A 230686-nucleotide genomic window follows, 5' to 3' on the forward strand; every position below is an offset into this window, starting at 1 on the left:
CCGACATTGGCCCAGACCAGCACGCCGCCTGCAGCCGCCGCCGCGAACCCCATGTCGACGACGATCTTGGGGATCCACTTCACGAAGAAGTAGAAGCTCATCATGTGGCCGAAGTAGATCAGCGTCAGCAACAGCGTGATCGAGCGTATTCCAGGCGCGAACAGTTGGGCGACGCCGGTGCCGGCGACCTGCACATCGCGCGGCGGCAATGCAGAAAGCGGCGCGCGGCCCTGGCGGACCATCGTGCGATTGATCTTCTCCAGCGCCCTTGCCGGTCGCTTATGGACAAGGAACGCGATCGTTTCCGGCACCAGCCACAGCACCAGCGGGATGAAACACAGTGTCGCCAGTGCGCCGAACTCGAAAACCGACTGCCAGCGGCCGGTCGCAGCGAGCAGGGCGGAGGCGATGCTCCCGCCAACGATCGCGCCGATCGGATAGCCCCCCGCCATGATCGCAACCGCAAGGTTGCGACGGCGCGCGTTCGAACATTCCGCCACGATCGCTCCGGTCGCGGCCAGCATTCCGCCTATGCCGAGCCCGGTGAACAGGCGGAAAGCCGAAAGCATCGTCACGTTGCCTGCAAGCGAGGCCAGCGCCATGCCAGTGCCCATGATGGCGAGGCAGCCCAGAATGGTCGGACGCCGGCCGAACCGGTCTGCCAGATTGCCGAGCAGGAATGCGCCGATCCCCATGCCGATCAATTCCATCGACAGGACGAACCCGAGCGCGGCGAGCGTAATCCCCCACTCGTGAGCGATGCCGGGCGAAGCGAAACTGATCGAGAGCACGTCGAAACCGTCAAGTGCATTGAGCGCGGTGGCGGTCGCCACTGCGAGGACCTGCCGGTAATGCATGGGCTCACGCGCAATGATCGCGCGGGGATCTTCCATCGTATTCTCCCATTACCGGCGCAGGCCATTCTGCGTGGCCAGCCCGCCGGACTTGTTCTGCCTGGTTGAAAGGTCGGTCAGTTTCCGACCGGGGCGGCGACCGAGTAGGTCACCTGCTGATTTCGGGTTTTCTGGAAGTCTTCCACCGTCTGCCCGCGCATGCCGGCATAGATGTCCAGATTGGAAGCGCCCGAGATCGCCGCCAGCTTCTCCAGAAGGAAGAAGACGACGCCGTAGTGGATCAGGCCCCGCCAATCGCGGCGGCGGATCAGGTCACGCTCCTCATCGGTGATATCCGCAAGGGCCAGTACGCTTTCCTCGTCCGCCTGGAATGCGGCGCGCGTCTCGGCGTCGATGAGGCCATGCAGGAACTTGTTAACCCGCCAACCGCCAGCGCTCCGTTCGAGCGTATAGGGATAGGTTCCCTCCAGCTGGTTCGCGCCCGCAAGCTCGGCATCCATCGCTTGGCGATGTTGCTCTGCTTGGGCCTCGCTCATCGGCGCCGCTTCGTTCTCGTAGATCGCGGTTGCAATCGCGCACATCGAGGGGAGATAGTAGCTCTGATGAACCTTGCGCACACTCGCCGAAAGCGCGCCGCGCATGATGAGCCACATGATGACCTCGGACCCTTCCATGCCGCCGAGCCTGGCGTAGTCGGCATGGGTGAGGCGCGTCAGTGCAATCGGGTCTTTTTCCAACAATTCGAGGAATTCCTCATCCCACGGCGTGTTGTTGAACCCGCAGCGTTCGCCATGGACCTGATGCGAAAGACCGCCGGTAGCGACGAGGGCGACCTTTATATCCTCCGGATAGCTCTCGATCGCCCGGCGCAGCGCCTGCCCCAGTTTCCAGCAGCGCAGGGCCGTCGGGATGGGGAACTGGAGCACACCGACCTGCAGCGGCACGATCTTCGCCCGCCATCCCGCCGCATCGTGCGGCAGGAGCACCGAAAGCGGGGAGAAGATGCCATGATCCAGTCCCTTGTCACGGAACGTGCTCATATCGAACTCGTCGGTCATCAGCGATTGCACGATGTGGCGAGAGAGGCCCGCATGTCCGGCGATGGGCGGCATCGGCCGCGGCCCGCCGCCCTCGTCCGCAACAGCGTAACTGTCATCCACGCCGAGGCAGAACGCCGAATAGTGATCGAAGAAAAACGACGTGATGTGATCGTTGTAGATCATCAGCAGGACGTCGGGCTTGCGGTCTTCGATCCATCGGCCGATCGGCGCATAGGATTCGAAGATCGGCTTCCAGGCCGGATCCTCCTGCTTGTTCGCGTCGAGCGCGAAACCGATGGTGGGGGTGTGCGAGGTGGCGATCGCACCGATGATGGTTGCCATGGGAGCTCCGGAATCTCAGAAAAAGTGCATCCGCGTCGCGATCGGGATCAGCGCGCTTCGGCCATCGCCAGACGGTACATGATCCGCCGCGCCATCAGGCCGGGCTTGTCCGGCGCGAAGCTCAGGTCGAACTGCTCCTCGCCGTCGGTACGGACCACCTCGTTGATCCACTGCAGTGCCTCGACATCTTCGGAATAGGCCTGCGTGTGCGCTTCGAGCATGAAGCCATCGATATCCGCATCGCCCGGCAGATAGTCGCGCGAGTTGAACCACCAGTAGTGCATCGAATCGTTCGTCTCGGGCGTGAAGACGTGGGTGATGTTGTAGCGATAGAGCGCCGGCTTGCCCTCATCCGGCTCATGGACGCGGACGCGCGCATAAGCGGTGTGCAAGGCAGGCGAAACGAAGCGCGCCTCGGAGGTGCGGTCAACGCGCTTGTCCATGATCTGTGCAGGCTTGCCGTAGACACCCGGCGGCGAGGAATTGAGCAGTTCGCGCCGGATCACCACCTGGTTGTCCTCGGTAGAAGCGCTCAGCTTCGAGCGCGCATATTCAGGCGTGCCTACCGTGTCGGGATGAAGGAAGGGAAAGTGCGTCTGGTCGATCAGGTTCTCATGCATCGAGACGTAATCGGCATTGATATGGAAATCGCCGGAAACGGTGCCCCATTCGGGATCGCTCAGCCACCAGGTGTCCGGAATCAGCGCCTCGTCGGCAAGATCGGGCGCACCCATCCAGATCCAGGTCAGCGGACCGCGGTCGGCAATCGGAAATGTCCGCACCGCAGCGGTGGCCGGCACGTTGGCGAGCGCGGGCAGCTTGGCGCAGACACCATCGGTCCCGAACTCCATGCCGTGATAGCCGCAGACCAGTTTGTCACCCACCAGCTTGCCTTTCGCAAGCGGGAAGGATCGATGCGGACACCGGTTGCGGAGAGCGACTGGCGCGCCGTCCAGAGTGCGATAAAGCACGACGTCCACGCCCAGCAGCTTGCGCGCAAGCGGGGTGCGTCCGATCTCGGTCGAGCGCGCACAGGCATACCAGCAATTGCGGATGAGCGGGGTTGTATTGTTGGCGAAGGAGCCGGAATCCTGCGGCTCCATGGCCGCAAAAATCTCGTTGTCGGTGCGTTGCCGGGCGGGTGCCTCGGGGTTGGTCGTAGTCATGGATACGTCCTGTTGTCCAAGGATCAGAGATCGAGTTCGAGCACGCGGCCGCGGATGCGCGAGCAGCAGATGGTCATCTGCCCGCCCGCGACGTGCTCCTCGTCGCTGAAGAAATGGTCGCGGTGATCGAGCGCGCCGTCGCAACCGGTCACATCGGCGATGCACAGCCCGCATTCTCCGCGCCGGCAGTCCGCGTAAGTCTCGACACCCGCGGCCTCCAGTGCATCGAGGATGGTGATCCCGGCACCAACCGGCACCCTTGCCCCATTCTTCAATCGGACCTCGAAGCTCTGATCATCGGGCCTGTGCGCCGCGTTGAACACTTCGTATCGAATGCGCGCCGGATCCCAGCAAAGCTCCTCTGCGGCCGACACGAGCGCCTGGATCATTCCCGAAGGACCGCAGACATAGACCTGGGTGCCTTCGGGCTGCGCGGCGAGAAGCGCCTTGAGATCGGGCATCCCGCCTCGCTTGGTTTCGATCACCGCGAGGCGACCGCCGCACAGCGATTCCAGTTCGCCGACATAGGCCATGGCACCGCGTTCCTGGCCGATGTAAACCGCCGAAAACGTCTCCTGCCGGGAGCCGAGGGAACGTGCCATTGCGAAGATCGGGGTGATCCCGATGCCGCCGGCAATAAGCAGGTGGTTCGGCAGGTTGCGGATCAAGCGAAAGGCATTCAGCGCGCGCGATACGCGCAGCCGCGTTCCGACTTCGAAATTGCCATGGATGAACGCCGATCCGCGCGAGCGGTCCTCGCGCTGGACGGCGATCCGCCAGAACGGTTCGGATGCTGCACCTGCGTCGAGTGCGCCGACCACCGAATAGTGCCTAAGGAACCGGCCCTCGCTGCCGCCAAAGCGCAGTTCCACATGGCTGCCGGCTTCGGCGGGCGGTAACGGGCGGCCATCGGCGGCCCCGATGAGAAACTCCGAGATACGGTCTGTAAGATTTCGCCGCCCCACTATGACGGCGTCCAGGTACTTGTCCTGCATGGCCTCTCCACTGCGCAGCGCCAGATCATTCGGGCTGGCGAACCTGCGCTTTGCTTCGGCACGGACCTACGGAACCGGTCGCAGCCTCGCTTATGCAATTTGCAGAAGCGTCCTTGCGAAATAGGTATAATACTGGCAAGTGGGCGCTATGGCCCATGAAACCGAGCCGCTCATCTCGATCAAGCAATTGCGCGCGATCGTGGCCGTCTCGGAACATGCCAGCCTTGTCCGCGCAAGCGAACAACTGGCGATCAGCCAAAGCAGCCTATCACGCCAGATTGCGGACGCCGAGAAAGCGCTGGGCCGCAAGCTGTTCCAGCGCGGCTGGAACGGCATGGAGCCGACATCATTCGGGGCCATCATGATTGTCCATGCACGCCGCATGATGACCAGGATCGTACAGGCTAGCCGCGATCTGAATGCGCTTGGCGCCCATGCCGGCGATCTCAGCTACCATCTCAACTGGTTCGTTCTCGATGTCGTCAACGCTGTCCGCCGCACGGGAAGCGCCTCGATGGCCGCCGATTACCTTTCCGTCTCTCAACCAACGATCAGCCGAACGCTGGCTCAAGCCGCCGCTGCAATCGGGCAAGCCCCCTTCATCCGCATCGCCTCGGGCATGGCCCCAACGCCCTGCGTTCCGATACTGGAAACCCTTCGCGGCGAACTGCGCGAGGAAGCCGGTCAGATCATGACGGACCTGGGTGCTCTGGCCGATCAGGTGACGGGACGCGTCGCGATCGGCCTCCTTCCATTTTCAGAGCAGGATGTCGTGGTGGAGGCGTTCTCGGTCCTTATCCGCGAGCATCCCCATTTACGGCTGCAGGCAGTGACCGGAAGCTACACGGCCCTCACCGATGCCCTGCGCCGCGGCGAAATCGATCTCATGCTGGGGCCACTGCGCGGAACGGCAGCGCCCGGCGCATTGCGTGAAACCCCGCTTCTCGACGAACACCTGACGATTATCGCCCGCCCCGGGCATCGGCTGACAGAAGGCCATGCCGAACTTGAAACCCTGATCGGCGAAACCTGGGTCGTCGGTCCGCACGGCACGCCGACCCGGCAGTTCTTCGAGGCGTTCCTGCTCGAGCGCGGCATGACACCGCCAGCCCAGATTTGCGAAATGGTGACTTTCCCGCTCGCCGAAAAACTTGTCCTGGAAAGCGATGCGGTCGGACTTCTGACATACTCTTCCCGGCAGAAGCTATCGCTACACGAGCGGCTCGGAACCGTATCGTCCGATTTCCCCGAAGCGGTGCGCAAGATCGGGATCACCTGGCCCGTCGGACATTCCCTCTCCCTGCCGCAGGACCTCTTCCTGCAGGTGCTGCAGCGATGCCTGCCGCCCGAAAGCTGAAGCCGCCGGTGTCAAGGGCGGGAACGGTCAGCCTCGGCGCTGCGATTCGATCATTTGTAGCAATGCATCTGCGGGTTTCGTCCGATACCGCTCCTTGTGTCTGAGGCCGTAAAATGGCCTTGGCCGAAACTCTATCCCTGCCTTGTACAGCGTACCGGCGGCTATAGCCGGCGCGACAACCAGCGAGGACAGAACGGCGACGCCCGCGCCTGCCTCCACGGCGGTGCGGACACTCTCGTTGGAGGGCAGCACGAGTGCGATGTCGAGCGATGCCGGATCGATGCCAAGATCGCGCAGATGGCTGTCGAGGGTGGAACGCGTGCCGGACCCTTTTTCACGCATCACCCAGCGAGCCTTTCGAAGCCAATCCGCGTCGATCGGTTCGGTCGTGAACGGCCGGGACTGGACGAGCACCAGCCGATCCTCGCCGATGGGCCAGTGGGCGACAGCCGGATGATCGATTTCGCCTTCGACGAAGCCGAGATCGGCATTGCCGTCATGGACATGAACCGCCGCCTGCTGGGTGTTGCTGATCGTCAACTCCACACCGAGTGCCGGGTACCGCTGCTGGAACACCGCCAATAAGGGCGGAAGCCAATAATTGGCGATGGTCTGGCTGGCGACGACACGCAGCGATCCTCTCTTGAGACCGCCCAATTCTTCTAAAACCGTCTCAGCAGCGGTCGCTCGCGCGAGTACGCCGCGGGCTTCGGCCAGGAACAGACGCCCGGCTTCGGTCAGCGTGATGCCACGCCCGACACGATGGAACAGCTTGATCGCGTGACGCTCCTCCAGCGCCGCAATCGCCGCCGAAGCTGCCGACTGGGTAACGTTGAGCGCGCGGGCTGCAGCAGTCATGTGCTCACGCTCGGCCACGCCGACGAAGATGCGAAGCTGCTCCAGAGTCATAAACGACGCATACCACAATCAATATGATTTAACGATCGGAATGATAAAAAGTCCGGGTTGGATTGATTGATCGATCGGCCGTAGCTGGATCTGCGAAAGGAGATCGCAATGGCTGTTTTCGCTCATGATCGCCAGGCCCTGTCCCACTTGCCCCTCATTCAGCGCCCCACCGTACTGCCGGGTGCCATGCTCTGCCTGGCCGTAACGGCAGCCGCTTATGCACTGGAGGCTGCCGAGCGGGCAGTTACAGGCAAGGCGTGGCTGGAGGCGCTCGTACTCGCGATCCTTGTCGGCACGGCCGTGCGGAGCTTGTGGAACCCCAGCGATAAGTGGCATTCCGGGATCGCGTTCAGTGCCAGATATCCACTCGAAGTTGCAGTGGTCCTGCTTGGTGGATCGGTTAGCGCCACGATGATTTTGTCTGCCGGCACCGGCCTCCTTTTCGGCATTATCGGGGTGGTGGTCGCCGCTATCCTCCTGAGCTTCGGAATTGGTCGCCTGCTCGGCTTGCCGCCTCGCATGGCGCTGCTGGTTGCGTGCGGGAACTCGATATGCGGCAATTCCGCCATAGCGGCTGTAGCGCCGGTGATCGACGCGAACGGCGACGACGTCGCCGCGTCGATCGCCTTCACCGCCGTTCTGGGCGTGATCGTGGTGCTCGGCCTGCCGCTGATCGGTATCGGACTCGAAATGAGCGGGCTCGCTTTCGGCGCATTCGTCGGGCTGACCGTTTACGCTGTCCCGCAAGTGATCGCGGCCGCTTCGCCGCTGGGCGCGATCGCCGTCCAGATGGGCACCTTGGTCAAGCTGGTGCGAGTGCTGATGCTCGGACCGGTTTGCCTCGCCCTTTCCTTTGTCGCGCCAAAGCTCCCTCCCCGGACAGATCGAAATGGCGAGCAAGCCGCCGCTGGCACCAAGACGAAGCAACCGGGAATTGCCCATCTCGTGCCGTGGTTCATCATCGGCTTCCTGGGCTTGGTTGCGTGCCGTTCGTTCGGTGTGGTGCCGATCGGTATGGTCGCACCGATGGGCCAGATCGCCACGCTGTTGACGGTGGTATCGATGGCAGCCCTGGGCCTCAGCGTGGATGTGTTGAGCGTAGCGAGAGCCGGGGGGCGCCTTACAGCGGCCGTGGTACTCTCGCTTCTTGGCTTGGGCGCTATCAGCCTCACGCTTCTGTTCGTGCTGCATATCGCGTGACGAGTTTACGACGGCGTAATCCGCAAGCAAAGCCCATCGCAGCCTCGCCGGTGCTGCGCCCTCGGACCGCGCGACACTATTGGTGAAATATGATCCGGTTTCGGCCGGTTTCCTTGGCCCGGTACATTACCCGGTCGACCAGAGACAATAACTGCTCCTGATCCTCCACTCCGCCTTGCACCAGCAGAGCCCCGACGCTTGCCGTGACGTTGATATTGAGATCCGCCTCAGGAATATAGATGGACTCTATGGCCTTGGTGAAACGGGCAAGCAGCGCCAGCATTTTCGGCTTGCTCATGCCCGTTATCGCCACGCAGAATTCCTCGCCCCCCATGCGCGCAATCAAATCGCGCTCGCCGCAGTTACTTGTCAGCGCATCCCTGACATGAATGAGCACCCGGTCTCCCGCCGCATGCCCGTGACGGTCGTTAATCGCTTTGAAATGATCGAGATCGATCATGGCAATGCCGAGTGGAGCCATCTCCCCGCTGCCGTCCTCATGCCGGTTTGCACACAGGGCCGCGAACTCTCGAGCAAAGGCGCGGCGATTCAGGGCACCCGTCAATGGATCGATATCGGCCAGTGTCTGCATTTCCATAATCTGATGATGAATGCGCAGAGATGTGGCGACCCAATGCGCCATTCCCTGCAATCGCATCATGTCTTCCACGTCCTGCGCATATGTCTGGCAGTGCCCGATGTTGATCGTGCCGAAGCAGCGCGATCCGCTAAGCAAGGGCACATCGAGGCATGATTTCAAACCCTTGTCGCTCAGGATCTTGCAGTCCCAATCGTCCGACAAGGAGAGATCCGGGCAGATTTCAGCCTTCCCCTGGGCAAAGACCCGCCCGACCATGGTACCGGAAACAGGGACGGGCATATCAATGGGAATAGCGTCATTGCCTTCCATAGCGACCAGGCGAAGATGGTCTGCATCCGCGCCCGGCAGTGCGATCGTGACGCGGTCGGCCCGAAAAATTACGCGTGACCAGCGCGCTATCACGTTCATGAGATCGTCTATGCCCTGAGAGGCGGACAATTCCTCGATGAAACTGACGGGAAGCTCAATGGACAGGCCGTCGTAAGAGGCCTCATCCGCTTGGCTTTCAAGATCGTCATGGAGCGAGTCACCCTGGTGCCGATCAATGTGCCTGGGCATCAAAAGCTTCTCCCGCGAACCAGTGCCTTGTCGCCTCCACCATATCTTCGAATGGCAAACACATCATGCAATGTTGATAAAATGGCATATTTCACTTTGAAAAACACCAGTCCGAGCATTTAAAATTACATCTGCCCTGTTGGGATATCTTTCTCCGACAGTGGGACGGTCAGCGCCGGACCGAGCAACGACAGCACAGGGCAGCCAGAGCTGGGGCCGATCCCCGCCAGCGGCAGGTTCGGAACGGATTTCCAGGAAATTTCTTCCGAAAGCCCCCCTCTTTTCGCGATGAACAAAATCGCTTGCGCAACCAAATGTAACTTTCAGTCCATCCAATTTTACGTCGCCGTCTGTAGAGGCGCCCCCGCCGCGCTATCTCACGACGCGCCGGGTAGTCCTAGGGCGCGGGTTCAGGCCCGCAGCTCCGGACCATCCTGCGCCCTTCGCGACGATGACGGGCGCGAAAAGGGATTTTCACAGATGGCAGGCCATTCTCCCCAGCGGATCGACTGGGGCACATTCCTGGGTTGGGCGCGGGGCGTGCTGGCGCCAGACCGCGCTTTCATGACGATGGCGATGATCTACGGCGCTGCGATCGGCCTGCTGTCGCTGGCGACGCCGATCTCCGTGCAGATGCTGATCAACTCGGTGGCCAATACGGCGCTGCCGGTGCCGCTGTTCACGCTGGCCGCCGTGCTGTTCGGCCTGCTGGCGCTGTGGTCGCTGCTCGGCGCGCTGCGCACTTACGTGATGGAAATTTTCCGTCGCCGCCTCTTCGCGCGTTCAGTGGCCGAGATCACTCTGCAGGCGGTCCATGCCCAGAACCCGTTCTTCCAGGACGAGCGCCGCAGCGACCTGTTCAACCGCTTCTTCGAAGTGGCCACTGTCCAGAAAGCGGTGCCCTCCCTGCTGATCGGCGGCTTTACGATCTTCTTTCAGGCGATGATCGGCTTCATCGTCACTTCGTTTTACCACCCGGTATTCCTGGCCTTCAACCTGCTCTTCGTGCTGGCGGTCTGGATCATCTGGAAGATCTGGGCGCGCAGCGCGATGGAAAGCGGCGTGGCGCTGAGCCACCGCAAGTACGAGACCGCGCATTGGCTGGAAAGTGTGGGCGCCTCCAACGGCTTCTACAAGTCAAGCCGTCATCTCGACTATGCGATGGACATGTCGGAGATGCGCACGGCGGCCTATGTCGATGCGCACCGCGAGCATTTTCGCGCGACCTTCCCGCAGAGCGTGGCGCTGCTGCTGCTCTATGCGCTGGCCAGCGCGGCGCTGCTGGCGCTGGGCGGCTGGCTGGTCATTCGCGGCCAGCTCTCGATCGGCCAGCTGGTCGCGGCGGAGCTGATCCTGTCGAGCGTGTTCTACGGCGCCGCGCAGCTCGGGCCATATCTAGATACCTTCTACGACCTGGTTGCGGCGGTCGAGGAACTCTCGCTGTTCCATGCCATTCCGGTCGAGGACATGGCTCCGCGCGGGGAGGGCGATGCGCGGCCGCGCGACGGCGGCCTGTCGCTGCGCCGGGTGGCGATCGCAGCCGGGGGCGACCGCGCCCGCTTCGATCTCGACATTCCCTCGGGCACCCATGCGGTGGCGGCAAGCGATCCGGGGATCGACCGGCTGCTCAGCCGGATGCTCAAGCGCCATTACCGCCCCGACGAGGGCCTCGTCATCCTGGGCGGTGCCGATATCGCCGCCCTCAACATCTACCGTCTGCGCAGCGACGTGATCGTGCTCGACCGCACGGACATCGTCGAGAGCACCATCCGCGACTACTTGCGCCTCGCCAATCCGCAGGCCGACCCGGCGCGCGTGCTGGACGTGCTGGATCTTGTAGGGCTGGGCGACCGGATCGTCAGCCTCGACGGCGGTATGGACTGCCTGCTGTCCTCCAGCGGCTGGCCGCTGACGCGCGCCGAGACCATGCGCCTCAAGCTGGCGGGCGCCCTGCTGGCCCGCCCGCGGGTACTCATTCTCTCGGGCCTGTTCGACATGGTGCCGGTGGAGGAACTGCGCCCGGCGCTGCGCCAGCTCGACGACCGCGAGACGACGATCATCGTCTTCACCTGCCGCCCCGATGCTTTCGAGTTCGACCACATGCTCTGGCTTGGACGGGATTCCCAATTGCTGACACAGGACCGCGCGGCTTTCGCCGCCGCCCGTAACTCCGCGAAAGGAGGTTTCCATGCCCTTCCGCGATGACCATATCGTCCATTTCAAGACCCTCCAGGGCCTGCGTCCGCCGCGTCCCGCGCGCGTGCTTGCCTGGATACTGCTGATCGCGATGGCCATTGTCGTCGCCTTCCTGCTGCTGGTGCCCTGGCAGCAGACGTCGAACGGCAACGGCTCGGTCATCGCGCTCGACCCGCGCGACCGCGTGCAGAACATCACCGCGCTCGTCCCCGGCCGGGTCGAGGAATGGTATGTGACCGACGGCGAACTGGTGAAGAAGGGCGACCGTATTGCCCGCATCGCCGACAACGATCCCAACCTGATCGCGCGCCTCCAGGCCGAGCGCGCGCAAGTCGATGCCGAGATTGCCGCAACCCGCCAGGCGATGGGCGTCGCCCAGCGCGACGTCGGGCGCATGCAGCAGCTCTACGGCGAAGGTCTGGCGCCGCGCCGCGACCTCGAACTCGCGCAGATCAAGGTGGCTGACTACGGCGCCAAGGTCGCCAAGAGCCTGGCCGACCGCAACCGGCTGGACATCAACATCAACCGCCAGTCGGTTCAGATGGTCCATGCCCCGCGCGACGGGCGAATCCTGCGCATCCTTGGCGGCGACAATGCCACGATGGTCAAGGAAGGCGATGTGATCGCCACGTTCGCACCCGAACAGGCGGTGCGCGTGGTGGAGCTCTACGTCGATGGGCGCGACGTGCCGCTGATCCATCCGGGCCGTCCGGTGCGGATGGAGTTCGAGGGCTGGCCCGCGATCCAGTTCAGCGGCTGGCCCTCGGTAGCGGTCGGCATGTTCGACGGGCAGGTGCGGGCCATCGACGTTTCCGCTTCGGCCAACGGACTGTTTCGCGTGCTGGTGGAGCAGAAGCCCGGCGCGCGGCCATGGCCGAAGGAGCCGTTCGTGCGCCTAGGCGCGAAAGTACGCGGCTGGGTGATGATGGATACCGTGTCGAGCGGCTATGAACTCTGGCGCCTGCTCAACGACTTCCCGCTGCAATATCCGGTGAGTGCCCTCGAAGCGGGCACTTATGCGGGCAGCGTGAGCGGAAACGGCGGCTCGGCGGAAAAGGAAGGCGGCAATGCCAAGTAAGCGCCTTTCCCTGTGGTCGCTGGCTGCTGGTCTCTGCGCACTTGCTGCGCCGGGGGTAGCCCAGCAAATCGCGCCCTTGCCCCGGCCTGCGCCGCTCGATGCGCCGGTGCTGCAACTGGACGACCTGCTCGCCAACTCCGCCCGGCAATCGCCGCAGATCATCGAGGCGCTGGCCCGCACCCGCGCTGCCGATGCCAAACGGCTGACCGCGGAAGGTGCGTTCGATACGGTCTTCTCCGCCGAGGGCGGATCGCGGCTGGTCGGTTATTACGGCGGCACTTATGCGGATGCGAAACTGGCGCGTCCGCTGGAGAACTGGGGCGGCCAGATCTATGGCGGCTACCGCGCATCCAGCGGCCGGTTCCCGATCTACGAGGACAAGAACTACACCAACGAGTTCGGCGAGATCCGCGCTGGTGCGGTGTTCTCCCTGCTGCGCGACCGGATGATCGACGATCGCCGCTTCGGCCGGGTGACGGCGGATGCCGATCGCGCAGTGGCCGATGCCGAGCGGCAGATGGTGGCCATCGGCGTGCAGCGCAAGGCGCTCGACGCTTACCTGAACTGGGTGGCGAGCGGTGAGCGGCTCAAGGTCTATCGTCATCTCCTCGATCTTGCGCAGGAACGCCAGCGAGGCCTCGATCGTGCCTATAGGGCCGGGCTGCGCCCGCGTATCGTCCTGACCGAGAACGACCAGATGGTGCTGCGCCGTCAGGCCATGGTCGTCCAGTCCGAGCAGGCCATGGCCGCCGCCGCCAATGCCCTCTCGCTCTACTGGCGCGACAGTGAGGGCAATCCCACGATCCCACGCCGCGAACAGTTGCCCGCCTCCCTGCCGGATCCGGTCGTCACGGCCATACCGCACGATCTGCAGCGGCCGGACCTGCTGGTCGCCGACCTGAAGACCCGGCTGGTGCAGGATCGTCTCGCGCTCGACCGCAATGCCCTGCTGCCGCGCCTCGACCTCAACATGGAAGTGGCGCGCGACATCGGCGATATCGGTCCCGGCGGCGCCTCGCGCAGCGGCAACGACGTGCGTTTCGGTATCAAGATCTCGGTCCCGCTCGAACAGCGTACGGCGCGCGGCAAGCTGATGCAGACGCAGGCGGAACTCGATGCCAACCAGACCCGCGCGCGCTGGCTGGACGAGCAGATCCGCGCCGAAGTGGACGGCATCGCCATCGCCTTCGATGCCGCGACGCAGCTTATCGCCCTGTCCCAGCAGGAAAAGCAGCGAGCGGATACTATGGCGGTTGCGGAGCGGCGCCGCTTCGAGATGGGCGCCAGCGACCTGTTCCTCGTCAACACGCGCGAGGAAGCGGCGGCCAGCGTTGCCCTGAACCTGCTAGACGGCCATCTCAAACGCCTCGCATCGAGCGCCGACTTGGCGGCCTCGTCCGGCAATGCCGCAGCATTGGGGCTTTAGAGGTTTGGGCGCGCTTTTCAGTTGAGGCCCACACGTTCAACCGGACGAGGTGAAAACTACGGTATTGCGCGATTCACTTCTGGGCAAAGTAGATCGGGTTGGAATAGAACCAGAGATCACGCCAGGGATCTTCTCCGACGAAGTCAGGCTCGGGTTCGCCCTGCGGCGTGTTGGTGCCGCGAATTCGCAGATAGGTTATTCCCTCTAAAACCTTCATCCGATGCGATACGATCAGACTATCGCCGTCGGCCCGAAAATCGCGCGACGTAAAGCGCTTCACGAGCCGAGTGCTGCGGTTGCGATCCCCCTCGACGCCGGAAGCGCCACCCGCGATCAGATCGACGTGATCGACCTTGGGAACTTGCCCGGCGGCGTGATGGGGGGGCGCGGGGCGGAATCGAATAGTGATGGTGAGTTCATCACCTTTGTGTACCATCAGGGTTTCCCCCATCGCCGCCGCCCGTGACGGCCTCGGTCCAACCGCCGCCGTCACATCCAGTCGGTCCACCAAATTGCCGGTGGTTACGAAGACGCGCCCGTTGCGCAGTCCATCGAGTATGTCTGGGGCGTTCCGCTCGGCGAAGACCCAGGTCCTGGAATATTCCCCCGGCCAGAAGTCCGCGCCGCCTTCCCGCCAATGCCCGTGCGAATCCGAGTTGGCGGTAATGGTCCAGTGCATACCCTTCCCCAGTAGTGCATCCCATGCTCCTCCCAGCCGGGCGACCATCTGATCGAAACCACCCATGGTCGGGAAGCCGCCGTACAGACCACGCGAGCCATGCGCCTTGTCCGCGCCCGCTTCCGGCCTGGCAGCCTGATGCCCCGGTGCACCTTCCATGCCGATCACGACATTCGGAGCGGCTTTCTGCCAAGCAAGGTACTCGGCAGGCGTATGCAGGCCCCATTCGCCATGGCCTGTCGCCGTTCGCGATGGATGATTGCCGATCAGCACCGGCGGATGCTGAAGACCGGCCATGTATCGCAGCGCTGCGATCATCTGAGGCTTGGTGTTGCGGGTCGGATCGGCCGGAAACGCCTCGCGCTTGCCGAAGCGGGATTCGATATCGCGCAGCATCGCGCGCTCGGCGGCATCGGTCGGCAGGATCAGGCTGGCATGCTCTCCGCCCGGAACGTCGAATTCCATGCCGTAGAACAGGACCATGTCCGGCACCGCCTTGCGTGCCGCCACGACATCCGGCCAGGCACGGTCATGGTTGAGCGCGGAATGCCCGGGCCCGCCGTGATCCGTCGCGACCATCCAGTCCAGCCCGAAGCGACGCGCCATCTGAATGTTCTGCAGGATCGTGTGGGAAGAATCGCCGCCGATGACGGGCTCCGGCACGCGCTCGGGATGTTCGGGATCCGCTTCATAGCGGGCGCTGTAGATGCTGTGCACATGATGATCACCGGCTAGCCAGCGTCTTTGAGCCGCCTCTTCGGCACAGGCCGGCATGACATTTACCATGGTGATAGCCGGGGCGAGAAGCCATCCTGAACGCATCATCGATCGCATAGGCCTTCAATGGGAATACGGGGGACCGGTTCGAAACTCCGGCACGGTCCCCGCAATTCGTGGGGGCAGCAGGATCAGAACTTGGCGCGAACGCCGAAATTCACCGTCCGGCCGAACGTATGGATCTCGCTGACTTCGCTCTTGCTTCCGGCGAAGGAGACCTGCCGTTCGTCGAGGACGTTCACGGCCTGCATGAACATTTCAATGTTCGGTCTGATCTTGTAGCTGGCGCCAAGGTCGACGATGCCGAAACCCTTCTGGTAATATGCCACGACATCCTCGGGGCTGGGCAGCGAGGTCACATTGGCGCCGGAATCGGTCATGTAGTTGCTGCGATACGTGTAGCTGAGGTTGATCTCGAACGGCCCGGTCTCGAAGAAGGGCGTGATCGAGTAGCTGACGTCCGACACACCCTGGATTCCGGCCGACTGGATGCCGATGCCCGTAGTGTTCAACTCCAGCTTGGAGGTCGCGAAGGTCGCTGTTGCAGTGACGCCGAGGCCGAAAGGCAGCTTGTTGGTATAGCCGAACTCGACGCCCGAGATCGCCGCGTCGCCCACGTTGGTCGGGGTGGCCACCAGAATATCCACCGGCAGCGTGGAGCCGTCGTTGACGGCGAAAGCCAGCGTGCGCGTCTCGAAGTCCGATGCGATATAGTTGCTGATGTCCTTGTGGAACGCGGCCACCGTGAACGCGCCGAACTTGTCGAAGTACCATTCGAACGATGCGTCGAAATTCCACGAGGTGTAGGGGCGCAGGTTGGGGTTGCCGCCCGACGCCTGCAAGTTGAGCGTCGGATCATCCAGCGCCGCCGCACCCTGGTTGTAGATGCTCGTCACGGTAACACTGTTCGTGTTGATCGAATTACGCAGTTCCGAGAGCGACGGGCGCGTCATCGTGCGCGCCACGCCCAGACGCAACTGCACATTGTCCGAGAACTTGAACATCGCATTGGCGCTGGGCAGGAACTCGCCATAAGTGGCGCGCGTGGTCGTGGGCAGGACTTCGGTGGTCACGCCGCCCGAACCGTTCGGGACGGGCGCTATGGCGGTGCCGCGCACTTCGGTTTCGGTACGCACGTAACGCAGGCCGAAATTGCCGGAGACCGGCACATCACCTACATCGGATTCGAAATCGATGCGGCCGTACAGCGCTTGGATCTTCTCGCCGATGCGGTAGGAGTTCTGAAGGTCGGCGGCTGTAGGCTCCAGATCAGATGCATTGGGGCTGACACCGTCATACTCGCTACCGAGCGTGTAGGCCTGGTTGAACAGCGCCCAGTCCACGTTGGTCCAGGCCTGCCGGTTCACAATCGACTGGTCGAAGGCATTACCTGGCACCGGATATTGCAGGAAGGCGTCGGTAAGTGTGAACCCGTCGCGCAGGCTCGCACTGTTGCGATCGCGGCGCTGATAGTCGCGGTAACGGTCCGAGACTTGCCCGCCGAAACGCAGCCTCGACAGGCGGATGCCCCCGACAGCGAAATTCATCTCGCGCGAGACGTTGAGAATGAAGCTCTTGTCCTCGTCGATCGAATTGATCGGGCGGACGGCGAAGCTCTCGAACGGCATGAGCGAGGGATCGGTCAGGTCGAGATCGGTATAGAGTGAGGTGACACGGCCTTTGTTCAGGACATCGCCGCTGAAATCGAACGTGAGATTGCCGCCCCGTCCGCTGGCCGTGCGGTACTGCACGCGCTGGATCGGCGTATCGAGGTCACTGCTGGCGCGGGCATAGCTGACGCGCGGCTCGATATGCCAGTCGCCGAGGTCCAGCTTGATCGTGGTGTTCAGTTGGAGGTTCTGGTGCGACTGGTCCATGTATTCGCTGTAGTTGCGAACGCGCGCGCCGCGGATCGTGCCTGCAACAAGTCTGCCGTCCTCGACCACCGCTGTAGACAGGTCGAGCCGCGAAAGCTGGCTCGGGATGTAATACGTAAGGCGGCGCTCGGTCGTCTCGTTGTTGAACTGCGAGAACAGGCCGTCGACGTCGATCTCGAAACTAGGGGACGGGCGCCACTGCAGGCCGACGACGGCGCTGATGCGTTCGCGATCCTCGGTCTCCAGATAGGGCTGCGCATCGCCGGGGACCCGCAGCGTTCGGAGGCCTTCCACTTCGGCATCCTGCCATCCCATGCGCAGGCGATCGAACTGGATCTTGCGACGTGAATAGGACAGGCCCGCCAGTACGCCGAAGGTCTTGTCCTCATTGCGCCAGCCGGCAGAGATCGTGCCATTCGGATTTACCGTATCGGTACGTTCCTCATAGCCTGCATAGGCATTGGCGGCGACGAAAGATGTGCGGTCAAGCGGCTTGATGAGACGAATGTCGACGGTCGAACCGATGCCGCTCTCGACCAGATCGGCCGTGGGCGACTTGGTAACGACGACGCTGTCGATCAGCGTGGCCGGCAGCACCTGAAGGCGGAACTGGCGGCCGGACTGGCCAGAGTTGCGGATGTTCTCATTGTAGGCGAGCGGCATGCCGTCGAACGTCACCGCCTGGAAGTTCGGCCCCAGACCGCGCACGCTGATGAACTGGCCTTCGCCGGCTTCGCGCACGATGGTGACGCCGGGCACGCGCTGCAGCGCCTCGGCCACGTTGAACGCCGGCAGCTTGCCGATATCGGCGGCGACGACCGCATCCGCGATCGAGTCCGCGTTGCGCTTCACGCCGAGCGAGCGCTCGACACCGTCCGAAAACGGCGCGGTTACGACGATTTCACTGGCCGGGGCCGGTTCGCCGTTCGCGATTTCGGGCGTTTGTGCGGCCGCCGCCGTCAGAGGGCGGACGATGAGCGCGCCGGAGCCATCGCGCACGACGGTGAGCGACGTACCCGCGATCAGACGGCGAACGGCCGTCTCCGCATCGAACTCACCGGAAACGGGAGGTGCGTTCAGACGCGCCACCGCGTCGCGAGTGAACAGGATATCCTCTCCGCTCTGCCGCGCAAGCTGCTCCAGCGCCTGGTCCATCGGCTGAGCAGCAATCGCGATGCGCGCCTGGCGCGCCTGAGCATGTACAGAAGTCGCCAGAGATGCGCTTGAAAGAGCCAGCGCAAGCGCCGCCGATCGGCAAAGCTGCCGTTTGAAAGAAGTCATGTCCGATACCCCGTCCGGACGCCCATCGTGAGCGCCGCTTACCTCGTCGTCGCTCTGGACGGGGTTTTCCTCACCCCCCGATGAATATAATTTTCAGCGGGTAGCTGTTATGCGGATCATGTCCGGCGCTGCCGTGATCTCTACGGGCAAAAGAACTTCCAGCGAGCGCGCGAAAGCCTCCGGATCGCCGACGCGGTAGACGCCGCTCAGGCGCAGGTTGGCTGCGCGAGGATCTGCGACGACCAGTTCGCGACGGCTATAGCGGTTCATTTCCGCCACGGCCTGCGCCACGGTTTCGTCGCGAAATGCCAGTCGCCCGCTCTGCCACGCCAGCAAGTCGTCAATCTCGGGACGGTCGAGGTGGTCCCGCCGACCCGGTTCCATGGCGATGCGATGTCCCGCCGAGAGCTCGACACGGGCATCGACCGACTGCACCTGCGCGCTGCCCTGAACCGCGGTGATCAGCACGACATCGTCGTCCCGGCGCAAGTCCAGCCTGCCCGATTGCGCGACGACGCTTCTGTCGCCCGCCTCGATGACGAAGGGCCGCACATCCCGTGCGATCTCGACGTCTACGCGGCCCGATGCCAGCGTCAACAGGCGCCGAGAATTACTCGCCGTGAAGCGCACCCGGGTGTTCGTGTCGAGCATTATGCGCGTATTATCGTCCAGCACGAAGCGCCGCTGCTCGCCGACTGCGGTCTCGTACACACCCGCAAGGGCATGCTGCCAGCCTAGGCCCAGCCCGCAAGTCAGGGCCAGACCGGCTCCGCCCGCAAGGACCGCGCGCCGGGACATGCGGTCCGGCTGACGCAAGCGCGCAGGCCGAGGATCGTCGCGAAGACCGCCAACCGCGTCCCAGATCGTGGACGCATTCTCGAATGCGGGGGGGTGTGACGGATCAGCCTTCAGCCACGCATGGAATGCCGCCTCGTCCCGGGAGGATCGGTCATCCGCGTGCAGTCGAGCCAGCCAGTCCGCCGCCTGCCGGTTCAAATTCTCCGGCTTGCTGCGGAAGATCACGTCACCAATTCTCCATCCACTCGGCCAGATGCACCATCGCCTTGGCAATATGCTTTTCTACGGCGCTTTGGCTGATGCCGAGTTCCTCGGCGATCTCACGATATTTACGGCCGTCCAGTCGATACATCAAGAAAATCTGCCGCGTACGCGGGCTAAGCGCTTCGACCCCGACGCGCAACCGGTCGAGCCGCTCGCGAGCGATGAGCACCTCATCCTGCAGTGGATGGTTGTCTGCAACCGCAGCAACATCGGGACACCACACGAGAGTTTCCCCTGCCCGTTGTTCGCGTCGATAAGCATCGATACCTCGGCTCGTCGCAGCGCGGGCGAGTAGTGCATCGGCATTCCGAGCGAGGGTCGAGCCGGTGGTGACGTTGACCCATGCGTCGTGAAGCAGATCCTCAGCGTCGTCACGCCGCGTCATGCGAGCGACCTGATCCCGCAATCGTGCCCAACTGAACGCCGAGCCCGGAGCGCACTTCGGTGCATTCGAAAACCCCATCGGCGGCACTTAGAAAAACCAAAATGCGATTTGATGACACATCCAAGTCCATAGCATGACGCTTAAGCGCAACGACGCGGCATCCGATTGCGGGTGCTAGCATGGCTTGCCATTGCAGTCGGATATGTAGCCGGGCCGACACCTTCATACGAGATTCCGCTCCCCCGATGGAGCTTGCCGGTGCGGGACAGGACACTAAGCTCTGTCGGCAATCTGGCGGTCGGCGACAAGCGAAGCATCGATGAGGTTGCGGCCGGTCTGAGCAGCCGCCTCTGCGGTCATCGTCACCGCTACGCCATTCGGGCCGTCGAGCATGACGAGGCCGTCCTCGGCGATGGCAATTCCGGGGTCGGACCGCGGCTGCGGCGGGTTGGGAGATGATGGTGCGGTCATGGAACGGCTTCCGTGGTTGCAGGGGGGAGGGGCGTATCGTCGATGTAGAGATAGGATGGATCGAACTGCCCTCTGGCGGCCAAACGTGCAGGATCGGGTATTTCCACAAGGGAGGAACGGAACACGCACAGACCCTCTTCGCGCATCTGGCGCAGGACCCGGTTGACGTGGATATTGGTAAGGCCGCAGATTTCGGCGAGGTCGGTCTGGGTCAGGCCCAGCGCGAAACGATGCCCATCGCTGAGCCCGGCCGACACAAGGCGAACGTTGATTTCGCACAGGAAGTGAGCCACCCGCCCCATTGCATCGAGCCTGCCGAGGCGGAACAGCCACGCCCTGTGTATCGCAGCATCGATGAGCGTCGAGAACCACAGTTTGCGGGCCAGTTGCGGGCACTCGGCAATGATGGCGTCCAAGTGGGCATGCGGCACGATCGCTACGGTCGCCGCAGTCATCGTGGCCACGTCGTGGTCGAGAACCTTCAACGGATAGGCATGAAGGTCAACGAAGTCGCCGGGTACGTGAACGGCTACCAGTTGCCGCAAGCCCTGGCGATCGTCGATGTAGCGTGACAGGATTCCTTCGATCAGCAGAGTGCTGTCATTCAGATCTTGCCCGGCCCGAACCACGATCTTGCGCGGTTCAATCGTCCTGACTTCCGTTATCGAAGCTTCCAGCCTTGCGCGCTCTTCGGGCGAGAGGCTGACACCCCGTTTGTATCGCAGGAAGCGGTCGGTGAACACGGCTTGGTCCTTCAAAACGGTATAGGAGACGGGCTCTCTTCCGGCATAACCTCCCGCGGGGGAGCGCGTTGCAAGGCTGCGGACCGAAACGTGCTGATGCAGGTTAATATCCGGCCGGCCGGCGCAACTGAACGGTCATGGCTACTGTTACCTTCGGACTAGTCCCATCCAATGCCGCATTCGCATGCCGCCCTCAGGCCGGTCAGGCGCTGCCGCATGACCTTTGATCTGGAGGAATGCCCCATGGCCAAGAAGCCAGCGAACCCGCATGCTCGATCGTCCGACACGCTGACCCCGACCGATCCGTCCGGGGCCGATGTGGGCGGCGAATCCCCGAACAAGGCATCTCCGGTGCCAGCCGACGCCGAGATATCACTGGCTTACGCAGAACCCCAAAAAGCAGGCGGCGAAACACATCAGGAGGCCGGCGGCGAAGTGCCCACGCTGACCACCCAGCAGGGCATCCCGGTCGCGGACGACCAGAACAGCCTGAAGCAGGGCGCGCGGGGGCCGACGCTGCTGGAGGACTTCCATTTTCGCGAGAAGATCTTCCATTTCGATCACGAACGCATACCCGAACGTGTGGTTCATGCGCGCGGATATGGCGCGCACGGGTTTTTCGAACTGACCGACAGCCTGTCGGACGTCAGCCGCGCCGACGTTTTCCAGCGGGTGGGCGAGCGTACGCCTGCCTTCGTGCGCTTTTCCACGGTCGCGGGTTCCAAGGGTTCGTTCGATCTCGCCCGCGACGTGCGCGGTTTCGCGGTCAAGCTCTATACCCAGGAAGGCAACTGGGACCTCGTGGGCAACAATATCCCGGTGTTCTTCATCCAGGATGCCATCAAGTTTCCCGACCTGATCCATGCCGCCAAGCCCGAGCCCGACCGTGCCTTCCCGCAAGCCCAGACCGCGCACGACAACTTCTGGGACTTCGTCAGCCTGACGCCGGAAAGCTTCCACATGCTCATGTGGACTATGTCCGACCGCGCCATCCCCCGTTCGTTCCGCACGATGGAGGGTTTCGGCGTCCACACTTTCCGGCTGTTGGACGCAGAGGGTAACTCCACTTTCGTCAAGTTCCACTGGAAGCCCAAGCAAGGCCTTCAGTCTGTGGTGTGGAACGAGGCCGTGAAGATCAACGGCGCCGATCCCGACTTTCACCGCCGCGACTTGTGGGAGGCGATCAATTCCGGGGACTTTCCCGAATGGGAACTGGGCGTCCAACTGTTCGACGATGCCTTTGCCGACAGCTTCGACTTCGACGTGCTCGATGCAACCAAGCTGATTCCCGAGGAACTTGTGCCGATCCGCGTAGTGGGTCGGCTGGTCCTCGACCGCGTGGTCGACAACTTCTTCGCCGAGACCGAACAGGTTGCCTTCTGCACGCAGAACGTGCCGCCGGGCATCGACTTCTCGAACGATCCTCTGCTGCAGGGCCGCAACTTCTCGTACCTCGACACGCAGATAAAGCGGCTGGGCGGTCCCAATTTCACGCACATTCCCATCAATGCGCCCAAGTGTCCGATGCACCATTTCCAGCAGGACGGGCACATGGCGATGCAGAACCCCAAGGGGCGGGCAAATTACGAGCCCAACAGTTGGGGCGCAACGCTTGGCGGGCCGCGCGAGGATCCGGTACGCGGCTTCACCAGCTATGCGGAGGAAGCAGACGGCCCCAAGCAGCGTGTGAGGTCCGAAAGCTTTGCTGATCACTACAGCCAGGCCCGCCAGTTCTTCGTGAGCCAGATGCCGATCGAGCAGAAGCACATTGGCGACGCGCTGGTGTTCGAGCTTTCGAAGGTGGAGCGGACCGACATCCGCTCGCGCACGGTTTCGCATCTGCTCAACATCGATCCCGGCCTCGCCGCAACCGTAGCGGATGGCCTGGGCATCGCGCTGCCAGATGCCGCCGTCGCGGCGCGAGAGCCGATAACCGACCTGCCTGCCTCGGCCGCGCTCAGCATCGTCAGGAACGCCCCCGACAGTTTCAAGGGGCGCAAGCTGGGGATACTGCTCAGCGAGGGCGCCGATGCGGCGATCTTCAAGGCGCTGCTGGCGGCCGTGGAAGCGGAAGGGGCCGTTTACGAGGTTATCGCTCCCAGGATCGCGGGCGTCACCCTGTCCGACGGCACGACGGTGGCTGCAAAGCAGAAGATCGATGGCGGCCCTTCGGTGCTGTTCGATGCCGTGGCGATCGTGGTGTCCGAAGCCGGGGCCGCGCTGCTGGCACTGGATGCGGCGGCGAAGGATTTCGTCACCGATGCCTTCGCGCACTGCAAGTTCATCGGCTTCACGCCCGAGGCGGACACGATCTTCGTCAAGGCCGGGATTGCCGATGACCTCGACGATGCCTGTCTTGAACTCGAACATGTCGAAGATGCGAATGCCTTCGTGGTCGCCTGCCGCGAACTGCGCCATTGGCCGCGCGAACTGGAGGTCGACCTGGATGCACGGCCCTCGGCTTGATCTCCCGATCTTCGGCAATCTTCACCCCGGGGGCGGCACCGCGCCGTCGCCGGGCAATGGCCGGGCCGTTCTCCCGCCTCTGAAGATCGGTATCATCGCGCATCTGCGCTACCCGATCGTGGAGCCTTTCGCAGGCGGGCTGGAGATGCATACGCATCTTCTCGCTCGCGCCTTGAGGGGGCGGGGGCATGCGGTAACGGTGTTCGCCTCGGCACATTCGGAGCCGGACCTCGGGCTTGAGGCGATCTGCACCGAAACGGCGTTAGCCAATGTCGGCAAGGCCGAAGCGAAGGACATCGGCTTCTTCCGCGAACACCACGCCTATCTCAGCCTGATGAGCGAGTTGCGCCGGCGCGATTTTGACGTGATTCACAACAACTCGCTGCACTACCTGCCGGTGACGCTGGCCGATACGCTCGAAGTGCCGATGGTAACCACCTTGCACACGCCGCCCTTCTGCTGGCTGGAAAGCGGCGTGCGGCTGTGCGCGGGTGATGACCATGCATTTGTCGCCGTGTCGCAGTCGGTGGCAGAGCAATGGGAGCATGTCGCGAAGGCGGACGAGGTGATCCTGAACGGCATCGACATCGACAAGTTCGCTTTCCATCCCCGTTCCGACCAAGCGGGCTACCTGGTTTGGTACGGCCGAATCGTCCCGGAAAAGGGGCTGCATTTCGCCATCGAGGCGGCGCGTCTGATCGGCCTGCCGCTGCGTATAGCCGGGCCGATCCTGGACCCGGACTATTACCGCGCGAGAATTGCGCCGGAACTGGGCCCTGATACCCTGCACGTGGGGCATCTGGATCATACCGAACTGGCACGGCTGGTCGGGGGAGCCCGCGCGTTTCTGTTCACCCCGATGTGGGACGAGCCTTATGGTCTGGTCGTGGCAGAGGCGTTGGCCTGCGGGGTGCCGGTCGCGGCATTTGCGCGCGGGGCGGTTCCGGAAATTCTCGACGCAAGTTGCGGTGTCCTGGCCATCCCTGACGACGTGGCGTCGCTTGCAGCCGCGGGGCGTGAGGCGCTCACGCTTGATCGGCGCGCTTGCCGCAGGCGGGCGGAACGCATGTGCGATGCGGGCCGCATGGTCGATGAATACGAAGCATTGTACCGTAAAGGCATCGAACGGGCCGCTGCTCGCAATATGCGCCTCGATGTCCCATCCACAGTTCCCGCAAGGAAGTCGCAAGTCGCCGCCCGTGGCGAGCGGCATGGCTGATCTGGATATCTGCGTGTGCGTGCCCGCGCGCAACGAGGCGGGACGCCTGCCTACCCTGCTTGCGGCGCTTGCAGCACAGACCTGGCAGCGACCGATACCCGTGGCGATTGCGGTCAACAATACGAACGACGGCAGTCTTGCGGTGATCGAGCAGGCTCGTGTGCGTTATGCCGGACGGCTGCTCCTGCACGTCGAAAACGTGACCTTCGGCCCCGGTCAGGCCCACGCCGGCTCCGCGCGGCGCCTGGCGATGGACACTGGTCTTGCCCTGCTTCCGGCCCGTGAGCGCGGCGTGCTGGTCAGCACCGATGCCGATACCCGGCCACCTCCCCAATGGCTGGAGGCGATCGCCAGTGCCGTTAACCGCGGCGCGGATATCGTGGGGGGGCGGATCGAGATCGAGCAGGACGAACCTCTCCCCGAATCCGTGGTGCGCCTGCGTGCGGCGTGGGACCGCTATTGGCACGAGGTCCGCGCCATCGAGGATGCCGAAGACCCGGTGCCTTGGGATCCGGCGCCCCGCCACGGCGACCATACCGGTGCGTCCCTGGCCATCCGGGCATCGCTCTATGAACCGTGCGGAGGCGTGCCGTTGCTGCCTGCAGGCGAAGACGTTGCCCTCTTGAACGCCGCATTGGCACAAGGAGCGCGCCTTGCCCATCCGGCGGAGGTCTTCACTCATGTTTCCCCGCGCCGCGATGGTCGGGCTGAAGGCGGGATGGCGGCGGCCATGCAGATCTTGTTCGACCAGGCTGCGAGCGGTGTGCTCCCCCGAGCGCCCGCACTGCATCACTGGCACGACCGCGCCGTGTGGCGCCGCACGCTGCGTGCTCGCCCCGGGGGGCACGCCTTGATCGCCCAGCAGGAGCCTTCGCTCGCGCCGATGCCGCATGACATGGTGCTGGAGATGGGGGAATGACCGCCCGTCCCATCGGCTACTACGTGCATCATCACGGAGCCGGACACCGAGCGCGTGCAGAGGCGATTGCGGCAAAGCTCGAATGGCCCCTGGTCCTGATAGGGACGGGAATCGGGGCGTCAGGGATAGACCTGCCAGACGACCGCCCCGCATCTGGCCGCTTCGATGGGCGGGATGAGGCAATCGGCCGGCCAGCAGCGCTTCACTACGCCCCGCTGGACCATGCAGGCGTGCGTACACGCGTGGCGCGTATCGCGGCCTGGATTGCGGACCAGCAGCCTGCGCTGATGGTTGTCGACGTCTCGGTCGAAGTGGCTATGCTGACGCGTCTGGCCTCGGTTCCCACCATTTGCCTGCGGCTGAATGGGGAGCGTAACGACGGTCCGCACCTGGAAGCGTTTCGGAGCGCGGCGGCCATTCTGGCGCCGTTCCACGAAGCTCTCGATACGCCCGCCACCCCACCTTGGGTGCGCGACAAAACCCGATATTTCCCGGGGATCACCGCGGCCCCCGCCGCCGAACCGGCGGTGGACAACCGGGTGCTGGCGGTCTTCGGTCGGGGCGGTGCTCCGGGTGACGGCGAGCGTTTGGCCGCAGCTGCGCACGCGTGCCCCGAGTGGGATTGGCGGGTCATCGGACCGGCCTCCTTCCCTGCGAACATTCCGTCGAACCTGGAATTCGCAGGATGGGTCGAAGCGCCGGAATGCGAGATCGCCCGTGCTGCCGTGGTCGTCGGCGGGGCAGGTGATGGCCTGGTCTGCGCGGTAATGGCTGCAGACCGACCCTTCGTGTGCGTTCCCGAAGAACGTCCGTTCGCAGAGCAATGGGCCACGGCGGATGGTCTGCACGCGATGGGCGCGGCGATCGTCCTTCCGGATTGGCCGCATGGCGAGCACTGGCCGGCGCTGCTCGGCCGTGCGCTGACCCTGTCCTCACAGGTGCGTCGCGGTCTGCACGATGCGAATGGTGCGCAGAAGGCGGGGGCGTGGCTGACGACGCTCGCGCTCGGCGCGACGATTTGCCGGGAGCATGCCGCATGATGTCATCCGCACTTGCAAAGGTGAGTGCCGCTAGTCCCGTGGAACGGGCAGCGGGGATCGCCTCGCGTCTAGCCGATCTGGGCACGGGCTACGATGCGGCGCCGGCTTTTCCCGCCGAAAGCATCCGCTGCCTTGTATCGGCGGGGCTGCACTGCGATTTCGCTCCCCCGGCGAGCGGCGGCATGACTTTTTCGAACGCCGTGGATCGCCAGTTTGCACTGATGAATGTGCTGCGCATCGTCGGCCGGGCGGACCTTAGCCTTGGGCGGCTCTATGAGGGGCACGTCAACGCGCTCGCACTGTTCGGGTGGTACGGATCGGCTCGGCAGCACGCTCGCCTGCGGCGCGACCTGGAACATGGTGCCTTCTACGGTGTATGGGCCACCGAGCCGCAACCCGGCGTTTCCATCGCCTTCCGCGATGGCGATTCATATGCGCTCAAGGGCAGCAAGTGCTTCGCCAGCGGGGCGGGCGGCCTCGCCAATGCGATCGTGACCGCACAGGCTCCCGGCAGCGCGCTGCGGCAACTTGTGATTGTACCTGCCAACGATCCGGCCCGTGCCGACGTGTCGCAATGGCGCGTGCGGGGCATGCGGGCGACCATCAGCGGGCTCTACGATCTTGCGGGCGTCGTCGTGGGAGAACCGGATCTGCTGGGCAGTGCCGGAGACTACGAGCGCGAGCCGCATTTTACGACAGGCGCCTGGCGTTTCACTGCCGTGCAACTGGGCGGCATGGAAGCCCTGTTGGCCGAGACACGGCTCGCCATGACGGAGACCGCGCGCGGCGATCCCCTGCAGCGGGGCAGGTTTGCCGATGCCGTGGCAGCGGTGCGAACGGCATACCTCTGGGTGCGTGAATGCGCCTTGCGTGCGGCGCGCGAGGATGAGGACGGCCCGGCGTTCGTCAGGATGACCCGCGGGGTCGTCGAGCGGGCCGCTTTCGACATGATGGAACTGGCGGCACGAATCGTCGGCACGCGCAGCGCCATGGAGGGGCAAAGGATCGACAAGATCACCCGCGACCTGTCGCTCTACCTGCGGCAGGCGGGGCCTGACCATGCCCGAGACCAGGCCGCGCTGGCCTGGCTGGATCAGGACGTCTGGGGCGACCAGGACACCTTGTGGTGAGCGCGCTGCTATCCGCGCAGCCTTGGCGGCGCCAGCGATGGCTGGTTCTGGCGCCGCACCCCGACGACGAGACTTTGGGCGTCGGCGCGCTCATTGCCCAGACGGCAGGCGATGGCCGGCTAGCGGGTGTGGTCTATCTTACCGATGGGTCAGGTTCGCACGGTGCCGACGGCACGCCCAAGCAGCGGCTCGTGTCCGCGCGCAAACGCGAAGCCGCCCATGCCCTCTTCCGTCTTGTCCGCAGGCGAAGCCGCGACCCGCTCCATCTGGGCTGGAAGGATGCTGCCCCCGCCGCACCGGAAGACCGGGCTTTTCTGCGCTCGGCTCGCAAGTTGGCAGCGCTCTGCATGCGGTTGAGGGTCGATGCCGTTGCCGTGACGGCGTTGCACGAAACCCATTGCGACCATGCCGCCGCGGCACGGCTGGCCTACGCGGCACAGGCCATGGCGAAGCGTAACCTGCTCGTGGCCGAATATACTGTCTGGGCCGATGCGCCCGGTGCGCAATCCTTCCGCGCCGTGCGCACGGAAGCGATGTTGCCGGGCCGGCGGCGCCATGCTTTGCGTGCGCATCGCAGTCAACTCACCGCTTCGCACGGTCCGGGCTTCCGGCTTCCCGCCGAGCGGCAGCGGATGTCTGATCGCGATACGCTGTATGTGCGGAGATAAGGATGACACGTCCAAAGGCCAGCCTTGGCCGCGACTATTTCGAAAGCATGTTCCAGGGTGACGAAGACCCGTGGGGCCTCGAAAACAGCCCGTACGAACAAGCGAAGTACAATCACACCCTTAGCGCACTGGCAGGGCGGGTCTATGCGCAGGGCTTGGAGGTCGGTTGCGCCAAGGGCGTTCTCACCAGCAGGCTGGCCATGCAGTGCGGGTCACTGCTGGCAATCGACGTCAGCGGCACCGCCCTCATGGCTGCAAGCGCCCGTTGCGCGCCTTACGGACATGTCGCCTTCGCCGAAATGGCTTTCCCGCATCAGGCGCCTGTCCACGCTTTCGATCTCGTGGTCCTGTCGGAGGTCGTCTACTACTGGGAGGACCGGGACATCCGGCGCAGCGCCGAATGGATCAGGCTTCATCTGGAAATCGGCGGTGACCTGCTGTTGGTCCATTGGACGGGCGAGACCGATTACCCGCAAAGCGGCGACGATGCCGTGGCCAAGCTGCAAGATGCGCTTCCGGCGGCGATGGACGTGATCGCCGCGGAGCGATGCCCGAATTACCGGCTGGACCTGTGGCGCCGCCGCGCAGCATGAGCCTGAGCGTGCTCACCATAGTGAGGAACCGTCCGGGCCATCTGGTGCAACTGGTCAAGGGACTTCAGCGCAGCAGTGTCCTTCCGGACGAACTGATCGTGGTCGACATGGGGAGCGACTCTCCGGTTGTCTTGGAGGACCTGCCATTTCCCGCGCGTGTCGTGTGGATGGACGGCGGCCGGCTTCCTCTTGCAGCTGCTCGCAATGCCGCAGCCAGGTCGGCCAGTGGCGATCATCTGCTGTTTCTCGATGTCGATTGCATTCCCATGCGCGGGCTGATCCGCGCCGTGCAAGGCGTTCTGGCTTCGCACAATGCCCTTGTCTGCGCGCAAGTGCTCTATCTTGGTCCGGACGAGGCGCGCGCCGAATGGGACGAGCAGGATCTCTTCAAGCGCGCGGCGCCTCATCCGGCGCGCAGCTTTCCCGGGCAGGGGGTGCGCAGTGAGGATAATGCGGGACTCTTCTGGTCTCTGGTCTTCGGGATTACGCGGCAGCGCTTCTTCGCGCTGGGTGGTTTCGACGAGGAATTCGTCGGCTACGGCGCCGAAGATACCGACTTCGGGTTTCGGGCGAAGGCCGCCGGGGTGCCGCTCCTGTTCATGGGTGGGCCCGGCGCGTTCCATCAATTCCATCAGACTTTCGATCCGCCGCTGCAGCATCTCGAAGATATCGTCAGCAACGCCGGCACGTTCCATCGGCGCTGGGGCATATGGCCGATGGAGGGGTGGCTGAAGGCGTTCGCCGAAATGGGTCTGGTCGCCTTGAGTGAAGACGCCATCACTCTCCTTCGTCCAGCGAGTTGCGACGAATTGGCGCAGGCAGACAGCTCCCGGCGTTCCCACTGAGCGGGCCGGACCGGCGAGGCAGACCTCGCCGGTCCGTTGTTTCAGCGCTCCATCGAATGCTTGATGTCGCGCATTTCGTCATGGCCGGATTTCACCGAGGCATAACAGGTCTCGATCAGCCGAAGGATTTCGGGCGACAGTTCGCGGTCTCCCAGGGCATCTTCGTATTTGGCTTTGATATGATCTTCGCCTGCCTCGACTTCGTTGATGATCGCCTTGTCATCCTGGCCCGTCATGGTCGACTTGAGGTTCAGGAACATGCGATGTGCCCCGGCCAGGACAGTACCGTCGTCCTCCGCCTTGCCGCCCAGCCGGGTTACTTCCTGCTGCAGGCGCGACGCTACTTCCCGTCGTTCGCTGGCACGGCTCGTGAATAGCGAGCCGAAGCGGCCACTGTGGCTGTCCTTGGCCGCTTCGGTGTAACCGTCGACGCTGTCGATCGTGGTTGCGATCAAGCTGTTGAGGGTCGAAATATCGTGGCTGGTATCGGGCATCGTCGTTCCTATCGAAAAGTTGGCAGCCCGAACGAAAAATCTCCGGGACGAGGTATCAACGGCGCGAGGTCGACAAAGTCCCTGGGAACACTGCGATACTAATCTGGATCAATCGGATTTTTCCGAAAGTTGGTCGTCGGAGCGGCGCAGCCGGATTGCAATCCCATCATCTCGATCCACGTATTGTGCAGTGCAGCAAATCAAGGATGGGTTTTGCTCCGTCCACGTTCTCTCCACTTGCACAAGGAATTCTGCGATGCGCAATATTTCCGATACGATCGCCCGGCTCAGCGCCTTTCGAGAACATGCGCTGTCCCAAGTGCCTTCGGAAAGCAGGGGGCGGCTCAGGGCCAAGGAGGATTTTGGCTCGAACCCGGGCGATCTTCGGGCCTACACCTACATTCCCGAAAATCTTCCGGCGCAGGCACCGCTCGTCGTCGTCCTTCATGGATGTACCCAGTCCGCAGCAGGGTACGACATCGGGTCCGGCTGGTCGGAAATGGCGGATCGTTATGGATTTGCGCTCCTGTTCCCCGAACAGCAGCGGCAGAATAATCCCAACCTCTGCTTCAACTGGTTCTCACCCGGCGACAGCCGTCGCAATTGCGGCGAGGCACTCTCGATCCGCCAGATGATCCAGGCCTTCGAAAGCGATCATCCGATCGACACCGGCCGAGTGTTCGTCACAGGTCTGTCGGCGGGGGGCGCCATGGCAGCGGTGATGCTCGCGACCTATCCCGAGGTATTTGCCGGCGGAGCCATCATTGCCGGGCTGGCCTACGGCTGCGCTGCATCGGTCCCCCAGGCTTTCGACCGAATGCGCGGCCATGCCATTCCGGAAACGGGGAAACTGGCCTCGCTCGCTCGCGGTGCCTCTGAATGCAACGGACCCTGGCCCTCGGTTTCGGTCTGGCAAGGCAGCGCCGATGCCACCGTCAGCGCGTGCAATGCAGATGCCATCCTCGGCCAATGGGGGGCGCTTCACGAGGTCGGTCCGCATCCCGATCGCATTGAGAACATCGGTGGGCACCAAAGGCGCGTCTGGTGCGACGCCGATGGGCGGGAGGTGATGGAGGCTTACTCGATAGCCGGAATGGCACATGGCACGCCTCTGGATACTTCAGGTGAAAACGGATGCGGGAAGAGCGGCGCTTTTATGTTGGAGGCGGGCATTTCCTCAACGGACCGAATTTGCATGTTCTGGGGCCTTGCCGACGACAGGACGCGGGGCATATTCGCACCTGCGGCAGGGCCAACCTTATCCGAAAGCCGGGATCTGGCGCGGTCTCGTTCCTTGAGCAAAGCCGGCAGTACTGGCGCGGTCCCCATCTACCCCGCGCCACTCCCGCATCCGGCAAACAACAAACAGGGCGCCGTGCGCAAGGTGATCGAGGATGCATTGCGCGCTGCCGGATTGATGCCTTGACGCTGCCGGCCGCTGTTCAGCTTTGGCAAAACCATCGGAATGATGCTTGTGCCAAAGTAGTCGTTTGACGGCGGAACCGGCCGCAGTGGCAATCAAGGCTCGTCGCCGGCCTCCTCTACGTTCCGCAGGGCGAACCGGCTTCCGGCGGCTGTGACGGTGACAGGTTCGATGCCGTTTTCCCGCAGCAGAGCGGCAATGGCGATTGCTCTGCGCTGGATGAGCGAGGGGTGTTCCGGGATATCCGCCGGCAGGCCCGGAACACCGAGCCTGCGCACGTTCCAGCGCCGCGCGGCCCATGCGGTGACCAGCACGCCTTCCCGCGCCGGGGCGTCCAGCGTGTCGTCGGTTCCGGTGAATCCGATCGGCGGGTAGGCTATGCGCGGCGGGGTGAGCACCACGTCCCACCCGTCCGCCTGCGCGGCGGCGCGGCGTTCAAGCGTACGGTAAGTGGCGAGCGAAGCGCCGGGCAGGGGCTCGGCAATCGCCATGGCGCGGTGATGATCGCGGTCGACGGTCACGCTGTCAGGTGCGATGCCTGCGGTGAGGGCCAGCATCTGGGATAGTCCGGTGATCCGCTGGGTCTCGATCGCGGCGGCGTCGCCTGCCTGGCGCATCTCTTCGCGCTGTGCTTCGATCGGGCCGGCGCCTGCTTCCAGCAGCACCTGGTCCAGCCGCAGCCTCAGCGGCCGTCCCAGCTTTGCCGTCAGGTCGCTCTGGAGCGCGGCATTACGCTGCATCCTGTCGCGCGGGGTGATGACGACGGCCCGCACCACCACCGGGTCGGCATCGAAGTCCATGTCGAGCTGGGCCACGCGGGCATCGGCGCCGAAGCGCTCGGACAGGAAGGAGCGGGTCTGGTTCAGGGTCACCGCCTCTCCTGCGATCTGCTTGAGCGAGATGCCCAGCGGAATGGCCATGGCGACGAAGACGAACAGCAGCACGAACGTCTGCGTCCAGCTTTGCTGGCTGCTGAGGTGATGCCCGAAGCCGTAGAAACGCGCCATCACCGTGGCGGAAAGCGCGATGGTCACGAAGTTCGTTACGAACAGCGCGAAGGCCCCGCCCAGCACCGGCATGTTCCAGGTGGCGAGCCCGTAGCCCACGACCGCCAGCGGCGGCATCAGCGCGGTGGCGATGGCAACGCCGACGATGGTGTCCCCGCGGCCGCGGATGATGGCGAAAGTCCCGGCCAGCGCCGCGAACAGGGCCACGGCAAGATCGAACAGGTTGGGCCGGGTACGGGCGATGATCTCGCTGGTCGGCGCCTGCAGCGGAGAGATCGCGACGATCAGCGCCGTAAAGACCACTGCGGTGACGGCACCCACCGCCAATGCCGTCAGCGAGCGGCGCATCTCGGCGAAATCGAAGAGAACAAGGCTGAAGCCAAGCCCGAGGATCGGGCTCATCAGCGGAGAAATCAGCATTGCGCCGATCACCACCGCCGGAGACGACAGCAGCAGGCCGAGCACGGCGATGCCCGCCGACATCATCACCATGAATGCATATCGCGGGGACCACCCGCTATCTTCGGTTATGCGGGCCATCACCGCTTCGTGATCGACCCGGCCGACGACGGAGCGCCGCCACCAGCGATAGAGCGCTATCTGCTCAAAGCGCTCCCGCAGCATGACATGCCTGTCCCAACTTGCTGACTGATCCACCCCCTGCATCCTCCCCTCTTGGCTCAGCTACACCAGGCAAGAACCCTTGATGTGCGATCCGGTTTCGCTGCCGCTGACCATCGCTGCGCGCGGCCCGAATACGCGCCTCGTGCACCGGGTTACCAGGGGTTCGTGCAGCACGTTCTGACACAGGCGATGCCCTTGAGAAAGCGGGCATCGCCAACATCGCTCTCGGGGATTGCTGCAATGTCGCACTTATGACACGCGCCGATGGACCCAGCCGATGAGCTCAAGATGGCCGCGAGCCTGCCCGGCATGCAGGCAGTGAGCCTCGGCACGATCGGCACCGCGCTGCCCGGGCATTCTACCTTGACGATCAGGGCGATGTCGCAGCCGCAACTACCGGCCCATCGACACGCCGCTTCGATGGGCCCCGTCCTGCGCTGCCAGGCATGGCCTTCAGCAAGAAGGCATATGTTCCCTCATTTCGGGTGGATTTCCTTGATCCTGCTGCCACTGAGGCTGACGCCCGCCATCAATCCCTCCTGGCTGAAGACGAAGGCGTAGATCGCCTTGTTCAGGCTGGCCGTATCGAGCGAAGCCGCTGCACCCTTGTCGATAAGGGCGATGCCGGTATCCGAGCCGGCATCCCAGTTCGTGCCGTCCGAGACCTCAGCCAGTTTCTGGTCGCTCATGATGAACAGGGCATAGCCAAATCCCTGAGCGCCGATCTGGAATCCTGCTGAGGCGCTTGAAATATTGAAGAATTTCGTGGCCTTGCCGTTCTTGAGCAGCACGCCGTCGCCGGATGCTCCCGCAATCACCAGCCCGCCCTTGATGATGTGGGGAAAGATCATGATGCCCTTGGCGCGCTTGCCGACGGCCGCCGCCTTGGGATTGGAGGCATAGAGTTCTTGCAGGGCGGCTCGCGATTTCGCCTCGATATCCGATGCCGATGATCTTGCAAGAACCGGGGCCGGAACGGTCAGGGCCAGCATGACTGCCACTGCACTGCGAACTGCTAGGCGACGCGTGATTTGCTGATAAGCTATCCTCATGGTTCGTCCCTTTTCCACAAAACTCGGTTAAACCCGCAGGAGCACGGAAGGCGGTTTTGCATGCTCGATGTCGATTACAGGCACCGACAGTCCTCATGCCGCATGTGTGCAAGGTGACTGAGGCGCCGGAAGCGATCTATCGGGGTTAACACCGAGATTTCGGAGTGGTGTTGCGGTAGGACAGCCCCTGATCCCTCAATCGAGGCCGGTTACCGGCAATGGTTCGCACAAGGATGGGGGGCGCGCCCGAGCACGGTTGGAGCGAGCCGGCCTTATCGGCATGGCGCAGCGCGGTTCCGGCATGGATCTCGCGCGGGTCTGCAGTGAAGAGCGTCAGCGCGGGGCGAGGCCGCGCACGATCAGCCGGGCGATCCCCGATGCGAAGGATAAGGCGGACTCCCGGGCGCCTTCGGGCACGACCTGAAACTGGTGATTGAACACCACGATCGACACAACGAATTGCGCCGCCTGGTTGCAGTCCGCATCTTCGGCGATTTCGCCGATCTGCTGCGCTTCCTGGAGGAGAATCCGGGCCGGTTCCAGGAACATGGACTGCGAAGCCTGAGTCAGTTCGCCGCGCAATTCGGCAAGCGCGTCCGGGTGCATGGACAGCGCTTTCTGGAATGCCCTGGCGGCAGGGCGCTCAAGGAGATCGAGCACCGCGACCACATATTTGGCGATGCGGTCCTCCAGAGTGCCGGTCCTGTCGAACCTGATCGGCGCAGCCCCGCGCAGAACCTCCCGGACCGCCTCTCCGAACAGATGATTCTTGCTCGAATAGCGCGCGTAAACCGTCTTGCGGCTCAATCCGGCGGCCTGTGCCACCGCGTTTAGCGAGGCAGCCTCGCCGCGCTCGATCAATTCGGCGATCGCGGCGTCCAGAATGGCCCGATCGATGGCGGCGGCCTCTTCCAGACTTGGACGCCCCTTTGCGCGCGGTTCGCTCTTGGACTGCGATGTCATCGAATGTCTGCCTCCTGGCAGGCACTTAACCGTTTTCGCGATCCGGTATCAAACATTAAAGAAACACCATTGTATATTTAATCGCCGCTTGGTACCGCCGCATCCGGAAAAACGGGAATCGCGAGCAAGGCACGTCCATGGGTCTGAGGTTTGTCGGTATCGGGGCATTCGTGACCGCAGGGGCTGTGCTGTCCGCCTGTGCGCCTTCGGTTCAATTGCAGAGACCCGACCTCGCCGTGCCTGCCGCGTTCGCGGGCGGGGCGACGGCCGCGGCATCGTTGCAGGAATTTCCGCTCGACCGTTGGTGGTCGGCGTTTGCCGATCCGCAGTTGAACGATCTCGTCGAGACGGCTTTGGCCCGCAGCACCACGGCGCGGCTTGCAGCCTCCCGCCTCGCCGAAGCGCGCGCCACCCGGTCCGTCACGCGGGCGGGTACTCTTCCAAGCGGTAATCTTGCGACCACGGCAACCGAGACGGGAACTCGCAGGCTGTGGGGCCATGGGGTCAATGCAGGCGGGGCCGACACTCTGCAGGCGACATTCTATCCCAGTTGGGAAGTCGATCTCTTCGGCCGCCTTGCCGCCACGCGCGAACAGGCAGACGTTGAGTACGCGTCCTCCAGCCTCGATTTCCATGCGGCCAGACTGGCGCTGGCGGCAGATGTCGCTTCGTCGCTGTTCGATGCGCGAAGTGCGGCAATCGATCTCGCCACTGCGCGTGAGCGGCTCGAAATCGCCGAACGGCTGGCGCAATCCGCCCGTATTGGTCTGGGACGCGGGCTGACGTCGGGGCAGGATGCGGACCGCCTCGAAAGCGATCTGGCTTCAGCACGCGCAGAAGTTCCGCGCCTTGAAGCGGAGCTTCAGGCGGCAAAGCGATCGCTGCTCATCCTCACCGGAACGCCGGACGCCGCCACAGACAGCCTCACGATCGAGGCAAGCCTTGCTGCGCCGCCGGTGTTGCCGGCGGCCACGCCGGGGATATTGCTTGCCCGGCGGCCGGATGTCCTTGCTGCAGGTCTTGCGGTGCAATCGGCGGCGCTGGGGGTTCGGATCGACCGGCTCGCGCTGTTCCCGCGCTTCAAGATAGACCCGGGCATTGGACTGACGGCAGCGACCGGCGGGGCAGGCGGGGGCACCGGGCTGTGGTCCCTGGCGGCCGGTCTCGCGGTCCCTCTGCTGGATCGCACACGTTTGATGGCGCAATTGCGGGTTACCGAGGCTCGGGGCAATTCCGCCGTCGTCAGCTACGAGCAGACGGTTCAGAACGCCTTCGGCGAGACGGAGAACGCGCTGGTCAGGCTGGCGGCAAATCGCCAGAGGATGGGCGATCTGGAGACTGCGGAACGCCGCTCGCGCTCGGCATATGACAGTGCCGCGCGCGGCTATCGGAACGGCCTCACCGACCTCACGACCCTGTTGCAGAGCGAACAGACCTGGCTCGCCGCGCGCGCAGCGCGCGATGCCGGAAGGCTGGCGCTCCTTACAGGCACGGTCGCTGCCGTCCGCGCGATGGGGGGAGGATGGGAGCCGGTCGCCGACATGCCGGCAGAGGCGCGAATAATCGAGGCGCAGGGAGCGCAATGATGATGACTTCGAAGATGCCGGTTCTGGTTGCTCTTGCGCCGCTGCTGGCAGTGACGTTGCTGGCAGGGTGCAAGGGCGAGGCGCCCACTCGCCAGTCCTTGCCGCCGCAGGTGGTGACCGCTGCAAGTGTATCGATGCGCGAAATGAACGGCGGTCTGTCCGCTTCAGGTCGTCTTGTGCCGCGCGAAGAGACGGCTGTGGTAGCCGATCTCGCCGGATATCGGATTTCAAGGGTCCTGGTCGAGGAAGGCGCGCTGGTTCGGAAGGGACAGACGCTGGCCGTACTGGACGACAGCCTGCTCGTTTCCCAGATCGCACAACTGCGCGCTACGCTCGCTCAGCAGCAGGTTGCCTTCGAGCAGGCAAGACAGGAAGCTTCACGGGTCGATGGGCTTGAAAATCAGGGCGTATTGTCGAACGAGGCGATAGCGTCGCGGAAGTTCGCGGCACGCAACAGCGGGGCCGCGCGGGCCGCGACGCAGGCACAACTCAATGACCTGCTGGTCCGTCAGGCGCACCTTATCGTCCGGGCGCCATCCGCCGGTCTTGTCCTTGAGCGCACGGCCCGGCCCGGCGACACGTCAAGCTCGGGAACCGCGCTTTTCACAATGGCGCGGGACAACCTGATGGAGCTTTACGCGGAGCTGCCGGAAGCCTCGACAACGGAAATACACGTCGGCGACCCGGCTCGGGTCATCCTTGCCTCCGGCCGAACGCTCCAGGGCACCGTACGCCTGATCGGCGAGCGAGTGGACACGACCACGGGTCTTGTCATAGCCCGTATCGCATTGCCGGTGGACAGCGAACTGCGACAGGGCGGCTTTGCCAAGGCGACGTTCGTGCGGCCGGTCCGCGTGGCCACGCTGCCCGAAAGTGCCGTTCGCTACGATGCCGATGGGGCCAGTGTCATGGTCATCGATGGCAACACGCGGGTTCATCGGCAGGCCGTTCGCACCGGTCGCCACGCCGACAATCTTGTCGAACTCAGGGAAGGTCCGCCTGAAGGTACGCGGGTGGCGGTAAAGGGCGCTTCCTTCACGCTCGATGGCGATACCGTACGGATTGCAGGAGCGGTTCGATGAACCTTCGCATATCGGCCTGGGCGATCCGCAATCCCATTCCCGTTGCCCTTCTCTTCATTCTCCTGACGATTTCAGGGACGGTCGCTTACCTGCGGATGCCGGTAAAGCAGTTTCCCAACGTCAACCTGCCTATCGTCACGGTTACCGTAACCCAGAGCGGGGCCGCGCCTACCGAAATGGAGAACCAGGTCACCCGCCCGATCGAGAACGCGCTCACCGGTGTTCCCGGCATCAAGAACATCTCCTCTACGGTGACGCTTGGGGCTTCAGTAACCTCGCTCGAATTCGAACTCGGCAGCGATCTGCAGAAGGCAACCGACGACGTGCGAACGACCGTGGAGCGTACGCGGGTGGAACTGCCCACCGGCATCGATCCGCCAACGGTTCAGCGCGTCGACCTCGATAGTGCGCCGATCGTCACTTACGCCGTCTCCGCACCTGGGATGAGCGATACCCAACTGGCGTGGTTCATCGATAACGAGGCCACGCGTACGCTGCAGGCCGAAGCGGGTGTCGGGCAGGTTTCGCGCATCGGCGGAGCGGAGCGCGAGATTACCGTGATCCTTGATCCGCAGCGCATGGCGGGCCTCGGCGTAACCAGCGCGCAGGTCAATACTGCGCTCGCCAGCTTTCATACCGATGCACCGGGCGGCCGTTCGGACGTGGGCGGGGTAGAGCAGACCGTTCGGGTGATCGGTTCGGCGCAGGATATCGATCAGATCCGCAATCTCTCCATCCCTGTCCAGGGCCGTTACGTGCGGCTTTCCGACGTTGCGGAAGTGGGCGACGGGCAGGGCGAGGTGCGCGGTTTCGCAAGGCTTGACGGCAGGCCGGTGGTCGCCATCCAGGTCTCCAAGACCAGCGAGGCGAGCGATGTCACGGTGGCGGACGGCGTGGAAAAGGCGGTCGAGCATCTTTCGCAGCTGCATCCTGCCGTCAAATTCGAGAAGATCGTTTCCACCGCAGACCTCACGCGCAGGAGTTTCCACGCGACTTTCGATGTGCTGATCGAAGGCGTCATTCTCGCAATCGTGGTGGTCTACCTGTTCCTGCGCGACTGGCGAGCGACAGCCATCGCAGCGGCGGCCATGCCGCTCTCTCTGGTGCCGACATTCATCTACATGGCGGCGATGGGTTTCAGCCTGAACGGCATCACCCTGCTGGCTCTCACGCTTGTTATCGGCATTCTCGTCGACGATGCGATCGTGGAAATCGAGAATATCGAGAAGCGCATCGAAAAGGGCGAAAGTCCGTATCAGGCCGCATTGGTCGGGGCCGATGCCATCGGACTTGCCGTGATCGCGACGACCGCGACGATCATTGCCGTATTTGCGCCGGTTTCGCTCATGCCCGGCCAGGCGGGGCAGTTCTTCAAGGAATTCGGCCTCACCGTCGCGGCTGCGGTGACGTTCTCTTTGGTTGTCGCCCGTTTGCTGACGCCGCTCATGGCGGCCTATTTCCTCAGGCCGCACCACCTGCGCAATTCCGCCGTGGCCGGAGGCAAGCTGGATCCGCGGCACGAGCGGGCGCTGGCCTGGGCGCTGGCCCGCCCGAAACTGTGCGCCGGCATCGGTGTCGGACTTTTTGTTCTGGCCATTGCTATCGCCGCGACGCTTCAGATCGGTTTTCAGGCAACCCAGAACCGGAACTACGTCTATGTGGCGGTGGAAGGCGCGCCCGGCGCGACGCGTGAGGATATGAACCGTGCGGTCCAGCAAGCGACAACCATCCTCATGGGCGAGCCTGATGTCGAAAACGTGTTCGCCCAGGTCGGTTCGACGGGGGGCAGCCTTGGCGGCGGAGGGGCGGACCTTACCGACGGGACGCTGACAGTGCTCCTGCGCCGCGATCGCTCGGAAACATCCGAGGAATTCCAGGCGCGGATCGGCCCCAAGCTCCGTGTCATTCCCGAGGCGCGATTCCATAATCAGGGTAATTTCGGGCAAGCGGCTGTCTCGGTTGTCATCGCGGGCGCTGACGGAGCGGCGCTCGAGCGCACGCAGTCGCAATTGCTGCGGGAAATGCGCAAGCTTCGTTCTCTTGCCGATCCGCGCCTGAGCCCCTCGGCGCCGGGGCCGGAACTTGTCATCACGCCGCGGCCGGATGAGGCCGCCCGGCTGAATGTCGACACCACGACCCTCGCCAATACCGTGCGCATCGCGACGATCGGCGATATCGACGCATCGGTGGCCAAATTCTCGGAAGGCGAACAGCGGTTGCCGATCCGTGTGCGATTGCCGGAAACGATGCGGGGCAGCCTTTCGGGGATCTCCGAATTGCGGGTTCCTACGAGGGACGGCAATACAGCGCCTCTCTCGGCTGTTGCGGATATCCATTTTCAGGCCGGACCCGGAAAGATCATCCGATACAATCGCGAACGCCGTGTCAGCGTGGAGGCGGATCTTGGCGTTGGCGAAGCGATCGGGTCGGCCATGGGCGACGTTCGCACTTTGCCGACGATGAAGAAGCTGCCCGCCGGCATCCACGAAGCGCATCAAGGCACGACGCAGATCATGGAAGAGATGTTCGTCGGCTTCATCCTGGCGCTGTTTGCCGGGGTGGGCCTGACTTATACCGTGCTGGTCCTGCTGTTCCGCGGGTTCTTCAAGCCGGCGGTCATCATGGGGGCTCTTCCACTCAGCCTGCTCGGTGCCTTTGCGGCCCTGCGCCTGCTGGGCTTCGCAATAGACATGCCGGTCCTCATCGGTCTGCTGATGCTGATGGGACTGTGCGCAAAGAATTCGATCCTGCTCGTGGAGTTCGCGATAGAGGCCGAACGGGACGGAAAACCGATGAGGGAGGCCTTGATCGAGGCCTGCGCGCAAAGAACCCGGCCCATCATCATGACTTCGATTGCGATGATCGCGGGAATGTTGCCGACGGCGTTTGCCATCAGCGAGGGATCGGAATCCCGCCAGCCGATGGCGATTGCCGTCATTGGCGGCATCCTGAGTTCGACCCTGCTGTCGCTTGTGCTGGTGCCGGTGATCTACGAACTGGTCGATTCATTCGAGCAGCGCCTGCGTCCCTGGCTTGCGAGACTGGTAACCCAGCCCGAGCCGCAGGATATGCGGAAGCCCGCCTGACCCTAGGCCCTAAACTGAAAACGGAGCCATTTTACCTCGAAGATCGATGGGGCCGGATCTGTCCACGCCGCCTACCGGTGCCAGGTCGTGAACTGGGCTGAGGACAAACGTTCGCTGACAAGGCCGTTCTCGGTCGCGGACCAGTCCGCATGCCCCAGTGCCATGCCTGACAGGATGATATGGTCCTGCGGAATGTTCAATTGGTCGTGGACCACTGCGCCAAAGTCGCACCACGCCTGCTGGGGGCAGGTTTCGAGGCCTCGAGCCCGCGCGGCGATCATGACGTTCTGCATGAACATGCCGCAATCGAGCCACGCGCCGAGGGCCATCTCGCGCTCCATCGTGAAGAAGAGACCTACCGGCGCACCGAAGAACTCGAAATTGCGCAGCATCGCCGCTTCGCGCGCAGGAAGGTCGTCCCGCGCGATCCCGTACCTTTCGTAGAGCGCATATCCGATCGCCCTGCGGCGCGACAGATAGGGTTCTTTCATCGCGGGCGGCAGGTAGTTGTATTCGAGGCTTCGCTCACCGCTCTTCGCCGCGTGAATGACCGCCTCGCTCAGCTTTCTCAGCGCCGCGCCGGTCGTCACGTGGACGAGCCACGGCTGGATGTTCGTGCCGGATGGCGCTCTTGCGGCGATGTCCAGGATTTCCCGGATCGTGTCTTCCGCCACCGGATCTGGCAGAAAACCGCGAATCGAGCGGCGGCCGCTTATGGCTTCGATGGCATCCATGCCGCTCTCCGGTAGCGCAATCACGCCCGAACGCCCAATTCTTCCAGTCTGCGCTGCTTGAGCATGAATCTCTGGATCTTGCCGCTGGGCGTCCGGGGCAGGGCGCCTATGAAATGGATCGCGCGCGGGTATGCGTGGGCTGCATAGTGCGTCTTGACCCATCGTTGTATTTCCTTCGCCAATTCCGGGGAGGAGACTGTGCCGTCCTTGACGACGACATAGGCCTCGATGACTTCGCCCCTGACTTCGTCGGGAACGGCGATGACGGCGGCCTCTGCCACGGCGGGGTGCGTCGACATGCTCGCTTCGACCTCGAAAGGTCCGATGCGATAACCTGCCATGATGATGACGTCGTCCTCGCGCGCTGAAAAGCGGAAATATCCGTCCTCATCGACGAGACCGTTGTCACCGGTCAGGTAGTATTCCCCGTTAGCGGTGAATTTTCCGGCTGTTTTCGCGGAATCGCCGTCATAACCGGTGAACCACATCAGCGGGCTTTCGCTGACCTTCATCGCCACGCGCCCTGCCTGACCCGGCGCGAGTTCCACATCCTTTTCCGGATCGAGGATGACGGCCTTCCAGCCGGGCATCGCATGTCCCATCGAACCGGGCCTTACGTCATGATGAAGCATGGGATGGTGGTGATTGTTGATGAGCATTCCGGCTTCGGTCTGTCCGTAATGGTCGTGTACCGTCACGCCCAGCACGCTTCTGGCCCAGAGATTGACCTCCGGGGTAAGCGGTTCTCCGGCGCTGGAAGCGCAGCGCAGCCGAAGCGGTCCGCTTACGACAAGATCGGCGGAGCGAAGTGCCCGGTAGACGGTGGGGGCTGCCGCGAAATTCGTTACCTGTTCGCGAAACAGGATATCCATCGTGATCTCCGGCGCAAAGCCTCCTTGGAGGAGGACGCTGGGGGTTCCCGTGGAAAATGTCGCGAGGATGCCGAAGTAGAGCCCATAGGCCCACCCCGGGTCGGCCGCGCACCAGAACACATCGTCGCTTCGGAGCCCCAGGCCGAACTCAGCATAGGTACGAAATGCCGCAAGAGCTCTCAGCGGCACGACCACACCCTTGGGATCTCCGGTGGTTCCGGAGGTGTAGATCTGGATGAGCGGTGCTTCCGAGCCGAGTGTCGCGGCCGGAAAGCCGGGTTCGTGTTGCTCCGTTATGCCGGCGAAGCTGTAGCCCTCCTGACCGGGCTGGCCAGTACTGATGACGAGAAGCGACGAGGGCATGGCGACATCGCCCTCAGCCGAAAGTTTCCCCCGCTGACCTTCGTCGCAGACGATCGCGCGGGCCCTGCTTCCGTTCAGACGCATGGCGATCGCCGATGGCGCGAAGGCCGTGAACAGGGGAACGTGAACGGCCCCCAGCCGCCATATTCCAAGCAAAGTGACCAGGTATTCGCGGCTCTTGCCCATCAGCGTGGCGATCCGGTCTCCGGGACGAAGGCCGAGCTCGAAAAGAGCGGCAGCAAACCTTTCGGATTCCCGCCGCAATTCGCCGTAAGTGATGTCTTCGGCGCTCAGGTCGGGAGAAATTACCCGATATGCGACAGCGCTTTTACCCCATTGGTCGCAAAGCAGCCATGCCGCACTGACGTCCCTGCTGTCGTAGATGGCGCGAAGCTCGGCTACGCGATCATGAGCGGCAACATGGCTGGCCTCGATCGCCGAATTGTCGTTGACTGACTGCATTCGTCCGCTCCTTGATCGCCGGCGCTGAGTGCGGGTTGAGGTGGAACTGCGCCTTCGGAACCGCGCTCTAATTTTATGCCTACCGAACGATCGGTAATAATCAAGGTCGGGCTTGCCAAGGCGAAAAACCATACTAAACATTCAGTAGATAATGCGCGAAAAGCGGCCCACGTCATAAGTATGGGTCCGGAGATGCGCGTCCAAGCGGCTCGCGCCGCCGGATGAGGAGACGGGGGACATGCCGAAAATGAAATTCAGGGCACATACGACCGGCAAGGCGCTTGGTCTTCTCCTGCTCGCCGGCTGCGGGGCTGTTTCGTGGCAGGCGGTTGAGGCGGCTTCCACTGTGGACCGTCCGGAACCGGGCAAGCAGGGCGAGACCATGGAGGCCGAGGCGGGCAAGGTGCTGGCCGTGCCATACTCGAAAGGCGTCGATGTCGTCGGGCATTCCGACATTGGAGGGAGAACGGGCAACCTGGCCATGGCGTGGTCCGGTTCGTGCGCCTATGTCGCCTCGGGCATGACGATCAAGCCCGATGGGCAACTGCTCAAGCTTCCCGTCGATGCGACATCGGGGGTCGCCGTGATCGACGTAAGCAAACCCACCGCTCCCAAGACGGTCCGCTATCTGCAGGACAAGGGCGCCATTTACGCGACCGAAACCCTGAATGCCCTGACGACAAAGGACAAGGCCATCCTGGCTGCCAGCACTTATGGCGGCGTTGCCGGAATGGGGGAGCAGGAGGAGGGGTGGCTGTCGGTCTATGATGTTCATGCCTGTGCGGACCCCCAGCTCAAATCGGAAGTGAAGTGGCCTGAGGCTGTACATACGATCACGATTTCGCCGGACGGACGGTTCATATACGGAACCGTTCTCAATCCCTTCACGGGGGCTGGCGGCATCCAGATCATGGATATTTCCGATCTCGCCAGGCCCAGGTTCGTCGGCAAGTTCGAGGCGACGCGTCCCGATGGCACCAGCTTCCAGTTCGCGCCGCACGAGCTTGTGTTCAGCCCCGATGGTTCGCGCATCTATGTCGGTGTCACGACCTCGCAGGGGGCGGATGCGGAACACGAGTTTCGCAATTCCAAGCCCGGCCTCCCTTCGCCCGCAGCGGTGGGCCAGGATGCCGGAGGCTTGTTCATTTTCGACAATAGCGACTTTGCGCAAGGCAAGTCCGATCCCAGGCTCCGGCTGGTCGGCGCGGCCCCGCATGCCGGGTGGCATTCCCCTGTTCGTGCCCGTATCGCGGGCGTTTCCTATATCGTGAATGCCGGCGAACTCGGCGCCTGTCCGGGGGCATGGCCGCGCATCACGTCCATCGCGGATGACAGAAATCCGAAAATCGTAGGCGAATTCCGGCTTGCGATGAACCGTCAGGAGAACTGCCCGTCGCCCAACCCCATAGAGAAGGCCACCGGGGGGATCGTGGGCCGGGCCGGGACGGCGTCCACGCACTTCCAGGATGTGGATGACGCCGACAATACGACGCTGGGCCTGTTCCCGTTCATGTATGCCGGACTTCGCATCGCCGATTTGCGCAATCCCGCCGACCCTCGCGAGATCGCCTATTTCAAGCCCGGCGATCCCTGCATGTCGCATGTCCATTTTGTGAAGGATAGCGGGCAGATCTGGTTCGCCTGCAACGCAAGCGGCTTCTACGTGATCGCACTTAAGCCGCAGCTGCGCAAATCGCTGGGGCTGTCGATGCCGCGCCGCGCGCGATGATCGGGAAGGGATGTATGTCGGCATGGACCAAGATATCTGGGATCGACGCGGAGTGCTGGGTGCTGCTTTTGCCGGCGCGGTGGGATTGACCTTGCCGGGCATGGCAGGTGCCGGTGAACAGGCTCCGACTGGTGCGGTCGAGACGACCTCGGGAAAGGTGCGGGGAACGCGCGCAGGCGGTGTATCCCGTTTCCTGGGGATTCCTTATGGAAGCGACACCGGATTGCGGAGATTCCAGCCCGCGACCGCTCCCGCGCCCTGGACCGGCGTGCGTGATTGCAATGCCCTGGGCCACAAGGCGCCCCAGGGCGTGATCACTCTGCCGGGGATCATGGGCAAGGTCGATCCCCGCGCAAGAGGCCTTTCGGTGGTGATGGCAGTCGCCAATCTGACCAATGCCCAGCTTGCGGAGAGCGAGGACTGCCTTGTCCTCAACGTCATCACGCCGGACGCTTCTTCCGCGAGAAAGCGCCCGGTGATGGTCTGGCTCCATGGCGGCGCCTTCGCGATGGGGTCCGGGCTGGACCCGATGACAGACGGCAGCGAGCTTGCCCGGCGTGGCGATGTCGTGTTCGTCTCGCTCAATCATCGCCTCAATGCCATGGGCTTTCTCTATCTCGGCGGCTTGCACGAGGATTTCGCAGACAGCGGCAATGTCGGGATGCTCGACATTGTGCTCGCGCTGGAATGGGTGCGGGACAATATCGCATCGTTCGGCGGTGATCCGGAGAACGTCACCATCTTCGGGCAAAGCGGTGGCGGGGCCAAAGTTTCCACATTGCTGGGTATGGGCCCGGCGAGCGGACTATTCCACAAGGCGATTGCGATGAGCGGCCCGATCGTCTCGCTCGTCACCAAGGCCGATGCCGAGGAAATCGCCGGACAGACTATCGCTCGCCTCGGCATTTCGAGGGCCGATGTTCACGCACTGCAAAAGGTGGACCGCCAGAAGGTGATCGCGGCGGCTTCTGCGGTCCGCCTGCCGTCAGCCGGGACAGGGCTTGCGGCGGGAACGCTTGCGCCGATGGTCGATGGCCGTTCCATCCTTGCCGATCCGTTCGACCCTGCAGCTACCGATATCTCCAGAAACGTGCCGCTCATGCTGGGTTCGGCGAAGGATGAGGCCACGCTCTTCATGGCAAGCGATCCCGAGCTTGGCGCAATGAGCGAAGACCATGCCCGGGCGCGCTTTGCGGCGGTTCTCGGTGATCGCGGAGCGGCATCGTTCGATGCCTATCGCGCCGCCTATCCCAAGGACGATCCGAGCTACCTGGTGACATCGATGATGACGGACAGACTGTTCCGTTCGGATTCTATCGCAATGGCGGATCGCAAATCGGCGCAAAATGCGGCGCCGGTTTACCTCTACCGGATCGACTACGAACCCCGTGTAGTCGATCGCCTGCTGCGCAGTCCCCACGGTACCGAAGTCCCGCTCGTATTCGGAACCAAGGTTCCGGTCGGTTTCATCGGCGAGGGGGCCGAAGTCGATGCGCTTTGCGATGTGATGATGACGGCATGGCTTGATTTTGCGAAAACCGGAAAGCCTTCCGGCAGGCACCTTGACTGGCCGCGCTACAACGCCCGCTCACGCCCGAACATGATCTTCGATGCCGTGCCGCATCTGGTGAACGATCCCGACCCGGTCGCGCGCAGCCCGGTTGCGAGAGGCCGTGCATGACAAAGCGGAAAGGTCGCGCAAATCCTCAGGAGCGGCGATCCTCCATCATCGAGAACGCCATCGGAATGTTTGCCGAGCTTGGATTTCATGGCCTGACGGTCCACGGCCTTGCCGATCGCTGCGGGATGTCCGGTGCGGGTCTTCTCTATTACTTCAAGTCCAAGGAAGACCTTCTTCTCGCGGTTCTGGAGACGATCGAGACGCGCGAAAGTGCGGCGGTCATGCCTTTGATCGAGGCGGTGGAACAGGCGCAGGGAGAGCCGGCACTGGCCTGGCAATCGATCGTCGAACTGATGCGGCAGATGTTTCGCCGTTCGGTGGCGGATCCTGTCACCACGCGTTTCGTGCTGCTCCTGCAGGCGGAATCGCTGGAAGTTGGGCATGCGGCGCATGACTGGTTTCGCAATCGCGAGCAGTTGGCGCTTGAACTCCTGACGCAATTGCTCACCCCCTATATCGGCGAACCCGTGTCCAACAGCCGGCACATCATGGCGTTGATGCAGGGGCTTGCCCAGCAATGGCTCCGCCAGGCGCGCGGGTTCGACGTTGCTGCAGAGTGGGACAAGGCGCTCGAACCCGTACTGACCCGTGGCAGGCTTGCCGGCGGGATGTCCTAGGAACAACGAAACCGGCAACGCGGCAGTGCCGGATCGGGAGAGTGGCGTGCGCACGTTTTTAGCGCTTCTTGTCTGTTCGGGTACCTTGGCCTTCCCGGCTTTGGCTCGTGCTGAGCCGGAGCCAGGAGGGCCAGTCGCGCAGATCGTCGAGAGCGACGATGCTCTCTTGCGCGGGTTCCTCGACCCGCCGATGGAATCCCGGCCTCGAACCTGGTGGCACTGGATGAACGGGAATGTCACCACGGCCGGCATTCACAAGGATCTCGAATGGATGAAGCGCATCGGCCTTGGCGGTGTCCAGGCATTCGATATCGACTACTTCGCCACGCCCGTCATCGTTGACAAACGCCTCGCCTACATGTCGCCGGAATGGAAGGATGCATTCCGATATGCGGCGGGCGAGGCGGATCGTCTCGGCCTTGAACTGACGATCGCGAGTTCTCCTGGATGGAGCGTGACCGGCGGACCATGGGTGGCTCCCCGCGATGGCATGAAGAAACTTGTCTGGAGCGAGACGAGCCTGAGCGGAAGGCGACGGTTCCGGGGGAAAATCGCTCTTCCGCCATCTTTCACCGGTCCGTTTCAGGATATCGTTCTTCATGAACCGAGTGCCAGCACCGCGCAGCGCCTCCATCCGCAATTCTATGCGGATGTCGCGACATTGGCGGTGCGCGAGCGGGAAGATCCGCCGCTACCCTTGCCGGTGATAACCGAAGCGAATGGGAAGGCGCTGGACGCCGGGCTGCTGACGGACGGCAAGTTCGAACAGGCACTCGACATAACGCGTGACCCGCAGGCAGGCGCGGCCATGGTCGTTATCACCTACCCGGTGCCTGTCACGATCCGGTCGGCGACGGTGTTCGTGCCGGGAAGCGCCGACATGTTTTCAGGCCCGACAATGAAGGTCAGTCTGGAAGTCGGTCATGGAGGTGCCGACTGGAAACACATTGCCGAGATCGTACCGAGCCTTGCACCTTCCACTGTCAGTTTCGATGCCGTTACCGCAGAACGCTTCCGCCTGACGATCAGGCCCGCCGGGCCCCTGAATCCCTACGACGCCGATGCGGCGCCCGGATACCTCGGCTATCGGCCGACTTCGGCTGGCGCGGCAAGCGCGGTGAAGCTGGCGGAACTGCATTTGTCGCCGCAAGAGCGCGTGAACCAGTTCGAAATCAAGGCCGGTTTCGGAATGGCCCGCGATTATCACGCTCTTGGCACAAGTGGAGGATCGGGCACGCAAGATACTTCCGGTAGCCAGGTGATCGACCTTACCTCGCGCCTGAAGGCAGATGGTACCCTCGACTGGACGCCGCCGGCCGGGACGTGGAAAGTCCTGCGCATGGGATACTCCCTGACCGGGCGAACGAACGGTCCTGCATCGGCCGAGGCGACGGGGCTGGAGGTCGACAAGATCGATGCGGAGGCCGTAAGCCGATATCTCAATACTTATCTGGACACGTACAGTTCGGCGGTTGGCGGCGAGCTCATGGGCAATCGGGGCGTCCGAGCGCTACTCACCGACAGCACCGAAGTGGGCGCCTTCAATTACACACCGGGCCTCTTCGACGCGTTCCGGAAGGCGCGGGGCTACGATCCGCGGGCATGGCTACCGGCGTTGACGGGCGTGGTCGTCGGTTCGCGGGCCGGCAGCGAGGCGTTTCTCTCAGACTGGCGCAAGACAATCGCCGAACTGCACGCGTCCAATCACTATGGGACGATTGCGAGGGTCGCGCATGAACGCGGGCTCAAGGTCTACGGCGAATCTCTGGAAGGTTGGCGCGTTTCACTCGGCGACGACATCGCGATGCGCCAATACGCCGACGTGCCGATGGCCGCCATGTGGACCTACCGGCGCGATCTTGGTCCGCGCCCCAATCTTCTGGCGGATTTGCGCGGAGCCGCATCGACCGCCCACATCTACGGACGGCGCTTTGCCGCAGCCGAATCCTTCACGTCCACCCGCTACCCCTGGGCACATGCACCCTCCGACCTGCGGCGCGTCATCGATCTGGAGTTTGCCAGCGGCATTAACCTGCCCGTGATACACACATCGGTGCACCAACCGCTGGACGATCGGCAGCCCGGTCTCTCGATGCGGCATATCGGCCAGTTCTTCACCCGACACGAAACCTGGGCGGAAATGGCGCGTCCATGGATTGACTACATCGCGCGCAGTTCGTTCCTGCTGCAACAGGGGCGCTATGCCGCTGACGTCGCTTACTTCTATGGGGAAGAAGCTCCGGTAGGGCCGCAGGCGCAGGATGGCTACTTCACGGACACGCCGGCGCACTTCGGTTACGACTTTGTCAATGCGGATGCGGTGCTGTCCCTGCTGAAGGTGGAGGACGGCAGCCTCGTGGCTCCGGGCGGGATGCGTTACCGTGTACTCTACCTGGGCGGCAACAGCACCCGGATGACGTTGCCCATTCTGCGGCGGATTGCAAGGCTGGCGGAAGACGGGGCTGCGGTGGTCGGACTGCCGCCAGAAGCATCGCCGGGGCTGAGAGAAGACCCGCAGGAATTTGCTGCACTCGTCGCCAAATTATGGCCCGGCTCGCTGGTGACCGAAGTCGGCAAGGGCAAGATCGTCGCCAGCCGCGATGTCGAGGAGGCGCTCGCCAGCCTCGATGTCTTGCCGGATTTCGAGGCCGCCTCGGGCGATGACCTCCTGTTCCTCCACCGCATTCTCGCAGATGGCGATGCGTACTTCGTGTCCAATCGAAAGGCGGCTGCGATGCGAACGGAGGCGGCCTTTCGGGTGGTGGGAAAAATCCCGGAAATCTGGCGCGCCGATACCGGCACGGTCTCGGCGGCCAGCTATCGGATCGACGGTGGGCGCACTTTCGTCACCCTGCCTTTCGAAAGCGAGGAGTCCTACTTCGTCGTGTTCAGAAAGCCGTCTGCCGGCCAACGACGGGCCGAGCCCGGCACGCGTTTCGACGCATTACGGGATTTGTCGAATGACTGGTCTGTCACGTTCCAGCAGGGCAGGGGAGCTCCTGCCGCAATCACCATGCCGCAGCTGCGTCCCCTCAATGAGGTGGCGGATGCGGGTGTTCGGTACTTTTCCGGCATCGCAACTTATTCACGGAGTTTCAAGCTAGATACCCGCATTGCGAAATCCGGAGCGCTCTGGCTCGACCTTGGAGCAGTGGGCGATCTTGCCGAGGTGCGGGTGAACGGCAAGTCTGTCGGCACCTTGTGGCACGCACCCTATCGCATCGACATAGGCCGGCAGGTCCGCTCCGGGCGCAATACGGTAGAGGTTCGGGTCGCCAATCTCTGGATGAATCGGCTGATCGGAGATGCCCAGAAAGGCGTGGGCAAGATCGCCTATACGATCATGCCCACATACAAGGCCGAGGCACCGCTGCGTCCTTCGGGGCTGATCGGTCCCGTCCGGCTGATGGAGCAGGTTACCGTGACTGGAGGAGAAGCCGGAAACCCATGAGAAGGCAGGCCGCGGCGATCAGCGGGCGGCCAGTCCGGGGTTGCCGGCTTCCAGCGGCAGTCGCAGCGCGTTCTGGAAGTAGGCGACCAGCGTGAATTGGCCGATCAGAACGATCAGTTCGAAAATCTGCTCGGTGTCCAGCGTGCGCGACAGCACGTCCCATGTCTCGTCATCGACCGAGGCGCGGGCTTGCAATTGCTCCGCACATCGCAGAACCGCGCGTTCGTGTTCGGACCAGAGCGGCGATGCCGATCCTTCGGCGGTGATCCGCTCGATCTCGTCGGTGGTGATGCCCAGGGCCTTTGACTGATGGACGTGTTCGCCGAATTCGTAGGGTGCCTGAAGCAGCCATCCCGTTCGCAGGATGGCCAGCTTCTGGTCGCGCCGGGCAAGTCGGCTCGCGGGCCCCATGACGGTCATGGACAGTCCCATGATCCGCTCCCACAAGGTGCCGAACGGCAGCATCGTCACCATGATCTGGGGAACCTGCTCGATCGACAGGGACGACACATTGCCAAACAGGGAGGCGCGCAGCCGGTCGGTAGCTTCCAGGATCTCGTCCGCACGCGCCAGGCGATCCACTGTCTCGACCCGTGGCGGTTTGCCGAGAATCTCGGCTTCCCTCAGGCGGATGCGTTCAAGTGTTTGCGGGGCCAGAGGCGCAGGGGTGGGGCAATCGCTCACCAGCGAACTCCTTCCTCGCGGGACTTCCATGTGTAGGGGCGCTCATAAGAAGGGTCATCCGTGCTCCACAGGCCTTTGAGGAAACCCTGGACGTTCTTTGAATGGATCCAGGTGCCGTCGCAGTCGGCCGTGGCCTCGATCGTGCAGCGACGCACGACGATGCGCCATTCGCCGTTCCGCTTTTCCAGTCGATCGAGATAGCGACCGATGGCAATGGTCGTGCTTTTGCCGTCGAGCCAATAGAGGCCGCCGATCACGTAACTTTCGCAATGCGCCACGTCACCTTCCAGCTCGCAGATGTGGTTGGTGATGTTGTGGCTGGTCATGTTGAAGTTCGTGTAGTGGCCCTTGTTGGCCTTTTCCGGATAATCCGGTGCGAACGTGACGCTGGGCCCATGCTCGTCGACGCCGTCCTCCCACCAGCAACCCGTAATCTGATCGACATCCTGACGATCGCGCGCCCGGCTCTCGCGCTGGATGCAGTCGAGAATGTCCTGCCGATCCTTGAGATAGGTGACTGTTGCTTTCAGATCCGCGAGTTCCTGTTCCAGGCTCATGTCGTGCTCTCCCAATGATTATTTTTATGCGGGCCGCTCGTCATCGGAGACGGCTGACCACTGCCTTGCGCAGATCGGCGGTCTTGATCTTCGAGCTGCCGGTAGTCTTGAGTTCGTCGTCGCCGAAGAACAGCACCTTGCGGGGCACCTTGAAACTGGCGAGACGGCTACGCGCGAAGGACCGGATCTGGTCGGCCGACAGGGCTGCGCCTTCCAGCGGCACTACGCAGCTGACCACAATTTCGCCCAGCAGAGGATCGGGCACTCCCACCGTCTGCGCAATTTTTACGCCAGGGCAATCACGGAGCACCGCATCGATCTCCAGCGGGGAGACGTTGGCGCCGCCGGTCTTTATGATGTCGTTGAGCCGGCCTTCCCAGAACAGGCGGCCTTCTGCGTCCAGCCAACCGCCGTCCCCGGTTCGAAAGAAGCCTTCATCGTCCAGCGTCTCGTCGAGTGGCACGCCAAGATAGCCCAGCATCAGCGTGGGGCCCTTCACCGCGACTTCGCCGCGGTGCCCGAGTGGCACGGTTTGGCCTGTCACGGGATCGACGATCCGGATGGTCGATCCTGCCGTGGGGCGGCCATGACTTCCCGCTGTTTCACCTTCCGGAGTGCCGGCCGGAAAGACCGAAATCAGTGTGAATGTTTCGGTGCTGCCGTAGGCGCGAGGCTCCGTCCAGTTTGCCGAAACGCTCGGGTGGTGGGCCAGCGGAAAGGCGCCATCCACATAGCGCAGCGCGGACAGGTCGGCCTTGGCATAAGCAGGCACGGCTTCGAGCTGCGGCCATTGGTGCGGCCAGGCGAGTAGCATCGTCGCCCTTTCCGCCTGGATCAGGGCGAGCGCGGCTTCGGGATCGAACCAGCGCTGGAGCAGAAGACAGCCGCCGGACGAGAGCGTTCCGCCCAGCGCCATGGTGAAATTGCCCGAGAAGAAGAAGCCGTTGGCGGACCATGTTCGTGGCGGGTCCGTGATCCCGTACCAGCTCTTCCAGCGCCAAAGCTGCAGGCAGATCGCCCGGTGGGCGGACAGTATGCCTTTTGCCTTGCCCGTCGAGCCGGACGAAAAGAACAGGGTGCCTGGATCGCTGGGGAGCACCGCCGCGGCGCAAGCCTCGATCACGCCGTCGGGAATGGTGTCTCCGCGCGCCAGAAACGAGGACCAGCCTTCTACCGCGCCTGTTCCCTCATCCCCGTCGACGCGCGCAACATGGCTGAGGAACGGGAACCGGGCAGAGAGGCATTGGTCGGGAATGCCTGTTGCGATACCAGGCTCCAGTTCGCCCAGCATCGCCGCGAAGTCCTTCTTGAGCACGTGCCGCTCAACCAGCAGGATAGCGCAGCACGACGCTTCCAGCACCTCACCAATTTCCGGCGCGGTGAAGAAGGTGCTGATTGTCGTGGCGACGCCTCCCGCCAGTGCGGTGCCGAACAGGCAGGAAAGGAACTCCAGCCGGTTGGTCATGAGCAGGCCGACGCGCGTGCCTTTCCCTACGCCGCAGGCCTTGAGCGCCCGGGCCACTTCGTTGGCGCGCGCCCAAAGATCGTCATAGCTCCAGCGGATGACTTCGCCGTCCAGATGGATGACGGCTGCTTCACTGGCACCATGTCGCTGTACGATCTCTTGAAGATAGGCACCCAGCGTCAGGGCGCCGCAAGCTGTCTCTTGCGAAAGCGGAATGCCGCGCGCGTAGGATAGTGCCGTTTCCTCGCTCGTCATCGATGTGCCGGCCATCGGAAATCAGGTGGTCCGGATGCCGGTGGCATCATCGGGACGGAAAACCGGAATCTCCCCGACTGCCTTGAACATCACCAGCGGCAGTACGCGCGCGGTGGAATTCTGGTAGGTTTCGTAGAAGGGATGGCAGTCGATGAAGAAGGACCACACCTTCTCGCGTTCGGCACCTTCTGGCTCACGCCAGGTTCCACGGAATGCCTGGGTCGCGATCTGGAACTCGATTTCCGGTTGCTCGACGATATTGAGATACCAGGCCGGATGATGGTCAGCCCCGCCCTTCGATGCGCAAATCACCACTTCGCCGCCGATGTCGGCGTAGCACAGGGGCGTGATGAAGGTTTTCCCGCTCTTGCGCCCCTCGTACTTGACCAGGCAATGCGTTGCGAAGGCACGGCCACCAACGGCGGTGATGTCCATGATGTGACCCTTCGCCCCGCCGGAAGAAAGGTACATCTCTCGGTGTTCGCTTACCCAGTCGCGCCGGGCTTCGCGGATCACCTGCATGTTTTCATCGCTCATTCCATTTACTCCGTTTCATCGCCGTGGCGAAGAACGACATGTGTCGGTTCGCCATGAGGGCCCATCGGGGAGTCGTAATCGATCACCGAACAGACCGGGTTGGCATGGCTGGCGAACAGGCGCCGCTCATCCTCCATCGTCATCGGCAGGCGCGCGGGATCGGAAATGATGCGCTGGGAGGCTTCGAAATCCTCCCGGCTGTTCCACCAGATCTCCATCAGGCAATCGTAGCCGGAATCGTGGATTTCACCGGTTATGGGATTCCTTTCGGGCGTCAGATACCGGCGGACATAGCGCACCGCATTGGGCAGCGCGGGCTTCGCACCCATCTTCTTCGCAAGCTGGGAATGCTGGTTTTCATAATAGTCGAGGAAGGCGTCCATCGACATATCCGGCCGCTTCCGGAAGAAGCAGATCTGCTTGAACATCGAGCACCCTCGCTTGTCATTATGGACCAAGCATTGCGGCAAGCGGGGTATGAGGTCTAATGCTGAATTCGTGTATCTCCATGCGGATTGTTTATGGATCTCTCACTTGGCAAGTTGCAGCACCTGCTCGCCGTCGCACGCTGCGGCAGCTTCTCGCGCGCTGCGATCGAGCTGAACCTCAGCCAGCCGGCATTGAGCCGAAGCATAGCGACGATCGAGGAGCGCTACGGCTTTGCGATTTTCAATCGCGTCGGCCATGGTGTGGAGCCGACCGCAGCCGGGCTTCAGGTTCTGGAGCAGGCGCGTCCTCTGCTACAAGGGTTGCGGGTCTTCGAAAGCAATATGGGACTTCTGGCTGGTGGGCGTAGCGGGCGGCTGTCGATGGGGATGGCGCCGTTGCTGGCCAGCGAGCTGGTTCCACGCTTCTCCGGCGACTTTTTCGGCGCCAATAATGTGCAGCTTCGCGTCATGGTTCGGCCGGGGGAAGAACTGATCGAGGCGCTTGCCAACGACGAGGTCGAGCTGATCTTCTTTCCCGGTCCGCATGTTGCCGATGCCGGGGAAATCGAGCTGCAACATGTCGGCGATGCGCGCCCGGTGTGCGTGGTACGTCAGGGGCATCCCCTGCTTGCCCGCAAGCGTCTCCAACTTGCCGATCTGGCTGATTATCCATGGGCGAGTTCTGTCGAAGATCCGGTCGGGCCGCCGATCCCGAGCCGCTCGCGCATGGTCTGTGAAAACTATCACATCCTGCGGGACGCGGTTATGGCCGCAGATATGGTCTGCATCTGCTCTCAGGCGTTTATATCCGAGGAATTGCGCGATGGCCGGCTGGTAGCAGTCGCCATCGAGGGAATGCCGCTTCCGCCAACCGCGATCTTCGCGGGCCGGCTCAAGGGCAGGGTCCATTCCCCGCTCGCCGCAAGAGGGTTGGCGGCGATACGCGGATATCTGGCGGGATGACGCTGCGGCTCAACCCCGTCGATCGGCTTGCACTTCGCGCTTCATTGCACGGCGTAGCTTGATGCCGCGTCGGGATCGCCGCTCACGTATCGCACTTGCTGCGGATAGGGGGCGATGGGCGCCGAGCGCCTGACCGGGCTTTCCGGCGGAGTTTCGATGATGATGGAATCGGGAGCTTTTCCGTTTTCAACCCAGTCCACCATCAAGGCATAGAACTGGCCCGGTGCGACCAGTGGTGGGTGCGCATCGGGGTTGGAGGTGCCGTTCGGTGACATGTGGCCGACACCGGGCAAGAGGTAGAGACGGAAGAAGTCGTGCACGTTCTGCGCGCCGTCCATCTTTTCGAGCACCCGGTCGTAATAGCTGATCGTGCCCTGGACCGGAATCGCCTCGTCGTTCCAGCCGTGCCAGCTCAGGAACTTCCCGCCGCGTACCTTGAACGCCGAGAGATCGGGATCGTCGCTTGCGAGGCCGCCGAACGTGCTGTCGAGTTCGGTCCCGCGGTCGAAGGCGTGGGAGAGTTCCTGATAGGTCAAAGCGGTCCAGCCCCCCTCGCCGTTGCCGGACGCATTGTGAAAAGTTGGATTGGCAAGGCTTGGGGCCGCCAGTTCCAGTGCGACCTGATCGGCCACGTATCCTTCGTGCGCATTGGAACTGCCGTAGCCGATATTGGCGAAGTAGGCCTGATAGAGCGATGTGCCGCGCATCAGCCCATACCATTTGCGTGGGCCGGCAAGCGCCGTTCCCGCGCCGTTGTCGCGATGGGGATCAGGTGCCGAGCCGTCACTGGTCATGCCGTACCACATCTGGTTGATGGCACGTGCCTGGGATAGCGAAAGGGCATCAGGACTGGTATTCGTGCCCCCGTCTTCCACGCGCAGCACTGCGGGGTCCTTGGTCGGATCGTAAGTGCAGGCAAGGTTGTCCGTCACATATCCCATGTGCTGCCCGCCAACCGTGTCGCAGGCCGCGATCGCTGCATTGGAGACGAGGTCCATCTGGGCCTTGGTCAGGTAACGGCCGCTGAGTTCCCGTTCTACAACGAGGCTGCGATAGACATCGGCGGTAACCCATTGGGCCCAGTTGAGTGCCGGAAGGCTGGCAATGATGCCGTCGTAGTCGCCTGGATACTGCTGGCGAGCCGGTAGCCATGGCGTCCGCCGGTCGATACGCCTTCATAATAGGCGTGGTGCGGCGGCTTTCCGTAGTAAGCCCGCGCGATCTGCTTGGTCTTCTCCGCCATCACATGCATCGCCCGGTGCGCGTAGTCCTCCCAGAGCTGCCGGGCAGGGGACCCATCCGGATTCATGGCCCAGGCACCATTGGTGGGGACATGGCCGGAATCGGTGCTGGCGGAAACTGCGCTTTCTCCGCCCGCCGTCAGTGCGGCATAGGGCCAGCCGATTGCGTCCGGAGAGCTGTGCTGACCGCCGTCGAAGCCGCCAAGGCCGCCGATATTGTGTATCCTTCCATTCCAGGCAGCGGGCCTGGGCAGCCATACTTCGATGCCGATGCCGGGCGAAGTGGAAGGCGCGCCGACAGGGCCCGGATTGCCCGGTCCCACCACCAGCTTGATCAGGCAAAGGTCCGAGGGTGCGACGGCGGTGTGGGCCGAGGCCGGTTCCGAAATCACCAGCGGTTCGCCCTTGTGAAACTCCCGAACGAGCAGGACGTGCGTAAGGCCGTCGGCCTCGATGTCGGTCTTGAGATGTGAAGGTATCATGCAGAACGCTCCGCTGGAGGCGTAGGAAGGGATGGCGAGGGTCAGATTGCAAAGCGCAGGAGCAGCCAGGAACAGGATGGCCGGCCCGAAAGTACCGGCTTTCCGCCGGCGCTGCCGTGCAGAGGCAGCGGTCCGGCTGAAAGGGTGTGGGACACGTTCGAAGATGTCACGCAGCACGGCACAGCCTCGTGGCGCGGTGGCGCGCTCTCATGGTTCACTCTCCCGCTTGCCTCGTGGACTCTGTCTTTGCGAATGGCAGCGCTTGTCGTTTGCGCCTTCCTGAGGCAGGTATCCGAGATGAAAAACCCCCAAATGGGGGCTGTGGCCAAGCGCGGCAGGAGCGCATGCAAGTTTCAACAGCCATTGGCGAAATGACCCAGGCGCTGCTTGACGGCGCATATGAAAAGCCTCTGTGGGCTTCGTTTCTTTCGCTGCTCGCTCGTGAAAGCGGCGCGGATTTCGTCGTGCTGTTGTGTCAGCCGCCCGGCTGGAAACAGGACGATTGCCTGCAACTCGTTTCGGGCGACATGCATGTGGAAGACAGCAACGAACTCTATCGCCGCTACTTCGTCGATCGCAATCCGACGGCGAGCGAGTTGATGCAGGAAGGCAGAGCCTATTCTCTTCAGGAGCTTATCGCGCTCGACCGGGGCGAACATGAGGCGTTCTACGCCGACCTCGTGACAACACACCGTGTGACGGACCTGCGGCAGATGCGTGTGCGGGAAGCCGGCGGCGTGGATGCGCGCCTCACGATCGTCAGTCTGAGCCGCTCGTTCGATGTGCAGACCGATCGCTTGCTTTGCGCTTTGGCTCCCGTACTGAGAAGCGTCCTGCGCAACTACATCGTCCTTGAACGCGAACGCTTCACCGCTTCGCTTGCGGAGGAGGCCATTCGCAGGCTCCAGTTCGGCTGGATTGCCCTTGATGCAGGCGGTGGGATCGTCGACAGCGATCCAGTCGGTGAAATGCTGCTTCGCGAATCCGGGGTGATTGGACGAACGCCCAGGGGAAGGCTGACAATTGCCGACCGGGCTGCCGAAAGGACACTGCTTGCCACGATCCGCACAATGGCATCGCAGCTGGAGGCAAGCCCCAAAGCCGTTTCCCTCTCGAGCGATCCCTGGTTCGACATGCTACTGGTGCCCGCACCGCACAGATTGCTCGGACCGATAGGCAAGCCGGTGATCGTAGCTTACGTGCACGGTGACAGTTGGGGCACCGCCGATCGCTGCGAGCAACTGATGGACCTCTTTCGACTCACGCGGAGGGAAGCCCGGCTCGCGCTGGAAATCTGCCGAGGACGGTCCATTGTCGAGGCCGCTTGCCAGCTGGATTTGCAGGTCGAGACAGTCCGTGGCTATTCGAAACGCATTTTCGCCAAAACGGGCGCGCGCGGGCAAACAGACCTGGTCAGAATACTGATGGGGAGCGTTCTCGCCTTGACACCTGACGGACGTATCGGAGCACCACGTCCTGCCTCTCGTTGACAGGGTGCTTGCGTGATGTGATCCCTTTTCCGCTCCTGCGGTATGTAGCTGGCGCAGCCTGTGGCGTCTTTCGCGCGGCGAAGCGCATCGATAGTTTCGCGCACGAAATCGGGAGAAGCAGGACTTGGAGACTGAGCCGGCATTTGTCTTCGTTCACGGCGGCGGACAGGGAAGCTGGGTGTGGGGCGATACTATCGCGGCACTGGGACTGCAGGCCCCTGGAGTTCGTACCTTTGCAGTCGATGTCCCGGGTTGCGGGTCAAAAAGAGAGCGGCTCGATGGCGGCATCGGTCTGGACGAGGTCGCGGCCGAGCTGCTTTCCGACATCGAGGTCGCCGGCATGGGGCCGGCGATGCTCGTTGGACATTCCCAGGCCGGGCAAGTCATGTCGCTGATGCTGGAACGGCGGCCGGACCTGTTTCGGAGGGCGGTCTACGTCACATGTTCGATCCCTCTTCCCGGGCAAAGCGTGCGCGCGATGATGGGGGAGGGCATGCACGGAGCGAGGCCTGATGAAGTCGGCTGGCCGTTCGATCCCAAGACAGAAGATCTGGCGGCGCGTTACCCGCAGATGTTCTGCAACGATATGGATGACTTACAGAAAAGCGCATTTCTCGCGAAGCTTGGAGTGGATCGCTGGCCGCTTGCTACCTACGACTTTACGTGCTGGCGGTACGATCATCACGAGGCCGTTCCAGCCAGCTATGTCGTTTGCCTGAAGGATGGGATATTGCCAGTGGAATGGCAGGAGCGCTTTGCCGAACGGTTTGCTGTGGACCGCGTGATTTGCATCGATGCCGGCCATCAGGCGATGATTACGAGGCCGCAGGCCCTGGCCGAGATCTTGAGAAACGAATGCCGTTGACCGAAAACCTCCCGGTGATAACAACAGCGATCGTGTTTGATAAACCTTGCGCGTTTTACTGACTGATCGGTAAAGGTGCCTGATGGCAACCAGGATCAAAAAAGGGAACCGCGAAGACGCTGCGGTTCGTCGCGCCCAGATCATCGATGAGGCAATCCGCCAGATCGGTCAGATCGGCTCCCGTGGTTTTACGATCCAGGGCCTTGCCAGCAAATGCGGAATTTCTAACGCGGGGCTGCTCCACTACTTCGGATCCAAGGACGGCGTGCTTATCGCACTGGTCGATGAGATCGAGAGCCGGGAGGAAGTAATAGTCGCGCCTCTGCTGGCGGCGACCAAGGCGTCAAGCGGAAACGGAGAAGACGCCTATGTCGCGATGGTGCGGCTGTTGCGACGGATCATCGAGCGTTACCGGGAAATTCCGGAGCTGGGGCGTTTTCTCATCGTCCTGCAAACCGACGCCATGGACCCTGCGCACCCTGCCCACGCCTGGTTCCTCGCGCGCGCGGAGGAGACGGAGGATCTCTTCGGCCAATTGCTTGCTCCCTGGGCTGTCGATGCTCAAGAAGCAGCCAGAATGTGCTACGCCCTGATTTTTGGACTTGCCCGTCGCTGGTATGACAAGCCGGAATCTTTCGATCTGGGGCAGACGCTTGAGCGTGCGGTCCGTGCGATCGTTCCTTTCGAGAGCGATTGACGCCGAAGAGACGCAATTTTCAAGCGAACTGTCAGGGGCGCAACTGAGCCAAGCAGGCGGCGAGGTTACGGTGCCCGCCGCCAGGCAGCCGTCAGTCGATGACCCCGGCCTGACGCCCGGATTCCCCGATCCTCAGCATGCCTCTGTCGCCGGGGACACAACTCCAGTTCGCACCATCCTTTACGTCGCCTTCGCCGCTGTAACGCGCCATTTCGGGAAATTTGCAAAGTGGCATGGTGCGGCCGAGAGGCTGCTTGAAATCGACGCCGAACTGGTTCGCCTTGTAGAGCGTGGCGGGAAGGCTGTCGGGCGCTTGGCCTCTTTCCACCCATGCCTCGATGGCGCTCAGCGCGTCGAAACTGCCGGGGCCTTCTCCGATCCCGCCGCCACTGCAATGCGCGGTGCCCGGCAACATGAACATGCGGATGTTCTTGTGGAGCTTGTCATAGCCGCCGAACGTCTTCGCAAGATTCTTGTAGTAGTTGACGGACATGTATGGGGTAAGAAGGTGATCGCTCAGGTTCACCCAAAGGATCATCTTGTGATTGCTCTTGATGAGTTTTGCGGCGTTCTTCGGAATATCGCCGATACCCATGCGTAGCGCTGCATTCGCCCTGGCCACTTCCGTTGCCGGTGCGATTACCCGGAAACCGGTAACGGGCCCGGTGCCACCAGAGCCAAACGAAAGTACCGATGTGGTCTCGAACTTTGGATCATTGCGGTGAGAGAAGATGCGGATGACGGTGTCTCCGAGTAGCGCCATGCCGTTGGCGGCACCGGTTGCCGGATTGCCTGTATCGGGCCAGGGATTTGCAGTGCCCGCGTTGGCCGGCGGCAGCATGAGCGAGTTTTGCAGTTCGCTGACCGAATAGCCGGGCTGAACGACGCGCCCTTCCTTGTCCGTGGCTGCGGTCAGAACGGTGCTGACGCTTTCGATCTGCGCCTGCGTAAAGCAGCTGGGACCGGGTTTGTTATCGCTGCAGCGCGGCAGATCCTTTTCAGGCCGGAAGTCGCAGGCCACCGGGTTCTGGATGAGGCCGTCCTTGACACCGTCCACAGCATCGCACTTCGCCATGACAAGCGGGTTGATCTGGGCCACAAGCGATGCTGGCAGGCCCGCATCGGGCGAGCGTACCGTCGCCAGTGAGGCGCCGGTGGTCAGGAATGCGAGATTGGCGAGATTCGCATAAGGTGAGCCCGACACGATCCCGTCAAAAGCCTCGGGAAAGTAGGCTGCCGCAACAAGAGCATCGCGCCCGCCGCCCGAGCAGCCGCAGAAATAGGAATAGGCGATCTTTTGGGCAGTTCCGCTTGCTTTGGCATAGAAGGCGGTCGTGAATTCCTTGCCCATCATCGCCAGGACTTTTTGCGAGCGATAGAGATAGTCGTCGAGGTAATCCTGGCTGATCTCTCCAGGCCCCTTGATCGCCCACTTGCCTTGCGTGAAGCCGGCATGGCCTTCATCCGTCGCGAACGAGGCGTAGCCTTTCCTGATGCTGTCACCGGGCTTGCCCTGATTGGTGATGGTGATGGTGGGAGATGCCGCATCGCTTACCGCAAATGTCCCGCAATGCCCGCCGCAGCCAAGCTGCAGGTATTTCCGGTTCCAGCTTATCGGTAGGGTTGCGAGGAAGTTCGCCGTCTTGCCGGTGGCAGGGTTGGTGACGAAGCTGCCGGTGACCTGGCAATAGGCGGGAAGGTCGCCGCGGGCCGGTGTGAAACGCGTTCCGCCTTCAAGGAATGGGCCTGGTTGCTCTTCGGACGGCAGTTTCCCGATCGTAACCTTGATGTCCAGCTTTGCCGCAATGGCCTGGATCGCGGCAGGTTGGCACAGTTCGGCCATGCTCGGGGCGGCGACACCATCGGTGATTCCGGCATTCGCGCGCGATGACGGTGCGGCGATTGGCGGGGATGTCGGCGTAGCGGCCGCATTTACGCCGTTGCCGAGGTTTCCCGTCGCTGTCGCGGCGATCAGTAACGGCGTTCCGGTCCACAAAGCGATCCGAGATGATAGGCGCATGCTTTTTGTCCCCTGCCCAAATATCGACCTGTTATGTCTACCAACCATTCGGTAAAATTTAAAGGCTGAATCTTGCTTTGACGGTCAAGGCAACCCTTGAGGTTCGGGTCTCGAATAATCCGTCCGCACAGCTTTAGACTTACCGACTATATGGTATATATGGTTCCGACTCGATATGTCCGGGCAGGGGAGGGCTCGGTGAAACGACTCGATATCCAGCAATCAGCATCGGGAGGAAGAGTGCGAGTTGTCGATTTCTAGCGACGCCCTTCCGAAGTGTCTTATCGGTGAAATGAATTATACAACGATATGACGCGAAATATGCGCAAGAAGTTATGATTTTATTCGTCGAAATATAAATAAAATAAAGTACGGGAGAGAAATAAATATGAAGAAATCGAGCAGCCGTTTGCGGTTTGTCGTCGTTCTGAAAGGCGGGGTCGCGGCCTCTGCATTCTGCCTGGCTATCCCGGCCTTTGCCCAGGCCGATAGCCCGCCGCCTCAGGATGACAGCAAGGATCAACTGACCGATCGCCAGATCCAGGAAATCGTGGTCACGGGCACTCTTATTCGCGGCGTGGCGCCGGCGGGCACCAATGTCATCGATGTGTCGCAGGAGGCCGTTCAATCGACTGGTGTTACAACCACCGCGCAATTGCTGCAGACAATTCCGCAACTCGGACAGTTCAACTCGCTCCAGCAGCCGGCAGGCGCTTTTAACAACGTGACGACAAACCGCCCGAACCTGCGCAATCTTCCGGGCTTTCAGACTGCGGGCAGCTCTCCCACGCTTGTCCTTCTCGACGGGCACCGCATCGTCGGCATGGGAATCCAGTCTACCAGCCCCGATCCCGATATCATTCCGCCTGGCGTGATCGAGCGCGTCGAGATCGTTCCCGACGGCGGCTCCGCCATCTACGGTTCGGACGCTGTCGCGGGTGTCATCAATTTCATAACGCGCAAGAAATTCGACGGCGTCATGGTGGATTCCCACTATGGATTCGCGGACGACTACCACGCTTTCGATGCCAATATGACGGCGGGCAAGTCGTGGGACACCGGATCGATCTACATCTCATACAACTATTCGGAACACGGAGCGATCTACGGCCGGGATCGTGACTATGTTAAGATGTATACCAAGACGATTTCCGGCGTTCCCTTCCCGATCACGAGCCTGCGCTGCACTCCGGGCAACGTGCAACTGGTTCCGTCAGGCACGGTCTATGCGCTGCCCTATACTTCCGCCACGGCGACGGCGAACACCGCAAACCAGTGCGACGAAAGCGACGGTGCGCCGATCTATCCGAGCGAAAATCGCCATTCGGTCTTCGCGGGCTTTTCGCAGGACCTCAACGAAGCGCTGAAGGTCGACGTCCGGGCGTGGTTCACCCAGCGCAAGGTGTCTGCGGATCTGGGGCCTATTTACGATTCCCAATACATCGGTCCCGCCTTTATCGGCCTGACACCCAGCCCATACATGGCGGCTTACAAGGTCAATCCGGCCAATCCGTTCGAGATCCATCAGGTTTCGTATTCCTACGGCGGAGACGACACGGAGCAACAGAGGTTGTCGCTCAGTACCTGGGGCGTGACGCCGACGTTCACGGCGGAGCTCGGCAAGGGGTGGCAACTTCGTGGCATGGGCAGCTATGGCGAAAGCACGACTCAGAACATCGTCGGGCAATACAATTCCACCGCGGTTCCGCGTGCTATCGCTACCGGTCTTCTCAATCCCTATGACATCAATTCAAGCAGCCAGTTGGGGCTCGATGTCCTCAGCAATTTTGAATCGTTCGGACGCACGCGCCAGCAACTGATCAACGGCCGATTGATCCTCGATGGCGCCTTGTTCAGGTTGCCGGGCGGAGATGTGAAGTTCGCCGGCGGTGTCGAGTATAATCACGAACAATTGCGCTCCCAGAAGGGCTCCATTGTGCCCGGCACGGAAAACACCGGTTACGAAGGGCTCGTCTATAACGGTGTGACGGTCATCGCGCCTTACGCAAACCTTCCGGTCGTCACGCTTTCCCGCAGCACCAAATCGGCATTCGGTGAAATGGTGGTGCCGATTTTCGGGGTGGATAACGGGTTCGGGGGAATGCGCGAGCTGACCGTCTCCCTCTCCGGCCGATATGACGACTATTCCGATTTCGGCAATACCTTCAATCCCAAGATCGGCGTCACTTACAGACCGGTAAACTGGGTGAAGTTGCGCGGATCGTGGGGCAAATCCTTCGTGGCGCCGAGCCTTGCGGACAGGCCGGAAACCGACGTGACTTCCTATAACCAGGTCAATGGGCTCTCATTCCTGTTGCCGCCGGCCAGCCTCGTTGCCAACGGCACCTATCCTGCCCCGCAGAACAGCAACGTGGCGGTCGTGCTTGGCAGTGCGCCGGATATCAAGCCGGAAAAGGCCACCACGTGGTCGCTCGGCTTCGATATCGAGCCGCCATTCGTTCCGGGGCTCAATCTCAGCCTCACTTACTGGAATATCAAATTCAAGAACCTGATAAATCTGCCGAATTTCACTAATCAGGTTGATTTCTGGACGAACTTCGGCTCGGTCATCACGGTCAATCCAACGCAGGCCCAGATCGATTCCTACCTTGCCCAGTCGGATACGATCGTGGGTTCCGGGTGCTCGGTCGCAGGCACCGGCCCAACCGGCTGTTATGCCATCCTCGATGCTCGCAAGCGGAACTTCGCCAATGTGGAACTGGATGGTCTTGATGCCGCGCTGAGCTACCGCCTCGATGCGGGCTTTGGCTCATTCGATCTGGGGTTCAATGCCAATTACGAACTGAACCGCAAGCAGCAGCCGATCGCAGGGGCGGCCTTCAGCGACTTGCTCGCCGCCAACAACAGCCGTTTCAAGTTCAGCACCGTGCTTGGCACGACGATCAGCGGCCTGCGGGCCCAGGTCACCTGGAATCACACCGGTGGCTATGACCTCGATCCTGCTGTCAGTTCTGCAGGCGAACAGGCACGGGTCAAGTCGTTCAACGTTATCAACCTGTTCTTCAAATATGACGTCCCCGGCGAGGGGATCTTCAAGGACCTCTCGTTCACGCTGAACATCGACAATGTCGTCGATCAGGATCCGCCGCGCTACATCCAGCAGTCGATCACGCCTTCGCAGGATGGCTATATCAACGGCAACACCCTTGGCCGCTTCGTGCAGTTCGGGGTGAGCAAGCGCTTCTGAGCTGATCGCGATGCGCATTTCGGCGCCGCCTTGTGCGGTGCCGAAATGTCTTGCCGGCACCGTGAACGGGTGCCGATGGATGTAAACCGGGAAAAGCGCGGTCAGAACCGGCGCGAGAGGCCGAAATAGAGCTCCAGGTCCGGCGCGTCCCGGTCCAGCCCGGCGTTGGCGCCGGCATCGATCTGAAGGTCTTTCGTGGGCTGCCATCCTAACGAAAGCCCGGAAACATGGGCAACGCTGTGGCCCTGCGGATCATGGTCGGCAGTGACTTCATACTCGGCAGTTGCGCTGAGCGCTTCCCCGATCTTGAGTGACGCGCCGACAACTTCGTCGAAGGCGAAATGTCGGCCGTCGCCATCTTCGTCAACCGCGGCATCGAACTGCGACGTGGTGACGAGGCTCCACTTGTCGGAAAGTTCGTACGACAGCGGTACGCGCGCGCCTGCGGCCCAATCACCGTCGCCGATCGGCTGACGGCCAACGGGAAGCGATATGTAAGGCATCACGGCGATCGACAGGCCCGATCCGTCGGGGTTCAGCAGGTTTCGCCGCAGCGCGAACGTGGCGTCGCCGGAACCGCTGCGATGTTCCACATCGCCTGTCATGCGATCGCGGGTGCGTGACCAGCCGAAGGCAGTCCAGCCGACCTGAATCTCCGCATGCCGGGCCACGCCGTAACGGACAAGCAGTTCCGCCGCTTCGAAGACGTCCTGTCGCTCCTGCCGGTCCTTGTCGAGTGTCCAGTCTCCCATGCCGATTTCGACGGAAGCCCGCCCCGGTTCGAGCGTGCATGCGGGCGTGCCGATGCCGGGGCGGTCGGGGCAATAGTCCGGTTCGTCGGCTCTGGCGGCCGCAGGCATGAGCGTAGAGCCCAGCAGGGCCGCCGTCAGCATGACACCTCGCGACGGTCCCGCAAGACGATGCAAAGAGATCGGCGAACGGGACACTGTCATTCCGGTCATGCTGTGCTCCCAGGCCACCTGTCACGCGGAAAAGGCGCGCGTATTTCTTCCATTCCTGAAGCACGCGCAAATGCGCCCGAAGTCAAGCTCCGGGCGCGTTCCTGCAGGCAGGCATGGGGTAAGCGGCGACAGGATTGGCATGAGCGCCTCCGGCTGCATGGCTGCAAGCCGGAGGCCGTTCGTCGCTCCTGTCAGAACCGGAAGCCGAGCGTGCCCATGATGTTGCGCGGCGCGCCCATGAAGCAGTCGCCACGGGCCAGGCACGAGGCATAGTACCGCTTGTTGAGCAGGTTGGTGGCGTTGACCGAGAAGCGCCACTTGTCCCAGCTGATCTCGGCCAGAGCGTCAACCGTGGTGTAGTCGGGCGTCATGATCGTCCATGCACTGCCGACCGAACGACGCTTGCCGGTGTAGACCACGCCGGTGCCGAGCCGCAGTTGCGCGTCTTCGGACAGGCCGAAGCTCTTCGACGCCCAGAACGAAGCGGTCTGGCGCGGCAGGTAGTCCAGGCTCTGGGTGGCCTTGATCTTGTTGTAGCCGTAGTTGGCCAGCAGCTCGAAGTCGCCCGGCAGGGTGTAGTTGCCTTCCACTTCGATGCCCTTGGTGGTGAGCTGCCCGGACTGGGTGACGGAGTTGTTCTCGCCATAGAGAACACGGTTGCGTTCCTTGATGTGGAACGCCGTCACGGTGACGAGGGCATGGGCATTGGGTTGCCACTTCAGGCCGGTTTCGAACTGGCGCCCGGTCTGGGGGGTAAGCAGGTTGCCGGTTACAGTGTTGATGCCGCTGACCGGAAGGAAGCTTTCGGTATAGCTGAAGAACGGAGAAATTCCCGCGCCGAGTTCGCCGATGATGCCCGCGCGGAAGGTCGTGGCCTTGTCGATCCCGCCGCCGCGATTGTCGACGCGGTCATGACGTCCGCCGAGCACGATCGAGACGCGGTCGTAGAAACGGATCTGGTCCTGCACATAGACGCCGAGCTGCTTCTGGCCCGAGGTGGTCCAGTCGGCGCCGATCGCGGGAATGGTGAGGGCGTCGTAGTCGATGTCGTAGAGGTCGATGACCTCGTAGCCGCTGCCGCCGCGCTTCTTCACCCGGTTCCAGGCGTAGTCGATGCCGACGAGCAGCTTGTGCTCGATATTGGCGCCGGTGTTGAAGTTGAACTGCAGGTTGTTGTCCGTCGAGAAGACGTTCATCCGCGCGACGGTGGCATCGCTGTAGAGACCGATCGTGCGGCCTTCCGGATCGAGGTAGGGGTTCGTCGGGTTGCTGTAGCTGTTGGCGTAGTGCGTGAAATAGTCGAGGTCGCTGTCGATGTAGCGCGCCTTCAGGCTCAGCGTGATGTTCTCGTTGAAGTGGTGCGTGATGCTGCCGCCACCCTGGAGCAGACGGCCGTCATAGCGGTCCCAGCCCGGCTTGCCGACAAAAGTGTAGCGGTCGAGATGTTCGGCATTGTTGGGGTTGGGGCGGAAGGTGCCGACGATCGGCAGGAACTGCGTGGTCGAGCCGGTGTCGTCCTCCTGATAGAGACCCGTCAGCACCACGTCGGTGTCAGGCGTCGGCTGCCAGCGAAGCGAGGGTGCGACGAACACGCGGTCGTCGGGCACATGATCGACATAAGTGTCCGCGTCGCGGGCGCGGCCCACGAGGCGGAAGGCGAAAGTGTTGCTCAGGGCCAGGTTGACGTCGCCGTAGACTTCCTTGCGGTCATAGCTGCCGTAAGTCGCGTTGATCTCGCCGCGCGTCTCGAAAGTCGGCGCCTTGGTCACGAGGTTGACGAGGCCGCCGATCGAGCCCTGGCCGAACAGCACCGAGGCGGGACCACGCACGATCTCGACCTGCGAGAAGTTGTAAGGGTCGGACGTGATGCTGGCATAGAAGCTGTAGACATCGCGCATGCCGTCGCGGAACTGCAGCGCCTCGATGCCGCGAACCACGAAGCTGTCGACGCGGGTGTCGCGGCCATAGGCGTTGGCGGTTACGCCTGCGGCATACTTCACCGTGTCGCTGATGCTGATCGCGCCTTGCGAGAGGTACTGGTCGGCCGTGATGACGGTGACAGGCTGCGGCACCTGGATCGGCGGCGTATCGGTCTTCGTTCCGGCGCGCGAGCCGGTGACGAGGATCTCGCTCGCCGTGTTGTCCTGGTCCGAATCTGCTTCGGCTGCAAAGGCACCCGTCGGCATCGCGACCAGTGCGATCATCGCTACGCCGCACAGCGCGAGCTTTCCTGTTTGCTTCATTTCGATTTCACCCCTCGTCGATGTCGATGTTGGGCACGCGCTTATTCGATAATGAGAGGCGTTCGCAATATCGGTGTAAAATTTGTGAATTACGTTGCAATTAGGACACAGACGCATGGGGGCATGCAAATAACCGGATACACGCGTCGCGCGAGCCGGCATTGCGGGAGATGGGTTTTCGCGATCTACGCGATGGAAGCGCGGGATTACGTTCCCTGCGCGTAGATGCAAAGACGTTCGATCCTGTTCTCGCCATTGAGATAGAAGAAATTCGCCGTGCTGCGCAGGCTTCCGTCAGGCAGGCGTGCCTTGATTTCCACGGCTGCCGCCTGCGGGCCGATCACGCGGGAACCGGGCGTCGGGATTGGCGCGCCGCGATTGAACACGTCAGTCTGGAATGCGCGGATGGCCACCGTTCCCTCGATCAGGCTGCCGTTGGGGAGCGTGACCGTGGCATCGTCGGCGTAAAGAGCGAGCAGGCTCTCGATGTCGCGGGCGCGAATGGCTTCGAAATAGCGATCGGCCACTTCGGACGGGTTCATCGGGACGTTCCTTTCGGCCATTCAGGCAGCATGGTTGGCAAGGATGATTTCGCCGGCCCGCCAACCGATCGCCATGGTGGGGGCATTGGTGTTGCTCCCGGTGATCGACGGCATGATCGAGGCATCGACGACCCTGAGCCCCTCGGTACCGCGCACGCGCAGTTCCGGGTCGACCACGGCTTCGTCGTCCGATCCCATCCGGCAGGTTCCCACGGCGTGGAAGCCTGTGGAACCATGTTTGAACGTGGCTTCCAGCAATTCCTCGTCGCTGATCGCGCAGGGCCCGGGGATCAGTTCCTCGACGATATGTTCGGCAAGGACAGGCTGCGCTGCGAGCTTGCGAATGTAATGCAGGATCGCGACCGCATTCTCGCGGTCATAGGCAGTGGCCATGTAATTGGCATCGATCCTGAGGGGGGCGGACGGATCGCTGGAGGTGATTTCCAGTTCGCCCCGGCTTTCCGGCCGCAGCGTATAGCCGTAGATCGTGATCGCGGGATAGGGACTGACGCCTTCGCGCCCGGAGGTGAACGGTCCCAGTCCGATCTGCGCATCGGGCAGTTTCAGTGCCGGATCGGTCTTGATGAAGCCGCCTGCAACAAAGGTGGAGCGGGCGAGGGGGCCCCGTCCCAGCAGGCCGTATGTCAATATCGAACGGATTAGCCCGAGCCCCTGAAGCCCCTTGTTGCTGCCCCCGCGCCTGACCCGGTACTGCACCGGCAGGGTACGGTGATCGCTCATGTTGCGGCCGACTTGCGGGCGGTCGACCAGGACGTCGATGCCCAGATTGCGCAGCAGTCCGGCGGGGCCGATGCCGGAGCGCTGGAGAATGGCCGGCGAATTGAGGCCGCCTGCGCTCAATATGGTTTCCCGCCCGGCGGTGATGCTGAACGTGCGTCCGCGATGGCGGACATGCACGCCGGTGGCACGTCGGCCTGAGAACGCGATCGACAGGACTTCGGCATCCGTCACTACATCGAGGTTCCGGCGCCGCATCGCCGGTTTGAGGAAGGCGCGCGCGGCGCTGAAGCGCTTGCCATCCTTGCAGATCGTTCGCGGCTGCCGACCGAAGCCGCCGGCCACGTTTGCCTCGACGCTGTTGGTGTCCTCGACGACGGGATTGCCAAGGGCGGCCGCGGCCGAGATCGTTGCCCGGAACAGCGGATCGTCGCTGGGCGACAGATTGACTTGCAAGGGGCCTGATCCGCCTCGCGACGGCGCGGGGCCAAGTTCATGGCGCTCTATCTCCGCATAGCAGCGCCCGATATCCTGCCAGCCCCATCCCGGCGCGCCGTTGGCCTCCCACCCGTCATAGTCGTCGGGTGCGCCGCGGGTGTAGACCATGCCGTTGATGGAACTCGACCCTCCCAGGGTCCGTCCGCGCATCCAGAACTCGGCGGGGCGGCCTCCCCCCGGAGAAGCCATATAGCGCCAGATGTAGGGGCTTTCGGGCCCCATCAGCTTCGCCAGTCCCATCGGAACAGTGATGAGCATGTTACGGTCCGATGGGCCGCATTCGAGAAGCAGCACCGAGTTGCGGGGATCGGCCGACAGGCGATTGGCCAGCACGCACCCGGCAGAGCCGGCGCCCACGATCACATAGTCATAGGAAGGCCGCATCAAACAAGACCCAGTGCCGTGCGGATCGCATTGCCCACGGCGCTTGCGCCGTCCGCCGCGCTCATCCGGTTGTGGCAGAAAGCGACGGCAAGGCCTGTCGCCGGATCGGCCCAGCCCAGCGAACCGCCTGCGCCCGGACATGCGATCGCAGTGGCCGCGCCCAGCGCCATGGTGAGCGGCGACTGGCCGTCATACATCCAGTAGCCGCCCTGACTGAGTGGCATCGGCATGCCGAAGAAAACCGGGTCGGGAAGCGTGCCGCCCGGTCGCATCTGGCAACTCATCGCCACGCGTTCCCGCGATAGCAGCCGTTTCCCGTCAAGCTCGCCGCCATTTGCGAGGATCGACCAGAACCGTGCGAGACTGCGTGCCGTGAAGATCCCGCCGACGCCGGCGATAGTCGCCCGGCGAACGTCTTCCCGCTCGAAAATATCGGGCGCGAGCCGGACCTCGAACGGCATTGCCTTTTCGAGGACCGTACCTGCCGGCGGCGGCTGCATGTTCAGCGCATCGACAAGCCTGGCGATGCGCGGTTCGGCTGCTTCCGGGACACCGATCCACAAATCCTCGATATCGAACGGGCCGGCGATTTCCTGTGCCACGAAATCCCGGAAGCTGCGCCGCTCCGGGTCGGTGCGGCGAACGATTTCGCCGACCACCCAACCGAAGGATAAGGCCTGATAGGCGGGCTGCCCGACCGGGAAGATCGGCTCCAGCGCGGCGATTCCGGCGGTCATCGCGTCCCAGTCGCACATCATCTCGGGCGTTACCGCAGGCGGCATTTGCGGCGTGCCGGTTCGATGGGAGAGCGCATCGCGAACGGTAACGGCCTCTTTGCCGTTCGAGCCATATTCGGGCCAGTAACGCGCCACCGGACTGTCGTAATCGACAAGGCCGCGTTCCGCCTGGACATGAAGCGCCGTCGCCGCGACGGCCTTGGTCACCGAGAACACATTGAACAGAGTGCCGCCATCTACCTTGCGGCCCGTGGCCGGATCGGCAACTCCGGCCCAGGCATCCACCACCAGTTCGCCATTCAGGTAGGCCGCAACCTGCACGCCGATTTCGGTGCCCTCCTCGACCAGAGCGTCAAGGACCTGTTGGACGGCGGCATTGGCCGCCTGATGCTTCGCCATGTCTACACCTCTCACCGTGGGGCGGCGTGAGGTTCGTGCCTTCGCCGTCTCTGCGAAGTTCATAATAGGTGTGTTATAAGCGAGTCAATCGGGCATTTCCGGCGTAACGGCACCAATATCTCTTTTAAACCTGCATTATTAGAATTCCTCTTGAAGAGAATGCGGCTTGCGTGGATGGAACGCGGATGGCCCTGCACCGCGGGCCGAACCTTGGGAGCAATGTGCAAATGGCGCGAAAGCCATCGAAGGAAGGCCTGGTCTCCGGCGCGGTCGACCGGATGAAGCAGATGATCCTCGCACAGGATTCCGGTACGCAAATCGGCTCCCTTCCCGACATTGCAAAGGGGCTGGGCGTTGGCGTCGTGACGGTGCAGCAGGCCGCGCGCGTTCTCGAGCATGAGGGTTTCCTGAAGGTCAAGCGCGGGAACGGCGGTGGCTACTACGGCGCCCGCCCCGACGCTGCGTCGCTGGGGCGGGCCATGGCGGGTTTCCTCCAGGTCAACCGGTCACGCGAGCATGAGGCCATCGAAATCATGACGCTGCTCGACTGCGACCTGATTTCCGCAGCCGCGCTTGCGACTGACGAGGCGCTTCGCGAACGGCTGCGCGATCATGGCCGTCAGATCGACGCCTGCAACACGCCCGAGCAACGGGGCGCTTTTGAGCAGGAGATGCAGGACATTATATACGCGATGGTCGACCGGCCGTTGATGGAGATGCTCGCCCGTGTGACCATGGAGCACTATTCCTCGCATGTCCGCGTGCCGATCTATCCGGGAGCCGAAGGCGCCGAGCGCTGGAAGCAGGAGCGCCACAACATCATCTATGCCATTCTCCGGCGCGATGCCGGGCTTGCCCGGTTCGAGGCGCAGCGCCGGCGGGAGGATATCCTGCAGCGGCTTGCACGGGCGCCGTCGAACGCGGAAGGGCAATGAACGGCGCCGCCCTGATCCGGTCTCTTGCGGGTGATTAACGGTATTAAAAGCGTTTTCCCCTAGCCGCGGGGGATGATTTCGAGCGGTTATCGAAAATGGTCCTTGGCGGTCTTTCTGCTGCTGGCGATGCTGGCGTGCTTCGGCGCCGGTTGGAACAACGTAGCTGCCACGCATGAAACGCGAGAATTCTGCCGGGCGTCGGGTCGCATGTCGGAAGACGTCCTGGCGGTAGCTGCGGAGGCAGGGCGATGGTCTTGTGGCGACGGGAAATTCTCCATTGATGCCGAGCGCGCACTCTTGCGCTTCGAAATCCATGCCGACGAGCCGCTGCCGCGATTCTTCCTTTCAAGGCGGAGCGCGCTTGCGGCGATACATCTGCTTGCCATCGACCGGGATGGTACGGTTCGCCGCCGCTCCATTCCCGCAGACTCCCTGCGCAGTTCGGTCGCCGGCGGGTACTTCATAGCGCCCTTGCCGAACGTGACGGGCGCGACCAGGCAGGTGATCGTCGCGGTTGACCTGCCCAGCCACCGGATGACCCTCGAGAAGGGATATCTCGCGCGGGCGGACGCGACAGGGGGGCTTGCGGGCATGCGATCCCTGCTGGTCCTCGCAGGGCTGGCCGGAATGCTCATCATGCCGCTCATCTTCAATGCGGCGTTTTACCGGGCCTTGCGCGAGCCTTTCGTCCTCTGGCACTCGGCGCTGACGCTTTCGCTGCTGATAACCATCGTGGTGTCATCGGGCTTGTCGGTCATGTTGTTCGATCCCCCTGCCATGACATTGAGCCGGATGGCGACGTTGATCTTCGGGATGACGATCGGGTCGGGGGCGATGTTCACGTACTGCTTCATCGAGCCCGGATCCATGCATCCGTTCCTGCGGCGATTGCTGCCCTACTGCGCGGTATGGTCACTGTTGCTGAGCGTGTTTCATGCGGCATTCCCGTTCATTGCGCGGCCCATCCAGTCGAGCGCCTACACCGCGGCGTTCGCGCCGGTTCTTGCCGTATTCCTGTTGTCGATGATCGATGCATTGCGTCGAGGCAGTCGCGCCGCGAAGTTTCAGGCCGTTGGGTATACGCCGATGGTGGTGGTGGGTTTGATCCGTCTGGTGACCGGCGTGATCCCCTGGGCGCACAGTTCCGATGCCATGCTTCTGTTCTACATCGGCTGTATTTGCGAAGTCCTTTTCACGACGCTCGGCATGGCGGACCGTTTCGTCACGATGAAGCGGGAGCGAGACGGCGCACGCACCGAGGCGGAACTGCTTGAACGGATTTCCGAAACGGACCCGCTGACAGGATTGCTGAATCGCAGGGCGATAGAGCAGCAGTTCGACCAGCTTCGAATCGAAGGCTTCACCGCGCTGGCGATCATCGACCTTGATCACTTCAAGGCGATCAATGACCTGAACGGACATGCTGTCGGCGATGAGGTGCTAAAAGCGGTCGCCCGCGCGCTTCAGCCAACCCTGAGCGTCTGCGCGTACCGCCTTGGCGGTGAAGAGTTCGTGCTGCTCTTGCGCGGCGACGATGCCGAGATTCAGGCCGAGCTTCGGCGCAGGGCCATTCCCGCAATCGTCGCCAATGCCGTTACCGGTCTTGAACGTGCGGTCACTGCCAGCATGGGCATGGCCGTGCTCCACGGGGAGGAAGGTTTCGCATCTCTTTATGATCGGGCCGACAAGCTGCTTTACGAAGCCAAAAGCGCCGGGCGAAACAGAACCCGGTTTGCCTTAAAGTCGCCGCCGCTGGATGGCGTTTTGAGCGGCCGGGCGATGGTGGCATAGACCTAGTTGGCGAGATCGATGCGGGCGGCGACGCGAGCGGCCAGTGGGCGCCCGTCGAGCGCGTCCTCCAGGCGATCGAGCAGCGGTACGAGATGGCCCGCTTCGGCATCCAGTTCCTCGGCGCTTTCGTTCAGCGCTTTCCAGAGGGGGGCAAGCGATGCGACGAGCCGGTCACCTTGCGCTGTAAGTGAGAGGAGCCGACGCCGGGCATCGGCTTCATCGCTTCTGGCTTGGACCAGTCCCGCCGCTTCAAGCGCCCGTCTGGCCTGACTGACGGAGACATGAGTGACGCAAAGCGCATCGGCAATCTCGCCGACCGTCATCGCGCCGTTCAGGACGATCTGGTTGAGAATACCGAACCAGCGCTGTTCGAAGTGGACGTCCTGCGACGCGTAGATTTGTGCCGTTTCGCGGTCGATCCTTTCGGAAAGCCTGCGTAAGCGGGCCCCCAGCGCGGCTCCGCCGACTGCACGACTATAATCCATGCGCTTGTCCGTCATGCCAACGGCCCGGTGAGGAGGCGCTCGGCGATCGCCTTGATTGCAGTCTTGCTCGCAGGCGTAGCCGAACCATTGGTGAAGATCGCGACGCCGGTCGTCGAGGCAGGATCAAGGTAGACGGCGGTGAACACGCCGGGATCGCCGCCCCAATGGTTGATCCGCCGCTTGCCGAGTGCGCTGGATTCCATCCAGCCCAGCCCCTGTCCTGTCACCCAATCCGGCAGGCCCTGCGGTACATGCATGGTCAGCATCTCGGCCTGGTCGGTCGCCGTCAGGATCTGCGCGGGCCCGGCCGCTCCGCGATTGGCGGCTGCAGCGACAAAGGGCATGAAACCTGCAATCGAGGCGCGCAGCATCCCCACCGGAAAATCCGGGAAACCGACCGGTTCGGTCGGGACGATCCGATCATCGACGATGTCGTAGGGAGTGGCCATCAACGCCTTGGGCACGCCGGCGATGGTCCATGAGACCTGCCGCATACCAAGCGGATCGAACATCCTGGCTTGCGTGAATACGCGCAGGTCCTCGTCCGCGACACGTTCCACCAGATATCCGAGCAGCGCATAACCGACATTGCAATAGTCATAGTTCGCGCCGGGGGCCGCTGGCGAGAAACTTCCTGTAACCGAATAGTGTCTGCCGTCCGGCAGGAGATAGTCCTTGAGGAATGTCCCAAGCGGGAGGGAGGAATCCTTGCCAACCGTCCGGAAATCCACCTTGTAGTAAGTTTCGTCCGAGATACCCGACACGTGCATCAGCAGATGCCTGGCCGTGATGGCGGCATGAGGATGGGCGGGATTGAGGACTTCGAAGTCGAGATAGCGATTTACCGGCGCATCGAGTTCGATCCGGCCTGCTTCAACCAGCATCATGATCGCGGTGGCCGTCACGGTCTTGGTGACGGATGCGAGGTGGAACATCGTGTCTGTCGTCACAGGCCGGCGCTGCGCGACATTGGCAAAGCCATACCCACGCGTAAGAACGACTTTGCCTGCCCGCGCAATGCCGACCGCCATGCCAGGGAAGGCGCCGTTTCGAAGCTGTTCCTTCAGGAAGGCATCCAATCGGCCATTGTCCGCCGTTATGTCCAAGGCCGCCGCGGCGCCCAGGGCCGGTGTCGCCATGGTGGCCACGGCACCCGTCAGGAAGGCTCGTCGGTTCAAGGAAACGCCTGGTGCAGAGTGAACAATGTTCGGCATGTGGAATGTCCCGCTGATATATGTAGGCACCTACATTAATATGCGCTCAAAAGGAAGCGCTATTCTTCCAGGCGGACTGTGAACTTCAAGGATTGAAGCTGGGGGAGGCGATTTCGTGATCGTCGGAGAGATGGCTGAAGCGCATCGTGTTGCGTCCTGCGTCCTTCGCTTCGTAAAGGGCACGGTCTGCGGCGCCAAGGCAGCGGGCAGCATGATCGGCATCGACCGGCTTTCCGCGCCTGCCGTCGTTTACGGTCACGCCGATGCTGACGGTGATCCGGCCGAACGGACTTTCCGGATGGGTCATGGAAAGACGTTCCACCGCAATACGGCAGTTTTCGGCCACCCGCAGCGCGCCCGCAGCATCCGTGTCAGGCAAGACCATGACGAATTCCTCGCCCCCGAAGCGGCCCACGGCATCGCCGGCACGGCGGCCCCAGCGCGCGATCTCGCGGGCAATCGCGACCAGGCAGCGATCTCCCGCGAGATGGCCGAAGCAGTCATTGTAGTTCTTGAAGTAATCGACATCGACAAGCAGCAGGGCCATGGACGTTTCCTCGCGATTGCTGCACCGCAACTCTCTGGAAAGCGCGCTTGCCAGGCCGTTGCGGTTGAGCAGCCCGGTGAGATGGTCGGTGCGCAAGGACGACAGGAGCTGCCTGCGGGATTGCCGGAGCCGGGCCTCGATCCGGGCTTCCCGCGAGATGTCCATGGCGCCGATCAGCAGTTCCGCGACCAGCCCTTCGGCGTCGTAAGTCACGCTGAACGAGAGCAGGTAGGTGCGGCTCCGCCAGTAGATTCGGATATCGGGCAGGGGGGTGCCGTGTTCGGCGAACCTGTAGCATCGCTCAAGCATAGGGCCGAGCTGCGGAAACATCGTAGTGGCGCAGGCTCCATCGAGTTCCTCCACCGTATGGCCGGCAATCGCGGCCATCTGCCGGTTGATGAAGACGACGTGACGGGCGCGATCGAGGATGCAGAAGGCGAAAGGCACGGACTCGAAGAACCGGCCGAATACCGGAGTGACATCGGCAGAGGAGCGGTCATGGCGGCTTTCCGGAAACCCGGTATCTTCCGGGCAGGCAGCTCTCACCATGGAATCCATCCTCCTGTTCGACTTTTATGAGCGCCCCTGTTCCCCCTCTTGCGGGCAAAAGTCATGTAAAGGAGTGCAAATTTGTGGCGCTTGTAAAACCTTGTAAAACCGGCTGAAGGACTGCTGCCCAGGACGGTCCGCGCTGATATGCTACCTGCGGGGGCAATGGTGCTGCGGAAAATCCGGGGCGGATCAGGGGCTACGCGCGAATGCGGATTGCAATTCTGGAGGACGATCTCGCCCTTGCCGGCTATGTCGAGAAGTCGCTGCTGGCCAGCGGCAACAGTTGTGCCATGTTTGCGGACGGTCAGAACCTCCTGCATCAGATGCACCGCGAGACTTTCGACATGCTGATCCTCGACTGGAATGTACCGGGCATGTCGGGCCTCCAGATACTGGACTGGATGCGCGAGAATCTGGACAGCAGGCCGCCTTCGCTCATGCTCACGAGCCGGTCTGCCGAAGAGGACATAGTGGCCGGACTGTCCGCCGGTGCGGACGATTACGTGATCAAGCCGGTATCCTCGGCCGTCCTGCTGGCGCGGGTGGCCGCCGTGGCACGGCGGGCGTATCCCACCCCCACCAACCCGGTCGAGACATTCGGCCCCTTCAGGTTCGACAGCCGGGCGGAAACGATCGAGCTGCTGGGAGAAGCGGTGGCCGTCACCGCGAAGGAGTTTGCCCTTGCCACGCTCCTTTTCAGGAACATGAACCGCGCCTTGTCCAGGGCTTACCTTCTCGAAGCGATCTGGGGCGTGCGACCGAACCTGCCTACGCGGACGCTCGACGCGCACATCTCGAACGTGCGCACGAAGCTCAACCTGCGCCCGGCGAACGGTTTCAAGCTCTCGCCGATCTACTCGTATGGCTATCGTCTGGAAGCCCTGACTTGAACTCTCGTTTTCTTTGCCGCGCATCCCTTGCCGCGGCGCTGCTGGCCACTTCGGCAGGTCTCCGCGCGGAGACGCCGGCCCATGTCGCTTACAGCGTCAACCGGAACGACACCCTCTACGATCTTGCCCGGCGCTATTTCGCCGATCCGGCGAGCTATCCGGTGGTTCAGAAGCTCAACAGGATCGGCAACCCGAGGCGGATTCCCGTAGGGCGCATCCTCAAGATACCGCGCTCCATGCTGCGCCGCGAACCCATCGAGGCGGTCGTGCAGAGCTATAGGGGGGCCGTGCTCGTGGGCGCGCGAGGCGCGGCCGTCGGGCTCAGGGTTCGCGAGGGAGATCTGATCGAGACGGGCGAGCGCTCGTTCGTTTCGCTGCGGCTGCCCGATAGCACCACCGTCTCCCTTCCTCCCGGAAGCCGTGTGCGCGTGGAGCGGCTGCGTCGCACCCTGCTGGCGGAATCCGTCGAGCGGCGCTTCGTCGTGCAGCGGGGGCAGGCGTCCGGGATCGTCACGCCGATGACGGACCCTCACAGCACCTTCCAGTTCCTGACGCCCCGCGCGATGACATCGGTGCGCGGAACCCGGTTCCGTACAAGCTACGATCCGGCCAGCGGGGCTTCGAAAGTCGAAGTCTCGGAAGGCAAGGTTGCGTTCCGGGAGACGCGGGAGAAGGAGCAGTTCGTCGTGGCGGGCTTCGGCACTAACGACGGGCTTGCGGCACCCGTGCCGCTGCTGGCGCCGCCAGAGCTGATGTCGCCGGACAGGGTACAGGCCGAGGAGCAACTGGTCTTCGCCGCGCGGCCGGTCGTCGGCGCTGCACGTTATCGCTTTCAGATCGCCCGCGATGCCGGTTTCCTGGATGTGCTGGACGAAGCCTATGCGCAAGTGCCGCGCGCCGAATTCGCGGGCCTGCCTCGTGGGACATATTTCGTACGCATGGCCGGCATGGACCGTAACGACCTTGAGGGCCTTGCCTCGACCTATAGCTTCGAGCGACGGCTCAACCGGCTACGAACCAGTTTCGAGGAAAGTCGTGCCGGCAGATACCGGCAGTTCCTGTTCCGCTGGCAGGCGCCGGATGCTCCGGAGGCCAGTTTCCGCTTCCAGCTGTCGCGCAGTCCCGATGGTTCCGCGCCGTTGGTGGACCAGACCGGCCTGACCGGGGATGCTTTCGTCATTACCGATCTCGCGGCCGGTACCTATTACTGGCGGGTGATGAGCATGGAGGCCGCCGAGGGGCGGGTCTACACGAAATGGTCGCCTGCCAATGAACTGCGGGTCGGGGCCGCGAAGTGAACCTCACGGTCCGCCTCAAGACCGAATGGTGGATCATTGCCGTGCTCGTCAGCCTTCTTGCTGTTGTCCTGACGCTGGGCGACGCGCTCTCGCGGTTGGACAATGCCGCTTACGACCATCTGCTGCAACTCGATCCCAAAAAGTCGGATGGCCATATCGCGCTGGTCGAGATTGACGACGACGCCCTTGCGCAACTTGGCCGCTGGCCATGGGATCGCGGCATTCATGCGCGGCTTGTCGCTCGGCTGAGCGCAGCGGCACCGAAGGCGATCGTCTACGATACGCTTTTCACCGAGCCGGGTGCGCCCGCCGGAGATTCGAGGCTGGCCGGCGCTATCGGGCGGGCAGGGAACGTGTTCTTGCCCTTCTTCGTCAGCGCAGGCGGCCTGCCGGGCGGAGGAAACAGGATCGTCGACCCTATTCCGCTGCTGCGGAATGCTGCGAAGGGCACGGGCTTTACCGATTTCCTCGTGGATGCAGACGGGGTGATGCGCTCAGCCCCGGCCCCGATCGGCTCCCGCCTGCACCTGATGGACGATGTTCACCGCAGCATCGGGAAAGGCGCGCAGATGCCCGGATCGGGCAGGTTGATCCCCTTTACCCCCGGCGAGCCGTGGCTTCGTATTCCGGCGGCATCGCTCATCGCGGGAAAAGTTCCGGTCCAGGATTTGCACGGCAAGTTCGTCCTGGTGGGAGTGACGGCCGGTGGTATCGGGCCGCGCTATTCTGTTCCCGGCCTCGGCACGATGTCCGGGCTCGAAATCAATGCCCAGTTCCTGCGCGGGCTGCTCGCCGATCTGATGATCGAGAAAGCGGGGATCGCGGCGCGGATCGGCTTTGCGGTCGTGCCGGTCTGGCTGCTCATGTTGTTGATGGGCCCGTTCCCGCGCGTTTCCCCGGCGCTGGGCCTTGCAGCCGCAACGGCGACCGTCCTGGCGGCCGCCGGCCTGCTGCTTCTCCTTGGACGGATCTGGCTTCCGCCCGCGACCGCGGTCCTGGCTCTCTGTATTGCCTATCCGATCTGGGGGTGGCGGCAACTCGCGATCACGCAGCGCTTCATGCACCGCGAACTGCTGCGTCTGGAGGCCGATTCCACGATCTTTGTACAGCGCCCAAGGAAGGGGCGGCAACCGCTGCCCTCGACGATTTCACTGCTTACTGCCGCGATCACGAGCAACCGCGACATGAAGCATTTCGTCGCCGAACGGCTCGACCAGTTGCCGGACGCGACCCTCGTCACGAATGGTGAGGGTAAAATCCTGCTCGCCAATGCATCGGCGGGTAACCTCTTCGGCCCGGAGCAGGTCCGAAGCGGCGAGCCCGGCAAGGGTGCTGCACTGCTGGGCCGCTTCCGGCAGGCCGGATCCCAGGAGCCTATCCGCTTTCCCGACATGCCGATCGAGGGGCCGCTCAGTTTCGACACCATTACGGACGATGGCCATTTCTTCGCCATCCGCTTTGCGCCCCAGCGCTCCGTCGATGGAGGCTTCGTTGGCTGGATCGTCCAGTTCATGGATGTAAGCGAGGCCAAGGCGGCGCAGCGCCAGCGCGACGATATCCTCGAACTCCTGACTCACGACATGCGCTCCCCGCAGGCATCGATCCTCGCCGTTCTGGAAACGGCGCCGAGCGAGAACATCGCGCCGGAAGAAGCGCGCCGCATTCGCCACTACGCGGAAAGGACGCTTGGTCTCGCCGATGGCTTCGTCCAGCTCGCGCGCGCTGAAAGCCTCGAGTATGCCCTGGAGGATGTCGCGCTGGGGGACATGATGATCGATGCGATCGATGATCTCTGGCCGCAGCTCACGGCCAAATCGATTTCGATCGATACCGCCGACGGTGAAGAGCGCCTGATCGTGCGGGTAGAGCGTTCACTCATGACCCGCGCGCTGATCAACCTCCTCGACAACGCGATCAAGTACAGCCCCGTGGGAAGCCATATTCGTTGCACTGTGCGGCAGGAGCCGGGAGATGACAACGAACTGCGCGCGATCTGTGAGATCGTGGACGAAGGCCCCGGACTGGAAGAGGAACACAGGCACAGGCTCTTCGAGCGCTTTCATCGCGGCCCGCTCGGCGCCGGTAGAAGAACGGATGGCGTCGGGCTTGGCCTGAGCTTCGTTCATACCGTTGTGGTGCGGCATCGCGGCGAGGTCCGCTGCGCCAGCGAAGCTGGCCGAGGCGCGACATTCACGCTGGCCCTGCCGCTTGCCGATCAAGGACAAGCCTAGGTTTACGGCCTCGGCGGAATGGACCGTTTACGGCCGGGCGGTTGCCGTCGCGGTGGAGCCGCCGAGCTGCGTCAGGAACGCCTGCAAGAGCTGGCCCTCGACGCCGGGCCTGCCTTGCTTCACCGGCTCTTGCCCGACAAGGCGGTAGAGTTCCCGGCCCGTCTCCCGCTGCGAGATGACGAGCGTATAGACCCGCAGTTCGGTGGAACGGGACCGGGTGGGCGGCACGAGCCAGGTCTTTTCGTCCGCCTTGTCCTGAGGCGCGAAGAGGCCTGTCCCGCCGGGAAGCCGGGCCGTGGTGAGCTGGACGAGATAATCCGCCCTTTCCGAGCGCGAGAACCCCCGCGCTGCGAGATCGGCGAGAATAGCGCTCTGCCAGTCGCCGTCGTCTGCCGGCCCGCCAACCAGTTCGATACCGCCCGCCTGCGGAATAGCGCCTGTGGCATTCACAGTGGGTTTCGGCAGGGACGTACATGCAGGCAGCAGGGCTGCCAATCCCAGGAGCAGCGGTGAAGCGGGTACTTTCATCGTCATTTCCGATCAGGCCTGCAGGGTCGAGCGGTCTCGTAGGTGAATTTGCGGCTAAGTCCATCTCATGCAAGCCTTCGCCAACTGAGCGGCTTGCGAATTTACACTGCTTTACATCGCGTCTGAGGGATTTCGCCTATGCTGGGCGGGCCGTTGCAATCCGCTGCGGCCATCTCGATCGCGACGCTGCATTACCCCCCGCGCCAGCGAAAAATACCCCATGTATGGTGATCGAGGTGAGAAGTGATCCGGGCTCGAACCGGGCGCCACCTCCGGCCTCGCTCCCCCCAATGGAGCGAGGCCCTTTCTTTGCAGGCCAGCCATCATAAATGTAAACAATTGTTATCGCTATGGTGATGCAGCAGGCAGGTCTTTAGGGGAGGCGGCGGGCAGCGGCTCAGTCTCATCGACTGCCCCCGAGGAGCCGCTGCCCATCCTTTGCCATCCTTCGTCCGATCGCGTTGCGTTCAGCCGGCGGATGACCTGCTGGTCGATACCCAGTCGTCAACGACGCGTTCAAGCACGGTCAGCGGCATTCCGCCGCCCGCAAGCGCCGTGTCGTGGAAGCCCCGGATGTCGAAGCGGTCTCCCAGTGCCGCCCGCGCCTTTTCGCGCAGACGGACCCATTCGTTGTGGCCGACCTTGTAGGCGCAGGCCTGGCCCGGCCAACTGCAATAGCGCTCCACTTCCGAGGTCGCCCCGCCTTCGGCGCGGCCGGTATTGTCGATGAAATAGCGGATCGCCTGTTCGCGGCTCCAGCCCTTGGAATGAATTCCGGTGTCGACTACCAGACGCACCGCGCGGAACAGCAGGCTTTGATAGAAGCCGATCCGGCCCAGCGGATCGTTGTCATAGGCGCCCAGTTCGTCGGCAAGCTGCTCGGCATAGAGCCCCCAGCCTTCGGCATAGCTGGAGAAGAACAGCAGGTTCATGAGCTTGGGCGCCGCAGCGCTTTCCTGCTGGAGCGCGATCTGGAGGTGATGACCCGGGATCGCCTCGTGATAGGTGAGGGTGGGGAGGCCGAATTTCGGCCAGTTGGCGGTGTCGGTCAGGTTGATCCAGTAGATTCCGGGGCGCGTGCCGTCGAGGCTGGGCGAATTGTAGTAACCCTGCGAAGCGCCTTCCTGGATCTCGGGAGGAACGCGCTTGATCTGCACGCCTGCCTTGGGAAGGCGGCCGAAGGCCTTGGGCAACAGCGCCTGCATCGCCGCCATCTGCTCGTTCAAGTGCGCCACCAGTTCCACCTTCGCGGCGTCGGTGTTGGGATAGACGTTGGCCGGGTTGGCGATCAGGGCCGCCATGCGTTCGCCCACGGTGCCTTGGCTGAAGCCTTGCGACTTCAGCAAGGCGTCGGAGCGGGCGGTCAGATCGGCAACCTGTTCCAGCCCGATGCGATGGATCTCATCGGCGGACATCCGGGTCGTAGTGATGTAGTTTAGGCTATTGGCGTAATACTGCGCCCCTTGCGGCAGGCGCGATACCGAGGCGTCATGTCCGGCCTTGGGCAGGGCCGCCTTCAAGGCATCGTTCTGGCGCTGGAGCGCGGGATAGACCCGTTCGGAGACCAGCTTTTCCACGCGCGCGCCCCATTCGCCGGGGATCGACTGTTCATGCGTGCGCCGCACGATCGACTGGACGAGCGTGGATTCGCCGGCCGCCGTGCCCAGCATTCCGGCCTGGAGGCCGATGGTCTTGTTCAGGATGAAATCGGGCGGGATGACGCCAAGGCCGAAATCCTCGTGCATCCGGTCGGTCTCGGCGGTCAGAACGTCTGCAAAGTCGTTCACGCGCGAAACGAAGGCCTCGGCGTCGCTTGCCGTCTTGATGGTGTGCTGGTTGTCGAGGAAATCGGCGGTGTTGAGGTAGGCGCCGCCGCCCTGGCTGACCCGGTAGACCTGCGGCCAGCCACCCTGGCCATAAGGTATGGCGTAAGTATTGATGACGGAGTCGAGGTTCGCCGCGATCGTGTCGTAATAGATCGCGTCCCGCGAATTCATCGAAGCTCTGTCGAGGGCGCCAAGCTGGGCGCGAGCAGTGCGGACGAGTGCCCGGTCCTTTTCCTCTTGCTCCCGCGTGGGAATCGTCAGGCGCGATTTCAGCGCGGCGCGGGCGCCGGTGTCCAGTCCCAGCTGCGTCGCCGTCTCTGGTGAGGCATCGACCTGGACTTCGAAGTACTTGTCCATGAAGGCGGCAAGGGCAGCGTCGGAACCGGCCGGCGACGCGGACACGCGTGCGAGCGCGGGGCCGGCCGCAACAGCGGCGGCACCTGCCGAAGCGGAAGTGAGGAAACGGCGACGATCGATCATGAAAGCTCCGGCGATAGTTTATGGCCGGAACTTACGCCATGGTTTCAAGCGAATGCAAATGGAGCGGATGATTTCGGGCAGGAAGAGGTGAAGAAGCCGCTCTCCCCATGAAATCATCCCGGGCTTGCCGCCGCTTTTGGACGCCAGCCATTGATCGGCCTCGCCGAACACCGGGGAGGGGCGCCGTTCAGAAGTCGGGATCGAAGCCGGCAACGGCCCGCAGGACGGGCGGACGATGAGCGGTATCCTCGGCTTGCGGCAATTTCTTCTTTTCAGGCGCTTTGCCCGGATCGTTGATTTTCGTTCTGTTTCGGCGGGGCGCCGCCTTTTTATTGTTCATCGACTGCCTTGGTACATTCATTGCCTTGGAAGGGAGCCGCCGCGCCGGGCATGCCCGGCGCGGCGGAACCGATCAGAAGTTGACCGTCGCGCCGATGGCGATCTGGCGGCCAAGCGAGTCATACCGTGCCGAGAGCGTGTTGCTCCGCGACAGGCCGTAGTTGTAGGAATTCGGCAGCAGCGGCGGCAGCTTGTCGAAGATGTTGTTCGCCGAGATGCGGAACGAGAAGGCCTCGTCGACGCGGAACGTCATCGCAAGATCGAAGTAGTTCTGCGCCTTGATCCGGTAGAACGTCTCGCGCTCGGAGCTTTCGCTCCAGCCCAGTGCCGGGTCGCCCGAGTTGCTCACGTTGGTCAGCGGGCCGACATAGCGCCAGTTGAACGAGGCGTTGAAGGCGCGATCCTCGGTCGTGTAGGTGGCGCGCAGGCTGTGGGTCCACTTGGGGATCAGCTGGCCGCAGGGACCGCCGTAGTAACCCGCGCAGTTGTACTTGGCGAGGATCGGCGAATCCTGGCCGCCCGCCAGCGTGGTGAGCGAGCCCGAGAAGTCCAGCGCGAGGTCACCGTAACGGCCGAGGCCGAGGGTGTACTGGCCCTGGAAGTCCCAGCCGTGCGACTTGCTCTTGTAGTAGTTGGTCGTGCCGCCACGGATGAACCCGGTGGTAGGATTGGTGCCCGGGTTGCTCGAGAGCGTGCCATCGGCATTGCGCACGAACATCGAGCAGAAGAACTCGCTGCCGGTCTGGAGGCAGCCGTTCGAGAAGTAGTCGTAGTCGTTGTAGCCGATCGAATCGTCGAGATCGATCAGGAAGCGGTCCACGGAGACGACGAGGCCGGGCAGGAACGAGGGCTTGAGGACGACGCCGAAGGTCTTGGTATAGGCCGTTTCGGGATCGACGGTATAGCCGCCGCGACGCACGGTGCAGCCGATGTCGGTCGGGCAGACCAGCGTCGGGCTGCCGTAGAGGCTGTCCGCCAGGCCGGTCGCCGCGCAGACTTCGCGCGAAGCTGCCGGAGCGCCGTAGACGGGAACCTGCTGGCCGTTGGCGCCGGTCGTGTACGTGACCGTCGGTGCGCAGATGTCGTTGTAGGCCGTGGTGATCCGGTCATAGCTGATGTTCGAGCCCTGGTAGGCTTCGACGACCGTGGGCGCGCGCTGCGCCTTGTTGATCGATCCGCGGAACGTGATGTCCGAGATCGGCGACCAGATCGCTTCCGCCTTCCAGGTGGAGAACACGCTCGGGTTGGAGCTGTACTTCGAAAGCCTGTAGGCGCCGTTGAACTGGAGCAGTTCGGCGAAAGGCTTGCGCTCGATGATCGGAACCTGAAGCTCGACGTTTCCTTCCCAGACGTGCTGCGAAAGGTTGGCGTCGGAGCCGCCGTTGTTTTCACGCCAGACGTCGTCCGCGTAGCTCTTCAGCTTGTCCTGGCGGAATTCGGCGCCCAGTGCGATGGCCACGCCCTGGTCGGCCCAGGGAGACTGGATGCCATAAGTGCCAAGATCGCCCTGCACGGTGGCGACCATGTCGTAGAGCGTGTTGATCGTGGTGGAGGTGCCGAAGCTGCCCTCGGTCAGGTAGTCGTAGAGCGCCTGGGTGTTGAGGGTGGAATTGGCGCTGAAGGCGTCGAAGGGAACGCAGCCATCCGTGGTGCCGGAGGCGCACTGGAGCTGCCCGTTGACGCTGACCACGTTGAGCGCGTTGTTGACGCGGTCGTAGTCAGGCTGGCCCCAGGTGATGTCCTGACGATTGCGGGCATAAACGCCGCCCACGTCGTAGCTCCAGCCTTGCGCGAACTGGCCGCGCACGCCTGCGGTCGCGCGCAGCCCCTTGTTGAGATAGACGTCCTCGATGTCCTTCACGTTGTTGAAGCGGTAGCGCAGTTCGATCGGCACGAGGTCGGAGGTGCCTGCCGAGCTGCCGCACACCGTCTGCGCCTGCGAGGCCGACATCAGCGGATTGTTGCAATTGACGTAGTAGGGCGAGGAGCCGTCGCCATAGGCAGTCGGGCTGTAGACGCGCGCCGGGTAGGGGTTGGTCGAACGGTCGCGGAACCACATCGCGCTGCCATAGAGTTCAGCCGCGTCCGAGATTTCGAACGAGGTGAAGCCGCCGGCGTTCCAGCGCTTGTCTTCGCGCTGGAAGGAATAGCCGTCATAGGGGTTGGCGGCGAGCGCGGTGCTATAGGGCACGAAGGTGCGCGAACCGTCGGGATTGTTGACGTACTGTTCGCCGCTGGCCGCGCCGGTGCGGGGCGAGATGTAGCCGTAGGGTGTGTAGGTCGATACCGTGCAGCTGAGCGGGCCATCCTTCACCGCTTCGGTCAGCTGGCAGCCCGAAGTCTCGCGCGAGGAATAGGGCACGAGCGCCGCTTCGCGGTAATTGACGTAGCCGCTGATGTGGAACCGGTCATCGAACAGCTTCTTGCCGAAGGTCAGCGAAAGGTCCGCGCGGCCGCCGTCCGTGGTCGTGCCGCTGGCGGGCTGGTCGAACCCATACTGGCTGGCAACGTCCGAGATCAGCGTGCGCTTGTTCTTGTGGAGGTAGAAGTTGTAGTTGCCGTTGAGCTGGAGGCCCTCGAAATCGTCATCCATGACGAAGTTGACGACACCGGCAATCGCATCCGAGCCGTAGACCGCCGAGGCGCCGCCAGTCAGCACGTCAACGCGCTTGATGAGCGAGGTCGGGATCATGTTGGCGTCGACGCCGTTCATGGTGCCCACGCGCTTGCCGTCGATCAGCGTGAGGGTACGTTCGAAGCCGAGGTTGCGCAGCTTGATGCGCTGGCGACCGTCGGAATCCTGGTAGTTCTGCTGGCTGTCCGGCGAAATCTGCGGAATGCGGTTGAGAACTTCCTCGATGTTGACGGCGGCCTGTGCGCGGATCGCATCGTTGGTCACCGAGGTGATCGGCGCTGCCGCTGCCGAGTTCGGACGATTGATGCGCGAGCCGGTCACGACGATGGCACTTGCGGCGGAATTGGCCGTGCTGTCGGAGGCGGCATCGTCGGGCGCATTGCTCTGCGCCAGCGCCGGGGTAGCGAGACCCGTGATGCAGGTCGTCGCCAACAATAGTCTCGTGATCTTCCTCATTCGTTACCCCTTTTCTTCCCTGGTATTGATATTGCCTGGTATTAATCTGGTTCTGCCGGGTGCACGCGCCCGGCTTCCGGCGCGGGGACGTCGGGCAATCGCTCGGCTCGCTCGCGCCTCGGGGCGCGGTCAGGCTCGGCGGAGGCTTTCCGAAGGACGGATGACGGTCCGGCCGGTCTGGTCCGTTACCGCGTAAGTGAAGCCGGGCTGGATCGCGAAGGCTCCGACCTGGCCGTCCCTGTCGATTGCGAGGAATGCGACCTGGGCGTCCTTCACGGCGTCTCCGCGCAAGGCAACGATATGCTCTACCGCTTCGCGGCAGGCGGCCATGGCCGACATGCCCATGCGCATCGAGCCGACCACTCTTGCGGCACCGGCAATGCGCGTCACTTCCTCGCCCACGCCGGTTGCCGTGGCTGCGCCGACGCCGGGTTCGACCAGCAGCCCGCAGCCCGACTGCGGGGAATCGCCGACGCGGCCGCGAAGCTTGAAAGCCATGCCCGAAGTCGTGCAGGCGCCGGCGAGGCGCCCGTCGGGGCTGCGCGCGAGAATGCCGATCGTGTCATGGTCGAGCGCCGACCCACGCTGGTTCTCGATATTGGCCACCGGCTTGTATTCGGCCTTCTTGAGCCATTCCTTCCACGCCGCCTCTGCCTCGGGCGTCAGCAGTTCCTGCGCTGCGAAGCCTTGTTCGCGTGCGAACTGCGCCGCGCCGTCGCCGACCAGCATGGTGTGCGGCGTGCGTTCCATGACGCGCCGCGCGACGGAGATCGCATGAACGTAGCCTTCGAGCGCGGCGACCGCGCCGGCATGGCCGCGGTCGTCCATGATGATCGCGTCCAGCGTGACGTGGCCATCGCGGTCAGGGTATCCGCCCAGCCCGACGGAGTGATTGGCAAGATCCGCTTCCGGCACCTGCGCACCGGCTTCGACCGCGTCGATCAGTGTTCCGCCGGCTTTCCAGCGAGCATAGGCAGCGGCATTCGCCGCCGCGCCGAAATCCCATGTCGACACCACGAGCGCGGCATCGACGGCATTCTTCGTGGTGCCGGCAGCGCGTGCCGTTCCTGCCGCGACCGATCCGGCCAGGGCAAGTCCCAAGGTGTTGCGACGCGAGAATCCCATGCCCACTGTCCCCCGGCCAGAGATGGCCACCTCGATTTTTCGTTAGTTACGGAACGGCACGCCCTTCCCGAAGCCTGCCTTGCAACAAAGCTGTCATAGGTATTAAATAAATTCAATTCCAAAATTCAGATTGGCATTAGATTTTTCCGATTTTTGACGGAATATGTCGCTAATTGGTCTCACCTCATCGCGGAAAGGTCGCGTGATTCCGTCTCAGGCCTGCCTTGGCGGGCGGCCGTGCGGGTCGCGGGCGAAGCCCAATTCAGGCACGTTCTGCATGTGGAAGGTGAGCCTGCCGCCCTTCATGAGCTCTTCGTGGCCGATCCAGCAGCGGTCATGTGCTTTTCCGTTCCATTCCACGCGGCCGTAGTAGGGGCGGTCGGATCGGTTGCCCGGTGCGCTGACGATCAGTTCGCGGCCATTGCCCAGCCTGACCCGCGCTTCCTCGAACAGCGGACTGCCGAAGATGTAGATGCCGCTGACGGGATCGACCGGGTAGAAACCCAGAGCCGAAAGCACGTACCAGGCGCTCATCTGGCCGCAATCGTCGTTGCCGATCACGCCTGCCGGCCTGGCACGGTACATCAGCGCCAGCAGGCGGCGAACCATGGCCTGCGTCTTCCAGTGCGCACCGGTCCAGGCGTAGAGATAGGCAACGTGGTGCGAGGGCTCGTTGCCGTGCGCATACTGCCCCACCATGCCGCTGATGTCCGGCGGTGCGTTCTTCGGCAGGGTCGAAGGCGCGTTGAAGAAGGCATCCAGCTTGGCTTCGAGCCCGGCCGGGCCGCCCATCGCCTCGGCCAGGCCATGGACGTCGTGCTGGTTGAGGAACGTCGCCTGCCAGCCGTTGCTCTCGGTAAAATCGCGCCACTTGTCCGAATGGCCGAGTTCGACCGGATCGTAGGGCTCGGTCCAGGAACCGTCGTCGAGACGCGGCCGGGCAAATCCGGTTTGCGTGTCGAACACGTTCTTCCAGTTGCCCGAACGTGCTTTCAGCCGCGCGGCGTCGTCTGCAGCACCTGCGGCGCCGGCGATCCTTGCGGCGGCATAGTCGTCATAGGCATATTCGAGCGTGCGGCTGACGCTTTCGAAGACCTTGTCTGCAGGGACGTAGCCCTTGGCGTCATATTCCGGAATGCCGCGGGCATTGTCGAGCACGGGCATCGTGAAGTCGAACGAGCGGCGGCGGATATTGGGCCAGGCGGCCGCGTAATCGCCGGGGATGCCCTTGGCCATGGCCTCGGCAAGGACCGGCACCGAATGCCAGCCCATCATGCAGCCGGTCTCCACGCCCTGCAGCGGCCAGACCGGCGGGCCATAAGGGCTCTGCTGGGTCTGGCGTATAAGATCGGAAACGAACTCCTCGACCCGCGCGGGCCGGATGAGCGTCTGCAGGGGGTGGAAGGCGCGGTAGGTATCCCAGAGCGAATAGGCGCTATAGGCTTTCTGGCCCGGCGCGAGTTGGTGCACCTTGCGGTCGAGCCCCATGGTGCGGCCATCGACGTCGGAGAACAGCGTGGGGCCGATCGCAGCGTGATAGAGCGCGGTTGCCATGATCGTGCGCTGTTCGGCGCTGCCGCCGGTCACTTCGATATGCGAAAGTTCCTCCGCCCATGCGCGGGCAGCGGCCTGGCGATAGATGTCGAAGTCGAAGTGCGTCGCCTCCGCCGCGAGGTTCGCGCGGGCACCGGCGATGTCCACGGCCGAAACGGCGGTTCGCACCACCAGCGGCGCGCTTCCGGCATCGTCGAAGTGGATGGCGGCCTTCAGGCGGCGACCCTTGACCAGCTTGCTGCCGGCAGGCTGGGGGCTGTCTTCGTCACCGAAGAATTCCACCCGGCTCGGCGGGCGGGAAAACTGCATCGCGAAGTAGATGTGCCGGCCCTTGGCCCAGCGGAAAACCCGGCGCTGGCCGGTGAGAGTGCCGTCCGCGTCGAGTGCCATTTCCGCATCGTCGATCAGCGGATACTTGTCCGAGGAATCGAGCACGAGATGCGAGAGATCGATCAGCAGGTGGCCGGCTTCTCCAGCAGGATAGCTGTGGCGCTGGATGCCGGTGCGCAGCGTCGTGGTCAGTTCGCTGGACACGCCGTTTTCAAGCTGGACCCGGTAGTAGCCGGGTTCCGCCGCCTCGTTGCCGTAGCGCAGGCGATAACCTTCGTCCGGCCGGTCGAGCGGTCCCGGCTTTAGGCGGACCTCGCCCCGGCAGGGCACGACTAGCACGTCCAGCATGTCGCCGATGCCGGTGCCCGAAAGGTGGGTATGCGAGAAGCCGAGCAGCGAGGCGTCGCCGTGGTGATAGCCGGAGCAGGTGTCCCAGCGCGCAGTGTCGGTATCCGGGCTGAGCTGGACCATGCCGAAGGGCAGGGTGGCGCCCGGGAAAGTGTGGCCGTCGCCGCCGGTGCCGATGAAGGGATCGGCCACGGCATCAGTCCCGGTTCCGGCCGGCGCCGCTTCCGCTGCAAGAGCGCGGGTCGCGCCGGCAGGAACGGCGGCGGCCAGCAGCGCAAGGCGGCAGGAGCCGGACATCAGGTGGCGGCGACTCAAGGCAGTCATGTCTGGCATCCCCAGTCTATGAGGCCCCGTTCTACAAGGCCTGTTTCATAAAAGGACGGCGCCTGTCCGCAGGCAGGAAGCCCCGGACAGGCGCCGGCCCGTGTGCATGCAGATCTTAGTGAGGAGGAGGAGGACCTACACGCTTTTGCACGGGACTTAGAAGCTGAACTGGGCAGTCGCCGCGAAGACGCGCCCGTTCTTGTAGAAGGCGGTCGGCGCCGACTTGGTGCCGCTGTACGAGTAATACGTCGAATCCAGTAGGTTCTGGGCATTGGCCTGAACCGTGAAGTGCTCGTTGATCTTGTAGGAGATCGATGCGTCAAGCTGGTGATAGCCGTCGGTCGAATCCACCGAATTCAGGCGGCCGATGCCGGTGAAGTAGTGGCTGCGCCAGTTCCAGCTCACGCGTGCCTGGAACGGACCCTTTTCGAAGTAGGGGATCACGTTGATGGTGTGCTTCGAGAGGTAGGGCAGGTTGAGCACGTTTCCGTCGGCGTCCCGGCCGCCCTTCGCGTCGGCGAACGTGTAGTTCGTCAGGATGCCGAAGCCGCCCCAGATCGGGGTCTGGAAGCCCAGTGACACGCCGTTGACGGTGGCGTTCGAGGCATTGACCGGGCTGGAGACGATATAGGTCTCGTTCTGCTGGGTCAGGTTGTTGAACAGCACCTGCTGGCTCGTGGTGGTCACGATGTAGGACGAGATTTCGCGGCGGAAATACTCGGCCGAAAGCAGCGCGCTGTGTCCGAAGTACCATTCGGCTGAAAGCTCGTAGTTGGTGGAGGCGTAAGGCTTGAGGTCGGGGTTGCCGCCGCCTGCCGTCAGCTGCGTGTCGTTGCGGCTGAAGGCGCCGGCAAGCTGGCCGTAGCGCGGACGGGCGATGACCTTGGCGATCGAGCCGCGCAGCTTGAGCTGGTCGTTCACTTCCCAACTCACGTTGATGCTGGGAAGGCCCTTCAGATAATCGTTCGTGGCGCGGGTCGGCGTGTAGGTGTCGTTTTCGGCGGTGTAGAGGTAATAGTCCGAAACGTCCTGGGTATAGACCGCCCGGTAACCCACGTTGCCGCGGATCGGGCCGGTTTCGAAGTCGAGCTGCACATAGGCGGCGGCCGATTTCTCACGGACCTTGAACGAGGTTCCTTCGTCGAGGCCGGTATCGACGTAGATGCCGTTGTTCAGCGTGTCGATGACGTCGCCGCTGTGCAGCGTCGCGAACTGGTTGGCGTTGCCGCCGGAGCCGAGGCCGCTGAACAGCCCGGAGGGCGTCAGGGTGTAGTCGTAGTCGGCAAGGCTGATCGGATCGGTCAGGTAGACCTGCGATCCGGTGGCGCGCAGGCTGTTGACGTGATCCGATGCCTTCACGCCCATGCGCACGGACTTGAAGAAGCCGTCGTCCACGTCCAGCTTGGCGTCGAACTGGCCGTAATGCTCCTTGTCGCGCTGGCGCGAGGTGGCGATGCCGCCGATCTGGTATGCCTGGATGGTGCTGCCGTCCGGCAGCGTGACATCGCGCAGGTCCGAGCGGAAGAACGCGGTGGGGTCGGTCGGCGGGGTGGAGAACGTCACCGAAGTCTGGTTCTGCCCGTAGCTGTAGCTGAAGGGCATGTTGGACTGGAGGTTCATCAGGTATTCGGGGTTGGTGCCGCCCGTGGCCTTGGTCCAGCCCACGTTGCCCGACAGCGTCAGGCGATCGGTTGCCTTCCACGTGGTGTCGAGATTGTAGCTGTCGGTCCGCACCTTGGTCTTGCGGTAGTTCATGTCCAGCTGCGAACTGGTGGAGGGCAGGTTGGTCGCGCCGAAGGATGCGTCCGTGACGAGCCCGTTGGAGATCGTTGCCGATTCCAGCGCGCCGGCGGCCCACGTCGGAACCACGTACTGCGACTGGCTGAAGTTGTTGTAGGTGCCTTCGATGTGAAGGCCGGTAAGGTTGAATTCGAGGCGGTCGCTGGGCGCCCACTGCACGGCGAACTGGCCGCCGATGCGCTCGCGCGTCTGCTTGAAATAGGCGTGGTTGATGCCGTAGGGATAACGGGCGTTGGCCAGGTCTTCGGCGGTCCCGCCGGTCAGCACTGCGTTCGGGTTGTTCAGCGTGACGTTGCCGTCGGCATCGGTGGACGTGAAGTCCGAGCCGCTGTTGTAGCCGAAGTACTCGACGCCTGCACGGGCCAGCGAATCCCTGTCGTAAGTGCCCGCCACCAGGATGCCGAAGGTCGCGCTGTCGTTCTTCCAGCTGTAGAGCAGCGAGCCTCGCGGATTGCCGATTTCGGAGCGATCGTTGTAGCCGTAGCCGATCGAACCGTTGATGGTGTTCTTGTCGAGATCGAGCGGCTTGCGCGTGCGCACGATCACGGTACCGCCCAGCGAACCTTCGTCGATACGCGGTTCGGGGGACTTGAACACCTCGATCTGCGAGACGATTTCCGGCGCCAGCAACGAGTAGTTGAAGGTACGGCCGGTCACGTCGCCGGAATTGCCGCCCCAGTCTGCCGAAGCGATGGTGTGACCGTCGATCAGGACGCGGTTGAGCGCCGGGTCGGTGCCCTGGATGGAGACGCGCTCGCCGATGCCGAACTGGCGGTCCACGCTGACGCCGGGGATGTGGGACAGCGATTCCGCGACGTTGCGGTCAGGAAACTTGCCGATGCCTTCGGCGGTGATGACATCGACCACGGCGTCCGCATTGCGCTTCACGTTGATCGCGTTCGTCAGTGCGCCGCGGATTCCGCTGACCACGATCGCGTCCTGGTCGTTCTGGTCCTGCGGGGCTTCCTGTGCAAAGGCGGGGGCGGCGAAGCCCATGGTGGCGCTCGTCGCCAGCAGCATCGCGCGTGCTAGTTTCATCATAGTTTTCCTCATGACCCGAACCCGTGAGCGCGCCGTGACGTTATGTTTGCGGAAATGCGTGCCCGATAACTTCCTGCGGACAATGCCAATACAAAGCCAATGTCCTAATTCAATGTCACCAAAATAGATCCTCCTGTCCACCGTAAATTTCTTCTTGCGTGCCGAGGTGGTCGAAAATTGGCGGGAATGGTGGGAAAATGGGAGGTTGCGGCGGCTGGGCTGGCTGTTGGCGGCATTGGCTTTGCGGTGGAACGGGATGGCGCGTCGGGCCAAAGTATGTCCAATTTCCGACAGTGCGAATCGCCGGCCGTGACGGGGCCGGATGTCTTTTGGAAGGGGCGAAGTGCTCGAAATCTGTGTCGAAGATGCCGCCGGTCTTGCTGCCGCTGTCGCCGGGGGTGGCGGCCGGGTGGAGCTTTGCAGCGCGCTGGCGCTGGGCGGGCTGACGCCGCCGCGTTCGCTGGTCCGGCTGGCGGCGCAGGCGCCGATTCCCGTCCATATGCTCTGCCGCCCGCGAGAGGGCGATTTCGTCTACGGGCCGCAGGAAACCGAGCAAGTCTGCGACGATATCGATCTGGCCGCGGAAGCGGGGCTGGCGGGAATCGTCATCGGGGCGGGCGCTGCGGGCGGACTTGACCTGGCGGTTCTCGGCACCTGGCTCGATCATGCCCGGCGGGCGGGAACGGCGCGCGGGGCGCGGCTTTCGCTGACCTTGCACCGCGTTTTCGACGTGCTGGACGACATGGAAAACGGACTGGAGCAGGCGGTGGCGATGGGGTTTGACCGGATACTGACGTCCGGCGGCGCGGTGCGGGCGCCCGAGGGGGTGCGGATGCTTGCGCATCTCCATGAACTGGCCGCCGGGCGCATCGTGATTCTGGCCGGATCGGGGGTCTCGGCCGAGGCGGTGCCGGCTCTGCGCGCGGCCGGAATTGAGGAGTTTCACGCCTCCTGCCGCACCCCCGGCACGGCGACAGCGGCATCGGGGCGGCTGGAAGAACTGGGCTTCCAGAAGGGAATCCGGCCGGTGACGGACGCTGCCGAGGTGGCCCGGCTGCAGGCTGCCATCGCGCGTGGGCAAGGCGGGTTGAACGACACCTAAAAGGGGTAGAGCGACACGCAGCGACCGCTGGCGAGGGTGGTGCCGGAAGAAAAACGCGCTTGCCCTTGCGAAACCAATTGCGCATCGCCTGCAGTTGGGGAATACCAATATAGAACTTATGTAGATATTGGTAAGCAGACGCTCCCGTCTGGCGCTTTTCCGCCGACCGGGGGCGGTGCGAAGGAGATTTCGCTGCAATGCAATCCGAAGTTGCTCATCCGTCCCAGTCGCTCATGGCCCGCGAGACCGCCGAGGCGCCGCAGGCCGTCCGCGCGTTCCTGGCCCGCAACCAGGACACTCTCGCATCGCTTGCGCAGGACCTGCGCGGCAGCCCGCCTTCGGTGGTGGTGACCTGCGCGCGCGGGTCGTCCGACAACGCGGCGACTTACGCCAAATACCTGATCGAGACGCTGGCCGGTGTGCCGGTGTCCTCTTCCGCGCTCAGCGTTTCGTCGGTGTTCGGCGCCGAGATGCAGCCGGGCCGCGTGCTCGTGATCGCCATTTCGCAAAGTGGCCGTAGCCCCGACCTGCTCGCGGCGGTCGAGGCGCATCGCCGTGCGGGTGCCCGCGTCGTCGCGCTGGTGAATGACGAGACCGCCCCGCTTGCCGATCTGGCGCAGTGGGTGCTGCCGCTTCACGCCGGGCCGGAGAAGTCCGTTGCGGCCACCAAGTCCTACATCGCCTCGCTTGCCGGGGTCGCCGCCATCGTCGCGCAGTGGACCGGCGACGCCGCGCTGACGGAGGCGCTCGGCAGGCTTCCCGATGCGCTGGCCATTGCCGCCGGCACCGCGCCGTTCGATCTGGTCGAACGGCTTTCCGCAGCGACGAACCTTTTCGTGATCGCGCGCGGATACGGCTTCGGCATCGCCCAGGAAGGCGCGTTGAAGCTCAAGGAAACCTGCGGTCTTCATGCCGAAGCCTATAGCGCCGCCGAAGTGCGCCACGGCCCGATGACGATCATCAACGAAGGCTTCCCCATCGTGGCCTTCGCCACGTCCGACGCCAGCGGCGAAAGCGTGCGCGATGCCGCGCGCGAATTTGCCGGGCGCGGTGCGCAAGTCGCGCTGCTCGATGCCGAGGCACCCTTCGGGGAAAGCACGCTGGCCGCGCTTGCGGGCCATGCGGCGCTGGAACCGCTGCTGATGATCCAGTCCTTCTACCCGCAAGTGAACGCACTTTCGCTGGCGCGCGGGCTGGACCCGGACAATCCGGCCCACTTGCGCAAGGTAACCGAGACCCTGTGATGAAAACCGCCTTCGTCAACGGCAACGTCTATCTGGATCGCGCCTGGGCGCGCGATGCCGTGGTGACGGTGGAGCAGGGGCGCATCCTGGCCGCGCAGCGCGGGACGGAAGCCGACGAAATCGTCGATCTCGACGGTGGCTGGCTGGTGCCGGGCTTCATCGACGTGCAGGTGAACGGCGGCGGCGGCGTGCTGCTCAACGATGCGCCGACCGTGGCGGGAATCGCCGCGATCGCCGCCGCCCATGCGCGGTTCGGGACGACCGCCATGCTGCCCACGCTCATCAGCGCGACGCCTGACGTGATCGCGGCGGCGCTGGACGCGACGGACGAGGCGATTGCGGCCGGGGTGCCCGGTTGCATCGGCATCCACGTCGAAGGGCCGGTGCTCAACGCGAAGCGGCGCGGCATCCATACCGAAGGCAACTTGCGCCCGCTGGACGATGCCATGGTGGACCTGTTGACGCGCCCCCGCGCCGGCAAGGTACTGTTCACCATCGCGCCGGAATATCTTCACGCCGATCAGGCCCGTGCGCTGACCGGCGCCGGGGTGGTGATCGCGATGGGGCATTCCGACGCCGATTACGAAACCGCGCGTGCCGCCTTCGACATGGGCGTTACCGGGGTCACTCACTTGTTCAATGCCATGTCGGCGCTTCATCACCGCAACCCCGGCATGGTGGGCGCGGCGCTGGAGAACCGCACGGCCTGGTGCGGGCTGATCGCCGACGGCTACCATGTCCATCCCGCCGCGATGCGCGTGGCGCTGGCGAGCCGCCCGCTCGAGCGCTTCATGCTGGTGACGGACGCGATGCCCTGCGTGGGATCGGACCTTGCCAGCTTCGAACTGGACGGCCGCGAGATCACCGTGGCGGAAGGGCGCTGCGTGGGCGCGGACGGCACGCTGGCGGGCGCGTCGCTCGACATGGCGGGCGCCGTGCGCAATGCCGTGGACATGGCGGGACTTTCGGTGGCGCAGGCGGTTGACATGGCCAGCGTGCAGCCGGCGGAATTTCTGGGCCTCGGTGCGGAACGGGGCGTAATCGCCGCCGGATATACCGCCGATTTCGTCCATCTCGATCGCGCCATGGCGCCGCAGGCGACATGGATCGCCGGCGAACGGGCATTCTGATATCGATTTCTGGAGACAAGCCAAAACTATGACTGCCTCCGTTTTTTCCATGACTGCCGAGCGGGCCATGACTCCCGCCGGGCACACCATCGTCGTCACGGCTCCGCTGGAGGGCTGGCTGGCGCCGCTGGCCGAAATTCCCGATCCGGTCTTCGCCGGGGGGATGCTGGGCGACGGCGTGGCCATCGATCCCACCGGCGGCATGCTTCACGCACCTTGCGCGGGAACGGTGGCCTCGCTTGCGGCGACCGGCCATGCCGTGACCCTGCGCCTTGAAGGCGGGGCGGAACTGCTGCTCCATCTCGGTGTCGATACCGTGGCGATGGGCGGGCGCGGTTTCACGCCGCTGGTGGCGCAGGATCAGGTAGTGGCGGCGGGCGATCCGCTGGTGCGGTTCGATCTCGATGCCGTGGTGACCGGCGCGGCCAGCGCGATGACGCCGGTGCTCCTGCTCGCCGGTGAGGAATGGACGCTGGAATCGAAGCGCGATCCCGGCCCGGTCAAGGTGGGCGATGTGGTGATGGCGCTGCGCCGCGTTTCGGGGACCGGCGCTGCCATGGGCGAGGCTGCCGGATCGCCGGACGAGGAACTGGTGCGCGAACTGCCGGTTCCGCTGCGGCACGGCATTCACGCCCGCCCGGCCGCGCGCCTGCGGCAGGTGGCGACGTCGTTCGAGGCGGTGGTCCGCATGGAGATCGCGGGCAAGTCCGCAAGCCTGCGCAGCCCGGTTGGCGTGCTGGCGCTTGGCGTCAGGCTGGGAGACCGCATCTCGCTTCACGCGCGCGGCAGGCAGGCGGGCGAAGTGCTCGACGCGCTGGAGGCCCTGATCGCCAGCGGCATGGGCGAACTGGCCCACGCCGATGAACAGCCCCCCGCACAGCCGGTGCGCGTGGCGGCTCCGGCGGCGCAGCGCCGGGTCACGCAGATCGCGCCCGACGGCACCCTGGCAGGCGTGGTTGCCGCGCCGGGCGTGGCCGTGGGCGAGGCGGTCCGCTATCGCCTAGGCGAGGTGGAGGTTTCCGAAGGTTCCGGCGATCCCGCGACCGAGCGCGGCCTGCTGGATGAAACGCTGGCGGCGCTGCGCGCGAAGATCGCGCAGGAAAGCGAAGGCGCGCCGCCCCATGCCGCGTCGATCCTCGCCGCCCATGCGGTGATGCTGGAGGACGAGGACCTGCTCGCCGCCGCGCATGAGGCCATCGCGAAAGGCGAAAGCGCGGGCGCGGGCTGGCGGCTCGCCATCGGCACGCAAGTCGATCTCCTGCTGCGTTCGGGCGATGCGCGCCTTGCCGAGCGCGTGGATGACATGCGCGATCTGGAACGGCAGGTGCTTTGCGCGCTGATCGGCGGCGATGCCGCCGGCTTCGCGCTGCCGCAGGATGCCGTGCTGATCGCCGAGGATCTGCTGCCCTCCCAGCTCATGGCGCTCGATCCCGAGCGGCTGGCGGCGATCTGCCTCGTCAACGGCGGGCCGACGTCGCATGTCGCGATCCTTGCGGCCGGGCTCGGCGTGCCGATGCTGGTGGCGATGGGCAGCGCGCTGGACGATATTGCCGAGGGCGCGGTTCTGGTGGTCGATGCCGCCGCCGCGCGGCTCGAAACCGGCGCCTCGGCGGAGCGGATCGCCGGGGTTCGCGATCAGCTTGCCCTGCAGGCCGCTCGCCGCGCCGCCGCGCTCGAAGCGCGGGGGCCGTGCCACACCGCGGACGGCACGCGGATCGAGGTCTTCGCCAACCTCGGCTCGCTGGCCGATGCGCGGCAGGCGATGGCGAACGGTGCGGAAGGCTGCGGCCTGCTGCGCAGCGAGTTCCTCTTCGTGGAGCGAGCGCAGGCGCCGGGCGCCGGTGAGCAGTTGGAGACGTACCAGGCCATTGCCGATGCGCTGGAGGGCCGTCCGCTGATCGTGCGCCTGCTCGATATCGGCGGCGACAAGCCCGCGCCGTTCCTGCCGATGCCGGCCGAGGAAAACCCGGCGCTGGGCCTGCGCGGCATTCGCGTCGGCCTTGCCTATCCCGAATTGCTGGAAGCGCAGGTCGAGGCGATCCTCAGCGTGCGTCCTGCCGGGCAATGCCGGATCATGGTGCCGATGGTGGCCAGCCTGTCCGAACTGCGCGCCGTGCGCGGTGTGGTGGACGGCGTGGCGGCGCGCCTTGGCCTTGCCGGGCCCGTGTCGCTGGGCATCATGGTGGAGACTCCCGCCGCCGCCGCAACCGCGGACATCCTTGCGCGGGAGGCCGATTTCCTCTCGGTGGGGACGAACGATCTCACCCAGTATGCGCTGGCGATGGACCGGGGCAATGCGGCGGTGGCTTCGGCCATCGACGGGCTCCACCCGGCGGTGCTGCGCCTGATCGCGCTCACTTGCGAGGGAGGGGCGCGGCATGGCCGCTGGACCGGCGTCTGCGGCTCGCTGGCGTCGGACCCGCTGGCGGTGCCGCTGCTGCTGGGCCTCGGCGTGGGCGAGCTTTCGGCAACGCCCGCGCAAGTGCCCGATATCAAGGCGCTGGTGACCGGGCTCGACATGGAACGCTGCCGCGCGCTGGCCGCGCGTGCGCTGGAATGCGGCTCGGCGGGCGAAGTGCGTGCGCTTGTACGCGAATTTCTGAAGGAGCAGGGGGCATGAGGCGGGTTCTCGAAACGTTGCAGCCGCTGGGCCGTGCGCTCATGCTGCCGATCGCGGTGCTTCCGGTTGCGGGGCTGCTGCTGCGGCTGGGCCAGCCGGACCTGCTCGACATTGCGCTGCTGAGCGCGGCGGGCGATGCGCTGTTTTCGCACCTCGGGCTGCTGTTCTCCATCGGCGTCGCCACCGGCTATGCGCGCGACGGCAACGGCGCGGCCTGCCTTGCCGGCATTGTCTGCTTCCTCGTCGCCACCGAAGGCGCCAAGGTGCTGATGCCGGTGCCGCCGGGCATCGATCCCGCGCTTTCGAAAGAGGCTTTCGCGGCAGCGGTGGCGGCGGCGAAGAGCCAGGCCATCGGGCGGCTCGACGTGCCGATCGGCATCGTCTCCGGCCTGGTCGGCGGGCTGTTCTACAACCGGTTCTCGGCCATGAAGCTGCCCGAATACCTGGCCTTCTTCGGTGGGCGCCGGTTTGTTCCGATCGTTTCGGGCGTGGCCGGACTGGTCATCGCCAGCCTTGTCGGCCTTGGATTCCAGCCCATCGTCACCGGGATCGACGGGGTGAGCCACGGCATCACCGGGCTGGGCGGCTTCGGACTGTTCCTGTTCGGCCTCATCAACCGGCTCCTGCTGGTGACCGGGCTGCACCATGTCTTCAACAACCTGTTCTGGTTCGTCTTCGGCGATTTCGACGGCGCCCACGGCGATATCCGCCGCTTCTTCGCGGGCGATCCCACCGCCGGAAGCTTCATGACCGGCTTCTTCCCGGTCATGATGTTCGGCCTGCCAGCCGCCTGTCTCGCGATGTACCGCGCGGCCCGGCCCGAGCGGCGCAAGGCGGTGGGCGGCATGTTCTTCAGCCTCGCGCTGACCTCGCTGCTGACCGGTGTGACCGAGCCGATCGAGTTCAGCTTCATGTTCCTCGCCCCGGTGCTCTACGCCATCCACGCGGTGCTCACCGGCATTTCGATGTGGCTCACCGATGCGCTGGGCATGCATCTGGGCTTCGGATTTTCGGCAGGACTGTTCGACTATGTGCTGAACTTCGGCAAGGCGACACGCCCGCTGCTGCTGCTGCCGGTGGGCCTCGTCTACTTCGCGGTCTATTACGGTGTCTTCGCTTTCGCGATCCGCAAGCTGGACCTCAAGACCCCCGGCCGCGAGGAAGAGGATGCCGCTGCGCCCGCCGCGAGCGAGGCTTCGGCAGAGCAGACGCGCGGGCACGCCTATCTTGCGGCGCTGGGCGGCAGCGGCAACCTCCTGGAGGTTTCCGCCTGCACCACGCGCCTGCGCCTCATCATCGCCGATCACGGCGCGGTGGACGAGGCGCGGCTGAAGGCGCTGGGTTCACGCGGGATCGTGCGCCCTTCGGACAAGGCGCTGCAGGTGATCCTCGGCCCGGTTGCCGATATCGTCTCGGTCGAGATCCGCGAGGCCATCGCGGCGGGACCTGCCCCGCTGTCGAAGCCGGTGACGGCCCCGGCAGTCACCGAAGCCGCCGCGCAGCTCCAGCTTCCGGCGAACCTTGCACAGGCCCTTGGCGGCGAGGGGAATTTGCGCGGCGCGGCGCGCTATGGCAACCGCCTCAGGGTCGAGCTTGGCGATCCGGAAATGATCGACGATGCGGCGCTGGTCGCTGCTGGAGTACGCGGCGTGGGCGCGACGGAAGGCCCGGCCATCCACTTGCTGTTTGCCGCCGCCGATCTGGACCGGATGGCAGCCTGACACCTGCCCTAACGCGCCCCGTCCCATTCGGCGGGGCGCGTGCGGGCCATATGGTCCGCAATGCGCTGGCGCTGCAGCGGCTCGGCCATATCGGCGCGAACGGTGTAGAAGGCGCTGAGGAAGGCCCGGTCCGCGGCAGTCAGGCCGGGCGGTGCATCGGCATCTCCCTGCGACGTGAACAGCGTCAGGATCGTTGGCGGCCCTTCCGCGCGGATTTCGCCCAGATGCGCGCCGGTGAGACCGCGAATTGCCGCATAGTCCGCCACTTGCCGCAAGTCGCGGTCGGCCATGGCTTCGCGGTCGATCAGAACGACGGAACTGACGATATCGCGGCGCGTGGTTGACGACAGGCGCGTTGACGTCTCCGTCTTCAAGGTCGTCACGCCGGTTGGCGAATAGCTGGGACGGTCACCGTCGCGGCTGCGGATTGCGGCCTTGATCCAGGCCCGGACGGGGCCGGGTTGTTCGAGAATGCGGCGGATATCGGCGCGCGATTGCCCGATCATGGCACCGGATCGCCCGTGGGACAGCCTCTGCACTGCCGCCCGGCTATCCTCCACGAAAACCACCATCAGGTTCGGTGCGCAACCTGCCGCTGCGACGGGCAAGCCTGCCGATGCGGCCACTTCGGCAATCCGGTCGATCACGACCTCGCCCGCCTCCGCAGGCAGTCCGGCGCTGCCGACGCAAAGCGGGTATGTGAACCGGGCCAGCGGCTCGTCGCTTTGGGCCGGGATGGCCATTTGCGCGACGAAGCGGTGGGCGGATTCCCTGGCGTCGGTCGCGGCGCAAGCCGTGGCCGGAACGAGAGCGGCGACTGCCCAAAGGCAGCCGGAAACGATGTTCATGCCAGTTCCCCTTTACGAAAGGGAAGTTACTGCATCCGCTCTCTTTTTCAAGTCGCTCAGGGGGTGACGTAGACGCGCCCCACCAGTCCGCTCGGGTTGCCCTCGGTCGCCGCCACCAGCACGGCCAGCGTGCGAGGCCCCGGGCCTGGAGGGATCGCCGCCGTCAGTGCGGCAGGTGCCGCATCGGTCTTGCGCGCGGCCAGTTTGCCGTCGAGCCAGATTTCGGCGGCTCCCGCTATCCCGGCAAAGTGCAAGGTGCCGCCCTCTGCCGCGATTTTCTTCCACGGCGTGAAGCGGGTGCGATAACTGCGCCATCCGGCGCTTCCCGCAGGTGCGGCCACGCCGGAGCGCACGAAATCCCACGAGTTGTTGTCGCCGTCCACCGGGGCCAGCGCCGGATCGGGCTTCTGCGGGAACAGGGCCGAGCGGCGCCAGTCGGTGATCGGCATTTCCGCCGGGACGACCGGGACTTGCGCGCGCGGTTCGCGCGGGGCACGGGCGAGGCTGAGACGCGCGGAACGCAGGCCGCCTGCGCTTGCTTCCAGCGTGAGCCGCTGGCCGCTGGCATCGCCTTGGACGATGACCTGTGCAAGACCGTTGAACAGGGCGCGCTTGCTGCCCTTTTCGCTGGCATGGTCGTTGGGGTTGCCGTTGCCGAGGCCAATGATGCGCCCGCCGGAAATAGCGAACTCCACCGGCAGGTTGGCGGTGGGAACATGACGTCCGCGTGCATCCACGCAGTCCACGGTGATCGCCTGCACGTCCTCGCCGTCGCTGGCCAGCGCCTGCCGGGCGGGCGTCAGGCGCAGGGCAACCGGCGCGCCCACGGTTTCGTGGACGGCGCGGGCCACGACCTTGCCGCCGCGCAGCGCCAGCGCCTCGATCCGGCCGGGGCGGTAGGGCACCTGGAAGGTGTGGCCCATGATCCGGTCGGCGGCGGGCACACGCTCGATCACTTCGCCGTTCAGCCGCAGTTCGATGGCCTCGGCATTGGTGATCGCGAAGACCTCCAGCGTCTGCCCTTCGCGGCCCGGTCGCTCGTATTCGGGCCAGGTCCAGTGCGGCGCCAGCCAGATCACCGGGGCATCGTCGCGCCAGTGGGCGGAATGGATGCCGAAGGCGGTCTTGGGGAAGCCGCAAAGGTCCATGATGCCGAAGAAGCTGCTGGTCGAAGGCCAGGCATAAGGCGTTGGCTCGCCGTGATAATCGAAGCCGGTCCAGACGAAGCCGCCCGCCACGAAGGGGCGCTCGGCGATCATCTTCCACGTCTCGCGGTGGGTCGCGCCCCAGGAGGCTGCCTCCTTGTCGAACGAGGTGATGACCTGCTGCGCCGGGATGCTCTCGAAGGCGCCGCGCGTTTCGTAGGCGCTGGTGTCCTCCGAACTGGTGATCGGCTTGTCCGGGTGAAGGGCGTGGAACTTGTCGTAGTCGCCCTGGTAATAGTTGAAGCCCATGACGTCGACGACGGTGGAGACGTTCTCGGGATTGTAGAACGAACCGTTCATCGCCGCCGTGACGGGGCGCTGCGTATCCAGCCTGCGCACGGCCTTGCGCATCCGGCGCACCATCTCCACGCCCGCATGGGTGCCCTGCATCGGCTCCTCGTTGAACACCGACCAGAGCACGATCGAGGCATGGTTGCGATCGCGGCGGACCATCCATTCGAGCTGCGCCAGATAGTCCGGCGCGGGGTTGAACAGGCGGTTCTCGCCCATGACCACGAAGCCCAGCCGGTCGCACCAGTCCAGCACTTCCTTGGCGGGGGCATTGTGCGACATGCGGATGGCGTTGCAGCCCATCGCCTTCAGCCGCTGCAACCGCCAGAGCGCCAGCGCGTCGGGGATGGCGGTGCCGACGCCGGTATGGTCCTGGTGGATGCACACGCCCTTGAGCTTGGTCTCCACGCCGTTGAGCACCATGCCCCGCGCGGGATCGAAGCGCACCGTGCGGAAGCCGATGAACTGGCGCCGCGTATCCACGACCTGGCCTTCGTGCAGCAGGTCCACCTCGACGCTGTAGAGCACCGGGCTGTCGGGCGACCAGAGCTTCACCGCGCCGGGCGCGAGCTGGGCGGTGACCTTTGCCTGTTCCAGCGGCGCGACCGCGGCGCTGCCGCGCGTGCGGTGGATTTCGCGGCCTTCGGGATCGAGCAGACGGGCGGCGATCTCGGCCTGTCCGGTGTCTTCGCCGACGTTCGACAGGCTGACTTCCACCGGCACGTGCCAGGTGCCGTCGTCCTGATGGACCGGATCGCAATAGAGCCCGTCCGTCTCGATCGACAGGGCAGGGCGGCTGACCAGCCAGACGTGGCGGTAAAGCCCCGCGCCTTCGTACCACCAGCCCTCTCGCGCGGCGGCATCGACGCGCACGGCGATCCAGTTCACCTCGTCGCCGAAGCGGGCGAAGGGGGTGAGGTCGACGATGACGCTGCTGTAGCCCGACCAGGAGTGGGCCACTTCGCTGCCGTTGATCCAGATCGTGGCATGGGTGGCGATACCGTCGAAGTGGAGTTCGAGGCGGCGGCCTATCTGGCTTTCGTCCAGCCGCAGCAGGCGGCGATACCAGCCGATCCCGCGCGGGCGGTAGCCTTGCGAGACATTGGCGTTTTCGCTCACGTCCTGCGCAATGGCCCAGTCATGCGGGAGGTCTACCGTCTGCCAGTCGGAATCGTCGAAGGCCAGCGCCGCCGCGCCGCGCGCATTGCCGGCCTTGACCGAGAGGTAGGTGGCGTTGTGGTCGGTGGGTTCGGGTACCGGCACCTCGCCCTCGTGGAAGCGCCAGCCGCGTTCGAGCAGGGTGCGCGAGGGGTCTGTTTCGGGCAGGCGGGGCGAGGGGCCGGGAAGCGGGGCCGGCATCGGCAGCCCGTCGGCCATGCCCGGTCCGAAGGCCGGGGCGGGAGCGGCAAGGGTCGAAGGCGAAAAGGCGGGCAGAAGGGTGGCGACGGCGCCCGTGGAGGCGCCGCGCAGCAGCAATTCTCGGCGTTTCATGAACCCTCGATCAGCTCGGCGACAAAGTCGTAGGAGTCGCCGCGATAGTAGGAGCGGGTGAATTCGACGGTGCGGCCGTCGCGCAGGAAGCCGTGACGCTCGATCAGGAGGCCGGCATGGCCGGATTCCACGCCGAGCATCCGCGCGTGCTCGGCCCCGAAAGGCACCGCGCGCAGGCGCTGGAGTGCGCGAACCGGGCGGTTGCCGCTCTTTTCCAGCGCGGCGTAAAGCGAATCCCCGACGACATCGAGGCTGGCGAGGCAGTACCCCGCGATCGTCGAGATTTCGAGCGCGAGCGGCTCGTCGTCGGCATAGCGGATGCGGGTGAAACGCAGGACGGTGCTGCCCGGCGCCAGGCCCAGCGCCATCGATTCCTCTGGGTTGACCGGCCCGGTCATGCGCGAGACCCAGGCGCTGGAGGCCCGCTTGCCGCGCGCTTCCATGTCCTCGCTGAACGAGGTCAGCTTCGAGAAGCTCTTTTCCACGCGGGACGCCACGAAAGTTCCGGCGCCGCGCCGCCGCGTCAGCAGGCCTTCCTCGACCAGACCGGCGATCGCCTTTCGCACGGTGATACGCGAAACGTCATACTCGATCGCAAGATTGCGTTCGGGCGGAATCGCTTCGTTCTGGTCCAGCACGCCTTCGGATATCGCATCGCGGATGAGCTGCTGGAGCTGGATGTACAGCGGCGCAGCATTGTCTTCCCGCAGGCGACCGATCCGGTCGGAAAATGACATTCGATCCCCCTTCGGTCCATTCTCTGCGAATGGCTTTACATTGGTCATGTCGCGCTGACAATCGCAGCAAATGGTCGCAGTTCAAGCCCAATTCGCAGGAATAGAATAAGACCTATTGCGGGAAAGGATATATTTTGGTTACGTTGCCTGCTCTGGTCACAAGAAAACGAGGGGCAGGTATGGGCACGACGGCAAAGGGATATCGGCAGCTGCGGACCGGAGGCGTGGTCACCGCCTCGATCCTTGCGGCACTGGCTTTTTCGGCTCCCGCGCAGGCCGCGCCTCTGGCGCTTACGCCGTGGCCCGCTTCCGTCGAGCAGGGCAGCGGCAAGCTGCTGGTCGCATCCGGTTCGGTCATTGCCGTGCCCGCGGGCGATGCGGACGCGGCGGAAGCGGCGCGGCTCCTTGCAGACCATGTGAAACGCGCGAGCGGTCTTGTGCTCGACGCCGGTTCTTCGGCCGGTTCTGGGGGCGGTTCTGGGGCCGGTTCTGCGGCCGGTTCTTCCGGCGCAGCACCCATCCGCTTCGAGCGCGATGCCGCGATTTCCGGCGCCGAGGCCTACCGGCTGACGGTGACGTCCGGCGGCGCGGTGATCTCGGCATCGGGCAAGTCCGGCTTCATCTACGGCGCGATGACGCTGTTGCAGCTGCTGACGGCCGATGCCGGCTCTGCGGGCAAGAGCGCCTCGGTTCCCGTGCTCACCATCCAGGATTCGCCGCGCTTTTCGTGGCGCGGGGTGATGGTCGATCCCTCGCGGCACTTCCAGCCGATGGAATCGGTCTACGCCATCGTCGACCGCATGGTGGAAGTGAAGCTCAACACCCTGCACTTCCACCTTTCCGACGATCAGGGCTGGCGCTTCGAGGTCAAGCGCTATCCCGAACTCACCCGCATCGGCGCATGGCGCCTGCCGCCGGACACCGGCGGCGCCATCGGCCCCCGGTCGGGCGGGTTCTATACGCAGGAGCAGCTCAAGGCGCTGGTGGCCTATGCGGCGGAGCGCGGCATCACCGTGGTGCCCGAGATCGACCTGCCGGGCCATGCGCAGGCGCTCGTCGCGTCCTACCCCGAAGTGGGCGTGCTGGGCGACCGGCCTGCCGTTTCGCATGACTGGGGGGTCAATCCCTGGCTGTTCAACCCGAATGACGCGGGCATGACTTTCGTGCGCAACGTGCTGGACGAACTGATGGAGGTCTTCCCCTCGCAGTTCATCCATATCGGCGGCGACGAGGCGGTGAAGGACCAGTGGGAGCGTTCGCCCGAAGTCCAGTCGCAGATGCGCAAGCTGGGCATCAAGACCGAGAACGAGATGCAGAGCTGGATGATCGACCGGTTCGGCGAATATCTGGCGCAGCATGGCCGCCGCCTGATCGGCTGGGACGAGATCCTCGAAGGCGGTCTGCCCGCTTCGGCATCGGTGATGAGCTGGCGCGGAGAGCAGGGCGCGGTGGACGCGGCCAACGCCGGGCACGACGTGGTGCTGACGCCAGCGCCCAACCTCTATCTCGACAATCTTGAATCGACCCTGCCGGACGAAGCGCCGGGGCGCATTTCGATCCAGACGATGGAAGCGGTCTATCGCTACGACCCGATGCCCAAGGGCATCGATGCCGCCAAGGCCAAGCATGTGCTGGGCGTGCAGGGCAATGCCTGGAGCGAATATATCGTCACCCCCTGGCAGTTGCAGCACAAGCTGTTCCCGCGCGTGGGGGCGCTGGCCGAGACCGCATGGTCGCCCGTGGTCACCGGAGAGAAGGACTATCCCGGCTTCCTCGCGCGGCTGACGCCGCAGATCCAGCGCTGGAAGCAGGGCGGGTTCGAAGTGTCGGACAGCGCCTTCGGCGTGGCCTTCACGCCCACCCAGACCCGCGCAGCCCAGCTCGATGCGAAGAGCATCGGCGTGGCGCTGGCGAACCAGGCCTCCTACGGCACGATCCGCTACACGCTGGACGGCAAGGCGCCGGCGGCGAAATCGCCCGCTTATGCCAAGGCGCTTGTCGTGAAGCCGGGCACGGTCGTCACCGCCGCCAGCTTCGCGCCGGACGGCACGCAGCTTTCCGCCCCGCGCCGCTACGATACCGCGCGCGAGACGCTGCTGACCTCCACCGCCTCCACGCTGGTTGCCTGCCCGCGCGGGGCGCAGGGCCTGCGCGTGCCGCTCACCGCCGATGCGACGGCGAACGGCCCGGCCTACAACGTCAACATCTTCGACACCTGCCAGGCCGACGACCATGCGCCGCTGGCCCATGCGAAGACGATCACCGTCTCGGTCGCGCGGCTGCCGCGCAACTATGGCCTTGCGCATGAGGCATCGGCGCTGATCGAACACTTCGCGGTGACCACGCACGGGGAACTCGTCATCAGCGCGGGCTGCCGCGCGGCGGAAAAGGCCGCAAATCGCAAGCAGAAGGAACATGCGCCGATGCCCGGCGCAACGGTGCTGGCCACGTTCGCGCTGCCCGATCCCGACGCTTCGCCGCAGCAGTACACGTTCACCGCGAACCTGCCTGACCGGCCGGAGCTCAAGGACGAGGCCGACGTCTGCTTCCAGTTCACCTCGCCGCTTTCCGATCCGTTCTACGCGGTAGAGAAGGTGGTCTACGGGGAGAAGGCGAAGTGAGGATGGCGGGCAGGCTTGCAGGTCCGTTCGCAAGCGGGGCGCTGGCCCTCTGGCTGGCGGGCGTTTCGGGGGCCGCGCTGGCGGCCCCGCCCACGCAGACCGCGCTTGACGAGGGCTGGCAGGCCCGCATCGCGCCGGGCGATACAGCTGCCGTAACGGCCCATCCCAAGGCCGCGCGCTGGTTCCGCGCGCAAGTGCCGGGCACCGTGCAGCAGGACCTGATCGCCACGCGGCAGGTGCCCGATCCGTTCCTCGGCACCAACGAGGCGGCGATCCAGTGGGCCGGGCTGACCGACTGGGAACTGCGCCGCACGCTGGACGTGAGCGCCGAAGCCATGGGCCGCGAGCATCTCGACCTCGTGTTCGGCGGGCTGGATACTTTCGCAACCGTGTTCATCAACGGCAGGCAGGTGCTCAAGGCCGATAACGGCCACCGGCAGTGGCGCGTCGCCGCCAAGGCATTCCTCAAGCAGGGCCGCAACGAGATCCTCGTGCGCTTCGCCTCGCCGATCCGCACCTTGCAGCCGATGGTCCTGGCCGAGGCGCATCCGCTGCCCGGCGAATACGATTCCGCCTTCGGGGATGAGCCCAAGGGCAAGCAGACTTCCGCCTATATCCGCAAGGCCAAGTACCATTACGGCTGGGACTGGGGCCCGCGCATCGTCAACCAGGGCATTTCCGGGCCGGTGCGCCTGGAAGCCTGGGACGAGGCACGGCTTGGCGCCTTCGAGGTCGTGCAGGAAGCGCTCGGCAAGGACGAGGCGCGGCTGGTGGCGAAGTTCCGCGTTTTCGCGGACAAGCCGGGCAAGGCGCAGTTCGCCGCCCGCGTGACCGGACCGGACGGGCAAGCGCTCGCCCCGGTTTCGCGCGAGGCTTCGTTCGATGCGGGCGAAAGCGTGGTCACCGTGCCGCTGACGGTCGCCGCGCCGAAGCGCTGGTGGCCGGTCGGCTACGGCGATCAGCCGCTCTACAGGGTTTCGGGCGAGATCGCTTCGGGCGCGGGCGCCGGAGCCAAGGCGGCCCGTATTATCGGTCTGCGCGAGGTCGAACTCGTGCGCGGGGGCGGCGCTTTCGGCTTCCGGGTGAACGGCGTGACGGTCTTCGCCAAGGGCGCGAACCTCATTCCCTTCGACATGTTCCCCTCGCGCGTTACCGACGCGAAGATGCAGTCGCTGCTGGAGGATTCCCGCGCGGCCAACATGAACATGATCCGCGTCTGGGGCGGCGGCTACTATCTGCCGGACAGCTTCTACGACATGGCGGACCGCATGGGCCTGATGGTCTGGCAGGACTTCATGTTCGGCGGCGCGGTGCCGCCTGCCGACGTCGGCTACCGCGAGAACGTGCGGATCGAGGCGGACCAGCAGGTCGAGCGGCTCGGCTCGCACCCCTCGATCGTGATCTGGGCGGGCGGCAACGAGGTTATCTCCGGCTGGGAGACCTGGAGCGACCGCAAGGCCTGGAAGAAGGCCGTCGGCGCCGAGGAACACGAGCGCATGGCGACTTCGATGACCGTGCTGTTCGACCGCGTGCTGCGCGGCGCCGTGACGGATCATTCGCCGACCACGCCCTACTGGCCGGGTTCCCCTTCGACCGATTACGAAGGCCCGGTCGATACCGATGCCGCGGGCGACCGCCACTTCTGGGATGTATGGTCGGGCTCAAAGCCGGTTGAGAACTATACGCTGTCCTGCCCGCGCTTCATGTCGGAATATGGCTTCCAGGCGATGCCGGTCATGGCGACGATCCGCGGTTTCGCGGGCGATGCGGCGCAGGCGCCGGACAGCCCGGTGATGAAGGCGCACCAGAAGTTCCTCGCTGGCGAGGGCAACGAGCGCCTGAAGTTCTACCTCGACGCAAGGCTGCGCCCGGCGAAGGATCTGGCGGACTTCGTCTATCTCACGCAAGTCAATCAGGCGCAGGCGATCGACATGGCCGCGCGCCATCACCGCGCCTGCGCGCCGGTGACGCTGGGTTCGCTCTACTGGCAGCTCAACGACGTCTGGCCGTCGATCTCGTGGGCGAGCGTGGACTATGAGGGGCGCTGGAAGCTGCTGCACTACGCCGCGCGGCGCTTCTTCGCCCCGCAGGCGGTGGTGGCCGAGCACAAGCAGGGCGTGACCAGGGTCAGCTTCGCGTCGGACGCCACCAGCCCGGTCGCGGCGGAGTGGCGCCTGACCGGCTACGGGATGGACGGCACGAAGCTGGGCGAAGCGGGCGGGGCGGTGACGCTGGCTCCGACGACCGCCACTTCCGTTCCCGATGTGTCGGACGCTGCGGTCTTCGCGAGTGCTCCGGTAGAGGCGAGCTATGCGGTGGCGGAACTGGTGATCGGCGGCAAGACCGTCTCGCGCCAGATCGTCGAGCGTGCCTTGCCAAAGGCCATGGCCTATCCCGCGCCCGGCCTTGCCGCGACGTGGGACGGCAAGGCGGTGACGATCACCGCCAGGGCGCTGGCCCGCGCGGTCATGCTCGATTTCGGCGCAGTGGATGCGCAGGCTTCGGACAACGGCTTCGACCTGCTGCCGGGTGAGAGCGTGCGGATCGAGATCACCTCGAAGGCCGATGCGGCGGCGCTGCGCAAGGCGCTGGTGCTGCGCACATTGGCGGGAGAAGGGTGATGAAGGCGCTGTTCCCGATCACCCTCGCCATGGTTCTGGCGGCGCCTGCCGCCGCTCAGGACCTGTCGGGCGAGGCCGATCCCGCCGTGCTCGCCGCCATCGCCAAGGCCGATCTGGCCGAGAAGGCGGACCAGCTCCAGAGCACCGCACCTGCCGCCAGGGCCATGGGCCTGCCCGCCTATGACTGGTGGAACGAGGGCCTCCACGGCCTTGCCCGCAACGGCGTGGCCACGGTATTCCCACAGGCGGTCGGCCTTGCCGCGACCTTCGATCCGGCGCTGATGGAGAAAGTCGGCACCGTCGTCTCCACCGAGGCGCGCGCCAGGTTCAATGCCAAGCCCGTGGATGCCGACCGGCGCATCTACGAGGGCCTGACGATCTGGTCGCCCAACATCAACATCTTCCGCGACCCGCGCTGGGGCCGGGGGCAGGAGACTTACGGCGAGGACCCGTTCCTCACCGGCTCGCTGGCGGTCGGCTTCATCAAGGGTCTGCAAGGCCCTGATCCGCTCCATCCGCGCGTGATCGCGACGCCCAAGCACCTCGCCGTCCACTCCGGCCCTGAGGCCGGGCGCGACAGTTTCGACGTGGATGTCAGCCCGCAGGACCGCGAGGCGACTTACCTGCCCGCCTTCCGCAAGGCCGTGACCGAGGCCAAGCCGCTCTCGCTGATGTGCGCCTATAACTCGACGCATGGCGTGCCGGTCTGCGCCGACGATGCGCTGCTGAACGGCACTCTGCGCCGCGACTGGGGCTTCAAGGGCTTCGTCGTGTCGGACTGCGATGCGGTGGCGAACATCTGGATGTTCCACAATTACCGCTACGATGCCGCCGAGGCTTCGGCCGCGGCGATCAAGGCGGGCACTGATTTCGACTGCGGCACGACTTACGCCGCGCTCACCCAGTCGGTGGCGCGCGGCCTGCTCACCGAGGCCGAGGTCGACCGCGCGCTCGCCCGCTCGCTGGAGGCCCGCTACAAGCTGGGCATCGCCTTCGGGGCGAGCAACCCGTGGGGCAAGATCAAGCCGGGCGAGGTCAACACCCCCGCCCACCGCGCTCTCGCGCTGGAAGCCGCGCGCAAGTCGGTGGTCCTGCTCCAGAACGAGAACGGCCGCCTGCCGCTGAAGGCCGGAACCCGCCTCGCCGTGATCGGCACCAATGCCGACGACCTTTCGGTGATCGAGGCCAATTACCACGGCACCGCCGCCGATCCGGTAACGCCGCTGGAAGGCATCCGCCGCCAGTTCGGCGCGGCCAACGTCGCTTATGCGCAAGGCTCGGTGCTGGCCGAGGGTGCGCCCGTGGTCGTGCCGGAAACCGCGCTCGTCGCGGATGGCAAGCCCGGTCTTCGCGCCGAATATCTCGACATGTCGGGCAAGCGCGTGTTCGTGCGGCAGGATCGCCGCGTGGACTTCAACCTCACCCGCACCGCGCCCAAGGGGCTGGACGCCAAGGGCTTCAAGGTGCGCTGGAGCGGATCGCTGGTGCCGCCGGGAGCGGGGACCTATCGCCTCGCGCTCGACATTCCGGCCTGCTGGAAGGACTGCACCCGCCATGACGACGTGCGCCTGAGCATCGGCGGCAAGGAACTGCACAGCGGCGTGCTCGGCAAGCAGCGGGTCGAATTCGACATCGCATCCGATGGCTCGCCGCAGCCGATCGGCCTCGAACTCGACCATTACGGCGAGGACGAGGGCCTGCGCCTCATGTGGCTGCCGCCCGCCGAGGCTCAGCGCGCCGAGGCCGTGAAGGCCGCTTCGCAGGCCGACGCCATCGTTGCCGTGCTGGGCCTTTCGCCCGATCTCGAAGGCGAGGCGCTTCAGGTGCAGGTGCCGGGCTTCGTCGGCGGCGACCGCAGCGATATCGCGCTGCCCGAGCCGCAGGCAGAGCTGCTGGCGGCGCTCCGTGCCACCGGCAAGCCGGTGATCGTCGTGCTGACGAACGGTAGCGCGGTCTCGATCGATCCGGCGATGGCCGATGCAGTGATGACCGCATGGTATCCGGGCGAGGCGGGCGGCACCGCCATTGCCGAGACGCTCGCCGGGACCAACAACCCCTCGGGCCGCCTGCCGGTGACCTTCTACAAGTCCACCAGCGATCTGCCCGCCTTCGTCGACTATTCGATGAAGGAGCGGACCTATCGCTACTTCACCGGCAAGCCGCTCTGGGGCTTCGGCCATGGCCTGAGCTATACGACTTACGGCTACGAAGGCGCCAAGGTCTCCGCACCCGCTCTCGGCCAGCCGGTCACGGTCACGGCCACCTTGCGCAATCTTGGCGCCATGGCGGGCGAGGAAGTGGTGCAGGCCTATGTCGTGCCGCCGGTGATCGAGCCGCGCCCGATCATGACGCAGGGTGTCTTGCAGCGCCAGCTTGCCGCCTTCACGCGCGTTCCGCTCGCGGCGGGCAAGTCGCGCGAAGTTACGCTCACCATCGATCCGCGCAGCCTCTCGGTCGTGGACCGGCGGGGCACGCGCAAGGTCGTGCCGGGGGACTACAAGGTGTGGATCGGCGGCGGACAGCCGGGTGACGGCGCGGGCGCATGGGTTTCCTTCACCCTGACTGGCCAGGCGCAGGAGCTGCCGAAGTGATGAGCGATACCACGAACCTCGACCGCCGCAGCGCGCTGGCAGGCGCGATGGCGGGTGCAGCGGCGCTCGCGCTGCCTGCCTCGGCCCATGCGGCGACGATACCCATGCCGCAAGGCGGCGGCCGTCCGCCGGTGTCCGAGCGGCGCTACGTCAGCCGCGCGGTGGAGGCGGAGATCGACCGCGTATCGCGCAAGATCGCCGATCCCAAGCTGCGCGCGATGTTCGTGGGCTGCTATCCCAACACGCTCGACACCACCGTTTTCATGGCCAGCGTGGACGGCCGCCCGGACGCTTTCGTCATCACCGGCGATATTCCCTGCCTCTGGCTGCGCGACAGCACGGCGCAGGTCCTGCCCTACCTCCATCTGGTGAACAAGGACCCGGCGCTGACCGCGCTGTTCCGGGGGCTGATCGCCCGCCAGTCGCGCTCGATCCTGATCGATCCTTACGCCAATGCCTTCATGCGCGATCCGTCTGCGAAGACCAATCTGTCTTGGGCGCTGAAGGACCAGACCGAGATGAAGCCCGGCGTGGCCGAGCGCAAATGGGAGATCGATTCGCTCTGCTATGCGATGCGGCTCGGCTTCCGCTACTGGCGCCAGACGCGGGACAAGCTGCCCTTTGACGAGACCTGGGCCGAAGCCTCGCGCGCCTGCGTGCGCACCTTGCGCGAACAGCAGCGGAAGGGATCGCCCGGACCCTATCGCTTCCTGCGCACCAGCAACCGGCCGACCGAGACCATGCAACTCGACGGCTGGGGCGCGCCGAGCCGTGCGGTCGGGCTGATCCACTGCGGTTTCCGCCCCTCGGACGATTCCTGCACGTATCCGTTCCTGATCCCGGCCAACCTCTTCGCGGTGACATCGCTGCGCGAGATGGCCACCGTGGCCGAGCAGGCCCGCGGCGACACCGCGCTGGCCGCCGATGCCCGCGCGCTGGCAAGCGAGGTGGAAGCGGCGCTGCGCCAGTGGGGCACGATGCTGCTGCCGGACGGCCGCCGGGTCTGGGCCTACGAAGTGGACGGCTTCGGCAACGCGATGTTCATGGACGATGCCAACGTCCCCTCGCTGCTGGGTCTTGCCTTCCTCGAATGCGTGGACGCCGCCGATCCGCTCTGGAAAGCCACGGCGGAGGCCTGCTGGTCGGACGCGAACCCCTACTTCTTCCGGGGGTCGAGGATCGAGGGCATCGGCGGGCCGCATGTCGGGCTCGGGCAGGTCTGGCCGATGAGCCTGATCGTGCGCGCGCTGTCGAGCAGCGATCCGCTGGTGATCCGCGCGATGCTGCGGATGCTGCGCGATACCGACGCGGGCACCGGCTTCATCCACGAGGCGGTGGACAGCAACGATCCTGCCAAATTCACGCGTGACTGGTTCGCCTGGGCCAACGGGCTCTTCGGGGAACTGCTGGTCAAGCTGGCCGATACCCGGCCCGAACTGCTTTCCGCGCCGCTCTGACACGCGCCTGCCTTTACCAAAGGACTGACGATGGACTTTTCCCGCCGCCGTTTCCTCGCCACTTCCGCCGTCGCGGCGACTGCGCTTGGCACCGACGCCGCGCAGGCCGCGCGCCGCGCCGCCGGTGATGCCGCCGCGCCGCTGCCCTCGGGCGCGGTTCCCTCGGCGCGGCAGTGGAACTGGCACGCGCACGAAATGTACGCTTTCGTGCACTTCGCCATGAACACCTTCACCGACAAGGAATGGGGCTACGGCGACGAGGACCCCAAGTGGTTCAACCCGACAGATTTCAATGCCGACCAGATCGTTGCGGCGGCCAAGGTTGCGGGAATGCGCGGCGTCATCCTGACCGCCAAGCACCATGACGGCTTCTGCCTCTGGCAGACCCAGCTTACCGAGCATTCGATCCGCAACAGCCCCTACAAGGCGGGCAAGGGCGATATCGTTGCGGAAATGTCGGAGGCGTGCCGCAAGGCGGACATGCTGTTCGGGCTCTATCTCTCGCCGTGGGACCGCAACCACGCGGAGTACGGCCGCCCGGCCTATATCGACTATTACCGCAAGCAGTTGACCGAACTCTGTACCCGCTACGGCAAGCTGTTCGAAGTCTGGTTCGACGGCGCCAACGGCGGCGACGGTTACTACGGCGGCGCGCGCGAGGCGCGCAAGATCGATGCGCCGAAGTATTACAACTGGCCCTCGATCGTGAAGCTGGTCCACGAACTCCAACCCAATGCCTGCACGTTCGACCCGCTTGGCGCCGATGTGCGCTGGGTCGGCAATGAGGACGGCGTGGCGGGCGATCCCTGCTGGCCGACGATGCCGAACGTTCCCTATGAGCAGGACGTGGGCAATGCGGGCCTGCGCGGGGGCGAGATCTGGTGGCCGGCGGAAACCGACGTGTCGATCCGGCCCGGCTGGTTCTATCACGCCGACGAGGATTCCAAGGTCAAGAGCCCCGCGCGCCTGATCCGCCTCTATGACGAATCCGTCGGCCGGGGCACCAATCTCAACCTGAACCTGCCGCCTGACCGGCGGGGCCGGATCGCCGATCAGGACGTGAAGATCCTCAAGTCGTTCGGCGATGCGATCCGCGCGACCTTCGCGAAGGATCTGGCGCAGGGCAGCGTCGCCCATGCCAGCGCCTCGCGCGGGGGCCGCTTCGCGCCCGCGCAGGTGCTGGACGGCCAGCGCGAGACCTACTGGTCCGCGCCCGACGCCGTGCTGACCCCGACGCTGACGCTCGACCTCGCGCCGGGCACGCGCTTCGACGTGGTGCGCCTGCGGGAATACCTGCCGCTGGGTATCCGCGTGACCCGCTTCGCGGTGGAAGCGGAGATCGACGGCCAGTGGCAGCGCCTTGCCGAGAAGGAATGCATCGGCGCGCAGCGCATCATCCGCCTGCCGCAGCCGATCGCGCCGCGCCGGGTGCGGCTGGTCGTCCTCGAAGGCAGCGCGGCGCCGGCGATCTCGGAATTCGCGCTGTTCGCCTCGGTGGCGCCTGTCGATGTGCCGGCGATCGTCTCGACCGATCCCAGCGTGCTGGATTCCACCAAGTGGACCATCGTTGCCGCCAGCGCGCCGGGCGCGGAACGGCTGCTGGACAATGATGCGGCGACGATCTGGAAGCAGCCCGCCCCCCAGCCGGGCAAACCCGCGCGCGTGACGGTGGACCTTGGCCGGGCCGAAGCGCTGGGCGGTTTCACGCTGACGCCGTCCCGGCAGGTCATGGCCGATTCCGCGCCGCCCCGGGGCTACGTCGCCGAGACCAGCCTTGACGGCAAGACTTGGAAGCGCAGTGCGGCCGGGGAATTCGGGAACATCGCTTATGCGCTCGCCACCCAGCGCATCGCCTTCGCCGCTCCGGTAAAGGCACGCTATCTGCGCCTGACCTTCGAGGCCACGGCGCTTCCCGCTGGTATGCTCGCCATCGCGGGGCTGGGCGCCTTTACCGGCAGGACCTGAATTCGGCGCAGGCAGGGCTGAAGGGCGGCGCCGAAGCGCCGTTTTCAGGCCTTGCCTGCCTCGATGGCGATGCGGATCGCCTCCATCGTGTTCTTGGCGCCGAGCCTGGCGATCATGTTGGCGCGGTGGATCTCGACCGTCCTCGGGCTGATCGACAGTTCCTTGCCGATGAGGCGGTTCGACTGGCCTTTCGCCACGCCGATCAGTACTTCGTGTTCGCGCTTGGTCAGGCGCGAGATCAGCGAGGCGGCGGCGGATTCGCGCGGGTGATAACGCCCCGGCACATCGGCCGTGCTCGCCGCCCGGGTGAGGATATCGCGCAGTTCCGCCATGTCCTTGGTCGGGATCACGTAATCGGCCGCGCCTTTCGATATCAGTTCCACGATACGCCGCACATTGACGACGAGGCTGTAGATCACGACGGGAATGCGCTGGGCATTGATCGATTTCACGAGGAAATCATCCAGCACGTTGTCGTTGTCGCCAATAAGAGCGATCGTGGGGTGGCGTGCCGAAAGATCGGCGAATTCGCATGAATATTGAATATTAAAAATATCGTCGACCTGCTTGAGGATCGAGGTGACGTATTTCTTGCGTTCGTTGTCATCGTCGATGAGTATGATGTTCAGCGTGTTGTTCATGTCCCTGTTCCGTGAATGATGTTGATGGATTGCCGGTTCTGGTCGATGCGCGATGGCCGGTGGTTCATTCGGCCGCCGGGAGGCCGGGCGCGGCGTCCGGCCGCCGGGGCGCGGTGCGCCTGATCTTCACGTTCTCCACCTGCCGCATGACCTGCGAGGCGGCCCAGCGCGGGGCGATGGCGGCGAGAAGCAGCGTGTTGCGGTAGGACGGCCGCCGTTGGCGGTTGGCGCTGAGGCGCCGGATCTGCACCGAGGCGAGCCGGGCTTCGCGCGCAGACAGGCCGGAATCCTTCCATGCGGCGATCTCCTGATGGACGCGCGCTTCCGAAGCGCGGATCTTGTCGATCGGCGCGATCGAGATGAGCTGTCCGGGGGAGCGCCGGTACCAGTAGCGCACGCTGTTCTCGCGCCAGAAGGTCGCGCCGAGATGGAGCAGTTCGAGGTAGAAGATGATATCCGCGAAATAGAGCGCATCCTTGAAGCGGACGGCGGCGGTCTTTGCACTGCGGCGGTAGCTGAACCCGGTGGGGCCGCCGATCGGGTTCCAGGCGACGGAATGGCGCGGAATGATGCCCTGGGGCAGGTCCGGGATGGTCATGCGGACATGCCTGACGCTTTGCCCGAAGCTCAGCCCGGCGATGGAGATGCAGTCCACCTGCGGATTGCCCTGGTAGACGCCGACCGCGCGGCGCAGGTGATCGGGGTCCCACACGTCATCGGCATCGAGGAAGAACACGAAGTCGCCGGTGGCCCGGTCCAGCGCGGTGTTCCTTGCCCCGCCCGGTCCCTTTTCCCGGGCGTTGTGCAGGAAAAGGGTGGCGACATTGCCGTGCCTGTCGTCGGCCGGCAGCACGGCCTGCCTGTCGTCCACCACGATCAGGTGCTCTATCTCGATGCCGGAATCCTGCCGCGCGACGGACTGCCTGGCTTCCGCTAGGAAATCGTCCAGGGCGAGTGTCGGGGTAACGATGCTAACTTTCATGGGCGCTTCTCCAATAGAAGAGCGAGGACAGCAGATTCTCGCGGATGCAGATGGTGAGGTAGGCGAGCGCAACGCAGGCCTCGATGATCGTCAGGGTTGCCGCGGCGCCGAACAGGCCCATCAGGCGGGTCATCGCGAAATAGGCGGGAATGCCGATCGCGCCGGTGGTGAGGGTTACCTGCCGCACGATGGTGTCGCGCTTGGCCGCCAGTACCGCATTGTTGACGAGCAGGGTGGAAAGGCCGACCAGCGCGGGCAGCGGCGCCATGATGAGGATGCAGCGGGTGATGCCCTCGTAATGGTCGAGCCCGATGGCGGTCAGCAGCGCCGGTCCGCCCAGTGCGATGACCAGCGACATCCCCACAGAAAAGAGCAGGGCCGTGCCGTTCAGGCGCAGCAGCCGGGTGGCCAGCTCCCGCTCGCCCGAGGCATAGCGCACGCTCAGCGGATAGGCGGTCATGAACAGCGGTGCCGAGCCCTGCTGCATCGCCGTCACCAGCCGCTGGCACAGGCCGAACGCGCCGACGATCTCGGGAGACTGGACGATGCCCAGGATCAGCACGCCGGCGCTGGTGTAGGAAAACACGCCGAGCTTCATCACGAAGATGTCCCGCCCTTCGCGCAGGAGCGATGCGGCCAGTTTCGGCCTGAAGCTCAGCGCGAAGTAGCCCTTGCGGTGCAGGAGCAGCAGGCCCGAGAGATGGATCGCCAGGATCGCGCCGCACTGGGACAGGAACAGGCCGTCGATGCTGTGGAAATGGTAGGCCACCAGCGCCACGCCCAGCCCCGCCAGCCGTACCGGCGCGGTCAGCAGCAGGAACTCCCTCTGCAGAGACAGTGCGATGAAGATCCAGGTGGGGATGATCCCGTTCAGCACCATGAACACCAGCACGCACAGCGCCGTGGCCACGCCGATCGAGGGTCCGGCAATGCCGATCGCGACGAAGGCGGCGAGCAGCGCGGCGAAGAAGAACCCGGTCTGGACGAGCATGATCGCGCCGATGACTTCGGCGATCCGTGCGGGGTTCTCCAGCGCCAGCGAGATTTCGCGGGCGCCGGAGTACCGGAAACCGTATTCCAGCCCCACCAGCACGAGCGAGCCCGCGCCGAGGTAGAACACCACTTCGGACCCGATCACCTGGCTGGCCATCGCGGCGGCCAGCCAGGTGATGAACGCGGGATAGCCGATCTGGAAGCCGTGCAGCACGAAAGTGGACGCGAGCCTCATGGCGCGCAGGCCCGGCGACGACGGGCGAAGGAGCCGGGGGCGGTCATGGTGCGGTGCGCTCCGCCAGATGCCGTTCCCAGGCCAGCGCATGGCGCACGATCGTGTCGAGGTCCTCGTGCGCGGGGCGCCAGGGCAGGGCGGCGGTGATCCTGCCGTTGTCCGCCACGAGGGCGTCGGGATCGCCCGCCCTGCGCCCTTCGAGGCGGCGAACTATCGGGCGGTTGGTCACGCGGTCCACCGCATCGAGCACTTCCAGCACCGAGAAGCCGCGCCCGTAGCCGCAATTGAAGGTGTGGCTGGCCGCCGGATCCGCGATCAGCGCGCCGAGCGCGAGGACGTGCGCGTCGGCAAGGTCCGACACATGGATATAGTCGCGCACTCCGGTGCCGTCTGGCGTGTCGAAGTCGGTCCCGTAGACCGACACCGCCTCGCGCTTGCCCAGTGCCGCCTCGACGGCGACCTTGATGAGATGGGTGGCGCCCAGCGTCGATTGCCCGGCCCGGTTTTCAGGGTCCGCCCCGGCGACGTTGAAGTAACGCAGGGCGCAGAAGTTCATCGGATGAGCGGCAGCGACATCGCGCAGCATCTGTTCGGTCATCAGCTTGGACATGCCGTAGGGATTGATCGGCGACTTGCCGGAGTCCTCCACGATCGGCACGATTTCGGGGATTCCGTAGACCGCCGCGGTGGAGGAGAAGATGAAATGGCGCACCCCGCACGTAACGGCGCTTTCGATCAGCGCGCGGCTGCGGACGGTGTTGTTGCGATAGTAGCCCAGCGGATCGCGGACCGATTCCGGCACGACGACCGACCCCGCGAAGTGCATCACCGCGCCGATCCCGTGCTCCCGCATCGCCGCCTCGACCAGCGGCTGGTCGGCGATGTCGCCCTGGACGAAGGGAACGTCCTGCGGGACCGCCCAGCGAAAGCCGGTGGAGAGATTGTCTATCACCACGACCGGCCATCCGGCATCGCGCAGCGCGAGGACCGCGTGGCTGCCTATGTATCCGGCTCCGCCCGTCACCAGTACGGCGGGCTTTTCCGTGATTGAACGCATGATTGGACTGCCTTTGTATGAATGTCGTGTCTTGTGGGGAGTGCCCGGCGGTCAGCCCACCAGGGCAAGGACCTGCGGGGCATGGTCGGGGGTGAGGAAGTAGCCTCGCCGCATCTTGCACTTGATCACGTCCCGGTAGCCGGCCCGCGCCAGCGCGGTCCGCAGGTCGTGAACGAAGACGCGCAGGGCAGATACGCTGTGCTTGCGCAGGCAGACGATGGATGCCAGTTCATGGTCCCCGCGCGGGCATCCCGGTGTCGCGAGCAGCTCGATCAGGAGCATGGCGCTTCCCCGGTAGCGCAGGTCGAGGCGCTGGCGGATCTCGTCCACCTCCAGCGAGCCGAGGCGGCGCGCCTCTCCGGCCGCGCCGTGGTACATCAGGTCCAGCGCCACCGACTTCATCAGCCGCGCCTGCGCAAGGTTCTGGTCGGCCAGTTCGAGCAGCGAATGGGCCAGTGCATGGCGTTTCGAGGCGAGGTCCGGACCGAACTCGCACTCAAATCGCGGCTTTGCCGGGAAGGCGCCGTTTCCCGGCGTGCCGCGGCGTTCGAGGGCCGAGGGGATCATGCTTCCTGTACCGCCGTGCCCAGGTCCCGGACTTCCTGCGACCGTCCGCGCGACATCACCAGGATATCGTCTCCCGAGACGACGACGATCAGGTCCTGCACGCCCAGCAGGGCAACGCGCTGCCCGTCGCTTTGCACCAGGCAATCGCGGGCATCGCGCCAGAATACCGGGCCGCGAGCGTTGTTGCCCTGATCGTCGCGGTCGAGCACTTCGTAGAGCGCGTCCCAGCTTCCCACGTCCGACCAGCCCAGCGCGGCGGGCACCACGGCCACCCGGTCATGATGTTCGAGCACCCCGTGGTCGATCGAGATCGAAGGGCTTGCCGCAAAGGCTGCGGGCAGGGGATGCACGGTCTGGGCCGTGCGGTCGGCGCCGGCCATGGCGTCCCGGACGCTGGCGGCCACGGCGGGCTGGTGCGTGTCGAGAGCGGCCATGATCGCATCGGCGCGGAACAGGAAGATGCCCGCGTTCCAGTGATAGCCGCCTTCCTCCAGCATCGCCCGCGCCCGCGCCGGATCGGGTTTCTCGACGAAGCTGCCGACCTGCCAGACACCGGCTGCGAGCGGTTCGGCGGCGCGGATGTAGCCGTAGCCGGTATGAGGGGAATCCGGCTCGATCCCGAAAGTGCAGAGCCAGCCTTCGCGGGCCAGCGGCGCGGCCTGTTCGATATGCGCCATCAGCGCTTCCGGGCGGCGGATGGCGTGATCGCTGGGCATGATCAGCAGCAGGTCGTCGCCCCGTTCGGCCATCGCGGCGGCCAGGGCGATGGCGGGGGCGGTATTGCGGGCCTGGGGTTCCAGCACGACGCGGAAATCCTGCACGCCGGCATCGTTCATCTGCTGCACCGTCTCGGCCCCGAAGGCCGCGCCGCCGATGACGATGGGCGGCGCGAAGACACTGCGGTCGCGCACGTAGTCCGCCGTCATCTGCAGCATCGTGCGTTCCGAAAGCAGCGGAAGGAACTGCTTGGGCCGGTCGGGGCGGGAAAGCGGCCAGAGCCGGGTGCCAGAGCCACCGGAAAGGATGACGGGTATGATCTTGCGCGCTTCAGTCATGGCAGGGCACTTTCCTTGCTTGCGGCGTCGTCCGGTGCCTGTCTCGCCGCCGCCCGCGTCAACGCGGGCCACAGGACAAGCAGGATCGTCGGCAGAAACATCGTGATGAGAAGGTCATGGAGCGAGGACCGCCAGTCGCTTTCGGCACCGGCGGGGCGCGCCATGTCGAGCGCCTCGTTGAGGCATTCGGCGATGAACACGCCCAGCCATGCCATGCGCAGCGAGGCAGGCCTGACCAGCAGGTGGATGGCGGCGAAAAGCAGGACGCCCGCAAAGGCATGAAGCGCGTCCGGGGCGATCCCGGTGCCGCGTTCCAGCCAGACCTTTGCGGCCGACCAGGCCATGGCGATACCGGCGATCACGGCGCGCTCCTGAAGAACGTGCCCGGTCCGGCGAGGATTTCGATCCGGTCCGCGGTTCCCGGCGGCTTTTGCGAAAGGCGCAGGGCCGAGGTGTACCTGCCCCCTCCGGCGGCGGGCACGAGATCGAGGACATGGGCAGGCTCGGGCGCCATGTAGCGGCGGCACCAGCTGTCGCTTTCCGCAAGCCGGAAATGCCCTTCGAGCGCATCCAGCCAGACTTCGGTGCCGCCTTTGGTCAGGCGGATGAGCGTGTCTCCCCTGGGGGCCAGTTGCCATTCCGCCGGGATCAGGAAGCGCGCGCGGGCTTCTCCTGTTCGTCCCGCCCAACTGTCCGCGATCACCACGCCGCCTTCGGCAAAGGCCGAGACGATGCGCCTGACGGTCCCCGCCGCGGTCGTCAGGCGGCCGCCCACCGCCTCGCCGGGACAGTCGCGCAGGTCGCCCGGCGCGATCGCTTCGGCGGCGGCGAGGCGGCCGACCTTGAAGCAGCCGAGGTACTCGACCGGCTCGGCGCCCTCGAAGCAGGGACCGTTGTGGCTGGCGGCCGACCGTTCGTGAGTCCGGCGCGGGCCGGTCGAGTATTGGGATGTGCCCGGATCGACGAACAGCCGCTCGCCTTCGACGTCGACTTCGACGGCGAGGAAATCGGCATGGCCGTGGCCGGGGTTCCAGCCGGGGCCGATCGGTCCGGCGTCCATCCAGACGTCGATCGCGCCGGCCGTCAGGCGCGCATAGCCCGCGTCGGGAAGGCGGCCCGACAGCGCGCGGGCCGGATCCTCGGGCCCGAGGATGTCCCGTGCGGTGGGGGTCTCGCCCAGCCAGCTGTCATTGAACAGGGCAATGTCCCCGTCGCGGTGGGACAGCATCCGCCAGGCCCGTTCCGCCGCCTTGGCGCGCTCGGCGGCAAGGGCGCGGGTCGCTTCGCTCAGGAAATCGGAGGCTGCGAAGATGTGCAGGGCCATGACGCTGAGGCCCTGGTACATGGCCGAACGTTCGATCTGCATGCCGTCCGCGAGGATCGTCTGCATGACGATCGCGCTGACTTCCCGGTCGAGCCGCCTTGCCTGCGCCGGGCTGTAGCCCCGGCAGGCCATGCCATAGAGGCACAGCGCGGCAAGGTTGCGCTCGGTGTGGTTGTTGCGCAGGTCGTGTTCCACATTGGCGCGAACGAAGGCCGCGTCCCGGTGCAGGAAACGGCTGATGCGCGCGCGCAGCTCGGGATCGGGGCGCCCCTGCGCGGATGCGAGGACGAGGCCGCTCAGCACGGCGAGAATGCGGTGGGATGCGCCGTAGGGAGACCAGATCGTCCGGAACGGGGCAGCAAGATCGAACCCGGCCGCGCTTTCGAAACTGTCCAGCAGCGCGTGAATCGTCGGCCCGTCGGCCTCGCGGCCTCCGGCCAGCAGGCTGTGCAATATTTCGAGCTGGCACAGTTTCATGCGCCAGAGATTATGGTCGTTCTCGCTCTCCAGCCGGTGCCGCCAGTCGATGGCGTCGATGCTGCCGAAATCGACCCTCGTGCCCATCAGTTCGAAAGCGCCGCGCGCGGCATCGTCGCAGGCGGTGCGGTCCGCGCGGTAATAGCGGCCGATGAAGGCTGCCAGCGCGACCGGAACCGTGGCCTGCTTTGCGCCTGCAAGCGCGGGAAAGCGGGATGCGCGGCGCTCCATCGCGCGGCCGTAGGCGCCGGGTGCGAGGGCGGCGAAGCGGTCGCGCGCCTTGCGGCGGATCTGGTGGGCCAGCACCGGCAGGGGAACCCGGCGCAGGGCCGAAAGCAGTTGGCGGGACATCATCGGACTGTCGCTTGCTGGATCGAGGAGTGGGGCGGGCCAAGGCGTCGGCGCGCGGGCTGAGCAGGGGGGGCGGGCGGTACGAGGAAGCCTGCGAGCATCGCCGCAACCAGTTCCACCGGGAGCATGCGGACCGGGTAATCGACCAGCGAATGGAGCAGGAGGACGAGGATCCCGGTCCAGGCCGCGATCCCGAGCCGCCGGGCGGAGCCGGTTTCACGCAGGGCCGAGACCCCTCTGCGCAGCCACCATGCGATCCCGGCCGCGAAAAGCAGGGTTGCCGGCATGCCGCCTTCGAGCATGATTTCGAGCAGGTCGTTATGCGCGTGGTTGACGTAGTGCGTCCCGACATGTTCGAGCGGCTCCACCGTCTGGAACACGCCGGCGAAAGTGCCGTAGCCGGAGCCGAACGGCCAGAAGCGCGCGATCGCGGTCCCGCTGTCCTGCCAGAACGACAGTCGCTCCATGTTGCCGTTGCGGATGCGGTCCATGACGATGCGGACCATCGCGTTGTTCATGGCAAGCGCGTATGCGCCTGCCGCAACCAGCGGCAGCGCGGCCAGCCACCTGAGGCGCCGCGCGGGGATCGAGGCCGCCAGCGGCAGCAGGCTGACCGGCAGCAGGAGCAGGCCCGCACGCGATGTCGTGGCGATCACACCGGCGGCAAGGCTCGCCATGAGCAGCAGGGCCAGGATCGAACCCGAAGCCTTGCGCGCGGCAAATGTGCAGGCCAGCGCCACGGCGACCAGCAGGAAACTGGCCTGGTGGTTGCGGTTGGCGAACAGGCCGGTGGCATAGCCAAGATGCCCTTCGGGATAGAGCGTTCCCCACTGGCCCGCCGAAAGCAGTTGCATCACGCCCAGCAGGAGGCTGGCGAGCGCGCATCCGATGGCGACGGCGCTCAGGGCAAGGCGTTCGCGCAGGTCCATGTGGGCAACCGCCAGCAGCATCGCGCCTGCGGGCAGGAGCGCGGCCAGCGCGCGGCGGGTGGCGGCCGGGTCCAGGCTGAGCGGATGCGCGGCTTGTCCGGCGCCGACATGATCGGCGATGGCGGCGGCGAGTTCGCGTCCCGGCATCGCCCGCCAGACCGGCGCCGGCAGCGGCACCAGCTGGAGAGCCGCAAGCCCGGCCCATGCGGCCAGAAGCGCCAGCGGCACCAGCGCGCCGCGCCCGCGCATCGGCAGCGGGCTGGCCAGAAGCCATGCGGCCACGGCGATGGAGGCCAGTTCGATGGCGATTTCCGCCACGGCATGGCCGCTGCCGCCGCCGCCCGCCAGAACGGCCAGGATCAGGAGCAGCGCCGCGCCCGTAAGGCCGCGATGGCTGCCCGCAAGCAGGTCCGGCGATGTCATGACCGGTCCTCCGGGCCGTCCGGGGACGGGGTGATGAGGACGCGTTCGATGCTGGCGTGGCTCGGCGCCGGATCGTCCGTTCGGCGGGCGGCGAGAGAGAGCACTTGCGCGGTGCAGCCGGACTGCGGCACCGCGAAGGACTGACGCCAGCGCCCTGCCGCCGCGGTGCCGACCATCGCGATCGAGGGGCCGCGGGGCAGGCAGTCCACGGTCCAGTGCAGCGCGCCGCGCCGGAAGGCGGCGCTGGACGGCATGAGCGCGTCGATGCTGTAGCGGCCCGGCGCCAGCACGATATGCTGGCTCAGCAAAGTGCCGAAGGCGGATTGCCCGGCGGTGACGGAAAGCCTGCGCGGAGCCTTGCCGCCGCTGCCCGCCACCATTTCGAGTTCGGCGCCCGGCACGCGCTGCGCGCTCCAGGCGAAGGGGGCGGCACTGCCGGAAGGGGCGGCGGGATCGAGCTGCGCGAACGCGGGATCCAGCACCGGCGTATCGCCGGTTCCCGCATGGGCGATCCACAAGGTTCTGGCGCGGCGGTATTCCCGGCGATCCACCAGAACTTTCACATAGGCGATCAGGTCGTCCCGTCGGCGCGGCGCCGGGCCTTGCAGCCACTGCGCCAGCAGCTGTTCGTGCGCCGTTTCCAGTTCCGGCGGCAGGGTGCCGAGCTGCCGGAAGAAGCCGTCCTGCCAGGACGGCGCGGCGGCGAGACGGTCCTGCAGGGCGTCGCGGCCGCGCGCGTCGGTGGCGGCGCGGTGAAGCACGGGCAGCAGCAGCGGTTCCAGCGCCGGCTTGCGCCGCAGCAGCGCATCGATGCGCCGGATCGCCTGCGTTTCGTCTCCCCGGCGGACTTCGTCGGCGATCAGCATCGTCTGGGTCCGGCTGTCGCGCCAGCCCAGCTCGCCGCCAAGGCGCGCCAGCACCAGCGCTTCCGGCCCCTTGCCCGTGCGCTGGCGAAGCAGCGCCAGTTCCCGCAGCGCGGCCGCGTCATAGGGCCGCTCCGCCAGCCTGCCCGCCAGCGACGTTTCCGTGGCCGCCGCAGAGGCAGGGCACAGCCGGTCGAGGTTGGCCTGGACGACCAGCACGGCCCCGGCAAGCGCCGCGCCCAGTGCCAGCAGCGGCCTGCCCGCGTGAATGAAGGATGCGTGGGCAGGGGTCATCGCCGTCCCAGCCAAGAGCGCGGACGGCGCGCTTCCTCATCGTAGCGATAGTAGGACTCGTAGCCGTAGCCGAGCGTGCGGACATCGACGCGATTGAGAATGACCCCGCGCAGCGTCGCCCGGCTGAGCCGCAGGCGGCGCAGGGCCGAGCGGATCGTCTTGCGGCGCGTCTGGCCCGCATCGATGACGAACAGCGTCGCCTCGACATGGACGGCGATGCTCGGCGCATCGGCGAGGCCCAGCATGGGCGGTCCGTCGATGATGACGATATCGTACATCTCCTCCAGCTGGCCGATCAGCCAGGGAAGGGTGCCGGATGCCAGCAGTTCGGCGGGATTGGGCTCCGCGGCGCCGGCCGAGATGAAATGGAGGTCGGCGATGGCGGTGCGGCGCACCACGTCCTCGATGGCCTTTTCGCGATTGAGGAGGTCCGCCAGCCCCGCGTTGTTCTCGAAAGAGAGCAGCTTGTGCATCGAGGGGCGGCGCATGTCGGCGTCTACCAGGAGCACGCGGCGGCCGATCTGCGCAAAGTCCCGCGCGAGGGCATAGGCGGTGCTGGTCTTGCCTTCGCCCTTGCCGCAACTGGTGATGAAGACGGTGCGCGGCGGCCCGTTTCCGCCTGCAAGCTCGATGGCCGAACGGATCGTGTGGATCGCCTCCGACAAGCTGGAATTGCGCTTTTCCACTTCGTCGCGGAAAGTCACGCCCGCGTCGAGGCGCGGGACCATGCCGAGCCCGGTGACGCCCAGCTTGCGCTCGGCATCGTCCACCGTGCGCAGCATGTCGTCTAGGTTTTCGCGCAAGTAGATCACGCCGATCGCGGCGACGAAGGCGGCCAGCAGCGAAAGGCCGAGATTGACGGGGAGATTGGGCGCCACCGGGCGAACCGGCGTCGAGGCGAGATCGACGATCGAGATGTTGTTGGCCGAAACGCCCGCCGCCGCGCTCACTTCCTTGAAGCGCTGGAGCAGCCCGTCGTAAAGTTCGCGATTGGTCCGCACTTCGCGGCGCAGGATGGTGTAGCGGATCGACCGGTCCTGCTCGCTCAGCGTCGCGTTGCGCAGCCGTTCGACCTCGCCCTGCATCTGCTGTTCCTGAAGCTCGGCGGCGCGGAAGCGGTTGCGGATCGAACTGCGGATATCTTCGGCGAGATGGGCGATGCGCTGGTTGAGCGCGGCGATCTCGCTGCGCAGGCGGATGAGGTCGGGATGGTCGTTCTGGCGGCGCTGGCTTTGTTCGGCGTAGCTTCCCTCCAGTTCCGCGCGGCGTTCCATCATCGTCTGGATCGCCGGATTGGAGAGCACTTCGGGCAGGCTCATCAGCGGGGCGGAACGGGTGGTGGTCCAGAGCTGTTCGGCGTCGATCCGGCGCGAGCGGGCCTGGGACAGGGCATCGTTCGATTCGATCAGGCTCGATGCGACGAGGGACGGCGCGCCGCTGGCGGCGCTTCCCGCCTCGCGGATGGCGTCCGTGTCGATGATGCCGCTGGAGCGGGCATAGCCGACCATGCTGCGTTCGGATTCCTCAAGCCGTTCCTTGGCCTGTTCGAGCTGCTCGCGCAGGAACTGGCGGGCATAGACCGAGGTGTCGAACCGGCGGCTGAGGTTGCTGGAGATCATCGTATTGGCGAAGGCATTGGCGACCTTGGCGGCCATCGCCGGGTCCGGACTGTCGAATGCGATGCGGGCCACGCGCGAACCGTCTGGCAGGGTGATCGACAGGTTGTCGCGCAGCACGGCGATCACCTGCTCGCGGTGCGCCTCCCCGGCGCCGAGCGTGCCCATCGCGCCTGACAGCGGCTTGACGTGCATGGCCTCCAGGAAGCCGTTGCCGCCGAACAGGCCCAGCGTTTCGGCAACCCGGATCGCCAGGGCGCGGCTGCGCAGGATCTCGGTCTGGGTCTGGAGGAAGCGGTCGGCGTCCTGGACGGCCTGCACCGGCTCGATATCGGGTGCGTCCAGCACGCGCGATGCCTGCTGGTCGATCTGGATGCTGGATTCGGCGCGGTAGGTCGGCACGGTCAGCACGGTGACGGTCAGACCCAGCAACAGGCCCGCGCCGCAGATCAGCAGGACCAGCCAGCGATGGCGGACCAGCGCTGCCCTCAGCCCCTCAAGATCGATCTGCGACCCGGCGAAAAGCCAGGAATCCGGCGCGGCGTGATCGCCGTGGGCCGGCAGGGGGGAATGGGAAAGGTTCGGCATCAGCGGGCATATCCGGTCAGGGCAGGGCGGCAGGGGGCGGCGGCGGGATGGCTCATCGGTAGGCCCGGAACACGGCGACGAGCGGCGCCGTCGTCAGGATGTCGCGCCAGGCCGCCTTGAGCGACGAGAAGCCGACGACCACGGTGTCCCCGCCAAGGATTTCGGGATCGGGCAGTTCGCCTCTGCGGATCATGCCCACGTCGAAGACCGCGCCCATGGCCTTGCCGTCGACCGTGCGCAGTATGACGATTTCGCCAAGCGCGGAGATGCGGCTGGTCCCTTCGGCCATCGCGATCGCGCCCAGCAGCGTGGTCCTGCCCTGCACGGGGTAGATACCCGGCTTGGTCACGGAGCCTTCCACCACCACCTTCTGCGACACCGCCGTGGTGAGATTGACGGAAACGTCGGGATTGCGAAGCATGCGCTGGCCGAGCCGGGCGGCGATGTCTGACGCAAGCCCGTCCGTGGTGAAGCCGCTGGCCCTCACTTGTCCGATCAGCGGCAGCGAGATGTTGCCGCCGGTGGTGATCTGGACATCCTTGAGGCTGAGGTCTGGTTCGTTCAGCACGGTGAGGCTGATGACGTCGGAAGGGCCGAGGATGTAGTCGCGCCCGCTTTCGGGGGAAACGGCGGGGATGACCTGGTAGGCCGCCTCGTCACGCGGCAGGTCGGGGCGCGCGCAGCTTGCGAGGAGCGAAGCCAGCACGGCGCAGCCAAGCACGCCGGAAATTCGGTGGGGCCGCGGGAAAAGGGGTGTCACGTTCGCTGTCCTGGATTGAAGGGGTGTCGAGGGGGCGTTCCGTTCGAACCGGGCGGGCATCACACGGGATGGCCTCCGAACCGCTTTCGCAGGGGCGCGAGCCGTCTGGTCGTCAGGCTGTAGGCCAGCGACGAGATCGCGATGGTCGCTGCAAGCGAGAGCACCGCGCGCAAGTGCGGAGAGACGACGAACCGCTCGGCCAGGGAATAGACCGGATAGTGCCAGAGGTAGAGTTCGTAGCTGGTCTTTCCGAGGTAGCGGATGGGCGGCAGTTCGGCGATCCGGCGGACCCAGGCGTTACGCGCCGGGAAGATCGCACCGCAGAAAGCCGCGCCGATGGCGATGCTTTGCGGCGTGTACTTGAAGGCCGTCTCGTAGAACCCGGACCAGTGGGCCAGCGAGAGCAGCATCGCCAGCGCCCCGCCCCAGAGCAGCACGGCGCCATGGCGTTCGATCCATGCCTGCCCGATCCGGCCCCCGTCGAGCAGGAGGGTGAGCAGCACGCCCCAGCCGATCGCGTCGATGCGGGTCAGGGTGAAGTTGTAGTTGATGTCGTCCGCGAACCGGGGCGTGGCAGCCCACACTAGCATCCGCAGCACCAGTGCGCCTGCCAGCACCGCCGAGATCATGCGGATCCGGCCCGCGCTGCCCCGTACCAGCAGGAGCACGGGGGGAAGCAGCAGGTAGAAATGCTCCTCCACCGCAAGGCTCCAGAGCGGTTCGAGCGCGTCGTAACCGGCATTCCAGCCCAGCAGGCGGGAGCCTATCTTGTGCACGTTGCCGAGGTACGAGAACGAGAGCAGGACCTGGCTCCAGGAGAAGCCGGCCGGGTCCGTCAGCGCCAGCAGGGGCACTGCGACGATCCCCATGAGCGCGAGCGGCGGCAGCAGCCTGATGAAGCGCCGGACATAGAACCGGCCAAGCGCGATCTGTCCGTATGTCTTCTCCTCGGCAAGCATGAGCCGGGTAATCAGGAACCCGCTGATGAAGAAGAAGATCGAAACCCCGAAGCCGCCGGGGATATAGGGCACCAGCTGGTAATGGGCGGCGATCACGATCGCCACGGCAACGAGGCGCAGCCCGTCGAGCCCGCTGACGTAGCCGAAGCGGGCATGGGTCTGGTTGGTATGCGCGGTCATGCTGCCATCTCCCGGTGGGCCGGCACGGCGGGCAGGGCGCTGCGGTTGCCGGTACGGAATCCGGGATTGAGCGCGAGCCCGATCAGCAGCCAGAAAGGCGGATAGGCGGCCGGGAAGCTCTGCACCCAGGTCATGAACATCATCGCCAGGGCAAGCGGCACGTAAGGCAGGGCCGAAAGGCTCACGGTCCTGAAGAGCAGGAGCACGAAAGCCAGCCCGGCCAGCCCGTATTCCAGGAACAGCACCGGAAAATAGGCGACCGGCGATCCGGTGAAGCTCAGCGGGACCGAAGCCGCGTAATAGCCGGTCAGGCCGAAGAACCTGCCGAGATCGTACTGCGCGTAGAGCTGCGCGCCGACCTTGAGGAAGGAGCCCGCGCCGTAGCCCATCAGCCGGGAATCGATCATGCCGAGGATGCCCACGGCATTGTGGACGATGCGGTAGGACAAGGTGGTGTTGAGCAGGCCCGAGGGCGAGCGCAGCGACAGGATGACCAGATCGAGCCCGCGCACGCCCGTTTCGGGCGCCATGCCGATGGTCAGCACGAGCGCCGCCGCCACGCCGCCTGCGGCGAGCAGGCGAAAGGCCACGGCGCCCCGGATATCGGCCCGGCTGCCCGCGCCTTCCCGCGTCAGGTAGAACAGCCCGCCAAGCACGATCACGGCGAAGAAGCCCGAACCGGACTGGGACAGCGCGACATTGAACAGGGCAAGGCCGATGGGCCAGGCAGGCACCTTGTATCCGCAGTCCGACAGGACCTTGCGGGTTATCAGCGCCAGCAGCACCATGAAGGCCATGGTGAAGCCGAAGTCGGTGGCCTCGGGGGCGAGCCCGGTCGCCCCGCGCCCGCCGGCCACGCCCTGCGCCGTGGGAACCAGCGGCTTGGTAATCGCCAGGTACAGGCCCTTGCTGACGAACCCCAGCACCGCAAAGCCGCTCCACAGCGGCAGGGTGATCGTGAGCACGCGCCACAGCAGGATCGGCGAGACGTAGGGCGCGGCCACGATGATGGCCCAGCAGATGACGAAGCTTGCCGACCGGCGCAGGTAATAGTCGAGCCCAACGTTGCCCGGGTCATTGACGTAGAGCATGAACCACAGCGCGAAGGCCAGCACCAGCAGCTGGAAGCCGTTGATGCGCAGCGACGATGTCAGCACCCGGTGCAGCACGAAGGCCCAGCACAGCAGCGCGGCCCAGGGCTGGACCTGCGAAGGCGCGGCGATCGGGCCGAACACCAGGTAGGGCAGGCAGCACAGGACGACGGCGCCGGCGAGAAGGCTGGCGCTGATGATGTCGTCCCCGTCTTCGGCGGCGAACGGCGGGGCAACGTAAAGCCTGTCGGTCATGCCGGTACGGCTGCCCGTTCCTCGACCGGATCGGCAGGCAGGCCAAGGCTTTCGAAGATGGCTTTTTCAAGCTTGAGGAAATGGGATTCCCAGGTCCAGTTGCTCTCGACGTAGCGCCGGGCGGCCGCGCCGAGGGCGGCGCCGCGCCGCGGGTCGGAGAGGATCCCGATCACGGCATCGGCGAAGGCGGGCGCTTCGTCCGCCAGCAGCAGCGCGTCGCCCGGGGCCATGGTGCCCTCGTTGGCGATGGAGGTGGCGACGATCGCCTTGGCGCTGGCCATGTATTCGATGAGCTTGTTCTGCATTCCGCCCGCCGCCCGCATCGGATTGATGCAGACGCTGGCAGATCGGATGTTGATGCCCATGTCGCTGACCGTCCCGGTCACGCTGATGCCGTCACGCCCGTCGAGCTCGCGGATCGGCGCGGTGGGATCGCGGCCCTGGATGACGAGGCGGGCATCGGGAACGGCGGCGCGGATACGCGCCCAGCAATGCTCGACGAACCACAGCACCGCCTGCACGTTCGGCTGGTAGAGCATCGATCCCGAGAAGACGACGCGGCCGGGCACGATCTCGTCCGGGCGGGCGGGGCGATAGTGGCTGAGGTCGGTGCCGTGAGCGCCGTAGACCCAGTTGTCGATCTCCGGCTGGCCCTGCGCGGCGCAGACCGCCTTGACCTTTGCCACGTCGGCCGGGCCGATCAGCACGGAACGGGTGAAGCGCTGCCAGACGCGTGCCTCGTACCACTCGCAGCGCGCCGTCTCGATCCGGTAGAGCCAGCGCCGCACCGGGTTGCGTTCGTTTTCGAGGATGCGGCGGGTATTGAGCGACTGCGAAAGCTGCATCGCGAGGAAGGTCGCCGGAAAGGTGGTGGCATTGCGATGGAGGCGTGCGGGCGGCTGCAGCACCGCGTGGGCGCTGCGCATGTAGTAGCAGTAGATCACGTCATAGGCGTTCGAACGCGTGGCGGCGGCGAGTTCGCGTGCCAGCACTTCGTTGCGGAACATCGCGACCTGGGCGGGCTCCCGCCTGAACAGCCCGGCGATCAGCCCTCGCAAGATCCGCACCGGACCGTGCCGGTAGATGCGAAGCTTGCGGCAATTGCGCTCCAGCCACTCGCGCTGGGTTCCCGACAGTTTCCCCTGCATGTCGAGCGTGTAGAGGTCCACATCGTGCCCGCGCGCGGCCAGAAAGCTGATGAGATGCGCGACGGTCAACTGGTCGCCGCGCATCATCGGGAAGGGCAGCCTGCTGTAGACGATCGCAATCCGCAGGGGGCGATCGCTCGGCGGGCAGTCCATGACTTTGGGAAGCGCCTCCATGGTCACGGCAGACGGTTGGTGCTGACATGCTTGCGCGCGTTCACCTTGAGGTCGGCGATGAGGCCGATGGTGTCGATCGCCAGGTCCCATTCCTCGCTCTCGGCCACGTCGCGCGGCACGAACAGGCGGTTGAGCGCGGGCAACTGGCTATAGGCATAGCCCAGGTTCTGCCCGATCAGCTTGGAGGGGATCAGGGTCGGGTCGTAGACCGAAAGCTGATATCCGGATTCCAGCAGCTTGCGGGCAAGATCGACATTGGCGCTTTCGCGCAAGTCGTCGCTGTCCGCCTTGAACGAAAGGCCCGCCATCAGCACCTTGCCGCCTTCCGGCACGTTTTCCCGCACGTACTGGAACAGGAAGTACTTGTGGCTCTCGTTCGACCGCAGGACGGAATCGATCATGACGGTATGCGCGCCGACATCGGCGGCGATATACTGGAGCGCGCGCACGTCCTTGGGTAGGCAGGAGCCGCCGAAGGCGCCGCCCGGGCGCATGTAGTAGGGCGAGATGTTCAGCTTGGTGTCGGAAACGAAGATCTCGTGAACGCTCTGCGCGCTGATGCCGAGCTTTACCGCCGTTCGCCCGATCTCGTTCGCGAAGGCCACTTTCACCGCGTGCCAGGTGTTGTCGACGAACTTGGTGAATTCCGCTTCGCGGAAGCGGGTGACGAAGGTGGGCGCGGCGATGCCGTCGTAAAGCGCCGTCATGTTTTCCGAGGGCGCGCCGTCCACGGTGCCGATCACGATCTTGGGCGGGTGGAAATAGTCCTCGATCGCGGTCGCTTCGCGCAGGAATTCCGGGTTGTAGACCAGTTCGATGGCCTGCGGCAGGCGGTCGCCCAGTTCCGCCTCGAAGATAGGGTGAACCAGCGTTTCCAGGCTGCCCGGCCGGATGGTGGAGCGGTATACCACGGTCAGCGGACGCGGCCGGTTCGTGGTGACCGCGCTGGCGATCTGGCGGCTGACCTCGCCGATATACGACATGTTGTGCGAACCGTCGGGTCCGCTCGGCGTGCCCACGCAGACGATCGCCATGTCGCATTCGTTGACGAGGTCGCCGGCGTTCTGGGTATAGGACAGGAGCCCCAGCTCACGGCCTTCGCGCAGCAGTTCGTGAAGGCCCGGTTCGGCGATCGGGCAGCCGCCGGCGTTGAGCTCCGCGACCTTGGCCTCGTTGACCTCGACGCCGCTGACCATGTGTCCCGATCGTGCCAGGCACGCGGCCGCAGTAAGGCCGACATAGCCCATTCCGAAAACAGCAATATGCATTACGCCAGTTCCTGTATGTATGCGTTCGGTCCGGCCGGGCTTTCACCCGGCGGAGATGCAAGAAGGGAAAGTGTTGGTCAGAAGGCGGACTTGCCGCTCAGCGCCATGACGGTCCGGCAGACGATCCTGATGTCGCCCGAAAGGGACCAGTTGCGGACATATTCGAGATCCGATTCCAGCCGGTTCCTGAGGTCGGTGTCTACGAAAGTGGTCCCGCGGAAACCGCGCACCTGCGCCAGTCCGGTCAGTCCCGGTTTGACGGCGTGGCGGTGCCAGTATGCGGCATCGACTTCCCAGTAGAGCTGGTCCCCGGCCTTCGCGCCGAGCGCGTGGGGCCTTGGTCCGACGATGCTCATGTGGCCGAGAAGCACGTCTATCAGCTGCGGCAGTTCGTCGATGCTGGTGGCGCGGATGAAGCGGCCGACGCGGGTGATCCGGTCGTCGTCGCGACCTCTCGTCAGCTGGCTGCCGTGGAGATCCTGGGTCTCCACCTTCATGCTGCGGAACTTGTGCATCAGGAAGGTGCGGTTGCCGCGTCCGATGCGCGGCTGGCGGAACATCACCGGGCCGGCGCTGTCGATCCTGACGGCAAGGGCGGTGAACAGCAGCAGCGGCAACAGGGCCACCAGCGCCGCGCTGGCAAACAGGATGTCGAACCCGCGCTTGGTGATCCGCTGGTCGAGCGAGAGCGGTTCGGCCGCGACCTTGAGCGTGGTGCGTCCGTCGAACTGGCCGGCTCCCATCGGCGCCAGTTCGCCGACTTCGTCCACCACCACTTCCACCGGAACATTGGCGCCTCGCAGCGCCGCCACCCACAAGGCGCGCTTGTCGGAGGCACAGGCCACGACGACGCGATCGGCGTTGTTCGCCAGCGTGCCGAGACGGGCAAGGGCGGCGGGGTCATTGAGATCGGCGCGCAGCCCGTGGGCCTTCACGTCGACGATGATGCCGTCGGAAATCGCCATGGCCGTGGCCATCGACTGGTCGTCCAGCAGCACGATCGTCCGGGCATGACCCGACCGCGCGCGCCACCAGCGCGACGCGAGCAGGCTGGCCAGCCCGAACCGTGCGACACCGATGGTCAGGGCCGAAGCGCCGACCGCGCAGGCGAGGGTTTCCGAAATGCGGCCGGTCGTCCGCTCGAACAGGGCGGCCAGTACCAGCAGCGTCAGGAACGTCACGAGGATGGCGAGCCAGGCCCGCTGCACGCTGCGCACGGCATTGGAGGCCAGCGCCGGCGAAAAACTGCCGCCGTAGCAGGCGACTGGGAAATAGGTGGCCGCCAGCATGAGCATGACGTGTTCGTGGAGGTTTCCCCAGGCGGCGGGCCAGGACGCCAGCAACAGGGCATGGCCGGCCAGGAATCCGGCGCCGTCGGCCGCCAGCAACTGGCATCCGGTCAGCAGGAAGCGGAGCGGCTTGCCATAAGGCGCGGCGACGGCGTCCCGCAGCGGCAGGTCGCCGCTGTCGGGTGCCTCGATGAAAGGCATTGGACTTTGAACGGAAGTGAGCACACGCCCCCCTATCGCCGGGCGATACCGTCCGGCGCGACTGTGTCTTCAATGGATGTAACCGCCTCCCCCAGAGGCGGCGCGCGGATCAGGACGCCGGGCTGGCGGGCGGATCGTCGGAGTTGCTGATGGCAACCGCGGTCAGGCCGCCTGCGGCAATGATGCCGCCCAGAGCCCATAGCCACGAGCCTTGCAGGAAGCCTCCGCCCGCCGCGGCGGCAGCGCCGCCGCCGCCGGCAGCGGGCAGGCCTTCGGCGCCGGTCTGCGTGGCCATCCTGGTGCTGGCGCGCTTCACGCGCTCGGGCGCCGGAGGCGCTGCTGCCACGAGGCCGAATGCGGCAATGCCCGCGATGAGATAAGTCGGACGAAATCCGGACATGTGAAATTCTCCAATCCGTGGCAGATACATCTCAAGATAATCTGCCGTATGGTGGGAAAAATTATTGCATTTTTATTTTAATAAATGCGTTTTTCGGAGTGTTTTCGTTATCTGAAATGTTGTCGATATAAATGTATCGAGATAAATTCTGATATTTAACGAGTGAATTCATATGGTATTGCGAACGGTGAGGTGCGGCCGGGCAGTTGTTCGCCCCCACGAAACAAGGTGCCGCACCTCTCGGCCTTCGGAGGCGACCCGAAGGAAGTTGGACGCCCGCAGGACGCCGGCCTCTTCACTGGACGAATCTCAGCGAAGGTTCCGGCGCGCACTGCCAGCCCCGTGATGTTTCCGGCGGTTGCGGAAGTCCGTCCGCCACGTAAGGTCTTGGTCGGCAGCCGCAGGGCTGGCCCCAGAGGTAGCCCTGCTGCCAGTTCACCCCCGCCTCCAGCGCGATATTCCGGTGCTGGGAGGTCTCGACCCCTTCCGCGACGACGGTGGCGCTGATCGACTTGGCGAGTTGAGCAAGGGAAACGAAGATCGCGCGGCCGCGCTCCGAAGCGGTGGCCCGGCGCAGGAACAGGCTGTCGATCTTGATGATGTCGGGCGCGAAAGCCAGCAATTGCCTGACCGAGGCGTACCCCGTGCCGAAATCGTCAAGCACGATGCCGCAACCGAGGCGGCGCATCGTATCGACGAACCGCACGGCATCGGAGACTTTCGGGAAAGATGCGGTTTCGGTGATTTCGAGCAGCAAGCGCCGGGCGATGTGACCGTTGCGCCGCAGGGTCGAACGGATGTCGTCCCACCAGGGATCGTCGCTCAGGCTCAGGGCGGACAGGTTCACCGCGATCTGGATGTCCTCCGAGCGTTCCAGTTCGGCGATCACCTGCCGGACCATGAAGAGATCGAGCAGGCGCACGAAGCCCAGCCGCTCCATAGAGAGGATGTAGGTCCCGGGGCGTTCCGGCAGGCCTTTGCTGTCGGATAGCCGGGCGAGCGCCTCGAAGTAACGGGTCACCCCCGAGTCCGCGCAGCGCACTTTCTGCCAGAACGGGCGGAGGCCTCCGCTTCCGGCAGTGCCGTCCCGCATCGACTTGAGCGCCGTGAGGGCGTGGGAGACGATCGCCATGTCGGCCCGGTAACGCTCGGCTTCCTCGCCATACTCGGGAAGGGCGCCGACGAAGGGAAACATCCATTCCGAAACATCGCCCGGGCTGGCATCGTCTTCGCCGGAATCGCTTTCGCCGGAATCGCTTTCGCCGGAATCGCTTTCGGGGGTGAAGATGCTCCAGCAGGCCGAAACCCAGACATGGATCGGCCCCGCCTTGCTGGCGAAGGCCAGCAGCGGGATCGCCTCGCAGACCGTCGCCGCCCAGGCCGTGCCGGTCTCAGGGGTCATCGTGTCGCCGAGCCGGGTGCCGCGCTTGATCCTGACCTCCAGGATATCCGCGCGGCATGTCTCCATGGTGCCATTGTCCTGAACGAGCCGGGCGATATGGTCATGAGCGGTCGCCACCGCCTCGGAAGCGAGTTCCTGGCCATAGGCGGCCACGAGATGCGGATAGTTTCCAATGCGGAACCAGAAGAGCGCCGTGTCAGGGTATCTGGCCAGGCGGGCAACGTGAGCCGCGCCGGCCCTGGTGCCCTCGGTTCTTCGTCTGTCCGCGTTAATAGCCATTGCCAACCCCCACATCAGCAAGACTCCGAGTGGAACTGCCGTGTCTGAGACGGTTTAGCCAAAAGTGTCTCAAACCGCCCGGAGCGGGGTTTTGGTAGCGGCGTTAACGCTATGTCTTTACCGGATAATCCGTCACCGCGAGGGCTTCATCATATGCCATGGACTGTCTATAACCGGCACGGACAACGCAAATATCTTACTAATAATGAGATCGACGCATTCATACGTTCCGCACGTAATCGAAGTGCGGATGTGCGAACGTTTTGCTGGATGCTGGCCTATACTGGCTGCCGAATCTCCGAGGCGCTGTCGTTGACCGTCGACAGTATCGATTTCGAGGCCAAGCACGTCATTATCCAGTGCCTGAAAAAGCGCGGCAAACGAATATTTAGGGCAATTCCTCTTCCGCCCAACTTTCTGAGAGTTTTGTATCAATGGCTCCGATCGCGCTCCAGCGACGATCCCGAGCTGTGGCCATGGTCCCGCATGACGGGTTATCGCCGGATCTGCGAGGTCATGGAAAGTGCGGGAATAACCGGCACTTATGCCAGCCCCAAGGGTCTGAGGCACGGTTTCGGCGTCCGTGCGATCCAGGCCGGAGTGCCGCTTACACTGGTCCAGAGATGGCTTGGACATGCGGACATCAAGACAACAGCAATCTATACCAGCGCAGTCGGACCAGAAGAGCGGGAAATCGCGGCCCGTATGTGGCGGCAAAAGATCACGGAGAAATCGAAATTCTCCGATATGTTGCCCGGTGACGACTTGGTGGAATTCGCCGGAGAACCGGTATCGACCGAGAAGGTGGCAGAGGGTGTGTCAGGCGGGTCAGTTAACAGGCCGTCGTCGAAGGATATGGTAAACCCCGGTAAAGGTGATTTACTTAATCTGCCGGTTAACGGTGATCCGCAGCCTTGGCCGCAGAAAGCATCACAATCCCCTCTAAAAAGAATAACCTATTGCTCTGTGATACACTTTTGGCTAAAGTGTCGCGATCATTTTCGTTGTAATTCAATGACATGCGTTGATCCTGCGAATAATTTGGCCGATCCGGCGAACGACCCTTCGGCAGGCTCCGCACGCCTCTGTGGGCGCTCCGCAAGAGCCTTCTGGCCTCTGGGCGTGGAGAGTGCTCTCCAGTCGCTTTACGACGGTTGTTAATGTTAGTTGTTAAGGGCGCGGCTTCCGATTCCAGCCTTCCCTGTCAGGCGCGGCTGGCCTGGAAGAGGCCATTCCGGCCTGATGCTGCCTGAAGCGGTGTCCAGTCGTTCTGTTTATGCAGACACTTTCCTCAATTCTTTGGCTTCACCTTCTCAGGCCTCAATTCTTCAGGTCTTCAGGCCTTTGATATCCGTCATAAGCCGCATGCCACGGCGATCGGACGGACGGGCCCGCTGAGGCGTGCTCCCCGCCTAGCTGATGACGAGGCAGGGGATACGAGCGCACATTTGCGGGTGCCAATTACAATACATTCATGGCGCGAGCGCTCTTTCGTCCCCGGCGCCCAAATGCCAGCGCTTCCCGCCGGAACGTGGTCCATGCGGGACAGGTCGCCTTCGCGGCGGCGGCATGACCGCCGCAAGGCGGCATTCACGACTATAGCCCGGCGCGAAACCGGCCGGCGGGGTCTTTCGGGGTAAGGGGCGTGCAACTATGCGCCCGCAGGCCATCCTCTTGCGCTCAGCGAATGGTCTTGAGGCGCCGTGCGGGGGCGCCGCTCCTCGATGCCGGGCAGGGCAGAGGGAATGTGGCCGAGCAGAACGCCCGGCGCAGGAATCAGGACCGCGGCCGCAGCCGCGATCCGTCAAATTCTTCCGTTAAGTCCGTTGCGACCGTTCAGGCTGCGCTTTTGCGCTGGAGCCGGAAGCGGTGCAGCAGGCATTCGGTATATCCGTTGGGCTGGGCGGCCGCTTCGAAGATCAGGGCGCGGGCGGTCTGGAATGCCACCGAACGCTCCCGATCCCGTGACATCGGGCTGTAATCCGGGTCAGCCGCGTTCTGGGCGTCGACCTTTTCCGCCATGCGGGCCAGCGCGGCTTCCACATCGTCTTGCGTGCAGACGCCGTGAAGCAGCCAGTTGCCGAGCGCCTGCGCGGAGATACGCAGCGTGGCGCGATCTTCCATCAGCCCGACATCGTTGATGTCCGGAACCTTGGAGCAGCCGATGCCCTGGTCGATCCAGCGCACGACGTAGCCGAGGATGCCTTGCGCGTTGTTGTCGAGTTCCCGTTCGATAGCGGTCCGGTTCCAATCCGTAGGGCGGGCCAGCGGAAGCGTCAGCAAGTCGCCCAGCGATGCCGGGGGTTCGGCTGCGCGTTCGGACTGGCGCGCCGCCACGTCCACCGCATGGTAGTGCGTGGCATGAAGCACTGCCGCCGTGGGCGAAGGCACCCAGGCGGTGGAGGCACCGCTGAGCGGATGGGCGATCTTCTGCTCCAGCATGTCGGCCATGCGATCCGGCGCGGCCCACATGCCCTTGCCGATCTGCGCCCGGCCGGAAAATCCGGTCTGGAGGCCGATCTGCACGTTCCGGTTCTCGTAAGTGACAAGCCAGCGGGCGCTTTTCATGTCGCCCTTGGGCTGCATCGGCCCGGCCTGCATGGACGTGTGGATCTCGTCGCCGGTACGATCGAGGAAGCCGGTGTTGATGAAGACGATCCGGTCCTTCACCGCATGGATGCAGGCTGCCAGGTTGGCCGATGTGCGGCGCTCTTCGTCCATGACGCCGATCTTGATGGTGTGCCGGGCCAGACCCAGCATGTCTTCCACCGCATCGAACAGGTCGTTGGCGAAGGCCGCTTCGTCCGGCCCGTGCATCTTCGGCTTGACGATGTAGATCGAGCCGGCCGGGCTGTTGCGATAGCGGCCCCTGCCGTCAAGGTCGTGCAGCGCGATGAGGCTGGTGACGACGGCATCGAGTATGCCCTCGAAGGCCTCGCTGCCGTCTGGCAGGTGGACGGCGGGCGTGCGCATGAGGTGCCCGACATTGCGGACGAGCAGCAGGCTGCGGCCGCGCAGCGAGAACGGGCTGCCATCGGGCGCGGTGTAGGCGCGGTCCGGCGAAAGGTGTCGTCGCACCGATTTACCGCCCTTCTCGAAGGTCGCTTCGAGATTGCCTTGCATCAGGCCCAGCCAGTTGGCGTAGCCATCGCGCTTGTCCGGCCCGTCCACGGCGGCGACGGAATCCTCGAGGTCGACGATCGTGGTGATCGCGGCTTCAAGCTGGTTATCGGCAATGCCCGCCGGATCGGCGGCGCCGATGGGATGGGCGGGATCGATCACGATCTCGATGTGCAGGCCGTGATGGCGCAGCAGGATGTTGGCCCCCCGGCGCCCGGCGAACGCGGCAGGATCGGCAAGCACGGGATCGCCGCCCGCAAAGTCGGCCCAGGAGCCGTTGGAGAGCGGGGCCGCGCGGTCAAGGAAGGCCCTGGACCAGGCGATCGCCTCAGCGCCCCGTTCAGGATCGTAGCCCGGACCCGTGGCTTTGCCGGGCAGGGCGTCGGTGCCGTAGAGCGCGTCGTAAAGGCTGCCCCAGCGCGCATTGGCGGCGTTGAGCAGGAAGCGGGCATTGAGCACCGGCACGACAAGTTGCGGCCCGGCGATCGCGGCAAGTTCGGGATCGACGTTTTCGGGGGCGATCCTGAAAGGTGCCGGCTCGGCTGCGAGATAGCCGATCTCGCTCAGGAATGCCTGATAGGCGGCAGCATCGAAGGGCTGGTCGCGGTGCGTCCGGTGCCATGCGTCGATGCGGGCCTGAAGTCGGTCGCGGGTCGCCAGGAGGGCGGCGTTGCGCGGGGTGAAGCGCGCGAAGATCCCGGCAAGGTCGTGCCAGAAGGCCTCAGGGGCGATCGCGGTGCCGGGAAGGGCCTGCTCCTCGATGAAGGCCGCGAGCGAGGATTCGACGGAGAGGCCGGCGCGGTCGATCGTCTGGGTGGCCATGCGGCTTATTCCTTCGTTGCAAGCCCGGCGGCGGCGATCCCCGCCAGGGCGCAGGCTTCGTCGTTGTCCGAAAGGTCGCCGGTCACGCCGACGGCTCCGATCACGGTATCGTCCGGGCCGATGACGAGCAGGCCGCCGGCGGCAGGAACGATGCCCTGCGGCGCGATGGCGCCGAGCGAGGCCACGAATGCCGGACGGTCGGCAGCCATGGCCGCAACGGCGCGCGAGGACAGGCCGAGCGCCAGCGCCGTCGCCGCCTTTGCCGTGGCGATCTGCGGGCGCAGGGTCGAGGAGCCGTCCTCGCGTCCAAAGCTGACGAGATGGCCACCGGTATCCAGCACGGCGACCGTCAAGGGCTTGAGCCCCATTTCACGGCCCTTTTCGAGCGCGGCGGAAACGATGGCACGGGCCTGTTCGAGCTTGATGGACATGGACACTCTTCTGCTCGGGACATGGGAAAGAACGGACGGCGCCGTTTGCTGGGCGCCGTCCGAGTGAGGGACCGGTCTGGCGGTGCGTCCGGCTCAGTAACGCTTGCCGCGCTTTTCGAGGATCGCGCGGGTGGTGGTGTGCGTGTTCGTGGGCCTGGGCGTCGGCATCTGCTGGATGCGCCGCACGTTGAGGCCGTGGCCCATCGCTTCGGTCACCAGCTCGCTGTCGCGCATCACGAAGCGTCCGCGCACCAGCGTGTGGATCGGCGCGCCGCGGGTTTCGTAGTCCTGGAACGGGGTGGAAGATCCCTTGGACTTGAGCAGCGCGGAATCGACCTTCACCACCTTGTCGAGATCGACGACGACGATATCGGCGTCCGAACCCGGCAGCAGCGCGCCCTTGCGGGGATAGAGGCCGAACGCCTTGGCAGGCGCCAGCGAGGTCATGCGCACATACTGGTTCAGCGTCATGCGGCCATTGGCGATCTGGGTGAGCATGAGCGGCATCTGCGTCTGCACCCCGGTGAAGCCGCAGTCGGCGCGCCAGATGTCGTCGTTGTGCTTTTCCGCGTGGCTGTGCGGGGCATGGTCGGTGGCGATCATGTCGATCGTGCCGTCGGCAACGCCCTGCCAGAGCTGCTCCTGATGGACTTTCTCGCGCACGGGCGGATTGACGCGGATCAGGGACTTCTTCTCGGTATAGGCGTGTTCGTCCAGCAGCAGGTAGTGCGGGCATGTCTCCGCCGTGATGTCCACGCCGCGGGCCTTGGCCTCGCGCAGGGGGCGCAGTTCGTCGCCCGAGGAGACGTGGAGGACGTGGATGCGTGCGCCGGTCCATTCGGCCAGGATCGCCGCGCGCGACACCGCCTCCACTGCGACTACCGGCGGCCGCGCGTCGAGATGGGCGAGCGGGTCGCAGCAGTCGTTCTCGCGCAGCTTCTTCGAGCGGCGCGCCATGATGGAGGCATTCTCGGCATGGAGCGCGACGCGGTAGCCGTGCTTGGCGACGATCTCGAAACCTTCGAGGATCGCGCCGCTGGGCGGAGAGGGCAGGTTGCCGAAGGTATTGCCCATGAAGCACTTGAACCCGGCCACGCCGCCCTCGATCAGCGCTTCGAGCTGGTCGAGGTTGTCCTCGCCCAGGAGCCCGTAGATGCCGAAATCGACATAGGCCTTCTTCGCCGATTCCAGCTTCATGTTGAGCGCTTCGACATTACCCGTGGGCGGGTTGGTGTTGGGCATCTCGAACACCGTGGTGACGCCGCCCATGGCCGCGCTGGCGGTTCCGGTTTCCCAGGTTTCCTTGTGGGTATAGCCCGGATCGCGGAAATGGACGTGGGCGTCGATGGCGCCGGGGAGGATGTACTTGCCGGTGGCGTCCACCACTTCGGCGGCGTCCGGCATCGCCTCGGGCGCGCCGATCGCCAGGATCGCGCCGTCCTTGATGGCGATCGAGGCTGCGAACATGGCGCTGTCAGTGACGAGGGTTGCGCCGTTGATGACGATATCGGCGGTCATGGGCTCAGCAGTCATGGGGCGTTCCGTATGCAATTCAGGGTTCAGAGCGAGGCCCAGCCACCGTCGACCGGCAGGTCGACGCCGGTGATCTGGCGCGAGACGTCGGAGGCGAGGAACAGGCAGGCCGAAGCCACGTCCTCGGCCGTGCTGATCCGGCGCAGGGCATATTCGGCCGCATGCTCGGCGATCACTTCGTCTTCGGTCAGCCCGCGGGCTTCGGCCATGCCGGGCATGACCTTGGTGCGGAAGCGCGGCCCGTCCACCATGCCGGGGGCGACGATGTTGACGTTGACGTTGTAGGGCCCCGCTTCGATCGCGGTGGACTTGGTGATGCCGCGCAGGCCCCATTTCGAGGCGGAATAGGCCATGCGCCCGGCGCGGCCGTGCATGCCGAAGGTGCCGCCGACATTGACGATCTTGCCATAGCGCCGGGCGACCATGCCGGGCAGCACCGCGCGCATCATCAGGAAGCAGCCGCCCATGTTGAGCTGGATGATCTCGTCGAAGCCTTCGGGTGTGGTTTCCCACGCCGTTGCGCCGACCGGGCCGGTGCCGCCGGCAACGTTGACGAGGACATCGACCGGTCCGAAATGGGATTCCGCTGCAGTGACGGCGGCAGCGCAGGCTGCGGGATCGGTAACGTCGCACTTGACGACAAGGGCGGACGAGATTTCGTCGATCGCCATCTTCAATATATCGAGCGCTTCGGTGTCGCGGCCCAGCAGAACAAGTTTGGCGCCTTCTTTAGCGAACGATGTAGAAATGGCCGGACCCATGCCTTTACCCGCGCCGGTAATGACAACAATTCTATCCTTCAATTGCAGGTCCATTGGAACACCCCGAAGACGTGATTTAAATAATACCCCGATGATAACAATAATGTTGACCGGCGGGCGATATTGTGAGTTTTACGAGGAAGCGCTTCTTCCCAAGCCGCTGCCTCGTGACGTTCGTTGCATAAGGGATGTGCCGTTGCCCAAGTGGTGTTAAACCACGGGCAGGGTGTAGCCGAAAATCGAACGGAGTCGCAGATGGCGCTACGCAACCAGAGGATCTGGCAATATATCGATGAAGTCGCGCGGGTCGGGTCCGTGCGCCAGGCGGCCGAACGGCTGAACGTCACCCCCTCGGCTCTGCTGCGACGAATTCAGGACGTCGAGCACGATCTGAACTCGACCATTTTCGAGCGGCACACCTCGGGTGTCAGGCTGACGGCTGCCGGCGAGGTGCTGATCGGCTGGATCAGGATGCAGACATCGGAACTGCGCCGGGTCTACTCCCAGATCGAGGAGCTCGAAGGGCTGCAGCGCGGCGAAGTCCGGATTGCCTGCAGCCAGGCGGTGGCGCGCAGCTTCGTGCTTCGCCACGTCGCCGATTTTCGCGAGAAGCATCCCAACGTCAAGTTCAAGGTCAGCGTTACCGACCACAGCACCGCCGTGCGGGCGCTGATGGAATACGAGATGGACCTGGTGCTGATCTTCCGCCCCCTGCGCTCCTCGGAGCTGCATCCGATCATGTCCATCGGGCAGGGGCTGGTCGCGGTGATGGCGGCGGACCATCCGCTGGCCAAGAACGAAGTGCTGCGGCTCAGGGAATGCGCGCATTACGACGTGGCCATGCCGGACATGGCCTTCGGCGGGCGCGAAATCGTGGAGAGCCGCCTGCTTTCAAGCTCTGCCAAGCTCAATGTCGCGGTGGAGGCAAACAGCTTCGATTTCCTGGCAGAGCTGGTTGCCGGCAGTGATCTGATTACCTTCCAGATCGACATCGGCGCCGATGTGTGGCGCCACGATCCGCGCTTTGCGGTGCGGCGGATCAGCGATATCGACCGGACTTACGGGCCGCTGGTGCTGGGGCAGCTCAAGGGGCGCCCGCTGCCGCTGGTCGCGGCCAAGTTCGCCGAGCAGATCGCGCGCGACCTCAACGATTGCCGTTCGCTGCCGACCATCCCGGGCAGCGAGAACTGGTACGCCGACGAGGACGAGGAAATCGACGAGATCGCTGTCGAGAAATGAACCGGAACAGGTGAACCTGGGGCGGGGGATTTTACCCCCGCCCCAGGTTTCTAGCCGGTGAAGCCGTAGTCCCGGCTAGCGCCCTCGGGCGTTATCATCCCTTCCTCGATATCGCGGCGGACCTTGGCGGGATCGCGTGTCGCGGGCGCGCCGAGCCCGGCGCCGCCCGGGATTTCCAGCACGAGCCGCTCGCCCGCCGGAATCGCCTGAAGCCCCTTGGCGCGCATGGTCTTGCCGCCCGACGTCGTGACTTTGCCCGCCGCTCCGTCATGCCCGCCGTCGCGGCCCCTGGCGGGGCGTTCGACCCGTTCGAACATGGCGAGCACTTCGAAGCCGCTGCCGTCGCGCATGCCCACTTCCACCGTCTGGCCCAGACCGCCGCGGCGTTCGCCGGGGCCGCCGCTGTCGGCGCGCAGTTCCTTGCGCCAGATGACGATGGGGGCCGAACTCTCGGTCACTTCCACCGGCATGGCGCGCACCCCGCTGGGGAAGGCGGTGCCGGACAGGCCGTCCTGCTCGGGCCGCGCGCCGGAACCGCCGGAGTTGAAGAAGATCGCATCGAAGCTCTCGCCCTGCCGCGCATTGCCCTGGGCGGGCAGGTTGCCGCGAAGCTGAACCGACCACAGGCACGAGCTGCCCTCTGCGGGAACGCGGTCGGGGATCGCCTGAGAGAGGCACCCGAACACGAGGTCCGGCAGCATCTGCCCGATGACGTGGCGGGCCGCGACCGGCCATGGCCGCTGGACGTTGAGGATCGAACCTTCCGGCGCGGTGACGACGAAAGGATCGAGCGCGCCGAAGTTGTTGGGCACGTCTGGCGAGATCACGCAGCGCAGGCCGAACACGGTGTAGGCGCGGCAGTAGTTGAGCACGACATTGATGCCGCGCGGTAGGCAGGGATCGGTGCCTTCGTAGTCCATCGACAGGGTATCCCCGGCGATGGTCAGCGTGCCCACCAGCGTCACCGGCTTGTCGTAACCGTCGATCACCAGGGTGCTGGTCCACTGGCCGTCAGGCAGCCTGGCGATCTCGGCGCGGGTTGCCGCCAGCGAGCGCTCGATGATGTAGTCCGCCACTTGCGCAAGGTCGGCCATGGCGAATTCGCCCAGCATGGCGCTGAGCCGCCGCGATGCCGCCTCGTTGCTGGTGATGTAGGACAGGACATCGCCCTTGACCTGCATCGGCATGCGCACGTTCTGGCACAGGATATCGATGAGATCCTGGTTGATCCGGCCCGCGTCCGCCAGCTTCAGCAGGGGGATCTGGAGCCCTTCCTCGTAGATCGAGCGGCCGTCCGGCCCTTGCCCGAGCCCGCCGATGTCGACCTGGTGGCAGCACACGCCGAACAGGCCGACGACCCGCCCGTCATGGAACGCGGGCGAAACCACGGTGACGTCGTGCAGGTGCCCCGCCGTGAGCCATGGGTCGTTGGTGATGAAATGGTCGCCCGGCTTCATCGTGGCGACCGGGAACTTGGCCAGGAAGTGGCGCACGCCCTCTGCCATCGAATTGACGTGGCCGGGTGTGCCGGTAACCGCCTCGGCTATGAGACGGCCTTCGAGGTCGAACAACGCGGCGGACAGATCGCCCGCGTCGCGCACGGTGGTGGAGAAAGCGGTGCGCATCAGCGTCTGCGCCTGTTCCTCGACGATCGAGATCAGGCGCGTCCAGATCACCTGCATGCGCAGTTCGGTGAGGGCGGTGCCGGCGGAAGTCTGGCTCATCGGGAAAGTCCTTGGTCGCGGCGGGTCAGTACGAGATAGCCGCGTTCATCCATGCGCCCGTTGAAGCGGGGGGAGACGACGGTGGTGGTCTCGCGCTCTGCGACGAGGGCGGGGCCGGAGAACCGGTCTCCGGGCCGCATCTCCTCGCGGGCATAGAGTGCGAAGTCGAGCGCTTCGCCGGTGGCCGGGTCGATCACCTTGCGGCTTCCGACGGGCGCGGCATCGCGCGGCGTCGCTTCGGCCGCCGCCGCCTCCGAGGCGAAACCGCCCGCGCCGACAGTGACGCGCCATGTCAGCATCTCGATCGGCAGGTCGAGCACCATGCCGCCGTATTGCGCACGGTATGCCTGTTCGAACGCCTCCCTGAGCACGGCGATATCGCCGGGGCCAAGCGTGCGGGTGGGGAACTCGAAGGGGATTTCGTAGCCCTGTCCCTGATAACGGGCGAGGCAGACGCGCTTTTCCGTCTGCTTCGCACCGGGCGCCCCGGCGCTCACAAGGTTTCGCGCCTCGCCTGCCATCTCATCAAGCAGAGCGTTCAGCCTGTCGATGTCCACCGCGTCCAGCCGCATGGTGAGGCTGCGCGCGACTTCGTAGGAGACCGGCGCGCGCAGGAAGCCCACTGCCGAACCGACCCCTGCGCCGGAGGGAATGATGACGGTGCCGATGCCCAGCTTTTCGGCGAAGCTGACCGCGTGCAGCGGGGCCGCGCCGCCGAAGGCGATGAGGCTGCGTTCGTCCAGGGTCATGCCCTGTTCCACCGCGTGGACGCGGGCCGCGCTTGCCATGGTCTCGTCGACGATCTCGCTGACGCCGACGGCGAGGGTTTCGGCGCGGCCGTCCCAGAGGCCGAGCCCGGCCAGCGCTGCCTGCGCGTTTTCGGGCCTGAGGGTGACCTTGCCGCCCGCGAAGCGCGAAGGGTCGATGCGGCCCAGGGTAATGTCGGCATCGGTCACGGTGGGCCGCTCTCCGCCCCGTCCATAAGCGGCGGGGCCGGGCTCGGAGCCGGCGCTGTGCGGGCCGACGGCGAGGCGTCCGGCACTGTCGACCGAGGCGATCGAACCGCCGCCCGCGCCGATCTCCACCATCTCGACGACGGGGATGCGCAGCGGCAGGCCGCTGCCCTTGCGGAAGCGGTGGACGCGGCCGACCTCGAAGACCTGCGAGGTCTGCGGGGCGCCGTCGTTGATGAGGCATATCTTGGCCGTGGTGCCGCCGACATCGAGGGCGAGCACGCGGTCCGCGCCGCATTCCGCCGCGACCGAGGCCGCGAAGATGGCGCCGCCCGCCGGGCCGCTTTCGACCAGCCTCACCGGGAAGCGCGCGGCGGTATCGACCGTGGTGAGCCCGCCCGAGGACAGCATGAGGTAGAGCGGGCAGGTGAAGCCCATTTCGGTGAGACGGCCTTCGAGGCGGCGCAGATAGGCGTCTACGAGGGGCTGGACATAGGCATTGGCCGTCGTCGTCGAGAACCGCTCGTATTCGCGCATTTCCGGCGAGACCTCGCAGGAGAGCGAGATCGAGACGCCGGGCATTTCCTCGCGCAGGATTTCGGCCGCGCGCTTCTCGTGCGCATCGTTGACGTAGCTGTGGAGGAAGGCGACCGCGACGCTTTCAACGCCCTGATCGCGAAATGCGGCGGCGGCGGTGCGCACGGCGTCCTCGTCCAGCGGGACGAGCACTTCGCCCAGCGCATCGAGCCGCTCCGGCACGCCGAGGCGCAGGCGGCGCGGCACCAGCGGGGCGGGTTTTTCCATGCCGATGTCGTACTGGTCGAACCGGCTTTCCGTGCCGAGCGCCAGCGCGTCGCGGAACCCCTCTGTGGTAAGCATGGCCACGGTCACGCCGCGCCGCTCGATCAGGGCATTGGTGGCCAGCGTGGTGCCATGGACGACCAGCGAGACGTCGGCCGGTTCGATTCCCGCTTCGGCAAGCAGCAGCGTCACCCCGTCGAGCAGTGCCCGTTCGGGGGCATCGTAAGTGGTGAGCAGTTTGGTGGAATGGCGCCGCTCGCCGATTTCGAGCACGACGTCGGTGAAGGTGCCGCCGATGTCGGCGCCGATCTTTGCGGTCATATGGGGCTCAGTTGTAGGCTTCATGAGGATTCTTGGAGAGCTGGCTGTAAAAACGGGCGAGGTGGTCGGCGACGCGGACGGGCGCATAGCGCGGGCCTTCGCCCAGCAGTTCGGGCAGGGGCGCCACGGTCACCGTGCGGTCCGGATTGGCGAAATAGGGGACCGAAAAACGCTCCACGTCGGTGCGGTTGCGCACGCGGTGGTAGTTCGAGATGAAGCGGCCGTTGGACCACCACATCATCATGTCGCCGACATTGATGGTGAAGGCGCCCGGGATCGGCGGTGCCTGTATCCATGCCCCGTCGCGGCGCTTGACCTCGAGCCCGCCAATCGCGCCCTGGGCCAGGATCGTAAACGGACCTTCGTCGGTATGGGAGATCATGTTGGACACGTCGGTGTCCGCGCTGTCCGGGAGCACGGGGTAATAGTTCAGGCTGAGCTGCGAAGGCGGCTGGCTGAACCAGTCGTCGAACCGGCTTTCCTCCAGCCCGAGGCCAAGCGCGAAGGCGCGCAGCAGTTCGCGGCCAAGGGCCAGCATGGCGCCGAGATAGTCCTCTCCGGCCTCGCGGAATGCGGCCATGCCTTCGGGCCAGCGGTTTGCCTGGTCGAAGATACGGGCATGTTCCATGTCGCCCGGATCGGCGGGCCATTCGTGCTGGAGGCGGTACTGCTCGAACATCCGGGTATTGCGCGAAAGGGGCTGGCGTTCCGGCATCGGGATATAGCCGCGATACCATTCGGGCGTGGCATGGGCGCCGGCACGTTCGGCGGCGGGGCGGGCGAAGAAGTCGGCGGCGGCGGCGAAGATCGCGTCGATCACCGCCTGCGGCACACCGTGCCCGGTGAGGTAGAAGAAGCCGATCTCCTCGCAGGCCCGCGCGATCTCGCTTGCCACCGTGCGGCGGGCTTCCGGATCGCCGCTCAGGAACGGCGCGAAGTCGATCACGGGAATTTCTTCGAGCGAGACGGCGGCTGCTGCCGCAATGTCGTCCTCGCTTCTTTCGCTACGGCTCATTATCGAGACTCCTTGATGGCGCGGGCCCCGGAAAACTGCGGAAAATCAGCCGGGAGCGGCAGGCCATGATCCATTCGCCGTGAACTGTTTAGGACAACACCCATGGCCCCGGCGGTGCTTTTTCGGTGCGGACCCGTCGCCTAATGGTCACCTTCCCGAACCGTGATCTTGCGCTACCAAGTCATCAGGGAAGCCCAATCAAGGACGATAAATGCGGATGACGCGCCGATGAGCCTCGAAGGCAAGGTTGCCATGGTGACGGGAGGGACGCGCGGTCTCGGCCTGGGCCTCGCACGGGCGCTTGGCCGCGCGGGCGCCGGCGTGGCGATCGTGGGCCGGGATGCGGCAACCGGAGAGCGGGCGGCGGCATCCCTCGTTGCCGAAGGGCTGAACGTCATCGCCTGCGCTGCGGACGTATCCGACGATGCCTCGATGTGCGAGGCTGCCGCCCGGACCGAACGGACACTGGGCGCGCCCGGCATACTGGTCTGTGCGGCCGGTGTCGGGGCGCCCCGCCGCCCGGTCTGGGAAGCGAGCCCGCAGGACTATCGCGGATGCTTCGACATCAACGTGCTGGGCGTGGTCAATGCCATGGCTGCCGTGATGCCCGGCATGACGGCGCGGGGCGAAGGGCGTGTCGTGGCCGTCGGCGGGACTTACGGGCACAAGGGCGTGGCCGGGTTCTCGCTCTATTCCGCGTCGAAATGGGCGCTGCGCGGGCTGGTGAAGTCCGCCGCGCTCGATGCGGCGCCGCACGGGGTGAGGGTCAACATGATCTCGCCCGGCGGGGTCGAGGGTGAGCGTATCCACCGCCTGTTCCGCGAAACCGCCCAGCGCAACGGCGAGCCCGAGGATGCGCCCCTGAAACGCTTCCTTTCCGGAACGGCGCTGGGCCGCCTCGTTACCGAGGACGATATCGCCGCAGCCCTGTTCCACCTCGTCGGACCGGCGGGGCGCATGATTACCGGGCAGGACATCGTCGTCGATTCCGGCACCGTCATCTAAGGAGACCTCACGAAGTGACCGATATCACCGGGTTCAAGCGCGATACCCAGGCACTCCACGCAGGCCGCGATCCGAAGAACAATTTCGGCGTCGTCAATCCGCCGGTCTACCACTGTTCGACAGTCCTGTTCGATTCCGTGGAGGCCCTGCTCGAAACGCGGCGCGACCGGGCCTCGGGCGCCTTCGAAGGCTTCACTTACGGACGCGAGGGCACGGTGACGACGCGTGCCTTCGAGGATGCGATCACCCTCCTGGAAGGCGGTTACCGCGCGATCACGACGAGCTGCGGCCTTGGCGCGATCTGCGCCTCGCTCACCGCGTTCCTTTCGGCGGGCGACCACTTGCTGATCGTCGACAGCCTCTACGGCCCAGCCCGCGATTTCTGCGAGAGCTTCCTGCGCAAGTTCGGCGTGGACGTGACCTATTACCGGCCGGACGTGGGCGCCGGGATCGCCGAGCTGTTTCAGCCGAACACCCGTGTCGTCTACATGGAGAGCCCCGGTTCGCTGACCTTCGAGATGACGGACGTTCCCGCGATCGCGAAGGAGTGCCGGGCGCGGGGCATCTGGACGATCTTCGACAATACCTGGGGCTCGCCGATCAATTTCCGGCCGCTGGAGCACGGCGTGGACGTCTCGATCAATGCCGCGACGAAGTATATCTCAGGCCACTCCGACCTCATGCTCGGCATTGCCGTCACCACGGAGGATGCCTTCATCCCGGTCAAGAAAACCGCGTCGGCATCGGGATACTGCGCCGGGCCGGACGATATCTACATGGCCATGCGGGGCCTGCGGACCCTGCCGCTGCGCATGAAGCAGCATCATGCCTCGGGGCTGGCCATCGCCGAATGGTTGCAAGGCCGCCCCGAAGTCCACCGCGTCATGCATCCCGCGCTGCCGGGCGATCCCGGCCATGCGATCTGGCAGCGCGATTACGACGGCGCCTCCGGCCTGTTCGGCTTCGTGCTGGAAGCCTGCACGGACAAGCAGTTCGCTGCCTTCATGGACCATATGGACCTGTTCAAGCTCGGCTATTCCTGGGGCGGTTATGAAAGCCTCGTGGTGCCGACTTACCCGAACACCCTGCGTTCGGCGACGGAGTGGTCCGCCCCCGGCCCGGCCGTGCGCATCCATGTCGGCCTCGAAGCGGTGGAAGACCTGATCGCCGATCTCGAACGCGGCCTTGCACGCCTTGTCGCTGCCGCCTGACCCTACGGACACACGATAAATGACCCTGATCGACATTACCGCCGGCCCGTTCCGGTTCGTTGCCCGGCTGGAGGAGGAACTCGCTCCTGTCACCGCCGCCCGTTTCAAGGCGATGTTGCCTTACGACGAAAAGCTGATCCATGTCCGCTGGAGCGGCGAGGGCGTGTGGATTCCGCTGGGCGATGCGCACTACGACCTGCCCTGGGAAAATCCCACGCGCTATCCCGCGCCCGGCCAGTTCATCTTCTATCCCGGTGGCTACAGCGAGTGCGAGATCCTGCTTGCCTATGGCGGCGTGGCTTTCGCCAGCAAGCTCGGGCCGCTGGCGGGCATTCACTTCCTGACCATCGTGGAAGGGCTTGAGCATCTGCCCGAGCTGGGCCGAACGGTGCTCTGGGAAGGCGCGCAGGGCGTCAGCTTCCGGTTGAGGGATTGAAGCCATGGCAGTTCGCGACGAGAAACTGCTGATCGGCGGAGCATGGCTTCCGGCGGAATCCGGTGAAACCTTCGAAACCCGCAATCCGGCGACCGGCGAAGTGCTGGCCCGGATCGCGCGGGGCACGGCGGGTGATGTGGACCGTGCGGTCGATGCCGCGCGGCGCGCCTTCGAGGAAGGGCCATGGCCGCGCTTCTCGCCGGCCGATCGGCAGAAGCTGATCCTGGGCCTGGCCGACCTGCTGGAGCGCGATGCCGAGCAGTTCGCCCGGCTGGATACGCTGGAGATGGGCTCGCCGATCCGCCACACCCGCGGCTCGGTGGCGATGCTGGTAGACCTGCTGCGCTATTTCGCGGGTATCGCGCGGTCTGTCGAAGGCACCACGAACCGGCCGTCCGATCCCGGAACTTTCGCCTGCACGGTGAAGGAACCGGTTGGCGTTTGCGGGGCGATCATCCCTTGGAACGGACCGCTTTGGGCCAGTGTTCTCAAGCTCGGGCCGGTGCTCGCAAGCGGTTGCACGCTGGTGCTGAAGCCTGCCGAGGACGCCAGCCTCGCGCCGCTGCGCCTTGCGGAACTGGCGCTGGAAGCGGGCGTGCCGGAGGGCGTGTTCAACGTCGTCACCGGTTTCGGTGCCGAGGCCGGGGCGGCGCTCGCCGCGCATTCCGGGGTGGACAAGATCGCCTTCACCGGCTCGGAGGCGACGGGCCGCCGCATCGTCCAGGCTTCGGCGGGCAACCTCAAGCGGCTCTCGCTGGAACTGGGGGGCAAGTCTCCCAATATCGTGTTCGCCGATGCCGACCTCGAAGCGGCGGCGAAGACCGCGGTGATCGCGGCCTTCGCCAATTCCGGGCAGGTTTGCAGCGCTGGAACGCGTCTGTTCGTGGAGCGCGCGGTTCACCGCGAATTCGCCGCCGAAGTCGCGCGGATCGCGGGCACGCTGAAGATCGGCGATGGTCTCGATCCCGAAACCGACCTCGGCCCGCTGGTTTCGGCGCGTCAGCTTGAGCGCGTCTGCGGCCATATGGATGATGCGCTGGCGGCGGGCGCGGCGCCGCTCTCGGGCGGGGGCAGGCTGTCGGGCGCAGCCTACGACAAGGGCTTCTTCTTCCCGCCGACCGTTCTCGTCGAGGCCCGCGACGACATGCGCGCGGTGCGGGAGGAAATCTTCGGCCCGATCCTGGCGACGCTTCCTTTCGATAGCGAGGATGAAGTGATCGCCCGCGCCAATGCCACGGAATTCGGGCTCGGCGCCGGGGTCTGGACGAGCCATCTCGGCCGCGCGCACCGCATGGCCCGTGCGCTCAAGGCGGGCTCGGTCTGGGTGAACTGCTACAACCGGATCGACCCTGCGGTGCCGTCGGGCGGGATCAAGGCGAGCGGGCACGGCCGCGAATACGGCCGCCAGCACGTCGAGGAGCATTTCCAGACCAAGTCGATCTGGATCGACACGACTGTCTGAACAAGGAAGGTTTTCGGCGGGGCAGGCGATCCTGTCCCGCCGAAGTCAGATCGCCGAAGTCAGAGCCACTTCGGCACGACCGGCTTCTCGAATGCGGCCAGCGCATCGATCAGCGCTTCGGGATCGGCTTCGAGGACGATGCCCTTGCGATGTTCCGGCGGCAGGAACTTCTCTTCGATCATCTTGTCGATGAAGGCCATGAAGGGTTCGTGGAAGCCGCCGACATTGTAGAGGCCCACCGGCTTGTCGATCTCGCCGAGCTGGTTGAGCGTCCAGGCTTCCATGAATTCCTCAAGCGTGCCGATGCCGCCGGGCAGGGCGATGCAGGCGTCGGCGATCGACAGCATCCGTTCCTTGCGCACCCGCATGGATTCGACCACTTCGTGCAGCGAGAGGCCGGGGTGGAGGTGGCCCTTGTCGAACAGGCGCTGGTTGATGACGCCGTGGACGTGCCCGCCCTCTGCCAGGGCCGCATCGGCAAGAATGCCCATCAGCCCCTTGTGCGTGCCGCCATAGACGATCCCGATCCCCTTGCGGGCCAGTGCGCCTCCAAGCGCGGCGGCGGCATGTTCGTACTTGTCGCCCAGGCCGGTGTTGGAGCCGCAGAAGACGGCGACATGGCGGATTTCTCGCGGGGACTGGCTCATTCTGGGGGCGACTCTCGAAGCGATTAAGGGGTTCAAGGTCTATGTTCTAAAAACTGGCGCGGCAACGAGGTGTGCGGTGCGGTTTCGGCAACGAGCCGGGGTGGTCTCGGCAACACGCGGCGCGCGCGCGTTGAGGCATGACGCGGGAAGTGGCCGAAGGCTGCCGCAGCGAACGGTCCGCGAAAAGGGCCGAAGGGCGCGTAACGCCCGCGCGGCAAGCCGGACAGGGCCTCGGTTCGATGATTGACGGATTAGACGCCCATGACACCTGAACAGAACGATCTCGTCACCCTCAGCGGCCGCGACCGCCCGCTTGGCGCGCTGCTGCGGCGCTACTGGCAGCCGATCGCGCTGCTGGAGGAACTGGAGGGACCGCGCCCGGCCAAGGCGGTGAAAGTGCTGGGGCAGGACATGGTGCTGTTCCGCGACCAGGAGGGGCGGCTGGGCCTGCTCGATCGCGATTGTCCCCATCGCGGCGCCGACCTTGCCTTCGGGCGGCTCGAGGACGGCGGACTGCGCTGCCTGTTCCACGGCTGGCTGTTCGATGTGGACGGCAACTGCATCCAGACGCCGGGCGAACCGGCAGGCTCGAAGCTCTGCACGCGCGTCAGGCAGCGTGCCTATCCGGTGATCGAGCAGGCGGGCATGATCTTCGGCTTCCTGGGTGAAGGCGAGCCCACGGCTTTTCCGGGGCTGGACTGCTTCGCGGCGCCCGGCAGCCATGTCTTTGCCTTCAAGGGCTATCTCGACTGCAACTGGCTTCAGGCGCTCGAGGTGGGGATCGATCCGGCGCACGCCAGCTTTCTTCACCGTTTCTTCGAGGACGAGGAAGCGGATGCCTATGGCAAGCAGTTCCGCGCCCGTTCGGCCGACAGCGACATGACCATGATCCAGGTCCTGCGCGAGTTCGAGAACCCGGACATCACGATTTCACCGACAGACATCGGCTTCCGGCTCACCGCGCTGCGCCCGCTGCCTGAAGGGCAGACCCATGTGCGCATCACCAACCTGTTCTTCCCGCAGGCCTTCGTCATTCCGCTGTCGGAGACGATGACGATCACGCAGTGGCACGTGCCGATCGATGACACGAGCTGCTACTGGTACGCCGCCTTCACCAGCTTCACCGATGCGGTGGACAAGGAGGAGATGCGCCGCCAGCGGCTGACGCTTTACGAACTGCCGGACTACAAGCCGCGCCTCAACCGCGCGAATGATTACGGTTATGACTTGGTGGAGCAGAAGAGCCGGACTTACACGGGCATGGGCGAGGATATCAACGTTCACGACCAGTGGGCCGTGGAGTCCATGGGCCGTATCCAGGATCGCACGCGGGAGCATCTCGGCACGACCGACAAGGGCATCGTCGCGTATCGCACCATGCTGCTCAGGCAGCTCCGCAAGATGGAGAACGGCGAGCGTCCGCTGCTGGACCTGACGGCGGAAGAAGCGCTGGCGGTGGTGGATCCGGGCACGGTTGACGGGGTGGCGCCTGCCGGAGCCGATCTCGAGGCGTATTGGCGCGCTGTCGATGCCCGCCGCCGCGATGCCGCGCCCTGGGCGGCACCCGCGAACGCCGCCGAATAAGCGGGGAGCGCCATGACCGGATTTGTCGAGGCTTATGGCCTGTGGAACGAGGACCAGCGCCGCCTCGCCGCCGAAGTGCTGCGCCGGGTGGAGGCGGACGAGGTATCCACCGTGCGGCTCGTCTTTGCCGACATGCACGGCATCGCGCGCGGAAAGACCCTGCTGGCAGGCTCGCTGGAGGGCGCTTTCGAGGATGGCTGCGCGATCACCTCCACGCTGCTGCTCAAGGACACTGCGCACCGTACCGTAGCGCCGGTCTTCTCGGCCGGGGCGGGGATCGGCAATGCCGATCTCCAGGGCGGCGGCGATGTCGTCATGGTGCCCGATCCGGGGACGTTCCGCCTCCTGCCCTGGGCGCCCGGTACCGGGTGGATGCTTTGCGATCTCTACCACAATGACGGCCGCCCGGTGGTTTCATCCACCAGAAGGCTGGCGCGGGACGCCTCGGCTCGGCTGGCCGGGCGCGGGTTCGAATTCGTCAGCGGGCTGGAGGTGGAATTCTATCTCACCCGTCTGGAAGATGCGGCGCTGAGCCCCGAGGATGCCGGCCAGCCCGCGCGTCCGCCGCGTGTCTCGCTGCTTCACCAGGGTTACAATTACCTGACCGAGCAGCGCTACGACCAGATCGAGCCGATCGTCGATGTTCTGAGGCAGAACTGCCTGGCGCTGGGCCTGCCGCTGCATTCGATGGAAGTGGAATTCGGCCCGAGCCAGTGCGAATTCGTGTTCAAGGTCGGCTCCGGCATCGGCCCGGCCGACGACATGGTGCTGTTCCGTGGCATGGCCAAGCAGGTCGCCCGGCGGCATGGCTATCACGTCAGCTTCATGTGCCGCCCGCAGCTTCCCGAAGCCATGGCGAGCGGGTGGCATCTCCACCAGTCTCTGCGTGACCTGAAGACCGGAGCAAACGCCTTCGCGCCGCAAGACGGTGCGCCGGGGCTATCCGCGGTCGGGCGGCAGTTCCTGGCCGGATTGCTGGCGGGTGCGGCGGCGGCCACGCCGTTTTCGACCCCCACGATCAATGGCTACAAGCGCTACCGCCCGAACTCGCTGGCGCCAGACCGTCTTGCCTGGGCCGAGGACAATCGCGGCGCGCTGCTGCGGGTGCTCGCCAGGGGGCCTGCGAAGCTGCGCCGTATCGAGAACCGCGTGGGTGAGCCCGCAGCCAACCCCTATCTCTATCTCGCCTCCCAGATGGCGACCGGACTGGCGGGTATCGAGGCGGGACTGGAGCCGCCGGAATCGGTGGATTCTCCTTACGCTGCCGAGGCGGAGCGGCTTCCGCGCAGCCTTGAGGCGGCGCTGGACCTGCTGGATGACAGCACATTGCTGCGCGGTGCCTTCGGCAGCGATTTCGTGGATCATTTCCTGATGATCAAGCGCGCGGAAGTCATGCGCTACAACCAGACGGTGACCGACTGGGAGCACCGCGAATACTTCGACCTGTTCTGAATCGGAAAAAGGCGCGCCGTCCCAAATCGAACCGGGACGGCGCGGCCTTTGCACGGCGTTATAGCGTGGCGCCGCCGTCCACGACCAGTTCCTGCCCGGTGACGTTTCGTCCGCCTTCGCCGACGAGATAGAGTACCATGGCAACGATGTCCTCCATCTCGCTGGGGCGGTTGAGCGGAATGCCCATGTCCGCGACATAGGCCTTGAGCGCTTCCTCCTCGCTCAACCCGCGTTGCTGCGCCAGCGCCCGCCAGTTCGCCTTCATGCGCGGCACGGCGATGGGGCCGGGGGCGATGTAGTTCACGGTCACGCCGTCAGGCCCCGCTTCGAGGGCGGCACTGCGGGTCAGCCCGCGCAGGCCCCATTTCGAGGCGGAATAGCTCGATCGTCCGGCCCGGCCGCGCATGCCGTGGTTGCCGCCGATGTTGACGATCCTGCCCGATCCGGCCCGGCGCATGACCGGCAGCAGCCGCGAAAGCACGATGAACGGCGCGCGCAGGTTGGTGGCAACCGTGCTGTCGAATTCCTCAAGGCTGAATTCGCCGATCGGCGGCGATAGCGGCCCGGTATAGCCTGCCGCGTTCACCACGACGTCCACCGTCCCGCCCGACCAGTCGAGGAAGGCGTCCAGCGCCGCATTCAGGGCTTCGCCGTCGCGCACGTCGGCGGTGAGCACGAGTGCCTCGCCGCCGTCCGCGCGGATGATTTCGGCGGCGGCTTCCATTTCGGCGGTCCGCCGCGCGACGAGCGCAACGTCATAGCCCGCCGTGCCGAGCGAGAGTGCGATCTCGCGCCCGGTGCCCGCGCTGGCGCCGGTCACGAAAGCGACGGGGCGTTTGCCGGAGGCTCCCATCACTTGGCGTCCGCGAAGAACTTGCGCCTGGATTCGGCCTGGATCTTGTAGATCGAACTGCCCGCGCGCGAGGGGAAGGGGAGTTTGACGTAATTGTCCTCGAACCGGACTTCGGTGGTGGAAGGCCCGCTGACGATGCGGGATTCGTATTCTTCCCAATCGACCTTGTAGAACAGCGGGAATGCATCGCTGGCGGCATATTCGTAGAACAGGATCCGGCGCGGATCGCCCGAGCGGTTCACGCTCGATCCGTGCAGCGTCATCGGGTGGTGGAAGCTGACGGTGCCCGGAGGGCCTTCGAGCAGCGCGGCCCTGGACATGTCGAACTCCGCCGTGTCGACCGCGCCGCAGAAGAAGCCTTCCTCGTCGTGGTGATCCAGAAGCGGTCCCTTGTGGCTGCCGGGGATGACCTGCATCGCGCCATTGGCCGCGCTGGCGCCGTCGAGTATGATCGAGGCGACGCAAGTGGACATGTTGGTGTGCGGCGCGAAGGCCCAGTCCTGATGCCATTCCAGCGCGGCGCCGCCATTGGCCGACTTCATGTTGATCTTGGTATGGCTGAGCCGGACCAGCTTGCCGATGATCGCGGTGAGGATTTCCAGCACCTGCGGATTTCCTGCCTGCGCGGCGTAATAGGGGTCGATGCGGTTGGGCTTCTTGATGCGCTGGATCGTGCGTTGTCCATCGGCATCGGTGTCGAAATCGAACCAGGCATCGTCGCCTTCCGCCTCTGCGGCGCGGGCGGCGACTTCATCGGTCAGCGCGCGGAGCCTGTCCAGCACGGGCCCCTGCAACAGGCCGGGGACGACCACGTAGCCGTGCTCGTGATAGAAGGAAATGATCTCGTCGAGGTTCATGGCTCAGTCCTTGGGGAGAGGCAGGTCGGTGACGACCATATGCGCCTTGTAATGCGTGATGCAGAGCGGCAGGCGCGCGGCGCGCACCGCGTTCTGCCCGGTGGCGCCGCAGGCCCAGAATACCGGGACTTCGCCCGTATTCAGCCGGGTCAGGCCGTGCCCGCCGTAACTTTGGCCCAGATCGCCGATGCCGAGATCCCCGGGCAGGGCGAGCGATACCGGCGCGCCGTGGAACTGGGGGTAGCGGGCGGAAAGGATCGTTGCGCGCACGGCGTCTTCCGGCGAGAGCGCACGCATGGAGACGATCAGCCTGCCGCCGAACGGGCCGACCGGCACCGTTTCGCGCGCGGTCTCGTACATGGCGGAGACATTGCCTTCGTCCAGATGTCGCAGGCGCACGCCGTGGCTCTGCAGGATCGCCTCGAACGAGAACGAGCACCCCAGAACGAAGGACACAAGATCGTCTGCCCAGGCATGGCGGGCATCGCGCGGCGTCTCGGCCAGTTCGCCGTCCCGGAACACCATGTAACCGCCGGTGTCGCGCGCCAGGTCCATGTCGGCGGCGAGTTCGGGAATCTCGCGCGAGCCCGGCGCGCTGCGGCCCAGGATGGGCAGCGCCTGAGGGTTCGAACGGCAGTAGAGTTCGAAGGCGTCGGCATGGGCTTCGGGCACGGCAACGAGGTTGCCTTGCACATGGCCGCGCGCGACATGGTTGGTGAAGCCGGTGAAGCGCCCTTCGCGGATGGCGCGGCGCACGGCGGCCGGATCGTCGGTATCGAAGTCAGGCCGGGCGATGTCGATCAGGGATGCCTGGGTCATGCCAGCATAGATAGCCAACCAGGGTGTTGCCGAGAGTTGCTTTTTCATGCCTGAGCCGTTGCCGATCCGGCCATGGGCGGAATGAAAGCGCTCGTGCTTCGCTGCGCTTTTGCGGCAATGGAAAGGGCGAAAGCAATCATGGCAGGCATATTGGTAATCGGCGGGGCGAACGGACTGGGCGGAGAAATCGCGGCGGCCTTCGCAGAGGGAGGAGACCGCGTGCTGCTGGTGGACGAGTGTGCGGTTCCGGCGGGGATCGCGCCGGGCGTGGATTTCCTGAGGCTCGACCTTGCCGCCGCCGATACCGGCGCGCGGGCTGCGGCGGAGGCTGCGGGGCTTTTCGCGGGGATAGACAGTGTCGTCATCGCGGCGGCGGCCATGGAAAGCGCTCCGATCGCGCAGTGGACCGTCGCCATGTGGAACCAGGCCGCCGCCATCAACTTGCGGCTGCCGTTCCTGGTGACGCAGGCGGCCCAGCCCTGGCTTGCGCAGTCCGGCAACGCCAGCGTGACGATCGTTTCATCGACCGCGACGATGCGCGGGCAACCCTTCACTCATGCCTATCAGGCGACCAAGGCCGGTGTGGCGGGACTGGTGCGCAGCCTTGCCGCCGAACTCGGGCCGGAGGGGATCAGGGTGAACGCGGTGCTGGCGGGGTGGCTCGATACGCCGCTCACACGGGCCTATTGGGACGGCGTGGAGGATGCAGCGGCGCAGCGCGCGCAAGTGGACGGACGCATTCCGCTGCGCCGCCACGGGACGGCAGGCGAGGCTGCCGCGCTCGTGCGGTTCCTGGCATCCGGCGCGGCGAGTTACCTGACCGGGGCGATGCTTCCGGTGGACGGAGGCGATACCGCGGTGTGATCTGCCGCATGCGGCTGCGCCGCTTTTGCACTTGTTCTCGCACCCACCGTCGGAAGCGCGGCGAGGCAGGCGATCAGCCCGATCACGGCGATGGCGACGTAAGCGCTCCAGTGTGTGAGCGAGAAGTAGATCGTCGGCGTCAGGAACGAGGCGATCGAGACGAACTGGTTTACCAATCCCGCCACGCTGCCGCCCCCGATATCCTTGGTGGAAAGTGCGGGCATCGTCGCCATGCACACGCCGGTCGCGGCGCCGTAAGTGAAGAGCCAGGCCATGAGCCCGGCTATCGCCAGAACCAGCGGGCTGGTCGGCAGGAACAGCGCGGTCTGCGCCAGGATGCCGATGACCACCACGATGGCGAGCAGGCGCCGGGGCGGGAAATCGCGGGTGAGCAGCGCGCCGGTAACGGTTCCGCCCAGCAGGACGGCCGCGATCTTGGCGACGGCGACGATGCTTGCCGATGCGGCAAGCGAAACCCCGTGGACCTTGGCGATGTAGGTCGCCGCGGCAAGGCTGGTGCCGTAGGAGATCATCGCGGGCATCGCCATGGCAAGGCCGAGCATCAGGATTGCGGGATGGCGCAGCCCGGCGAACAGGCTCGTCAGTTTCTCCCGCGCGCTGGCGCCCCTTGCGCGAATCAGCGCGACATGGGGCAGCGCGAACGATCCGGCGGTGCAAAGCGCCATGAAGGCGCCGTGGAGCAGGATCGCCCAGCGCCACGCCTCGCCGGCGGTGAATGGCGCCGCGATCAGCAGGCCGAGCGAGAAGCCGGTCGGCGCGTAAGTGGACCAGAGCGTCATCGCCCTGGTTCGTGCCGTGCCTTCCAGCGCGCCGATCAGCATGGCGGCGCCGCCGTTGAGAATGCCCAGATAACCGATCCCCGCCAGCAGCACGCCGAAGTTGAGCAGCCAGATGTCGTGGGCCAGCCACACTATCGCATCGGCCAGCACGAATACGGGCGATGTCAGCAGCAGGACGAGGCGAGGGCCGAGGCGGTCCACCACGCCGCCGCCGATGGTGGCGACGATCGCTGCCGGAAGCGAGAAGAGTGCTATCGTCAGGCCGATCGCCGAGGCCGGGGCGTGCAGCGATGCCGTGATCCGCAGCGCCAGCGGCGAGAGGATGCCGACGAGAGCCATGCTGCCCAGCCCGATGGCGTAGACGAGGGCTACGGTCGTCCAGTTCCCTCGCGGTCCGGTGCTTGCCATCGACACTGCCATTGCGACCATCTCCTTGTTCGCCTCGGAGGATAGGCCGGGGTCATGATCGGACAAGGCGGGTTCGGAATCTGCACCGAGGCGTATACTTTTCGGTGAAGCGGTCCGCGGCCGATCCGGCGGGGCGTTGCCGCAGATGCAATGGGGCGATGCGGGAACGGCGTCCGCATGGCCGGTGGAAAGGGCGTAGGCTCGCGGCAGCATCAGCTCGCGATCAGAAGGAGCGAACGATCTCGACATGAAGAACAGGCCCCACATGAAGACCCGCCTTTCGCATATGGCCCTGCTGGCGGCGGTTTCGCTGGCGGCGGGCGTTCCGCTGACCGCACAGGCACAGGCAGGATCGGCCGACCTCGGCCATATCGACGGCGACGGCGGCGTGACCGATTTCTACCGCTGGGACGGAACCATCGGCGCGCCGGGCCGGATGCTGCGGCAGGAAGCCCTGCCTGCCGAACGCACCCAGCCCGAGGCCGGCAAGGCGATGCGGGTGCTCTACAGCTCGACAAGCGGTGTAGGGCAAGGGGCCGTCGCGGTTTCCGGCATGCTGTTCCTGCCCAAGGGCAAGCCGCCGAAGGGTGGCTGGCCTATCGTCACCTGGGCGCATGGCACGACTGGTTTTGCCGATGTCTGCGCGCCTTCGTGGACCGGCACTTCGGAGCGCGACAAGGAGTATCTCGAAAAGTGGCTCGCGGCCGGTTTCGCGGTTGTCGCCAGCGATTACGAGGGGCTGGGAACCAAGGGCGTCCACCCGTACCTGATCTGGCGTTCGGAGGGACGCTCGGTGCTCGATGCGGCACGGGCGGCGCTGGGCGCATATCCCGCCGCGCTGTCCAATCGTGTACTGGTCGTCGGCCAGTCTCAGGGATCGGGCGCGGCGCTGGGGGCGACCTATCTGGCGAAGAGCTATGCGCCGCAGCTCCACATGCTGGGCACCGTGGCGACCGGACTGGTCATGACTTTCGATACCCCGCACACGGCCGACTACGTTGCCAAGTCCAATACTCTCACCGATCCGCACTACATGCCTCCCGGTTTCGCCATGCTGCGGATCGCGGGGATCGACCGGGCGCTCCATCCCGATCTGGACCCGGCCGATTTCGTGAAGCCCGCCGGCCGCCCGCTGCTGCGGACATCGCGCAAGGCCTGCCTGCACGATCTCTTCGCGCAGGCCGACAAGGAGGGGCTGACCGGGCAGCAGGTCTTCGTCGAGAATATCGATCCGATAGACGGGACGATGAGCGCCAACTTCGATTTCCCCGATGGCCGAATGCCCGGCCCGATCTTTGCCGGTACGGGCCTTGCGGACGACATGGCGGGGACGCAGGGACAGTACAACGCCGTCAAGGCGATGTGCGCGGCGGGCAGCAACATCCAGTGGCATACTTATCCCGGCGAGGATCACGGCAGCGCGGTGAATGCTTCGGCGCGCGATTCGATCCCCTTCGCGCGGGCCCTGCTGGCGGGAAAGGTGCCGCAATCCAATTGCGCGTCCATCACCCCGCCCGGTCCGGTCCAGAAGAAGGCCGCCACCAGCAGCTGATCCGAACGCCCTTTCCGCAAGAACGAAGGCCCCTGCCATTGGCGGGGGCCTTTTATTTTGGGCGCTGCCGCACAGAGCGGCTGCACGAACGAGAACGGCGGGAGCATCTCTGCCCCCGCCGCCCTGTGCGACCCTTTCGGGATAGCTGGCCTCAGTAGCGGTACTGCAGGGTCATGCCGACCGTGCGGGGACGATAGCTCTGGTTGTAGTAGAGCGACGAGCCGATCGAGTCGTGACCGCGCGAGAGAACGTCGCTCGAATTGAGGAGGTTCTCGACGAAGACCGAAAGGTCCACGCCGCTGAACCGGGCACCGGCGCGGGCCGAGAGATAATTGCGGGCATCCAGTTCGGTCAGGCCGGAATCGTAGCCATAGGCGCCGGAAACCGAGGTCTGGTAGGTATGGCTGGCGAAGGTGAAGTCGCTGCGCAGATAGGCATCGACGCCCTGGCCCACTTCACGCTCGTAAGTGCCGTAGAGGTGGCCGGTCCACGAAGGGCCGCCGATGTGCTGGCCGTCGGCCTTCAGCATCAGGCCGTTGCCGCCGAATACGTCATGATCATAGGTCAGATCGACATAAGCCACGTTGCCGCCCAGCGTCAGCCCCTCGACCGGCTTCACGTCGAGCGAAAGCTCCCCGCCCTTGCCGGTGGCATTGCCCAGGTTGTAGATGAACGAGAACGAACAGGTCGGCAGGCGTACGGACTGCTGGATGTTCTTCCACTTCATCAGGTAGACGCTGGCGCCGAAGTTCACCTTGCCGCCGAAGAGGGAGTTCTTCGTGCCGGCTTCGTAGGACCACAGCGAGTCCGAGGTATAGGCGGTGGGGCTTTCGGTCAGGCCCAGCGTGGCAAGGTCGCCGGTGCACAGGTCGCTCAGGATCCTGGCCTGTGCGCCGCCGGGGCGGAAGCCCTTGGTCGCCGAGGCATAGACCATGTTGTTCGGCGCGATCTTGTACGAGATGCCGAACTTCGGCGTCCAGGCGCCTTCCTTCATGTTGGCGGTGGTGACGGTGCGGACGTTGCCGGTGGTGGTGCCGTCGCCGACGTTCACGAAGTCGAAGGCGACGTGGCTGTAGCGGATGGCGGCGGTGAGGGTCAGGTTCTCCATCGGCTTCACGTCGACGCTGCCGTAACCGGCGATCTGCTCATCCTTGGCATGGACGAGATTCACGTAGCTGAAGCGGCCGTCGTATTGCTGATAGCCGTTGATGAGCGTGCCGGGGATGCGCCCGGAGCCGGTGTAGTTGCTGAAGTCCTGCTTGGTGTGCGCGTAATAGACACCGGCGGTCCAGTCGATCAGCTTGTTGTCGTAGGACTGGAGCCGCGCTTCCTGGACGAAGTTCTTTTGCTTCATCGTCAGGTAGTCGTTGGTGTTGTCGAGATCCTTGTTGGAATAGACCCCGAACGGATTGCCCGTGCGCAGCACCGAGAAATAGGTGGCGTAGTTGAGCGTCTGTTCCTGCTTGCGGGCGAAGTACGAGGTGTTGGAGATCAGCTCGATGTTCGGCGCGATGTTCCAGTCCACCTTGAGCGAGGGGAGGTAGAACGTGTCATTGCTCGGTTCGAGGGAATAGACGCCGGTGTGGTAGTCGTTGTCCTTGGCCAGCCCGTAGCCTTCCCAGTAGTCGTCACGGGCATTGGCCTCGACGTGCTGGTAGTAGAAGCTCGGGGTGATGGTCAGGGTGTCGGTGGGCTTCCAGCCGAGCGATGCGCGGATGACGGTGGAGTTGCCCGAGTTCACGTCCTTCTTGATGACGGTGTCGGTGCCCTGTGCGACCTGGTCGATATAGCCGCCCGAATACTGGTACCAGCCGCTCACGCGGAAGGCGAGGTTGTCTGTGATCGGGGCGCCGAAGGCGAGGCCGGCTTCGTAGCTAGGCGCGCCTTCCTCGGTGAAGGACACTTGCGAGCGGCTGTAGATGCTCAACTTGTCGTAGTTCGGGCCAGGGGTGATGAAGCGCACCGCGCCGCCTTCGGCACTGGCGCCGAACAGCGTGCCCTGCGGTCCGTAGAGCACTTCCACGCGGTCGAGATCGAAGACCTTGGGATAGGGGTTGCCCCCGTAGTAGCCGACGTTGCGAATCTGGATCGGGGTATCGTCGATATAGATCGCGGTGGTGGCCGAACCCACGTCCGAGGCCATGCCGCGGATCGAGATGTTGCTGCCGTTATTGGCGGAAACGCCAGAGGACGGCGCGAAGTTCAGGGCAGGGGTCATTCGCGACAGGTCGTCGATGCTGCGGATGCCCTGCTGGTCCATCAGTCGCTTGTCATAGGTCGCGACCGAGATCGGCACTTCGTTGATGCTCTGCTCACGGCGCAGCGCGGTGACGACGATAGCCCCGGAATCGGAGTCGGAGCCGGTTGCCGAACGCGCGGCCTCGGCAGCTTCCTCAGCCAGCGCGGCCTGTGCCCCGCCAGCCAGCGCGATGGCGGCGCAGGACGCTGCAAGCAGCCTCAGCCGCGACGTGTGACGGGTAGTGAGCCCATTGGGATTGTTGATACGGGACATGACGCGAAACCCCTTTTCTGGTCGGAACTCTCGAATTCCCTTTCGACCCTCTCTCGCGCCACGCTTGGTCGTTTCTGTGCTCACGTGGTCCTCCACTGTCGGTTTGCCGGGTTCCCGAAGATGGTCCCGGCCTTTTGCTTGGCCGGGCTGTCCGGCACGCCGCGCCATGAAGGCAAAAATTTCCGGGCTGGACCATTGCAACTAACGAACCGACCTGTTGCCAAATCCGTGCGTTCGTCTTCCGTGTTGTCGCAAACCGAAGTCCGGACATACATTTTGGCAACGCGCAGGGTATCTCGTCCTGCCTATGGAAGATCCCATGGCTCACATCTGGAACTGCCTTTCGGGAATGCCCACATGACCGGCGAGACGTCGTCCCGCCTGCTTCGTGCCGGACGCGTGATCGCGAGCGCCGACGGCAAGGTCCTGGGGCCAACCGAGATTGAGATCGGCGCGGAAGGCCGCATCGCGGCCATGCGCGCCATCCCGCCGCAGAGCCTGACGCCGGAGGAAGCCGGCGCTCTGATGATGCCAAGCCTTGCGAACGGGCACGACCATGGACGCGGGCTGAGGACGCTGGCGTTCGGCGCGGCTGACCAGTCGCTGGAAACCTGGTTGCCCGATCTTGCGCGGCAGCCGCGTGTCGACCCCTGGCTGAACGCGGCGGTGGCGCTGGGAAGGCTTGCGCAGGGCGGGGTGGGCGCCGTCAATCACTGCCACAACACGCAGGACGGCCGGGCCCTGTTGGAGGAGGCCGAAGCCGTCTCCCGCGCAGCGCGGGACGTGGGCATACGGGTGGCCTTCGGATGGCCGTTCTTCGACCGCAATCCTTGCGTTTACGGCGACCTTGCGCGGCTGGCCGGATTTCTTCCGGACGAACGCCGGCGCGCCGTGCTTGCCGCCGGGGCGGGGATGCGGGACCTGCAAACCAACCTTGCCCTGTTCGAGAAGGCAAAAGCGCTGGAGCACGAACATTTCGTGCTGCAATACCACCCGGTTGCGCCGCAATGGACCCGCCCGGAAACGCTTGCCGCGATTGCCCGCGCTTCCGCCGCGGACGGGCGCCGCATTCACATGCATCTGCTGGAAACCGAACTGCAGCGCGAATGGGCCAAGGCGCATCATCCCGGCGGGTTCCTCGCATGGCTGGACGGGCTGGGGCTCCTGAGCGATCGGCTTACCGTGGCCCATGCGGTCTGGCTCGAACCCGAAGACATCGCGCTCCTTGCCGAACGGGGGGTGACGGTCTCGATCAACATGTCCTCCAACTTGCGGCTGCGGTCGGGGGTGCCCGATCTCGCAGCGCTGCTCGATGCCGGCGTGCGCGTGGCATTCGGGCTGGACGGAATGGCGCTGGACGACGACGAGGACATGCTTCGCGAGCTTCGCCTCGCCTGGCACGTCCACGCGCGGACCTCTTCCTGCGGGCGCGGGCTCGACCCGAGCGCGGTTCTGCATGGAGCTCTGGAGGCGGGGCGCAAGTCGGTGCTGGGCAGCACGGAAGGTGCGGCCATCGCGGTGGGCGCCCCTGCCGATATCCTCGTGCTCGATTTCGCGGCGCTATCCGCGGACAACATCCTGCCCGAACCCGATACGATCTCTCTCGTCATCGGCAGGGCCCAGTCCCGGCATGTTCGATGCCTGCTGGTGGGAGGGCGCCGGATTGTCGAGAACGGGGCCTGTGTCGGTGTCGATCTCCCGGAGCTGGAACGCAGATTGACCGCGTCGGCGCGAGCGTCGCTTGCGGCATCTCCGCCGGACCTTGCGGCCATTGCGGAGATGCAGGGAGCAGTGGCGGCGTTCTACGGCTGCGGATGCCACCGGTCAGGCGGCCAAGACCCGATCTGACCGGGACTATCACGATACCCGGCGGCAGTACCTGCGCGTTCCCCGCCAAACCTTACGGGAACGCGCAGGTGCTGCCGACTATTTGACGACCACGCGGACCCGGCCGAGATTCTGGATGCGGCCGAATGCCGTCTCGCGGTCTCCCTCACGTTGGGAAATGCCGCGCAGGGCCGGGAAGTAAGTGCCCGGTTTGTCGAACTTGTGCGTGATGGTGACGGTGGCCGTCCTGAGGCCGGCTTTCACCGGAGACTGGACCGCGAAAGTGCCGGTTCCTTCGAAATCCCACTCCGCCGCGATGACGGTGCCGGTTCCGGGCGGAACCTCGATCGTGCCCCGGAAGGTCACGGTCTGTCCGGCGGCAATGTCCGCGCGCTCGCCGCCATTCGCCTTTAGAACGATGACCGGCTGGATGCCGCGGCGTGCGGCGGCCGTGGGCGGGACGATGATCTGCCCGTCGTCATAGCGGTAGCTGGTGGAGGCGGGCGGCGCGATGCCCTTTTCGACCCACAGCGCCACGTCGCGCAGGGCCTGGTTGAGCACAGGCACATAACTGACGGTATGGATCGCGTCCTCCTGCGTGTCGCTGTCGCCATGAAGGGCGTGGTCGGTGAACCACAGCCGGAAATGGTCGTCCGCCTTCGCGCCGAAGTGCTTGTCCACCCGCGCGCGGTACCAGTCGGCCGACCAGGGATAGGCTTCCCGGTCCCACAGGGATTCGACCAGGATCATCTTGCCCTCGAAATTGCCCTCGGGGACCGACCCTGCCGTCGCCTTGGTGAACAGCGGCCCGAGCAGCATCGGCCGCTGGGGATAGATCGGTTTGCCGTCGGCCCCGCGGAACTGGTCCCACACCTTGAATTCGGCTTCGGGCACCTGGTGGCGATGATAGGTTTGCGCGGCGAGGAAGTTGCTGTTGTCCACCTGGACTTCGTCGCCCGGTGCCAGCTTTGCGGCCACGGCGGGGTCGACGATACCGAAGACGGCAGTGTCCCCGTCGATGCCGCTCAGCGTCAGCCGCGCCCCTTTCGCGGCGCCCGACAGGACGATGAGGTCGCCGCCAAGGAACTGGACGGCCGGCGGCGGAGAGGACAGGCGAATGGCGACGACATATTGGGCCTCCTTGCCCTGCATCGCGGCATAGCTGTCATCGACGTTGCCGGTGGTCTTGCCGTTGGTCACGCTGGTTTCGAGCTTCTGCCGTTTTGCATCCGCGCCGGTGACAAGGGCGGCGATCGCCGCCTTGTGCTGCAGGCGATAGCCGGTGAAGCTTTCGGGATGATCGAAGCCGTAATAGCCCGGTTTGGTCCAGAAGTCCGTGAAATAGCCCGGATCCGCCATGACGACGCCGCCGTAAAGCGCGGCAAAGCCGTGGATGCCCATGGTCTTCCAACCGAACCAGGACTGAAGCGGAAAGCCCATGCGCGTCACTTCGCGCAAGGCGGCTGCCTGCTCGGCGTTCAGCCCGGCATAGGGATCGCCGCTGCCACCGGGCTCCATGGCATCCACGATCTGCGGGAACTTGCCTTCCAGCAGGCGCATGGCATGCATTCGCACGGTGAAGCTGTTGGGGATCGCCATGCTGGAACCGAGCACATGCGGGACCGCGCCGTCCCAGACGCCGCGCGTGTTCTCCATCGATCCCACGGTGCGATAGGCGCCCCCGCTGCCGCCATAGGCATAGCCGTAAGGCCGTTTGCCGCCGTACATCTGGAGCGCCACGACGCGCGAATACTGGGCCGCCGCCGCATTGGCACGGTAGGCGCCGATGGTGGGGTCCTTTGAACCGAACCCCGCCACAGCCGGTCCGCCGCCGTTGGTTTCCACGAAGTATCCGCCGCTGGAGATCGAGAAGGAGATCTTGTCATTGGCGGGCGAAGTGGGTTGCTGGGCCAGGTTCTCGTTGTCGGGCGCGGGGGTGAAGTGCTGGAAGAACCGCCCCTGATATTGCCCTTTCGGCGGGAAGTAGAAGGAGAAGCGCGTGTCGGTCCCCTTGAAGCCGCCATGGACGTAGCGATGGCGGACCGGTGCGTCCCGCCATTCGTCGATATCGATATAGGGCTGCGCGAAGACCGGATCGGGGATCGGCGCGCTTGCGGGCGTGGTTTCGGTACCGGCGGGCGATCCCTGTGCCATCGTCCCTCCTGCCATTCCCCCTGCGAGCAGGGTCGAGGTCAGGGCAAGCCTGACGAATTTGCCGGTGATGCCGCTATTCTTGCGCGCGCGTTTCATGCCGCAGGTTCCGTATGCTCGTGAGGAAAGGGTGCCGCCGCCGCCCCGGAGAGCGGGCGGCGACGGGGAGACGGCCGATCAGAACTTCTTGCTGATGCCGAACTGGAACACGCGGCCGATGCTGGTGACGGCGTAGCCGTCCAGCGAGTTCAGCGAACCGTTGTAGACCGGCGGGTCCTTGTCGAAGAGGTTGTCCACGTTGAAGGTCAGCGACAGGTCCTTCATCGCGCCGCTGCCCTTGAAATCGTATTGGGCGAACATGTTGATGGTGTCGAAAGCCTTGACCTTAGACTGGTTGAGGTTCGATGCCAGCGGCGCGACGTTCCAGCCGCCGAGGTGGCGCCAGGTGGCCTGTGCGCGCAAGTTGCCGAATGCGGCGCCGAGCGTGGTGGACAGGATGAAGCGGGTCTGCGCCTTCACCGTATCGACGAAGCCCGCACCGGCGACGGCCTGCTCCTTGCGGTTCAGCACGTAGTTGCCGTTGATCTGCGTATAGACCGAGCCGAAGCCGGTCGGCTGGTCGTAGGCGAGCGAGAAGTCCAGGCCGTCGGTATTGACCGCGGCGAGGTTGGTGCGCCTGCCATCCGCAATCGAATAGACCTGTCCGGGAACCACGGTGTAGGGCGAAACCGCCGCGAGCCCGTCCGGCACTTGCGACGCCAGCGCGTTCACCTGCGCGATCGTCGGGTTCATGACGTAGTTGTTGGTGAACAGGCTGTAGAAGGTGGACGGGTTGAACACCGGCGGAATGTCGATCAGGTCCTTGAACCGGATGTTGTAGTAATTGAGCGTGGCGAGGAACCCCGGCAATGAAGGGGGTGCGATGTCGAAGCCGAGCGACCAGGTCGTGGCCTTCTGCGGCTTCAGGTCGTTGCCGCCGCCGCCGAGGAAGATCTGTGCCTGCCCGGGCTGGGGGGCGACATTCGGATTGGCGAACAGGATGAACGGGAAGGCGAAGATCGTGGCCGGGGCGGCGTCGGCGCCGTCCGCAAGGCTGGGTGCCTGGAAGGACTTGCCCCAGGTGCCGCGCAGCTTCAGGCCGTCGAACGGCTCGTAAGTCACGCCGAACTTCGGATTGAAGGTGCCGCCGAAGTCGCTGTAGTGATCGTAGCGGCCCGATGCCGACAGGCTCAGCGAATAGAAGCCTCCTGTGCGGTTTTGCTGACCGAAGACGGGCACCTGTACTTCGCCGAAAAGCGCGGCGATGCGGCGGCTTGCGGTGTTGAAGGGCATATCGTCCACCGCGCTGGCGCTGACGGTGCCGTCGATCCGGGACTGATACTTCTCATAGCTGTATTCACCGCCCGCCGCGATCTTCACGTCCCCGCCGGGCAGATGCGCCAGGCTGCCGTCGACGACAACGCGCGTGTTCAGCATCTCGTTCTTGCCCAGACCATAGTCGAGGAAATTCGAGATCAGCGGCAGGACGGCGGCATTGGCCGGGTTCGACAGGTTGTAGGGATCGAAGTTGCCGGTGAGGACGAGCGTGGAGAGGGTGCCGTCGTCGATCTTCTCGTTGGCGACTTCTGACCGGCCGCGGCCGTAGTTCCCCAGCCAGCGCAGTTGCCAGCCGCTGCCGAGATCGGCGGTGAGGGTGGGGGTGACGCCCCAGGTCTCAAGCCTGGTGCTCTGCCGGGTATGCTCGCCCAGCAGCGAGGAGAAGTCCATCGAAACGGACTGGGCCTGGAAGCTGTTGGCATCGCCGGTGTTGCGATAATAGGGGTTGAACACAGTGCCGGGAACGAATGGATTGATCGGCGCGATGGTGGCCGTTGCGGTAACGGGGCCACCGTCGCCCTTGTTCACGCGGTTCATGTAGAATGCGCGCACGTCGAAGGTGACCGGGCCGCCGTCATCGAACGAAAGGCCGGTGAATACCGAGTGGCGTCGTTCGCTGGGATAGAAGGTGCGGTTGTCGCTGACGTCGCAGCGGTTGCCGGAACCGGCTGTCAGCCCCGGCAGCGCATAGACCGTGGATCCGATAGAGACGTTGCCGGCCCCGCAGGTCAGGTCGAACGGCAGGCCGGAGGTATAGTCCAGCCGGCGAACGTAATCTCGGTCCCGGCCATAGAGCGAATCGTGCCAAGCGTAGTTGTAGCTTGCATAGACGGACAGCGCGTCCCAGGTCTTGCCGACCGTGACGTCGGCATTGACCGACTGATAGTCGTCCGCAACGCCGTAGCGTCCCCTGGCTTCGATGCCGTCGAAACGCTTGCGCGTGATGAAGTTTATGACGCCGCCGACAGCATCCGCCCCGTAGATCGAGGAGCCGCCGTCGAGCACGATCTCCACGCGCTCGATCGCGCCGGGCGCGATGGCGTCGGGATCGGGAACGGTCTGGCGAACGCCCATGCCGGGAAGGCGGTGTCCATCGACCAGCACCAGCGTTGACGAACCGCCGCCGGATGCTCCCGGCAGGTTGCGCAGGTTCGGGCGGTTGATGGTGATCTGGCTCGAACTCACGGCCGACACGATGGGCGCGGCATTGAACGACGCGGTTTGCGGCACGCTGGCAAGCAGCTGCGCGGTGGAATTGGCGCCCACGGCGGTGATCGCCTGGGCATTGAGCGAAACCGTTTCCGAACCTGCCGGCGCGACGCCGCGCAGCAGGGTGCCGGTAACGATGATTTCCTGGATTTCCTTATCGCTCAGCGGCGGCGGGCTTTCCTGATCAGGAACGGCCTGCGCCATCGCGGCGATCGGTGTGAGTGCAATTATCGAGACGCCGAACAGCGCACACTGACGGACGGATCCGCAAGTCCTTTTCATACCCTCTCCCCTGTGCGGCACCTGCGGATTTTTCCGGGTTGCCGGTCTTGTTTTCCGCCGCTTCTGCTGTTGGCTATGAGGCTGTCGCAAGCGCCGGAGCACTAGGATTGGCAGATTCGCGGTCGCTTGTCTCGGGAAAAATTTAGAGGCTAAAATAAATCGGGGCCGCGCGGTGTTGCGGATACCGGGGAATTGGCCGATGGGAAGATCATGCGTCTATCGGATCAGGAATATAATCGCCTTCTGCTGCTCAAGAAGGTGCGGACGAGCGAGCCGGTTGCCCGGATCGATCTTGTCGGGCTGACCGGGCTGACGGGGGGGACGATCACGGCGATCACCGCCGATCTTGTGAAACGCGGCATCGTGATCGAGGAGAAGGTGGCCTCCAGTGCCCCGGGGCGGCCCCGGGTCAACCTGCGGATCAATCCGACCGGCAAGTACGTCATCGGCATCAATGCGACAGGTGACGGGCAGGCCGTGGCCGAGATCGTCAATCTGAGGGGCGAAAGCCTTGGCGTAGCAACGGCTGAATTAAAGCCGGCGACGCGGATCGAGGATCTCGCGCAGCAGTTCGTGGCGGCGCTGGAAGACGCCATTGCCGGCTGGCCGGTGAAGCGGGAGGAGATTTTCCGGATCGGAGTCGGGCTTCCCGGCATCGTCGACAGCCGTACCGGCATCGTCGAGCAGATCATCACGTTCGAGCCCGGCCCGTGCAACTTCGGGGACATCGTCTCGGGCGCGCTCGGGATTCCGACGCTGGTGGACAATAACATCAACCTGCTTGCCCGTGCGGAGCATTGGTACGGTGCAGGTGCCCATGCCGACGATTTCACCCTCATCAATGTCGATCTTGCCATCGGCGCGGCGCTTTACCGAGGCGGGCAGCTAATCAGCGGCGCGCACGGGATCGCTTCGGAATTCGGGCACACCAAGATCATGCCCGACATCGGCCGCCCTTGTTTCTGCGGCGCCAACGGCTGCCTGCAGGCCTATTGCTCGATCCATTCGATCATCGAGCAGTCCTGTGAGCGACTGGGGCGGCAGATGCCGTCACACGAGGTCATGAACCCCTGTTTCGATGGATTGATGGCAGAATATGCCGCTGCCGAGATCGACATCCGGACGGTGCTGGAACAGGCCAGCCACTATCTCGGCATAGCCGTGGCCAATCATATCACCATGCAGGACCCCGAGGCGGTCATCATCATCGGGCCGCCCGTTGCACGGATGGATGAGCTGCGCGGTGCCTTCTTCACGGCTCTCGAACAGAACACCTTCCCCGCTTTGCGCCGGCGGACCAGACTCTACTTCAAGGCGCGGGATCAGGGCGCCTATGCGCGCGGCGCTGCGGCGATGGTGCTGGAGCATGTCTACGCCGCATCGTGAATTTCACGGTTTGGCGGGGAGTAGGTAGATGAGGAGAGCCGGGTCATCCTCCTCATCTACCCAGTCGAGCGCTTGCAGGCTGTTGCTTTCGGGTCGGCCTTAGCCGACGAAACGCCAGCGGATCGTCTCTCCGGCATGGAAGGGAACGAGGGTGATGTCGCCGTCGACGATCGTTTCCGCCACGGCCACGTCCTCGCGCTTCAGCGTTACCGTGCCCTCGTTCAGGGGCAGGCCGTAGAAATTGGGTCCGTGTTCGGAGGCGAACCCTTCCAGCCGGTCAAGCACGCCTTCCTCGTCGAAGACCTGCGCGTAGCTTTCCAGGGCGAACGGCGCATTGAAGATGCCGGCGCATCCGCAAGAGGATTCCTTGCGGCCGATGGCGTGCGGCGCGCTGTCCGTACCGAGGAAGAACTTGGGCGACCCCGAAACCGCCGCCTTGCGAACGGCGAGACGGTGCCGTTCCCGCTTGGCAACGGGCAGGCAATAGGCGTGCGGACGAATGCCGCCATCGAAAATCGCGTTGCGGTTGATGATGAGGTGCTGCGGCGTGATCGTTGCGGCGATCCGGGGGCCGCTTTCAGCCACGAACTCTGCGGCGTCGGCTGTGGTGATATGCTCCAGAACGATCTTGAGCGCCGGGAAATCTCGGACCAGCGGCGCGAGGACGCGTTCGATGAACACAGCTTCGCGATCGAAGATGTCGACATCGCGATCGGTTACTTCGCCGTGGATCAGCAGCGGCATCCCGATCCGCTGCATCGTTTCCAGCAGCCCGGTGAGCTTGCGGATATCGGTGACGCCGTGGGCGGAGTTGGTGGTGGCATGGGCGGGATAGAGCTTGCAGGCAGCGAACACGCCCTGTTCGTAGCCGCGCTCGATTTCCGCCGGATCGGCATCGTCCGTCAGGTAGCAGACCATCAGCGGGGTGAAGTCCGTCCCGGCCGGCAGGGCGGCGATTATCCGCTCCCGGTACGCCTGCGCCGAGGCCACGCTGATGACAGGCGGCGTCAGGTTCGGCATGACGATGGCGCGCGCAAACTGGCGCGCGGTATAACCGACGACTGCGTTCAGCATCTCGCCATCGCGGAGATGCACATGCCAGTCGTCGGGGCGGCGGATCGTTATCTGCGATGTCATGAGGCCGCTCTAGCCCACCTCGATGGCTGTCGTCGATGCCGGATTCGGAACATTTCCGCTGCAACGATCGGTGCGTGCTGTCGGTTCGAAAGTTACCCGATGAACATCCCCCCGTTTACTGCGAGCACTTGCCCGGTGACGTAGCCGGCGCCGTCGGATGCGAGGTATTCGCAGGCCGCCGCGATATCTTCCGGGGTTCCGGGGCGTGGAATCGGAATGTGCTGGGCAATCACGTCAAGCGGCGGGAATGTCCCCGCGGCGATTCCCGCTTCTGCCATCGGCGTTGCGACGACCGATGGAGGGATGGTGTTGACGGTGATTCCCTGGCCCGCAAATTCGCGGGCCAGTGCGCGCGTCAATCCGATCACTCCGGCTTTCGCAGCGGAGTAATGCGCACGATCCGCCGCACCGGACTGGGCGGCCTGCGACGAGATCGTGATGATCCGGCCCCATCCTGCCGCGACCATGTCGGGCAGCGCGGCCTGTACCGTATGGAAAACGCCGGTCAGGTTGATGTCGATCATGCGCTGCCAGGTTTCCACGGTTACGTCCTGGAAGCGGATGCCCTCGGATATGCCGGCATTGGCGACCACGATGGCGATGGGGCCCAGTTCCTCGCGCACGGCGGCATAAGCGGTTTCGATGCTATTCCGGTCGGAAACGTCGACCTTGCGGGCAAGGATCGCCGCACCTTCCGAGCGCAGCGCGGCGCTTTCCCGGTCCAGCGCGTCCTGCTGGATGTCCAGCATCGCGACGGGGTGCCCGTTGCGGGCGAACAGGCGCGACACGCCCAATCCGATGCCCGAAGCTCCGCCGGTGACGACGACGACACGATCATGGCTGCTCATTTAGCTCTCTCTCTCCCATCCGTTTCGTTCCGCCGCGCGGTCGCCGCCGAGCTTCCTGGCCCGAGCGCGCTGCGTATGGATCGCTAGTTTATGCGATATCGTGGCGCACAACTTGCGTGATGTCCAGCCCACCGATAGGCATGGAGCGCGCGATTCGGATCGCGTGATAAAATTGGAATGGGAGAAAGAGAGTGCCAGTGCCGGACGTTTCCAACCGCTCGATCAATGAACTGATTTCCCTTGCGGGCAGGAGCGCGGTCGTGACCGGGGCGGCCTGGGGACTGGGAAAGGCAACCGCGAGGCGGCTGGCCGAGGCGGGGGCGGCCGTGCTCATCGCCGACATCGACGAGCAGGCGGCCGCTGCCACAGCCGGGGAACTGTCGGAACGCTATTCGGCCGACGTCTCGTTCGCCTGTCTGGATGCGGCCGATAGCGGTTCGATCGCCGCCGTGGCCGATCTTGCGGAGAGCCGGTTCGGCAAGCTGGATATATGGGTCAACAATGCGGGCATTCCTTCGTTCACGCCTTTGCTCGATCTCGATGACGCGGAATTCGACAATGTGCTGGCGATCAATCTTCGCGGATCGTTCGTGGGCGCGCGGGAAGCCGCGCGCCGGATGATCGCGCGCGGACAGGGCGGGGTGATCGTGAACGTGGCGTCCCTTGCCGGTGTCATTGGTATTTCCGAAGGCCAGGCGGCCTATTGCTCGTCCAAGCATGGCGTCGTCGGCCTCACCCGCCAGTTGTCCATCGAACTCGGCGCGCACGGCATCCGGGTTCTGGGGGTGGCTCCGGGCTTCTCTCTTACGGAAAAGACGATGTTCATCGCCGATTGGGATGAGGCAACGATCAGGAACTGCCCCATTCCGGGTATCGGGGCCAGCCGACTCGGCCGCGTGGGTGTGGCCGACGATATCGCCCGCGCCATCCTGTTCTGCGCGTCAGACCTTGCCGCATTCATGACCGGCAGCACGCTCCTGCTCGACGGCGGCGTCGCCGCCTGAGCATTCGCCGCGATCCGCCGGCCCGGCGGCAACCTTCTGGAGGCTGGCGCCGGGACGGACGGGATCAGAGCAGTTCGACGAGCGCGAGACCTTCCGGCGGGAGGTCCAGGGCGAGGGTTCCGTCACTGTCGAGGCGGCGGCGTTCGATCACGGGTAGAGAGGCCTTGCGCAATTGCGCAACCTGATCGCGCGAAGGATACTGCGGTGAACCCATCGCTCGCCAGGCCGGCATGGGCGAGCCGCGCTCCCAGTCCACATAGCGGACTTCCGCGGTTTTACGGCCGCCGATACCGTCGAAGGCAAGCGTTATGCGCTTTGGCTCGCCCTTGATCCTGCGTTCTGCGGTCATGCCTGGAATGCCGCCGGGTTGATCCACTTCCGCCAGGTTCCACACCAGCACGGAAACACGTCCGTCCTTCCCGCGCGAAGCCAGTGCCGGGCCCTGGGCGGAGAGCCGCTCGGTGCCGAGGCGGTGCAGCAGGCGATAAGTGTTGAACGAAGGCTTGGCGATGCCGTCGATCATCATGCTCCAGCCCATCGAGCCTTCCTTCAGCATGTAGTCGTCCACGCCCAGTTCCTCGTACATGCCGCTGAGCGTCCACTGCGACATCCCTGCACAATGCGCCATGCCCTGAGCGATGACGTGGGCGATCATGGCCGGGCTGTCCGACGACCATTCGGAAAGCCACAAGGGCTTGCCCGCGAGTGGACCCGCGTCGATGGTCCGGCGTGCATTGCCGAGCGCATCGGGGATCACGTCGTTGACGTTGCGCCGGGGCGCGTCCTTGCCGAAGACGTCGTTCTGGTCGTCACCGGCGTAGACGTGGGTGGCGAAGAAATCGACCGGCGCGTTGTTCGCCGCGCACCATTGCGCGAAATCCCCGATCCAAGCCGTTTTCGACGTTGCCGGTCCTCCTACCTGAATGCGCGGATCGACCGACTTGATGGCGACCGCGGCGGCCTTGTACATATCGAAGTAGCGCTGCTTGTCCGCTGTCCAGAAGAACGCGAGATTGGGCTCGTTCCACACCTCGAACGGCCAGGTGCGCACGGTTTCTATGCCGTAACGGTCCACCATCGCGGCGGTGAACGACTTCAGGAAGCCGGCGAATTCCGCGTCGGAAGTCGGCGGGGTGATGTTCCCGCCGTAGAAACCGAATTGGGTTTTGCCGGAGGCCAGTTTCCCCGGCATGAAGCTCAGTTCGACATAAGGGCTGATGCCGATGTCGAGCATGCCGTCGTAGACCCGGTGTACATTCAGCCAGTTCGGCCCGCCGTTGCGGCGCATTTCCAGGATGCTCTTGCCGAATACGCCGAGCTCGTCATTGAAGATGCCGTGGAAGCGGGCGCGTTTGAAGCCCGCTTCGGCCCGGCCGATCCGCATGTCCTGCCGCCATTCCTCGCGCATGGTGATCGCGGCGCGGTCCGATCCTACCGATTCTTCCCACACGTGGGGCAGCGGCCCGGTTACGGCGCGGGTGTCCACTCGAACGGTCTGGACCGCCATATCGGCCGCGCGGACGCCCCTTGCGGAAAGGGCCGCCGCCGCGGCACCGGATGCCAGGAATGTACGTCGATCAAACATGCTTCTCTCCACAATATTGTCGGATGCGCGGAAGGATCAGTGCGCCATTTCTATTTCGAAAATCGAGCTTGAGCCGGCGAGCTGTGACCGTGACGGGTAAGCTGCGGGTTACTTCCGCGAGCAGGGCGCCCGCTTCTTTCAGCAGGTCGGTGGTGATCGCCAGACCGGAGCCAGCGGCTGGGACGCTCGACGGAAGGACGTGCAGAGCCGGGCACGGCAAGCGCGGCTTCCATAGCGATCGAAGCGACAAGTCGCCGGCCGTTTGCCATTGTCATCTCCCATAATGTCGTGCGGCCATTTTTTTGGCCTTCACGTTTTCTGTTTATTGGTCTGACCAGTGATTGTTACCGTGTTTCTGACCCTGACACACGTTTTCTTCCCGGCGATGCTTTTAAAGCTGCATTGCGGTCCATGTTGACGTTGCCGGAATTCTTCAACGGGAAGCCGAGCAGCCGGATTGGACCGATCAATCCCGAGCGGCGCAAGGGCGCGTCTTTCCGGTAGGTGGGCGTCGCGGTCCATGTCACCTTGTCCGCTCCCGGCTGCGCATCGCCGATGAGGCGATTGACCCAGAGGTTGGCGACGCGGACTTGCACGCGGTTCCTGCCCGGTTTCATGAACGCGCCGATGTCGACGCGGTAAGGCGCATGCCAGGCGTGGCCGGCAATGCGGCCATTGATGCTGACTTCCGCGATCTCCCGCGCTTCTCCCAGATCGAGCTGGAGAGGCTGGCCTGCCTTCCAGCCGCGCGGCGTATCTATCTCGCGCGAGTATGTGGCCACGCCGGAAAAGTAGCGGATCGCCGGATCGTCGTTTTCGTCCAGCGGCGCCAGCGCCATGCGCACGCTTGCGGGCGCGCCGCGGCCGGGTTCGAACGCGACATTCCAGAGGCCCGGAACCGTCGCCAGCGGGACGGGATCGCGGGATGGCGCGGATTGCTGGCGTGCCGGGGTTTCCTTGCGAAACACCACGTTCACGGATTCGTCGGCCTGAAAGGTCAGGGGGATGATCGTGATGCCGTCCCGGATAGTGAAGCTGACGGATTCGGATCGGCCGGTCTCCGCATGCCACAACTCGGGTATCCTGCCGGCGATCCTGAACCGGGCTTCGATCGTCTCGGTTCGGTCCTTCTGATTGGAAATGAAGTAGATGTCGGCCTCCTGCGACTGTCGGTGCACGAACGGCAGATGGCTGTCGGCCTGCGCGCCGGTGTAGGAAAAGTCGGGCCTGACGCCGATATCGGTCAGGACGGAAGCGAGATCGTTAGTGTTAAACACGCGGCCTTGCCCGACGGCGGTGTCGGGCCGGCCCGGCCAGAGCTTGCCGAGCAGGCCAGCGTATAGGTCTTTGTCCGTTTCCAGCCCCGGGTCGCCGATCGGCCGCCGGCCCACCACGATCGCGCCTTGTTCTGCCAGGGAAGCGACCCTGCGCAGCACGGCAAGGCTCATCCGGCTGGAAGAACCGCCGAGATAGAGCACGCGGTAACGTGCGCCGCCGATGCTGGCGAGTTCGCCGCGATCGACTTTCAGGGCTTCCACGAGCGCATCGGCATTCACGAAGTCGAACGCATGGCCTGCGGGAATGCCGGTAGCTTGCCCATTTCCGAAAAGGGATGTGAGGGGCGCTTCCTCGCCGTGGAAATAGGCGACATCGGCAACGTTCCTTCCCTGCTGCAGCATCAGCGCGTTGCGTGCGATGTAATCCATCCACGGCCGCGCGAGTTCGCCCCATGCTTCGTTGCGATTGAAATCCTGCCCGAAGATCGAAAGGCGCAGTCCCGGCTTGCGGTCTTCCACCGGCACATGAACCGAGGTGTGGATGACCGGCCGGTTGATGCCGCTTGCGAATTCCAGGTCGATCATGCGCTTGAGATCGGCCGGACCATAGGACCACGGCGAGAGCATGGACGTCAGTGATTCCGCCGCCACGAATGTCCTGCCATAGATATGAGCGACCGATGCCGCGCCCTTCATGTCGGCTAGATAGGTGGGCTTGGGTCCTCCTGCGCGAGGGAAGGCCCACATTGCGGCCATGGGAATATCGGCGAATTTGCGCATGGCCATGTCGTCGCCCAGCATGGGACGGTGGTCCTCCAGAGCTTCGCCGTAGACGATCATGCCGTGTTCGTGGGCTGACCGGGCGATCGTACCGTAATGCTCGCTGGCGAGCAGTTCCGCCAAAGTCCGGCGGAAGTCATGGAGGAAGCGGTCGCTCCGGCTTCGCGATCCGACGATCCTGCCGGTGAGGGCCGGCATCCAGGGAACCGGATCGTATCCGCGCAGGCGCCGGAACCGGTCGATCATGCCGGGCGTCCAGTTCGACGCGCCCACTTCGATGCTGTCGGTCAGGATGGCCCGGATCCCTTTTTCGCCCATCAGATCCTGGCCGGCCGCGTCGCGATAGGTTTCAAGGTAGTGATCCATGTAGCGCTGCACCGCTCCGGCGTCGTACTTGTCCACCTCGAGCCCGGTGGCCTCCAGCGGCGCCGGGTGGTTCATGGTGCCGACGAGCGAATAGCCGAACCGCATGATCCGCCACCGCCCCTTTGGCGGCAGCCAGTCCAGCGTGCCGTCGGGGCGGAGGCGCGCTGTCACGTCGATCACATCGGTCGGGGGCGTTCCCGGTGTGTCGATGAGTCCGTGGTCGAGATCGTAGTAGTCCGGCACGACGTCGAACCCGGCCTTGGCTTCGGCGCGATTGATGCGATCGGTTTCGGAAAGGACGAATTCGGCAATGCGGATGGTCTTCGCCTGCCCGGTGCCGGAAAACCCTGCCGCCAGAGCGGAAAGATCGACGCCTGCGGGTGGCGGCGCGATGTTGGGCAGGCTGCTGACTTCCTCGAACACGGCGCGGAACCGGCTTGCCTTCACGGGCGGGAAGGCCATGGTCGTGGGCACGCGCGAAAGCGGTATTTCGGATACTGCCGTCCACGTCCCACCGGTCGTTTCGGCTTCCAGTCTGGCCTTGAGGTTGGCGCCGACGAATTTGCCGGAACCGCCGGGCACGAAGAGCGTCATGGACCGGACCGTGGTTGGCCGGGCGTAGTCCAGTTCCAGGACCGATGGGCCTTTCGCCGCCTTGGCGAGGTCAACCGCGGATTCGAGATCGCCGTCCGCCAGGGCGGCTCCGTCAATCTTCTGCCCGGGGCCGTCCCTGTAGGATACGGGCGCCGGCACCTCGTTTACGGCGGCTGGAAAAGCCAGCACGGCGACATCGCGGTAGAAGGGCTGCGGAACTTCGGGCGCCTTCTCGTTAATGGTTGAGTTCGTTCCCGACTTTGCCGCGATCGACTGGAAGGGCCCGGTTATAGCAGGCGGCGCGGGGAGCGCCCGCGAGAACGGTTTTCCGCCTTCGATAGTCACCTCGCTCCAGACCAGTTTCTTCATGCCATCGGCGGGCGGCACCCATGGCCCGCCGGTTTCGGACCATCCCGGCGAAGAGGCGATGGCCAGTTCGATGCCGAGCCGGTCAGCTTCCCGAGCGGCGGCCCTGAACGCCGATTTCCAGGCGGGCGTCATGTAGACCAGTCTCTGGTCGACGATCTGCGGGCTCTGCAGATTGACATCGAAGGACTGTGCACCGCCGATACCGGCGCGCTTCATCCAGGCAAGATCCCTGAGGAGTCCGTCCTGCGTGATATTGCCGTTGATCCAGTGCCACCAGACGCGCGGCCGCGCTTCCATGGGAGGATCGTTGAAGGCGGCTTCGAGACCCCGTGCTTCCGCGGGCTGGGCGGGATCTGCTCCATCGGCAAGCGCGGGGGCCGAGCAGATGGCGGCCGAGAGTAACAGAAACTGCTTCAACACTTTGGCATAAAAACGAAAATTCCCTGCTGCCATGTCTCTGCCCGTTCCTGCATCGTTGCGCGAAAAATGCCTGGCCGGAACAGGCCCTTGCGTACTGTCTCCGGCGCCATGTATTTTGTGCGATACAGTATCGCGTATTAATGGATTGAAGCGCTGTCAAGCCAGTGACGCGGTTCGGCCGGCTGATGCCGCCGCATGCCCCCTTCCCATCCTCGTTCGGGCTTGACGCATAAGCGGCGTCAGGTTTATGCGCCACTGTATCGCGTAAAAACGAAATCCGGTTTGAAGCCGGTGGGGCCGCGGTGCAGGAGAGGGCTGGAAAATGACGACGATTATCGTTGTGGGCGCGTCCGGAGAGGAAAGAGCCCTGGAGGCGAGGCCGGGGCAAACCGTCATGGAAATCATCCGGGATGCCGGGTTCGATGAACTGCTGGCGCTGTGCGGGGGCTGTTGCTCCTGCGCGACCTGTCACGTCCATGTCGAACATGTGCAGGGGACGAAGGCCCTCGATCCCATGAGCGATGATGAAAGCGATCTGCTGGATTCGTCGAGCCACCGGAATGAGCGCTCGCGCCTCTCGTGTCAGTTGCAGGTCACCGATGCGCTCGATGGCCTGCGCGTGAGGATCGCCCCCGAAGACTGAAACACCGAAACACTCGCTTGCCGGGCAACGCACCCGCGCAAGGAACAGGAGCAGGATAGATGACTGAACTGGCCGATCGGGACTATTTCACCGACCATGAAATCCTTGTCGATCCCTACGCCTATTTCGAGGCCGTGCGCGGGAAGGGCGGGATCTACAGACCCAAGGGCAAGGATTACCTGATCGTCACGGGGTTCGAGGAGACCCTCGAAATCATGCGCAATTCCGAGGATTTCTCGGCGATCATCGGGCTTCAGGGCGCCTCGGCGCCCTTGCCGTTCACACCCCGGGGCTGCGATATCACCGCCGAGATCGAGGCGCACCGCGAGGCTTTCCACGGCGGCGACCTGCTCGTCAACCTGGACGACAATGCCCATCTTCAGTTGCGGTCGCTGGTCAACCGCCTGTTCACGCCTTCGCGCCTGAAGGCGAACGAGGCATTCATCCAGGCCTTCTCCGACGAACTGGCGCGCGATGCGGTGGCGAACGGCAGTGTCGAACTGGTCCGGGCGATCGCGACCCCGTTCGTCACGCTGGTCATTGCCGATCTTCTGGGTATCCCCGCCGAGGATCGCCAGCGCTTCATCGAGATCATCGAGAACGCGCCGCCCCCCGGAAATCTGGACGGCGAACTCGATCTTGACGCCGAGGACCATCCTTTCGTGATCATGGGCGGCTACTTCGCCCAATACGTTGCCGATCGCCGCGCCAATCCGACCGAGGACATCCTTTCCGAGCTGGCGAACGCCCGTTACCCCGATGGGACGCTTCCGGACGAGATGGCCATCGTCAAACTGGGCATGTTCATGTTCGGGGCGGGGCAGGACACCAGCGCCAAGCTGCTGGGCAATGCGATGCGCTTCATAGTCGATCAGCCCGGCCTTCAGGACCGGCTCCGTGCCGACCCCGCGCTGATCCCGGCCCTGATCGAGGAAGTGCTGCGGCTGGAAGGATCCACCAAGCAGACCGCGCGCTTGGCGCGCAAGGACACGAAGATCGGCGATCTCGAGGTTCCTGCCGGAACGAAGATCATGCTGGCGATCGCGGCGGCCAATCGCGATCCGGCACGTTGGGAAGATCCCCAGGAATTCAGGCTAAATCGCCCGAAGATCAGGGAGCATGTCGCATTCGGGCGGAGCGCGCATACCTGTGCGGGCGCTCCACTGGCGCGTGTCGAGGTCCGGATCATTCTCGAGAAGCTGCTCAGGTACACGTCGGATATCGACCTCGATCCCGCGGTTCATGGGCCGCGCGGTGCGCGAAAGCTCGACTTCGAGCCGAGCTTCATCATTCGCGGGCTGGCGGAACTGCATCTGAAACTGACCCCGGCAGACGGCGTCGATCTCAACGCGGCGCAGCCTTCGATCCTCGGGAAGACCCCTGCGGTCGAGGCGTCGCCGTCACCGGTCGCTCCGGCGGGTTACTCCACGGCCGGGACCAGACTGGCAGTGCTGTTAAAGGACGAGGCAGCCAAGGCGGTGCTCGATGCGCATTTTCCGGGGATCACGGCAGACAAGCGGATCGGCATGGCGAAATCGATGACGCTGCGCGCCATCCAGAAGTTCGCGCCCGGCCAGTTTACCAACGAAGCGCTGGATGCCGTTGACCTGGACCTGGCGGCACTGCCGACCGGCTGATGCACCGTTTCCCTTCGCCTCGCCGGACGCACGGGGCGAAGGGAATGGTCAATCCAATTTATGAAAACAGATTGACCAATGCGATACAGTATCGCACGAAATGCGTAATATAAAAAACAGAAGGGAAGGGGATTCGATGCGTAGGGAACGGGCTCTCACGCTCGCGGGCGCCAGCCTGCTTGCAATGTCCACGCCGGCACTTGCCCGGCAACAGACCGAACCGGCGGCAACGGGCGAGGCGAATGCAGCGCTGTCGCTGACCAATGAGATCATCGTTCAGGCCCGCCGTCGCGACGAGAGCCTGCAGGACGTGCCGCTTGTCGTGAACGCCGTGACGGCCGACACGATAGACAAGCTGAACATTCGCAGTTTCACGGATATCGGTTCAGTCGTCCCTGGCCTTCAACTGACGCCCAATGCCAATGGCATCGGCACGTCGTCATCGATCCGAGGCGTCAATCACGACGTGAATGTCAGTGCCGAAAACGGCACCATCCAGTACTATCGCAACGATGCCCCGGTCCCGTCGAGTTTCGTTTTCCAGACGATGTACGATGTCGGCCAGATCGAGGTCCTGCGGGGGCCGCAAGGTACTCTGCGCGGCCGGTCTACGCCTTCGGGTTCCATCACGGCAACCACCAGGCTGCCGGATCTCGTCGAGCCGGGCGGTTATGTTTCCGGTACATTCGGATCGGGATCGGCGGCCAACATCAACGGTGCCCTGAACATTCCGGTGATAGGCGACGTGCTGGGCGTTCGCGTGGCCGGACTGCACAAGTTCGACCGGCTGAACCGCGTCAGCAGCATCAACAGCGATGTGAAGCCGCGCAGCGAAACCAATGCGATCCGCGCGACCGTCCGCTTCGAGCCGACCCAATGGCTACGCTTCGGCTTTCTCTATGAGGGAATGGAGAACGATGCCTTGCGTTTCGACCAGGTGCGTTCGGTAGCGGCGTTCAATCCCGATTACACCCCTTCGGCCGGCGCACCGGACTACGGCGACATCGGGATAGGCGATTATCTTTCGGTTCAATCCCGGCCCAGCACTGTTTCGCAGAAATTCCGGTTCTACAACTGGAACGCCGAGGCCGACATTCTCGGCCAGCGCCTGGTCTACGTAGGATCGCGCACGGCGCAGCATTACCGCAGCTTCGGGGTGCGCGACCTCGCCAATTTCTTCCCCGACCTTGCGATCGGGCAGGAGGCCGACACGCGCGGCACGACGTCCAGCCACGAGGTTCGCCTGCAGAACGTCGACCGGATCGTGGGCCTGTTCGACTATGTCGTGGGCTATTTCCAATATGCGGTTCCGTCCCGCACGATCCTGAACGAGAGCAGCATCACGCAGTTGCGGCTGGCAGGCCCCGGCATTCCGATTGCGCCGCCCAGCGTGACGGACACGCCGATCTATCTTCCCAAAGGCATGCCGAAGGAGGAATCGTTCTTCGGGAACGTGACGCTTCATCTGGGCGATGCGACCGAACTGTCCGGAGGCCTGCGCCGAATCCACTTCACGGACTTCCGCGATGGCCTGTTTATCGGCTGCACCCCGCAGTTGTACGAGGCCGGATCGTGTACGCGCCAGAATGGCACGCAGTCGGACGTGAAGGAGAACACCACGATCTACAGCGCGAGCATAAAGCACCGCTTCACGCCGGGGCTCATGGTCTATGCGGCAACCGGCAGTTCCTGGCGTCCGCCTGTCGTCGCGATCGGCAATTTCACGCATGCCGATTACACGCCGAACGAAGTCGCCCATGTCGCGCTGCCGCCGGAAAGCTCGAAGTCCTATGAGATCGGCGTGAAATCGGACTGGTTCGATCACAAGCTGACATTCAACCTCACGGCCTATCACCAGAAATACAAGAACTACCCCTACCGTTCGGGCGGGGCAGGCATTGCTTATATCAACATCAATTCGGCCGGTGCGCCCACTATCGGCAACTTCAACTTCGTGAGCGCGGTGCCGGTGAAGGTGAACGGGGTGGAGGCGGAGCTCGCTTTCACTCCAACCTCGCAGTTCAGTGTCGGCGCTACCGTCAATTATGCCCGGAGCACGATAGGCAATGCGCTGCTGGCCTGTACCGACGCGCTGAACAACCAGACGGGTGCCGTCGGTTCGGACGGACTTCCCGACAGCGTGACCCCGACGCTCGCGCAGATGCAGCAGGCTTACGGCGCCGAGCGCGTGGCGGTGTGTCCGGGCGGCGGACAAAGCGCGACATTCCAGCCGCAGTGGACCGGCGTTCTGCGCGCGGAGTACAACCAGCCGGTCGGACATGACATGGACGCCTATGTGCGCGGGCTGCTGAGCTGGCGAGGCAAGTCGAAGACCGATCCCAACAACCGCTTCGACGATGTCGGGGCATATGGCCTGTTCAACCTCTATGGCGGTTTGCGCGCGGCCGATGGAGGCTGGGAAGTCACCGTCTATGCCAAGAACCTGTTCGATACGAACAAGCTGCTGACCCAGGATGACCTGGCCCAGTTCACGGCTGTGACTGACGTCTATCTGGCGCCGCCGACCTTCAGCGTTACGGGCATCGGATCCACCGTCTACAACAGCCGCTACACGGGCGTGACCGTTACCGCGCCGCGCGAATTCGGCGTGACGTTCCGCGTGGCGTTCGGTTCCCGCTGAGGATATCTGCTCCCGGAAGTCCCGCAGGATCAATCGGCCTGCGGGACTTCCGGGAGGTTTGGCGATGCCGCTTCGAAACGGCGTCAGTCGGGAGCCATGATCGAGGTGGAAAGCAGCCGGAACAGGATCCTGGCCACTTCCGGCACACTATAGGTCCCCTCCGGCTGGCCGACCCACCATGCCAGCGTTTCGGCAATCAGGGAGGCTGCGCATATGGTGCCCAGATCCGGCGGCAGCCACGCATTGAGAGGCGTTTCGTTCTGCGCGACGATCCTTGATACGCGCAGCCATTCCTCGCGCATGGCGCTGCCCGCACCGCCGTTGAGGAGGATCGACCAGAGCGAACGGTGCTCATCGACATATGAGCAAAGCGCCCGGAAACCCGCCTCGTAGTCTTCCGCGTCGCGGATGGACAAGGTCAACTGGTTGAGGTGCGCGATCTCGTCCTTGGCGATGGCGTCGAGCAGGCCTTCCTTGGTCTGATGGTGGCGGAAGAATGTGGCGTAGTGAACTTGCGCTTCGGCGCAAATGTCACGGACGGTGATCTGATCGAACGGCTTTCGCTGCAGGAGCGCGAGCATGGCCTCCTGCAAGGCGCGCGCGGATCGCAAGGCGCGGGCATGCTTAGACCTCGATGACGCCAGTGGCTCGATTTTATGCGATACAGTGTCGCTTTTCTTACGATTCGGTTTGTCGGTATCGGCCATCGCCTCGTCTTTGACGCAAAAGCGACTGGCTGCGCAAGCGAACAGCGAAAAGGCGGGCCGGTCGATGGTGCCCGAAACCGCTCATGAGGTATCTTTGGTCAGGCGATAGAAGCAGTAGTCCGTCCCGTCACGGCCATGCTCGACGAGTATCATCGCATCGATGCCGAGCTTCAACGCATCGAACGTTCCCAGGACGACATCCTTCCTGTGCTGGATCGTATGCGGATCATTCGCGCGCGGGTGCCGGAGCAGGCGCCGTGCAAACCGCCGCAGGCCGAGCAGTCTGCCCACGATCAGCCGGCGAAAGCCGTTCGGGCCGTGCAACAGCAACTCACCGACGGGAACCTGATGGCGGATGCCCACGATCAGGTGGCGTTTCGAAACCCGCCGGAGTTCCCGCAGAACTTCCTCAAGCCCGCGCGCGTCCATCCAGTTGAGGAAACGGATGCTCAGGGCGCAGTCGTAAGTGCCGTCCGCATCCGGGATGGCGCGAATGTCGGCAAGCTCGAGCGTGCAGTCCAGTCCGTCCGCATCGTCCAGCTTGACGCGTGCCGCTCTCAGCATGTCCGGCGAAATGTCGCGCCCGACCACCTTGAAGCCGCGTTCGTTATAGAGCTTGAGAAAGCGCCCGGTTCCCACCGGCATGTCGGTGACAGTGGCTCCGCTCCGGACGGCGCGCAAAAGCTCGCGGACGGCGCTATCCTCGCTTACCCATTTGGCTGTGGGTGCCCGGCGGGCATCGTATCCTGTGGCGGTGGCACCGGTGTATGCGCTGCTCAGTGTCTGAAAATCCATCAACCGATCTCCTGCTGAGGAATTCTGTTCCGCAAGAATTGTGCGACCTGTTCGGCGGCGTCGGATAACTGATCCTCGCCGTTCACCTCGAGGACGGGAACGCCGCGCCGCCGCAAATGCTCGGCGGCGAGAGCGAAGGCTTCGGCGGCGTCAACCGTGGCGGTATGAAGCTCGCTATCGTCGAGACCAGCATGGGCGCTGATCCTGCGCCCCCTGTTGCGCAGACGTTCGACTATGACGCCGGGGCGCGCCGCCACGAGCACGACCGCGCCGGGCTTCGGCACGGAGGAAAAGTAGGCCTCCCGCAATGACGGCGGGCTGGCCCAGCCTTTCTGGACGAGCGCATCCTGTTGGAGGATCTGCACGTCGGCGGGCAGGCGGTTCCAGAGATGGAGGTCGCGCAGCTGCTCCAGCATGATCGGCAGTCTGGCGAACCGGGCAAAGGCATCGCCGAAGCCGGTTCGCGCCATCTCGATGCAACACTCCAGGAAGGGGCCGTGGACATGAAGCATCTGGCGGAACGAGTCCTCCGAAGAGATCGCTGCCAGCCGCCGTGCAAAAACATCGCCGACGCGCGGCAACTGGAACGCGGAAAGGTAGGAGATGCGCCGGATGGGGCTGACCTGATCCAGGCTTGCCGTAGCGGCCAGCAGCCTGCCTTCCTGCACTGTGCGATAGATGGCCTGCCGCCCAAGACGCGCGCGTGCGGCATGGTAGATCGCGGACTTTCCCACGCCGGGCGGGCCGACGAATTCGACCTGCCGCTCGGCGCCGGGGAATGCCGGATCGTGTGCAACGGGGGGAATCGCCAATTGGGGGGTGGGCAGGTTCATCGCCTTCACATCCTCAGCGCTGAAGATTTCGCCCGCGGCTGTGCCCGGGCTCCTCGATAACCTGCCTCGCCCCCAAGGAAGATCAACTCAACCAAATTGGTAGAGAATGTGGGTGCGGTCAACCCTGCATGGAATTGAGAAATTCTTATGACAGAAAAGAAAATTATCGGAGGTGATGAGCCGATGAGGAGGCGCCGTTTCGGACTATCTCCATCTTATGGCGCGATTTTTTAATGATGAGGGCGAAGAGTATATATTGAATTTTTCTTAAGTCGATCCGGAGGTGGCCGATGATTTACGATTCGCCCTCCAGCCTGAACTGGCGCAGAGGGCGATGTGCCCGGCAATCGCGCTGGGATCCTTCTCTCAGCCCCGGCGTCATGACCTCGAATGTGCCGGCAGCGAGGCATGGGAAACGCCGTCGCTCGAGACATCGAAAACGGCGTCCCCTGCGCCTGCCGCTTGGTGATCAGTCCGCCAGTTCCGCCGTCACGGGACCCGCCCGTCCGGCGCTTTCGCCTCGGGCCGCGCGCGCGGCGGCGGTGCGGTCCTTGATGGCTTCGAAATCGCTCTCGTACTTCTTGCGCATGGTGCCGCACAGACGGTCCCATATCGTTGTGTAGCCACCGAAATTGCCCGTGAAATAGCGGTGGTGCTGATCGTGGAATGTTGCCGAGATGAACCACTTCGTGGCCCAGGTCCGGTTCCACCAGCGGGGGAGGAACTCGTAGCCGGAGTGGACGTAGAGTCCCATGATGATGTTCGTTGGCAGGATCAGCGCCATTGTCGCGTCATGGACAGTGAAGGCGGCCAGAAACAGCGGGACGAACCCGCCATTGATGATCGATTCCAGCGGGTTGACCGAAAGCGTTGTCAGCAGGTTCGGCGAAGTCGATTTGTGATGGAGCTTGTGGACCCAGCTATAGACCGGTTCCTTGTGCATCCAGCGATGGAGCCAGTAGAAATAGGTGTCGAACAGGAAGAAGTAGAGCACATATTCCAGCGCGATGGTCCACCATGCCGCCGGTGTCGGATCGAACGTGATCCATCCGTGGGTCTTGGCCCAGCCGGTCGCCATGCCGATGATCTTGCCGGATATGGCCAGGGTGACGACGGCAATCAGCGCCTCGTTGCGGAAGATCTTCCACTTGAAGCCTCTGGGTTGGATCTTGCGTGCCTTGAAGAAGCCTGACGCGATGCCGGCGACTATGCCGGTCACCACGAAAGCCGCCAGCCAGAGATTCAGGGCCTGTTCGCCGCTGATGAAGGACTTGAACATCGGTGCCTCAGGAAAGAACGAGGGCAAAGGCGACGATATGCGCCGCCAGAGCAAAGGGAAGGGCATAAGCCGAGCGGCTGGGCATCCGGGTGTTCATGGGTTTCTCCATCTTCGGGTCCGAGGCGGACATGGCCATGTCCGGATGTCAGTTCGCGACTGGCCGGCAAGCAGGATTACGTTACGGAGGGAATTGCCCCATAAATCTCCCGGAAAACCGGCATTTTGCCAGTTCGCGCATCGCGAACTGGCAAAGGCGAACGTGTTTCGGCTTGGATTTCAGGATAAGTCGAAGGCAATTCCACCCTCCGCCAGTCCTTCGCATTTCGCCTTTATGCGCACCCGGCCCGGCTTGCCGCTCCCTCGCAGGATGAGCAGCGCCTGCCCGCGGTAGCACTCCGCGCTTGACGACTGGAAGGAGCCGGTTGCCTGCGGATTGGCACTGCCGAAAGCGGCCAGGGTTGCCGGTCCCTCGATCAGGAGATCGATGCGTCGGCGGTCGTCGGGCAGGACACGGCCCTGCGCGTCGGTGATGTCCACCCGCAAGTAGCTGAGGGCATTTCGGGCGGCTCCGGCTTCGCGGCGTTCCGGCACAACGCGAACGCGCGCGGCAGGGCCCACCGTTTCCAGCACCTTGCGCGCAATCGGCTTGCCGTTGCGATATGCGATCGCTTCCAGCTTTCCGGGGGCATAGGGCACCTCGAACTCGGCCCGCCGCCGGTCGGCCGGACCGAGATTCCGGGAGGCGACCAGCTTTCCGTCCAGTCGCAATTCTACCCTGTCTCCGGCGGCGTGAACCCGCACACCGAGCGGGCGCCCCTCGGCGCCGGGCCAGGTCCAGCTCGCCAGTTCGTCGGACCAGCCCCAGCCGGAGACATATTCGAATGTCCCGTCAGGGCCAGGGCGCTGCACCGCCATTTCGAGATCGCTGATGCCCCACACCACATCGCGCGCCAGAGAGGACGCCTTCTGCTGGCCGATCAGGTCGATGTCGCCGCACCAGGCGTTCACCCAGGGGAAGGAGGGGAGGTAGATCGGATAGTTGCCGTTCTTCAGCCTCGCGTTGGCGCCGATCCCGGCTTCTCCGAGATAATCCATCGCGGTCCACAGGAATTCGCCGAGGAAGTAGGGCGCCTTCTCCTGCAAGGCCTGATAGTCGTAGACATCGCGAGCGAAGGTCTCGGAAGCATAGACCACGCGTTCCGGGTGCACGCCCTCCTCGGCCTCGATATCTTCGAGGCGGTAGTTGTAGCCGGGCACGTCGAGAAACACGGTCGATGCATTGTCGGTCTTGCCGCCTCTGCCCGCGCGCGCGGTTTCGGGTCCGGCGATCAGTTCAGCGCCAAGAACCCCGTTCAGTCCGGCCGTGACCGGTCTTGTCGGATCGAGCCGCCTGACGGCATTGGCCAGTTTCCATTGCCACTCCACCCCTTCTTCCGTTGACCGGAACGGGATTTCGTTGCCGATGCTCCACATGATGACGGACGGGTTGTTCCGGGCCGTGCGGACCATCGCATCGATGACTTCCGACCAGTGTGCCGGGAACTGCTGCGCGAAGTCCTGCGGCTCCTTGGCGACGTGCCAGGCATCGAACGCTTCCTCGATCAGGTACATGCCGAGCCGGTCGCACGCTTCCCTCAGGCTGCGGGACGCGGGGTTGTGCGAGGACCGGATGGCGTTGAAGCCGCGCGCCTTGAGCAGCCGCAGCCGGCGTTCGTCGGCATCGGGAAAGGCACAGGCGCCGAGCAGGCCGTTGTCATGGTGGAGGCAGCCGCCCTTGAGCTTCACTTGTTGGCCGTTGACGGTCATGCCGGTCCGCGCGTCGAAGGCGATGATGCGGATGCCGTAAGGCTGGACGATGCGGTCCAGCACGGAACCGTTCCGGACGAGTTCGGTTTCCAGCGAATAGAGTTCGGGGCTGGCCGCCGACCAGAGGCGAGGGCCGCGAACCTCCAGGGTCTGCCGCATCGCTGCCGCAGCAGGAGCGCTTGCTTCGGCGACGACGCGGCCATCCGGTTCGACGAGCCGGGTGCGGAGGATATCGCCGCTTTCCGGAGCGACGACTTCGCTCGACACATCCACCACCGCACGGCCGTTTTCGAGCTTGCTCGTCCAGGCCGCCACACCCCAGCGGACTAGCCGCGAGGCGGACGGGACAATGTCGAGCTCCACCGAGCGGTAAAGGCCCGAACCTGAGTACCAGCGGCTGTTCCGGCCGAGGTTTCGTACCCGCACGGCCACCACGTTATCGCCGGTGCGGTCCAGGAAGGGCGTGAGGTCAAGCGCGAACGGGGCATATCCCGCCACGCTGCCGCCAACTTGCCTGCCGTTCAGCCAGACGTCCGTTTCCAGATAGGCCCCGTCGAAGACAATCTCGACGCTTGCGCCGGCCGGGTAGGCATCGGCGCGGAAGTGCTTGCGGTACCAGCCTTCGCCGCCGTTGGTGAAGCCGGTTGCGGTCTTGCCGATCGAGCGTTTGTCGAACGGGCCGATCACGGTGCCGGGAAGTTGTCCCGGCAGGTCCTCCACGCTCCAGTCGTGGGGCAGGTCCACCCGGCGCCAGTCGGTATCGTCTAACGCCTTGCTTTGGGCGCCGTCCATCTCACCCAGCCGGAAGCGCCAGTCCTCGTCGAAAGGTTGGCGGCGCTCGCGATGGTTTGCCGGTGCCGGGCTGCGCGCACTTGCCGCAGGGGCTGCGAAGGCCGCGCCGCTTACGGCGGTTGCGGCGGCCATGGCCAGCACGTTGCGCCTGCCGGTGGTAAGGAAGCCGCGTTCCATCACCGCTCCCCCAATGTCTTGAGCTTCACATCTACACGGTCGAGCATGTCGGGTTTGACCACCCCGAACTGCACGAGCGACCGGAACGAGAAGTTGCCGAGGTGCGGCTTTATCATGTCGTTGCCGATGCGCGCCTCGACATTGGGGATTTCCGCCAGGATGATGGCCCAGGCTTCCGGGATCGCCTTCAGATCGGCGATGGCGGTGTCTTTCGTGCCGAGCAAACGCGGGAGCCGGCGCGGCGGCGTGAACTGCTGTGCGGGCGGATAGAGCGGAGCGTCCATGGTCGTTGGTCCTGACCTTTCTTGCGGGATGCACGGTTTGGGAAAGCGGCGCGCGCGGGAGCAGGCGCGCAAGCGCGGCACGCCGACCTTGGCGGCGTGGACAAAGTGGCCGGAAGCCTTCAGCCCATCACTTTTTCGGAGGTAGCTTCGCGAGATCGGCGTCGATCGCCGCCAGTTTGGCGTCGGTGATCTGGTCTGCCGAATACTGCTGGATGGCGCGCAATGTCATGCCGCGCGCCATGGCGATCTGGTCGCTCTTGACGATTTCGGGAAGGTACTTCTCAAGAACGGTCCTGGCTTCGGGATCGTCGAGAAGGGTTCCGATATCGGTGTCTTGTGCCGTGTATCGCGGAGTTGCGGCCTTTGCCGTGGCGATGGTGGCCGCAGCCGGGGCCTGTGCATTCGCGCCAGACGCGGCGGTGGCGGCAAGCAGTGCGATAAACAGCTGAGTGCGCATGATTTCCTATCCTTCTCCACTGCGGCGCCGTTCTTCCGGGGCAGAGCCCTCGCCCGGATCGCGCTCTAAATGTACACGTCGTATATATAAATCACGCAGACATTGCCAAGCATTTTTGCGCTGCCTGATTCCCGGCGGGGGTTTCCGGCAAGGGTCATGCGCAGGATCCGCCTTCCTGCAATTCCGGGGAAATATTTCGCAATATTTTCAATATTCACCGAACCGTCATCGCCACGACCCGGAATCGTCATCTGCGCTTCCTAGGGCGCCCCGAACACAATCGTTTGTATCCGGGGAGCACCTCAATGCGTTTCAACAAGCGTGCGCTGGCATCGTCAGCGTCGACCCTTCTGCTCGCCTGCGCGAGCGTTTCTGCAATGGCCCAATCCGCGCCCCAGGCCGCGCCAACGCCGGCTCCGGCGCCTTCCGACGCTTCTGCCGAGACGGGACCGGACGGCGTGAACGGTGAGGATATCGTCGTTACCGGCAGCTATGCGCGCAGCCTGAGCGCGGCGACCGAAGCGAAGCGCAATGCCGCTTACGGCGTCGACTCGATCAATTCGACCGATATCGGCAAGTTCCCCACCCAGAACGTGGCCGAAGCGCTTCAGCTGGTGACGGGCGTGGCCATCACCCGCCCGCGCGGCGAGGGCATGTATGTCAGCGTTCGCGGCCTTGGCCCGCAGTTCCAGAACACGCTGCTGAACGGCAGCCCGGTGGCGGTAAACGAAGTGATCGAGAACGGCGGCGCGGCCGGTCGCCAGTTCCGCTTCGAGATGCTCCCGGCCGAGTTCACCTCCAGCATCGACGTCGTCAAGACGCCGACCCCCGACATGACCGAGGGCGCGCTGGGCGGCAACATCAACGTCAAGACCTTCGAGCCGTTCGACGTCGGCACCAAGACCACGCTCAACCTGCGCGGCACCTACACCACCCAGACCGACAAGGTTAAGCCGAACGCCACCCTCATCACGAGCTGGGTCAACAAGGACGATACCTTCGGCGTGCTCGTCGGCGGCCAGTACTGGGCCAAGGACGTCCGCAACGACCGCTTCATGAACTTCGGCTGGTACAAGGACCGCTTCGCTTCCGCACTGGGCGAAGGCTATTACCTGCCGACCCGCACCCGCCCCACCGTGGAGACGGAAAAGCGCGAGCGCATCTCCGGCATGCTTTCCATGCAGTGGCGCCCCAATCCGGAGCTGGAAACGACGCTCAACGTCCTCGCCACCCGTCTGGACGTGGCCTATGACGAGTTCGGCCTCGACATCTTCCCGGACGATACCAGCGTGGCCGGGCACCGGCCGACCATCGACCCCGACAGCGTGGTGCTGGACGGCGATACCGTGGTGAAGGCGACGATCAACGACGTGCGCTTCATGGCCTCGCGCGAGTACAGCCTCAACCGTCACGATCTCATCAATGTCGGCCTGCGCCAGACCTGGAACCACGATGCCTGGCACGTTTCGGGCAATGTGAACTGGTCCTTCGCGCACAGCTATCACCCGAGCTACGATGTCGGCACCGTGCGTAGCCGTGCGATGTTCTTCGCGCCGCTGACTTATGACGCGACCGGCGGCTACAAGAACGTGCCCACCTTCAACACCACGGTCGATGCCACCAACCCGGCGAACTACCAGCTCTACCAGTTCAACATCGCGCCCAAGAACAGCAAGGACTGGAACTTCTACACGCGCGCCGACGTGGCGCACGATTTCGAAGGCTTCATCTCGAAGCTGGCCGTTGGCGGCGAATATCAGTTCCGCAAGCGCGACTATTCCCGCCGCGACTTCCTGGTGAATCCGGCAGCGGGCACCCCGCTCTCCAGCCTCGGTTCCGGCGCTTATGAGCAACTGCCCTTCGACAACTATCTCGAAGGTCTCGGCGGCAATATCCCGCGCAGCTTCCTGGTGCCGGTAACGCAGGCCTATCTCGACGCGTTCTTCACTTCGGATGTCGAGAATTCGGCGCTTACCGCTTCGGATCTCGCCGCATCGTTCCGCACCACCGAAAAGATCTGGAGCGCTTACGCCCGTGCGGATTACGCCTTCACGCTGGGTTCGATCCCGATCACCGGCAACATCGGCGCGCGTTACGTGCACACCGATCAGGTGGCGAGCGGCAACTTGCGGTCCGGCAGCGTGACCACGCCGGTCAGCTACCCCAAGACCTTCAACAACGTCCTGCCCAGCTTCAACTTGCGCGCCGAACTGTCCGGCAATCTCGTCGGCCGCCTGAGCGCAAGCCGTGTCCTGACCCGTCCCAACGTGACCGACAGCGCGCCGCGCATCACCGTCTCTACCGATGCTCCCACGGCAAGCGGCGGCAACCCCGATCTCGTGCCGTTCCTGGCCACGCAGTTCGACGGCTCGCTGGAGTGGTACTTCAACAAGTCGGGCTCGCTGACCGGCGCGGTGTTCTACAAGTCGATGGACGACTACATCACCCAGCAGAACGTGCCCATCGAGATCCCGGGGCGCGGCACCGTGCAGCTCAGCACGCAGGTCAACGGCGGCGATGCCAAGGTCTACGGTTTCGAGGCGGCCTATCATCAGGTCTTCACCTTCCTGCCGCAGCCTTTCGACGGGCTCGGCCTGCAGGCTTCCTACACCCGCACTTCCGTTCAGGCGGACTACACGGCGGGCTCTCGCACCATCAAGGACGAGATGATCGGCCTTTCGAAGAACAGCTTCAACGTGGTGGGCTTCTACGAAAAGGGGCCGATCTCGACCCGGCTTTCCTACGTCTGGCGCGACCGTTATCTCTCCGGGACGGGCAGCACCACGCAGGCCCCGACCTACACCGCCGCCTTCGGATCGCTTGACGGTTCGGTGGCCTATCGCCTGACCGACAACGTGACGCTGAGCCTGGAGGCGATCAACATCGCCGGCGCGCGTCAGTACACCTACAACGACAGCCCGCTGCGCTTCGGCGAGATCAACGATTACGGCACGACGATCCTGTTCGGCGCGCGGGCTGAATTCTGATGCGCGGCGCGATTGTTCTGGCCGCCATCGGGCTGGGTCTGGGCGGGGGAGCCATGGCTTCCCCACCGGCCGCCGGTTCCGGCGCGGCTCCCGCCTCCCAAGCGCCTGCAGCCGCCGACCTGCGAATGAACGACATTCAGGTCGTGGGTTCGCACAACAGCTTCAAGGCGCGCATTCCGGCGGAAGTGATGGAAGGCATCCGCCAGCGGGACGCGCGTCTCGCCGGAGCGCTGGATTACTACCACCTGCCGCTTGCGGAGCAGCTCGACGCCGGCGTGCGTCAATTGGAGATCGACATCTTCGCCGACCCCGAAGGCGGGCGATATGCCGATCCCAAGGGAGAGAAGCTGCTGGCGGCAGGCGGCGCCAGCGGGTTCGACCGGGCAGCCATGCTTAAGCCGGGCTTCAAGGTCCTGCACATTCCCGATGTGGACTACCGTGCCACATGCGTCACCCTGATCCGCTGCCTTGGCGAGGTCGATGCATGGTCGCGCGCCCATCCCGGCCATCTGCCGATCATGATCACCATCAATGCCGCCGACACGCCGAATTCGCATGACGTGACGGCTCCGTTGCCGCTCGACGATGCGAAGCTGCTCGATGATCTGGACCGGGAAATCCGCAAGGCGCTTCCCGGCCAGCGGCTCATCGCGCCGGACGAGGTTCGCGGCAAGGCCGGCAGTCTGGCCGAAGCCGTGAAGTCGAAGGGCTGGCCGACCCTGGAGGCTGCGCGCGGGCGGATCTACATCCTGCTCGATGTGCGTCCGGCCGTTTCCGAGGTCTATCGCCGCGGGCATCCCTCGCTGCGGGGCCGGGCCATGTTCGGCTGGTATCCCGATGGCGAGGCGGAAAGCGCGATCCAGATCGTGCAGGACCCGGTGGCCGACGGCGCAAGAATCCGCGAATGGGTGAAATCGGGCGTTATCGTGCGCACCCGCAGCGACGCGAACACCGTGGAGGCGAGGGCGCACGATCTGGCCAAGGCCCACGCCGCCGGGGAAAGCGGGGCGCAGGCCGTCAGCACGGACTATTACCCCGGTGCCCCCGATCCGCTCGGCCTCGGTTTCTCGGTCACTCTGCCCGGCGGCGTCATGGCGCGCTGCAATCCGGTTCGCGTGGCCGCTTCCTGCACCGTGAAGCCCTGACATGGCGACCTGGCGCAACCTGCTGGCGCTGACCGTGCTGGCGGTCGGCACGGTTCCGCTCATCGCCGTGTTTCCGGGCCAGTCGGTGGCTGCGCGCGAACTGGTGCCGGACAAGGCGGTCATGGTGATGCGGCACGGTATCCGTGCGCCTCTGGACGGCGAGGTGCCTGCGGGCACCCGCACGGCGGCGCCGTGGCCGGCATGGAGCGTGGCGGAAAGCGTGGTTACGCCTCATGGCGAACGGGCGCTGGAAATCGTGGCGCGGGCAGACCGGCAGCTTCTGGCAAGGCGCGGCCTGCTGGATAGGGCGGGTTGCCCGAAGCCCGGCAAGGTCGCGATCACGGCCAACACCTCGCCCCGCGCGATCGCCAGCGGCGAGGCCTATGCGCACGGGTTCGCGCAAGGGTGCGGGCTTGAAGTGGCGCACCGCGCGGCGGGAGAGGTGGACCCGATCTTCGAGCCGCTTCGCGCGCGTGCCACCGCGTTCGACGCTTCGGCGGCGGTGGCCGATATAGAGCGTGCCACGGGCGGGATGGCGGCGCTCGTCAAGCGGGACCGGGCGGAACTCGCCTTGCTCGACACGGTGCTGGGCTGCGGGGGCGACTGCCTGCCTCCCGGCGCCCCGGCAGTCGCACCGGGCGGCGATGGCCACGATATTGCGCTGTCAGGCCAGATCCGCAGTGCATCGGGCATCGCGCAAGTGCTGCTGCTCCAGTATCTCGAAGGAATGCCCGCCGATCAGGTAGGCTGGGGGCGGATCGACGAAAAGGGGCTGGAACGGCTCGGCCGCCTCCATGCAGACTTGTTCACCGTCTTCACCCGGCCGCCTTACATGGCCTCCCACCAGGCGAGCGCGCTGGGCCGGCGGATACTGGACAATCTGGAGCGTGGCCCCGATTTCGAGGTCCTGATGGGCCACGACACCAACGTGACCGCGCTGGCGGCTGCGCTGGATGTGGACCTGTCGGCCAGTGGCTATGCCACGAACGACGTGCCGCCCGGCGGGGCCATCCTGATCGAGCGGCTTCATGACCGGCGGACGGGCGAACGGTTCGTGCGCGTGTCCTACCGAACGCAGCCCCCGGCCGCCCTGCGGGCGCTGCGCGGCGATGTATCGTTGACGCCTCTCGTGCTTCCGGCCTGCGGAACGGAGCTTTGCCCCTATGCCGCATTCGTGTCGGCGCTCGGCGGCAGGCTTGCGCCGGGGGCGTCCTGAGCGCTTCGCCGCTTGGTCAGCGCAGCGTATAGCCGCCATCGCAGTAAAGCGTGCTGCCGGTCATGTTCGCGTTGTCCAGCAGGAACAGGGCGGCCTGGGCCTGCTCGTCGACATGGGCCGGGCGCCGTACGAGGCAGAGCTGCCGCCACTGCGCATAAGCGGTTTCGCGCTGGGCGGCGGGCCGTTCGCGCCAGAGTTCGCTGTCGGTGGTGCCGGGGGAGAGGCAATTGACCCGGATCGGCGACAGTTCGATGGCCAGCCCGCGCGCGAGCCCTTCCAGCGCGGAATTGCAGGCCGCATAGGCCGGAGCCCCGATCGGCCGGGCCGAGGCCGCACCGGACATCAGGACCACCGCGGCATCGGTGCGCAGCCGGGGCAGGGCTTCGAACACCGTCCAGTACTGGCCCCAGAACTTTCCTGCGAAAAGTGCCTCGCTCGTATCGTGCATGCCATCCTGGAACGGGCCGGTGCTGTACGTGGCCGCGGGCGTGAACAGCCCGGCCAGCACCGGGGATCCGGCGAAGAAGGCGTTGATCGATGCGCGGTCGGTGGTATCGACAAGGCGGCCGGATGCACGATCGCCCAGCCGCGATAGAGCCGCCGACAGTCGTTCCGCCGATCGGCCGCCGATCAGCACCCGGTCGCCGCGTCCGACCAGCATTTCCGCAACGGCAAAGCCGATCCCCGATGTACCGCCAACTATGGCGTAAGTCCGTTCATTGTTCATGGACAGGACGATATTCAGGCATGTACATCTCGGGAAATGAAGAAATTTCGCCTCATTCACGAATTGAAATCCTGAAATGCCGAGCGGCCCCCGTCAGTCCGGCGACGATATCAGCGTGTTCCTGGCGGTATGCGCGGCGGGTAGCTTCGCGGCGGCTGCCCCCAGGCTGGGGCTCTCCGCATCTGCCGTTGCCAAAGCGGTGGCCAGACTGGAAGCCCGCCTGCAGGTCAGGCTGTTCCATCGCACGACGCGCAGCCTTGCCCTGACGGCGGAGGCTGCAGTCTACCGGGAGGCGTGCGAGGCGGCGCGCGGCCGGATAGACCGGGTGGAAGCGGAACTGGCGGCGCTGGCATCGGAACCGGCGGGCCTGGTACGGATCAGCCTGCCGCCCCTGTTCGGCACGCAGATCGTTGCTCCGGCGCTGTTCGCCCTGCGCGAAACATGGCCGGGCCTCCGCTTCGACATCTCGACTTCCACGGCCTTGGCAGACCTCCCCGGGGAGAGGACCGACCTTGCCGTCCGCATCGGCGAGCTCCCCGACCTGCCGGGCGTGACGGCACGGAGGCTGGGTGTGCAGCGGGTCGTGCTGTGCGGCGCTGCCGACTATATCGCGAAGCGTGGCAAGCCGGTCCATATCGGCGATCTCTCGCAGCATGCCTTGATCGCCGCCGGGCGCAACGGCCGCGCGGTGCCATGGCAATTGCGGTCGGGTGACGGCGACCGTTTGGCGTTCGAGCCACAGGCGGGGCTGTTGCTTGACGGCAGCCTGCTGACGCTCGCTGCCATCCGGGCCGGGCAGGGGCTCGGACTGGTGCCCTGCTGGCTAGTCCGGGAGGAGATCGCGCGGGGCGAACTCGTCTCCGTGCTGGAAACGCATGTGGCCGGACATCTGCCTGTTCATGCGCTATGGATCACGGCGCCCGTCATGCTGCCGCGCCTGCGCGCGTCGATCGATGCTATCGTCAATGCGGCAAGAGGCGCCATCGCCGAGGGATTGCTGGTATGATCCTTGTGTGTACGGGCGCATAAGGGAAGCACCCGGAGCGGCAGGCCGCAAAGTTTTGCTTCCGGGAGTACGACTCTTATTGTCTAGTGATTTGGTTGAGATTAACTAGGCAGATCGGCGAGCGGCGCACACCCGCCGTTTGCGCAAGGATGTGACGGATGATCCTCGAAATACTGAAGATGGGCGATCCGCGCCTGCTAAAGCCCGCGCGTGCGGTGGAGGACATCGCCGCGCCGGAGGTGGGCGCGCTCGTGGCCGACATGTACGAGACCATGCACGCGGCTGGCGGGGTCGGGCTGGCGGCGCCGCAAGTGGGTGTGGACCTTCGCGTCATGATCTTCGGCTTCGAGGCAAGCGCGCGTTATCCCGGCGAAGCCCCGGTCCCGGCCACCACGCTTATCAATCCCAGCCTTGAAGTGCTGACGGAAGAGACGGAAGACGGCTGGGAGGGGTGCCTTTCGGTTCCCGGCATGCGCGGGCTGGTGCCGCGCGCCACGCATATCCGCTATGGCGGAACGCTGGAGGACGGCACCGTGCTGGAACGGGAAGCGCGGGGCTTCCACGCCCGCGTGTTCCAGCACGAATTCGATCATCTGAACGGCGTGCTCTATCCCCGGCGCATACGCGACATGACGAAGTTCGGCTTTATCGATGCCCTGTTTCCCGGCAGTTCGCTGGCCTCTCTGGAGGCCGGTTGATTTCCCCGATGCGGGTGTGCGGGCAGGCAGGTCTGGATAGTCCGGCCCGGTTCCGCTAACCGCCGCTTCCCCCAGCGCTCAGCAATTCACGAGTTTTTCCGGTTCGGAGCCATGATCGATATATTCCAGTTCCATCACCACCCCGCGCGGGCCCTGCGGTATCGCGAAGCGATGCGGCGATCCGGCGGAAAGGTGCGTGCCGCATGATCCGGCTTGAAGGCGTTCACAAGGCATACGGCGGCACCCATGCCGCGCTTGCCGATGTCGATCTGGAGATCGGCCGGGGCGAGGTGTTCGGCATCATCGGCCGGTCCGGCGCGGGCAAGTCCACGCTGGTGAGGCTGCTGAACGGCCTCGAACGGCCAAGCGCCGGACGCGTGCTGGTGGACGGCATCGACGTTGCGGTTCTGGGGCCGCCGCAATTGCGGTCGTTGCGCAGGCGCGTGGGGATGATTTTCCAGAACTTCGGGCTGCTCTCGTCGCGCACGGTGGCTGACAACGTCGCCCTGCCGCTGCGTATCGCAGGCGCCTCCGCCTCGGAGATCGCCGCGAAAGTGCCGGCCTTGCTGGAGCGGGTGGGGCTTGCGGAGCATGGCGACAAGTATCCGGCCCAGCTTTCCGGCGGCCAGAAGCAGCGCGTCGGAATCGCGCGGGCGCTGACCACCGATCCCGATATCCTGCTGTGCGACGAGGCGACCAGCGCCCTCGATCCCGAGACGACACGCAGCATCCTTGCCCTCATCGCCGACCTCAACCGCGAGCTTGGCCTGACGATCGTGCTCATTACGCATGAGATGGAAGTGGTCCGCCAGGTGTGCGACCGGGTGCTGGTGCTCCATTCGGGCCGCGTGGTCGAAACGGGCAGCGTGGCGGACGTTTTCCTTCATCCGCAGGCGGCGGAGACCCGCGCGCTGATCGACGAGGACGGCGAACACGAGGCACCCATCGGGTTCGACGGTCCGATCGTGCGCCTGACGCTGCACGGACAGTCCGTCCTCGACCCCGTTCTCACAAGGATCGCGCGTGAGACGGGCACGGACTTCATCATTCTCGATGGCCGCATCGGCCGGCTCAAACATGGCAGTTTCGGCAGGCTCACACTGGGCCTTCTCGGCGGCGACACCGCCGCTGCCATCGCCGCGCTGCGCAACCATGGGGACGTCGAATGAACGACCTGTTCGCCAATGTGGACTGGGGCGAAATCGGCCAGGCCTGTCTCGATACGCTGGCCATGCTGGGCGGCTCGCTGGTGCTGACCGTACTGCTCGGCCTGCCGCTGGGCGTGCTGCTGTTCCTGACCGGACCGGGGCAGCCCTGGGCCAGTCGCTGGGGCAACGGGGCGCTGGCGCTTGCCGTCAACCTGCTGCGATCGGTGCCTTTCATCATCCTGCTGATCGTGATGATCCCGCTGACGATCCTGCTGGTGGGCACCTCGCTCGGCGTGGCGGGCGCGATCCCGCCGCTGGTGGTGGGGGCCGCTCCGTTCTTCGCGCGCCTCGTGGAAACGGCGCTGCGGGAAGTCGATCGCAATACGGTGGAGGCGGTGCAGGCGATGGGGGCGACGACGCGCGACCTCGTGTTCCGCGCGCTCCTGCCTGAAGCCCTGCCGGGGATACTGGCGGCTGTCACCGTCACGGCCATCACGCTGATTTCGTTCACCGCGATGGCCGGTGCCGTGGGCGCGGGAGGGCTGGGCGATCTGGCGATCCGCTTCGGTTACCAGCGTTTCCAGACCGACGTGATGTTCGTCACCGTCGTCCTGCTGCTCGTCCTCGTCCAGTTTCTCCAGGCCGCGGGAGACCGTCTCGTCCGCCGCTTTACCCGCAAATAGGATTTCCCATGCAACGACGCCTGCTTATCGCTGCCTTTGCGGCCTTGCTGCTTCCCGGTTGCGGCGCTTCCAAGAAGGTCGATGATCCCAACCTGCTGACGGTCGCGGCCACTGCCGTGCCGCATGCCGAAATCCTCGAATTCGTGAAGCCGGTGCTGGCCAAGCAAGGGCTGCAACTCGACGTTCGCGTGTTCAACGACTACGTCCAGCCCAATGTCCAGGTTTCGGAAGGGCGGATAGACGTCAACTACTTCCAGACCGGGCCCTATCTCGATGAGTTCAACAAGGCGAAGGGCACGCATCTCGTACCGATCGCGGGAATTCACATCGAGCCGTTCGGCGCCTATTCGCGCAAGTGGAAGAAGGTTGCCGACCTGCCCGCAGGCGCGACGGTGGCCATACCCAACGAACCGAGCAACAGCGGGCGCGCGCTTCAGCTTCTGGCGCATGGCGGGCTTATCACCCTGCGCGATCCCAGGAGCATGTCGGCAACGCCACGGGATATCGTCTCCAATCCCCGGAACCTGAAGTTCCGCGAGATCGAGGCGGCCACCCTGCCGCGCGTGCTCGGAGAGGTCGACCTGGCGACGATCAACACCAATTATGCGCTGGACGCCGGGCTCAATCCCATGCGCGATGCCTTGCTGATCGAAGGCAAGGACACGCCCTACGTCAACTTCGTGGTCGGCACGGAAAAGGCGCGCAGCGATCCGCGTGTCGCGAAACTGGTTGCCGCGCTGCGCACGCCGGAGGTCAAGGCCTTCATCGAGAAGAAGTATTCGGGGGCGGTCGTTCCCGCCTTCTGAGCGGGATCGCACAGCGCGCACGACCCGATCACACGGACCTGAGCGCGAATTCGGGTTTTGAGTTCGCGCTCAGATGATGAGGTAGGCGGTAATCGCCAGGCAGGCCACGGCTACCACCAGCCAGATCAGTGGCCAGCCTTCGCCTTTGCGTTCCTTTGTCGAAACGCTGTCGATGGGCGCAGGCGTCCATTCGTCGGTCGCATGGACGCGCTCCTCGGTCTGCTTCAGGGCAGGGTTGAGGGGCTGTCCGACCTTCGCTTGTTCGGTCATCGTCATGCTCCGTGGTTTCCCGCTTGCCCGCCAGTATGAACTTCGCAGGTCGGGGCGGCAATTCGCCATTGCAGGATGGCGTGGAGGCAGGTCCGCCCGGGATCTGGCCCATCGCGCATGGCGGACATGATCGTGGCCCAGTCTTCCTCGGACGCTGCCCGCGAAAAATCGGCCACGGCCATGCGCACGAATTCGGTAGCCGAAATGGCGGACGCGGCGGCGGCGCGGCGGACATCGGTGCAGGTATCGGGATCGGTTTCGGCAAGGTAGCGCTCCATGCTCGCCGCGGATCGCCGCGCCATGCCGAGAAGGTCGCCCAGCATCATGGTCAGTCCTCCACCGCGCCGACAACGATCCCCTCGACCGTGCCGCGTGCCGCCAGCGCGGCGACATAGCGTGTTGCCAGCATGGACCAGCTTCGCGCTTCCAGCATGTCGCCGATCCTGTCGCGCACCGCATCGAACGGAAGCGTGCGTCCGGGCAGGTGCCGGTTGAGGCGCACGACGTGCCAGCCGAAGCGCGAGCGAACCGGCTCGGCAGCGGTTTCACCGTTCTTCAGCGCCTCTATCGCCTGCTGGACCGCCGGGACCAGTTCCCCCCGACGGATCTGCCCGAGCGAGCCGTCCTGCTGGGCCGGCGCGCAGGCCGAGTGCGTCCGTGTGGCCTCTGCGAACGCGGTCTGGTCGTCCCCTACCGCGGCGGCGATGGAGCGTGCGAAGGCTTCGGCGGCATCCCATGCCGCGTCGTCCTGCCGCTCGGGTTCGATCAGGATATGGGCGGCATCGAACAGGTCCGGCGTTCGAAACCGCTGGGGATTGCTTTCATAATAGCGCCGCTGCTCGCCTTCGGTGGCGATTTCAGGGGCGACCTCCTGCTCCAGCACGAGGCGGACCAGCGCCTCGTCGTCGGTTTCAGCGCGTCCGGTTTCATCGGGATGGCTTGCCGGGTGGAGACCGAGGCGCCTGGCCTCCTGGACCAATAGCTCCCGTACGGCCAGTGCGCGGGCGGCCTCGACCCATGCGGTTTGCGGGTCGGGGGCGGGGTGATGCTGGATTTCCTGTGCGATGGCCTCGGGCGTGATCTCGACGCCGGTCATAAGGACGTCCCCGAAGGCCGGTGGCGGCGGTATGGCGGGACCGGAGCAGCCGCAACCGCCGCTCTGGCAGGCACCCGGCATGTCGCCGAACGACGGTGACACGTTCGTCACGTCGATCATGTCGGCTGTTCTTGTCATGACCCCTCCTGTCCGCTTTCGGCCATCTGGCGAAGCACCGTAGGCCCTCCATAGCTGGGAGCGCCTCCCGCGTGTCCGCGCGTCTGCGAGTAGTCTTTCGCGGACCGTTTGCCGCGGGTCCGCACGATCTGGAAACCGGGACGGAAGATGTACCAGATCGGCGCGCTGAAGACGTGGACGAGGCGGGTGAAGGGGGTGATGACGAAAAGCGTGAGGCCAAGAATGATGTGCAGTTTGTAGACCATCGGCACATCGATCAACAAGTGCGCGGCTGACGGGTTGAAGGTCTGGAGCCCCTGCGCCCAGCCCATGAACTTGAGCATTTCCTCGCCTTCGAGATGCTGCGCGGTCCAGAACGTCGTCGAGATGCCGAGCATGAACTGGCACCAGATCAGGACCAGCATGAGGATGTCGCCCCATGATGAGCTTCTGCGGATGCGGGGATCGAACAGGCGCCGGTGAAGCAGCAGCGAGCAGCCGACGAAGCCCGCCACACCGGCCACGCCGCCGACGAGCATGGCGGCGATCTGCTTGAAACTGTGGCTTATGCCCAGCTTGTCTATCACCGTGACCGGCGTGAGCAGCCCCACGAAATGGCCGACCAGAAGGATGAGGACGCCCATGTGGAACAGGTTCGAACCCAGCACCACCTGCCTGCGTCTCAGGAACTGGCTCGATTGCGATCGCCAGCTGAACTGGTCCGCGTCGAAGCGCAGGATGCTGCCCACGACAAGGACGGTCACGGCGAAATAGGGATACCATCCAAAGGCGAGGTGGTTGATGAAGTCATGCATCACGCTTGCTCCTTGCCGACGGGGCGGTTGGAGGCCCTGATCTTGGCGGTGACCCCGGTAGGGTCGCCCATCTCGTGGGCACCGCCGAACGTGACCGGGGCTTCTTCCCACTGATCGTCGAGGCGGGCGGAATCGTCGTCCGGTTCGCTGCGCTGGCGTTCCGCCAGCGCATCCTTGTCCATCCGCTGCCCGCCCAGTTCGACGAGCGCCGCGAAAATGGCGGCGTAGGGAGATTGCCGTTTTTCAAGCCCCTCGCTGAGCGCCGCGAAGACGTGGCGTGGTCTGGCGTCTGCAGAGCCGGGGCGAGCTTCAGCGTATCGGCATCGTCAACTTCGTCACGCGTACAGGCCGCCTTGCGCGGCTTGCCCTCGGCGTTGCGGTGTTCCTGTCGACGTTCGGCATCGACGTGACGGCGGGTCTTGCTGCACTGGGCATCGGCGGCCTTGCCCTCGCCCTTGGCGCGAGAAAGGCGGTGGAGGATCTGGTGGGCAGCATCATGGTGCTGGCCGACAAGCCGGTCAGGATCGGCGATCGCTGCAAGGTCAACGGGCGCATCGGCGACGTGGTCGACGTGGGAATGCGCTCGACGCGGATACGCACGCGGGAGCGTAGGCTTCTTACCATTCCCAAGAGCCAGTTCGCCGATGCAGAGATCGAGAACCTGACGCTGCGGGATCGCTTCTTCGTGGATCAGATATTCGGCGTCGGGTTTGATGTTCAGGTAGCCGGTGTCGAGGCGGTGCTCACCGCCTTGAGATCGGTACTGGAAGAAGACCCCGACTATATTCCAACGGCTTGCCCGGTTCGCTGTCTGGGTTTCAAGGAAGGGCTCTATACCTTCCAGATCCACAGCTACCTGCAAGGCCCGACATATGCCGAAGGCTTCGTTCGGCAGGAGCGGCTGTTGCTCGAACTGCTGCGCCGGCTTGACGCTATAGGCGTTTCCCCGTCACCGCCGCTTCATCGGATCGATCTGTCGGAGAGAAGTCCCGGCGCCTCTCGGGACTTTCCCCATGGCCAACCGGGGGCAAACCCTGATTAGATCGGGCGCAGCCGCGGGATATGATCGGGGACTTGCCGGGCCGCATCCGGCAAGCAGGGCAATGGTCGGGAAGCGTGGGAGCGCCCTCAGGGCGGCATCCCGCCTCCAGGTTTGCTCGCAATCCCAATCGCCGCAGGGCGTATCCGCAGGACGCATCTATGAACCTAGAAGTCGACAACTCGTTGGCCCTCATGAGGTCTTCGTCGCCCCTTTGCAGACCAATGCTGGTCGGGGCGGCGGTAGTTGCCACGTGCCTGTCGGCGCCTGCGGCCGCGCAGACGCTGGACAAGGACTATTGGATCGCGGTGCAGGCCTATTATCCGCGGATCGACACCAACGTCAGCGTGACGGCGAACACCAGTCAGACGGTCGGATCCGACATCGATTTCGAACGCGATCTCGACATGGACAAGAACGAAATCCTGCCAGCGGTATCGGCAGGCGCGCGCTTCGGGCGCATCGTCGTCGGCTTCGATTTCTTCAAGCTGAAGCGGCAGGGCTCGGTCCAACTGGCTCGCGACATCGAGTTCGATGACGTGACATATCCCGCGTCCGCCCAACTCGGCAGCAGCTTCGACAGCGATATCTACCGGGTGACGGTCGGATATTCGTTCGTCAGTCGCAGCAACCTCGAAATCGGGGCTGCGATCGGTCTGCATGCAACCCGTTTCGACGTCGCGCTCGAAGGGGAGGCGACGGTCGGCGGTTCATCCGTGCAGGCCCGTCGGCGCGAGAAGAACGTCCTGGCTCCCATACCCACCATCGGTGCCTATGGGACGTACAGGATTGCGGACAGGTGGACGCTCAATGGCCGGGTCGATTACCTGTCGCTGAAGATTGGCGACTATGACGGCCGCCTCATCAATGCGCAGGCCGGCGTCAATTTCAAGGTGCTGGAAAACATCGATCTCGGCGCCGCCTATCGCTATGTCGATTACAGGGTCGGGATCGAAAAGGACGCGTGGGAAGGACGGGTTCGGTACAAGCTGCACGGTCCTGCCCTGCTCTTGCAGGCTTCGTTCTGAAGAAGGGGTGCCAAGCGGCGTCCAGGCCGCCTAGGCGGCGTGGTGGAACTCCTCGTCCAGCGAGGCGATCCGTTTCAAACGCGCTGCCTGAAGTCGGGAGAATAGCCCTGTCCGGCCGGGTATTCCTATCCCGGCCCCGCCATCGGCCGGATCGATCGAGAGGAAATGATGCGAGGGCGGTGCGTACTTCACGAAAATGCGCCGCACCGTGGAACGCGATTTTCCCGCAATCGCAACGGCCAGGGCGACCGGATCCTTTGTCATCGCGCGCAGCATGAAGGTGCCGAAAGATGCGAAGCGGCGCCTGGAAAGCCGGGCCTCCGCCAACAGCAGGTCTCGCTGGGCCGAAATCCAGCGATCGAGCCAGCGGGGCGGATTGACGGCAGGATGGGCCTCGAGGAACAGGTCGCGCATCATCGCGTCCGAGCCGAGCATCCTTTCGCGGTTGCGCGACATGGTGCCCGGTCCCCGACGATATCCGACAAGATGCTCTGCCACCGATCCCAGCGGGGCGTGAGCGCAGAACATCAACTGCAGCAAATGATCCTCGCAGCCTTCGTATCCCGCATCCCTGAGGCCGGAATCGTAGCCACCTGCCCGGACCCAGGCGTCCTTTCTGAACACCATGCCGCTGCCGTTGCCCACGAGGTTTCGGTAGAGCATGCGGTAAGGGCCGATGTGGCACATGCGGTGAAGCGGGCTCGAGCCGATGATATTCGATCGATCGTCGATGAGGCGGAAGCCGGAAAAGGCACATTCGGCCGGTTCATCGGCCCTCGTCAGGACGGCTACGAGCTTGTGGAGATAGGAGGGGTGCCACAGGTCATCTGCGTCGATCGGTGCGATTAAACTGCCGGAAGCACTCGAAATGCCGAGGTTGCGTGCGGCCGCAACGCCCTTGTTCGGGCTGGAAATGACGCGCACGCGTGCGTCCCTGTTCGCAAAACCTGATGCAATGGCGTTCGTGCCATCCGAAGAACCGTCATCCACGACGATGACTTCGATGCCGGTATACGTTTGGCCTGTTACCGCCGCCAGGGTTTCGGCAAGGGTCGCCTCGGCATTGAACGCCGGGACGATCACCGATACCAGCGGGTTGCCGCCGCCGAAGCCGGCAGCGGGATCGCATCTGGTTTCCGTCATCCCTTGGCTGCCTTTTCTCGGCGATCGCTGCGAATCAGATCCTCGAGCATTGCCTTGAATTCTCCGACCGGGTCGGGGCTGACGAGGCTCCTGGCGGCCTCCGCAGCCTGCCGCCCGATGGATGGCCATGATCCACGCTGCTGCCATGCTCGCTCAAGTGCGGCATCGAGCGCGGCTTCGGTGGCGGACTCTGCAAGGAATCCCGACACGCCGTCCTGCAAGGCCTCCCGGTTGCCGGCAACGTCCGTAACGATGGCGACGCGGCCGCTCAGCATCGCCTCGACAAGCGACAGCGGCAGTCCCTCGCATCGGGACGGCAGGATCAGGCCGTGCGCCGTTTCCCAGATTTTCGCAGGGGTCGCCGAGTAGCCCGGGAACTGTACATTTTCGAGCCCGAGGTACGCGGCCATCCCCTTGAGCCCGTTTGCGTTGTGGCCGGAGCCATAGAACTGCACGGAAATGTCGCGGGTGCGCCATTTGGGCATCGCAAGGACGCGCAGCAGGAGATCCTGGCCCTTTTCGCGGGCATCCAGCCGCGCCAGACATGCCAGCCGGACGCTTTCCTCCGCTCCGGCGCTCGGCCAGGGCAGGGGATTGGACCAGTCGGCATTGTAGGGATTACGTACGAGGATGCCGTTAGGCAGTGCCATTCCCAGTTGTTCTTCGGTGAGCCGGAGGTTGTGTTCGCTGACGAAGAATGCCCGCTGCGCCGCGCCGAATACACCGCGCAGTTCGGCATGCATGCGGTCGTGCGGCCAGTAGAGGTCGGAGGCTTTCTGGCTGACCAGGACGAAGGGAATGCCAAGCTTCCTGCATACTTCACCGGCATACCAGCCGTCGTAGTTGAGCCCTTGCGATACGACGACAAGGTCGGGCTGCAATGCGCGCAGGCCCCGGGCCAGCAGGCGATCCTGCAGATATCGCGAAGCTTTCCAGACCTGGCTTACGAGCTTGCGCAGCCGGGTCGGTGCATGGCGGGGGCCGGCGAGATCGTGAATGCGGCAGCCGGAACCGCGCAGGACTGTCGCTTCGCGGCTATCGGCGATGAATGGCTTGTACACGGACACCCGATGTCCGCCTTTCGCGAACGTCAGCGCGGTCCTGTACCAGAGTTCCTCGCTGCCGCCCCAGACCTGGTTCGAGCTGATGAAGCAAATGTTTCGTGGCTTCGGGATGTGTGACGAGGCGGAAGAGTTCATCATGTGCCATCGCATAGGGGCATGGGAAAGCGGATGCCAGATGCATGACGGCATTCTGCGCCGGGAAAATAGCGAACGCCGACCTATTCGTGAATTTTTCCGGAAGTGTTGAAAAGGCAATACTATTTCTTCAGGTCTCGGGATTTTCTGCTAAGGGGAAATTTCAGCTGTTCGGGGGCGAACTCATGATTTTGATTACCGGGTCGGAAGGCCTCGTTGGGCGCGCGACCATTCGCGCACTTGCAGACCGCGGGATTTCCTGCCGTCAATTCGATATCGCACGCGATCCCGGGCAGGACACCCGTAATGAGCGTTCGCTCGAGGCCGCGGTGGAGGGCGTGGACGGCGTTCTTCATCTCGCAGCCGTTTCGCGGGTCGTTTGGGCGCAGCGTGATCCCAAGCTTGCGCAGGAGGTCAACGTGGCCGCCACGCAGAAGCTGGTCGATACCGTGATCCGGCAGAAGACCCGTCCGTGGATGATCTTTGCCAGCAGCCGCGAGGTCTACGGCGAACAAGGCAGCCTTCCCGTGCACGAAGACGCCGAACTCAGCCCGATGAACATCTATGCCCGTTCCAAGGTCGCGGGAGAACAGATGGTCGCTGCGGCGCGGGAGGCCGGCGTGGTTTCCAATATCGTCCGGCTTTCCAATGTCTACGGATGCACGCGCGACCATGCAGACCGCGTTGTCACGGCTTTCGCCCATACCGCGGCACTGGGCGGAGAGCTTCGCCTTGACGGTCCGGAAAACATGTTCGACTTCACGCATGTCGATGACGTCGCGCGCGGGCTGGTTGCCCTGATCGAGGCGACGCAGACAGGGAAAATCCTGCCACCGATCCACTTGCTGACCGGGCGGGGCACAACCTTGCAGATGCTTGCCGATCTGGCGGGACGCGTGGCACGCAAGCCGGTCAGCGCGCGTAACGCACCCTCGCGCACTTACGATGTCGCCCGGTTCTATGGAGATCCGTCGCGTGCGAAGGAGCTTCTTGGCTGGCAGGCGGAAGTAGACATCGAAACGGGCTTTGCGCGCCTCGCGGACAATTTCTTCGAAGAGGCGGAGGCGAAGACTTCATCGCTCGCGCTTGCGTAACGGGGCAGGGCATCCGGTGCTGGGAAAGTCGGCTCGGGAAATGCGTGCGTTGAGCCTTGGGCAAGTCTCGTAATGAAGGCCTCATTCAACCGGTTGCTGCATGTGCTGCGGCTCAGCGCGGCTCTGTTCCGGGCGTCTCTTCGCGCAAGAGCGCGGCGTTCGCTGCTGGGCCATCTCTGGCTTTTCATTCCGGCGCTCGTGGCTTGCCTCGTTACAGGATTCCTGCGCAATCGGGGCAACCTGAATTTCGACGTGCCGGGCATGCCCTACGTCTTCTTCGTGTTTGCCGGCATGAGCTTCTGGCAGGTATTCGTCGATGCGCTGGGGGCTCCGCTGGCCCAGCATTCGCAGAACCGGTCGATTGTGTCCCGCATCCGGTTCCCACATGAGGCATTGACGTTGGCGGGCCTGTGGAACGTCCTGCTTAGCGCTGCAGTTCGGATCTGCGGGGTACTCATCCTCTGCGCCGTGGTCGGCGTGCATGTCGGGGGCAGTATCGTCTGGCTCCCGTTGGCGGTTTTGGCATTGGCCCTGTTGGGACTGGGGCTGGGGTTGCTGTTGACCCCGCTCGGCCTGCTTTATGACGATATCGGGCGTGCGCTTCCCATGGCGACCACGCTGCTGTTCTTTGTCATGCCGGTTGCCTATCCCTTGGCGGCAACGGGGTGGGAAGCCTTCAACCCCGTGCTGCCGCTGATTAACGCCGCCCGCGCATCGATCGTCGGTGCATCTGTCGCCGACCCTTTGTGGTTGCCGCTCGTCGTCGGTGTGCTGGCGCTTGCCGTGGCTTTTCCGTTTTACCGGATCGCGCAGCCCGAACTGATCGAGCGTATGGGATGAGCGAAATCTACGCCATCGATGTCCGGCACCTGAGCAAGAAATACTGCCCGAACCTGCGGCGATCGCTGGCATATGCCGTGCGGGATACCCTGGCCCGTCTGCTTCCGTGGCTGCGACCATACCCGTCGCTTCGGAAGGGCGAATTCTGGGCGCTCGACGATGTGTCGCTGCAGGTTCGACGCGGCGAAGGCCTTGCGATCATCGGGCACAACGGCGCAGGCAAGAGTACGCTGCTCAAGATCATCTATGGCTTGCTGGAGCCCGACCACGGTTCGGCGCGGACTTCGGGCAAGGTAGTGGGCCTGCTTGACCTTGGAGCGGGGATCGACCCGCTGTTGACGGGCGCGGAGAACATCGTCGTGGTCGCGATGTTGCACGGCCTCGGACGCAAGGCGGCCAGGAACCTGATCCCGTCGGTCCTCGATTTCTCACAGTTGCAGGAGGCCGCCGATACGATCGTGCAGGTCTACAGCGCGGGAATGAAGGCGCGGCTCTCCTATGCCATCGCGGTTATGCTGCGGCCGGAAATCCTGCTGATCGACGAGGTCCTGGCCGTTGGCGATCTTGCGTTCCAGCGCAAGTGCATCAGCCATCTCGAACAGTTCATGGCAGGCGGCGGAACCCTGTTGCTGGTCTCCCATGTGCCCCATCATGTGCAGAAGGCCTGCAGTCGTGCCGTCCTGCTGGACCAGGGGAAGGTGGTGGCGTCGGGACATGTCGGTGACGTGGTCCGCCAGTATCTGGAACGGCGCCCGCTGGACATTCGTGCGGCGGACCAGATAGCGGCGGCGCCGTTCCGTGTTCTCCGCTTGTCTTTGAACCATGCCCGGGGCGGAGCCGCGCGCTGCGGGGAGCCGGCAGAAGTGGTCATGGAACTGGAAGCCGACGAGGATCTGAGCGCATTCTGCGGCTTTTCGATCCACTCGCAGGATGGCTGGACCTGCATCAGTTCCTCCTTCGATCGCGAAGCGCGCATTCTTTCCCCCGGGCGCTCGACGTTGCGCTGCGAAATCGCATCGCTTCCGTTGGTCGCCGGCACGTTCCTGCTGCGACCGATCCTGGCCGATAGCGTGGCGTTGCAAGTCCTTCCTCTCGGCGGACCTGATGGAGGTGGATCGCGCTTCGATGTCGTAGGCGAGGCGGACCTGTTTTCCAATGGCGAGAAGCAGTTGGGCCAATTGGTCCATATGGACGCATGCTGGATGGACCCGGACGCAAACGGGTCCGTGAGGCAACCCGTCGCCAGCGGCGAAGCCGTGCTTCCTTAGTCGCCGCACTGCTGCTGAAGAGAAGGATTTTCATGTCTGATACCGCCGCCATGCGGTCCGCTATACGGTCGGGCCTTGCCTATCTGGAATCTGTCCAGCTTGAGAGCGGCGAACTCCCTTCGTTCAGCGCGCATTCCTGCGACATGATCGAGCGCAGGGTATCCGATCCCTGCGTGTTCGTGACAGCATTTATCGCCAATGTACTGGCCGAGTGCCCGCAGGCAGCCCTCATATTTGAGCGCGCGTGCTCCTTCCTGACGAGGGAGCGCGAAGCGGGAGGGTTCTTCCGGTACTGGAAAAAAGGGCATCACGGGCAATACGTACCGTTGGACGTCGACGATACGGCGCTGGGGGCCGCCGCGCTCGGGAAGCTGGGGCGTCAGTCCGACAATCGAGCCGTCCTGCTTGAGAACCGCGATCCTCACGGCATGTTCTATACCTGGATCGTGCCGTCGAGGGGGCGCCGACACTGGCGACTGATCGGTCGCGACTGGCGGCAGGCGTTTGCCCCGCTGCGAAGCAGGCAACTCTTCGCATCAGGCAGAATCGAGCGGGACGATGTAGATGCGGGAATAAACGCGAGCGTCCTTGTCTGGCTCGGGAGCTTCGAAGGCGACGACCGTGTCATCGACAAGCTGGTTGAAATCCTGCGCGGGGGCAGGGAGCCAAGCTGCGACAGATATTACAACGATCCCTTCCTTATACTTTACATGTTTTCCCGCGCGCTCGTCGGCCGGAGTGAGGAGGCCCGCTCCCTTATCCTGTCCAGGACCTCGGTTTCGCCGGAGGCGCCGGCAATCCATGTTGCGCTGGCAATCCTGGTTCGCTCGATTTGGGGGGCTCCCATCGATGAAGACTGGATCGACCGGCTGTTGCTCGCCCAGCAGCCAGCCGGCGAATGGCCTATCGCACCCCTTTATGTCGCCTCTCGCGAGAGGAGGGGGTATCTCGACTTTGCGCCTGCACCGGAAAAGGTCTGGCGCGTTGGCAGCGAGGCCATGACGACGGCGTTGAGCGTAAGCGCCCTCGATCGCGCCCTGGCGGGCAGAGAAGGGTGAGCGTTCACCTTGTGCATGTCGGATATCCCAAGACGGGTTCCACTTACCTGCAGTCCTGGTTTTCCCGGCATCCCGACATCCTGTTCGAACCCTATCATCTTGGCGGCAGTGCCGGCCCCCTCGGGTTCGCGTGGCAGGCGGTCTGCGGCGAGGCCGGCAAGGCTCGTGTCACGAGTTGCGAAGACCTTTCGGTACCGGCCATCAGGCCTGAAGACTGGCCTCGAATGGCCCAGGCCCAGCGCGCGGTCTGCGATCACCTGCACGCTCTTTTCCCGAGTGCGCATATCCTGATAATTACGCGGGGGTGGCGAGAGGTTATTCGCTCGGCACATTCGCAGCTCGTAGCCATGGGCTGGCACGAACAGCTCGAGACTTTCCTGGCTTCGCCGGCCGCGCAGTCGGTCATTCCGGTTGTCATGGACTATGACAGGCTGGTGTCCTGGTATCGGGAATTGTTCGGCGAGCGCGTGACGGTTCTGCCCTATGAACTCCTGCGCGCCGATCCCGCTGCCTTTCTCGCCGTCGTCGAAGGGATACTTGGCGTGGTTTCGGGGCCGATCTCGGCAGCAGCGGAGAACGTAAGGCTCTCGCAGGCGGAATTGAACGCCTATCCGAGAATTGCGAATGCCATTCGCAAGCTGCCGTCTCGGAAGCTGCGCAAGGCGCTCACGCTGCTTCATGTTCGAATGGCGAACTCGCGCCTGGGGCCGCATGTGGCGCGATTGGTCGACAGGATGGTGCCGGTTTCCGCCATCACCGAATTGCACCTTCCGGATCCTGTGCTGCAGGAAATACTGGCCGGTTCAACAAGGCTGGTCGAAGATCCCTGCTATCGGGACTACGCGGCGCTTTATACCGGCTGACCATCTCTCCCTACCGTAGTGCGACTTCTCTACAGTATTGCCGCAGAAGCCGGATCAGGTCCCCGAAGATGCGCAAGGGTGCTCTCGGAAAAAGCAGCAGGAACGCGGCCCAGGCCATCACGTCCGAAGGGTGGCGCAGAACGCCGCTCAGGAAGATGGCCGCAGGAAGAAAGCCCAGATAGTAGTCCTGAAGAAGCAGGATGTGGTTGCTCAGCGGCGCTATCACGACCGGCACATTGTGCCACAGCAGACGTCTCAGCCAAAGAACGATCCCGTAAACCGCCAGGAAACAGGCAGGAATGACGCCCCCGAGTTTGACCATCATGACCGCAAGCCCGGCAACTTCCGCGGGCATGACGATCCAGGATGCCAGACGTCTCGTGGGCATGGCTCCATGCTTTACGACGAAAGTCTCCACGCCGGTGACCTGATCGGCCGCAAGGTCGCGCAGCTGGTGCCACAGGATGGCGCGCATCCCGTGGGCAAGGCTCCATACTGCAACCGCACCAAGCCAGACAGGATCGATCGCCAGGTCTGCGCTGCGAAAGGCGAGCAACAGGGCAACCAGCGTCGGCAAGGTCGCTTCGCCCAGCGCCACCACGATGATGCCCGCGCTTGCGCGCTTCTTCAGACGGAACGGTGGAACTGAATAAGCCAGGAATGCGAGCCAGGCGCAGGCATAGGCGATGCAAAGCGGAAGGTTGTCACGCCATGCGAAGAGGAACGCCGCGCCGGTGGCGATGCTTGCGACGAGCATTGCTGCAGCGAGCATGCGGACAGGCCCCGTTGCCAATGTGCTTTTGCCTGCGCGCAGGTCTTCCTCGCGGTCGCAGAGGTCGTTTACGATGCTGGCAAAAATTGCGCCGCTCACGAGCGACAGGATCAGCAGGATCGCGTCGCGCCAATGCGGGAGAACAGGCTGGCCAGCGCAGATCAGCGTTGCCGGGAACAGGCTGACGATGACGAGCAGCTTGTAGTCCCACCAGTCGCTCGCGCGGGTTGTTCGCCTTATGGAATCAAACACCTTGGGCATTGGCAATCATCCCCCGCCAGCGGAAGCCGAGGACGACACTCCGCAGCAGTGGAGTTCGATCTAGCGGAACGTAAGGTTATGGAACAGTGCTGTTATATTTGATGGAATGGCGAAAAGATCGCGCCGGATAGACCCGTCCAAATTCGCGATGCGTCGCTGCCTTGCGTTTTGCATCCGGTTGAAACTCAAAGTTGCATCTGCGGGACCGGACGCCCGGTCCTGTCGCTATAATGGGAAGTGGGGGACGCGGGAACGGATTGGCCGTTTGCAGTCTGGACGAAGGTAATCGGCGGCTTTGCGAAATTTCATCGCGCGGAGGATAACACCTGGTTGCGTTTTGTAGAGGAAGGCCCCGTAATGCAATCCATTCCAAATGGCCCGGGTACCCCAGGTAGCAGGTAGGGATCGCACATGTTTCTTGGCCAAAAACTGTCGGGACACCGCGGCGTGGTTGCGATTGTCGGTATCCTCGGTTTGACGATAGGCGGTTCAGCCGCACTGTTCGTGACGTCGCAGTCGATGGACCGGATCGCAGCGGCGCGGCAGGAGCAGCAAGTGCAGAACGCGCTTGCCCGCATCGTTTCGAGCTCGTCGGCCCAGGCATCTGCGATCAGTGCGCGGCTGGAGCCGGCACGGCAGATTGCGGACCTCGGGCCGGATGAAGCGGCGACCTGGCTGGACAACGAACTGGGGCGGCCTACCGTGGCCGCCGATGCGACGAAAGCGGTCGCGATCATGACGCCTTCGGGCGCGATCTATGGTTACACCAAGGCCGGCCGGGCAGAGCCCGAGGATCTGGAGGAAATCCAGAGCGCGACCAATGGCCTGGTGGCCTCTCTTCGTGACGCTTCTCCTTCTGCTCCTCCGGCCTTGGCGGGCACCCGAAAGGACGCGCCGGCGATGGCCGACCTTGGGTCCGTTCGGGGCGTCCCTGCCATTGTCGCCGCATCCCGGCTGCCCGCCTCCGGTGAACCGCTGACGCTGGTTACTGTCACATATCTGGACGAGCCGCTCCTGAACCGCTGGGCCAGCACGTTGATGCTCGATGGCTTCGCGGCCATCGGACCCAGGGCCATGCCTTCCCCCGCGATGCGGAGCGTTGCCCTGACCGCTTCCGACGGCACGGCGTTGGGGCGCATGGTATGGCGTCCGGCAAGACCCGGCGAGGCTATTCGCAGATATGTCATCCCCGCAACGCTGGCGATCGGCGCGGCGGTGCTCATCCTGTTCCTGATGATCGCCTTGCGCGCCAATAGCCTGAGGGAAGAAGCCGTAAACAATTCCAGGCGAGCACGTTTCCTCGAGAGTTTCGATCCCGGAACCGGGCTGGCAAACAGGGCTACGTTCATCAAGCAACTGGAACAGATCGCGGGAGCCCAGCCCTGCCAGCTGGTGCTGCTGGATGCCGACGATTTCAGCGCCATCAACGAGGCACTCGGCCACCGTGCCGGGGATGACGTTATCCGCGAATTCGGCAAGGCGCTGCTTGCCGAATTCCAGGGCTCGCGCTGCCTGGTCGCAAGGCTGGATGGCGATGAATTCGCCGTGCTCATCGTGGGCAATCCCGACGTGCACGATCTCGGCCCCCGTGCAACCGGCATCGCCATCAGCAGGGGAACGCGCGATGGCGGGACGGTATCCGTAACGATCTCCGCCGGGATCGCCGCCGCGCCCGAGCATGGTCATACCGCCAGCGAACTGATGAAGCATGCAGACATCGCCCTTGGTGCTGCAAAGTCCGCAGGGCCGGCCAGCCACGTCGTTTACGATCCCGCGCTTGGCGAGGCCTTCAAGAGCCGCAAGGGCCTTGAGGCGCGCATGAAGAAGGCCATCGAGGACGAAGGGTTCGAGCTGTTCTATCAGCCGATTATCAGCCTGAGCACGATGAAGCCCGCCGGTGTCGAGGCGCTGCTGCGATTGAAGCGCGGGGCCACGGACACGCCCGCCGTCTTCGTGCCGGTGATCGAGAAGCTCGGGCTCATGCCGCAACTGGGGGCGTGGATCATCCAGCAGGCCTTCAAGGACAGTCGCCGTTGGCCCAAGCTGAAGACCTCGATCAACCTCTCGCCGCTTCAGCTCGAGAATACCGCCTTGCTCGATCAGGTGGATTTCAACCGGGCGCGTTTCAATGTCGAGCCGGTTTCCATCGGCTTCGAGATCACCGAAGGCGTCCTGCTCAACAAGTCCGCGACGGTCCATGCGAACCTTCAGGGGCTGCGTGAGCGCGGCTACATCCTGGCGCTTGACGATTTCGGGACCGGTTACTCGTCGCTCAGCTACCTCTCGGAGTTCGAAATTCAAAGGCTCAAGCTGGATCAGAGCTTCATCCGCGGTGGGCGCCTGCTGGAAAACCGGAGCGCCACGCTTGTTCACGGCGTGATCGACATCTGCCACAAGCTGAACATCGACGTTGTGGCGGAAGGCATCGAAGACATCGCTGAAGCGTCGACATTGCGGGCATGGGGATGCGATTTCGCGCAGGGCTACCAGTTCGGCAAACCGGCACCGGCGCGTGTCACGGCGCAGAACCTCGTCACCTTGCAGAACAACGCGCATGAGATCGTCGATTATCGGACTGGCGAGCCGCTTTTCGGGACGCTTTAGAAGCGATCCCCGGTTACTGAAGGACTGGGTTTCTCAAAGCCTCGCAGATTTGCAGCAGCATCTGCGCAGACTGCGGCCGCGGCGAGCATCCGAGCGTCAGGCAGAGCGGATTGTCCGAGGCATCGAGATATCGGAGCCCCGTTTCGGCGAGCGGGTCACGGGAGCGGGCGAAGTCCGTCACGCCGGGCAACTGGATTAAATTCGCCGTGCTGCCGCGTTCGAGGGCGAGGATCAGGCGTGTGCCGTGTTCGGCGTAGGGATCTGCAATGTAGAGTTCGCTGCCGTCTGCGGCATAGTGGATCAGGTATCCCATTGCCGGAAAGACATGTTCCAGATCGAACACGAATTCGCAGCCGCGCTCGGGCATGTCCTTCAGGAACAGGGCGCGGGCATCCCTGCCGCCGTGCCCGCTGATCGCAATGTCCCTGTCTCGCAGCGAGCCGAGGTGATGGAGTAGCGGCGCTGCTTCTGCCATCGCGCTTTCGATGGCTGCGCGCATGGTTTTGCCGTCATTGGGGGCATCCTGGGCGGCGGTTTGCGGGTGTGGGCCGTCGATCACCGGCTGGAAACGCCTGCGCAAGTCGGTTTCGATCAATTGTAGCCAGCGTTCCAGGCCGCTGTTGTCCTGTAGCGGCTGCTCGCCGGGGCCTTGTTGGACGTAGAGTATCTGGAATCGAGCAAGCACTGCCTCGATCGTCCCGGACAACCGCGGCCAGTTGGCGACGGCCCAGATCATCTTGCGGCGGGAGATTTCCATTCCTTGCGACTGCCAGACCGGGAGGTCGGGCCGCTTCGCGGCATCGGCAAGTTCCGAAAGCGGCAGGATGAGATTGGCAGCCTCCAGTCCGCCGCGCAGGCTTTGCGGGATCGAGGCCTGCCGCCCCCGCATGGTTATCGAGCCGAGTTCCATGATCCACTTCTCGCGCAGTGCGCATCCTCCGAAAGGGGCTTCGGGGCGGCCTGCATAGCTGCCGATGTGGAGGAGTTCGTCTTCGAACAGGAATGCGTAGATGCCCGCCCCGCCCAGTCCCATCTCGCGCGCGCCTTCGCGGCTTCTCAGGAGACTGTCGAGCGACGTCGGATTGCCTGGAAACGCTCCCGTGCTTTCGGCCCGGACCAGATCGTAGACGTTGAAAATGCGCGATAGAAACACCGGACGCTCCCTTCCGCCATTCAGGGCGGCTGCATGATTGACCGGATATTCTTTTTCTACCTTCATCGTTGACGGTCGATCCGGGAACTTTCCGGGGTAACGGTCTATTTAATCGTCTATTCAATCAATTAAATGGTTTCTCCCTTGCTAAGGGCGATCAGTTGGGCAAGGCCATTGGTTCTCGTCTTGGCTACGATCGCTGCACGGTGATCCTCCACCGTCCTTGCGGAAATGCCCAGTCGCTCGCCGACCTCCTTGTTGCTGTGTCCGCGCACCAGCAGGTCGAAAACGTCGCGTTCCCGGCGGGAGAGTTCCGCTGTGGCGCTTGCGATCCGGCGCTCGCGGGCGGACCATGCCAGGCCCTCGCAGACGGCCCCGACGAGACGCTCCTCGTCGATCGGCTTTTCGAGATAGTCGAGCCCGCCATGGCGGCGCACCGCGTCGACGGCGTGGGATGTCGTGGGCCAGGCGGTCATGAAGACAAGCGCCACGGCGCCGTCGGCTGCGCGCAGGCGGTCGGCAAAGGCGAAGCCGTCCATTTCCCCCATCTGGATATCGCTGACCACGCAGTCGAACCGCTGGCTGTCCAGGGTCGCGAGCAGTTCGGCGGGGGCTGTGAACGGCGTTGCCGGGAAGCCGTGGCGGGCCAGCAGACGGGCCACCGTATGCGCGAGATCGGTATCGTCGTCGAGCACGGCAACCAGCGGAGCGGGGGATCGGGCGGGAGCTGTCATGTGTCGTTTCCGGCAAGCGGGAGGCGCAGGGTGAAGCACACGTTTTCACTGCGGTCGGTGCGCAGGAGCGATCCGCCGTGCGCTTCGACGATCGTGCGCGCGATGATGAGGCCCACGCCCATGCCGGCATGTTCGGAGGCAGAGGGCATGGGCGGTGCATGGCTCCGGTTGCTGACGTGCAGTGCCAGTTCGTCGGCATCGGCGGCGATGTCTATGCGCACGACGCTGTCCGCAGTCGCGGCGATCCCGTTGCGCACGAGGTTGACGAGCGCCTGTGTCAGTTCGATTTCCTGGATATGGACGATCAGGTCGGGGTCGATCTCGCCGCAGACCAGACGGCATCCTCGCGCGCGCAGTTCGGGGCGAAGCATCTGTTCCACGGTGTTCAGCAGGAGCCGCACGGGCACTTGCGAAGGCTCGTCGGCGCTCTTTCCGCCGAAGCGGCGCAGGCGACGCACGAGATCGGAAAGCGTGCGCGCCTTGCGGTCCACAAGGGCGGCGCTTTCGGCAATGTCCTCGTCGAGCCCGGCGGTGCGTTCGCGCAGATGGCTGGCTTCGATGGCAAGAGTGGAAAGCGGCTGGCTGATCTCGTGGATCACGGCGACTGACATGGCACGCAAGGTCTTGAGGCGTTCGGCCTGGAACAGCAGGCGATTGCGCTTCTCCAGCGTGTCGTGAGCGGCGCGCTGGGCATCGGCGAAGCTGCCGGCCAGCCAGGCGACGACCACGATCGCCACGAGCGCGAGATGCAATTCAAGGCGTTCGATCTGCGACAGGTTCTGGAGGGAGTAGGGCAGCGCCGGAACGAGAATGGCGATGATCGCGAGCCAGGCCGCGACGCGGCCGTGGCAAAGGCCGATCCATGCGCCCGCAAGCAGGGTCGGCATGGGCTGAAGACCGAGCCCGGCCTGCCATAGCAGCCACGTCAGGCCGAGGCCGAGCGCAAGTATGGCGGTGTCCTGCATGAAGGGAACCGCCAAGGGTCTCCATGCGGGCGGTAAAGCGCGCCGGGAGGATTTGCCGGGAGCGCGAAGCAGGCTTGCAACCCAGAGCAGCGGCGGCGCGAGCACGAGCACGCCGAGCAGGTCACCGACTGTCAGGCCGGTGAGGGATAGCACGAGTTCCGCGCCGGTGCCCGTCTTCTGGAATTCCGGCCATAGCACGGCAGTGGCAAGCGTGAGAGACGCCATCGCGGCGGGGCAGATGACGGCCGAGATCCCGAGATTCATCTGTGCCGACTTCAGCGAGCCGGCAGTCAGGCGGCGAACGACATGGATCGTGAGGGCATAAGCGATCGATGGCCGCAACACGCCCCATGCATCGAGCAGGGGGCGCGGGCCGTGCAGGTCAATCGTTCCGGTCGCCAGGTCGACGACAAGCTCGGTCAGGCCTGTCCACGGTGCTATTCCCGCGCCGGCCAGCCATAGCGCGGCGAAGCGCCAGCCGGCGGCAGGATACCAGAGTGAGAAGAACCCGGTGCCGCCCCAGGGCGCGGCGGCGGCGTGAAGCAGCCAGAAACCCGCGCCGTAGACGACCAGCCACCACAGACGCGCCTTTGCGGGTGCGGCAGCAGAAGGCATCGCATCGGCCATGAAATAGCGCTTGGTGTTCAGAGGCATCCCTTGCCATCTGCACCGGCTGCCTGCCCGGCGTAACCCGGAAATTTCCCGGGTGCGCACGCGCCGCGTCAATATCATCGGTCAAAAAAAGAAGAAGGCGGGCGAACCGTGGTCCGCCCGCCTTCCTCGTCTATCCCGATCGGGCGTCAGCTTCAGAAGCGGAAGCCGACACCGCCGCCGATCACGCGCGGATCGTTCACGAAAGCGGTCAGGTTGTTGAAGTCGATCGCGCCGATCACGTTCGATTCGTTCGTGATGTTCCGGGCGAAGACGAAGAGGTCCACGGCGTCGGACGGCGAACGCCAGCCTGCACGCAGACCGCCTTCGAAATTGGTGCCGACGTGGAATTCGGTCGCATCGTAAAGGAACAGATTGAAGTCCTTCTGCGCGACCCAGTCGGTCTGGGCATAGAGCTTGCTGCCGCTCGCCAGCTCGTAAGTGTAGGAAGCGTTGAAGTTGAAGAGCCAGCGCGGGGCCTGCGGGAAGGGATTCCCGTCGATCGAGGCGCGGCGTGTGGTGCCCACGGTCACGATCGGATCGCGCACGGTGCAGGCGGCGCCGCAGAATGCGACCAGGAGGTCCGGATCGTCGATCTTGGTGAAGTTGTAGGAGACGCCGCCGCTGAACTGCAGGCCGCGAACCGGGTTGGCGGTGGCCTCGAACTCGACGCCGCGACCCTTGCCGCGCTTGGCGTTGATGAGCTGGTTGAAGTTGCCCTGTCCGCCGATGGCGGTGAACTGCGGGTCCTTGATGTCGTAGATGTAGCCGGTCAGGTCGACGCGGAAACGGTTGTCCGGCGTTGCAGCCTTGATGCCTGCTTCATAGGACGTGATCGTTTCGGAATCCGCCGTCGTCAGGATGTTCGAGGTGGCGATGCGGCCCTGGATGGAGGGTCCGCGATAACCGTGCGCGATACGGCCGAAGAGGCTGACCTGCGGGCTGAAGCGATAAAGCGCGCTGACGTCCCAGCTCGGCTGGTCATCCTTGACCGAACGCGAATCCGCGAAAGGCGCGCCCAGCGTGCGGGCCGCATCGAGGTCGCGCTTGTCGCGGGTCCAGCGGGCACCGCCGGTCAGCCGCAGACGGTCGGTAACGTCGTAATGGAGCTGGCCGAAGACCGACCAGCTGTCACTCTTCTGGCGAAGTTCGGAGATGACCAGCGGATCGATCCCGCCGATGCCGTCCCAGCTGGCCGAGATAAGCTCGAACTTCTCGTGCCAGTAGAACGCGCCGACCTGCCAGCCGAAGCGGGTATCGCCATTGCTGGCGAGGCGGATTTCGTAGGTCTGCTGGTCGAGGTCGCTCGACAGGGTGCCGGTTTCCGAACGGAACGGTACGGTACCGCTTCCCTCCGTCGTGCCGAGCACGCCGCCGTCGATGTCGCCGCGGCCCGAGCTGCTGCCCTGATAGGCCGAGACGATCGCGGTCAGCGTTGCGCCGCCGAGGTCGTAATCGACATGAAGCGCCTGCGAGGTGGTGTCCTGCGTCTGCGGGTTGTTACGGCCGCCGTCGTAGTAGACGGTGTCGCGGTCGTAACGGTCGTTCAGCTTGTTCGAGCCGGTGGTCAGCACGTTGGCGCGGTTGAGCGTCCCGGTGCCTTCATAGTGGCGGCCCTGGAGGGTCAGCAGCACGGAAAGGCGATCGTCCGGCTTCCACAGGGCGTGGAGGCGGCCGGCAACGTCGTCGAACCCGCCAAGGTCCTTGCCCGGCTTGGTGAACGAGGCGTCGTAAGCGTTGTTCACCCAGTTCTCACGGTGGTTGACGAGGCCGGCGACACGGAACGACAGGGTGCTGGTAGCGGGGATCGTCACGCCGACTTCGCCGCGCACGGTGCCGAGTTCGCCCACAGTGAACTGGGCCTGTCCCTCGGCATGGTCGCCGGGGCGGCGGGTGTCCATCTTGACGACACCGGCGGGCGTGTTGCGGCCGAACAGGGTGCCCTGCGGGCCCTTGAGCACTTCCACGCTGTCAAGGTCGAAGAGCGGGAAGCCCTTGAGGTAAACGTTCTCCAGCACGACGTCGTCCAGCACGACGGAAACCGGCTGCGAAGCGTTGAAGTCGAAATCGACGTTGCCGAGACCGCGAATGTAGAGACGCGGGGCGTAGCGGCCGTTCGAGCTTTCGACATAGAGGCTGGGCGTGCGGCCGGCGAGCGAGAGGATGTCGGCGCCGCCCTCGGAGACTGCGCTGATCTTGTCTCCGCTCAGCACGGAGACCGCGATCGGCACGTCGCGGATGTTTTCCGGACGGCGCTGGGCGGTGACGACGATGTCGGCGGAAGCGTCCAGGGTGTCAGCCGTGGCGGCACTAGGCCGGGCGGCTGCGTCCTGCGCCAGGGCAGGCGCCGCGCCGGCGAGGAGCGCCGGCACGCTGGCCAGCCAATACGTCTTCATCTTCATCTTGCACCCCTTAACGGTAAGCCGGTGCGTATGGATGTTGACGCCGGAAAACCGCGCGTAGTCGGCAGGAATGGCCACGCACCTGACCGCCTTGCCGAGCGCGGGCCTCTAACCCTGCAATGTGACAATTTCGATATTGATGTTTCGCCAGCCCACAGAAAACCATAGGGAGTTGGCCATGTTTATAAAGACAGTGATCACCCTGTGTCGTTTTGGCATCACTCTGCTGGGGGCCGTCGCGGCCATGTCAGGGTCGGTTTCGGCCGCTCCGGCGAAGGCCGCTTTCGACCTTGTTCCGCTTGGCGTTGAAGGCGGTGTCGTGGAGGGGGCCACCACCGCCTGGTTCATTGCGGCAAGCGGAAGTCGCAAGGGGCTGGCCTG

At 64.6% G+C, this 230686-nt stretch carries 177 protein-coding genes and 2 pseudogenes (2 of these 179 only partly in view); 74 read left to right on the forward strand and 105 right to left on the reverse strand.

Translation table 11 applies throughout. From position 1 onward, the window contains the following. The 4 genes from ACXJ16_RS18250 to ACXJ16_RS18265 form a co-directional block, all read right to left on the reverse strand. A protein-coding gene (locus ACXJ16_RS18250) for an MFS transporter (RefSeq protein ID WP_463922965.1) crosses the window boundary here: on the reverse strand, positions 1-893 show its 5' portion. The gene continues 415 nt to the left of window position 1, outside the view; 893 of the gene's 1308 nt are visible here — the first part of the coding sequence; the start codon lies at positions 891-893; its stop codon lies beyond the left edge, outside the window. 77 nt (positions 894-970) lie between these two features. After that, positions 971-2236: a gallate dioxygenase gene (locus tag ACXJ16_RS18255; RefSeq protein ID WP_463922966.1), complete on the reverse strand. Its 1266-nt coding sequence runs from the start codon at positions 2234-2236 to the stop codon at positions 971-973. Positions 2237-2283: 47 nt separating this feature from the next. After that, positions 2284-3402 (reverse strand): Rieske 2Fe-2S domain-containing protein, encoded by a 1119-nt coding sequence (locus tag ACXJ16_RS18260; RefSeq protein WP_054435521.1) that lies wholly within the window; start codon positions 3400-3402, stop codon positions 2284-2286. A gap of 23 nt (positions 3403-3425) precedes the next feature. Continuing rightward, positions 3426-4397: a PDR/VanB family oxidoreductase gene (locus ACXJ16_RS18265; protein ID WP_463922967.1), complete on the reverse strand. Its 972-nt coding sequence runs from the start codon at positions 4395-4397 to the stop codon at positions 3426-3428. Between the two features lie 148 nt (positions 4398-4545). On the opposite strand from ACXJ16_RS18265, the gene ACXJ16_RS18270 reads away from it, so the two are divergent. Further along, the gene (locus ACXJ16_RS18270; protein ID WP_324699419.1) at positions 4546-5754 is read left to right on the forward strand and encodes a LysR substrate-binding domain-containing protein; all 1209 of its coding nucleotides are present in this window, start codon (positions 4546-4548) and stop codon (positions 5752-5754) included. 27 nt (positions 5755-5781) lie between these two features. On the opposite strand, the gene ACXJ16_RS18275 is transcribed toward ACXJ16_RS18270, so the two are convergent. Beyond that, a complete protein-coding gene (locus tag ACXJ16_RS18275) occupies positions 5782-6663 on the reverse strand; it encodes a LysR family transcriptional regulator (protein ID WP_324699420.1) in 882 nt (293 codons plus the stop codon). 186 nt (positions 6664-6849) lie between these two features. Between ACXJ16_RS18275 and ACXJ16_RS18280 the strand changes: the two genes are divergently transcribed. Next, on the forward strand, positions 6850-7863 hold the full coding sequence (locus tag ACXJ16_RS18280) for a YeiH family protein (protein ID WP_463923296.1): 1014 nt from the start codon (positions 6850-6852) through the stop codon (positions 7861-7863). Positions 7864-7939: 76 nt separating this feature from the next. Here ACXJ16_RS18280 and ACXJ16_RS18285 read toward each other — a convergent pair whose 3' ends face one another. Next, positions 7940-9022 carry a sensor domain-containing diguanylate cyclase gene (locus tag ACXJ16_RS18285; protein ID WP_463922968.1) on the reverse strand — a complete coding sequence of 361 codons (1083 nt, stop codon included), beginning with the start codon at positions 9020-9022 and terminating at the stop codon, positions 7940-7942. Between the two features lie 125 nt (positions 9023-9147). Beyond that, entirely contained in the window at positions 9148-9318 is a 171-nt protein-coding gene (locus ACXJ16_RS18290; RefSeq protein ID WP_463922969.1) for a hypothetical protein, read from the reverse strand. A 184-nt stretch (positions 9319-9502) separates the two neighbouring features. Here ACXJ16_RS18290 and ACXJ16_RS18295 point away from each other — a divergent pair, with 184 nt between their 5' ends. From ACXJ16_RS18295 to ACXJ16_RS18305, 3 genes are read left to right on the forward strand one after another with little or no spacing between them, the layout of a single operon-like run. Continuing rightward, complete coding sequence (locus tag ACXJ16_RS18295) at positions 9503-11227, forward strand: ABC transporter transmembrane domain-containing protein (protein WP_185999491.1); 1725 nt, start codon at positions 9503-9505, stop codon at positions 11225-11227. Further along, the gene (locus ACXJ16_RS18300) at positions 11211-12296 is read left to right on the forward strand and encodes an HlyD family secretion protein (protein WP_132470139.1); all 1086 of its coding nucleotides are present in this window, start codon (positions 11211-11213) and stop codon (positions 12294-12296) included. Before ACXJ16_RS18295 ends, ACXJ16_RS18300 begins: the two co-directional genes overlap by 17 nt. After that, positions 12286-13722: a TolC family protein gene (locus ACXJ16_RS18305; protein ID WP_185999493.1), complete on the forward strand. Its 1437-nt coding sequence runs from the start codon at positions 12286-12288 to the stop codon at positions 13720-13722. The genes ACXJ16_RS18300 and ACXJ16_RS18305 overlap by 11 nt, the downstream gene beginning before the upstream one ends. Before the next feature lie 73 nt (positions 13723-13795). Here ACXJ16_RS18305 and ACXJ16_RS18310 read toward each other — a convergent pair whose 3' ends face one another. The 7 genes and pseudogenes from ACXJ16_RS18310 to ACXJ16_RS18340 form a co-directional block, all read right to left on the reverse strand. After that, complete coding sequence (locus tag ACXJ16_RS18310; RefSeq protein ID WP_463922970.1) at positions 13796-15118, reverse strand: CehA/McbA family metallohydrolase domain-containing protein; 1323 nt, start codon at positions 15116-15118, stop codon at positions 13796-13798. A 191-nt stretch (positions 15119-15309) separates the two neighbouring features. Further along, the gene (locus tag ACXJ16_RS18315) at positions 15310-18336 is read right to left on the reverse strand and encodes a TonB-dependent receptor (RefSeq protein WP_463922971.1); all 3027 of its coding nucleotides are present in this window, start codon (positions 18334-18336) and stop codon (positions 15310-15312) included. 93 nt (positions 18337-18429) lie between these two features. Continuing rightward, positions 18430-19134, reverse strand: coding sequence for a FecR family protein (locus tag ACXJ16_RS18320; RefSeq protein ID WP_292635968.1), 705 nt, complete (start codon positions 19132-19134; stop codon positions 18430-18432). Positions 19135-19215: 81 nt separating this feature from the next. Continuing rightward, a pseudogene (locus ACXJ16_RS18325) lies at positions 19216-19359 on the reverse strand (FecR/PupR family sigma factor regulator); the annotation flags it as partial. 1 nt (position 19360) lies between these two features. Further along, complete coding sequence (locus tag ACXJ16_RS18330) at positions 19361-19783, reverse strand: RNA polymerase sigma factor (RefSeq protein ID WP_231635590.1); 423 nt, start codon at positions 19781-19783, stop codon at positions 19361-19363. 273 nt (positions 19784-20056) lie between these two features. Then, positions 20057-20254 (reverse strand): hypothetical protein, encoded by a 198-nt coding sequence (locus ACXJ16_RS18335; protein WP_054435541.1) that lies wholly within the window; start codon positions 20252-20254, stop codon positions 20057-20059. After that, positions 20251-20997 (reverse strand): Crp/Fnr family transcriptional regulator, encoded by a 747-nt coding sequence (locus tag ACXJ16_RS18340; RefSeq protein ID WP_185999498.1) that lies wholly within the window; start codon positions 20995-20997, stop codon positions 20251-20253. The genes ACXJ16_RS18335 and ACXJ16_RS18340 overlap by 4 nt, the downstream gene beginning before the upstream one ends. 243 nt (positions 20998-21240) lie before the next feature. Between ACXJ16_RS18340 and ACXJ16_RS18345 the strand changes: the two genes are divergently transcribed. The 8 genes from ACXJ16_RS18345 (at position 21241) to ACXJ16_RS18380 (ending at position 29877) form a co-directional block, all read left to right on the forward strand. Next, entirely contained in the window at positions 21241-23463 is a 2223-nt protein-coding gene (locus ACXJ16_RS18345; RefSeq protein WP_324699426.1) for a catalase, read from the forward strand. Positions 23464-23542: 79 nt separating this feature from the next. Continuing rightward, positions 23543-24682 carry a glycosyltransferase gene (locus ACXJ16_RS18350; protein ID WP_443478904.1) on the forward strand — a complete coding sequence of 380 codons (1140 nt, stop codon included), beginning with the start codon at positions 23543-23545 and terminating at the stop codon, positions 24680-24682. Then, the gene (locus ACXJ16_RS18355) at positions 24675-25601 is read left to right on the forward strand and encodes a glycosyltransferase (RefSeq protein WP_443478774.1); all 927 of its coding nucleotides are present in this window, start codon (positions 24675-24677) and stop codon (positions 25599-25601) included. Before ACXJ16_RS18350 ends, ACXJ16_RS18355 begins: the two co-directional genes overlap by 8 nt. Next, entirely contained in the window at positions 25598-26641 is a 1044-nt protein-coding gene (locus ACXJ16_RS18360; protein WP_463922972.1) for a glycosyltransferase, read from the forward strand. Before ACXJ16_RS18355 ends, ACXJ16_RS18360 begins: the two co-directional genes overlap by 4 nt. Further along, the gene (locus ACXJ16_RS18365; protein WP_463922973.1) at positions 26638-27771 is read left to right on the forward strand and encodes an acyl-CoA dehydrogenase family protein; all 1134 of its coding nucleotides are present in this window, start codon (positions 26638-26640) and stop codon (positions 27769-27771) included. The genes ACXJ16_RS18360 and ACXJ16_RS18365 overlap by 4 nt, the downstream gene beginning before the upstream one ends. Further along, the gene (locus ACXJ16_RS18370; RefSeq protein WP_292635961.1) at positions 27768-28439 is read left to right on the forward strand and encodes a PIG-L deacetylase family protein; all 672 of its coding nucleotides are present in this window, start codon (positions 27768-27770) and stop codon (positions 28437-28439) included. The genes ACXJ16_RS18365 and ACXJ16_RS18370 overlap by 4 nt, the downstream gene beginning before the upstream one ends. Before the next feature lie 2 nt (positions 28440-28441). Then, positions 28442-29032: an SAM-dependent methyltransferase gene (locus tag ACXJ16_RS18375; RefSeq protein ID WP_443478777.1), complete on the forward strand. Its 591-nt coding sequence runs from the start codon at positions 28442-28444 to the stop codon at positions 29030-29032. Continuing rightward, the gene (locus ACXJ16_RS18380) at positions 29029-29877 is read left to right on the forward strand and encodes a glycosyltransferase family 2 protein (protein WP_463922974.1); all 849 of its coding nucleotides are present in this window, start codon (positions 29029-29031) and stop codon (positions 29875-29877) included. The genes ACXJ16_RS18375 and ACXJ16_RS18380 overlap by 4 nt, the downstream gene beginning before the upstream one ends. Positions 29878-29918: 41 nt before the next feature. On the opposite strand, the gene ACXJ16_RS18385 is transcribed toward ACXJ16_RS18380, so the two are convergent. Then, complete coding sequence (locus tag ACXJ16_RS18385; RefSeq protein ID WP_324699432.1) at positions 29919-30371, reverse strand: PA2169 family four-helix-bundle protein; 453 nt, start codon at positions 30369-30371, stop codon at positions 29919-29921. 256 nt (positions 30372-30627) lie between these two features. Between ACXJ16_RS18385 and ACXJ16_RS18390 the strand changes: the two genes are divergently transcribed. Continuing rightward, positions 30628-31797: an extracellular catalytic domain type 1 short-chain-length polyhydroxyalkanoate depolymerase gene (locus ACXJ16_RS18390; protein ID WP_443478779.1), complete on the forward strand. Its 1170-nt coding sequence runs from the start codon at positions 30628-30630 to the stop codon at positions 31795-31797. 92 nt (positions 31798-31889) lie between these two features. Here the strand turns inward: ACXJ16_RS18390 and ACXJ16_RS18395 are convergent, their stop codons facing one another. The 3 genes from ACXJ16_RS18395 to ACXJ16_RS18405 form a co-directional block, all read right to left on the reverse strand. After that, on the reverse strand, positions 31890-33425 hold the full coding sequence (locus ACXJ16_RS18395) for a DUF389 domain-containing protein (RefSeq protein ID WP_463923297.1): 1536 nt from the start codon (positions 33423-33425) through the stop codon (positions 31890-31892). 476 nt (positions 33426-33901) lie between these two features. After that, complete coding sequence (locus tag ACXJ16_RS18400; RefSeq protein ID WP_463922975.1) at positions 33902-34417, reverse strand: lipid-binding SYLF domain-containing protein; 516 nt, start codon at positions 34415-34417, stop codon at positions 33902-33904. Positions 34418-34810: 393 nt separating this feature from the next. Further along, positions 34811-35440, reverse strand: a complete 630-nt coding sequence (locus ACXJ16_RS18405; protein WP_054435515.1) for a TetR/AcrR family transcriptional regulator — start codon at positions 35438-35440, stop codon at positions 34811-34813. Positions 35441-35577: 137 nt separating this feature from the next. Here ACXJ16_RS18405 and ACXJ16_RS18410 point away from each other — a divergent pair, with 137 nt between their 5' ends. Genes ACXJ16_RS18410 through ACXJ16_RS18420 form a run of 3 tightly spaced genes read left to right on the forward strand, consistent with a single transcriptional unit; the run spans position 35578 to position 41194 of the window. Then, positions 35578-37026, forward strand: coding sequence for an efflux transporter outer membrane subunit (locus ACXJ16_RS18410; RefSeq protein ID WP_463922976.1), 1449 nt, complete (start codon positions 35578-35580; stop codon positions 37024-37026). Next, positions 37026-38108, forward strand: coding sequence for an efflux RND transporter periplasmic adaptor subunit (locus ACXJ16_RS18415; protein ID WP_463922977.1), 1083 nt, complete (start codon positions 37026-37028; stop codon positions 38106-38108). Before ACXJ16_RS18410 ends, ACXJ16_RS18415 begins: the two co-directional genes overlap by 1 nt. Continuing rightward, a complete protein-coding gene (locus ACXJ16_RS18420; RefSeq protein WP_443478782.1) occupies positions 38105-41194 on the forward strand; it encodes an efflux RND transporter permease subunit in 3090 nt (1029 codons plus the stop codon). Before ACXJ16_RS18415 ends, ACXJ16_RS18420 begins: the two co-directional genes overlap by 4 nt. A gap of 71 nt (positions 41195-41265) precedes the next feature. Here the strand turns inward: ACXJ16_RS18420 and ACXJ16_RS18425 are convergent, their stop codons facing one another. Both ACXJ16_RS18425 and ACXJ16_RS18430 read right to left on the reverse strand, forming a co-directional pair. Continuing rightward, positions 41266-41928, reverse strand: coding sequence for a nitroreductase (locus ACXJ16_RS18425; protein ID WP_463922978.1), 663 nt, complete (start codon positions 41926-41928; stop codon positions 41266-41268). Positions 41929-41948: 20 nt separating this feature from the next. Beyond that, positions 41949-43625, reverse strand: coding sequence for an AMP-binding protein (locus ACXJ16_RS18430; protein WP_463922979.1), 1677 nt, complete (start codon positions 43623-43625; stop codon positions 41949-41951). A 238-nt stretch (positions 43626-43863) separates the two neighbouring features. Here ACXJ16_RS18430 and ACXJ16_RS18435 point away from each other — a divergent pair, with 238 nt between their 5' ends. From ACXJ16_RS18435 to ACXJ16_RS18450, 4 genes are read left to right on the forward strand one after another with little or no spacing between them, the layout of a single operon-like run. Then, entirely contained in the window at positions 43864-45354 is a 1491-nt protein-coding gene (locus ACXJ16_RS18435; RefSeq protein ID WP_463922980.1) for an LVIVD repeat-containing protein, read from the forward strand. 22 nt (positions 45355-45376) lie between these two features. Next, the gene (locus ACXJ16_RS18440; protein WP_463922981.1) at positions 45377-47035 is read left to right on the forward strand and encodes a carboxylesterase/lipase family protein; all 1659 of its coding nucleotides are present in this window, start codon (positions 45377-45379) and stop codon (positions 47033-47035) included. Then, positions 47032-47652, forward strand: coding sequence for a TetR/AcrR family transcriptional regulator (locus ACXJ16_RS18445; RefSeq protein WP_463922982.1), 621 nt, complete (start codon positions 47032-47034; stop codon positions 47650-47652). The genes ACXJ16_RS18440 and ACXJ16_RS18445 overlap by 4 nt, the downstream gene beginning before the upstream one ends. Before the next feature lie 25 nt (positions 47653-47677). Continuing rightward, positions 47678-51103 carry a glycosyl hydrolase gene (locus ACXJ16_RS18450; protein ID WP_463922983.1) on the forward strand — a complete coding sequence of 1142 codons (3426 nt, stop codon included), beginning with the start codon at positions 47678-47680 and terminating at the stop codon, positions 51101-51103. A gap of 18 nt (positions 51104-51121) precedes the next feature. On the opposite strand, the gene ACXJ16_RS18455 is transcribed toward ACXJ16_RS18450, so the two are convergent. Genes ACXJ16_RS18455 through ACXJ16_RS18475 form a run of 5 tightly spaced genes read right to left on the reverse strand, consistent with a single transcriptional unit; the run spans position 51122 to position 55029 of the window. Continuing rightward, positions 51122-51787: a carboxymuconolactone decarboxylase family protein gene (locus ACXJ16_RS18455; protein WP_054435494.1), complete on the reverse strand. Its 666-nt coding sequence runs from the start codon at positions 51785-51787 to the stop codon at positions 51122-51124. Further along, complete coding sequence (locus ACXJ16_RS18460) at positions 51784-52344, reverse strand: nuclear transport factor 2 family protein (RefSeq protein ID WP_054435492.1); 561 nt, start codon at positions 52342-52344, stop codon at positions 51784-51786. The genes ACXJ16_RS18455 and ACXJ16_RS18460 overlap by 4 nt, the downstream gene beginning before the upstream one ends. Before the next feature lie 40 nt (positions 52345-52384). Continuing rightward, positions 52385-54079 carry a class I adenylate-forming enzyme family protein gene (locus tag ACXJ16_RS18465; protein WP_463922984.1) on the reverse strand — a complete coding sequence of 565 codons (1695 nt, stop codon included), beginning with the start codon at positions 54077-54079 and terminating at the stop codon, positions 52385-52387. Positions 54080-54085: 6 nt separating this feature from the next. Then, positions 54086-54601, reverse strand: a complete 516-nt coding sequence (locus ACXJ16_RS18470; protein ID WP_463922985.1) for a nitroreductase/quinone reductase family protein — start codon at positions 54599-54601, stop codon at positions 54086-54088. A 5-nt stretch (positions 54602-54606) separates the two neighbouring features. Continuing rightward, positions 54607-55029 carry an EthD domain-containing protein gene (locus ACXJ16_RS18475; protein WP_463922986.1) on the reverse strand — a complete coding sequence of 141 codons (423 nt, stop codon included), beginning with the start codon at positions 55027-55029 and terminating at the stop codon, positions 54607-54609. 93 nt (positions 55030-55122) lie between these two features. Between ACXJ16_RS18475 and ACXJ16_RS18480 the strand changes: the two genes are divergently transcribed. Further along, the gene (locus ACXJ16_RS18480; protein ID WP_454798013.1) at positions 55123-55992 is read left to right on the forward strand and encodes a LysR family transcriptional regulator; all 870 of its coding nucleotides are present in this window, start codon (positions 55123-55125) and stop codon (positions 55990-55992) included. 41 nt (positions 55993-56033) lie between these two features. Here the strand turns inward: ACXJ16_RS18480 and ACXJ16_RS18485 are convergent. Next, positions 56034-57715: pseudogene (locus ACXJ16_RS18485) on the reverse strand (tannase/feruloyl esterase family alpha/beta hydrolase). A gap of 344 nt (positions 57716-58059) precedes the next feature. Here ACXJ16_RS18485 and ACXJ16_RS18490 point away from each other — a divergent pair. The 3 genes from ACXJ16_RS18490 to ACXJ16_RS18500 all read left to right on the forward strand — a co-directional run bounded on the left by ACXJ16_RS18490 (position 58060) and on the right by ACXJ16_RS18500 (position 60767). After that, on the forward strand, positions 58060-59205 hold the full coding sequence (locus ACXJ16_RS18490) for a helix-turn-helix transcriptional regulator (protein ID WP_463922987.1): 1146 nt from the start codon (positions 58060-58062) through the stop codon (positions 59203-59205). A gap of 124 nt (positions 59206-59329) precedes the next feature. Continuing rightward, complete coding sequence (locus ACXJ16_RS18495) at positions 59330-60070, forward strand: alpha/beta fold hydrolase (RefSeq protein ID WP_443478794.1); 741 nt, start codon at positions 59330-59332, stop codon at positions 60068-60070. Between the two features lie 82 nt (positions 60071-60152). After that, a complete protein-coding gene (locus ACXJ16_RS18500; RefSeq protein ID WP_054435387.1) occupies positions 60153-60767 on the forward strand; it encodes a TetR/AcrR family transcriptional regulator in 615 nt (204 codons plus the stop codon). Positions 60768-60858: 91 nt separating this feature from the next. Here ACXJ16_RS18500 and ACXJ16_RS18505 read toward each other — a convergent pair whose 3' ends face one another. Continuing rightward, positions 60859-62787, reverse strand: coding sequence for a tannase/feruloyl esterase family alpha/beta hydrolase (locus ACXJ16_RS18505; RefSeq protein WP_443478795.1), 1929 nt, complete (start codon positions 62785-62787; stop codon positions 60859-60861). Between the two features lie 388 nt (positions 62788-63175). Between ACXJ16_RS18505 and ACXJ16_RS18510 the strand changes: the two genes are divergently transcribed. Further along, a complete protein-coding gene (locus ACXJ16_RS18510; protein WP_443478796.1) occupies positions 63176-65995 on the forward strand; it encodes a TonB-dependent receptor domain-containing protein in 2820 nt (939 codons plus the stop codon). 101 nt (positions 65996-66096) lie between these two features. On the opposite strand, the gene ACXJ16_RS18515 is transcribed toward ACXJ16_RS18510, so the two are convergent. The 5 genes from ACXJ16_RS18515 to ACXJ16_RS18535 all read right to left on the reverse strand — a co-directional run bounded on the left by ACXJ16_RS18515 (position 66097) and on the right by ACXJ16_RS18535 (position 72498). Further along, the gene (locus ACXJ16_RS18515; protein ID WP_463922988.1) at positions 66097-66888 is read right to left on the reverse strand and encodes a transporter; all 792 of its coding nucleotides are present in this window, start codon (positions 66886-66888) and stop codon (positions 66097-66099) included. 260 nt (positions 66889-67148) lie between these two features. Continuing rightward, complete coding sequence (locus ACXJ16_RS18520; RefSeq protein WP_443478798.1) at positions 67149-69200, reverse strand: TonB-dependent siderophore receptor; 2052 nt, start codon at positions 69198-69200, stop codon at positions 67149-67151. A gap of 206 nt (positions 69201-69406) precedes the next feature. Continuing rightward, positions 69407-69763 (reverse strand): YybH family protein, encoded by a 357-nt coding sequence (locus tag ACXJ16_RS18525; RefSeq protein ID WP_292635939.1) that lies wholly within the window; start codon positions 69761-69763, stop codon positions 69407-69409. Further along, complete coding sequence (locus ACXJ16_RS18530) at positions 69764-71362, reverse strand: GMC family oxidoreductase (protein ID WP_463922989.1); 1599 nt, start codon at positions 71360-71362, stop codon at positions 69764-69766. Next, a complete protein-coding gene (locus ACXJ16_RS18535) occupies positions 71362-72498 on the reverse strand; it encodes a serine hydrolase domain-containing protein (protein WP_463922990.1) in 1137 nt (378 codons plus the stop codon). Before ACXJ16_RS18535 ends, ACXJ16_RS18530 begins: the two co-directional genes overlap by 1 nt. Before the next feature lie 227 nt (positions 72499-72725). On the opposite strand from ACXJ16_RS18535, the gene ACXJ16_RS18540 reads away from it, so the two are divergent. Beyond that, positions 72726-73433 (forward strand): FadR/GntR family transcriptional regulator, encoded by a 708-nt coding sequence (locus ACXJ16_RS18540; protein WP_443478801.1) that lies wholly within the window; start codon positions 72726-72728, stop codon positions 73431-73433. A gap of 102 nt (positions 73434-73535) precedes the next feature. Next, positions 73536-75224: a sensor domain-containing diguanylate cyclase gene (locus tag ACXJ16_RS18545; RefSeq protein ID WP_324699457.1), complete on the forward strand. Its 1689-nt coding sequence runs from the start codon at positions 73536-73538 to the stop codon at positions 75222-75224. Between the two features lie 2 nt (positions 75225-75226). On the opposite strand, the gene ACXJ16_RS18550 is transcribed toward ACXJ16_RS18545, so the two are convergent. From ACXJ16_RS18550 to ACXJ16_RS18560, 3 genes are all read right to left on the reverse strand, one after another. Beyond that, positions 75227-75709, reverse strand: a complete 483-nt coding sequence (locus ACXJ16_RS18550) for a MarR family winged helix-turn-helix transcriptional regulator (protein WP_443478802.1) — start codon at positions 75707-75709, stop codon at positions 75227-75229. Between the two features lie 11 nt (positions 75710-75720). Then, positions 75721-76923: a serine hydrolase domain-containing protein gene (locus tag ACXJ16_RS18555; RefSeq protein WP_324699459.1), complete on the reverse strand. Its 1203-nt coding sequence runs from the start codon at positions 76921-76923 to the stop codon at positions 75721-75723. Positions 76924-77008: 85 nt separating this feature from the next. Then, on the reverse strand, positions 77009-78019 hold the full coding sequence (locus tag ACXJ16_RS18560) for a sensor domain-containing diguanylate cyclase (RefSeq protein WP_324699460.1): 1011 nt from the start codon (positions 78017-78019) through the stop codon (positions 77009-77011). 209 nt (positions 78020-78228) lie between these two features. On the opposite strand from ACXJ16_RS18560, the gene ACXJ16_RS18565 reads away from it, so the two are divergent. From ACXJ16_RS18565 to ACXJ16_RS18575, 3 genes are read left to right on the forward strand one after another with little or no spacing between them, the layout of a single operon-like run. Then, complete coding sequence (locus ACXJ16_RS18565; RefSeq protein WP_185999528.1) at positions 78229-78912, forward strand: response regulator transcription factor; 684 nt, start codon at positions 78229-78231, stop codon at positions 78910-78912. Beyond that, a complete protein-coding gene (locus ACXJ16_RS18570) occupies positions 78909-80210 on the forward strand; it encodes a FecR family protein (protein WP_231635565.1) in 1302 nt (433 codons plus the stop codon). Before ACXJ16_RS18565 ends, ACXJ16_RS18570 begins: the two co-directional genes overlap by 4 nt. Continuing rightward, positions 80207-82441, forward strand: coding sequence for a CHASE2 domain-containing protein (locus ACXJ16_RS18575; RefSeq protein WP_132470199.1), 2235 nt, complete (start codon positions 80207-80209; stop codon positions 82439-82441). The genes ACXJ16_RS18570 and ACXJ16_RS18575 overlap by 4 nt, the downstream gene beginning before the upstream one ends. A gap of 27 nt (positions 82442-82468) precedes the next feature. On the opposite strand, the gene ACXJ16_RS18580 is transcribed toward ACXJ16_RS18575, so the two are convergent. From ACXJ16_RS18580 to ACXJ16_RS18610, 7 genes are all read right to left on the reverse strand, one after another. Then, on the reverse strand, positions 82469-82969 hold the full coding sequence (locus tag ACXJ16_RS18580) for a DUF4136 domain-containing protein (RefSeq protein ID WP_324699464.1): 501 nt from the start codon (positions 82967-82969) through the stop codon (positions 82469-82471). 467 nt (positions 82970-83436) lie between these two features. Beyond that, on the reverse strand, positions 83437-85275 hold the full coding sequence (locus tag ACXJ16_RS18585; protein ID WP_463922991.1) for a DUF885 domain-containing protein: 1839 nt from the start codon (positions 85273-85275) through the stop codon (positions 83437-83439). A 187-nt stretch (positions 85276-85462) separates the two neighbouring features. Further along, the gene (locus tag ACXJ16_RS18590) at positions 85463-85636 is read right to left on the reverse strand and encodes a hypothetical protein (RefSeq protein ID WP_463922992.1); all 174 of its coding nucleotides are present in this window, start codon (positions 85634-85636) and stop codon (positions 85463-85465) included. 51 nt (positions 85637-85687) lie between these two features. After that, entirely contained in the window at positions 85688-88705 is a 3018-nt protein-coding gene (locus tag ACXJ16_RS18595; RefSeq protein ID WP_324699467.1) for a TonB-dependent receptor domain-containing protein, read from the reverse strand. A 129-nt stretch (positions 88706-88834) separates the two neighbouring features. Next, positions 88835-89830, reverse strand: coding sequence for a glycosylasparaginase (locus ACXJ16_RS18600; RefSeq protein ID WP_454798032.1), 996 nt, complete (start codon positions 89828-89830; stop codon positions 88835-88837). Between the two features lie 213 nt (positions 89831-90043). Beyond that, positions 90044-92386, reverse strand: coding sequence for a GH92 family glycosyl hydrolase (locus ACXJ16_RS18605; RefSeq protein WP_463922993.1), 2343 nt, complete (start codon positions 92384-92386; stop codon positions 90044-90046). Between the two features lie 156 nt (positions 92387-92542). Beyond that, positions 92543-95224 (reverse strand): TonB-dependent receptor, encoded by a 2682-nt coding sequence (locus tag ACXJ16_RS18610; RefSeq protein ID WP_463922994.1) that lies wholly within the window; start codon positions 95222-95224, stop codon positions 92543-92545. Between the two features lie 325 nt (positions 95225-95549). Between ACXJ16_RS18610 and ACXJ16_RS18615 the strand changes: the two genes are divergently transcribed. The 5 genes from ACXJ16_RS18615 (at position 95550) to nagE (ending at position 103044) form a co-directional block, all read left to right on the forward strand. Then, a complete protein-coding gene (locus ACXJ16_RS18615) occupies positions 95550-96329 on the forward strand; it encodes a copper homeostasis protein CutC (protein ID WP_454798035.1) in 780 nt (259 codons plus the stop codon). A gap of 197 nt (positions 96330-96526) precedes the next feature. Then, the gene (locus ACXJ16_RS18620) at positions 96527-97573 is read left to right on the forward strand and encodes an SIS domain-containing protein (protein WP_054435652.1); all 1047 of its coding nucleotides are present in this window, start codon (positions 96527-96529) and stop codon (positions 97571-97573) included. Next, positions 97573-98703: an N-acetylglucosamine-6-phosphate deacetylase gene (nagA, locus tag ACXJ16_RS18625; RefSeq protein WP_463923298.1), complete on the forward strand. Its 1131-nt coding sequence runs from the start codon at positions 97573-97575 to the stop codon at positions 98701-98703. The genes ACXJ16_RS18620 and nagA overlap by 1 nt, the downstream gene beginning before the upstream one ends. Before the next feature lie 28 nt (positions 98704-98731). Further along, a complete protein-coding gene (ptsP, locus tag ACXJ16_RS18630) occupies positions 98732-101323 on the forward strand; it encodes a phosphoenolpyruvate--protein phosphotransferase (RefSeq protein WP_463922995.1) in 2592 nt (863 codons plus the stop codon). Next, positions 101320-103044 carry an N-acetylglucosamine-specific PTS transporter subunit IIBC gene (gene nagE, locus ACXJ16_RS18635; protein WP_054435650.1) on the forward strand — a complete coding sequence of 575 codons (1725 nt, stop codon included), beginning with the start codon at positions 101320-101322 and terminating at the stop codon, positions 103042-103044. The genes ptsP and nagE overlap by 4 nt, the downstream gene beginning before the upstream one ends. A gap of 8 nt (positions 103045-103052) precedes the next feature. Here nagE and ACXJ16_RS18640 read toward each other — a convergent pair whose 3' ends face one another. Genes ACXJ16_RS18640 through ACXJ16_RS18650 form a run of 3 tightly spaced genes read right to left on the reverse strand, consistent with a single transcriptional unit; the run spans position 103053 to position 107616 of the window. Further along, positions 103053-103892 (reverse strand): hypothetical protein, encoded by an 840-nt coding sequence (locus ACXJ16_RS18640; RefSeq protein ID WP_185999539.1) that lies wholly within the window; start codon positions 103890-103892, stop codon positions 103053-103055. A 56-nt stretch (positions 103893-103948) separates the two neighbouring features. Further along, on the reverse strand, positions 103949-106879 hold the full coding sequence (galA, locus tag ACXJ16_RS18645; RefSeq protein ID WP_463922996.1) for a beta-galactosidase GalA: 2931 nt from the start codon (positions 106877-106879) through the stop codon (positions 103949-103951). Continuing rightward, positions 106876-107616 carry a GntR family transcriptional regulator gene (locus ACXJ16_RS18650; protein ID WP_054435645.1) on the reverse strand — a complete coding sequence of 247 codons (741 nt, stop codon included), beginning with the start codon at positions 107614-107616 and terminating at the stop codon, positions 106876-106878. Before ACXJ16_RS18650 ends, galA begins: the two co-directional genes overlap by 4 nt. A 179-nt stretch (positions 107617-107795) precedes the next feature. On the opposite strand from ACXJ16_RS18650, the gene ACXJ16_RS18655 reads away from it, so the two are divergent. The 5 genes from ACXJ16_RS18655 to ACXJ16_RS18675 are packed head-to-tail and all read left to right on the forward strand — an operon-like array spanning position 107796 to position 118871. After that, positions 107796-110237, forward strand: coding sequence for a beta-N-acetylhexosaminidase (locus ACXJ16_RS18655; RefSeq protein ID WP_463922997.1), 2442 nt, complete (start codon positions 107796-107798; stop codon positions 110235-110237). A 2-nt stretch (positions 110238-110239) separates the two neighbouring features. Beyond that, positions 110240-112858, forward strand: a complete 2619-nt coding sequence (locus ACXJ16_RS18660) for a beta-mannosidase (RefSeq protein WP_463922998.1) — start codon at positions 110240-110242, stop codon at positions 112856-112858. Positions 112859-112887: 29 nt separating this feature from the next. Continuing rightward, positions 112888-115449: a glycoside hydrolase family 3 C-terminal domain-containing protein gene (locus ACXJ16_RS18665; RefSeq protein WP_463923299.1), complete on the forward strand. Its 2562-nt coding sequence runs from the start codon at positions 112888-112890 to the stop codon at positions 115447-115449. Beyond that, on the forward strand, positions 115449-116906 hold the full coding sequence (locus ACXJ16_RS18670; protein WP_463922999.1) for a glycoside hydrolase family 125 protein: 1458 nt from the start codon (positions 115449-115451) through the stop codon (positions 116904-116906). The genes ACXJ16_RS18665 and ACXJ16_RS18670 overlap by 1 nt, the downstream gene beginning before the upstream one ends. A gap of 30 nt (positions 116907-116936) precedes the next feature. Then, positions 116937-118871 (forward strand): alpha-L-fucosidase, encoded by a 1935-nt coding sequence (locus ACXJ16_RS18675; RefSeq protein ID WP_463923000.1) that lies wholly within the window; start codon positions 116937-116939, stop codon positions 118869-118871. Positions 118872-118915: 44 nt separating this feature from the next. Here ACXJ16_RS18675 and ACXJ16_RS18680 read toward each other — a convergent pair whose 3' ends face one another. The 19 genes from ACXJ16_RS18680 to ACXJ16_RS18770 all read right to left on the reverse strand — a co-directional run bounded on the left by ACXJ16_RS18680 (position 118916) and on the right by ACXJ16_RS18770 (position 140672). Then, entirely contained in the window at positions 118916-119512 is a 597-nt protein-coding gene (locus tag ACXJ16_RS18680; protein WP_185999545.1) for a LuxR C-terminal-related transcriptional regulator, read from the reverse strand. A 64-nt stretch (positions 119513-119576) separates the two neighbouring features. After that, entirely contained in the window at positions 119577-120494 is a 918-nt protein-coding gene (locus ACXJ16_RS18685; protein ID WP_463923001.1) for a glycosyltransferase family 2 protein, read from the reverse strand. Beyond that, a complete protein-coding gene (locus ACXJ16_RS18690) occupies positions 120484-121722 on the reverse strand; it encodes a lipopolysaccharide biosynthesis protein (protein WP_324699482.1) in 1239 nt (412 codons plus the stop codon). Before ACXJ16_RS18690 ends, ACXJ16_RS18685 begins: the two co-directional genes overlap by 11 nt. Positions 121723-121765: 43 nt before the next feature. Continuing rightward, the gene (gene galE, locus ACXJ16_RS18695; protein WP_463923002.1) at positions 121766-122779 is read right to left on the reverse strand and encodes a UDP-glucose 4-epimerase GalE; all 1014 of its coding nucleotides are present in this window, start codon (positions 122777-122779) and stop codon (positions 121766-121768) included. A gap of 51 nt (positions 122780-122830) precedes the next feature. Further along, a complete protein-coding gene (locus tag ACXJ16_RS18700) occupies positions 122831-123346 on the reverse strand; it encodes a hypothetical protein (RefSeq protein WP_185999549.1) in 516 nt (171 codons plus the stop codon). Further along, a complete protein-coding gene (locus tag ACXJ16_RS18705; protein WP_463923003.1) occupies positions 123343-124401 on the reverse strand; it encodes a mannose-1-phosphate guanylyltransferase in 1059 nt (352 codons plus the stop codon). The genes ACXJ16_RS18700 and ACXJ16_RS18705 overlap by 4 nt, the downstream gene beginning before the upstream one ends. After that, complete coding sequence (locus ACXJ16_RS18710) at positions 124398-124763, reverse strand: hypothetical protein (protein ID WP_054435637.1); 366 nt, start codon at positions 124761-124763, stop codon at positions 124398-124400. The genes ACXJ16_RS18705 and ACXJ16_RS18710 overlap by 4 nt, the downstream gene beginning before the upstream one ends. After that, positions 124760-126556: a heparinase II/III family protein gene (locus ACXJ16_RS18715; protein WP_454798045.1), complete on the reverse strand. Its 1797-nt coding sequence runs from the start codon at positions 126554-126556 to the stop codon at positions 124760-124762. The genes ACXJ16_RS18710 and ACXJ16_RS18715 overlap by 4 nt, the downstream gene beginning before the upstream one ends. Next, on the reverse strand, positions 126553-127905 hold the full coding sequence (locus tag ACXJ16_RS18720) for an O-antigen ligase family protein (RefSeq protein ID WP_463923004.1): 1353 nt from the start codon (positions 127903-127905) through the stop codon (positions 126553-126555). Before ACXJ16_RS18720 ends, ACXJ16_RS18715 begins: the two co-directional genes overlap by 4 nt. After that, on the reverse strand, positions 127902-129062 hold the full coding sequence (locus ACXJ16_RS18725; RefSeq protein WP_463923005.1) for a hypothetical protein: 1161 nt from the start codon (positions 129060-129062) through the stop codon (positions 127902-127904). Before ACXJ16_RS18725 ends, ACXJ16_RS18720 begins: the two co-directional genes overlap by 4 nt. After that, positions 129059-131266, reverse strand: coding sequence for a GumC family protein (locus tag ACXJ16_RS18730; RefSeq protein WP_443478820.1), 2208 nt, complete (start codon positions 131264-131266; stop codon positions 129059-129061). Before ACXJ16_RS18730 ends, ACXJ16_RS18725 begins: the two co-directional genes overlap by 4 nt. A 52-nt stretch (positions 131267-131318) precedes the next feature. Then, a complete protein-coding gene (locus ACXJ16_RS18735) occupies positions 131319-132026 on the reverse strand; it encodes a polysaccharide biosynthesis/export family protein (RefSeq protein WP_185999555.1) in 708 nt (235 codons plus the stop codon). A gap of 59 nt (positions 132027-132085) precedes the next feature. Next, positions 132086-133165 carry an acyltransferase family protein gene (locus ACXJ16_RS18740; RefSeq protein ID WP_463923006.1) on the reverse strand — a complete coding sequence of 360 codons (1080 nt, stop codon included), beginning with the start codon at positions 133163-133165 and terminating at the stop codon, positions 132086-132088. Then, positions 133162-134511 (reverse strand): hypothetical protein, encoded by a 1350-nt coding sequence (locus tag ACXJ16_RS18745; RefSeq protein WP_463923007.1) that lies wholly within the window; start codon positions 134509-134511, stop codon positions 133162-133164. Before ACXJ16_RS18745 ends, ACXJ16_RS18740 begins: the two co-directional genes overlap by 4 nt. Beyond that, positions 134508-135833 (reverse strand): glycosyltransferase, encoded by a 1326-nt coding sequence (locus ACXJ16_RS18750; RefSeq protein WP_443478905.1) that lies wholly within the window; start codon positions 135831-135833, stop codon positions 134508-134510. Before ACXJ16_RS18750 ends, ACXJ16_RS18745 begins: the two co-directional genes overlap by 4 nt. 2 nt (positions 135834-135835) lie before the next feature. Beyond that, a complete protein-coding gene (locus tag ACXJ16_RS18755) occupies positions 135836-137101 on the reverse strand; it encodes a nucleotide sugar dehydrogenase (protein WP_324699492.1) in 1266 nt (421 codons plus the stop codon). A 77-nt stretch (positions 137102-137178) separates the two neighbouring features. Continuing rightward, positions 137179-138591, reverse strand: a complete 1413-nt coding sequence (locus tag ACXJ16_RS18760; protein WP_132468900.1) for a sugar transferase — start codon at positions 138589-138591, stop codon at positions 137179-137181. Between the two features lie 109 nt (positions 138592-138700). Then, a complete protein-coding gene (locus ACXJ16_RS18765; protein ID WP_324699493.1) occupies positions 138701-138991 on the reverse strand; it encodes a hypothetical protein in 291 nt (96 codons plus the stop codon). Between the two features lie 295 nt (positions 138992-139286). Continuing rightward, on the reverse strand, positions 139287-140672 hold the full coding sequence (locus ACXJ16_RS18770; RefSeq protein WP_324699494.1) for an EAL domain-containing protein: 1386 nt from the start codon (positions 140670-140672) through the stop codon (positions 139287-139289). 153 nt (positions 140673-140825) lie between these two features. Between ACXJ16_RS18770 and ACXJ16_RS18775 the strand changes: the two genes are divergently transcribed. After that, positions 140826-141833, forward strand: a complete 1008-nt coding sequence (locus ACXJ16_RS18775) for a tyrosine-type recombinase/integrase (RefSeq protein ID WP_463923008.1) — start codon at positions 140826-140828, stop codon at positions 141831-141833. Between the two features lie 675 nt (positions 141834-142508). Here ACXJ16_RS18775 and ACXJ16_RS18780 read toward each other — a convergent pair. The 4 genes from ACXJ16_RS18780 to ACXJ16_RS18795 all read right to left on the reverse strand — a co-directional run bounded on the left by ACXJ16_RS18780 (position 142509) and on the right by ACXJ16_RS18795 (position 147393). After that, positions 142509-144614 (reverse strand): malate synthase G, encoded by a 2106-nt coding sequence (locus tag ACXJ16_RS18780; protein ID WP_463923009.1) that lies wholly within the window; start codon positions 144612-144614, stop codon positions 142509-142511. Between the two features lie 5 nt (positions 144615-144619). Continuing rightward, complete coding sequence (locus ACXJ16_RS18785) at positions 144620-145045, reverse strand: GlcG/HbpS family heme-binding protein (protein WP_454798055.1); 426 nt, start codon at positions 145043-145045, stop codon at positions 144620-144622. A gap of 93 nt (positions 145046-145138) precedes the next feature. Then, a complete protein-coding gene (gene allB / locus ACXJ16_RS18790; RefSeq protein ID WP_463923010.1) occupies positions 145139-146578 on the reverse strand; it encodes an allantoinase AllB in 1440 nt (479 codons plus the stop codon). 26 nt (positions 146579-146604) lie between these two features. Continuing rightward, positions 146605-147393: an SDR family NAD(P)-dependent oxidoreductase gene (locus ACXJ16_RS18795; protein ID WP_324699498.1), complete on the reverse strand. Its 789-nt coding sequence runs from the start codon at positions 147391-147393 to the stop codon at positions 146605-146607. A 201-nt stretch (positions 147394-147594) separates the two neighbouring features. Here ACXJ16_RS18795 and ACXJ16_RS18800 point away from each other — a divergent pair, with 201 nt between their 5' ends. Beyond that, complete coding sequence (locus tag ACXJ16_RS18800; protein WP_054441770.1) at positions 147595-148578, forward strand: LysR family transcriptional regulator; 984 nt, start codon at positions 147595-147597, stop codon at positions 148576-148578. 50 nt (positions 148579-148628) lie between these two features. On the opposite strand, the gene ACXJ16_RS18805 is transcribed toward ACXJ16_RS18800, so the two are convergent. Genes ACXJ16_RS18805 through ACXJ16_RS18815 form a run of 3 tightly spaced genes read right to left on the reverse strand, consistent with a single transcriptional unit; the run spans position 148629 to position 153392 of the window. Continuing rightward, positions 148629-150302 carry a hydantoinase B/oxoprolinase family protein gene (locus ACXJ16_RS18805; protein WP_324699499.1) on the reverse strand — a complete coding sequence of 558 codons (1674 nt, stop codon included), beginning with the start codon at positions 150300-150302 and terminating at the stop codon, positions 148629-148631. After that, complete coding sequence (locus ACXJ16_RS18810; protein ID WP_324699500.1) at positions 150299-152377, reverse strand: hydantoinase/oxoprolinase family protein; 2079 nt, start codon at positions 152375-152377, stop codon at positions 150299-150301. The genes ACXJ16_RS18805 and ACXJ16_RS18810 overlap by 4 nt, the downstream gene beginning before the upstream one ends. A 7-nt stretch (positions 152378-152384) precedes the next feature. Continuing rightward, positions 152385-153392 (reverse strand): isopenicillin N synthase family dioxygenase, encoded by a 1008-nt coding sequence (locus tag ACXJ16_RS18815; protein ID WP_324699501.1) that lies wholly within the window; start codon positions 153390-153392, stop codon positions 152385-152387. 228 nt (positions 153393-153620) lie between these two features. On the opposite strand from ACXJ16_RS18815, the gene ACXJ16_RS18820 reads away from it, so the two are divergent. From ACXJ16_RS18820 to ACXJ16_RS18835, 4 genes are read left to right on the forward strand one after another with little or no spacing between them, the layout of a single operon-like run. Next, positions 153621-154397, forward strand: coding sequence for an SDR family NAD(P)-dependent oxidoreductase (locus tag ACXJ16_RS18820; protein ID WP_132468898.1), 777 nt, complete (start codon positions 153621-153623; stop codon positions 154395-154397). Positions 154398-154411: 14 nt separating this feature from the next. Next, positions 154412-155608, forward strand: coding sequence for a cystathionine beta-lyase (gene metC, locus ACXJ16_RS18825; RefSeq protein ID WP_324699502.1), 1197 nt, complete (start codon positions 154412-154414; stop codon positions 155606-155608). Between the two features lie 19 nt (positions 155609-155627). Further along, positions 155628-156044: a DUF3830 family protein gene (locus ACXJ16_RS18830; protein ID WP_054441779.1), complete on the forward strand. Its 417-nt coding sequence runs from the start codon at positions 155628-155630 to the stop codon at positions 156042-156044. A gap of 4 nt (positions 156045-156048) precedes the next feature. After that, the gene (locus tag ACXJ16_RS18835) at positions 156049-157506 is read left to right on the forward strand and encodes an aldehyde dehydrogenase family protein (protein WP_324699503.1); all 1458 of its coding nucleotides are present in this window, start codon (positions 156049-156051) and stop codon (positions 157504-157506) included. Between the two features lie 59 nt (positions 157507-157565). Here the strand turns inward: ACXJ16_RS18835 and ACXJ16_RS18840 are convergent, their stop codons facing one another. Beyond that, the gene (locus ACXJ16_RS18840; RefSeq protein WP_324699504.1) at positions 157566-158153 is read right to left on the reverse strand and encodes an LOG family protein; all 588 of its coding nucleotides are present in this window, start codon (positions 158151-158153) and stop codon (positions 157566-157568) included. Between the two features lie 261 nt (positions 158154-158414). Between ACXJ16_RS18840 and ACXJ16_RS18845 the strand changes: the two genes are divergently transcribed. Both ACXJ16_RS18845 and ACXJ16_RS18850 read left to right on the forward strand, forming a co-directional pair. Continuing rightward, positions 158415-159737 (forward strand): aromatic ring-hydroxylating dioxygenase subunit alpha, encoded by a 1323-nt coding sequence (locus ACXJ16_RS18845; protein ID WP_324699505.1) that lies wholly within the window; start codon positions 158415-158417, stop codon positions 159735-159737. 12 nt (positions 159738-159749) lie between these two features. After that, positions 159750-161189, forward strand: a complete 1440-nt coding sequence (locus tag ACXJ16_RS18850; RefSeq protein ID WP_324699506.1) for a glutamine synthetase family protein — start codon at positions 159750-159752, stop codon at positions 161187-161189. A gap of 58 nt (positions 161190-161247) precedes the next feature. On the opposite strand, the gene ACXJ16_RS18855 is transcribed toward ACXJ16_RS18850, so the two are convergent. The 3 genes from ACXJ16_RS18855 to ACXJ16_RS18865 are packed head-to-tail and all read right to left on the reverse strand — an operon-like array spanning position 161248 to position 163718. After that, positions 161248-162042: an SDR family NAD(P)-dependent oxidoreductase gene (locus tag ACXJ16_RS18855; RefSeq protein ID WP_324699998.1), complete on the reverse strand. Its 795-nt coding sequence runs from the start codon at positions 162040-162042 to the stop codon at positions 161248-161250. Further along, positions 162042-162899: a phytanoyl-CoA dioxygenase family protein gene (locus ACXJ16_RS18860; protein WP_324699507.1), complete on the reverse strand. Its 858-nt coding sequence runs from the start codon at positions 162897-162899 to the stop codon at positions 162042-162044. Before ACXJ16_RS18860 ends, ACXJ16_RS18855 begins: the two co-directional genes overlap by 1 nt. 3 nt (positions 162900-162902) lie before the next feature. Next, entirely contained in the window at positions 162903-163718 is an 816-nt protein-coding gene (locus ACXJ16_RS18865; protein ID WP_185999574.1) for a D-glutamate cyclase family protein, read from the reverse strand. Positions 163719-163856: 138 nt separating this feature from the next. Between ACXJ16_RS18865 and ACXJ16_RS18870 the strand changes: the two genes are divergently transcribed. Continuing rightward, a complete protein-coding gene (locus ACXJ16_RS18870; protein WP_324699508.1) occupies positions 163857-164582 on the forward strand; it encodes an SDR family NAD(P)-dependent oxidoreductase in 726 nt (241 codons plus the stop codon). On the opposite strand, the gene ACXJ16_RS18875 is transcribed toward ACXJ16_RS18870, so the two are convergent. Then, positions 164531-165802: an MFS transporter gene (locus ACXJ16_RS18875; RefSeq protein WP_324699509.1), complete on the reverse strand. Its 1272-nt coding sequence runs from the start codon at positions 165800-165802 to the stop codon at positions 164531-164533. The two genes, ACXJ16_RS18870 and ACXJ16_RS18875, sit on opposite strands and share 52 nt — an antisense overlap. A 235-nt stretch (positions 165803-166037) precedes the next feature. Here ACXJ16_RS18875 and ACXJ16_RS18880 point away from each other — a divergent pair, with 235 nt between their 5' ends. Then, entirely contained in the window at positions 166038-167342 is a 1305-nt protein-coding gene (locus ACXJ16_RS18880) for a lipase family protein (RefSeq protein ID WP_324699510.1), read from the forward strand. Between the two features lie 151 nt (positions 167343-167493). Here ACXJ16_RS18880 and ACXJ16_RS18885 read toward each other — a convergent pair whose 3' ends face one another. Continuing rightward, positions 167494-169854, reverse strand: a complete 2361-nt coding sequence (locus ACXJ16_RS18885) for a TonB-dependent receptor (protein WP_292635891.1) — start codon at positions 169852-169854, stop codon at positions 167494-167496. Positions 169855-170211: 357 nt separating this feature from the next. Here ACXJ16_RS18885 and ACXJ16_RS18890 point away from each other — a divergent pair, with 357 nt between their 5' ends. Further along, positions 170212-171702: an amidohydrolase family protein gene (locus ACXJ16_RS18890; protein ID WP_463923011.1), complete on the forward strand. Its 1491-nt coding sequence runs from the start codon at positions 170212-170214 to the stop codon at positions 171700-171702. Between the two features lie 78 nt (positions 171703-171780). Here the strand turns inward: ACXJ16_RS18890 and ACXJ16_RS18895 are convergent, their stop codons facing one another. Together ACXJ16_RS18895 and ACXJ16_RS18900 are read right to left on the reverse strand one after the other, a co-directional pair. Then, entirely contained in the window at positions 171781-173931 is a 2151-nt protein-coding gene (locus ACXJ16_RS18895) for a hypothetical protein (RefSeq protein ID WP_463923012.1), read from the reverse strand. 78 nt (positions 173932-174009) lie between these two features. Then, entirely contained in the window at positions 174010-176700 is a 2691-nt protein-coding gene (locus ACXJ16_RS18900) for a TonB-dependent receptor plug domain-containing protein (RefSeq protein WP_443478825.1), read from the reverse strand. Positions 176701-176910: 210 nt separating this feature from the next. On the opposite strand from ACXJ16_RS18900, the gene ACXJ16_RS18905 reads away from it, so the two are divergent. Beyond that, a complete protein-coding gene (locus tag ACXJ16_RS18905) occupies positions 176911-178086 on the forward strand; it encodes an ROK family protein (protein WP_324699514.1) in 1176 nt (391 codons plus the stop codon). A gap of 99 nt (positions 178087-178185) precedes the next feature. Here the strand turns inward: ACXJ16_RS18905 and pyrC are convergent, their stop codons facing one another. Next, a complete protein-coding gene (gene pyrC / locus ACXJ16_RS18910; protein WP_324699515.1) occupies positions 178186-179223 on the reverse strand; it encodes a dihydroorotase in 1038 nt (345 codons plus the stop codon). A gap of 92 nt (positions 179224-179315) precedes the next feature. After that, positions 179316-180071, reverse strand: coding sequence for an SDR family NAD(P)-dependent oxidoreductase (locus tag ACXJ16_RS18915; protein WP_324699516.1), 756 nt, complete (start codon positions 180069-180071; stop codon positions 179316-179318). Positions 180072-180262: 191 nt separating this feature from the next. Here ACXJ16_RS18915 and ACXJ16_RS18920 point away from each other — a divergent pair, with 191 nt between their 5' ends. Further along, the gene (locus ACXJ16_RS18920) at positions 180263-181075 is read left to right on the forward strand and encodes an SDR family NAD(P)-dependent oxidoreductase (protein ID WP_324699517.1); all 813 of its coding nucleotides are present in this window, start codon (positions 180263-180265) and stop codon (positions 181073-181075) included. 64 nt (positions 181076-181139) lie between these two features. Here ACXJ16_RS18920 and ACXJ16_RS18925 read toward each other — a convergent pair whose 3' ends face one another. Beyond that, positions 181140-182660, reverse strand: coding sequence for a GH39 family glycosyl hydrolase (locus ACXJ16_RS18925; protein WP_324699518.1), 1521 nt, complete (start codon positions 182658-182660; stop codon positions 181140-181142). Between the two features lie 344 nt (positions 182661-183004). Continuing rightward, positions 183005-186466: a glycosyl hydrolase gene (locus ACXJ16_RS18930; protein ID WP_324699519.1), complete on the reverse strand. Its 3462-nt coding sequence runs from the start codon at positions 186464-186466 to the stop codon at positions 183005-183007. A gap of 322 nt (positions 186467-186788) precedes the next feature. Here ACXJ16_RS18930 and ACXJ16_RS18935 point away from each other — a divergent pair, with 322 nt between their 5' ends. The 3 genes from ACXJ16_RS18935 to ACXJ16_RS18945 all read left to right on the forward strand — a co-directional run bounded on the left by ACXJ16_RS18935 (position 186789) and on the right by ACXJ16_RS18945 (position 191387). Beyond that, on the forward strand, positions 186789-187109 hold the full coding sequence (locus ACXJ16_RS18935; protein ID WP_132468888.1) for a 2Fe-2S iron-sulfur cluster-binding protein: 321 nt from the start codon (positions 186789-186791) through the stop codon (positions 187107-187109). Positions 187110-187168: 59 nt separating this feature from the next. Then, positions 187169-188746: a cytochrome P450 gene (locus tag ACXJ16_RS18940; protein ID WP_054441806.1), complete on the forward strand. Its 1578-nt coding sequence runs from the start codon at positions 187169-187171 to the stop codon at positions 188744-188746. A 136-nt stretch (positions 188747-188882) separates the two neighbouring features. After that, on the forward strand, positions 188883-191387 hold the full coding sequence (locus ACXJ16_RS18945; protein WP_054441808.1) for a TonB-dependent receptor: 2505 nt from the start codon (positions 188883-188885) through the stop codon (positions 191385-191387). Between the two features lie 83 nt (positions 191388-191470). Here ACXJ16_RS18945 and ACXJ16_RS18950 read toward each other — a convergent pair whose 3' ends face one another. The 9 genes from ACXJ16_RS18950 to ACXJ16_RS18990 all read right to left on the reverse strand — a co-directional run bounded on the left by ACXJ16_RS18950 (position 191471) and on the right by ACXJ16_RS18990 (position 198768). Then, the gene (locus ACXJ16_RS18950; protein WP_463923013.1) at positions 191471-192094 is read right to left on the reverse strand and encodes a TetR/AcrR family transcriptional regulator; all 624 of its coding nucleotides are present in this window, start codon (positions 192092-192094) and stop codon (positions 191471-191473) included. 81 nt (positions 192095-192175) lie between these two features. Next, complete coding sequence (locus ACXJ16_RS18955) at positions 192176-192889, reverse strand: class I SAM-dependent methyltransferase (RefSeq protein ID WP_463923014.1); 714 nt, start codon at positions 192887-192889, stop codon at positions 192176-192178. After that, positions 192889-193722, reverse strand: coding sequence for a hypothetical protein (locus tag ACXJ16_RS18960; RefSeq protein ID WP_463923015.1), 834 nt, complete (start codon positions 193720-193722; stop codon positions 192889-192891). The genes ACXJ16_RS18955 and ACXJ16_RS18960 overlap by 1 nt, the downstream gene beginning before the upstream one ends. A gap of 469 nt (positions 193723-194191) precedes the next feature. After that, the gene (locus tag ACXJ16_RS18965) at positions 194192-195001 is read right to left on the reverse strand and encodes a sterol desaturase family protein (RefSeq protein WP_054441816.1); all 810 of its coding nucleotides are present in this window, start codon (positions 194999-195001) and stop codon (positions 194192-194194) included. A 7-nt stretch (positions 195002-195008) separates the two neighbouring features. After that, a complete protein-coding gene (locus ACXJ16_RS18970; RefSeq protein ID WP_324699524.1) occupies positions 195009-195137 on the reverse strand; it encodes a hypothetical protein in 129 nt (42 codons plus the stop codon). Between the two features lie 140 nt (positions 195138-195277). Then, positions 195278-197776 (reverse strand): glycoside hydrolase family 2 TIM barrel-domain containing protein, encoded by a 2499-nt coding sequence (locus tag ACXJ16_RS18975; protein ID WP_463923016.1) that lies wholly within the window; start codon positions 197774-197776, stop codon positions 195278-195280. Next, a complete protein-coding gene (locus tag ACXJ16_RS18980) occupies positions 197776-198060 on the reverse strand; it encodes a hypothetical protein (protein WP_054441819.1) in 285 nt (94 codons plus the stop codon). Before ACXJ16_RS18980 ends, ACXJ16_RS18975 begins: the two co-directional genes overlap by 1 nt. 127 nt (positions 198061-198187) lie before the next feature. After that, entirely contained in the window at positions 198188-198517 is a 330-nt protein-coding gene (locus ACXJ16_RS18985; RefSeq protein WP_054441820.1) for a hypothetical protein, read from the reverse strand. Positions 198518-198582: 65 nt separating this feature from the next. After that, positions 198583-198768 carry a hypothetical protein gene (locus ACXJ16_RS18990; protein WP_132468885.1) on the reverse strand — a complete coding sequence of 62 codons (186 nt, stop codon included), beginning with the start codon at positions 198766-198768 and terminating at the stop codon, positions 198583-198585. 54 nt (positions 198769-198822) lie between these two features. On the opposite strand from ACXJ16_RS18990, the gene ACXJ16_RS18995 reads away from it, so the two are divergent. The 3 genes from ACXJ16_RS18995 to ACXJ16_RS19005 are packed head-to-tail and all read left to right on the forward strand — an operon-like array spanning position 198823 to position 203865. After that, positions 198823-201504 (forward strand): TonB-dependent receptor, encoded by a 2682-nt coding sequence (locus ACXJ16_RS18995; RefSeq protein ID WP_243692616.1) that lies wholly within the window; start codon positions 198823-198825, stop codon positions 201502-201504. Next, positions 201504-202649 (forward strand): Ca2+-dependent phosphoinositide-specific phospholipase C, encoded by a 1146-nt coding sequence (locus ACXJ16_RS19000; RefSeq protein WP_231636224.1) that lies wholly within the window; start codon positions 201504-201506, stop codon positions 202647-202649. The genes ACXJ16_RS18995 and ACXJ16_RS19000 overlap by 1 nt, the downstream gene beginning before the upstream one ends. A 1-nt stretch (position 202650) precedes the next feature. Then, positions 202651-203865, forward strand: a complete 1215-nt coding sequence (locus tag ACXJ16_RS19005) for a histidine-type phosphatase (RefSeq protein WP_132468884.1) — start codon at positions 202651-202653, stop codon at positions 203863-203865. Positions 203866-203881: 16 nt separating this feature from the next. Here ACXJ16_RS19005 and ACXJ16_RS19010 read toward each other — a convergent pair whose 3' ends face one another. Continuing rightward, positions 203882-204592 carry an SDR family oxidoreductase gene (locus tag ACXJ16_RS19010; RefSeq protein ID WP_082370588.1) on the reverse strand — a complete coding sequence of 237 codons (711 nt, stop codon included), beginning with the start codon at positions 204590-204592 and terminating at the stop codon, positions 203882-203884. Positions 204593-204668: 76 nt separating this feature from the next. On the opposite strand from ACXJ16_RS19010, the gene ACXJ16_RS19015 reads away from it, so the two are divergent. The 5 genes from ACXJ16_RS19015 to ACXJ16_RS19035 all read left to right on the forward strand — a co-directional run bounded on the left by ACXJ16_RS19015 (position 204669) and on the right by ACXJ16_RS19035 (position 208933). Beyond that, entirely contained in the window at positions 204669-205598 is a 930-nt protein-coding gene (locus tag ACXJ16_RS19015; RefSeq protein ID WP_132468883.1) for a LysR family transcriptional regulator, read from the forward strand. 158 nt (positions 205599-205756) lie between these two features. Then, positions 205757-206296 (forward strand): peptide deformylase, encoded by a 540-nt coding sequence (gene def, locus ACXJ16_RS19020; RefSeq protein WP_185999591.1) that lies wholly within the window; start codon positions 205757-205759, stop codon positions 206294-206296. Between the two features lie 203 nt (positions 206297-206499). Next, positions 206500-207465, forward strand: coding sequence for a methionine ABC transporter ATP-binding protein (locus ACXJ16_RS19025; RefSeq protein ID WP_054441822.1), 966 nt, complete (start codon positions 206500-206502; stop codon positions 207463-207465). Next, positions 207462-208127, forward strand: a complete 666-nt coding sequence (locus ACXJ16_RS19030; RefSeq protein WP_132468882.1) for a methionine ABC transporter permease — start codon at positions 207462-207464, stop codon at positions 208125-208127. Before ACXJ16_RS19025 ends, ACXJ16_RS19030 begins: the two co-directional genes overlap by 4 nt. Positions 208128-208135: 8 nt before the next feature. Beyond that, the gene (locus tag ACXJ16_RS19035; RefSeq protein ID WP_054441823.1) at positions 208136-208933 is read left to right on the forward strand and encodes a MetQ/NlpA family ABC transporter substrate-binding protein; all 798 of its coding nucleotides are present in this window, start codon (positions 208136-208138) and stop codon (positions 208931-208933) included. Between the two features lie 69 nt (positions 208934-209002). On the opposite strand, the gene ACXJ16_RS19040 is transcribed toward ACXJ16_RS19035, so the two are convergent. From ACXJ16_RS19040 to ACXJ16_RS19060, 5 genes are read right to left on the reverse strand one after another with little or no spacing between them, the layout of a single operon-like run. Next, positions 209003-209209 carry a hypothetical protein gene (locus ACXJ16_RS19040; RefSeq protein WP_221937294.1) on the reverse strand — a complete coding sequence of 69 codons (207 nt, stop codon included), beginning with the start codon at positions 209207-209209 and terminating at the stop codon, positions 209003-209005. Then, positions 209206-209529, reverse strand: coding sequence for a hypothetical protein (locus ACXJ16_RS19045; protein ID WP_054441825.1), 324 nt, complete (start codon positions 209527-209529; stop codon positions 209206-209208). The genes ACXJ16_RS19040 and ACXJ16_RS19045 overlap by 4 nt, the downstream gene beginning before the upstream one ends. Before the next feature lie 2 nt (positions 209530-209531). After that, positions 209532-210437 carry a peptidylprolyl isomerase gene (locus tag ACXJ16_RS19050; protein ID WP_324699535.1) on the reverse strand — a complete coding sequence of 302 codons (906 nt, stop codon included), beginning with the start codon at positions 210435-210437 and terminating at the stop codon, positions 209532-209534. Beyond that, positions 210434-211231 (reverse strand): respiratory nitrate reductase subunit gamma, encoded by a 798-nt coding sequence (gene narI / locus ACXJ16_RS19055; protein ID WP_185999593.1) that lies wholly within the window; start codon positions 211229-211231, stop codon positions 210434-210436. Before narI ends, ACXJ16_RS19050 begins: the two co-directional genes overlap by 4 nt. Beyond that, positions 211231-211413, reverse strand: coding sequence for a hypothetical protein (locus ACXJ16_RS19060; RefSeq protein ID WP_324699536.1), 183 nt, complete (start codon positions 211411-211413; stop codon positions 211231-211233). Before ACXJ16_RS19060 ends, narI begins: the two co-directional genes overlap by 1 nt. 95 nt (positions 211414-211508) lie before the next feature. Between ACXJ16_RS19060 and ACXJ16_RS19065 the strand changes: the two genes are divergently transcribed. Further along, entirely contained in the window at positions 211509-212273 is a 765-nt protein-coding gene (locus ACXJ16_RS19065; RefSeq protein ID WP_054441827.1) for a mechanosensitive ion channel family protein, read from the forward strand. Between the two features lie 221 nt (positions 212274-212494). Then, on the forward strand, positions 212495-213298 hold the full coding sequence (locus ACXJ16_RS19070) for a hypothetical protein (protein ID WP_132468878.1): 804 nt from the start codon (positions 212495-212497) through the stop codon (positions 213296-213298). 30 nt (positions 213299-213328) lie between these two features. Here ACXJ16_RS19070 and ACXJ16_RS19075 read toward each other — a convergent pair whose 3' ends face one another. Together ACXJ16_RS19075 and ACXJ16_RS19080 are read right to left on the reverse strand one after the other, a co-directional pair. Further along, entirely contained in the window at positions 213329-214441 is a 1113-nt protein-coding gene (locus tag ACXJ16_RS19075) for a glycosyltransferase family 2 protein (protein ID WP_463923017.1), read from the reverse strand. After that, positions 214438-215643: a glycosyltransferase family 4 protein gene (locus ACXJ16_RS19080; protein WP_054441831.1), complete on the reverse strand. Its 1206-nt coding sequence runs from the start codon at positions 215641-215643 to the stop codon at positions 214438-214440. The genes ACXJ16_RS19075 and ACXJ16_RS19080 overlap by 4 nt, the downstream gene beginning before the upstream one ends. 41 nt (positions 215644-215684) lie before the next feature. Here ACXJ16_RS19080 and ACXJ16_RS19085 point away from each other — a divergent pair, with 41 nt between their 5' ends. The 5 genes from ACXJ16_RS19085 to ACXJ16_RS19105 all read left to right on the forward strand — a co-directional run bounded on the left by ACXJ16_RS19085 (position 215685) and on the right by ACXJ16_RS19105 (position 220763). Further along, on the forward strand, positions 215685-216734 hold the full coding sequence (locus ACXJ16_RS19085) for an NAD-dependent epimerase/dehydratase family protein (RefSeq protein ID WP_463923018.1): 1050 nt from the start codon (positions 215685-215687) through the stop codon (positions 216732-216734). A gap of 72 nt (positions 216735-216806) precedes the next feature. Further along, positions 216807-217574, forward strand: coding sequence for an ABC transporter permease (locus ACXJ16_RS19090; RefSeq protein WP_054441833.1), 768 nt, complete (start codon positions 216807-216809; stop codon positions 217572-217574). Next, a complete protein-coding gene (locus ACXJ16_RS19095) occupies positions 217571-218842 on the forward strand; it encodes an ABC transporter ATP-binding protein (protein ID WP_185999595.1) in 1272 nt (423 codons plus the stop codon). Before ACXJ16_RS19090 ends, ACXJ16_RS19095 begins: the two co-directional genes overlap by 4 nt. A 32-nt stretch (positions 218843-218874) precedes the next feature. Continuing rightward, positions 218875-219900 carry a prenyltransferase/squalene oxidase repeat-containing protein gene (locus tag ACXJ16_RS19100; protein WP_463923019.1) on the forward strand — a complete coding sequence of 342 codons (1026 nt, stop codon included), beginning with the start codon at positions 218875-218877 and terminating at the stop codon, positions 219898-219900. Then, entirely contained in the window at positions 219897-220763 is an 867-nt protein-coding gene (locus ACXJ16_RS19105; protein ID WP_132468876.1) for a sulfotransferase, read from the forward strand. Before ACXJ16_RS19100 ends, ACXJ16_RS19105 begins: the two co-directional genes overlap by 4 nt. A 10-nt stretch (positions 220764-220773) precedes the next feature. Here the strand turns inward: ACXJ16_RS19105 and ACXJ16_RS19110 are convergent, their stop codons facing one another. Continuing rightward, positions 220774-221787, reverse strand: coding sequence for a UbiA family prenyltransferase (locus ACXJ16_RS19110; protein WP_454798087.1), 1014 nt, complete (start codon positions 221785-221787; stop codon positions 220774-220776). Between the two features lie 456 nt (positions 221788-222243). Between ACXJ16_RS19110 and ACXJ16_RS19115 the strand changes: the two genes are divergently transcribed. Continuing rightward, complete coding sequence (locus ACXJ16_RS19115; RefSeq protein ID WP_197283138.1) at positions 222244-224400, forward strand: putative bifunctional diguanylate cyclase/phosphodiesterase; 2157 nt, start codon at positions 222244-222246, stop codon at positions 224398-224400. A gap of 13 nt (positions 224401-224413) precedes the next feature. Here ACXJ16_RS19115 and ACXJ16_RS19120 read toward each other — a convergent pair whose 3' ends face one another. From ACXJ16_RS19120 to ACXJ16_RS19135, 4 genes are all read right to left on the reverse strand, one after another. Continuing rightward, positions 224414-225619 carry a hypothetical protein gene (locus ACXJ16_RS19120; RefSeq protein WP_463923020.1) on the reverse strand — a complete coding sequence of 402 codons (1206 nt, stop codon included), beginning with the start codon at positions 225617-225619 and terminating at the stop codon, positions 224414-224416. Between the two features lie 62 nt (positions 225620-225681). Continuing rightward, a complete protein-coding gene (locus ACXJ16_RS19125) occupies positions 225682-226287 on the reverse strand; it encodes a response regulator transcription factor (RefSeq protein ID WP_463923021.1) in 606 nt (201 codons plus the stop codon). Continuing rightward, a complete protein-coding gene (locus ACXJ16_RS19130) occupies positions 226284-227906 on the reverse strand; it encodes an ATP-binding protein (RefSeq protein WP_463923022.1) in 1623 nt (540 codons plus the stop codon). The genes ACXJ16_RS19125 and ACXJ16_RS19130 overlap by 4 nt, the downstream gene beginning before the upstream one ends. A 152-nt stretch (positions 227907-228058) precedes the next feature. Beyond that, positions 228059-230383, reverse strand: a complete 2325-nt coding sequence (locus tag ACXJ16_RS19135; RefSeq protein WP_463923023.1) for a TonB-dependent receptor — start codon at positions 230381-230383, stop codon at positions 228059-228061. Between the two features lie 100 nt (positions 230384-230483). On the opposite strand from ACXJ16_RS19135, the gene ACXJ16_RS19140 reads away from it, so the two are divergent. After that, positions 230484-230686: the beginning of an MBL fold metallo-hydrolase gene (locus tag ACXJ16_RS19140; protein ID WP_463923024.1), read on the forward strand. Its footprint extends 802 nt past the window's final position; 203 of the gene's 1005 nt are visible here — the first part of the coding sequence; the start codon lies at positions 230484-230486; the stop codon falls past the right edge of the window.

The sequence above is a fragment of the Novosphingobium sp. TK71 genome, from assembly GCF_055361505.1.

Bases quoted from the DNA above. Each gene is read 5' to 3' on its own strand.
- ACXJ16_RS18255 (WP_463922966.1), bottom strand. From the start codon at position 2,236: ATGGCAACCATCATCGGTGCGATCGCCACCTCGCACACCCCCACCATC.
- ACXJ16_RS18260 (WP_054435521.1), bottom strand. From the start codon at position 3,402: ATGACTACGACCAACCCCGAGGCACCCGCCCGGCAACGCACCGACAAC.
- ACXJ16_RS18265 (WP_463922967.1), bottom strand. From the start codon at position 4,397: ATGCAGGACAAGTACCTGGACGCCGTCATAGTGGGGCGGCGAAATCTT.
- ACXJ16_RS18270 (WP_324699419.1), top strand. From the start codon at position 4,546: ATGGCCCATGAAACCGAGCCGCTCATCTCGATCAAGCAATTGCGCGCG.
- ACXJ16_RS18275 (WP_324699420.1), bottom strand. From the start codon at position 6,663: ATGACTCTGGAGCAGCTTCGCATCTTCGTCGGCGTGGCCGAGCGTGAG.
- ACXJ16_RS18280 (WP_463923296.1), top strand. From the start codon at position 6,850: ATGCTCTGCCTGGCCGTAACGGCAGCCGCTTATGCACTGGAGGCTGCC.
- ACXJ16_RS18285 (WP_463922968.1), bottom strand. From the start codon at position 9,022: ATGCCCAGGCACATTGATCGGCACCAGGGTGACTCGCTCCATGACGAT.
- ACXJ16_RS18295 (WP_185999491.1), top strand. From the start codon at position 9,503: ATGGCAGGCCATTCTCCCCAGCGGATCGACTGGGGCACATTCCTGGGT.
- ACXJ16_RS18300 (WP_132470139.1), top strand. From the start codon at position 11,211: ATGCCCTTCCGCGATGACCATATCGTCCATTTCAAGACCCTCCAGGGC.
- ACXJ16_RS18305 (WP_185999493.1), top strand. From the start codon at position 12,286: ATGCCAAGTAAGCGCCTTTCCCTGTGGTCGCTGGCTGCTGGTCTCTGC.
- ACXJ16_RS18315 (WP_463922971.1), bottom strand. From the start codon at position 18,336: ATGACTTCTTTCAAACGGCAGCTTTGCCGATCGGCGGCGCTTGCGCTG.
- ACXJ16_RS18320 (WP_292635968.1), bottom strand. From the start codon at position 19,134: ATGTCCCGGCGCGCGGTCCTTGCGGGCGGAGCCGGTCTGGCCCTGACT.
- ACXJ16_RS18330 (WP_231635590.1), bottom strand. From the start codon at position 19,783: ATGACGCGGCGTGACGACGCTGAGGATCTGCTTCACGACGCATGGGTC.
- ACXJ16_RS18335 (WP_054435541.1), bottom strand. From the start codon at position 20,254: ATGACCGCACCATCATCTCCCAACCCGCCGCAGCCGCGGTCCGACCCC.
- ACXJ16_RS18345 (WP_324699426.1), top strand. From the start codon at position 21,241: ATGGCCAAGAAGCCAGCGAACCCGCATGCTCGATCGTCCGACACGCTG.
- ACXJ16_RS18355 (WP_443478774.1), top strand. From the start codon at position 24,675: ATGGCTGATCTGGATATCTGCGTGTGCGTGCCCGCGCGCAACGAGGCG.
- ACXJ16_RS18360 (WP_463922972.1), top strand. From the start codon at position 25,598: ATGACCGCCCGTCCCATCGGCTACTACGTGCATCATCACGGAGCCGGA.
- ACXJ16_RS18365 (WP_463922973.1), top strand. From the start codon at position 26,638: ATGATGTCATCCGCACTTGCAAAGGTGAGTGCCGCTAGTCCCGTGGAA.
- ACXJ16_RS18375 (WP_443478777.1), top strand. From the start codon at position 28,442: ATGACACGTCCAAAGGCCAGCCTTGGCCGCGACTATTTCGAAAGCATG.
- ACXJ16_RS18380 (WP_463922974.1), top strand. From the start codon at position 29,029: ATGAGCCTGAGCGTGCTCACCATAGTGAGGAACCGTCCGGGCCATCTG.
- ACXJ16_RS18385 (WP_324699432.1), bottom strand. From the start codon at position 30,371: ATGCCCGATACCAGCCACGATATTTCGACCCTCAACAGCTTGATCGCA.
- ACXJ16_RS18390 (WP_443478779.1), top strand. From the start codon at position 30,628: ATGCGCAATATTTCCGATACGATCGCCCGGCTCAGCGCCTTTCGAGAA.
- ACXJ16_RS18395 (WP_463923297.1), bottom strand. From the start codon at position 33,425: ATGCTGCGGGAGCGCTTTGAGCAGATAGCGCTCTATCGCTGGTGGCGG.
- ACXJ16_RS18400 (WP_463922975.1), bottom strand. From the start codon at position 34,417: ATGCTGGCCCTGACCGTTCCGGCCCCGGTTCTTGCAAGATCATCGGCA.
- ACXJ16_RS18405 (WP_054435515.1), bottom strand. From the start codon at position 35,440: ATGACATCGCAGTCCAAGAGCGAACCGCGCGCAAAGGGGCGTCCAAGT.
- ACXJ16_RS18410 (WP_463922976.1), top strand. From the start codon at position 35,578: ATGGGTCTGAGGTTTGTCGGTATCGGGGCATTCGTGACCGCAGGGGCT.
- ACXJ16_RS18415 (WP_463922977.1), top strand. From the start codon at position 37,026: ATGATGACTTCGAAGATGCCGGTTCTGGTTGCTCTTGCGCCGCTGCTG.
- ACXJ16_RS18420 (WP_443478782.1), top strand. From the start codon at position 38,105: ATGAACCTTCGCATATCGGCCTGGGCGATCCGCAATCCCATTCCCGTT.
- ACXJ16_RS18425 (WP_463922978.1), bottom strand. From the start codon at position 41,928: ATGGATGCCATCGAAGCCATAAGCGGCCGCCGCTCGATTCGCGGTTTT.
- ACXJ16_RS18430 (WP_463922979.1), bottom strand. From the start codon at position 43,625: ATGCAGTCAGTCAACGACAATTCGGCGATCGAGGCCAGCCATGTTGCC.
- ACXJ16_RS18435 (WP_463922980.1), top strand. From the start codon at position 43,864: ATGCCGAAAATGAAATTCAGGGCACATACGACCGGCAAGGCGCTTGGT.
- ACXJ16_RS18440 (WP_463922981.1), top strand. From the start codon at position 45,377: ATGGACCAAGATATCTGGGATCGACGCGGAGTGCTGGGTGCTGCTTTT.
- ACXJ16_RS18445 (WP_463922982.1), top strand. From the start codon at position 47,032: ATGACAAAGCGGAAAGGTCGCGCAAATCCTCAGGAGCGGCGATCCTCC.
- ACXJ16_RS18460 (WP_054435492.1), bottom strand. From the start codon at position 52,344: ATGAGCCTGGAACAGGAACTCGCGGATCTGAAAGCAACAGTCACCTAT.
- ACXJ16_RS18465 (WP_463922984.1), bottom strand. From the start codon at position 54,079: ATGGCCGGCACATCGATGACGAGCGAGGAAACGGCACTATCCTACGCG.
- ACXJ16_RS18470 (WP_463922985.1), bottom strand. From the start codon at position 54,601: ATGAGCGATGAAAACATGCAGGTGATCCGCGAAGCCCGGCGCGACTGG.
- ACXJ16_RS18475 (WP_463922986.1), bottom strand. From the start codon at position 55,029: ATGTTCAAGCAGATCTGCTTCTTCCGGAAGCGGCCGGATATGTCGATG.
- ACXJ16_RS18480 (WP_454798013.1), top strand. From the start codon at position 55,123: ATGGATCTCTCACTTGGCAAGTTGCAGCACCTGCTCGCCGTCGCACGC.
- ACXJ16_RS18490 (WP_463922987.1), top strand. From the start codon at position 58,060: ATGCAAGTTTCAACAGCCATTGGCGAAATGACCCAGGCGCTGCTTGAC.
- ACXJ16_RS18500 (WP_054435387.1), top strand. From the start codon at position 60,153: ATGGCAACCAGGATCAAAAAAGGGAACCGCGAAGACGCTGCGGTTCGT.
- ACXJ16_RS18505 (WP_443478795.1), bottom strand. From the start codon at position 62,787: ATGCGCCTATCATCTCGGATCGCTTTGTGGACCGGAACGCCGTTACTG.
- ACXJ16_RS18510 (WP_443478796.1), top strand. From the start codon at position 63,176: ATGAAGAAATCGAGCAGCCGTTTGCGGTTTGTCGTCGTTCTGAAAGGC.
- ACXJ16_RS18515 (WP_463922988.1), bottom strand. From the start codon at position 66,888: ATGCTGACGGCGGCCCTGCTGGGCTCTACGCTCATGCCTGCGGCCGCC.
- ACXJ16_RS18520 (WP_443478798.1), bottom strand. From the start codon at position 69,200: ATGAAGCAAACAGGAAAGCTCGCGCTGTGCGGCGTAGCGATGATCGCA.
- ACXJ16_RS18525 (WP_292635939.1), bottom strand. From the start codon at position 69,763: ATGGCCGAAAGGAACGTCCCGATGAACCCGTCCGAAGTGGCCGATCGC.
- ACXJ16_RS18530 (WP_463922989.1), bottom strand. From the start codon at position 71,362: ATGCGGCCTTCCTATGACTATGTGATCGTGGGCGCCGGCTCTGCCGGG.
- ACXJ16_RS18535 (WP_463922990.1), bottom strand. From the start codon at position 72,498: ATGGCGAAGCATCAGGCGGCCAATGCCGCCGTCCAACAGGTCCTTGAC.
- ACXJ16_RS18540 (WP_443478801.1), top strand. From the start codon at position 72,726: ATGGCGCGAAAGCCATCGAAGGAAGGCCTGGTCTCCGGCGCGGTCGAC.
- ACXJ16_RS18550 (WP_443478802.1), bottom strand. From the start codon at position 75,709: ATGGATTATAGTCGTGCAGTCGGCGGAGCCGCGCTGGGGGCCCGCTTA.
- ACXJ16_RS18555 (WP_324699459.1), bottom strand. From the start codon at position 76,923: ATGCCGAACATTGTTCACTCTGCACCAGGCGTTTCCTTGAACCGACGA.
- ACXJ16_RS18560 (WP_324699460.1), bottom strand. From the start codon at position 78,019: ATGGTGAGAGCTGCCTGCCCGGAAGATACCGGGTTTCCGGAAAGCCGC.
- ACXJ16_RS18565 (WP_185999528.1), top strand. From the start codon at position 78,229: ATGCGGATTGCAATTCTGGAGGACGATCTCGCCCTTGCCGGCTATGTC.
- ACXJ16_RS18580 (WP_324699464.1), bottom strand. From the start codon at position 82,969: ATGAAAGTACCCGCTTCACCGCTGCTCCTGGGATTGGCAGCCCTGCTG.
- ACXJ16_RS18585 (WP_463922991.1), bottom strand. From the start codon at position 85,275: ATGATCGATCGTCGCCGTTTCCTCACTTCCGCTTCGGCAGGTGCCGCC.
- ACXJ16_RS18590 (WP_463922992.1), bottom strand. From the start codon at position 85,636: ATGAATGTACCAAGGCAGTCGATGAACAATAAAAAGGCGGCGCCCCGC.
- ACXJ16_RS18595 (WP_324699467.1), bottom strand. From the start codon at position 88,705: ATGAGGAAGATCACGAGACTATTGTTGGCGACGACCTGCATCACGGGT.
- ACXJ16_RS18600 (WP_454798032.1), bottom strand. From the start codon at position 89,830: ATGGGATTCTCGCGTCGCAACACCTTGGGACTTGCCCTGGCCGGATCG.
- ACXJ16_RS18605 (WP_463922993.1), bottom strand. From the start codon at position 92,386: ATGACTGCCTTGAGTCGCCGCCACCTGATGTCCGGCTCCTGCCGCCTT.
- ACXJ16_RS18610 (WP_463922994.1), bottom strand. From the start codon at position 95,224: ATGAAACTAGCACGCGCGATGCTGCTGGCGACGAGCGCCACCATGGGC.
- ACXJ16_RS18615 (WP_454798035.1), top strand. From the start codon at position 95,550: ATGTCTTTTGGAAGGGGCGAAGTGCTCGAAATCTGTGTCGAAGATGCC.
- ACXJ16_RS18620 (WP_054435652.1), top strand. From the start codon at position 96,527: ATGCAATCCGAAGTTGCTCATCCGTCCCAGTCGCTCATGGCCCGCGAG.
- nagA (WP_463923298.1), top strand. From the start codon at position 97,573: ATGAAAACCGCCTTCGTCAACGGCAACGTCTATCTGGATCGCGCCTGG.
- ptsP (WP_463922995.1), top strand. From the start codon at position 98,732: ATGACTGCCTCCGTTTTTTCCATGACTGCCGAGCGGGCCATGACTCCC.
- nagE (WP_054435650.1), top strand. From the start codon at position 101,320: ATGAGGCGGGTTCTCGAAACGTTGCAGCCGCTGGGCCGTGCGCTCATG.
- ACXJ16_RS18640 (WP_185999539.1), bottom strand. From the start codon at position 103,892: ATGAACATCGTTTCCGGCTGCCTTTGGGCAGTCGCCGCTCTCGTTCCG.
- galA (WP_463922996.1), bottom strand. From the start codon at position 106,879: ATGAAACGCCGAGAATTGCTGCTGCGCGGCGCCTCCACGGGCGCCGTC.
- ACXJ16_RS18650 (WP_054435645.1), bottom strand. From the start codon at position 107,616: ATGTCATTTTCCGACCGGATCGGTCGCCTGCGGGAAGACAATGCTGCG.
- ACXJ16_RS18655 (WP_463922997.1), top strand. From the start codon at position 107,796: ATGGGCACGACGGCAAAGGGATATCGGCAGCTGCGGACCGGAGGCGTG.
- ACXJ16_RS18660 (WP_463922998.1), top strand. From the start codon at position 110,240: ATGGCGGGCAGGCTTGCAGGTCCGTTCGCAAGCGGGGCGCTGGCCCTC.
- ACXJ16_RS18665 (WP_463923299.1), top strand. From the start codon at position 112,888: ATGGTTCTGGCGGCGCCTGCCGCCGCTCAGGACCTGTCGGGCGAGGCC.
- ACXJ16_RS18670 (WP_463922999.1), top strand. From the start codon at position 115,449: ATGAGCGATACCACGAACCTCGACCGCCGCAGCGCGCTGGCAGGCGCG.
- ACXJ16_RS18675 (WP_463923000.1), top strand. From the start codon at position 116,937: ATGGACTTTTCCCGCCGCCGTTTCCTCGCCACTTCCGCCGTCGCGGCG.
- ACXJ16_RS18680 (WP_185999545.1), bottom strand. From the start codon at position 119,512: ATGAACAACACGCTGAACATCATACTCATCGACGATGACAACGAACGC.
- ACXJ16_RS18685 (WP_463923001.1), bottom strand. From the start codon at position 120,494: ATGAAAGTTAGCATCGTTACCCCGACACTCGCCCTGGACGATTTCCTA.
- ACXJ16_RS18690 (WP_324699482.1), bottom strand. From the start codon at position 121,722: ATGAGGCTCGCGTCCACTTTCGTGCTGCACGGCTTCCAGATCGGCTAT.
- galE (WP_463923002.1), bottom strand. From the start codon at position 122,779: ATGCGTTCAATCACGGAAAAGCCCGCCGTACTGGTGACGGGCGGAGCC.
- ACXJ16_RS18700 (WP_185999549.1), bottom strand. From the start codon at position 123,346: ATGATCCCCTCGGCCCTCGAACGCCGCGGCACGCCGGGAAACGGCGCC.
- ACXJ16_RS18705 (WP_463923003.1), bottom strand. From the start codon at position 124,401: ATGACTGAAGCGCGCAAGATCATACCCGTCATCCTTTCCGGTGGCTCT.
- ACXJ16_RS18715 (WP_454798045.1), bottom strand. From the start codon at position 126,556: ATGATGTCCCGCCAACTGCTTTCGGCCCTGCGCCGGGTTCCCCTGCCG.
- ACXJ16_RS18720 (WP_463923004.1), bottom strand. From the start codon at position 127,905: ATGACATCGCCGGACCTGCTTGCGGGCAGCCATCGCGGCCTTACGGGC.
- ACXJ16_RS18725 (WP_463923005.1), bottom strand. From the start codon at position 129,062: ATGACCCCTGCCCACGCATCCTTCATTCACGCGGGCAGGCCGCTGCTG.
- ACXJ16_RS18730 (WP_443478820.1), bottom strand. From the start codon at position 131,266: ATGCCGAACCTTTCCCATTCCCCCCTGCCGGCCCACGGCGATCACGCC.
- ACXJ16_RS18740 (WP_463923006.1), bottom strand. From the start codon at position 133,165: ATGACCGCGCATACCAACCAGACCCATGCCCGCTTCGGCTACGTCAGC.
- ACXJ16_RS18745 (WP_463923007.1), bottom strand. From the start codon at position 134,511: ATGACCGACAGGCTTTACGTTGCCCCGCCGTTCGCCGCCGAAGACGGG.
- ACXJ16_RS18750 (WP_443478905.1), bottom strand. From the start codon at position 135,833: ATGGAGGCGCTTCCCAAAGTCATGGACTGCCCGCCGAGCGATCGCCCC.
- ACXJ16_RS18755 (WP_324699492.1), bottom strand. From the start codon at position 137,101: ATGCATATTGCTGTTTTCGGAATGGGCTATGTCGGCCTTACTGCGGCC.
- ACXJ16_RS18760 (WP_132468900.1), bottom strand. From the start codon at position 138,591: ATGCCTTTCATCGAGGCACCCGACAGCGGCGACCTGCCGCTGCGGGAC.
- ACXJ16_RS18765 (WP_324699493.1), bottom strand. From the start codon at position 138,991: ATGTCCGGATTTCGTCCGACTTATCTCATCGCGGGCATTGCCGCATTC.
- ACXJ16_RS18770 (WP_324699494.1), bottom strand. From the start codon at position 140,672: ATGGCTATTAACGCGGACAGACGAAGAACCGAGGGCACCAGGGCCGGC.
- ACXJ16_RS18775 (WP_463923008.1), top strand. From the start codon at position 140,826: ATGCCATGGACTGTCTATAACCGGCACGGACAACGCAAATATCTTACT.
- ACXJ16_RS18780 (WP_463923009.1), bottom strand. From the start codon at position 144,614: ATGGCCACCCAGACGATCGACCGCGCCGGCCTCTCCGTCGAATCCTCG.
- ACXJ16_RS18785 (WP_454798055.1), bottom strand. From the start codon at position 145,045: ATGTCCATCAAGCTCGAACAGGCCCGTGCCATCGTTTCCGCCGCGCTC.
- allB (WP_463923010.1), bottom strand. From the start codon at position 146,578: ATGACTGCTGAGCCCATGACCGCCGATATCGTCATCAACGGCGCAACC.
- ACXJ16_RS18795 (WP_324699498.1), bottom strand. From the start codon at position 147,393: ATGGACCTGCAATTGAAGGATAGAATTGTTGTCATTACCGGCGCGGGT.
- ACXJ16_RS18800 (WP_054441770.1), top strand. From the start codon at position 147,595: ATGGCGCTACGCAACCAGAGGATCTGGCAATATATCGATGAAGTCGCG.
- ACXJ16_RS18805 (WP_324699499.1), bottom strand. From the start codon at position 150,302: ATGAGCCAGACTTCCGCCGGCACCGCCCTCACCGAACTGCGCATGCAG.
- ACXJ16_RS18810 (WP_324699500.1), bottom strand. From the start codon at position 152,377: ATGACCGCAAAGATCGGCGCCGACATCGGCGGCACCTTCACCGACGTC.
- ACXJ16_RS18815 (WP_324699501.1), bottom strand. From the start codon at position 153,392: ATGAGCCGTAGCGAAAGAAGCGAGGACGACATTGCGGCAGCAGCCGCC.
- ACXJ16_RS18820 (WP_132468898.1), top strand. From the start codon at position 153,621: ATGAGCCTCGAAGGCAAGGTTGCCATGGTGACGGGAGGGACGCGCGGT.
- ACXJ16_RS18830 (WP_054441779.1), top strand. From the start codon at position 155,628: ATGACCCTGATCGACATTACCGCCGGCCCGTTCCGGTTCGTTGCCCGG.
- ACXJ16_RS18835 (WP_324699503.1), top strand. From the start codon at position 156,049: ATGGCAGTTCGCGACGAGAAACTGCTGATCGGCGGAGCATGGCTTCCG.
- ACXJ16_RS18840 (WP_324699504.1), bottom strand. From the start codon at position 158,153: ATGAGCCAGTCCCCGCGAGAAATCCGCCATGTCGCCGTCTTCTGCGGC.
- ACXJ16_RS18845 (WP_324699505.1), top strand. From the start codon at position 158,415: ATGACACCTGAACAGAACGATCTCGTCACCCTCAGCGGCCGCGACCGC.
- ACXJ16_RS18850 (WP_324699506.1), top strand. From the start codon at position 159,750: ATGACCGGATTTGTCGAGGCTTATGGCCTGTGGAACGAGGACCAGCGC.
- ACXJ16_RS18855 (WP_324699998.1), bottom strand. From the start codon at position 162,042: ATGGGAGCCTCCGGCAAACGCCCCGTCGCTTTCGTGACCGGCGCCAGC.
- ACXJ16_RS18860 (WP_324699507.1), bottom strand. From the start codon at position 162,899: ATGAACCTCGACGAGATCATTTCCTTCTATCACGAGCACGGCTACGTG.
- ACXJ16_RS18865 (WP_185999574.1), bottom strand. From the start codon at position 163,718: ATGACCCAGGCATCCCTGATCGACATCGCCCGGCCTGACTTCGATACC.
- ACXJ16_RS18870 (WP_324699508.1), top strand. From the start codon at position 163,857: ATGGCAGGCATATTGGTAATCGGCGGGGCGAACGGACTGGGCGGAGAA.
- ACXJ16_RS18875 (WP_324699509.1), bottom strand. From the start codon at position 165,802: ATGGCAGTGTCGATGGCAAGCACCGGACCGCGAGGGAACTGGACGACC.
- ACXJ16_RS18880 (WP_324699510.1), top strand. From the start codon at position 166,038: ATGAAGAACAGGCCCCACATGAAGACCCGCCTTTCGCATATGGCCCTG.
- ACXJ16_RS18885 (WP_292635891.1), bottom strand. From the start codon at position 169,854: ATGTCCCGTATCAACAATCCCAATGGGCTCACTACCCGTCACACGTCG.
- ACXJ16_RS18890 (WP_463923011.1), top strand. From the start codon at position 170,212: ATGACCGGCGAGACGTCGTCCCGCCTGCTTCGTGCCGGACGCGTGATC.
- ACXJ16_RS18895 (WP_463923012.1), bottom strand. From the start codon at position 173,931: ATGAAACGCGCGCGCAAGAATAGCGGCATCACCGGCAAATTCGTCAGG.
- ACXJ16_RS18900 (WP_443478825.1), bottom strand. From the start codon at position 176,700: ATGAAAAGGACTTGCGGATCCGTCCGTCAGTGTGCGCTGTTCGGCGTC.
- ACXJ16_RS18905 (WP_324699514.1), top strand. From the start codon at position 176,911: ATGCGTCTATCGGATCAGGAATATAATCGCCTTCTGCTGCTCAAGAAG.
- pyrC (WP_324699515.1), bottom strand. From the start codon at position 179,223: ATGACATCGCAGATAACGATCCGCCGCCCCGACGACTGGCATGTGCAT.
- ACXJ16_RS18915 (WP_324699516.1), bottom strand. From the start codon at position 180,071: ATGAGCAGCCATGATCGTGTCGTCGTCGTCACCGGCGGAGCTTCGGGC.
- ACXJ16_RS18925 (WP_324699518.1), bottom strand. From the start codon at position 182,660: ATGTTTGATCGACGTACATTCCTGGCATCCGGTGCCGCGGCGGCGGCC.
- ACXJ16_RS18935 (WP_132468888.1), top strand. From the start codon at position 186,789: ATGACGACGATTATCGTTGTGGGCGCGTCCGGAGAGGAAAGAGCCCTG.
- ACXJ16_RS18940 (WP_054441806.1), top strand. From the start codon at position 187,169: ATGACTGAACTGGCCGATCGGGACTATTTCACCGACCATGAAATCCTT.
- ACXJ16_RS18945 (WP_054441808.1), top strand. From the start codon at position 188,883: ATGCGTAGGGAACGGGCTCTCACGCTCGCGGGCGCCAGCCTGCTTGCA.
- ACXJ16_RS18950 (WP_463923013.1), bottom strand. From the start codon at position 192,094: ATGGCCGATACCGACAAACCGAATCGTAAGAAAAGCGACACTGTATCG.
- ACXJ16_RS18955 (WP_463923014.1), bottom strand. From the start codon at position 192,889: ATGGATTTTCAGACACTGAGCAGCGCATACACCGGTGCCACCGCCACA.
- ACXJ16_RS18960 (WP_463923015.1), bottom strand. From the start codon at position 193,722: ATGAACCTGCCCACCCCCCAATTGGCGATTCCCCCCGTTGCACACGAT.
- ACXJ16_RS18965 (WP_054441816.1), bottom strand. From the start codon at position 195,001: ATGTTCAAGTCCTTCATCAGCGGCGAACAGGCCCTGAATCTCTGGCTG.
- ACXJ16_RS18970 (WP_324699524.1), bottom strand. From the start codon at position 195,137: ATGGCCATGTCCGCCTCGGACCCGAAGATGGAGAAACCCATGAACACC.
- ACXJ16_RS18975 (WP_463923016.1), bottom strand. From the start codon at position 197,776: ATGGAACGCGGCTTCCTTACCACCGGCAGGCGCAACGTGCTGGCCATG.
- ACXJ16_RS18980 (WP_054441819.1), bottom strand. From the start codon at position 198,060: ATGGACGCTCCGCTCTATCCGCCCGCACAGCAGTTCACGCCGCCGCGC.
- ACXJ16_RS18985 (WP_054441820.1), bottom strand. From the start codon at position 198,517: ATGCGCACTCAGCTGTTTATCGCACTGCTTGCCGCCACCGCCGCGTCT.
- ACXJ16_RS18990 (WP_132468885.1), bottom strand. From the start codon at position 198,768: ATGACGATTCCGGGTCGTGGCGATGACGGTTCGGTGAATATTGAAAAT.
- ACXJ16_RS18995 (WP_243692616.1), top strand. From the start codon at position 198,823: ATGCGTTTCAACAAGCGTGCGCTGGCATCGTCAGCGTCGACCCTTCTG.
- ACXJ16_RS19000 (WP_231636224.1), top strand. From the start codon at position 201,504: ATGCGCGGCGCGATTGTTCTGGCCGCCATCGGGCTGGGTCTGGGCGGG.
- ACXJ16_RS19005 (WP_132468884.1), top strand. From the start codon at position 202,651: ATGGCGACCTGGCGCAACCTGCTGGCGCTGACCGTGCTGGCGGTCGGC.
- ACXJ16_RS19010 (WP_082370588.1), bottom strand. From the start codon at position 204,592: ATGAACAATGAACGGACTTACGCCATAGTTGGCGGTACATCGGGGATC.
- ACXJ16_RS19015 (WP_132468883.1), top strand. From the start codon at position 204,669: ATGCCGAGCGGCCCCCGTCAGTCCGGCGACGATATCAGCGTGTTCCTG.
- def (WP_185999591.1), top strand. From the start codon at position 205,757: ATGATCCTCGAAATACTGAAGATGGGCGATCCGCGCCTGCTAAAGCCC.
- ACXJ16_RS19025 (WP_054441822.1), top strand. From the start codon at position 206,500: ATGATCCGGCTTGAAGGCGTTCACAAGGCATACGGCGGCACCCATGCC.
- ACXJ16_RS19030 (WP_132468882.1), top strand. From the start codon at position 207,462: ATGAACGACCTGTTCGCCAATGTGGACTGGGGCGAAATCGGCCAGGCC.
- ACXJ16_RS19035 (WP_054441823.1), top strand. From the start codon at position 208,136: ATGCAACGACGCCTGCTTATCGCTGCCTTTGCGGCCTTGCTGCTTCCC.
- ACXJ16_RS19040 (WP_221937294.1), bottom strand. From the start codon at position 209,209: ATGACGATGACCGAACAAGCGAAGGTCGGACAGCCCCTCAACCCTGCC.
- ACXJ16_RS19045 (WP_054441825.1), bottom strand. From the start codon at position 209,529: ATGATGCTGGGCGACCTTCTCGGCATGGCGCGGCGATCCGCGGCGAGC.
- ACXJ16_RS19050 (WP_324699535.1), bottom strand. From the start codon at position 210,437: ATGACAAGAACAGCCGACATGATCGACGTGACGAACGTGTCACCGTCG.
- narI (WP_185999593.1), bottom strand. From the start codon at position 211,231: ATGCATGACTTCATCAACCACCTCGCCTTTGGATGGTATCCCTATTTC.
- ACXJ16_RS19060 (WP_324699536.1), bottom strand. From the start codon at position 211,413: ATGGACAAGGATGCGCTGGCGGAACGCCAGCGCAGCGAACCGGACGAC.
- ACXJ16_RS19070 (WP_132468878.1), top strand. From the start codon at position 212,495: ATGCTGGTCGGGGCGGCGGTAGTTGCCACGTGCCTGTCGGCGCCTGCG.
- ACXJ16_RS19075 (WP_463923017.1), bottom strand. From the start codon at position 214,441: ATGACGGAAACCAGATGCGATCCCGCTGCCGGCTTCGGCGGCGGCAAC.
- ACXJ16_RS19080 (WP_054441831.1), bottom strand. From the start codon at position 215,643: ATGATGAACTCTTCCGCCTCGTCACACATCCCGAAGCCACGAAACATT.
- ACXJ16_RS19085 (WP_463923018.1), top strand. From the start codon at position 215,685: ATGACGGCATTCTGCGCCGGGAAAATAGCGAACGCCGACCTATTCGTG.
- ACXJ16_RS19090 (WP_054441833.1), top strand. From the start codon at position 216,807: ATGAAGGCCTCATTCAACCGGTTGCTGCATGTGCTGCGGCTCAGCGCG.
- ACXJ16_RS19095 (WP_185999595.1), top strand. From the start codon at position 217,571: ATGAGCGAAATCTACGCCATCGATGTCCGGCACCTGAGCAAGAAATAC.
- ACXJ16_RS19100 (WP_463923019.1), top strand. From the start codon at position 218,875: ATGTCTGATACCGCCGCCATGCGGTCCGCTATACGGTCGGGCCTTGCC.
- ACXJ16_RS19120 (WP_463923020.1), bottom strand. From the start codon at position 225,619: ATGAAGGTAGAAAAAGAATATCCGGTCAATCATGCAGCCGCCCTGAAT.
- ACXJ16_RS19125 (WP_463923021.1), bottom strand. From the start codon at position 226,287: ATGACAGCTCCCGCCCGATCCCCCGCTCCGCTGGTTGCCGTGCTCGAC.
- ACXJ16_RS19130 (WP_463923022.1), bottom strand. From the start codon at position 227,906: ATGCCTCTGAACACCAAGCGCTATTTCATGGCCGATGCGATGCCTTCT.